Below are 230,686 nucleotides of genomic sequence, written 5' to 3'. Positions count from 1 at the left end.
AAACTAGCCTAGTCATAAACTGAGGCGGGGATGTGGTGAAGTTGGCTACATCCCCGCTTTTTGTTAGTCTGGGTGTATATAAAGCTTTTATAGTTTTTTTACCAAAGAAAGGCAGAGGGTAGTCCCTATTAAACAAGTTCCACTACCAGGCATGAAAATTTAACTCTGACTACACCTCTACACCCATTTTCCAGCTAGACTCTCATGGGTGAGCGCCCACAACACTCTTGATAAAAGAACTAACACAGTACAAGGCGATGCACACAGATGAGATTATGGGTTTGCTCCTAATTTGATTCTTGATCGCTGTTTTCAAGACGGAAAAATACATCTGTTATATCAGTGACAGATATATTTTGAGAATTTGTAGGAAAATGAACAAGTATATTTACCCAATTGATTTTTGGCTCAGCCAATTTGAAAATCCTCGTTGACAATTGATCTCATCCTTAGGAAAAATTCGTTTTTGTTTGACAGTATTTATGAAAGCCTCTTTATATTTTGTTTTCACCACTAGAAATACGTTAAAATTAGGTACTCGATAAATCAGATATCTCATTCACCACCTGTTGCCAAGTGGTTGTGATCGCTTAAAATTTAACCCATCTTCAAATGATATCTATTGATAGAGGTAATAAAGTGTAAATAGCTAAAGTTCAAAGGCCGATATTTAGACATCCGATCATCTGTATCCATACAATAATGTTAGCTACTAAATTAGAAAGATAGGCAGAAAGTATACTTAGAGCCTACCTGTGCAATCAAAAGCCGACTAAAATGTGAAAACAATCTATCTCCCTAATTTGGGAATATGACAAACATGAAAAAAGTAATAATTAGCTTGCTTATCGTTGAAAATAACTAGTAAGACTTTTTTGAGTACTACTAAATTAGCCGGAAACCGACTAGAATGATCACAATTTAGTGGCCTTTGTAAAAAAGTCATATGCTACAAACCTTGAGAGTATCAAAAAAATCCAGGTTAAGCTAGAAAAGAGAGTTGGTGTTAGCTATCCTTCCCCCTGAGGGCAAGAAGCAAAACTCATTCTCAAATGGGAATATTTTAAAGTTGGCATTGTCCTTACTCCATGCTGCGAATCATTACTCAGCAGGCAGACGTCAGATCAGAATTACAAAGGATCTGCGATCGCACCAATGACGAACAGGTGCTTCATAAAGAAGCAACAGTGCGGGAAGTGTTGCAAGCGGTGAAGCGCCAAGGTGATAAAGCTGTATTACATTACACAGCAGAATTTGACCATCAAATTCTCAAGCCAGAAGAACTACGGGTTACAGGTTCAGAAATAGATGCTGCCTATCAACAGGTCTCAAAAGAACTGGTGGAAGCAATTAGATTGGCTTGTCGCCAAATCGAAGTGTTTCACCGCCAACGAGTTCCAAAAAGCTGGGTACACTTTGATGATGATGAAGTAGTTCTCGGCAAACGCTATACTCCTGTAGATCGAGCAGGAATATACGTACCTGGTGGTCGTGCCGCATACCCGAGTACGGTCTTAATGAATGCAATTCCTGCTCAGGTGGCAGGAGTGCGCCGTATTATTATGGTGACACCACCAGGAGCAAGTAAAACTATTTACCCAGCCGTATTGGTAGCTGCCCAAGAAGTGGGGTTGCAAGAAATTTATCGTGTCGGTGGAGCGCAAGCGATCGCTGCTTTAGCCTACGGTACGAAAACAATTCCTAAAGTCGATGTCATCACCGGTCCAGGTAACATTTATGTAACCCTAGCAAAAAAACTGGTTTATGGGACAGTTGGTATTGATTCTTTAGCGGGGCCAAGCGAAGTGCTGATTATTGCCGATGAAACCGCAAATCCCGTTCATGTAGCAGCAGATATGCTCGCACAAGCTGAACACGATCCAATGGCGGCGGCAATTTTATTGACGACAGATCCAGCTTTAGCTAAGAACGTACAAGTTGCTGTAGAAAGACAATTGGTAGATCATCCTAGACGCACCCTTACAGAAAAAGCACTCGCCCACTATGGCTTAATTGTAATTGTTGAATCTCTACAGGCAGCAGCCGAACTCTCAAATGAATTTGCTCCCGAACACCTAGAACTAGAAGTGGAAGATCCTTGGGAGAAAGTCCTACCATTCATTCGCCATGCTGGGGCTATTTTCTTAGGCCACTCTACACCGGAAGCAGTAGGAGATTATATTGCTGGACCCAACCATACCTTACCTACCTCTGGTGCAGCTCGCTATGCTTCGCCATTAGGAGTTGAAACTTTCCTTAAACACTCAAGTATTATTCAGTACTCACAAACTGCCTTGGAGAAAGTAGCAGGCGCAATTGATGCACTAGCAGCAGCTGAAGGCTTACCTTCTCATGCTGATTCCGTAAGACGGCGAGTTCAAAAAGAAGAATAAATCATATTGTTGGTAGTTGATGGCTTAACAAACAACAAACAACAAATAAACACTAACAATTATTAAATTTTCTCCAGACTTTTGACAAAAACCAAATTGTAGCGTCAAACTTAAACTTTAAGCCTACATTCACCTTAGTATAATCTTGAAAATCATCAATTTTAATTACAGGGGTTTGCACTTTTGGAGATACAAGCCGTGCTAAAGACTATTTTGGTAGCTCTAGATTCTTCAGGCATTGCAGAGCGAGTCATTGAAACTTTAAACGATTTAGTATTACCAAAAGACAGCAAAGTTGTCCTTTGTCATGTTTTTCCTCCCCCTGACTTAGAAATAGAATTGCCTGCCGACAAGCCTCACTCAGATTCTCCAGCTCTTTCTTATTTACAGATCGAAAAACAACTGCAATCTTACCAAGCACAGTTACCTGTGGCAAGTGAAATAGAATTAGTTACCGGCGATCCGGCAGAAGAAATCATCCGCCTTGCCAATATTTATAAAGCTGATTTAATTGTGATTGGTAGTCGGGGATTGACTGGTATGAACCGAATAGTCCAGGGTTCAGTTAGTGGTCAAGTAGTAGAAGAAGCCCATTGCTCGGTGTTTGTAGTTAAGCTTAATTGAAGATAAGGCACCTATGCCTGAAGGCAGAAGGATTAAATTTTTTGGCTGATAGCAAAAGTCATCTTGACATTACTCAATAAAAGCATGAGTCTACTTAAGTAGACTTAAGCTATGAGCCAGCTATTTATTTGAGGGCGAAATGCTGGCAATTATTGAAACTGGTACAAGTTGTCAGTTAAAACTATTAATTAAATAATTACTAAAAACATAGCTTTTAAAAAAAATTTTTTTGATAATTTGCTTGAAAATAAATGTGATTGTTAAGTATTTAAGAATCCAATATCTTAGTGCTTTCACAAAAATCACAGCAAGTGTAACAAAGCTTGGCTTTGGTATTATTACAATAGAGAAATTAAGGGAAAACCCTTAGATAACTAGCTCCAAAATCTAAAACACCAAATCTCAAAGGTGTTAGTCAAGCTCCCTTATAAAAGCGATTCGCTGAGTCTTGATTTCACTTAAATATGATTTATGATTTACTTATCCGCTCATTAAAGTAAAAAATTTGCACATAGTTGCTCAAATTGAAATACTGATGGGTTGGTACTGAGTTCAGTTGTATGGGCTAGGCTTGCCTGTGTTTAGGTGAACATGGCGAAATCTAAGAAGACCACCAATCAACAAATTAATCTTAACGATACACAATATTATTTAAATCGTGAGTTAAGCTGGCTAGAATTCAATAGCAGAGTATTGCATGAAGCTTTAGATTCGCGCACACCCCTTTTAGAACGCCTGAAGTTCTTGGCTATCTTTAGTTCTAACTTAGATGAGTTCTTCATGGTGCGTGTTGCAGTTTTAAAGCAACAAGTAGAAGCAAAAGTTAGCCAATTAAGTTTTGACGGTCGGACACCACAACAACAGTTGGATGATATCAGTTTTGTTTTACGTCCTTTAGTAGCCCAACAGCATCAACATTTTGAGCAAGTATTAAGACCTCTTTTAGCCAATCACAACATCCATATTTTGGACTATATAGATTTGACTGAAAAACAGCGTAAATATTTAGACAATTATTTTGAAGAACAAATCTTTCCTGTTATCACTCCTCTTGCTGTTGACCCTAGCCATCCTTTCCCCTACATTTCTAATCTCAGTTTAAATTTAGCAGTTGTAGTTAAAAATCCAGAAACAGAAGAAGAATTTTTTGCCAGAGTTAAAGTTCCGAAAGTTCTGCCGCGATTTTTACCTTTACCCCCAGAGTTGGGAATTCAACGGCATGGTAAACCCGCTTTATGGACTGGTGTACCCTTGGAACAGGCGATCGCTCACAATTTAGAGTCGCTTTTTCCAGGGATGAATATTCAGGAGTATCATCCCTTCCGGATTACTCGTGATGCTGATTTAGAACTAGAAGAAGATGAAGCCGACGATTTGCTACTTTTAATTGAGCAAGAACTGCGAAAACGGCGAGTCGGTGGTACTCCTGTTCGACTAGAAATTCAATCCCAAACTCCTGATGTCATACGCAACCGACTATTGCAAGATTTAGAGTTAACTGAAAGCGATGTTTATGAAGTAGATGGTCTTTTGGGACTACACGACTTAATGTATTTTATGTCTTTGAGCGTCCCAGCAGAACTAAAAGATCCTCCTTGGCAGTCTGTTGTACCCCCTCGGCTGCAACGCATTCGCGAAGTTAATCCCAGTTCCGAGGTGTTAGAAATAGAAGAAGGCAGAGACTTTTTTGCTGTGATTCGGGAACGAGATTTACTGGTACACCATCCCTATCAATCTTTTACAGCATCAGTAGTGCGCTTTATTACCAGTGCTGCCCATGACCCGAATGTCTTAGCAATTAAAATGACTCTCTACCGTACTTCTGGTGATTCACCAATAATTAATGCCTTAATTGCTGCTGCTGAAAATGGCAAGCAAGTATCTGTATTGGTAGAACTGAAAGCACGGTTTGATGAAGAGAATAATATATTTTGGGCTAAGCGTTTAGAAAGCGTCGGAGTTCACGTTGTTTACGGTCTAGTCGGTTTGAAAACCCACTCTAAAATTGTCATGGTTGTACGGCGCGAACAAGACCGTATTCGTCGCTATGTTCATATTGGTACTGGCAATTACAACCCCAAAACAGCACGATTATATACAGATTTGGGATTGTTTACCTGTCAAGAAGACTTGGGAGCAGATGTTACAGATGTATTTAATTTCTTGACTGGATACTCACGACAAAAGTCTTACCGCCAATTATTAGTGGCGCCTGTAAATTTACGCGATCGCTTTGTTGGACTGATCGAAAGAGAAATCGAAAATGCCCAAAAAGGCTTTTCCGGGCGTATCGTTGCCAAAATGAACTCTCTGGTCGATCCACAAATCATTTCTGAACTTTATAAAGCTTCCCGCGCAGGTGTACAAATCGACTTAATTGTCAGGGGTATTTGCTGCTTACGTCCTGGACTTAAAGATATCAGCGAAAATATTCGCGTTATTAGTATTGTGGGTCGATTTTTAGAACACTCCCGGATTTTTTATTTCTACAATAACGGTGAAGAAGAAATTTATATTGGCAGTGCCGACTGGATGCCCCGCAACCTGGATCGACGAGTGGAAGTAGTTACTCCTATATTGGATCCAGATATTGCTAAAGATTTGCAAGAAATCTTGGGTATTATGTTGGCAGATAACCGCCAAGCTTGGGAATTACAGCCAGATGGTAGCTACATTCAACGTCGTCCTGGTGAAGATTGTCCTGAGGCTAGTTCGCAAAAAATTCTCATGTCTATGGCTTTAAACCCACCAGCGATCGCCTCAAACTTGATGAATTCAAGAAAGAGTTATGTGTATCCTGACAAGTAGTTCAATACCTCTGTTGAAAAAATTTAATATTACTAAATCTTCATACTTTTTAAATCTTGTCAAAAGATTGAATTTATTCAACCATAGGATAGAGTTAGTTCCAGTAGTTATTCCCATAAACTATAAAGGCTGTTATGCATTAACCTTATAGTTTGCTTGGATGTTAATGTTGTCTTGTGAGTCTCATAGCTTGCGCGTTCTAGTGGTTGATGACCACGAACTAACACGCTTAACTTTGCAATTAATATTTTCTGGTCAAGAAAATATTCAAGTTGTAGGTTTAGCCTGTAATGGTCAGGAAGCCATAGAAATGGTTAAACGCCACAAGCCTAATGTGATTGTTCTGGACTTGCAAATGCCAGTTAAGGATGGGTGGATTGCGTCTGGTGAGATTAAAGCTATTGATCCTAGCACTCAGATTATTGCTTACTCATCGGTGGATGACTCTAAACTTATCGAAGGAAAGGCAAGAGCTTGTTTAGATGCTGTTTGTAAAAAAGATGTGCCGACCACAGAACTAGTTTCCTTGGTAAGGCAATTAGGTCAAAGGACGATTAATGGTACTTTTGCTGGATAAACAAATACAAATGCTGATTTGGGAGTTTGGATATTTGAAAGAAATGGAGAAGTTGTCGATAGAACCAGAATCAAAGGTTGCTATCGACATAGGTTTTATTGCTGTAGCTTAGTTTAGCTTAATCAGATGTCTGTTTCCGGAAAGGTGCGTCTATATTCATCTATTAACTCATCCATTTCTTCCAAAGCTTGATTTACGTCTATTCTTAAAGTCCCCAAGTTTGGTTGCTCCAGTAAGCTGAGTAAGTACTCACGCTTGCTTTGAATTTGAGCAATTTTTTCTTTGATAGTTTGTGGATCCATAATTTTGGATTTCCGTCTTAAATAATATGTTCAAATTCAAAGTTAACTCAAAACAATAGAGACTTTTATCTATCCTCTTCCCTAATCTGTAGGCGATCGCCGATGATAAGAAAAACCGGTGCAAAGAAAAACTATTAAAAATTAAGTCATGTTACGCCAAGTTTCTCTGGGAACCCTGGGTTTAACCATCGGTGGTATCTTAACCATCATCGGCTTCATTGCCTACGCAAACGATAATGCTACTCTCAATCTGGTTGGATTTTTTTACGGGATTCCACTAGTGCTAGGAGGGTTGGCACTTAAAGCTAATGAACTCAAACCCGTACCCTTCAGTCAAGCTACTGCGCCTACAGTTTTAGCACTGCGCCAGCAGCAAGCAACTCCCACTCAAAATAAAATTCGTAAAGACCTGACTCGTTATTCCTACGGGCAAAACGCTCATTTTGATCGTGCTTTGTCCTACTTGGGTTTAACTTCTTCAGATGGAGAACTACCACTGATTACAGGGTTACGAGAAGAAGATATCAACGGAAATTATGCCTTGATTTTAGAATTTGATTCCTCAGCAATCCCAATTGAGATCTGGCAACAAAAACAGGAGAAAATGGTCAGTTATTTTGGTCCTGGAGTCAACGTCGAAGTCACACAGTCAGGAGAAAATATAATTGAGCTAACATTGATCGCGGCTACAAAATAGTCCAATGTGAATAGTCAATAGTCCATTGTTTTGACAATTGACTATTGACTAAATTTATTTCTCTAAGCGTACTGCGTACCATTGTAAATATTGCCCGGGGCCAACATCCAATTCACAACTGGTATCAAGCAAATATTTCGCTCTTGATTCGAGCGAATCCAAAGAACGTATATCAGGAGGTAAATCTTGAGGATTGAGTTTTTGGAGAATATCTGTCAATTTTTCTAATAATTCTGATGCTGTCAAAAACTGTTCCTCTTGATTTGTCTCTAAAACAACAAAATGATCTTGCTGGTACATTAATGAATCTGGCATAAAAGATACTCCATAAATTTCCATAAGATGGGTGTTAAGTAGAAACAACGAAAGCTTTTCACCTATTTTTTGCTGTCTTATCCTTATTTTTATTTATAACTTTACCTATTTATATTTTTTAGATGTTAGTTAAGTAAACTTACCAAATAATTACTATGATTGGCACAAAATTAAATTTATCCGTTTTGACTCCATAGTTATAAATTGTACATTTACGACATACTTACGCAATCAGCCACTTTTTGTCCTAATACAGTTGGTGTTTAAACACACTGCGTAACCTTAAACTGCGAATATACATTTGAAGTTTTCAAAAAAATAGTAATTGCTTGTTTGTAGTTGGGAAATATAAATAGTAACATTTCCCTACCTTGCAAGTGCATGGTAGGACAAAAAGGTACAAACTACCTTTGCTTTCTAGACAGGTTAATCTATGCAAACCATCGGTCTACCACCACCAGATTTACAGACAGCAAGGAGCAATACCACTTCTTACAGAGGTAGCACTGATGTCATTGTGTTGCTGTGCCATCGATACATTAGTCCACACTCACTCATACAAAAAACAAATGACGCTACATGTTGTTTACTTTTACACAAACCAATTCCACGGGAAATGATTGAGTTGGTTCACAAAATCTGTGTTCAACCAGCAGTTAAGAAGGCTTTTTACAATAAAAAACATCAAAATCAACAATTTATCAGCATTAGCATAAATATATTGCCTTTTTCATCGTTTAAGCTTTTATTTCCTATAAAATTCAACTCATGTTAGGGATAAGCTCATTTAATTCTATTTCCAATAAACCCCCTCTGATTCTCGTAGCTGATGATGATACAACCATGCGAATGCTGTTGCGTGAAGCTATGGAACAAGAAGGCTACCGAGTAGTCGAAGTCAGTAATGGTAAAGAGTGTTTAGATGCTTATACTGCCGTCAAGCCTGATTTAATTTTGTTAGATGTGGTCATGCCAACAATGGATGGCTTTACCTGTTGTCAGGAATTAATGCAAATTGCCAAGAAAAATTTAGTGCTAGCACTTGGTTCTCTTGACGTCTCCGGTTTTGGCAATAGCTTGATTTCTACATTTTGGGCCCGTACTCCTATACTGATGATTACAGGATTAGATGATCCTGATTCAGTAGACCGTGCTTTTGAGGCTGGAGCTAGTGATTTTGTCACTAAACCCATTCACTGGGCAGTATTGCGGCGACGGGTAAGAAAGCTATTACAACAAGGACAGGTATATAAACAGTTAGAAGCAGCCAATCAAGCTTTGCAGCAACTTGCTAACGAAGATGGCTTAACTGGACTAGCTAATCGCCGTCGCTTTGATCAATATTTCAATTCTCAGTGGTTGGAGTTAGCACAGCAGCGATCGCCAATCTCATTAATCTTATGTGATATCGATTTTTTTAAACTCTACAACGATAAATATGGTCATCCCGCTGGGGATATCTGTTTGCAAAAGGTGGCTAATGTCTTAAAAGACACAGCCCAAAAATATCAGGACTTAGTTGCACGTTATGGAGGTGAAGAATTTGCTGTGATTTTGCCTCACACTCATGATAGGGGTGCAGTTCACGTCGCAGCAGCAATGCAGGCTGGAGTGAGAGAATTAGAAATCGTTCACTCTGGATCTACTGTTAGTCAGTTTGTAACTCTCAGTTTAGGAATCGCTACAGTTATTCCCAATTTTGAAACTTCGCCCTTAGCTTTAATTGAAGCAGCTGATAAGGCACTTTATCAAGCAAAAGCAGAGGGACGCAACCGTATTATTATTAAGCATATTTAAAAATTACAAAATTAAAAAATTAAATATATTTAATCAACTATTTCCAAGTAAGTCCTAAAGGTGAAAGGGTAAGGAATAGAAAGAACATTCCTTATCCTTTTTCCTTTAACCCAATACGGTTGGTTACTCTTTGTGTCTTAGTGTCTTGGTGGTTTCAAGATTATCTTTTTCACCACAAAGACACTAAGACACCAAGACAAATCTTCACAGGGGTAGATCAAAACGTTAACTGAACCGTATTGCCCTTTAACGAAGAAGTTATTGATGCTTACCCTACGATAATTTAATTCTTTTTTCTGCTTGTTTTGGTCAAGTTAGCTTTCCGCATCATTTGAGTGAGTCGGTCTAGTAATCGCACTTCTTGCTTACTGTCTTCTAATATCTTTGCTACCGTAATCGCCCTTTCATAAAAGTTACGGGCTGTTGGGAGATTACCTAGTTGCTCATATAACTGAGCGTAGGACTCAAAAGATTTTAATTCTTCTCGCCGATTTTGTAATTCTTGAGCTAATATTAATCGCTGCTGTAGCAAGTCAAAGGCGCGTTCATAGCGTCCCACGGAACTGTGAGCAGTAACTAGACCATCAATTGCTCGTAATTGGTTAACGCGATCGCCACTATACTTAGCAATTCGCAGTGCAGATCCATAAGTCCCGATAGTACCTTGATAATCTCCTGCTTCTAGGTAAGCATCACCTAAATTATTGAGGGTATTAGCCTCACCAATGGGATCACGAACCTGACGGCGGAAACTTAAAGCATTCTCGTAGAGTTTGATGGCTTTGTTGTAATTTCCTAACCTTGCATTCGCTAGTCCCAAATTACTTAAAGACAGTCCTTGACCTTCGATATTTTTAACGTGGCGGGCAATTTCCACAGCTTCGGCAAAAGTTTGTAAACTTGCAGCGGGTTCCCCTTGTTGCAACAATAATGTACCAATATTATTCAGGGCGAAAATTTGGCTTTGAAAGTCATGGGTATCACGAGCGATCGCTAAGCGTCGGCGTATGGCGTTTTCTGCTTCTTTGTAACGACCTAACTGGACATAACCTCTACCAAGGTAATCATAAATTAAACCTTGAGCGTTGAGATCACCAAGGGAGTGATAAATTTCTAGTGCTTGTAACCAAGACTCAATTGCTTTGTCAGACTTGCCAGAGGTGTGTTGCTGCTGACCGATTCGCAGCAAAGTATCTGCTTGGTCTGTGGATTGTCGCACTACAGATTTATCTATCTGACGGTGGAGTTGTTCGGTAATATCCGCAGCATTCGCCGCTATGGGATGAAATATAAAACTAGCAACTAAAAAGGGCAAGGGGGAAAGGGGAAGGAGTTTATTAGCTTTACCCTTTAAACTCTTTTTTCCCTGCTTGAATCTATAAATGAAAATTTGGTTAATTTTTAGTATCAAACACCATTGTTTCATAAACTTTGCCCGTGGAATTGCGGCTTTATGCAGAATGTTTCGTATGTTTATTTACTAGTATTACCAAACACATGTAATTATGTATTTTTACGCAATCGCAGGTGGCAGTAAATTTTCACCTAAGTAGATAGCGCGAATATCTGTTGGTAATTTTTCCTCTAGCATACGATAACCTTCCTGGAGAAAATTGGCTACTTCGCTGGGAGTGATCGCTTCTCCTTCAGCTTGTAGATAAGCGGCAATTCTCGTTTCGCTCCAGTGAAAGGTTTGAGCCATTAACACCATCAAGCGTAAAATTGGCGTCATTTGCTCTAGGGCTTGTTCTACATAACACCACAATGGTACAGAGGTTGCTTTGAGAGAATAATGAATTGCTTCAGTAGGAGGAAGTTCAATCTCGTTGATGCAGTAAGCAGTCTGATCAATGAGCCAATTTTGTAAGGTCAGACTTTCCTTACCAGGTTGAGTGCTACTAAGATTAAGTCCACCCAATTCATAGTAGATATGTCGCCAAGTCAAGGCAAATAAATAATCTGCTTGTACAGGCGATCGCGCTGAATGGCGAATTACTGTATAAACTATAGGGCTATAACGGCAAAAAATAGCTGTAAAGTACCTCCCTGACTCTGGGTGCTGCTGAAACAACCTCACGAGTTCTAGGTCAGTGTGATGGAACAGTGACTTAACCAAGGGATGATTAGCTTCAGGAAAATGAGGAATTTGCACAGTCTGATTCTGCTTATGTTGTTAGAATTAACTTGGCGATCGCAATCTCTGTATTAATCAAATAGTCTATTGGTGTCAGTCTGATTAGACTTCACACCAAGACGAATTAGCACTTGATACACTAGAAATAAAGACTTCATTTCAGTCATAATCTACAAAACAAAAGCGGCTCCCTTATATATAATTCCCGATTCTGTTCATGTTTATAGCAAGTGTGACATCATTCTTGGTTAATCCTTATACTTTTGCCTCCTTTTTACCTTCTATACCATTAGATAGCCTTTTTTCTACCCAAGGCATAATGGTAATGCTACTAGCAGCCTATGCTGGGGCTATGTGGATGTTCCTCACCAGCGCGCCAAAGGTGTACACAGTTATGGTGTCAGATTTGGAAATTGCGCGACAGTTATACGAAGGACTTCTAGATTTACCAGCAGCAGAAGTACCACTACACTACTATTACAACTATGAACAAACCATAGGTGCAACAGGAGTTGATCCGCTTTACTTAGGGAGCAGTCCTTCCTTTTCTAACAAAATGACGAATGCAAGTGAAGGACTGTGGTATCAACTTAAGAAAAATACTCAGTTGCATGTAATTACGGGAGCTAGTTTAGGTAGCAAAAATCAACAACGTCACGTGTGCTTCGATCATGAATGCATGGAAATGATTTTAATGCGAGTAGAAGTGCGAGGGTTGAAATTCAAAATTCGCAGCAGAAAACCTTTAAATTTTTTGGTTAAGGACTATGAAGGGCGAATTATTGAAATGGCAGAAGTCGCAAATTAGGTAAAAATTTTTTCACAATTTCTTTTTTCGGAAAATTGACAGCTTGCTTGTGTAGTTCCAACACAAGGGTGTCATATATGACACTCTCATACTAGCCGAACTAAAATAGAGCAAATCTACAGGAGTAAGCAGGAAAGAATGTTTAAAAAAATGTTGGCAAGCGTTGGTATTGGCTCTGCCAAAGTTGATACACGTATTTTTAACGCTGCTGTGATCCCCGGTGATACATTGGAAGGAGAAGTCCACATTACTGGTGGTGATGTAGCTCAGGATATCAGTGATATTTATTTGAAACTTGCCACTGAGTATGAGCGGGAAGTCGATGATTCTACCATTCATGAAGAGTGTATAATGGTCGATTACCGCTTATTAGAACGGTTAACTGTTCAACCGAAACAAGAAATTGTAGTGCCGTTTGCCCTAGAGTTACCCTACGAGATACCCTTAACTATAGGCAGAACACCAGTATATATCCGTACAGGCTTGGATATTAAGACTGCGATCAACCCCAGAGATAGAGATGTTTTAGAAGTTAAACCTCATCCACTGATGCAACGAGTATTTGTAGCAGTAGAAAGATTAGGTTTTCACCTGCATAAAGTGGATTGTGAATATACCCATTCTTTTGGTGGTTCTTATCCATTTGTACAAGAATTTGAGTTCAAACCCAGTGGAGAATACAGAAATTATCTTGATGAGTTAGAAATCATTTTCCGTTTACACCCAGGGGAGTTAGAAGTTTTGCTGGAGATTGATAAACGGGCCCGTGGTTTTGCAGGTTGGTTAGACGAAGCTTTTGATTTAGATGATCGCTATGCACGCTTTTATCTAACAGAATCAGATTTAGATGAGGTGGATGTAGAGGCGATGATTGATGACATCATTCGCAGTCATATTCATTAATTTTGCTTTTGTCCTATGCACGCCTAGAACTTTAGTTCTAGGCTGATAGCAAAAGTCATCTCAAGATGACTGAGTATTGGATGAGTCTACTTTAGTAGAGTTGAGCTATGAGTCAAGAAATTTATTTCTTGGTGGTCAAAAATTAGGTGCAAGATATGAAATCAGGTTTTTTGGTAATTGCCTAGTTGATTTTTATTAACGAACACAGATGCACACAGATGAACACTGATAATCTATCTGTGTACCCTACCTTCAGCCTATGAGCGCGTCTACGATTTGAAAAACATGATTGTTGCGATAGTTTGAATTCAGATTAGGCGTGATTTTGGACTGCTATGTTAATTTCCACCTACGTTCATCGCTGCTAGCATAGCTTTTTGGCTGACATCTTTATAAACAGTATCTAAATATTTCATTACTAGATCCGCAGCAGTTAAACTGGCGAGATTTTCCTCTTCTTTAGCAAGGGGAATTGACCCCAATACGTCTAAAACTGTTTCACTATTAGATGGTGCAATCACTACTAAAGAAGATTCTAATGGCTCATGATATTGCCAAAAAGATTCTAGATTTAAAGAATATTGATTTTGAGCAACTGAGTCTTGGTCTGCTTGTGTTTGGTCAGTCGTAACTTCAATATTAGTACTACGTAACTGACGTAAATTACTAATAATTTGCTCTTTGGTACGTCCCCGCAATTGAAAGAGTACGAAAGGATCTTCACTAAAGCGATCGCCTAACTGATAGTAAACTGCTGCAATATGTTTGCAGGGATTTGCTTTATCAGGACAAGTACATCTACTGTGAACATCGGATAAAGTAAAAGGAAATAGAGAAAGACCATTGGCAGTAAAAACTTCTTCTATATTTTGTGGCATTTCTCCTGCTAAAAGTTTTGCCGCAAAAATTGCTTTTTGAGACATTGTTTCTACTACGTAACCCCACTCTTCATCACTAAAAGAGTCAAGGGAAAGAGAAACTTTATAAGGTTCCGGTTCACTACCCTGTACCTTGGCTAATACCTTTGCACCCTGAAACTCAATGCTGAGAACATTACCTTGACGTGCATAATTTCTACCGCGTTCCAAACGCTTTTTAAAGCGATAGGAATCTAATAATTCTAGCCACCTTTGTGACCACCATTCTCGGCTAGCTTGTAATGTGTAATTAGTCATTTGTCAATAGTCGATTGTCATTGGTTAGTAGTTAGTAGTTAGTGGTTAGTGGCTAGAGACGCGAGGAACATCGCGTCTGTACAATAGTGGTTAGTGGTTAGTGGTTAGTGGTTGATTATTTACTACTCCTCACACCCCTCACACCCCTCACACTTCCCCATCTCCCCATTCCCTCACTCTTCCTCTTCTTCAATTACTGCACTGCGATCTAGTAGCAATAAATTGCGGAGTTGGTTTGTATCGAGTTCAGTTAACCACTCTTCACCCGCGCCAACAACTTGTTCAGCTAGTTGCTTTTTACTTTCAATCATGTCATGAATTTTCTCTTCTAAAGTACCAGTACAAACAAATTTATGCACCTGGACATTACGGGTTTGACCAATACGAAATACTCGGTCTGTGGCTTGATTCTCGACTGCTGGATTCCACCAACGGTCGAAGTGGAAGACGTGATTTGCACGGGTTAAATTTAATCCTACACCACCTGCTTTGAGTGACAAAATCATAATTGGTGGCCCTTGGGGATCGTGTTGGAAACGGTCGATCATTTCCTCACGTTGTTTTTTGCTGGTACTACCATACAAAAAGAATATTTCTCTTCCTAGTTGTTGTTCTAAATAGGGTTTGAGTAGTTTACCCCACTCGGCAAATTGGGTGAAAATTAAAGCGCGATCGCCTTCTGATAAAACTTCTTCTAACATTTCTTGTAACCGCAATAGTTTTCCTGATAAATGCGGTTCTGAAAGAGTAGTTTTTTTCAAATATTGCGCTGGATGATTGCAGACTTGTTTTAGCTTGACGAGTAAAGCTAAAATCATGCCTCGACGTTGCATTCCTTCGGCTGTTTCAATTTCAGCCAATGATTCTTCTACAACTTTTTGATAAAGTTCAGCTTGTTCCAAACTCAAACCACAAAATACATTCATTTCCTGCTTTTCTGGCAAGTCTTGAATAATTTCTCGGTCAGTTTTTAAACGACGCAAAATAAACGGTTGCACTAATGAACGCAATTGATTCAATGAAGAAGTATCCCCATATTTTTCAATTGGCATAGCAAAGCGTCGTTGGAAGAACTGCTTATTTCCTAAGTACCCTGGATTGAGAAAATCCAAAATTGACCAGAGTTCTTGTAGTCTATTTTCTACGGGTGTCCCTGTCAAAGCAATTCGATAGTTTGCCTCTAACTGACGCACTGCTTGAGATTGTTTTGCCTCTGCATTTTTGATATTTTGGGCTTCATCTAAAACAATCCCTTGCCAAGCAACACCCTGTAATGACTTTAAATCTCGGTGAATCAGCGCATAACTAGTAATTACTAAATCATGCTTATTTGCTACTTCTACAAATGCCTTACCTTTAGGACGTTTGTCACCGTGATATTGCAAAACCTTCAGAGTCGGGGCAAATTTTTTAACTTCTCTTTCCCAGTTTCCTAATACCGAGGTTGGGCAAACTAAAAGTGTTGGTTTTTCTAATGCATCCTGCTCTTTGAGATGTAGTAAAAAGGCAATAAATTGCACTGTTTTTCCTAATCCCATGTCGTCCGCGAGACATGCACCCAAACCCCAACGTTCTAGAAATGCCAACCAAGCGACACCACGCTGTTGGTAAGGGCGTAGCTGTCCTTGAAAAGTGGCGGGTGTGGGTAGGGGTTCTACTGCTTTGTTATTTGTCAGGGTAGTAATTAACTCTTGTAATGCGCCTGATGCTTCAAAGCTAACTACTGGTAATTTTTCAATTGTCTGGGTATCCCCCGTACTCAGGCGCAAAGCATCTTCCAAAGAAAGAGCCATTTGCTCTTTGCGAGAAGCAAAGAAAGCTTGTGCTGTTTTTATATCTTGGGGACGTAATTCTACCCACTCACCGTTAATTTCGACAAGGGGACTGTTCAATGCCACGAGTCTATCAAATTCCTGCTTGGAAAGAGTCTGTCCACCGATCGCTAATTGCCACTGAAAATTTAACAAACTTTGTAAACCGAAGCGTCCCTGCTTTTGATTTGGTGTTTGGGCGGTGATTTTCAAACCCAGACGATTTGCCCATCCTTCTCGATTTGCTAAACTCGCGGGTAAAATCACACCTAAACCATTATCCTCAAGCCGCGCCTTTACCGATTTAATAAATTCGTATGCTTGCAAGGGGTGAAGGCGGCAAAATTGGGGATAACTATTTTCCAGACTGGGTGAGAGCGTTGGATATAAGCGCGATGCTAATCCCAATCCACGTAAAAATGTTTCTTGTGGTTGTTTGATGGTACGACCACGATAAACAAAGCTTTCAACTGGATGCTGCCATATCGTCTCTGCGTCCACTAAAAATTCTGGATCATCTGGTGCTTGCAAAAAATAAGCCAAAGTCCAATCTGTTTCACCTGATTCTGGTGGACGCAAGACAAAACAGGTACGAAACAGATTTTTTCCTGCTAGTTGGTATTGTAGCGGCATAGTCCAAGCTTTCAGTGCCGCTTCTAGTCGTTCTAAACCCATTGGTTCGGCGTTGACAGTATCTGACGCACCTGTAAGAGACTGCAACCACTGTCGCACCGCACCTGGTAAAGACGCCATAACTCTCGCTTCTAGCACAGGTTGGGAACCAAACATTTCTCTGACTTGGGCATCAATTGTACTGTTGAGAAATCCCAATAATAATTCTTGTGGTTCCACAGGGAAGTCTATTGAAATGGAGTGGTGGGGTGATGGAGTGTAGACGTGCAAGCGGCTTCCCGTAGGGTAGGGGTGATTTTTCTCCCCATCTCCCAACCTCCCAATCTCTCCACCTCCTTGGTATGTCCTACAGGCTAGGGGCATTTGTTGGGAAAATTTTTCTAAGCGAGTTCCATCCAAGGCGCTATCTAAAAGTGCTTGCCACTTGGCTGTGAAAGAACCATCTGCTTGGCGTTCCAGAGTAGGCAGAAATTTACATCTTGAGATTAAATCTAAACTCCAACGGGCGATATGGGACCAAAATCTTAAATCTCCTCCGACAAAATCATCTTCGCTGTTGCCAATACTCAAGGGTAAAGCAGTTAGAAACTTAATTGCTTCTGTAGGATTGAGACAAAAGCCCTCTACTTTCCAAGGGTGTAGGTACTGGTAAGATGTTTTTTCTAAACTTAATGCTGCTGAATGTACTGGGTGAATCAATGTTGTTCCCTTAGTTTCACCTGCTGCAAAATCAGTGGGTAGAGCAATAGTTATTTGCGAGGAGGTTGGCAAAGTTTTTGTAGCAGTAGTTGTCGCTTGACGCCGCTTTGTTCGCCCAGATGCGATTGATTGCATCTCGACATGCTGTGTTGAATTAGGGATTGTAATATTACGAGAACTTAGCCACTCGCTTAGTTCGGCTGGTGCGATCGCATAAGGTAATGGTGGTATTTCTGTCAATGGATTTGGCTCGATATTTGTCCCTAGCGATCGCCAAGTCTCTCCCCAAATAAATAAATAGTTACCCTGATTTTGTAGTAACCAACTACCGTGTAAAATTGCCATTTGCCCACTAATTTAGATTTTCGCAAAAATAAAACCTTGAATTTGCTTATTTTCTACTTTGTGAATTCCTTTATTTTTAAAAATTAAATACACATTGTTAATAATAATTAAATTTAATTAAATACTAGAAAGTAATATTAATCAAGTTTTAGGAAAGATGCAGTTACCCCTTTATAAAATTTTAAAAAATGGCATCAAAGTAGAGTTAGATTACATGCATCCAGAGGAACAAGAAGAGGTAAGGAAATTACTGAATTTTGTGATTTTAGAAGGACAAACCTATCCCCAAAAACAACCCCTCTCAGCATCAGAATTTGCAGCTTACTGGTTAACTCAGGATGCTTTTGTAGTCAGGACTGCTGCTGAATCTGCTACACACCAAGCCAAGGAAATACTGGGAGCATTTTATCTCAGACCAAACTTTCCAGGTCGATGTAGCCATATTTGCAACGCTGGTTTTATTGTACAACCTGGCAAGCGGGGTCTCGGAATCGGGCGGTTCATGGGAGAGGCGATGCTCTCAATTGCTGCTAGTCTCGGCTACGAGGGGGTAGTGTTCAATTTAGTCTTTGCTACTAATATAGCTTCGATTCAATTATGGAAATCACTGGGATTCCAGATTATTGGGCAGATTCCGGTGGCGGTAAAACTAGATGTACAGCAAGTGGATGCGTTGATTATGTATAGGGGATTAAGAAATCGAGGATCGGACATTGGGCATAAACTCAGTGAACAGTGACCAGTTTAATTTGATGACTGATTATTTGTCTCCCTTGTCCCCTTTGTCCCCCTTGTCCTCCGTGTCCACGCCGCGTGCTACAACGCGGGAGACCCGCGCAACGCATTGGCTCCCCTTGTCCTCCTTGTCCTCGATCCGTTTTGTAACGAAATTGTTTATCATTAATTCTGTATACTGCTCAAGCCAGTATTAGATCATAAATGTTAGGATTGCCACAGAGAGAGAATAGCGAGCATAGTAAGGAAAAAAAACTGAATGGGAGAATTTGAGAAGTCAATATCCTTCGATGGACGGGATATTCGACTGAAGGTGGGTCTACTAGCACCCCAGGCTGGTGGATCGGTGTTGATACAATCTGGGGATACGGCAGTTCTAGTTACAGCTACGCGCTCAGCAGCCAGAGAAGGCGTCGATTTTCTGCCCCTCACCGTGGATTACGAAGAAAGATTATACGCAGCAGGTAGAATCCCTGGAGGATTATTGCGACGCGAAGGTCGTCCGCCAGAGAAAGCAATTCTCACTAGTCGTCTGATTGACCGCCCTTTGCGTCCTTTGTTTCCATCTTGGTTACGGGATGATCTGCAAATTGTAGCGTTGACTCTTTCTATGGACGAGCTAGTACCGCCAGATGTGCTAGCTGTGACTGGTGCTTCTATTGCCACCTTAATGGCAAAGATTCCCTTTAATGGGCCTATGGCAGCCGTGCGCGTCGGTCTGGTGGGTGATGATTTTATTATTAACCCCACCTATGCAGAAATCGAAGCTGGAGACCTGGATTTAGTCGTAGCAGGTTCGCCGGATGGTGTAATTATGGTGGAAGCGGGAGCTAATCAGCTGCCCGAACGAGATATTATTGAGGCGATCGAATTTGGTTATGAAGCTGTGCAGGATTTAATTCGAGCGCAGCAAGATTTAATTGCGGAACTGGGGTTAGAAATAGTCCATGAAGCACCACCAGAAGCAGATCAATCACTGAGTAACTTTATCAGCGATCGCGCTACAGAGGAAATCAAGAAAATCCTCTCGCAATTTGATTTGGATAAAACCCAACGAGATAATGCCTTAGATGCTGTCAAAGAATCAATCGCAGCTGCGATCGCCGAACTACCAGAAGAAGATCCAATTCGAGTTGCCGCAATCGGTGATGCCAAGGCATTAGACAACACTTTCAAAGATATTACTAAAAAGCTGATGCGCCGTCAGATCATCGAAGATAATGTTCGAGTCGATGGTCGTAAGCTAGATGAAGTTCGTCCTGTTTCCTGTGCTGTTGGTTTATTACCCAAGCGGGTTCATGGCAGCGGCTTATTCAACCGGGGTCTAACCCAAGTATTATCTGCTTGTACTCTTGGTACACCAGGTGATGTGCAATTCTTAAACGATGACTTGCAACAAGACCAGCAAAAGCGCTACATGCACCATTACAACTTCCCGCCGTTCTCCGTTGGCGAAACCAAACCTCTGCGCGCGCCGGGACGTCGGGAAATTGGACACGGAGCGCTGGCAGAGAGATCAATATTACCAGTGCTACCACCAAAAGAACAATTCCCCTACGTAATTCGGGTAGTATCGGAAGTACTTTCTTCCAATGGTTCGACTTCGATGGGTTCGGTGTGTGGTTCCACTCTGGCTTTAATGGATGCAGGTGTGCCAATTACCAAACCTGTTAGTGGTGCAGCTATGGGTTTGATCAAAGAAGGCGATGAAGTCCGAGTCTTGACGGATATTCAAGGCATCGAAGACTTTTTGGGTGATATGGACTTCAAAGTTGCAGGGACAGACAGTGGGATTACTGCCTTGCAAATGGATATGAAAATCAGTGGTTTGTCTTTGGAGATCATTTCTCAAGCTATCCACCAAGCTAGAGCCGCACGGTTGCATATTCTAGAGAAAATGCTCGAGACTATTGACAAACCACGCACAGAAATGTCACCCTATGCCCCACGTCTGTTAACGCTCAAGATTGATCAAGACATGATTGGTCTAGTGATCGGGCCGGGAGGTAAGACAATCAAGGGTATTACTGAGGAAACAGGTGCTAAAATTGACATTGAAGATGATGGCACTGTCACCATTTCTGCTGTGGATGAAAACAAGGCCAAGAGAGCTAAAGGCATCATTCAAGGCATGACGCGCAAACTGAATGAGGGTGATGTTTACGTAGGTAGAGTGACGCGAATTATACCTATTGGTGCTTTTGTGGAGTTTCTGCCGGGTAAAGAAGGCATGATCCACATTTCTCAACTAGCTGACTACCGTGTCGGTAAGGTTGAAGATGAAGTTGCAGTTGGTGATGAAGTGATCGTCAAAGTGCGTGAAATTGACAACAAGGGTAGAATCAATCTTACTCGCTTAGGCATTCATCCCGAGCAAGCAGCAGCTGCGCGCGAACAAGCAACCTCAAAGTAAAGGCAGGAGGTTTGGTAGTGAGCGTTATAGAACCTTAGTTAAGGACTAAAGTCCTGGCTAAAAATGAAACACAACTAATTCAAATTCACTGGTTATGGATTGAGAGCAAATCTCAAATCCATAATTGCAGTAGCGATCGCCAGAGCAATAAGCGATCGCTTTGTATTATTCAGTTCGGAATTACTGTTACAACTGCTGACATACCAGGAGTAATTCGCGATTCATAACCTTTAATACTCGTCGGCTCAAACGTAATCTTTACAGGAATTCTGCGTACATTGTTGGTGAGGGCAGAATTATTTGTGTCATTGTTTTGTGGCATCAAGGCAATGCTATCAACTTTACCTGCAAAGTTGCGACTAGGAAAAGCAGCTATTTTAATGTCTGCCTTTTGTCCTGGTTGTATCTTTTCTAACTGGTTTTCTGGAAAGTTACCAATAATCCAAGGATTTGGTTGTACCACAGTGAAAAGAGTTTGGCCAGGTTCGACCCGTTGTCCTACTTGGACATTTTTATTACCAATTTTTCCAGGAACTAGAGCATTAATATTGGTGTAGGATAGCTGAAGTTCAGCTTTTTTAACCTCTGCCTGCTTCTGAGCGACTGTAGCCAATGCGGTTTTATACTGTTGTTCGTTGATATCTCTTTGTTGAGTCGCCTGTGCTTGGAGCAAATTCTGTCTGGCTTGGGTATTGTTGTCTAACGCAGATAGCTGCGGTACTGTAACAGGAACTGGGACATTCCTAATTTTTTTCTCTGCCAAAGCTGCTTGCTGTTTGGCTAACTCTAAAGATGCTTTGGCTTGAGCTAGAGATACTTGATAATCTTGAGGATCAAGTTTTACTAACAGCGTTCCCGGAGTAACTACTTGGTTCTCGTTGACAGCAATTTGGCTAACTATCCCTGAGATGCGAGAAGTAACAGGATAAATGTCTGCGGTAACATAGGCATTATCGGTTTGGGGAAATCTTTGAGCATATTGCCATTGACGGTATGCGTAAATTCCTGAGGCGATCGCTCCTGCACCTAAAATTACTCCTACTACCACTATAGGCAGCAGACGACTCCGAGATAGAGGCACTTTTGTTTTAACATTACCGTTTGATGCAGCAGGAGTGATAGCTGTAACCTCTTGTTCCACAACTGGAGTTTTTTGCTCCTCCAATCCTGTAGCTTGTTGTGTGTGTTGTACAGAATCTAAACGTTCCATCAGCCACCCTCTATTAAGCAATGATTGAAGATTTATTATTAAAAACTGACAAATATACACAAGTACCTTTGGCACAAGGTGCTAGGAGCAAAGTTTATTTTATTATAGGCTTTTGCCTTCTTTTTTTACTTTGATATTTATTTCTGTAGTGCTTGATTAACAACTTATACCAAATTGAGATAAGTGTAATTTTTGATTTATCTGGAATAACTGTAAAAGTAAAGAATTTTCAATCAAAAAATATAAAGTTGGTATTAAGCGATCGCCTGATAGTAATTCATGCTCCCATTCCTGAATAACGCTTCAATCCCTGTCGCCATAACCAACGATTTAGACCCAAAAACAACACAATCCAACCAATCATTGATAACAGCCCCTGTGTCAAATTTACAGGTATCCCTACCAAAATACTGGCAGGAAAATTAATTAAATAGGGAAAAGGAGTCAAGAGTACCACCGTCCGGACTGGCTCCGGGAAAACCTCTAAAGGGGCAATCATCCCAGACAAAAATAAAAAGAACAAAAACCAGAAATTTTCTATAGCGCTGGCTCTTTCTGTCCAAAAGGAAAATATAGAAAAAGTGTGTTGAATGACGAAACGCAAAATAAAAGCTAATATCACTACAAAACTAAACAATAACAGAGTTCCTAAACTTGGTATCCAAAATGCTTGGGGATACAGGATAAAAAACAATCCTAATAATAGAATTGTGAACGGGATACGGGCAGCTCTTTCACTAACATGAGCAGCAACGTGATGCCATACTGGATCAATTGGTTGTAACAACCGGTTAGAAAGTTTACCTTCTACTACTTCCCTTTCCACCTCCCAAATTACCCATACAACTGTGAATTGTCTGACAAGAAAAACAGCCAAAAAGTAACGAGCAAAATCCACAGGTGTTAAACCAAATTGTCCGCCTTGAGCAGCTTGTATCCAAACTCCCATCAAGATAATAGGTAAAGAACCAGCTAACACCCATAAAATTAGTTCTGCTCGGTATTCCACCATATAAGCGTAGTACACAGACAGAAAAGTTAATGTTGTTTTGATTAGTCTTTTCATCATTAGTTAATTGTTAGTAGTTATTAGTTAGTGGTTAGTAGTTAGTTTTGAAAAAGTACCACTAACCAGTATCTACTAACTACTCACCACTCCTGCTTGAAATACTCTACCAATTACTTCTTCTACTGGTGGTTCAGTCACCTTTAAATCAATCACATCCAAATCTGCTAAAATCCGCGAGACGGTGCGTGTTAGTTCTTCTTGCTGTACCATAAAACACACCATCCTTCCGTCTAACTTTTGGACATCACCGTAGAACATGAGTCTTTGTTTAGATAGAGGTTGTGTTAATTCCACATGTACCTCTCGATAAGGTGCAAATTTTTCCAACAGTCCATCTAAACTACCGTCATACATCAACTTACCTTGGTGAATTAATAATACCCGTTGACACAGAGCGGTAATATCTGCCATGTAGTGACTCGTCAACAATACTGTGGCTTGATAACGCTGATTATATTCTCGTAAAAAATCGCGCACTCCCACCTGAGCATTGACATCTAGTCCTAAAGTTGGTTCATCTAAAAACAGCACTAGGGGACGGTGCAAAAGTGCTGCCAAAATTTCTGCTTTCATGCGCTCACCTAAAGACAGCTTGCGTACTGGTTGGTTAAGCTTACCTTCTAGAGAGAGCATTTCGCTGAGTTCGTCGACTCGCTTACGAAACTCGCGATCGCTAATATTGTAAACAGCAGCGTTAATTTTCAGAGAATCTATGGCTGGCAAATCCCAAATTAGTTGCTGCTTTTGTCCCATTACTAAGGTTATTTTTTGCAAAAATGCTTCTTGGCGACGAAACGGGACATGTCCAGCGACTTTCACTAAACCGCTAGAAGGATGAATTAATCCTGTGAGCATTTTCAGTGTAGTGGTTTTTCCTGCACCATTCGGTCCTAAAAACCCTACCACTTCACCCGCCTCTATTTCAAAGGAAACATCTTGAACTGCTTTAATTTGGCGGTAGGTGCGACGAAAAAAGTGGGTAATTGTTCCAGCAATACCTGGTTCTTTAACAGCAACAGGATAAACTTTGCTCAAATTTTGAGCTTCAATGATTGGCATAGGGTAGTTAGTAGATAGTAGTTAGTAGTCACTAGTTAGTAGTTAGTAGTTGTTAGGGGAGGATTTTGATAGATAGGTCATGATTAAAGCTTATTAATTGGGTAGCTAAACCAGCCCCTTATTGATTTTTACTACTAACCACTAACCACTAACTACTAACAATATTTTTAACGTAAACGTCCTGATCGCAAAATACTAATAATCAGCCACAAACCTAACAAGCTCGCAGTAGCAAATAACACATTGCTTAATAGAGAAAACCCTGGTGTTCTCGCATTACTAGAAATAATTGCTGCTCCCATGATTAGTGAACCTACTAGGATGCTAAAAGAAAGCCGATTGGCAGCATCATCGGTGGTACGGCGCAAGCTATCTAGACCACGTATATTTAAATTCCACTGTAATGTCTCCGATGTGACTCGATCTAGCAGAAATTCTATTTGTCGGGGAGATTGTAAAGACAGGCTTTTAAGATCCAAAGCAGTCCTTAGGAGCGATCGCACAGGTGTTTGTCCAAACAGATGACGACGGAATAAATCTGTAATCAATGGTTGAATTTCATCTATAAAATTTAGCTCTGGATTGAATAACCTGGCCACTCCCTCTAAATTCGCTAGGGTTTTAGCATACAAACCCATATTACTAGGTAAACGAATTTTATTATTACGGGCAACTTGGAGCAGTTCATAAATGATCTGACTGAAATTCATTTGCGACAAGCTCAAATTATAGTACTTTCGCAGCATTCGGTCATAATCATTTTCCAGACGAGACAAAATCACTGGTTCCTCGGAATCTGCTAGCTGTAAAGTTAACTGAGCGCACCGTCGAGCATCCAAATCGACTATTGCCAGTAACATTTCTGTTAAAATCTGCTGTGTACGCGGATCGAGTCGCCCCATCATACCGCAGTCAATTAGAGCTATGCGTCCATCTTTGAGATAGAAAATATTCCCTGGATGCGGATCGGCGTGAAAAAATCCGTCTATATACAACTGTTGAAAGAAAGCACGAAATAACAAGCTAGTAACTTCTTGACGTTCGACTGCTGGAGTTTTGCCGTTTTGGTTATTCAAATCAGCCGCCAATAATGGTACGCCATCTAACCATTCCATTACTAGTAATTTTTGTGTGGTCAAATCCCAATAAATTTTGGCGACTACAATTTGATTGGGATCAAACCAGCGGCTTACAGATAAATTCTGTCGTAGTTCATCCGTATAACTAGCTTCTCGTGTAAAATCTAACTCTGCCTCCAGCGCCTTGATAAACTCATCGGCGATAGATTTGATCTCGTAGCTTTGACCAAATTCAGTACGCGCTACTAAATCAGCAATACCTTGAATCAGAGCAATATCTCTGGCAACAGTAACATCAATTCCTGGACGTTGCACTTTCAAAGCAACTTCTCGACCATCTTTGAGGGTAGCGCGATGTGTTTGAGCAATAGAACCAGCTGCTACTGGTACAGGATTAATTGTTGTAAAGGTTTGCTCTAGAGGCTGTTTGAGTTGTTGACGAATCAGTACTTCTACTTCTGACCAAGAAACTGGTGGGACTTCATCTTGTAGCGTTGATAGTTCTTCGATATAAGATGCACTTAGTAAATCAGGGCGGGTAGAAAGTAGTTGACCCAACTTAACATACACAGGCCCCAAATCTACCAAGATATTTTTCAAAACTGCTGGTGTCGGTAACTGAGGCTCGTCAGCTTTACCGCCTGTGAGCAACCTCCGCATGTAGTCCCAGCCATGACGGAAAAGAACTTCAATGATTTCTCGTTGACGAGGAACAGTTTGAGTAAGAAACATAATTTTAATAAATTGCTATTAAGTAGAAGGAAAAAATTGTCTGACGTTTACTTATACTCACCTTCAAAAATGTAACAAAGAGTGGAAAAGTAATATAGCCGTACATTGATCAAAATAACAAAAAAGTTATAGTGGCTTTCTGCATCAGCAAGTTATAGTTGTTCCAACAGTTAATCATGTCAAAAGCCAAGACTGCTATCTTCCCACTGGAAGATTAACACTCAGATAACAATAGCGCTAGCCTCACTACAGGCTAGCGCTAATATTTTTGTATGAATCAGGGATAAAAATACTTAAATCTGCTCCCTGAAGTTTACTATAAATTGATTACGACTTTGTTAACTAGATAGTACTGCGGCGAGTTAACAAGTTCCACACGAAAACAGCGATAAGTGCGCCAATCACTGCCACTATAATACCTGTAATACTGAGGGTAGGAGCAGTTAGGGCAAAGGTTCCCGTGCTTAATAACATGCCTAAACTACCACCGACAAAAGCACCAATTATTCCTAAGATGAGTGTTCCCAAAATGCCGCCACCTTGATGACCGGGGTAGATAGCTTTAGCAATAGCACCAGCTATTAGACCTAAAACAATCCAAGCAAGAATGTTCATTGTTGTTAATTTGGTAAACGTTTTTCAGTAACACGTATACATTAGCAATTCTGAACTTGGCACCAAATCTGTCAGTGGCATTAATTATTAATAGCCACAAGGCATAGTTAATGTAAAGGAACCAAATTCACTACAAAATTAAAGTTTATTCTTAGTAATAAATATTGGAAGCGGTTCAAATCTTCACTTAATTATGAGTATTTCTATATTTTGTATCTTCCTAATTACTTAAATATATATCATTCCTTTTGATAGATATATAGCAATCCTGTTTGATTTGTGAGAATCGCAATGCCCAGAACCACGACTTTTTGGAGATGTCGGGGATCTTATCTGTCGAATTGGGTAGAAAGTAAGAAAAGCCCCTAGCACCTATAAGACTAGAGGCTAAAAAAATTCTTGCTTGGTAATTGCAGTATATGCATTTTTAATGACCTGTATACCTCTACTTGAAGAATTAAACTACGAACCCCAACCTACTCAATTTAAGGTTTTTGGCTCTAACTAAACCGTATCGCTTTATAAGCCACCGCGATCGCGTTCAAGGTCATAAATAACTTTATCAGCATACCAGTCGGCTGTTTTGTTGGGAAACTTGAACTGTGCTTGAGTAAAAAGCCGCTTGGCTGCTTCTCTATCATCATGCAAGAGAGTCAGAAGTCTCCTTTGCAGTTTGCGACTAGCTTGATCAAAGCTAATGACACCAGCCTTTTGACCCGTAAATGAACCACTATCTGTAGTACTTCCCTGGCGATTTCCTCTTTCTTTTAAAGCTACACCAATTGCTACACCACCGACAGCAGCTGCTACTAACCAGAGTGTAGGTTGGTTATCTTGTTGTGTTACTACCGTAGGATTTGGAGAACTAGAATCTGCAAGCTGTGGGATTGGTTGTTCAACTTGCAGTGCAATCGTGGGTGCTAACTGAACTGCTAAAAGACTAGATACAACCCCAGTCGCCAAAACTTTCAAAGCATCTACAGACTTGTGAACAGAAAAAGTGTGAAACATCTCCTAGAAAGGAAACTCAAAAATTATTATTATTATTCCTATACTGATATTTTGAGCGATCGCGATGACAGCAGTGTGTCAATTGTCTGAAAATAGTGCGATCGCCTATGTATACATAATCGGGTGTAGTTATAAATTCTTGTTAAATGAAAAAAATTTTAATCTTTTCTATTATTGCTTTTGTAGTTTGTAGTAGCGCAATTACAGTTGCTTCCCAATTGCATAGCAACAATATACTGGCTCAAAATACTACCAACACAGAAGAGTTTATTGCTCGGGGTACGGAACCATTTTGGAGTGTGACAGTATCTAAGAAGAATGGAATTGTCTACTCAACACCAGAAAATCGTAAACTCACCTTTCCCTACGTTACACCATTGCAGGCATCAGGGCGTCCAAAAGATTTGCTCAGAGTGTATCGATTGCGGGGTAAAACTAATAATACACTGATCATCAAAAAAGAAGATGCTTGTAGCGATGGCATGTCAGACATACAGTATCCTTACTCAGCGACTCTCATCCTGGGTAATACAGTTTTGGAAGGTTGTGCAGAGAGAAAATGATGTTTCAAATCCATTGAGTATCGAATGCATCTTGGCCTGTACCATAAATTAAGTCGCCATACTCTTGCCAACTAGCTACTTCTTGTGCAGAGAGTAGAGGAGTATGTAGAACAGTCAGATTTGCCTCTAATTGCTGTCTGGTTTTTGGAGCAGTGAGTGCTAGATGTGTCGCAGGATTTTATAGCACATAGCGGTAACAATCTGCTGCTGTCCTGCTAAACCGAGAATACTTGCTTTTTCTCCTACTTGTGTTGTTAGCTTCATTGCTTTCGTGGATAGCTTACAGCTTTGCATAAAAAAACGCAGAGGGACGCAAAGTCAGTGCAGAGGTTCGCAGAGTTTTTACCACCAAGCCAAAATTTATCTGCGTCCATCTGTGTCCATCTGTGTGCATCGGTGTTCGATATAAAATATAACCTTTGTCACAACACAAATTCAATTGACGGTCATTGATCACAATTAGCACTGATATCACTATTGACAAAAGCAGCAAGCACATCAGTATCAATATTAATGTTACCACCGATAATATTACTGCCTGTGGCATTGGTGGTAATGCAGTTGTTATTACCTAATATAAGGTCATGCGATCGCAGTGTGATATTACCCGTACCGCCTTTAGTATCTGCGCTAATTTTGGCTTGGTTCATTAAGGTGTTACCGTCTTTGGTGACGTTGGAGTTGTTTGGTAAAGTGCGATCGCCAGTAATTTGAGCAAGGGCATAATTTGCAGAGAAAATGTGGGTAATAGCGATCGCTACACCCAAAAACTGATTCCAACGACTACTCCTAAAACCAGTCATTTTCTCTCCCTAGCTCCATAGCAGTAGTATCAGTATTGAGTACTATCTAGGATATCAAAGTCAAAGTATTGATTTTATAGGATAGTAAACTATGGAAAAGCCTGCTAATTCGCAATATCCAATTCATCAGTTGCTACAAAAACGCTGGAGTCCTCTGGCATTTTCTCAACAACAAGTTGAAAAAGAAAAGCTTTGCAGTTTACTAGAAGCTGCGCGCTGGGCTGCTTCTTCTTATAATGAACAACCTTGGCATTTTATTGTGGCGACTCAAGAAAATCCCGAAGAATTTAAACATTTGCTGAGTTGTCTAGCGGAAGGAAATCAAGTCTGGGCGAAACATGCACCTGTTTTGATGCTGTCGGTAGCAAAACTTTACTTTGAGAAAAATCACACTGAAAACCGCCATGCATTTCATGATGTCGGTGCAGCAGCTTGTAGTTTAGCAATTGAAGCAACTTCTCTCGGTTTATTCATCCACCAAATGGCAGGATTTGATGTGTCTAAGGCACGGGAGTTGTACAATATCCCTGAAGGCTATGAACCAGTAGCAGCGATCGCAATTGGGTATCCAGGTGAACCGGAAGTGCTGCCTGAAAAGTACCAGCAGCGTGAGTTTGCTCCCCGTCAGCGCAAACCTTTAGAAACTTTTGTGTTCACTGGTAGTTGGGGAAAGACTTCGCCTGTGATTGCGCTTGATGAAGCAAAGTAATGTCTGATGTGAATTGTTGCTATGGCAATAATACCTATCAGAGATTATACTTTGGTATTAGGGGTTGCAATAATTACAATTCACTGGTTCGGCGTATTCACTTCCATCTGGAAATAATTCTTCTTGAGTGAAACCACATTTTTGACATTGATATATGACTGCGCGAGTTAGAGAAGTCGGCATGTAGCATAAAGCACATGGCAACCCCCTAATTCTGCTTGTAATTGCAAAACCTGGCATAGAACATTCTGGACAGCAGCTATTAATTTTTCTTAATAAATCACGCGTGGCTTTTTCAATATTTTTCATGCGTGTAGGGTTATGCATTGCCCGCATATCTGTTTCCAGATGTGCTTTGCCAGTGGGTGAATTTTTCAAAACAAAATTTACAGCTTCTATGAGTTTTTCTTCGGAAGTAATTCCTTTAATTACTTTAGTTTTATCATTTGGTAATTCGTCAAACATGACCACTAAACCATGTTCAGGAAAACCAACTTTTTGAGCAAATTGAAAAGCTTGCTCAACACTCTCCACAACTAAATGATTATGATTAGTGTTTGCAGATAATTCTTCACCAACAATTTCTAAATTATGTATTTGATCCAATAAAAGAACAACTTCGCGATTGCTAGAAATAAACGGAATTTCAGGGTGAGGGCCAAAACTACCTTCACTCGCGATCGCTAAACTTTCACCAGTTAATTCTAAAGCTTTTTTTGCTTTCAATCTCGCAGCTTCAACTTGATTTCCTGGACGTTTCACTTCTCTTGTAAACGTACCAAAAACATCAGTATCAAAATCCTCCGGTACTACCACCTTCATTCGTAATTCTGCTTCCAAAATTGGAGCAATTACTCTTTCTTTTTGATGTTTAGTAGCAAGTACAGCAATTCTGTTGTTAAATAACGCCTGCTTTAACATTGCTTACCTCATGATTATAAAATCAAGGTGCGTCACCTTGCCTCCAGGCACGCCAAATTAACACTCAGTCTCCAACGGAAGATTTCTCTGTGTCCCTTGAAAAAGCTATCATAGATCTCCTGCCTGAATCCTAAAATCTACGCCTGATTTTTAATTCCTTGCCCTTGAAAGCCACGTCCCCATCTCTGTTGTCCTACTTTCGGGGTAGACACAGTTGTTGCACTCTTTGGGGAAGTCGTCTACACATTTGCTGCAACGTTTGTGGCTGCCATTGTTGCCAAGCAAATAATCCTACTGTTGCACCTCCTAGCAACAAAGCCAGTAATCTCAGCAGTAAAACCAAAGGTTTACGCTGACGTTGGGTTGTATTAGAAGTTTCCCTGATTGGTGAAATGTCTAACTCCAGCAATACTTGTGAACTTTCTGCTAACTCAGATTCTTCTAGTTGTGGTTCTTCTGGGACAATTTCTACTTGTTTTTCTTCGACAACTTCTATTTGCAATTTCTTTTGAGTAACTGGAACCAAATAATCTGGAAAAAGGCGATAATGGGCAAGCACTACAGATACATTGTCATAACCATTTTTCTGATTTGCCAGTTTAATCCAAGCATGAACTGCCTCTTCTAAAGTCAGTTCCCCTGTGAATACTGGTACAGAGTAATCTCGCCAAGCTTGTTCTACTAAATTATTGTCACTCAAGCCATCGGAACACAACAATAATATACCGTCTTCTTCCAAAATAAAGCGCTGAACCAAAGGACGAAGTAATTCACCATGTTTTGTTCCTAAAGCTTGGGTGAGGGCAGTAGCATCTGGGCGTTGCAACGCCTGGCGATAGAGACTGCGGGCATGGCATACTTCCCGTGTTGCTACATCATCATCAACTGTGAGTAGCTGGCAGTAGTTACGGGTAATCCAGTAAGCACGACTATCACCCACATTAACTAAATAAAGTTCGTGGGCATTGTCTGATTGCCACCCAGCAGTAGTTTGAATGCGTTGCGGGATTTGGGCAGCCATAACAATGGTTGTAGCCATGCGTTGAGTGCCTGTACGTTTTTGTTCGTCATTGCAATTGCAAATAATGTTGTTGATTACCCGTAAACTCGCTTCTAACTGTTGTTGCAATAAATCTGGCGGTACAATCTCGGCTTGTTCGGTAACTTCTTGTAATAAAGCCCGAATTTGCAGTTTCACTGACTGTACTGCTAATTGACTGGCAACTTCACCGCCTTCATGCCCACCAATACCATCGCAAACGATCGCTACTCGTGGTAATAATGAATCGGCGATCGCATTGTTGTCATGAGGATAGCAAGTATCTTCATTTTGTATCAGTGCTTCTGGTCCTTTATCGGTTGCACCTGCTACTTTGATGCTTAAAGGTAATTCCGCCGCAGACGCCAATAATAAACCATTCAGTTGAGCAGCAATATCTTTTAACTCTGCCTCACCACTACACATTTGTTGGACTATTTTTTGCAAGTCTCTTGCAACTTGGCTTTTGGCAGTAACTACCAAAGGCTGCCAACACTCTCCCAAATGCTTTATACTTGGCTGCCCTGACTGTTGAAGTTGTAACAACCGCACACACCAACCTTGCACCCTTAAATTATTTGGTATTAGCAAACTAGTTGCTACTCCCAGTTCTGACAAAGGCTGCCACAATTGCAGAATTTGCCATAGCCAATAAACTTGTCTAACTGCCGTTGCTTGCTGCCATGCTTTTGTTAATGCTGAGTAAAGGTTTCCTGCTTCATCTATAGGCACATTTTCCAGCAAGAGAATATCATCTGCTGCTTCTGTTTGAGAACGAACAAATCCATAAACCTGAGGTAAGTGTAACCGTTGTTGATGTAACCGCAGGTAAGGAATAATTTCTTTTGGTATTGTGCCAGGTATGTCTGGTAACTTTCCTGGTTGAGTATCCAGCCAAATCCGAGGTGCAATCACCTCATATCTATCAGCTACTTTTTCTCCTTGCAAAATTGTACCTGCTGATGAGCCAATTACCCAAAGATAGCGATGAATCAGGGGAGTTTGACAATTTGCACAAACACGGTTATCCACAGGGTTGGTTGGGTGAGTACAGATAGGATTAGGACAATTAATGATCCGTTGAGTCGAAATCATGCAAGTGTAAATATCTAGGTAAATTGATAGGTGAAGTTCGATTAAATTGAGCTGCCAAAAATTGAAATGTTAGACTAGACTAGATTTACTGGTTTACTTTTAACACTAGTTAATTAAAAGTTGAAAATTTTTACGTAAAAAATTTTAGTACATCACAGTAGAAATAATTAAATAAATATAATGTTTAGGATGGCGCTATGCCAATTTCTACCGCAATGTGGTTGTCGAGTTCTACCCTCATCTGGCTGCTGGTAGGAGCAGGTTTGTGCTTAATAGAACTGTTTTTGCCAACGGCTTTTGTAGCTTTGATGATGGGAATTAGCGCCTTTGTAGTGGCGCTACTATCTCCAGTGATTTTAGGAAAATTATGGCTGCAATTAGTGGTTTGGCTACTGCTTTGTGTGGTGCTAATTGTGCTTTCTCGTCGTTTAGTGACACCAGTGCGAGGCAAGTCCAAACTTCAGGATGCAACCACTGCTGAAACTTTAACAGAAATACCACCTGGAAAAGCAGGAAGAGTATTATACGAAGGCAACTCTTGGCGGGCGCGGTGTTACGATGATCATTTAGCGATCGCACCTAATCAAAGAGTATATGTAGTCAGGCGCGAAGGGACAACTCTAATTGTCATGCCGGAATATTCTTCAATTCAATAGTTAGTGGTTGTTAGTTGTTTGTTGGTGGTTAGTAATCACTGAACATTTAACAGTAGTTAATAAAATTTGATAACTGATAACTGATAACTGATTTATTCATGCCAACTTACTTAAAATTTAGGAGATAAATCATGGAACCTTTGTTTTTTCTTATAAGTTTAGTTTTAGGTGGTTCTGTAGTTGCAGGCTCTGTAAAAGTAGTCAATCAGGGTAATGAAGCTTTGGTTGAACGCTTAGGTAGCTACAATAAAAAGTTAGAACCAGGACTGAACTTTGTTGTTCCTTTCGTGGATAGAATTGTCTTCCGTGAAACTATCCGAGAAAAAGTTTTAGACATTCCCCCACAACAATGCATTACTCGCGATAACGTCAAAATTACCGTTGATGCAGTAGTTTATTGGCGCATCGTCGATATGGAAAAAGCTTATTACAAAGTTGAAAATCTCCAAGCCGCGATGGTGAATTTGGTGATGACACAAATTCGTGCGGAAATGGGCAAACTAGAACTAGATGAAACCTTTACCGCTCGTTCAGAAGTAAATGAACTTTTATTGCGAGATTTGGATATTGCTACCGATCCTTGGGGCGTAAAGGTAACGCGGGTAGAACTAAGAGACATTCTTCCATCCCAAGAAGTGCAGCAGTCGATGGAATTGCAAATGTCGGCGGAAAGACGTAAAAGAGCAGCAATTTTAACTTCTGAAGGTGAACGAGAATCAGCTATTAACAGTGCCAGAGGTAAAGCAGAAGCACAAGTTCTAGAGGCTGAAGCCCGTCAAAAAGCAGTGATTTTGGAAGCAGAAGCTCAACAAAAAGCCCTAATTCTCAAAGCCCAAGCCGAACGCCAGCAACAAGTTCTCAAAGCCCAAGCCATTGCTGAGTCTGCGGAATTGATCGCCCAAAAGATTAAAACCAACCCCACAGCGCCCAAAGCCTTAGAAGTTCTGTTTGCCTTGGGCTATTTAGATATGGGCACAATTATCGGTAAAAGCGATAGTAGCAAAGTCATGTTTATAGATCCGCGCACAATTCCTGCTACCCTAGAGGGCATACGCTCCATTGTTTCAGATGTGCCAACAGATTCTAACCAGATTTTGGACAACCAGACGTCAAACATAAATACAAATGGTCTTGGCTGAAATAATTCCGAACAGGGTACAACTCACCAGATTCCCTAATCCAATATCGGGTAACTATTCCATCGCAGCTTGAGCCATATGGCATTGTTTACACAAACCAAAAAACTCTAAGGTATGGTAAAAGATTTTAAAATTATGGGTGACTTGCAATTGTGTTTCTAGTTCATGGACTGGACACTGATTAATGGGAATCGAAGTGCCACATTGCAGACAGGTGAGATGATGCTTATCTTGCTGCGCTAAGCTATAAAGAGCTTCACCGTTAGCCAATGTCCGCACTTGCACCATACCTTCCAGTTTTAAGGCTTCTAGAGAGCGGTAAACTGTTGCCAAACCCATACTTTGGTCGCGGTTACGCAGTTCCACGTAAATATCTTGGGCAGAAATACCTTGTTTGATGGATTTGAGAAGATTCAGAATCCGCTCTTGGCTGCGGGTACGTATAACTTTCATAGACACTATCTTGAAAATGGGAGCAAGGGTAAAGCTATGTCTTGGCTAACTCATAGCTTAACGCTGATAACTTGTAATCTTTATTGTCGCTGAAGTACAACATAAAGATATAGTATGAGCGTAGCAGCATTCAGCGAAAGTCAGTGCAAAGAAAGTATCGAGCCAAAATTTTTGTCACACTCCGTCCTTCAGTTTTAGATCCTGCTGGTGTAGCAGTGCAATCTGGGCTGAAACAGTTGGGATACAAGAACGTGGAACAAGTGCGGATTGGTAAGTATATAGAAGTCACCCTGATTTCACCAGATGAAAATTCTGCGCGTCAAAATCTGGATCAGATATGTGATCAAATGTTAGCAAATCCAGTAATTGAAAATTATCGCTTTGAGTTGATAGAAGTGGAATCACAGACGGGAGTGATTTAACAGTAATCAGTAATCAGTTATCAGTTATCAGTTATCAAATTATATTAATCCTTGTGGCTGGTATTGTTCACTGTTTCCTCATGACTAATACCTTTTCAGAAAATTTTGATACAAATCTTCCTCAAATCTCCCCATTCTGTTTGTTTCCTACCGCTGCCAAATGTATCAAACTTGTAGTGAAACGGTATAACTATTAACCTCTATCTACCAACTCTTGACTAAAAATGAAATTTGGTATTGTTGTTTTTCCAGGTTCTAATTGCGATCGCGATGTTGCTTACGTTACCAGGGACATCTTAAAGCAACCAACTCGCATGGTTTGGCATCAAGATACGGATATTGCCGATTTAGATGTGATTATTCTCCCTGGTGGATTTAGCTATGGCGATTATCTGCGCTGTGGTGCGATCGCTCGTTTCTCACCCGTGATGCAGCAAGTCATCGAACATGCACAAAAAGGTAAATTTGTCCTCGGTATTTGTAATGGTTTTCAAGTATTAACTGAAGCAGGACTCTTACCAGGAGCCTTGACAAGAAATCGGGATTTGCATTTTATTTGCGATCGTTCTCCCTTGAAAGTCGAACGCAATGATTTAGATTGGACACAAGCTTACTCTAGTGGTGAAATTATCACTTTACCGATTGCCCACGGAGAAGGACGATTTTATGCAGATAGACCGACATTAGCAGAACTAGAAGATAACGGTCAAATAGTGTTCCGTTACCAGGGTGAGAACCCGAACGGCTCGCTGAAAAACATCGCCGGTATTTGCAATGCTATAGGTAATGTCTTAGGGATGATGCCCCACCCAGAAAGGGCAGCAGATCCCGCCCTTGGTGGTACAGATGGGTTGAAGTTGTTTGCTGGTTTGTTAGAAAAAGCAGTCGTAGCAGCAGGAGTTTAGTACATCAGTACAAATTTAAGCCTAACGGATGAAGCGACGGTAAATCCTGCTGCTATTGAGCGTCCGCAAGAACCGGATGAGCAAGAGTAGGATTTGGCAAATTTTCAGTACAGGCGCACAGCTAGTTGTGCGCTATTACACAACAGTTATTCTCAAAAAAATATTCAGATCCAATTATTTTTTACACATAGGCGCAGCCTTTCCTAAGTAAATTGTCTTATCAGCCGGATGAAGGATAATCCAATTTAGCTGTTTTAGACGAGTTGTCAGATTAGATATTGTTACACCTAAATCCTTTTGCATTGCATAAAGGTGAGACCATTTAGTTAAATCACGTTCTGCTACCATTTGTTCCAGAATATAACGAGGCATTAGCAAATAACTAGCAAAACTTTGAGCTTGCCGTTCCATTTTTTGTAATTGACCAGTAACAGCACGACACAAAAAAGGTTGCATATCTATTTCAATACTCTGTTCTATTCGTTCTTCAAACTTACCAGCAGCCTTCTGATCAATATGTAGTTCCCAATGTCCTAATTCATGGGCTACTGTTGATTCTTCAAACCCTTTGGGGAGTTGTAAAATATCCTCATTGATTTCAATCAAATGTTCCAACGGCAGAATCCTTGCTGCTATTTTTCCTTCAGCATCAGGCGGTATCCTATCCCAGACAACATCCAACCCTAGAAACTCGGCCACACGAGTTGCATCTAAAGGCCATTTGGGAATATATTTAGGCGTTTCCTGCATCCGTTTAAGAATGTCATTGGCTCTAGCCTCAATTTCTTCGTCAGGAATATAGCGATACGGCTTAATGATGCTCAACCTTGCTTCTCCTCATTTTCTGGTTGTGTAGCTTCTCGAAAGATTCTTTTCGCAAAATCAGGATTTTCCTGCATCCGACGAAACAGAGCAGGCATTATCTTGTAATGTCGTTTGATAAAATCCTCGTCACGCTGGGGAATACGCCCAACCAAAAAGATTAACTCCTCCTCGTCCAAATCTAGGTTCTGTGCTAAAGACCGAATAACATCTTCTTTGGGAGGATAGTCTGCACGATCATTCTCCAACTTAGAAAGATAAGTGAAATCTAGCCCTATTAGTTTTGCTAGCTCACGCTGACTTAATCCCTTATCTTTACGGGCTTGACGAATAAGCTGACCAAAACTCTGACTCACTTTTTTTCCTGCTTAACTAAACATCATAATAGCGTGTTGACTAAAAAATCAATACGCGCTAGTCTGGTGTTGAATAAAAAATCAACATTTCTAAGTTTAAAGGACATAAATGATGGTGTGGCGACCGTATATAAGTTTTAACATTTGGTCACAGTTTGCTTCGTCTGTGGGAAAAGAATATTGGCACTGTGATATGAAAAGAGGTTTTTCTAGAGCGCGGAAAAAAGAACCATTAGTCAAAGCATTGTTAGAGCAAGATACTATTCCTCAGCATATTGGTTTGTTGGCACAGAAAGGAATTTCCGAATTTCACCAAGACCAACTATTACACCAATCAGATGGTGTGGATATAGTAGTAAAAAAACTAAGACTGTATCAAAAGCCCCTTGAAGTTCAACAGCGAGTTATTAAAATTTTAGAAAATTACTATCAGTCGCCAATCCTCCTTGGCAAGAATATTCTTCAACTTAATCGAGGAGATGAAGGAATTCCAAAGCCAATTTTAATTCAACAAGGTAATTATTTTTTTAATTTATTTGCGGCTATCGACTGTATTTTGATTGAATCAGATGGCAGACTACATATTTTAGATTTTAAAACTGGTACATCTGATTTTGATAGGAGACAAGCTTTTGTTTATTTGTTGGCAGCTGCTTATCTCTACCCTGAACAAAAAGCTGTTGCTTCATTTTATAACTTAGAAACGGGTAAGCACTCCGAGTCAATTACTGCCACAAATGGTCAATTAAAGGCAATTCAAGATAAGTTAGCACAAATAGCCCAAGAACATCAAAAAGAATTACAGCGCTACAAGAAAAATCCATCTGAATTTGCCAATATATTTCCAGCTAATCCTGGTATTCCTTGCCGTAATTGTCAATTTACATCAATCTGTCAATTTTCTCAGTTTGAGCTTCCTGCATGAGTGTTGCTATTGTATCTCCTCAAATGTACAAATCGTTGAGTGAAGTTTTTCCATTAACAGCTTCACAATTAAATTTTATGTGTTTTCGACTAACACCTGAAATAGAAAAGAAAGATGGTAACAGATTAAGTTATCATTTTAGTCTAAAGTTACCCGAAACTGTTGTTATATGGCATCAGCCTTATTTTTGGGTTTTGGCATCTTCTAATAGACAAATACCAAATAAGGATGAATTGCAAGAAACTCTAATCAGGATTCAAAATGAAGTAGATGACTTTAAGGAACGCTTATTTGGTTTTCAATCAGTACGTCATCCTCAATTAACGCCATTTATTATTTCTCTTTTTGCTGTTCAGGTATTAAAAAAAACTAAATTTGACTATCCAATTGCTTTCTCAAATAATGGGGTTATAGTCAGAAGAGAACCAGATTTTTGGACAGAAAGTATCGAATTACAAGATAGTTTACATCCTGCTCTGACTTTAACAGTCAGCAGTAGTATTGTATTTCGTGACAATCTGGCTGAATTTTACGAAAAACATCATCAGAGGGAAAAACCAGAACAGTTTTTAATTGGCTTGAAAGTTCAAGAAATTGAACGAGGTAATAACGCAATAATTGTAGGTCTTGTTGGAACTATCGGAGAACATAGAGATCAACTATTGGAAAAAGCCACTGGTTCAACTAGTAAACAAGCACTGCGAGAAGCACCAGACAATCAGCCTGTAGTTGCAATACAGTTTGGTAAGGATACAAAGCAGTTTTACTATGCTATGGCAGCTTTGCGTCCTTGTGTGACATCTGAGACAGCTAATCAATTTGAAGTGGAATATGGGAAATTACTTAAGGCTACTAAAATTAGCCATCAAGAAAGGACTAATCTCTTAGCTTCGTACAAAAAAACAGCACAAGAGAGTTTGGCAGCTTATGGTATACGATTGGAGCTTAGTGTCAACAGTCGAGATTACCCAAGCTTCTTCTGGCAACCTCCTGTAAAAATAGAGGATACAAAATTACTATTTGGTAATGGTATTACTGGCAAGAGAACTGAAGTTCTCAAAGGATTATCAATAGGTGGTGTTTATCGTCGTCACGGAAAATTTCAAGATAAATCAAAAGTGATTCAGATTGCTGCACTGAAATTGTGTGATGTGACAGTATCTTTATTTCTGAAACAATTAACTCAACGTCTGGCAAAATACGGTTTTAGAAGTGAGATTATTACAAAAAAACCTTTATCAATCAAAAACTTGGCTACAGCAGAAGCAAGAGCAGCTGTTGAGAAAGCAGTTAATGAATTAGTTGAGATACCTCATGACATTGTTTTGGCGTTTTTACCTGAAAGCGATCGCCATACTGATGATACAGATGAAGGTAGCTTCTACCATCAAATTTACTCTTTGTTACTTCGTCGTCAGATTGCCAGCCAAATCATCTATGAGGACACTTTAAGTAATTCTGGAAACTATCAGTATATTTTAAATCAAGTAATTCCAGGAATTCTTGCAAAGCTAGGTAATTTACCTTTCATTTTGGCTGAATCCTTAGATATAGCTGATCATTTTATTGGCTTGGATATTTCTAGAATTTCTAAAAAAACACAAGTAGGGACAAGGAATGCCTGTGCTAGTGTGCGTTTATATGGTAGACAAGGAGAGTTTATTCGTTATCGACTCGAAGATGATCTAATTGATGGTGAGGCAATACCACCTAAACTATTGGAGCGCTTACTACCTGCTACCGAATTAGCAAATAAAACCATCTTAATTTACCGTGATGGTTCCTTTGTTGGCAAAGAAGCTGACTATTTGGTAGAGAGAGCTAAAGCAATAGATGCCAAATTCATCTTGGTCGAATGTAAAAAATCTGGCGTCCCCCGATTGTATAACCTAGAGCAAAAGACTGTGATCGCACCATCACAAGGATTAGCACTTCGTTTGTCATCTCGTGAAGCAATTTTGGTAACTACTAAAGTTCCTGATAAAGTTGGCTTGGCTCGTCCTATACGTTTGACCATCCACGAAAAAGGGCATCAAGTATCAATTGAAAGTGTTTTAGACACAACTCTCAAACTAACGCTCTTGCATCATGGAGCCTTGAAAGAACCTCGCTTACCTATGCCACTCTATGGATCTGACCGTATGGCTTATCTGCGGTTACAAGGTATTCGTCCTAGCGTGATGGAAGGCGATCGCCAATTTTGGTTATAGTTCCAAATCTTTAATGCTAAATTGTATCTGGATCGATATTTAACTCTCGCAATTTAGCAGCTAATCTTTCTGCTCTACTTAGTGCTAGTTCTTTCTGTTGACGTTCAGACTCAGCCTCTTCTTCAGGTGTTGGAACTAACTGTCCTTCAGGGGTAAAAAAACGCAATAAACCCTGATGAATACCTAGATATAAACCTAGCTGCTGACTCCATAAATGCCCTTGATTACTTGCTTCTAGGGGTTGATAATTGCCGTCTACTAAATGAAAACCAGCGAATTCTAATGTGTATGGATCGAACCAAAAATAATCGGGTGTGCGGAAGGTATCTTGGTAAAGTTTTTTCTTAAATTCTTTATCAATATTAGCTGTTGATTCAGAGAGAATTTCCAGAATTACATTTGGATATTTGCCGTCTTCTTCCCAAACTACCCAACTTTTACGAGTTTTGCGTTCAGTGTCTAGCACAACAAAAAAATCTGGCCCCCAGAAGTCTTCTGATTTACTTTTATTAAGGCTGTAGTAAATAGTCAGATTGCCAGCAGCATAGAAATCAGTTCTGTCTCGCCACAACCATTTTAGACATTTAAGTAAGAGCATGATTTGCTCTAGATGCAGTTCACTTTCCAAAGGAGGCTCATCGCTGTATAAATCACTTGGGGGAAGGATAACATCTTCTGGGATGCCTTGAGGAGAGTCTAATTCTTTGGCGAGGGACATAGTTTGGGCATCAGGTATTTATGGATTTATTTTATCGTTGTCACGGTGGAGCGATCGCATTTGCTGCTCTAGTAGGTTGGAAAGCCACCCATAACTAAAGTTTTCATTGATATAGTATAATCTTCTGCCCTCTGCCTTTTTTTGTAAGAGTTTTGACATCAAAACAGTATTGTAAAATAGAAAGAGTAGGATTCGGAGGACCAGTTCACTGGTCAAAGACGCTTATCGAGACTATTTTCGGTAATCTTCAGGGTTTAAAGTCCAGCCAGCTCAAGCAACTGCAGCGGCTGTATCACCAACGCATTCCGAGCGATCGCATCACTACGCCGGAGTTTGCTCAGCGTTTGGCAGCTATTAGTACAGAAATCAATCAACCTGTATGTACCTATCTCAATCGTCGCGGACAAGTAATCCGTGTCGGGGTAGGTACTCCGCGTCAAACGCAAATTCCACCGTTGGAATTGCCCCGTTACGGTGCGGAACGACTTAGCGGTATCCGTTGTATCGCCACGCACCTCAAATCAGAACCGCCTAATGAAGCGGCACTGACATCGATGGCATTACAACGGCTTGATGCATTAGTAGTAATAAATATTACAGGAACAGGATTTCAAAAACGGGGTGGTGGGGCTACAGGCTACGTCAAAGAAGCATATTTAGCGCACCTGACATCACAAGAGTCCCGCGCTTTGATTACCAGTCCCTCTTTGAAGGTAGCAAATGGCAATGTCCCATCCCCAAGTTGGAACGTATCGTCACCAATGAGTCTGGATGCACTGGCAAAACAGGATTTAATTGATTTAGTAGAAGGACTGGAAGAGGAGTTCCGGCGGGAATTTGTCGCCCAAGAGGTAGATACTGACCACGATCGCGTGGTGATAGTTGGAGTGATGACCGATGATCTGTCATCCCAACAATTCCATGACATCGTGGCAGAATTAGGACGATTAGTGGATACTGCTGGTGGGGAGGTATTGCAGACTTTATGGCAAAAGCGATCGCGCATTCATCCCCAAACAGTAGTTGGTGAAGGTAAAGTACAAGAAATAGCCCTCACAGCCCAAACTTTGGGAGCTAATCTTGTAGTCTTTGATCGCGACCTTTCACCTTCCCAAGTCCGCAACCTAGAGACTCAAATTGGTGTCCGAGTCGTTGACCGCACAGAAGTAATTTTGGATATCTTTGCTCAACGCGCCCAATCTCGTGCTGGTAAATTACAAGTAGAACTGGCACAGTTGGAATATATGCTGCCACGGCTAAGTGGCAGAGGACAAGCCATGTCTCGACTCGGTGGTGGTATCGGTACTCGCGGTCCTGGTGAAACTAAATTGGAAACCGAACGACGTGCGATTAGTCGGCGTATTTCTCGTTTACAGCAAGAAGTTAACCAGTTACAGGCCCATCGAGAACGGTTGCGACAACGGCGACAAAATCGAGAAATTCCTTCTGTAGCTTTGGTTGGTTATACAAACGCAGGTAAGTCTACCTTACTTAATGCCTTAACAAATGCCGAAGTTTACACCGCCGACCAATTATTTGCTACCCTTGACCCTACCACACGCCGCTTAGTTGTTCCCCATGCAGCAACTAATGAACCCCAAGAAATTCTCATTACAGATACCGTAGGTTTCATCCACGAATTACCAGCATCGTTAATGGATGCTTTTCGTGCCACTTTAGAAGAAGTTACAGAAGCTGATGCCTTAATACATTTAGTAGATTTGTCGCATCCAGCTTGGTTAAGTCACATTCGTTCAGTCAGGGAAATCCTGGCTCAAATGCCAGTCACCCCTGGCCCAGCACTGGTTGTTTTTAACAAAATTGACCAAGTTAGTAGTGAGGCCTTAGCTCAAGCAAGGGAAGAATTTCCTTTAGCAGTATTTATTTCTGCAAGCAAGCGCTTGGGATTAGAAACTCTACGTCAGCGTCTTGGTCAATTGGTGCAATACGCTACTTCATCTCGGTAAATACATAACTTTATCCCATGTTCAAAATTCCCACTGCTTTAAAAGCAAAGTTCAGGAGCGATATCATTTCACGTTGCTTATGTAAATAAGCTAGATGTAGAGCAGTATTATTTGCGTCTCTACACAACTTAATTTGTATCAACCATTTTGTGAACCGAAATTAGGCTAGGTCGAATATAAATATCTACTTTAAAAAAGTCCGCTGATGTGGACTTTTTTTATGAGTGTGAGTACTGAATTTTGCACTATTAAACAGACTTGATATCAACTGATAATTTTTAATCTCGAATTTTTCTTGATATTTATTTGCTTTGTATCTTTATTAATTAAGTACTTTCACGGTAAGTAAATAATTGAAATATAATTTTTTTATATTTGCAGCCATATCTATCAAATTTAAACAACTTTCAAATATATGAATTTGTCAACAAAATGTGGAAACAACGGAAGCCAAAAGAACTAATAAACAAGATAATTGATTACGCTATAAAAATTGGGTGCATATGAACAAATGGATTATTAATTGAAAAACTTGTAAGGAATATATACGATGTACAAGCTTTGGGGAAAAATAGTTTTTGGAATATCTACAGCATCACTAGTGGGACTTTATTGTTTGAGCTTTATGCCTTCAGCTTTAGCAGGTAATGGCAACAGCAAAGGCAACAGTCAAAACAATACTACCACTAGTTCTAATAATGGAGGTGGTAACAACAACGGTAACGGTAACAGCAACCAAAACAGCAATACCTCAACTACTACTAGTTCCACTACCACTATTTCTAATAGTGGTTCTACTCAGTCTCCTAGTAGTACTTCCACTGCTTCCTCTGACTTTAGTTCTATAGTTTTTAACCTAGATTGCGTTATTTCTGGAACAGTGGGTAATAATAGCTATTCTGGCAGCAACTGTACTAACGCTGGTGTATCTTTTGGAACGTTAACTATTAAGCAAAACCCTTTTGATTCTACTAAAGTCGATGTAGTGATCGATTTAGCAGGAGATAACGTCCACAAGATTTTGGATGTTAGTTTAAATTACGACGATAGCAAGTTTCAGAATAATGCTTTTGAGGTGTCGTCATCCTCACCTTATGATGTAAAAAGTTCTAATGTTGCTGAAAACAGTATCAAGGCTGGCCCCTATAGTGGGTTAGACTTGAAGACTAGCCCAAAAGCAACTGGCCCAAGCAATGATGGCTTTACAGCTACTATCTCGCTAGATGCTTTTGATCTCAATCCGGAAGACTTCAATTTTCAAGATCAGCTCAATAAAATATTTGCGGCAGTTCATATAGGTAATTATGGGAATGACCCTGGAGTTTCCGGTGGTAATTCTATTTGGGTAGGGGCAAGTTCTTATTACAAAGCTCCACCACCTCCACCAGCAAAAGTACCTGAACCTGGTGTGACAGGCGCTTTAGGTTTATTTGCTGTAACTACTTTGGGACTGATGAAGAAAAACAAACAGTTTCGTCACCAAAATTAAATTACACTGTTTAATTTTGATGTTTTTAAATAACGTGAGTTGGATAGATTTCATGAGACCAACATCCCGCTATCAAAAAAACTTGGGAGGCAGGACTAAAACGCAATTTCACAGTGATCAGTGATTGAAGCAGTTTACTTACAGACGAGTTGATTGCTTATTCTGAGAATATTTATCGAACTCATATTCAATATAGGCTTAGATATGCATTAGCATTTTAAGCCTATTTTATTTTGTATAATTACACCTACTAGATAGTAATATTTCTTGGCTCAGTTTGATTTATCTACTCTTACATTTGGATAAGTACTATATTTTATAATCCTTATTAATTTCATAAAGCTCATGTTGTGGATTACAGAAAAATGATATTTGCAAGTTCTCTCTGCTAAGAGGCTAAAATGTAAGATGCTAAAGGCTAGCTTAACTCATTCTCTCTATATTTATCTAGCGGTAAATACTGAAAAGATTTTTTGTGGCTCATAAATTTATATCGGTGCAATTGCTGAGGTTAACTGTACTGCAACTCGAATATTATCAGTTTGTTACGCTACTAGATGCAATTCAATATAAGTTTTACGGGCTAAGTGTTTGGATGAGCTTGTTACTATTGTTTTAGTAATAAACTCACCAGCAAATGCCCTTATATAAATTATAAACTATAATGTAAGTTAAATATTTATAGCTATATTTTTAGTTAAATAGTCTTTTGAATTAAGAATATTCGTAGGTATTTGTCGATTAAGTTTTACTAAATTGAGAAATAAAATACCCAGATAAAAAACATTAATTTATTTCATGTATTAAGTTTCTACGATTCACAAAGTCTAAAATTCAAAATATTAGCCTTGCATCTGCTCTGAATTGACAAAAACATGATGAAGCACCCAGAGCCAGCAATAACATTCTAAAATTTAAGAATTATTAAATAAAGTTGAGGACTTATGGCTGCAAAAGTAGAAATTTACACTTGGAGTACTTGCCCATTTTGCATCCGTGCTAAAAGCTTACTGAAGAGGAAGGGGGTCGACTTCACAGAGTACAACATTGATGGAGATGAGGCTGCACGGGATAAAATGGCTCAAAGAGCTAATGGAAGACGCTCTTTACCACAAATTTTCATCGATAATGTTCACATTGGTGGTTGTGATGACATATACGCTTTAGATGCCCGAGGACAGCTAGATAATTTATTAGCTTCCGGCAATAGCGTATAGATGTAAGAGTTCGATGGTGTTTTGCTGGGGGCGATCGCAAAACTTGTTTAACCATCAGGGGATAGTCTAAATTAAGTGACTGTGGAATTTGCTGGCAATTGAGGCAGAAAGTGTGAAACTGGCTTTTATTATTGATCCCATCCAGACTCTTGACCCTTGTCACGACACAAGCGTCGCATTAATGGAAGCAGCCCATGTCATGGGACATGAAGTCTGGATAACTCAAGCGAATTTACTAAGTGTAGTAGCAGGAAAAGCTTGGGCCATTTTAGAACGAGTGGAACTCATGCCTATTGAATTAGTGGAAGGACGCTGGCTAGCAGCAAGTCCTTGGTACAAAATAGGCGAACGCATTTATGTTTCTTTAGAAACAATGGATGCCGTGTTTATGCGGACAGATCCACCTGTAACAGTTTCCTACCTCTATGCCACCTATATTCTGGACTACATTGACCAAAACAAAACCTTGGTAATCAATAGTCCCAGTGGCATCCGAGGGGCAAACGAAAAAATGTATGCCCTCCAATTTACTAAGGTAATACCAGAAACCATTGTCACTGCTGATAAACAAACTATCCGAGACTTTGTGGAAGCAAAAGGCACAGCAGTTCTCAAACCACTAGGTAATAAAGCTGGTGAGGGAATTTTAATTTTGCAACCGAGCGATCGCAACCTCAATTCCATCATCGAACTCAGTACTATTCAAGGTCGACTACCCGTTATGGTACAAAATTTTATCCCAGAGGCAAAAGAAGGAGACAAACGGATTATCCTACTAGATGGCAAACCAATTGGAGCAGTGAATCGCCTTTCTGCTAGTGGTGAATTTCGTAATAACATGGCGACTGGGGGTACAGTTGCCAAAACCGAAATTACCCCAAAAGAATACGAAATCTGCTCCGAAGTTGCCAAAATATTACGTAAAGATGGCTTAGTTTTTGTCGGTATCGATGTAATTGGTGGCTATCTGACCGAAGTCAACGTCACTAGTCCTACTGGAATACGTGAAATTGACCGATTAGACGACACTCGTCTTGGTCATTTGGTTATTCGCTGGGTCGAACAGACAAAAAATTTATAAATTATTAATATGAATTATGAAATTTTTTAACGTTCATAATTCATCCTTCCTCTGTAATTTCCCTTGCACCCTGGTAAACCGAAACAATAATTACAAATAATATAGGGATTTACAGTAGTATTAGGTACTAAAATTCAGACTGCCAGTTAAAAATAGTTGTGTGCTGAAAGACTACAAAAGTTAAACAAGTCTACCATCAACAATAATTATCCCAACTCAAGACGATATTAAGAGACATTGATCGACAACCAAAACAAGTGCGATCGCTTTTGTTTTTGACAAACACACTGGGTATTTTAAACAAGCTGACTCCAGCCGAAGCTAATTTCACTCTTTCGGATGGGTAGATGAATTGAGTGACTAATTGGCTGTAACAAAAATGGTAACTGAATTGCTGATTCCAATTCCTAGTATTAACTAAGGGAATTAGAAATAATACCAAATAGGGATAAATAGTGTTATTTGAGATTATTGGCATAGCCTTTTGGCAAAGACTCTCAATCCAAAATCCAAAATCTAAAATCCAAAATTGGTATGAGCAGCCAGAAAGCCAATCGCTGATCATCTTAATTACGTGGTGGTGTCCGCTTTCGCAGAAAATCAGGAATATCCAACACCGAACCTTTTTCTTTTGGTTCTGGAGTTTGTGTTGGTGGATTAGGCGCAGGAGGTTGCTGCATTGGTCTTCTTTGTGGTGGGGGTTGTACTACTCGTCCTTGGGTAACGTTAGGTTGTTGTGCAGCTGGGGCTTCACCAGTAAATCCAGTCGCAATCACGGTAAGTCTCACTTCACCTTGGAGTCTGTCATCAATCACCGCGCCAAAAATAATATTGGCGTTGGGATCAACCACTTCATAGATTGTTTCAGCAGCAGCATTCACTTCGTGCAGAGTGAGATCGCTACCACCAGTGATGTTAAAGACAACACCCCTAGCACCCTCAATTGAACATTCGAGCAATGGTGAAGAAATCGCTGCGATCGCAGCTTCTCTGGCTCTAGATTTTCCAGAACCAATACCGATCCCCATGAGCGCTGATCCTGCATCGGCCATAACTGCTCGCACATCTGCAAAGTCAACGTTGATCAAACCAGGAATGGTAATAATATCGGAAATGCCTTGTACCCCTTGCCGCAGCACATCATCTGCATAGCGAAAAGCTTCTTGCATCGGTGTTTGTTCGGGGATAACTTCTAGTAGCTTGTTGTTAGGAATGATAATTAGTGTATCTACCCTACTTTTTAGCCCCTCGATCCCTTGTTCTGCTTGGCTGATGCGGCGGCGTCCCTCAAAGATAAAGGGACGTGTAACGACACCAACAGTAAGAGCGCCCATTTCTTTCGCTACTTCTGCCACAATCGGAGCCGCACCTGTACCAGTTCCACCACCCATGCCAGCGGTAATAAATACTAAATCAGCACCATCTAGAGCCGTCGCAATCTCGTCCCGTGATTCCTCGGCAGCTTTTTGACCAATAGCAGGATTACCACCTGCTCCCAGCCCCCGTGTCAGTTTCTGCCCTATTTGTAGTCGGCTGGGAGCTGCTGCCAAAGTTAAAGCTTGAGCATCAGTGTTGATAGACCAAAACTCTACCCCACTTACATCTGATGCAATCATGCGGTTAACAGCATTACTACCACCGCCACCGACACCAATCACTTTAATGTTGGCGACTCGACCAGGAACAATGTCACCTATTCGCGCATCTTCACGCTCAATTTTCTTGCTGTCATTATTTTGCCCAAAGCTCAGCCCTGAATGATTAAACGGATTGGTGGAATTAACAGCCAGTGAGAAAGCAGACTGTCCTGAAGATTGAGAGTTTTTATAGGTAAGTCCTTGGTTATTATCAAGTGTCATTGGATTCACAAAGGTAGATAAACGACTTTTTAAGGTGCTATTCACCTAAGAGTCAACTATAGTGTGACGCTGCCATCAACAATATGACATTGTTCTTTCTTGTTCTCCATACTTCCAACCCTTTCAGGATGAGAGTTAGGAAACTTTGTTATGGGATAAGCCATCAAGGCACCTGTTTGCACAACTAATTCTAGAGAAGTATACCTACTATTTACCTGAAATTGACCTGTGTAACTTCCACCAGACATTAATATATTCACTGCTTTTTTACCGATTTGACTCGGTATACCTTTGGTAACCCCAATAACTTCTGCCTTTTGCTGCTATTGCTTTATATTGGTCATCAATTTTACAGCTGTGATCAGAATTTTTTTCTTCAGTTACTGAAAATACTAAATCAATTTGGTATAAAATATTCAACATAAACAAAGGAAAACAATCCCGAAAGCTAGAAATAAATAGATGTAGGTTAACAAACTGCATGGATTTAAAGTTTTTAATTATACAATGGTTTAGGTTTAGCGATATTATATACGTAAAATACTGGGCTAATTGTGTTACCTGGCAACACGGGTCATAGCGCGTCTGTTCTAGGTTAGTGATATGTTTAATAGGATTCACCATTGGGGATAATTGCAACTTAAGACACAAAATTTGTCTTAATAATTTATTTATCAATGCTCAAAACAGAAACAACAGAAAGTAATGTTTGTTGTGGTTGACTGAGATTTTGAAACATTTGATTGATTTACTGTTTTACTTAACCTTAATTAAAGCACCCACTCGACAGGAAATTGTCTAAGGGTGGTTAAAAGTAATACTTTACCCACATAAGTTAGCAGGTAGTAAAAAGAACTTCACTATAGCAAGTATTATGCTAAAATGAAGGGTGGATAGGTAAAAAAATACTTTTAGGCAAGACGCCATAGGTAAAGAACCTAAACCTTCCAACCATCATGTAGATGTTAGGCAAATAACCATGAAAGTTCTGACTGTCTAAAGAGAGGTTTTGCAACTAATCCTCCAATTCAATTAGAAGTTAATGCCGATTTTTACATAGACGTCTCGGAAAACCCAACTTAAATAGTAAATATATTTTTTTGAACACAAAACTTCTTTGTTGGCTAGGATGAATTTGATATCAAACACGCTGATTTTTTTTGGTCTGTTTGGAAATTGGTTTGCTGTTTTTTTTGTTCATTTGTACTAGTAAATGTTCTGGATTTTTCAGATCAATGTACTCTATGTCATTGGGATTGAGTTGTGAGGGTAGATTGCGGATCTGGGCAAGCACCTTAATTTGTTCTGGTAGCTGGGAACTTGGTGTACCGAGATGTACTAAACCTAGTTCTGTTTTTAAAATTAAATTTGTTGGATCTTGCCAATCTATTTCCGTTACTTTTAAGGAAGTTTGACTTATCGCTTCATAAAAATCACTCCAGTAGGGACGGTATTGTTCTGGTGATCCGATCACTTTTAAAGTAGGTAGTTTAACTTTAGAGTTGAGGGAAGTAAAATTCTCTAAAGGTATCCATACGCCATTAGCATCTATTAATCCCATGATTACTTTTGTATTGCCATTTTTGCTTTTATCTTGTTCTCGGCGTACTTGAGCGATCGCTACTGGTGTTCTTTCCTGAAGTTGGACTACCAATCCAGGAGGAAACAAACGACGACTGACGGTGGCTTGGGCAATACTTGGCTGCTGCTGTAAAGAACGAGCAATCTTATAAGGTTCAATCCGCCACAAAGATTGAGGATAAGACAGCATCAGTAGAGACTGAACCTCCTCGTCTGACAGTAATTGATTTCCTGAAATCACCACATCTTTAGGAGTTTTGAGAACCCAAATAGGTTGAATTGCTATCCACAGCAAACCACCAGCCAAACTAGTCACAGCAATAGTTCGCCAAATTGCTTGAATCAATTTGATCTGGCGCTTTTTGCGTAACTTCTTACGGCGTCCTGCAAGGATTGTGCGGGAAATCGATACTATACCAGCCATTCAAACCTCTGTCACACTCTTAATCCAAGTCGTGATTGCACATCTGTAACATTCAATAATTTTAGTCAAAGCTGACTTTCCAACACTGTACAGCAACAAAAATAAGATTTTAGTAGTTAGCTATTGTACATTCATAAAATTTGGAATTTGGAATTATCTGCAAATCTGGACATTGAACTTATGTAGCCTTGTCTTACAGATAATACTCATCATTTCAGCAATAAGACTAAAAATAATTATTGACATTTTGCTAATTATATGTAATAAGCAAAATTCAGAACAAAGTGCGAAACCGAAATTATACTCTGATTTTGCATCTGCCAGAGAATTATCTACTATCAAGACTGCTATTAAAACAATCCTTCCTGGATAAACACGCTTTATGTTCATTTGTGTCTGGGAAAAGGTAAAAGATGAAGGCGCACTCGCCAATAGGGTGGTAGAGTGAAATGTCTCTCTCCATCTCTTCACTATCAAGCTTTCCCCTTTAACCAAAAAGTATTGGCTAATAAAGTATTTGCTAGTATAATATTTTACTTAAAAATAACATTTGTTTGAATTATTGCGGAAAATAAAAATAGACATATATACTGTAATCTAGTTGACAAAACATAGTCAAAATAATAACTACCTCATGAAATGACTGAATTAATATACTTCTGTGACTATTTTTGAATACCTGTTGTCGCTGCTACAACTGAGGGCAAATTTACTGTATCGTTTATTTCACGCTAAAACTGGTGCATAGACTTACATTAGTTCAGCCGTAAGCAAAATTAGAGATTGTCAAAATCTCAACAACAGGTGTAAAAAAGACAGAATGAAATCAACCATCAGGGATGATAAAATTCCTACCATGCTACGGACTTACTCATGGCAAAACATGCAACAAAGAAGTCTAGTGCATACCTTTATAGGAAGGTAGGAATTATTTGTATCTTAATATACAAATAAGACTGCATCTACATGAAAACAGCACTCAATTTACAACGTTTTTATCAAGCCTGTAATCCTAGTAAAACCCTGGTAATGGGTGATGCGGCGGATCGGCAATACTACATAGACTTTTCTGATGTACGTGGTTGCAAAATTGTAGAGGAGCTACAACGCACAATAGTTCGTATTTCTCCAGACGACCCGACTTGTCAGTTGTTTACAGGTCACATTGGTTGTGGTAAATCAACGGAATTACAACGCTTAAAGACAGAACTAGAACTGGCAGGATTTCATGTCGTTTATTTTGAGTCTAGTCAAGATTTAGACATGGCGGATATTGATGTCAGCGATATTTTGCTGAGTATAGCCCGTCAAGTCAGCACTAGTTTAGAAGCGATTAATATCAAAGAGAAATCAGGTTACTTTAGCAATCTGTTTAGAGAAATTGGAGATTTTTTACAGACTCCGATAGAGTTATCAGCAGAAGCGGAATTGTCTTTAGGTATCGCGAAAATTAGCGCAAAAACAAAAGATAGCCCGCAATTACGCAATCAGCTGCGGCAGTACTTGGAACCACGCACCAATAGTATTTTGCAAGCAATCAACGAAGAATTGCTAGACAAAGCTGTTCAACAGTTAAAGCAGCGTGGTCAAAAAGGATTGGTGGTGATTGTCGATAACCTGGATCGAGTCGATATGCGCCCTTTAGCTTCGGGGCGATCGCTACCAGAGTATCTTTTCATTGACCGAGGCGAACAGTTACGCCGCCTCAAATGCCACGTAGTCTACACTATCCCCCTGGCATTAATTTTTTCTAATGAGTACGAAACACTCAAAAATCGTCTTGGGGGTGGTATCGCTCCGAAAGTCTTGCCAATGGTACTTGTGCGCCAAAGAGATGGTAGTGACTACGAACCAGGAATATCTCTATTACGGCAACTAGTACTGACAAGAGCTTTTCCTGAAGTTCCCTGGAATATAAGGCTAAATTTAATCACAGAGTTATTCGATCACCCCCAAACTTTAGATCGTCTATGTCGCATCAGTGGTGGTCATATTCGTAACTTACTAGGGCTGTTGTACAGTTGTCTGCAACGACAAGATCCACCCTTTTCTCAGAGTTGTTTAGAAGCAGTCATCAAAGACTATCGTGATGACCTGCTATTAGCAATTGATGAACACGTCTGGGAATTGCTATTAGAAGTAGTTAATCAACAGAGTGTCAAAGGCGAGTCTGATTACCAGATATTGCTACGAAGTATGTTTGTGTTTGAATACCGTGATACTACAGGACGTTGGTTTGGTATTAGTCCAGCGTTAGCAGAAACAGAAAAAATTCTTGCTTGGCAGCAAAGCCAGTTTATTCACAACTCATAACTACACTTAGGGTGGGTGTAAAGGGATGAAGGTATGAGGGTGTAAGAGAAAAATTGTTCAGCAAAACTCAAAAATTCAATCATCCTCCTATACCCCCACACCCCTATACCCCTATTTCTTGACCCTAATTTGCAATATGACAGAGTGGAAATTCACAGCTGCTGAGAACGCCAGCGAAAATCAGCGTTCTTTGCAAAGGTTGATCCGGGCGATCGCACTCTCCAAAGGTCAATTTGCTCTTATTTTAGTGCGATGCAATTACAGGCAACTAAGCGAACAAATGCTAGAGAATCTCCGTTCTCTAACTCAGGATATTTACTTACGAGAAATTTTTCTTTCAACCTCAGTTACTGCTCTGCACGCCACTATTGCTTCAGAATTATTTTTAGATAATCCTGCTGTCATTACAGATTGTTTACCATCTGCTGTGATGGTTTTCGGTTTAGAGACAGTCAGCGCTTTGGAAAATTTATTAATTGGTATCAACCAAGCACGAGATATCTATGCTGATAGTTTTCCGTTTCCTTTAATATTGTGGCTGAAAGACGAAGTAGCAACATTGCTGTCAAAATTAGCACCTGATTTTAGGAGTTGGGCAGCAACTACGATCAAATTTGAAATGGCAAAAGAAGATTTAATTGCTCTAATTAAGCAGCAAACAGAATCTTTATTTGCCAATATATTAGCAGCAGGAGCAGAACAGTTTTTATCTAATGCCGCCCTTGATTTAGATCCTAAATCTCAGCAACGCCACGAAATAGAGTCAGCACGTCATGACTTGCAAACACGCTATGGTGTCAATTTAGAACCAGAGTTAGAAGCAAGTCTCGAATTTGTTTTGGGACGCGATCGCTATGCCAATGATCAAATTGAAGAAGCCTTAGATTATTTTCAACATAGTTTAGAGCTTTGGCAGCTTTCTTTAGATAGGGAGATGGGAAAAACTGGGGGTAGGGGTATCTCCTTATCACCCCATCACCCCATTGCCCCCCAACCCCACAAAGTGGGGACCCCTAGCCCCCCATCACCCCATCTTCTTCGTCAGGCTGTAGTACTCTTTCATCAAGGACTGTGCTATCGCCGGATGGCGGAATTACGTCCTGCACTCAACAGAAGGTATTGGCAAGACGCACTCTTTTGGTTTAGACAATGTCTGGAAGTCTTGGAAAAAGCAGAAAGACAAGATTTAGTAGCCAAATTCATTTTGTCAGCTTGCGAAATGTTACAACGTTTACAAGCTTGGAAGGATTTGAAAGAATTAGCTCTCAAGTCTCTAGAATTGCATCGAGTTTATGGTGATCAAGCCCAAGTCGCTCAAGACTACGGCTTTTTAGCTGCTGTGGCTGCTTCTGAATCGAATTGGACAGCGGCCCATGAATTAGCCAATTCTGCGCTTTCTATTGCCGAGGAAGCGCCAGAAGTTTCGCGTCAACAGGAAAGTTCCTATCTGCTTTTATTAGGACGCACCCAACGACAAATGGGTGAGTGGGAAGAAGCAGTCAATAACCTAGAGTGGGCGAAGGTTGTTTGTGAACCACAGTATGAACCATCGCTGTACTTGGAGATTGTAGATGAGTTGCGATCGCTATACTTTTTTGAACGCCATGACTATTTAGAAGCATTTAATCTCAAACAAGAAAAAATTAAAATTGAGCATCAGTACGGCTTTCGTGCTTTTATTGGTGCTAGTCAACTACAGCCACAACGTTACAGACTTAATTCCGCTTTCCAATCACAAACAAGCACGAACTTTCCCGAGGAAATTGCCCAAGAAATTGCTGCTTCCGGGAGACAGCAAGATATCAATCGTTTGATTGAAAGAATTACCCGCGCAGACTGTAAACTCACGGTTATTCATGGCCCTAGTGGTGTTGGTAAAAGCTCAATTCTCAAAGCTGGATTAGTACCAGCTTTAAAACAAACAACTATCGGAGAACGCAATCCTTTACCGATTGTTTTATCTGTGTATACAGATTGGCAAGCAACTTTAGGGCATAGTTTAAACCAGGCGATCGCCCAAACAGAAATTACTATTAGTAGTGAATTTTCACATAAAATTATTATTGAGCAATTGCAGTCTTTAACTGACCAAAATTATACTATTATTCTAATTTTAGATCAATTTGAAGAATTTTTCTTTGTCAATAAAAATAAATTTGCAAGAATAAAATTTTATCAGTTTTTTAGTGAATGTTTAGATATTGCATTTGTCAAAATAATTTTATCGTTAAGAGAAGATTATTTACATTATTTATTAGAATTAGAGCGTCTGTGTAATCAGAATAATGAGTTTGGTTGTAAGTTAGACGTAATCAATAAAAATATTCTTGATAAAGATATTCGGTATTACTTAGGAAAATTTTCTAGAAAAGATGCAATCGGTGTCATTCAAAGTTTAAATCAACGTTCTTATTATGGATTAAGTCATGAGCTAATAAACCAAATAGTACATGATTTAGCAGGAGAATTTGATGAAGTACATCCGATTGAATTACAAATAGTCTGCGCGCAACTGCAAACAGAAAATATCACTACAATTGAAGAATATAAGCGTTGTGGTGGCTCTAAGAAATTAGTACAACGTTGGCTAGAAGAAGTCATCAAAGATTGTGGTCGGGAGAACGAACAATTAAGCTGGCAATTATTGTTTGAGTTAACTGATGAAAAAGGTACACGACCGATTAAAACAAAAGTTGAATTAGTAGCTACATTGGTTAAAGAAAAAGGTGGGGAGGTTGGGAAATTGGCAGGTGGGCAAAGAACTTCTCCCCGTCACCCCATTAGCCCAGATCGAAATTCGCACCATACCATAACCAATATAGAAATGATTTTAGATATATTGGTCGGTAGTGGATTAGTATTGCAGGTCAAAGAAGAATCAGGCGATCGCTATCAGTTGGTTCACGATTATTTAGTGGAGCCAATTCGTCAAAAAAATAAATATGGAATGGTAGCTGAACTTGCCAAAGTCAGATTTGAAAAAACCAGAGCAGAAGTAGCCCAGAAACTCAGTCAAGAACAGCTGAATTTAGTTTTACAAAAACGACTACGAGAGGCACGTATAGCAGGTTTAGTCTTGGCCATGATGGCAGCAACAATTGCCGGGTTATGGTGGCAAGCTGACTTACAAAAAAGAGCAGCTATTCGCGAAACTAGGCGGGCAGAACGTAGCGAGACTAACTTGAAAATTAGTGCCATCACTGCTTCCTCAGAAGCTTTATTTGCTTCTAATAAAGAATTTGATGCTCTTTTGGAAAGTTTACGAGCATGGCGGAGGCTCAAGCAAGCAAATGGAGTAGAACCAGATACCCGAATGCGGGTAGTAACAGCTTTACAGCAGGCAGTATATGGAGTCACCGAGGTCAATCGGCTAGAAGGACATAATGATATTGTTTGGGGGATTGCATTCAGTCCTGATGGTAAATTGCTGGCATCAGGTAGCCGCGATCGCACTGTAAAATTATGGCGTCCTAATGGTACATTACTCCAAACATTAGATGCTCACAGTGATGCGATCACGGGTATAAGCTTTAGTCCTGACAGTAAAACTTTAGCCTCAACCAGCCGTGACAAAACAGTCAAAATTTGGCATCTTAATCCAACAACAGGAAAACTTGATCCACAAGCAGATAAAATCCTACAAGGACACAGAGATTGGATTTTTAGTGTTGCTTTTAGCCCAGATGGAAAATTATTAGCTACAAGCAGTAAGGATAGAACTGTTAAGCTATGGCATCGGGATGGAAAATTAATCAAAACACTGCGAGGACATCAAGGTTGGGTTAACTGGGTAAGCTTCAGTCCTAATGGTCAGTTTCTTGCCTCAGCCAGTGACGACAAAACAGTCAAAATCTGGCGACGAGACGGTAAATTAGTGAAAACTTTGTTAGCAAATCAAGAAGGAGTAATAGCCCTAGCTTTCAGCCCTAACGCTCAAGTACTAGCAACAGCAGGTCGAGACAAAACAGTCAAACTTTGGCGTTTGGGCAAAAGTGGTAAAAATGGCTATGATTTTCATCTTTATAAAACTTTGCAACAACACAATACAATTGTTTGGAATCTCAACTTTAGTTCTGATAGCCAACAGCTAGCTTGTGCCGGTGATGACAACAGTGTATACCTTTGGAAAATCAATGAAAAAGGTGAGTTTGAGAATCGACCTTACAAAACCTTTAAAGGACACAGTGATGCTGTGGTGAGTGTAGTTTTCAGCCCGGATCAAAAGCTCCTAGCATCTGCCAGTTATGACAAAACAGTGAGATTGTGGAGTCTAAATGCGCCAACATTGCCAGTCCTTCAAGGTCATAAAGACCGAGTTTTGAGTGTCGCTTGGAGTCATAGTGGCGAACTGTTAGCTTCTGGTAGTAAGGATCACACTGTCAAACTCTGGCAACGTGACCGCAATAGCGGTAGAACTCGCTTGTATAAAACTCTAGCTGCACACGCTGATAGAGTTCCTAGCGTCAGTTTTGACCCCAAAAATCAAATGCTAGCCTCTGGAAGCTATGATAAAACCGTGAAATTATGGAGTCTAGATGGTCATCTACTCAAAACCCTACATGGACATAGTGATAGTGTCATGAGTGTTAGCTTCAGTCCAGATGGGGAGTTGTTAGCATCGGGTAGTAAAGACCAGACAGTGAAACTTTGGAACCGTGAAGGTCGCTTGGTTAAAACCCTAGTAGGACATCACGGTTGGGTCAATAGCGTCAGTTTTAGTCCAGATAGTCAGATTCTCGCTTCAGCTAGTGATGATCAAACAGTGAAGCTTTGGGGAAAAGATGGTAATTTGTTGAAAACCTTCTCACCTCATGACAGTTGGGTTTTAGGTGTAAGTTTTAGTCCTACTGATCATTTACTGGCTTCTGCTAGCTGGGATAACACTGTCAGGCTATGGCGTTCTGACGGTAGATTATTGAAAACCTTGTTAAAGGGTTATAGCGATAGTGTTAACTCTGTGACTTTTAGTCCCAATGGTGAAATTCTTGCTGCTGCTGGTTGGGACAGCACAGTGAAACTCTGGAGTCATGATGGCAAATTGATTAAAACTCTCAATGGACATCATGCTCCAGTATTAAGTGTTAGTTTTAGTCCTGATAGTCAAACATTGGCATCTGCTGGTGATGACAACACCATTATTCTGTGGAATTTGGACATGAATAACTTACTATCGCGTGGTTGTAACTGGGTAAATAATTATCTTCGATACAATCGCAACGTAGATCAGCATGATCGCTCCCTCTGTTATGGGGTCAAGAGTTAGTTGTTAATAGTTGGTTGTTGGTTGTTAATGGGTGGTAGTTAGTGGTTAGTAGTTAGTAGTTAGTAGTTACTGGCTCACTACTCTATCTCTCCCTACCGCCCCTAATCCCCACCAGGGGCCGGTGAGTTCCCCATTGCCCCCTAACCCCACAAAGTGGGGACCCCTAGCCCCCCATCTCCCCGCCCCCACTCCCCACCTCCTCACACCCCTCCACTCCCCCACTCCTCTTCAGGAGCAATCTCTGGTGGTAAATTTGCTAAAAATTCTTGCAGTCTCATCCGTTCTATGTAAGGCCAGCCACCCTCTGACTCAATATCTTTAAGTAGTGAATAAAGGGCTTGACGGTTATTTGGTAAATTTTCCTGAAAAGCCCCATCTCGAATCTCTCGGTGTAATTGTTCTAACTGTCTTAATAAAGCCAAAAGAGCGATCGTATCTCCTTGACAAAAGGCTACTGCTTCATGTACTACCCTGACAATGTCTTGGAGCTTGTAAGAAAATTTCTCTGACTCAAAAATTTTGCCTTGGTTCATGCCAACTTCTGTAAATGAGACCAACTCAAATTTACCGAAGATTTTCTACTTTCATTGTTCGCTAAAAGACCTGTTTACGGAAAACAAAGGAAATTAGCCTTGAGATAGCATATTTATTCCACATTTGTATCTGGGAAAAGGTAACAAGTGAAGGGGTAAAGGATGTTTCTTCCATCTCTTGCTCTTTTTCCTTTCCCTTTTAACCAAAAAGTATTGCATAGTAAATGTGAGATCGCTTTGATTTTGAGTTAAAAAAAATCGTATGATCTGGCTGATCTCCCCATAAAAATATGGGCTGTATGTAGTGGCGGCACACATATCACAAAACGACAAAAGCGACACTGCGAAAGTAAAAATACTGGCACACTCACGGACACTGGGTGATGACCCAAAAAGTTGTAGCAACAATACTTACAGTAGCTATCAACTTGGCAAAGCCGTCCGGAAGTTGGATACAGTATCTTCTTTCAAGTAATCTGCTCAAGTTACTGTGTATCGAGGCGTACTCATCCATAAACACGCCCTAGCTTTAAAAAATGCCGCCAACAATAAAACTGCTAGCTTTTGCTTGCCTTTAAGATGCCTTCCTCGTTGAATGCATCTTGACTAGTCTGGTGTTTTAACTTCAGACTCTAAAAGCAGAACTTTGAGTAAGTCGCAGTTTTACAACTTAAGATATCAATTTTTGACATTGAGGTTGACCATGAGGTTTCGCGCTGTAATTGTTGCACTCTTGGCTTTGTGCTTGGGGTTACTAACTGCTTGTAGTGAGGGTCCTACTGCTGGTAGTACAGACTTACTCACCTACGATCAAATTAAAGGTACTGGTCTGGCTAACAAATGTCCCCAACTCACAGAAACAAGTCGTGGTTCTATTCCCATTGATGCTAGCCAATCCTACGTCATAAAAGAACTTTGCTTAGAACCAACTAATTTCTTTGTAAGAGAAGAACCTGCTAATAAGCGCCAAAAAGCAGAATTTGTTGCTGGCAAATTAGTCACTCGTAAGACATATTCACTAGATCAAATCGAGGGCGACCTGAAAATCAATCCAGATGGTAGCCTTACCTTTGTGGAAAAAGATGGCTTTGACTTCCAACCTACCACCGTGCAATTGCCTGGAGGTGAGCGAGTGCCTTTCTTGTTTACCATCAAAGGTTTGGTTGCTCAGTCACAACCTGGTATGACCAGCATCAATACCTCAACAGATTTTGAAGGTACTTTTAGAGTTCCTTCCTATCGTGGTGCTACCTTCTTAGATCCCAAAGGTCGCGGTGTTGCCAGTGGTTATGATAATGCTGTGGCTCTCCCTGCTCAATCTGATGATGAAGAACTTCTGCGCGCTAACGTCAAGCGTGCTGATGTAATGAATGGTAAAATTTCCCTCTCCGTAGCCAAGGTAGATAGTTCTACTGGTGAAATTGCGGGTACATTTGAGAGCGAGCAACCCTCTGACACTGATTTAGGTGCTGGTGAACCGAAAGAAGTCAAAGTTCGTGGTATCTTCTACGCTCGATTAGAAAAAGCTCGTGGTTAAACAATTGTAAGTATAAAACTTGACTACGACTTAAGATAGCTATTGTTATCGTCTTCTGTAGCGATCGCACTAGCTAACCTCTCATCACCCTTGTAGACACTCGTCGCAAGGGTGATTCTTTTTGATAGTCCTTCCATCCCTTTCACCGATAAGTTCTGGATACACATCTCAGAGTTATGAGAGCGCACGGTTATCTGGTCTAACCGCGTATTGCATTCATAGGAAAATCACTTTAAGTATTTTTTCTGATACAAATTTTCTTTATCTAATTGCTATGTCTTGAATTTCGGTTTTTATCTATACGCCAAAATTATCCTAATTTACTTAAGTTAAGTACAATCTCGGTTTTAAATAAAGTAAAAAATTTTATATGTTTTGTATGTGTTTTCAAAAACTGTAATTCATACCAAAGTTTACTAATCAATTACTCTCAATTACTCTTTTCGCTGATCTAAATCTAGGCTGAATTGTCATACTCCTGATAGTAGACACTTCCTCCATCACGACTCTTGTTGTCTCCTATGGGAGTTACTTTCTATGTCCATATCTTGAAGATATGTGATATGTACATTGGAGCTTGGTTTAACTGCGAATAGTTGACTGTTTGTTTGCCAAGAGAAACAAAACGGTGCTATGCCAACTACACTCACCCATGAACTGAAGCATGAAATTTTACAGCTGCTACGAGAATATCAGCAATCTCACTCGGCAAATGTTCGCAATCAATTGGTAAAACTCAATTTTGGGCTGGTGAGAAAAGAAGCTCACTATTGGATAAATCAGTGTCATGAAAGTTATGAAGACTTACTCCAGGTGGGCTGTCTGGGTTTAATTCGAGCAATTGAAAGATTTGAAATTTCTAAAGGTCATGCCTTCAGTTCTTTTGCTATTCCCTACATTCGGGGTGAAATTCAACATTACCTCAGAGATAAAGGTGTGACCGTAAGAATTCCCCGACGCTACTTAGCGCTGCAACAGCAGGCTATAGGAGTTTCGCGTTCTTTGCGGGAAAAATACAATCGTCAACCAACCGATGCAGAATTAGCCGCAGCACTGGAAATTTCCATCCAGGAATGGCAAGAAATTAAATTGGCATGGATGAATCGCGCCCCTTTAAGCTTGGATGTACCAGTTCAGGATGGAGAAGAGGGGGCTACTTCCTTGGGAGAGTTGGTTGTTGATCATCGCTATCGTAGTTTTCAACTGGCACAAGAAGATCAAATTCGCTTACAACAAGCGCTGTTCCAACTCGAAAAACGTACCCGTGAAGTCTTAGAATTTGTGTTTTTACACGATTTAACACAAAAACAAGTAGCAGAACAGCTAGGTATCAGTGTTGTCACTGTTTCTCGCAGAGTCAAAAAAGGACTGGATTTGTTGAAACAGTCAATGAGTGTAGCAGAAGATTAAATGTGAAAAGTTAAGTTATAACGGTATCATATTTCACACTTGCTTTAATATGTGAGCGAGTTACTTTTGATACATAAATTTGACGTGATAGAGAGGGGCTGATGGGTATAAATTTAAAAATATTAATTGCAGCCATTTCAGTTTTGGCGATCGCTGCCTGTGCCTCTGAAGGTGAACAACAATCTAGTAATCCAACACCACCGCCTAATACGCCAGCGCAAACACAAAAAGCGCCAGCACAAGCATTTAATAATCCTGTAGTGCCTGGTAAATCGACTTTAGCCACTTCTACAACTGCTAGCTTGATTCAACCCACCAATGCCAAAGAACGGATAGATATTGTGTCAAAAGGACGTAATGATCCGTTTGCTCAAATCATTGGACAATCGTCGCCAGGAGTGCCGAATACTACTGTGGGAATGCGACCTGTTCCCAGATTGTTACCTTTGCCAATTAACAACACCAGAGATACATTAATAACGACAAGAACACCGCAAAAAAGTAGTTTAGTGTTAGGTGCCAAATTAAGTAAATCAAAAAACAATATCAACAAAGGAATTTCAAACAAAAATCTTCCGAAATTAACTCCTGTCTTACCTAAAGTCATGCCCCAAGTTGTTCCCGAACAACGTTTGGCATCTGTATTACCACCACAACCACAACCAGATTTAGCCAAGGCAGTTTTTGTTAGTGGTGTAGTTATGGTTGGTAATCAACCTCAAGCTATCATTAAAGTACCAAATGAGCCAACCAGCCGTTACGTACAGGCAGGACAACGGCTAGCAAACGGAGTTTTAATCAAACGAATTGAAATGAACGAAGGTTCAGAACCGATCATAATTCTGGAACAATATGGTATTGAAGTTACCAGAATGGTTGGTGAAGCACCTGCTAGCAGTCCACCAACAGCGACAACAACTAATACAGGTAATCCTGTTTCAGTAGTATTACCAGCCCCAAACCCAGTTAATATTGGATCTTCGTAAATAAAGATGAAGACAAAAGAAAAAGTAGAATTTCCTGGTTTACCTCTGGCAGTTTATCGCGAGGTAGCGGCGCATCTACGGCAAGTAGAAGGAGTGGAAGTAGAATTAATTCCTCAATCTTCCCCACACTTTAATTACAATCTAAGCCAAATTGCTGGCTTGTGGATTTCAGTGTCTCCTGACTCTGGTTCTATGAGTCGACAAAGAGTGGAACAAATTTTAGCTTATTATCGCAGTCGTTATACTGTTTGACAATTTACATCTGATGTGAATTGAAGAAGCAACAAAGATTTTTGGACAGTTATCCAGTTTGATTTTAGTTAACTAACACAGATGCACACAGATAGATTATCCGTGTTCATCTGTGTTCATCTGTGTTCGACTTAAAATTACTCGCTTGTGTGCATCTGTGGTCGTAGTTTTTATTACAACGGACGATAGACGCGATAGTTAATATTAGGGAATATATTATCCATTAACTCAACTTTTTCTAGCCAACCGCTATCGATTTTGCCGATATTTATATCTTCGTAGAGTTTATTAAACCGCATGAGGTGCGATCGCGTCCTTCTCACAGCATAAGGAACCATCGTGCCTGTCCGCATAATAAACGCCCAATCAGAAGATTGTGCTAAAAGCAACTCTCTTGCGGCCTGGTTAAGTGCTTTCCACTCCAGTTCATCTGCTGCTTCTCTTTTAGACAGTTCAATCATACGTTCGGCAGCTTTATGTAAATGTGGGTAAATCCACGCATTAGTTTCGTTCAACCAATACTCGTGGAAACCCTTAAAACCCCAACTTGATTGAGATGGACGGCAAACTTGCTGATGCGGATGGGCGCGTAAATAATCCGCTAAGTGAGTCATTTGATATGTTTGTTGGTCGTACCATGACTTGCGAAACAAATAATCAATAAACCAAGGCCCTTCATACCACCAATGTCCAAATAATTCCGCGTCATAGGGCGAAACTACAATTGGCGGACGCTGCATAATACCATAGAGATGCCCTACTTGCTGCTCACGGTTATACATAAAATTACCTGCGTGTTCGGCAGCTTTTTCCCTTGCCCAATAGGGATCGTAGAGGGCTTTATCTGCTAGACCTAAACCACGACCAGTTATTTTATGATACTTAATGCCCGTATTTTTTCGCTGACCGTTGGGCATAATATAGGGCTTGATATATTCGTATTCAGCTTCCCAACCCAAATCTTTGTAGAACTCTCGGTATTCTGGCGCACCAGGATAACCTACTTCAGAAGACCATACCTGTTGAGAGGATTCATGGTCACGTCCAAAGGCAGCCACACCAGTTTCTGTAAAAATAGGGGCATAGGTGCCAAAGCGGGGGCGGGGACGGGCGTAAAGTATACCATGTCCATCAATCAGAAAATAGCGCAAACCAACATCTGCCAACATCCGCTCTAAGCCTTCATAGTAGGCACACTCAGGCAGCCAAATTCCTCTCGGCGGACATCCAAAATTTTCCTCATAGTGTTCACAGGCTACCTTCAACTGCGCCCACACAGCTTGGGGATACATTTTCATCAGTGGTAAGTAACCGTGGGTAGCACCACATGTGATGATTTCGAGATTGTTTGTATCTTGGTACTGCTTAAAAGCTGTTACTAAGTCACCTTGATATTGCTCCCAGATTTTTCTGGTGGCGTTAAATTCATTGGCATAATGTTCGGCTAAATACTTGATATGACCGTTGTGAGCGTTATGCTCAATTTCAAGTTCTACAAGTTCTTCCAACTTTGCTAAGTGTTCGTCGTAGCGTTCTTGTAGTAAGGCATCACGCAGCATTGACACCAGAGGTGGTGTCATACTCATAGTAATTTTAAAGTCTATACCGTCTCGCTTTAAGCCTTCAAAAACTCTTAGTAAGGGGATATAAGTTTCTGTAATGGCTTCATAAAGCCATTCTTCCTCCAGCACATAGTCACTTTCTGGGTGCCGGACAAAGGGTAGATGGGCATGGAGTACTAGCGCAACGTAGCCGATAGCCATAATGATTTCAGGTATATATTGAAGGTTGGGGATTTGGCAGAAGTTAACAATATTTTAAGACTTTCTGGGGATCGTAACAGGCTTTAGTCAATTCTTTATGATGGCTGATACTCCACACTCAAACAAGATAGCTATGGTCAAGTTGATGGTTAAACTTCTTAGTCAGAGGGAAATATTACAAGTGAAAAGGCAAATTACTTTGTGGTTATTTCTCCACTTCCCCACTTCTCATACTCCTCACACTCCACCCTTATGGGAAGCTGCGCTGAGCGCGTCTACACACTCCTCATACTTCTCCTCGTCTGGCTTGTCCTGCTTGTCCTCGCTCCCCAATCGCTATTCTTCACTCTCTCGATACAACTCTTGCAACTCTTGTAACTGTGTCCGTCGAGATTTCTGGCGATATTTTTTACTTTCTAACTTCGGTTCGTATTGATGCTTACCTTTACCTTTTGTTTTGACCTTAATAGTGGATTCTGGATCAGCTTGCTGATTGAGTTGAGATTGACGGGCGATCGCTTCTTCTAAAAAGTCTAAATAATGCTGATAACGCTCCCAATCTCCCCTTACTGCACAATCAGGTTCGTCTCGATGCAGACAATTACTAAACCGACACCTAGCAACAGCTAATCTCTGCCTGGCTTCTGGGAAATAAGCTGCTAATTGTTCTGGTGTACAATCCAGATCAGGTTGATTAAAACCGGGCGTATCCGCTAACAAACCACCATTAGGCAAATCAAACAACTCTACGTGGCGAGTAGTGTGACGACCACGGGCAAGTTTACCAGAAATTTCACCTACTCGCAGATTAATGTTAGGAATCAAAGCATTGATTAAACTAGACTTCCCTACACCCGAAGGACCAGCGAGAACAGTGATATTGTCTTTGAGTAGATTTGCTAAATCGTCAATATTTATACTTTTATATACACTGATAAATATCGGCTCATAACCCCAATTGGTCAGATGTTGATTTATTTGCGCCTGCTGTTGGGTTGTAATTAAGTCGCTTTTATTTAGACATAAAACTACATCTAAACCTGTAGACTCGGCTTTTATGAGAAAGCGGCTGAGTTGATAGGGCTCTAGAGGCGGATCGGCAACGGCAAACACCAAAAGAATTTGATTGACATTAGCGATCGCCGGACGATCCAACTGATTTTTTCGGGGTAAAACATCAGCGATCGCACCTCTTTGACCAGTCCAATCTGGTTCTTCTACTACGACGCGATCGCCTACCATTACCTGTTGACCAATTTTTTTTAAGCGCGTTCTACGGGTACACAACAGGAGTGAGGAATGGGAGGAATTTAATCTTGTATTCTCCCCATCTCCCAAACTCGCCATCTCCCCATCGGAATCTAGCCGTACTCGATAATAATTAGCCTGCACGGCTAAAACCGTACCCAACAGCCTACAAGAATCTTGTAATGCTTCCTCTGTCATGAGGTGCTAAGGGGACGGCGTACTAACAAAGAAAAATAGCCAGCGCAGTCTGTGATTTGTTCTACCTGATAACCAGCCATTGTCAGACTATCAGGAACTTGCTCAATTGGCTCGCCAGCGTCTAGCCAGACTTCTAATAAAGCTCCGGGTTGCATTTGTTCTAAACGAAGCTTTGTACGCACAAAATTAATCGGGCAAGGGGTGCCGCGCAAGTCAAGTTGAGCATCAGGAGTTGAAACAGAAGATAGACTCATCGTGGATGAAATATATTGCCCAGAAAACCTTCTATACCACCTTTACCAGTTCGGTCTCCTCTAATTTTAGCTAGCTTTTCTAACAATTCTCTTTCCTCTGGCGTAATCTTAGTGGGAATATCTATCAATACTGTAATCATGTGGTCGCCTCGACTCACCGGGTTTCCTAGACGTGGCACACCACGATTTTCTAACTTCATTACTGTATTTGGTTGGGTTCCAGGTGGAATGGTAAGTTCTACAGGCCCATCTACTGTATTCACTTCTATGCGAGAACCCAAAATGGCTTGGAGATAGCTAATTTTTATTTCTGAAATAATATTAATGCCATCCCGTTGGAATTCCTGGTCTTCATTAACAAACAAGTAGACGTACAAATCTCCAGGCGGGCCTCCACGTTGACCTGCATCTCCTTCTTGAGATATCCGTAAGCGTGTACCATTATCTACCCCAGCAGGAATGGTAATTTTGAGTTTCTTAGTAACTTGATTTGCGCCCTTACCGTCACAAGCATCGCACTTGTCTTCTATGACCGTACCTGTGCCATTACAGGTGGGACAAGTCGAGACTTGAGTAAAACTACCAAATGGCGTTCTCGTCACACGGCGTACTTGACCCGAACCGCTGCAAGTTGAACAAGTGCGAGGACGAGTACCAGGCTTTGCACCAGAACCGCTACAAACCTCGCAAGTCTCTAAATGCGAAATGCGAATTTCCTTTTCACCACCAAATACTGCTTCTCGAAAGTCTAACTTCAGGTCTAGCCGTAGGTCATCACCCCTAACTGGGCCACTGCGTCGTCTTTGTGCTTGAGTGCCCATACCACCAGCAAAGCCACTGAAGATGCTTTCAAATATATCGGCAAAACCACCCATATCAACATCTTGGTAGCCTACACCGGCTCCACCTGAAACTCCAGCTTCACCGAAGCGATCATAACGAGCGCGAGTTTCGGGTTCTGAAAGTATCTCATAGGCACGGTTAATTTCCTTAAAGCGCTCTTCGGCTCCCGGTTCCTTGTTCACATCTGGGTGATACTTCCGGGCTAAGCGGCGATAGGCATGTTTGATTTCTTCTTTATCGGCGTCACGAGAGACACCCAGAATTTCGTAGTAGTCGCGGGCCATATAGCAAAGGTGAAAGTTAAAAGGTAGAAAGCAGCTATGCAGGGATAATTTCGTAGACGCACAAGAATCAAAGCGTCAACTCGATTGAGTTGCAACTTGCCTTAAAGCTCGTGGGACGGCTTACGCCCCCAATAAGTTCGGGCAGACAGGAGGGGTTCTCCACCAATTTGCGATCAAAATCGCGAATTTGTGTAGGCCCCACAGAAGGCAGAAGGCAAAGATTAAATTTTATTAATATATTGATTTTACCTTTTACCTTTTATATAAATCACCAGCAAGTTTACAGCAACAGGTGCTTTCTTCGTGAAGCAGCGCATTGCGGAGCCAGTACTAACTTGGAGGTTTCCAAGGCTGAACGCTCATAGGGGTTAAGAGCGTTGTCACACTTGCTAGTCCGTTGTCGCGACTGCCGTCAAAGACGATAAAAGCTTTGATCTGAGGCTGTCTCTTTTACAATTGTGCTACGTATAAGAGAAAAACTCTGCCCATTAGTTAGAGGGGCTAGCCGCACTTATAGGTGTGGAAAACCCCCCATGAGTCTAAAATTATGTATTTTTGAATTTTGGTTAGTGGTTGTAGAGACGTGCCATGGCACGTCTCTACATTGGTTAGTGGTTAGTGGATAGTAGTAAAGATTAACAACAACTAACAACTAACATTTTTAATCTATCGTCTCATAATCAGCATGTAGAGTATTTTCCTCTTCAAAATCAAAATTAAATTGTGGTGTGAGAGTGCCATGCAATGATCCAGATTGTTCTGGTGTAGGCGAACTATCTTCTGCATAGGAGGGAATATCATCCCCTTGACTATCGTTAACACGGTTGTAGACTTCAGCACCAATGTTAAATAGAGTTTGCTGGAAGTCTTCTAAGCGCTGTTTGAATTCTGCAACAGAAATGCTGGATTCAGAAATAGCTGCTTTGAGGTGGGCAAGTTTTTCATCTGCCAAACCTTTCATCTGTTCGCCGATCAAGTTGCCATTATCTTTGAGTGTTGATTCGTAACTGTACAACAAATTATCCGCTTGGTTTTTCAATGCTGCTAGTTCTATACGTCTTCTGTCTTCTTCGGCGAACATTTCAGCTTCTTGCCGCATTCGTTCAACTTCGTTGCTGCTTAAGCCACCTGTGTTGGTAATGCGAATACTCTGCTCTCTGCCTGTACCTTTGTCTTGAGCAGAGACTTTCATAATACCGTTAACATCGATCTCAAAACTGACTTCGATTTGCGGTACACCACGAGGCGCTGGTGGAATTCCTGTGAGTAAAAATTTACCCAAGCTTTTATTATCTTTTGCCATGGCCCGTTCACCTTGGAGGACATGAATTTCCACCGAGGTTTGCCCATCAACAGCTGTGGAAAAAACTTGGGATTTACTTGTAGGAATTGTAGTGTTGCGTTCAATGATTTTGGTGAAAACTTCTCCTAGAGTTTCAATTCCTAGTGACAGAGGTGTAACATCCAATAACAGGAGATTGTCAACTTCGCCACCCAGTACCCCAGCCTGGATAGCAGCTCCTAATGCTACTGCTTCATCTGGGTTAATAGAACGGTCAGGTGTTTTGCCGTTAAAAAATTTAATTAAGGCATTTTGGACAGCGGGGATACGAGTAGAACCGCCTACCAAAATAATCCGATCAATGTCTTGTGGTTTCAGTTCTGCGTCTTTGAGTGCCTGAACCATTGGTTCTATGGTGGCTTCTATTAAATGACCCGTCAATTCTTCAAATTTGGCACGGGTGAGTTCCATTTCTAGATGTTTTGGCCCTGTTTCATTGGCAGTAATAAATGGCAAGTTAATTGAAGTACTCACCATAGTTGAAAGTTCTATTTTTGCCTTTTCTGCTGCTTCTCGTAAGCGTTGCAGAGCCATTTTGTCTTGGGAAAGATCGATTTTTTCTTGCTGGAGAAATATGTCTATCATCCAACGGACGATACAGTTATCAAAATCGTCTCCACCCAAGTGGTTGTTACCACTAGTTGCTTTAACTTCAAATACACCATCCCCTAATTGCAGGATGGATACATCGAAAGTACCACCCCCTAAATCAAACACTAGAATTAGCTGTTCTTGGTCTTGCTTATCTAAACCAAAAGCTAAAGCGGCTGCGGTTGGCTCGTTAATGATCCGCAATACTTCAAGCCCAGCGATGGTTCCAGAGTCTTTGGTTGCTTGTCTTTGAGCATCTGTAAAATAAGCAGGTACGGTAATTACTGCTTTTGTCACCTGCTCACCCAGAAAGTTTTCCGCATCCTGTTTGAGTTTTTGCAGGATCATTGCGGAAATTTCTTGTGGGGTATAGTTTCGTCCACGAATTTGAACATCAACAGTATCATCTCGACCTTTGACACAGTTATAAGGTACGCGATCGCGTTCTGCATCTGTGTCATCCCAGCGACGACCGATGAATCGTTTGATGCTGTAGATTGTGTTTTCGGCATTGGTGACAGCTTGGCGCTTTGCCAGTGGACCAACCAAGCGCTCACCGCTCTTGCCAAAACCTACGATACTAGGAGTGGTTCGTCCGCCTTCTGAATTGGCAATAACAATTGGTTGACCACCTTCCAAAACTGCGACGCAACTGTTGGTAGTGCCTAAGTCGATCCCAATAACTTTTCCCATGTGTATCGGTATTTTTACTGAGTACTTTATTTCTCGAAGTATAGGCGGCAGCTTTCGGAGGACAGTTTTCCAGTGGTGTTTATCCACTGGGAACCGTCCCTCCGTTGGCGTTTCCACTAGGGAAAGCGGCAAAACTTCGGGCGTTATATTTCGCGGACTACCTTTTGTACGTTTTTATATGCGATGCTCGCCTAGTTAGTCAGTGGTCAATGGTTATTGTTGGTAGTTGGTGGTTGGTTGTTGATAGTTAGATGTTTCAAACAACAAACAACAAGCAACTATTTAACCATTTGCTGGAGGAGACTGGTTTTCCTCTGAAGATGGGGTATCTTCTTTAGGAGCAGCCACTTTAACCATTGCATGGCGTAGCACGCGATCGCCCAAGTAATATCCGCGTACTAACTCTTCTAACACTGTTCCTTCAGGATATTCATCCGTAGGTTCCCGCATTACTGCTTCGTGAAGGTTGGGATCGAATGGTTGACCTTCGGGACGCATTGGTGATACACCTAAGCGCTTCAGGCTATCTACTAGTAATTTGTAAACTCCTTGATAACTTTTATGGATTCCCATTTCCCCATCGTTTTGGGGTTTGATTTGCGATCGTGCCCGCTCGAAATTATCAACTACTGGTAGCAATTCAGTAATAGCATTCCGCTTTGCCTGCGCCTCTAGATCCTCTTTTTCTTTAATTGTGCGTTTGCGGTAATTCTCAAAATCTGCCGCAATTCGCATATATTGACTGCTACGTTCTTCTAACTGAGCTTTGAGAGACTCAATTTGTTGACTCATCTGTGCTAAAGCAGCTGTATCAACTGTCTGAGTAGCAGCAACCCCATTTTCTGGAGTGGGTATCACTGTGTTTTCAGGTGCGCTAGTAGCGTCTGCCACTTGCTCTGTCACCTCGCTGCCAGGTTCGTTGGCATTCATTGGAACTGGGGAGTCACTGTTCATTGCTTGTTTGACCTCTGTTGGTTCACCCAATTGCTGACTCGTGTTGTTTATTTGTTTATCTTCGTCCATCATTATGTACTCATCCCAGATACTTGATACGACAATTTATCGCTATATTTGCAGCCATACATTAGACTTTTTGTAGAAATTGAGAAAAGAGTAAAGTTTGTTGTAGGAAAAAGATCAAAGAAACTGGAAAAAAGAATTGCTCAATCAAATTCCTTTAACCTTTACCTCTTACTCTTTACCCTTGTCTCACAAGAGTGCAAGAAGTCTATGGCTAGCTGGCAACAATAGGCGTGTTTTGTTGCCGACATTTTCCTGGAAGTGATGTCACCGTCATCTATTTTGACAAATGCTGGACATCTTAGTGCAGACGCTAACGCGAGATAAAAGCTAATAACTCTGGTTATCTTAAATTTTGGCGATCACCACTTTTTCTAGTCTCCTGTTCTCAAAAGGCAGGAGGCTCTTAGTATGTGTATTCAGACCCCAACCAATCGTAGACGCCGCTTCGAGGTGGGGTTTTAAACCCCGTTGGCGACTGCCAGAGGCTTCACTAAAAGATATGTTTTATACCTTCTACAATCAAGCTTCTTCCTGCCGTATCAGCCGGATAAACACTTTTGCAACCAATGAGCAGAATACAAAGGACTAATTATTTAGTATAAATTTTTACAATCCTCTGCCCTCTGTCTTTCTTCAGTGAGTATGTAAATTCTTGTTCACAGCTTGGGAATACTCTATTCAGAGGTTCCCGGTATTTATAGCTGATATATGACTAACTCGTCACCACAACGGCGTAGTACAGCTCTGTCTACCAGAGCAGAATTTTCACCCTTCGGTAACAAACTTGTACAATCTGGCTTTGTCAACAGCGAACAAATGAGACAGGCGCTGATTGAAAGCCGCAAGTCTGGTATCCCTTTAACAGAAGTACTGGAATCAGTATCGGGGCGAAAATTATCACCAGAGTTACTCAGGCAGTACAAAAAACAGCAGTTATTTGAACTTAAAATACTTTACGGCGTAGAATCCCTCGATCCGGAAATTAGTTCAGTAGGCAGCACCACAGTAGCCCACCTGATTGATACCCTCATTCCAGTAGATGTTTGTCGTCGTCACCGCTTAGTACCACTGTCGAAAAACGAGGATCAAAACCCGCCCTCTGTTCTAGTGGCGATGGTTGATCCAGATAATCTAGAAGCTTCGGATGACTTAAACCGGATTTTGCGCCCCCAAGGCTTAGCCTTGCAGCGTATGGTAATTACCCAAGAAGATTATCAACTGTTAATCAATGTATATCTGGATGATTTAGCCGTTCGGCAAAAGCATTTAGAACAAGAAAAATATACAGACATCAATCAAGATTTAGAAAATCTAGAAAATCTTAACCTAGATGACGCCCCAGAAGAATCGGAGGCTGACTTGGGGGCGGCGATGAAGGGTGCTGAAGATGCACCTGTGATTAATCTGGTTAACAGAATCCTTGCTAAAGCACTACATGAGAAAGTATCTGATATTCACATAGAACCGCAAGAAGAAAACCTCCGCATTCGCTTTCGTAAAGATGGGGTTTTGCGCGAGGCTTTCGACCCTTTGCCAAAAAAAATCATTCCTGCTGTGACAGCGCGGTTTAAAATCATCGCCAATTTAGATATTGCTGAACGACGCCTACCTCAAGACGGACGGATTAGGCGGTTGTTCGAGGGGCGTAAAGTTGACTTCCGTGTAAATACTTTGCCGAGTCGCTACGGGGAAAAGGTAGTACTGCGGATTTTGGATAACTCTGCCACGCAACTGGGTTTGGATAAGTTAATTACCGATCCAGAAACGTTGCATATTGTTCAAGAAATGGTTAGCCGTCCTTTTGGCTTAATTTTAGTAACCGGGCCAACAGGTTCTGGTAAGACAACTTCGCTGTATTCAGCACTAGCAGAAAGAAACGACCCGGGAATTAATATCAGTACTGTAGAAGATCCAATTGAGTATAGCTTGCCGGGAATTACTCAAGTACAGGTGATTCGGGAAAAAGGGTTAGATTTTGCGACTGCATTAAGGGCATTTTTGCGACAAGATCCAGATGTGCTACTGGTGGGTGAGACACGGGATAAGGAAACGGCAAAAACAGCGATTGAAGCAGCATTAACTGGTCACTTAGTATTGACTACTTTACATACTAATGATGCCCCTGGTGCGATCGCTCGTTTAGGAGAAATGGGTATTGAACCTTTCATGATTTCCAGTTCATTGATTGGTGTCTTGGCCCAGCGTTTGGTACGGCGTGTGTGTCCTGACTGTCGCATTCCCTACACACCCACTGTAGAAGAACTCGCTCGTTATGGTTTGTCGGCTTCCCAAGAAGTAGGAATAACCTTTTATAAAGCTAATACTCTGACCGCAGAGCAAATTCAAGCAGCCAAAACTCAAGGTCATATTTGTCCCACCTGTAATGGCGTAGGCTACAAAGGACGTTGTGGTGTCTATGAGGTAATGCGAATTAGTGAAAATCTGCAAACCCTCATTAACGAAGAAGCACCGACAGAACGCATTAAAGAAGTAGCAGTAGAAGAGGGTATGAAAACCCTACTGGCGTACAGCTTGGACTTAGTACGCCAAGGTTTAACCACCCTAGAAGAGGTAGAGCGAGTCACCTTTACTGACACAGGCTTAGAAGCAGAACTAAAAGCCAAACGCAAGACTAGTCTGACCTGTCGGACTTGTAATGCTGGGTTGCGCCCAGAATGGTTGGATTGTCCGTATTGTATGACGCCTCGTTTTCAAGATTAGTCGATAGTCATTGGTCATTTGAAAACAACTAACCACTAACCACTAACAATCAACAAATAACAATCAACAAATAGCAAAGGAAAAAACCATGGAAATGATGATTGAAGATTTAATGGAGCAAATGATTGAAATGGGTGGTTCGGATATGCATTTATCCGCTGGTTTGCCCCCTTATTTTCGCATCAGTGGCAAACTGACGCCCATTGGCGAAGAGCCTTTGTCTGGGGATCAGTGTCAAAGGTTGATTTTTAGTATGCTCAATAACTCCCAACGCAAAACATTAGAGCAAAACTGGGAATTAGATTGCTCTTATGGTGTCAAGGGATTAGCACGTTTCCGCGTCAATGTTTATAAAGAACGCGGTTCTTATGCAGCTTGTTTGCGGGCATTAAGTTCTAAAATACCTAATTTTGATAAATTAGGTTTGCCCGATGTAGTCAGAGAAATGTCGGAAAAGCCCAGAGGATTAATTCTAGTGACAGGTCCTACTGGTTCTGGGAAAACAACTACTCTAGCGGCAATGATTGATTTAATTAACCGCACACGGGCAGAACATATTTTGACAGTAGAAGATCCGATAGAGTTTGTTTATGAACCAATTAAAAGTCTGATTCATCAAAGGCAATTGGGTGAAGATACAAAGAGTTTTGCTAATGCTTTGAAAGCTGCTCTTAGAGAAGATCCAGATATTATTCTGGTAGGAGAAATGCGGGACTTAGAAACTATTTCCTTAGCTATTTCTGCTGCTGAAACTGGTCACTTAGTATTTGGTACTTTACATACTAGTTCGGCAGCACAAACTGTTGACCGAATTATTGACGTTTTTCCCCATGAAAAACAAACTCAGGTAAGGGTACAGTTATCTAACTCGTTAGTTGCGGTATTTAGCCAAACTTTAGTTCCGAAAAAGAATCCTAAACCTGGTGAATTTGGTCGGGTAATGGCACAGGAAATAATGATAGTTACTCCGGCTATTTCTAACTTAATTCGTGAAGGCAAAACAGCACAAATTTACTCATCTATTCAGACAGGTGGTAAATTAGGTATGCAAACTCTGGAGAAGGTTTTAGCTGATTTATATAAAGCGGGAACTATTTCTTTTGAAGCAGCAATGTCTAAAACTTCTAAGCCAGATGAAGTGCAACGTCTTATTGGCCCTGCTGCACCACCTGCTGCTGGAAAAGTCGGTACTGCTGGAACTGTAAAAGCACATTAAAAATTTTGTTATTAGTTGATAGTTCATTATTGCTTGAATGTTTCAGTATTTCTCAAACAACTAACAACTAATAACCAACAACTAAATTATTAACTTTCATACGGATAGAGGAAGTTCATGCCTACATTCGTTGCCCGTGTTCGCGATGCACAAGGCAAATCCAAAAAAGAAAAAATTGTTGCTGAGAACTTAGTAGAAGCACGTACTACTCTTAGACAGCAAGGATTTGTTGTCCAAGACTTGAAAAAATCTCAAGGTTTTGCAGACTTTGATCTGAAAAAGTTTCAAACATCATTAGTCAAAGTTTCTGTTAAAGACAAAGCTGTTTTTTCTCGTCAATTTGCTGCTTTGGTGAATGCAGGAGTAGCCATAGTTAGAAGTTTAGGAGTACTGTCTGAGCAATGTACTAATCCTAAACTTAAACAATCCCTCTTGGATATTAGTAGTGAAGTCCAAAATGGGGTAAACCTTTCAGAAGCAATGCGTAAGCATCCTGATTGTTTTGATGGTTTATATGTCAGTATGATTCAGGCTGGCGAGGTTGGTGGTGTTCTAGATGAAGTCCTAAATCGCTTAGCTAAGTTACTAGAAGATGTTGCCCGTTTACAAAACCAAATTAAATCAGCACTTGCTTACCCAGTTGCTGTTAGTATTATCGCGATCGCTATTTTTGTGGGGATGACGGTTTTTCTGATTCCTATCTTTGCCAAAATTTTTGAGGAACTAGGAACAGAATTACCACCCTTGACTCAATTCATGATGTTTTGTAGTGAAGTTCTGCGAAGTTGGCGAATTTTTGTGTTTATTGGATTTTTGATAGCAGTAGCATTTGCTTACAAGCAGTACTATAAAACTCGTGTTGGTAAGGAAACTATTGATCGTCTTTCCCTGAAAATGCCGTTATTTGGTGACTTAATCCAAAAGTCATCTGTTGCCCGTTTTAGTCGTACTTTTGGGGCTTTGACTCGTTCAGGTGTGCCAATTCTCACTTCTTTAGAAATTGTCCGAGATACTTCAGGTAATCAAGTAGTTTCTAATGCTATTGATGCAGCACGTGCAGAAATTCAACAAGGAGGTATGATTAGCATTGCCTTACAAAAAGAGCAAGTTTTTCCTCCTATGGCAATTCAAATGATCAGTATTGGTGAGGAAACTGGTGAATTAGATGGCATGTTGATGAAAATAGCTGATTTCTATGAAGATGAAGTAGAACAAGCAGTGAAAGCACTGACTAGTGTTTTAGAACCAATTATGATTGTAGTTTTGGGTGGAATGGTTGGTACTATTTTGATGTCGATGTATTTACCTTTGTTCAAGGTGTTTGAAAAGCTGGGCTAATAGAAAATAAAGGATAAAGGATGAAAGATTAACATGATTTTTTCATCCTTAATTCCAAACTAAAAATAATAATTTATCATTCTTTATATTGATCATGATCCTCAAAAAATCACATTATGAAACTAGTTTAGCCGAGTACAGTAATAATATTGGTGCGATCGCTTTACTCAAGCAACATCGTCCATACTTGGAAATGATTCCTAGCCTGCGTCGTCCAGACGAAAGCATCATTACCATTCCTTTGCCAATTGTGCGTTTGCGTAGGGAAGCAACAACTGCGGGTAAGACTATTTCTCTACCCTGCGATATAGCTGTTTTAATGTGTGATCCTGAATGGAAAATCAAAACAGGTAGCGAAATTATTGTTTTTATTCATCGTCCCCATGAGGACTTTTCAGATTTTTTGGGACGCTGGCGACAAACACAAGTTTGTTTGGATCAAGATTATGAATGGTTAATGTCCCCCCGCTACCAACATATTTTAAGTGAGGGGACAAATACTATATATCCTCTGTTTGTGGTTTTTCCAGAGACACTTGAGCGGATCAAGCGGGGTATATTAGGTGCTGATTTACCGTTTGTGGTGCAAACACCGGAATTAATTTTGGATGAGGAAGAAGAGGAATTGGGGATCGGGGATTAGGTCGTGTCCCTAAGGGTTTAAACCGTTAGCAGTCAGAGAAATTGTTGCAATGGATATGCTAAATGGTAACAACAAAATAAAACATTTAAAGGTTTGTAGTGAGCGGCTCTAGCCGCTCAAATTCTAAACACTAAAGTGCTTACTACAAACCTATTTCACAAATTGCGGCATAATCTCGGCAGCAGTGAATATCCCGTGGATACCGCGTTGATATAGGTTTATTCCTGCTTTGAGATAACCAAAGGCTGGGCCACAAACGTTTGCGGCCATGCTAGTCTCATCTCCTAATGTGAAGGTATGGGTGGAAATTTTACCTTCAAAGGTGCGTCCTGTTACCTTGACGTTGGTGCTGAGGGGCTTTTTGGGATTTCTGGTATCAACTACACCACCCACAGTAACGCGATCGCGCGAACAAATCCCTGCTAACTCTAACATCACGTCGTCGGCGTGTTCCATATTTTCTAATGTCAACACACCATTAGTTTTATCCAAAAGTGCTTCTACTTCTGCATCTGTCATCGCTCTGGCTGTTTCTACGTTATAACCAGGCATATGGGCAATATCTTCGCGGATAGTGGCGCGGTAAGCTTCCCAGTTTGCAATACCTACTCCAAAGGTAATTTCTACTCGATGAATTTCAGCGTAGCTTTGGGCTGCGATCGCTGCTGCTGCTGTTAATAGTCCTGGTGTCGCCCCGCATCCTGTCATGTAGGTAATACCTGCGGCTTGTAGTTCTTCTTTCAGGGCTATTAGCTGTTCTACTGCACTTGTGCGTTTAATGGCATCTACTAATACCCCACGCCAACCAGAATTAATAAATTGCTTGACGACAGTTGGAATAAAATCATTGGGTAAGTTTGGTAAAGCTAAGAAATATCCATCTACAGGCTGATTGCTTTCTAATAATTCCTGAATACTACGATTGCTTAATGTGCCAAACGGTTCTAAATAACCTACTGAACCCTGAGACTGATATGTGGCAATGCAGTCTTGGGCATTTAAACCCTCGGTAGCGTAAGCATAACCTTTATTGTCTGCTGCCGCTACTAAAATCATTTCTCGTTTGGGGGCAAGGACTTTAGCAGCAGCCTGCCCTAGTCCACCAAAACCCAGTACTCCAATACGTATTGCTTTAGAAAAATTGGTAGAACCCATTACTTGGTTTGTATTCATAAGTTAATTAGCTGAGTTAAGTGAAGTACCCCTAGTTTCGCTGCGCTACACAAGGGGCTTCCTGTCCTGAACCAGTATCCCGGTTCATGCCTAGTCTTTCAACTAGCTGATCAGGCGTAGATTTCCCTTCTTCCAAGGGTATTTTTGATTCAGAGAACAGTATTAGGTTAAGGGCAGCGTTAATATCTCTGTCCCAAAAACTCTTGCATTCTGGACATTGCCATTCACGAATAGCAAGTGTTAAATCTTGTTTGATGTAGCCACATTTAGAACATCTTTTAGAACTGGGAAAAAACCTATCTACGTAATGAATTTCACAACCGTAGATATCTCCTTTGTACTCCAACATTGTGAGGAAATTTCCCCAAGCTATATCACTAATGTGTTTTGCTAACTTACGGTTTTTGATCATTCCTTTAATCATAAGACTTTCGGCTGAGATTCTTTGGTTTTCAGAAGTCAGCTTCAGACTTATTTTGTGCTGGTAATCTTGCCGTTGATTAGCTACTTTTTCGTGAATCTTAGCTACTGTTAATCTAGCTTGATTGCGATTATTAGAAGCTTTTTGTTTTCTACTTAATCTCCTTTGCCTTATTTTGAGTCGGCGTAAAGATGCGCGAAAGTATTTAGGGTTTTCAAACTTCTCACCAGATGAAGTAATCGCGAATTCTTTTAATCCTAAGTCAAGACCTATCTTGTTACCGTTCAAAGGCGCAATCAGAATATCTTGCTCAGTAACTATTGATGCGTAATATTTTCCAGATGGCGTTTTAGATATTGTTACATTTTTAGGTGTTCCTAATATCTGCCGATGAATCACCATCTTAATAGGCGTCATCTTAGGAAGTCTCAGAAATCCAGCATTATCTATCAAAAAGTGCTGTGGTACTCTAAATGATTGTCGATTACTTTTCTTTTTAAAGTTTGGGAATTCTCCTAATTTTTTGAAAAATCCAACAAATGCTGACTCTAAATCTTTAAGGGTTTGCTGTAGCGATTGGGAATTAACCTCTTTGAGCCATTCAAATTCAGACTTCAAATTAGTTAATAACTTTGCCCACTCCTTATAACGCAGAGATTTTTTAGACTCTGCATAGACATCTGTTGTCAGCCTTAAAAAGTGGTTGTAAACAAACCTTGAACAACCAAAACATTTTGCCAAAAATGCTGATTGCTCTTTGTTCGGATACAGTCGAAATTTATAAGCTTTATTTCCCATTGCGCTTACTATACAGTACTTATCCAATTTTGGTCAATTGGTTAAGTGCTAAAAATCCGGGCTTTGCTATCCCGAACCAAGCTCCACTCCGTTTCGCACGGAGTCTTCCCGCAAAGAATGAGAAATTTTATCTTGATTTATGATGCTGGGTTATTCGGTTGTGTCAGTAGGCATATAGATTAGGAGACATTTCATTGATCATTTGAATCCTCAATCTGGAGGACTTCGTAGTTAATGCGATCGCACGCTGTCATTTAACCTAGACAAAACTAATCATAATGATAAATATTTTCAATAAAAACCATAGCTTTTTAGCTGATTTTGCTGGCTCTACTACGTCTAGCACTGCTTTTCTAGGCTTTATACAATTTTATTACTAGTTAAATTTTGAGCTTGACTTCTCGATCAGGTTAAGAGAAACTTACATGTAATAGATGTGTTGACTAATAAGACTAATAATTTTTGTAAATTTTCTGAGATATATATTTTGAGAGATGGAACATTAGTTAACAAATGGCTAATTTTGTAGCTAAGGAAAAATGCTGTTCCCTGAAGCTACATTTTTAGCCACTTGCTAGAGCAGTACAATCCAAGCGTACTATTTGTGGTTGGCCAAAAGCATGGAGACATTAGAATTCATCATTTATCCAGATGGTCGGGTACAGGAAAAAGTCACTGGTATCGTGGGTAATTCCTGTGCCGAAGTGACAGCGGCTATAGAAGCACAGTTGGGACTAGTGCTTAGTCAAGAGCCAACCTCAGAATTCTTCGCCGCCAAGGTGCAGCAATCTGGAGTGGTGAACACCCAAACCGCTTATAGCGATTGGTAAATTTGCAAACCGAACATTTAGTTTAGTCGATTCATAACCGCCATGTCACACTTTAGCCAAATTAAAACCCAAATTCGTAATCTTGAATCTTTGCAAGATGCTCTCTCTGACTTGGGTATAGACTGGAAAAAAGGCCCGCGTGAAGTGCGTGGCTATCGTGGTCAGACTCACAGTGCCGAGATTACTATCGAGCAAGATAATGGCTATGATATTGGTTTCAAATGGAATGGTAAAGAATACGAATTGGTAGCTGACTTACAGTATTGGCAACAAGACTTGTCTGTAGAGGGATTCTTACGCCAGGTAACACAGCGCTATGCTTATCATACAGTAGTAAAAGAGACAGCACGTGCAGGCTTTCAAGTTGCTGAACAACAAAAAAATGAAGATGGTTCCATTCGCCTGGTAGTACAACGCTGGAGTGCGTAAATGTCTGATTTTTTGCCGTCGCTGGAAGAGAAGGAAAATAACCGCTCCGGACTAGAACCAGAATTAGGCGGCTTTTTGCGGGATGCCCCAGAACGTTCCGGTCTAGAGCCGGAATTAGGGGGTATGCTACGCCAAAAAGGTGTGTATGTTGATGAAATCACCTGTATTGGCTGTAAACACTGCGCCTTTGTTGCCCGTAATACTTTTTATATAGAACCTGATTATGGGCGATCGCGCGCTATACGTCAAGATGGGGATCCAGAGGAAGTAATTCAAGAGGCAATAGACACTTGCCCTGTTGACTGTATCCACTGGACTGATTATACCGAACTAAAACGTTTAGAAGAGGAACGTAAATATCAGGTCATACCTGTGGTGGGTTATCCTGTGGAAGGTGCAGTTGCAGCTGCTGAGCGACGACGCAAAAAGCTAAAATCAAAACAAAAAAAATCTCGCTATTAAAAACAACTGGTTCCAAAATATTAAGAGGAGGTAGGGCTGGATTTACCAGCCTTTTTGTTTTTTTAGTTAAATTTTTGGTTTTTTGGCTTGGTTGCTTCATAGTCTTTTTATAAAGATTCAGTATAAAAATCATGAAATTATTGTTAAATCACCTTAGAACTAGTGTGATTTAGATTTTCTTGCTTTAAGATTTTTAATTAATGCTTCACGAAAAAATATTTAGTTGTAAGATTGTGAGTATGTGCGAATGGTAGCGCAACTCTGAAACAAAATCTCAGAGGATACCCTTATGTTCAAGCTAGGTTCAACTAAATCTATCTTCCTGGCTCACATCCAGCAAGCACTGCTAGGGGGTAATCTTTTCATTGAATATGATCTTGTGCTTCAGAGTGTCCCTGCTGTGAGAATTCCTGGCGGTTTGACTCCACCCTGAGTATATGGTTTGAATGCCTCTCTCTGTAGCCGTAAAAAGTAGTAATGAAACTATTCTCTTCAATATTGCTGGAGAGAGATTCTACACAGCACAAGAGACATCTATTCTATATATCTACCTAAATTAACCATCTAAAGTTTTAGTTAATGCTTAATTTAGCTCCGTGGAGTGTAAATACTTTATCAATGCAATAACTCAATCAGTGTAATCAAGAGCTTATCAAAAATTAGGGATAAAGTCTTATTTTTCACCATCCCTGGAAAAATTTACCCAGTAAAAGTGGCTGGAAAAATATTGAAAGTCGCCTAGTGTGGTGGCGCTTATTTGCCAGAAGGAAGCATAAGACAACAGTTTAGTTGACCTCACAAAGATAAAGTCATAAAACTTTGCACCAGCAAAAATGTAGTAAGACAAACTTTATCTCTGCAATCAGTACTGAAACTTAATTGGTAATGACTTAACTTTGTTGCTGCTCTTCAGCGTAATACAACAAAAAACTATTTTCAGTTGTAGGACTAGATTTAATTATGACCTCAATGCCAAAATTCCCCTCAGTTGCCGTATGTATTCCCACTTATAACCAAGCCCAATACTTGATTCAATCTGTAAGTAGTGCTTGTTGTCAAACTTATCCAAATGTGGAAGTATGGGTTTCAGACGATGGCAGTACTGACGAAACCCCTCAGGTGATGGAACAGTTATGTCAGCAGTTTCCCCAAGTACGTTACTATCGGCAACCCAAGAACTTAGGTATTGCTGGCAACAATACTTGGTTGATGAGTCAGCCAAAAACTGACTTTATCGTACGTTTGGACTCAGATGATGCTTTAATGCCAAATTATGTGGAGAAACTAGTCTCACTGTTACAAAAATATCCAGAAGCTGGTTATGCTCATACCGCTATTCAAGAAATTGATGAGCATGGGAAGAATCGTTCAATAGGACGAGTTGTCAGAAAAAAAGAGTTTCAAAACTCTGATGAAGCACTAATGGCAGCGGTTTCTGGCTATAGAGTGGCAGCAAACATTATCATGTTTAGAACTAAGGCACTCCAAGAATTAAGATATTACGAAAATCGGCCTGAATATGTTGAGGATTATGATTTATCTGTGAGAATCGCAGATGTTGGCTACGGGAATGTTTATGCAGATGAAGTGCTAGCAAAATATCGCGTTTGGACTGATGTGCAGAAAACACGTTCCAAGCGTAAGCATTTGCAATTGAGAGGATATATTCGGATTTTTGAAGAGAGTTTTTTACCAGCTTTTCAACGGCGGGGCTGGGATGTAAAAGTGCTAGATAAACAGAGACGGAAGATGGCAATCATACATTCAGCCTATTGTTTTCTACCTATTTTTAATCAAGAAGAACGAGCAGAACTTGTAGCTTTATTAAAACAATTGGGTGATTCGCCTCTATTACGGCTGCGAATTGTAGCACTATCTTTGGGTTTTGCTCCTTTCTTTGAGTGGCAACTCCACACAGAACTTAAGTTAAAAGGCTTTGTTAAAGACTGGTTAAGCAAACTGAAAAGTATATCATTAGTCAAAGCTGTAGGATAAGTTTTTCAGGTGTGAAGGTATAGTTAATTAGATTTTTAGCTATACCACACCTAAACTAATATTTTAAACGCAAAAAGGCGCAAAGGCTGCGCAAAGGTACGCAGAGTTTTTTCCAATAAATTGGCTCTAAATTAATTAGAGGCTGAGAAAATAATTAAATATATCGCTCATTTAGTTAAAGTATCATGTTGAGCAAGCAGCCTTTCTACTTTCGCTTCATCTATCCTGGCTGTCAGCTTTTTGGATTCATGTAAATCCCTCATGGTTTTCGCCAAAGAAAAACTAGAACCTATTGAAAAAGTCATACCCATACCCATAAAACCTTTCACCCAGTTATCTACGGGTAAGTTAATAATACCGACGGTAGTCATAGAAATGGCAAGCAAAAAAGCAGCCCATGTTTGAAAAATCCAAGCTGCACTTTCTTTTTGCTGTGGTCCTAGTGTTTGCATGTACCTAACCTTTGAAAGGACTAACTAATTGTCATTGTAATGAGCGGTATTGTGATGGGAATATTTTAAAAAGACAGTTTGATAACTGGACTTAAATAGTGTTATTGCTAAAGGTTAAAGGGCAAAGAAAAAGGACATGATCTTCATCCTTTAATCTTTACCCTTTAACTTTTCAGCTTCATTTTTTTGTCACAGTTTGGTAACTGGCACAGAAGGAATATTGATCAGTTATCAGTTATCAGTTACCAGTTATAAGGGATTCATCACTCAGGAACGGTTGTCTGCTATATCGGCGTTAACTGATAAGTGTTTACCGTTCACTGATTTAATCCCTCTCTTCAAAAGTTTTTACCTTGCCATCAGGACTGTAAACAGCTCTAATAGTCACAGTTTGCCCATTACGATTGGGAGAAATAAAAGGATCACCAACTAAAGGCATTCCTGTGCGATCAATATATATTCTTGAAGCTTTTCCTAAAGGAAAAATACGTTCAATAGTGCCATCAACACCCACAACCAAACTATATTCTAGTGTTTGGTTGAAGCCAGAAGGTGGCTGCCAGCGCCTTGTTAAAACTTTTCCAGCTTCGGACACTTGAGCAGTTGCGTCAAATAAAGGATTGCTGTTTCTAGTCGCGACTTGGTTAGAATTATTATCCTTTCGTAATCTCTCAATTAATTGGGAAGTATCTTCTGCATCAACTGAGTTATTAGTTGGTAATTGATTTTTTTGGTTGAGAGTGCTACTGCGGTTATTGGGTGCGGTAGCAACAGTCGGTGGAATAGCAGGCAGAGTAGAAGGTAGGCTAGATTCTGTAGTGGATGAATTTGGTGAATTTAATGAAATATTGCCATTTTGGGCAACAACTCCACTATTAGAACGAGAGGCGGTGCTGTTCTGTTGTGAAGGATTGGGTTGAATACGAATTTGTTGCCCAGGATTTGTTAATGTCCGTGGTACGGTTGTGGTGGAAAGTTTGGCTTCTGGTGGAACTGTGGGGAATACGTTGTTCCCGGAAGATGATTGGGAAGGTGGGGGGAATGTCGATGTAGAGGCAGAAGGGGGAACTGCTTGAGAAGGTGCGCTAGGTAATATGGGCGCTGTAGGAAATCCTTGGGCTTGGGGAGAGATTGGGGTAGGTGAAGCTAAGGTGGAACCAGGTATTGACAAACTATTAGAACCGAAGGGTAGGGGAGGTAGTTGATCTGTGGGGGTGATTGCAGGTGTGGGCGAAGCTAAAGGTGATGGTTCTAAGGCAAGTTTATCTTCAGTAGCAGTAGGTTTTTGCTTACTCTGAGTCACAAATTTATCGTAAGTAAAGGGTACTAAACCAATAGCTAATACTAGTACTGCTACCGCAGGCACCCAACCAGGAATAGCAAAACGCGATCGCCCTTGATAGAGATTAGGTAGGGCAAGTATATCGTCAGAGTATTGATCTAAGGCTGTTGCCAAATCAAATAACTGTAGCAAATTCAGTTGAACAACAGGCTGAGATGCTTGGTATCCTAAAGAACCGAGAAACAAATTATGAGTTAAATGGCTGTTTGGTTTGATGTGTATTTCTGTTTCTGGTATTGGATTATTAAAAGAATTTAATGTTTCGGTAGAAGCTGGATTTTGTAATGGTTCTTGTGATTCTGGTTCATCTGGTGCATTAGTTGAGTCCTCTGGTTTTGAGAAGTTTGCCCAAAAACTTTCAGGGGACATTTGAAGGAATTCCTGCACGTAGTTTGTGACTGCTGCACACAAAGCTTCTAGTTGATCGCGATCGCCCCGAATAACGATCTTCTGTTCTTCGCTGAGTCGTGGATCGTCAAAGCTTAACTCAAAGCGTAGATCCTTGAGAACAGATCTTCCCTTTCCCACCCAACGAGATAGAGATGAGCTTTGTGCCAATACTTCTAGCGTGCAAGTGGGTGGTGTGTAACGACGGATGACAGAATTTGTTACAGGCATGGCAGGAACTGCAAGCAGGACATTTTCAAAATTTCGTTGAACGGTCTATAAGTGCTAGCCAGAGGCGGCGATGTCCACCAGGACCACTATAAAAAAGAAGATCTATCAGCAGTTTTAAAGCCAGGTGGGTAAGTTCATCCGTGGAGATCGTCGAGTCTTCCTCCATCCGTTCTTGGTAAGTGTTGCAGAAAGCATCGATATAATCTCCTAATAAAGCAGCCTGATGAGGTTCGCGGTTATTTTCCGCCATCTGTTCTAACAAGCCAACAGCACGACGAATCAATTCTTGATGCTGTTTGGCAAGATAACAAATAATGAGAACAAGCGCTCGCGCTTCTTCAACATCGAGCTTTTTTCGCCCTCCTTGACCTTTGCGTAGCGGATTAGACTGGCGCAGCCGCCACAGCGCTACACGGTCTGGCACTCTGGACTCTAAATTTAGATTAATTGCCGCTGAAAGCATTGCCTCGGAGCCAATGCCAGTCAATGTTTCTAATGCCAACAGCACCAAATCTAATTGGGTTTTAATATTTTCCCATTGAGTTGTGTTTGGGGCTGGAAGCTTTATTAAATCCTCCCACTGAGGAGTAGGAGTGGGTGAATTAGCGGCAGAGTGCATAACTTTTAGCATAGGTGATCGGGCTAGTAGGGGCTGTTGCTGTTACCCATTTTGAAACCAGACTTTTACGAGCAAATATTAGTTTCCTAAAGCTATGAATAAAAAGTAGCCTACAGCAAGCTGTTGGGCGTTTTTGAGAATTGAGATGGTTGGGTAAACAGCAGTGGTCTTTGTCTTACTCTATGACGAAAAGCGATTTGGGATAAAGTACAAGCGCTTTTAATGACGTTTTGTCTGCTGATTGCACCAACCTTGTGTTTAACTATTTTCTGATTAAACTGATGCTTTATACAAAATAAATAAATCTTCCTTTAGATAGATATTTACTCCTGATTCCTGATTAATTGTCTATCTGACTACTTTAACTTAACAACCAAAGAATACATAATTGTCCATATTTCAACAAGCAGTATCTAAGAAAAAATTATTGTTTTGTTTACGTAGTAATTAAGAATTTTTGATCAGGAAAGGCAGAGGATAAATTCTCATACCGAGTTGCATTCATAGATATTACCTCACCCCGCCTTTGGCACCCCTCTCCTTACCAAGGAGAGGGGAACTCGGCGAAAAATCTGATAAGGAATTTTGATTGCAGCTGATACACCAGATGGTTGAATTGCATCCAACATATGAAAGTATGCTTTTGCATCAGCAAATACAACTTCTACTATTAAATCTCGAAAAATTTCAACTAAATTCAGTTCATTGGCGACTTCTACAATGTAAGGCTGAATCCAAATAAACTGTTTGATTGCTTCATGAAAATCTAACTCAAAGAAATCGGTAGCGCTATTATTCGTTGACATGTAGCCTCAATGCAGAAATACTGATGATAGTATAAAAATAAAAATGAGACGCAATGAATAGCGTCTCTAGATGATTACTGCGGCAAATTTATACAAAAATTTTATTAAGCAATTCAGTCCACATATGCCACAGTCACACCAGTACCACCATCAGATTGTTCTGCTGCTTCGTAACGACTAACTCTGGGGTGTTGCCGCAAAAAGGCATGAACACCTTGGCGCAGTTTACCAGTACCGTGTCCGTGAATAATCCAGATTGGCCCTGTTGCTTCGGAAATTGCTTTATCTAAAACAAGTTCGGCATCTGCAACTCTACGCCCACGTATATCTACTGTATTTTTAGATGTGCGAATTGCTGGGGCTGGTTGGGTTGGAGTAACTGGTGTTGCTGCTGGGGCTGGTTTTGCTTTCGCTACTGGTTCAGCTTTTTTTCCATCCAGAGATTCCACATCTTCCAGTTTGACTGTCATTTTCATAATCCCAAACCGGACGGTCAATTCACCATCCTCATCGGGTGCAGTCAAAACTTCTGCTGTTTGCCCTAATTTGGGAATTCGGATGCGATCGCCTTCTTTGGGAATGTATCCTTGTTTCGGTTTTGGTGGTGGTTGGGGTATAAATTTTTCGGCAATTTGATGCAAAGCATTTGTGGCTTGTTGGGCATCTTGGGCAGTGGGTGTACCTTGCTGCAAGCGGCGAATGACTTGAGCAATTTCGCTTCTAGCTTGAGCGATCGCTTGCTGTACCGCTATTTCTTGGGAAGCACGCAAAGTTTGTTCTCTTTCCTGTAAATTTGCGGCTTTTGCGGAGACTTCTTTGTATAAACGCTCAGCTTGCTGCAACAAATCTTGTGCTTGTGCAGCTTTGGTTTCTTGGCGGCGGCGTTGCGCTTCCAACCCAGCAATTACCTGGTTAAGTTCGTCTGTTGATCCTCCCAGATTAGTTTTTGCCTGTTCAATAACTTCTGCTTTTAACCCCAAGCGTCGGGCAATTGCCAAAGCGTTAGAACGTCCAGGAATCCCCCACAGTAGACGGTAAGTAGGCGAAAGGGTGGCTTCATCAAATTCTACCGAGGCGTTTTCAAACCGTTCATCTTGATATTTCAACGCTTTGAGTTCACCAAAGTGAGTAGTTGCCATAGTTAACTGGGCATGATCTGCCAGATACCGTAATAAGGCGATCGCTAAGGCACTACCTTCAGCGGGATCTGTGCCTGCGCCGACTTCATCGAGGAGTACTAGGGCAAAACTTTGATGGGGTGGTGGGGTGCAATCTTTCTTCCCATCTCCCAATCTCCCCATTGCTCCTAATCCCCACTCCCTGTCGGTTGTGGGGGCCCCGAGTTCCCCATCAAGTGGCTTATCTATCGCCTCCAAAATCCGAATAATACGGCGGATATGCCCAGAAAATGTAGACAAATTTTGTTGTAGTGATTGTTCATCACCTATATCTGCCAATACCTGGTCAAACCAAGGTAATTCTACTGGTTCACGGGCAGGAACAAATAAACCGACTTTTGCCATTAGGGCTGCTAAACCTAAGGTTTTTAAAGTTACTGTTTTACCACCTGTGTTTGGACCAGTAATAGTTACTACTTTAATTTCTGGTTGAATCAGTAAATCTACAGGAACTACTGCTTGTCCTTGTTCGTGTTGTTGCTGCCATACTAACAACGGATGCCGTAATTGCCGTAGGGTAATGTACTCGTTTGTTTGGCGATTGATAAAACGGGGTGGATTGGCTTGTAGCCAGAAACTATAACGTGCTTTGGCAGTTGCTAAATCTAGAGTAGTAGTAATGGCAAGTAATTTTTCCAAATCAGGTTTTACTTCTGCCACTTGTTCAGTTAAGGCGCGACGAATAGCCTCTTCTTCTGCTTGTTCTGTTCTAACTAACTGCCGCAGTTGATTACCCAAGGGAACAATAGAATTTGGTTCTATATAGAGCGTTGCACCGCTAGCAGAAGTATCATGAACTATGCCGGGAATTGCATCTTTTTGCGGCGCTTTCACAGGAATTACATAGCGATCGCCTCGTTGGGTAATAATTTGTTCCTGAACTGCATTGGATTTTACTTGGATAATATTATGTAATTTTTGTGTAATTTGGTTACGTAATTTCCGCAATTCTGTACGAATGTCAGCAAGTTTTTGGCTAGCGCGATCGCTTACTTGTCCTCGTTCGTCAATACAACGATGAATTTCCTGTTCTAGTTCTGGATAAGTTCTTAACTCAGCCACTAGTTCTGTGAGAATGGGCAAATCTGGCTGATTATCGATGATCCGACGTAAATTTCTGCTTCCCGCCAGAGTGGTAGCAATAGCCAGGAGTTCTTCACCTGCCAGAACTCCTTGTAGTTCTGCCCTTTCTAGAGAATCACCAATATCTTGAATTCCTTCAAACGAAAGTCCTGTAGTGAGGCGACTTTCGAGTTCATACACTTCTTTAGTTTGCGTCAACAAATACTCACTCTCAACTTGAGAGCCAGGCGGAGTCAAATCGCGCGCTGCGATCGCCCCCAGTTTAGTAGCCGCAAAGGTCGATAGATGCTGGCAGAGGCGATGCCATTCGAGTAGTTCTAGGGTTTCAGATTGAATCAAGGCTTTGATATGTACTGTTTTAATAATTGATTAATATCTGATTTAAATAATCTGAAATTTATCGTAGCAATACAAAACCCTCCACGGCTCACTCTGGCAGGGTGAAATTTCCGTATAGCATCGAAAAAAAAGGGGTGTAGGAAGATTTTGTGGCTGTAGGGTAAAAATTTCCGGGTATTTTGGAGTATTTTTAAAGATATGAATTTAAGAAAAATTCTTATTTTTTCTTACACCCTTACACCCTTAAACCCTTTTGCTAAATCGACTAACTCAACCGTATTGAATTTAAAGATGCCAAAACAACCAGGCATGGGTGAAAATAACTAAGTAATAATTGACACCTGAATCACCAAAATTTTGAGAACCTAGCTAACACCAACATCAAGTACTAAAGATGCAACAACTGACTCATTCAGCCTTGTTGTTTATCTTGATTCTTGTTGGCGTTTTTTGTTACTTGGGTAGTTCGTTTGCAAAAAACCGCTGCAAATATCTCCACAATTTGATACCCTAGCTTAAACAGATTTGGGAACATTAACAGCGTGGAAACTCAAATTGGGCGGGGAAAAACAGCTCGTAGGGCTTACGGTATAGATGAAATAGCTTTAGTACCTGGCAACAGGACGCTAGATCCGAGTTTGGCAGACACAAAATGGCGTATTGGTAATATTGAGCGAGAAATCCCAATTATTGCCAGCGCGATGGATGGTGTAGTGGACGTTCGCATGGCTGTGCTTCTATCAAACTTAGGAGCATTGGGTGTATTGAATTTAGAAGGAATTCAAACTCGCTATGCTGATCCAGAGCCAATTTTAGACAAAATAGCCTCGGTGGGCAAAGAAGAATTTGTCCCCTTGATGCAAGCACTTTATGCCGAATCCATTAAACCAGAATTAATTGAACAAAGAATTAGAGAAATTAAACAACAAGGCGGTATTGCCGCAGTGAGTGCAACTCCAGCAGGGGCAAGTAAATATGGTGCAGTAGTGGCAAAAGCAGGGGCAGATTTATTTTTTGTGCAAGCAACAGTTGTTTCCACAGCACACCTGTCGACAGAATCTATAGTATCCCTTGACTTGGCTCAATTTTGCCAAGAAATGCCTATTCCTGTGGTTTTGGGTAATTGCGTCACTTATGAAGTTACCCTAGACTTGATGAAGGCAGGAGCTGCTGCAGTTCTCGTTGGTATTGGTCCTGGTGCTGCTTGTACTTCCCGTGGTGTGTTGGGAGTGGGTGTACCACAGGCGACAGCGATCGCAGATTGTGCAGCTGCCCGTGATGAGTATTATCAACAAACAGGTAAATACATACCAGTAATTGCTGATGGTGGTTTAATTACTGGTGGTGACATCTGTAAGTGCATTGCTTGTGGTGCAGATGGAGTCATGATTGGTTCTCCTTTTGCCAGGGCTAGTGAAGCACCAGGACGTGGTTATCACTGGGGTATGGCAACTCCTAGCCCTGTATTGCCCCGAGGAACGCGCATTCGCGTAGGTACGACTGGCACTTTAGAACAAATTCTCGTCGGTCCAGCACAGCTAGATGATGGTACTCATAATCTCTTAGGAGCCTTAAAAACTAGTATGGGTACATTAGGAGCAAAAAATCTCAAAGAAATGCAGCAAGTCGAAGTTGTGATCGCTCCTTCCCTGTTAACTGAGGGTAAAGTATATCAAAAAGCTCAACAATTAGGTATGGGCAAATAAGACAGGTTAGTTGTTAGTAGGGGGAATGTGGAAATGTGGGGAGATGGGGAGATGGGGAGTGTGTAGACGCGCTCAGCGCGGCTTCCCGTAAGGGTAGAGTGTGAGGAGCGTGGGGAGTGTGAGGAGTGTGAGGAGTAAATAACAACTAAACACTAACCACGAACCACCAACAACCAACCACTAACAACTACAAAAAAATTTTTCCAGACTCTAAAAGATTTACTGGAAAAATCACATATGTCGCCTACAATAGGAATAGCGGAGACGCATGTTTCCGTTCACTCCTCACACCACACTCCGCCCGGACTGCTGTTCCGGGCGGTTCCTTATGCAGAAGGACAGGTTAAGGCCGCAAATAGTAGAGGCAATTGACGTTTCTCTAGAAGTTTAACCCCTAAAAATCCCATCAAGCCGTAGAAGTGTTAAATACAAATGTATATGTCTGACTCCAAGCAGTGCTTTTTGCTATGGTAGAATTTCAGCACGATCAAAAATATATAGGCAAAGGTTTGTAGCCATGTCAGCAGCCGCACAAGTTACCGACTCTACTTTTAAGCAGGAAGTATTAGACAGCGAAGTTCCTGTTTTGGTTGACTTTTGGGCACCCTGGTGCGGTCCTTGCCGGATGGTAGCCCCAGTTGTAGATGAAATAGCAGCTCAGTATGAAGGTCAACTCAAGGTAGTTAAAGTTAACACCGATGAGAATCCTAATGTTGCTAGTCAGTACGGAATCCGCAGCATTCCTACATTGATGATTTTTAAGGGTGGGCAAAAAGTTGATATGGTAGTGGGAGCTGTGCCTAAATCTACATTAGCTAATACTTTGGAAAAATATCTTTAAAGTCTAAGCTACTGCAAATACGTTTGGAGTGTTTTTCACTCCAAAAATTTTCGGTATTTGCTAGCCAAATAAAGGGATACTACAGCTAGTGTCCTATGTCTAATATTTTTCCAACTATTGTAGTTTGCACTGTGTTTTACTACCCAACACAGAATAGCAATAAAGTCTACTCTAAAAAAGTCATCTGTGATTCATTTCTAACTCTTTGTTTGCCAACTCCCAGTGGGAAAAACTAATGCAAAAGGTAAAAATTCAAGGCTGTAAAGCTTTGATCACCAGCTTTTAACATGTTTTCCCGGTTGTAGCCATTTTTGGTAAACCGCCCTATATTCTGTTATTTCAAAGTAATTTTTTAGTTGGCAAAGAAAGTAGTAGCACCTTGGTTTTTATAACTGGAGGTGCTTTTTTGTCTTAGACAATTCAGAAGAAGATGGGGAACGTGGAGTCTCCTATGAGGATTAGGGGCGGTGGGGTGATAGGGAGAAATTCTCTCTCCATCTCCCAATTACAGATGTCCTACCGACAACTTTAATTTTGTTTAACCACTTACTTAAGTGTTCTCAAGATAAATTGGCAATGGCAGACAGTTGAAAATTTGTAGTGGTTGAGAAATTCCACATTGAAATCAAATTCAGGTAAAATATAGTGCCGCTTTGGCTACAGTTCTCATGACCTCATCTGCGTCGTCGTTTGACACATTAGAGTCTCTCCAAACCGATATCGTCGAATTATTTGAGCGTTTACCAACGTTGAAGCATCGACAATATATTCAGCAGGCGCTAGCTACCATAGTACGTCTGGCTGAGAGTGATGTTGATCGCCTTGATTGGAAAATCATGTCCGCTGCTTTAATAGACATGGAACGTGGTTTCCAGCTTTTTCATAACTACCGACATGTCCGGAAAGTAACCATATTTGGTTCGGCTCGCATATCACCAGAAAGGCCAGAATATCACATGGCAGCTAACTTCGCTCGCTATGTCACTCAATTGGGATTTATGGTCATGACCGGTGGTGGTGGTGGGATTATGCAAGCTGGTCACGAAGGTGCTGGACGAGAAAATTCTTTTGGTCTAAATATTCAACTACCCTTTGAACAGCAAGCAAACCCAATTATTGAGGGTGATCCGAAGCTGATTCATTTTAAGTATTTCTTTACTCGCAAGTTATTTCTTTTAAAAGAAAGTGATGCTATCGCCTTATTCCCTGGTGGGTTTGGTACTCAAGATGAAGCTTTCGAGTGTATGACTTTAAGCCAAACAGGTAAGTTTGGCCCAGTACCCGTAGTCTTAATTGACCGTCCTGGTGGAGACTACTGGCGTTCTTGGAGTGAATATATTGATAAACAATTAGTGAAAAATGGTTTGGTAAGTCCCGAAGACCCAAATCTTTACACAGTGACAGATGATCTGGTGGTAGCTTGTAATGCTATTACCCGTTTTTACCAGGTTTATCATTCTAGTCGCTATGTAGGCGATCGCCTAGTAATTCGTCTGAGAACAGATATATCAGATGCGGAAGTAGAGCAATTAAACGCTAATTTTAGTGACATTCTGGTGACAGGACGGATTGAAAAAAGTCAAGCTTTACCCCAAGAAAGACAAGATGAAACTTTAGAACTACCACGCTTAGTTCTTTACTTCAATCAACGAGATTTAGGGCGTCTTTATCAAATGATTGCAGCCATCAACAGTATGGGTGCGCCTTCACCAGAAGATAGAGCCCACCCAGAATTGAAGTGATACCGTTTCACTGTAAGTCTGATATATCTGATGACTGGGAGTGTGAGGAGTAGAGAAATAACTACTAACTACTAACTACTAACTACTAACCAATGTAGAGACGTGCCATGGCACGTCTCTACAACTACATTTATGATCAAGAGTATCGCGTTGTTGGTAAGGTCTTCCTAAAGCGATAGGTTTCAATAGATTAAATTGATTGGCAGTTGTTGAAGAAAAGGTAAAGGAGAAAGCAAAAAACTTTAACCTTTCCGCTTTACCTGAAATAGTGCAAAAACGACTTTTCCAAAAAGTCTATTTTGTTTTTACACGGTAGCGTGTATAAATGTCAATGTATCATTTACAATTTGTAGTTTTACTCTCCACTTTTGTATTTGAATCCAGCTTTTTCAGCTACCATGCTTAAAAGTTTTGATGTGGCGCGAGTTGGTTCATATACACTTGTTTCCCACTCGCTGACGGTTTGCTGGCGAACGCCCAACTCTTCGGCAAATTCTTTTTGGGAAAGTCCCATTTGCAGGCGTAGTGCTTTGATGGTTTCGCTGTTCCAGTTCATAGTATTAGTTGCAGTTTGAACTTTGTAGCTACCAGTCGGTTTGCGAAAAGTGACAGTTTCTGATTCTAGGTTAAGTTCTACTAAGTACCCTGCCTTCATCCAAGCTGAGGCTTGGGGTGAACCTGTGCTGCGGTTTCCCCACCATCGGCGTTCTTTTCTGGCTGAGTTGGGTAGGGTGCTATTAATCAATTTTTCAATTTCTGTGAAAGAAAGGGTGATTTCAGGGCAATCAGTTCTTTGGAGATATTCTAAAAGTGGTTGATACTTACTTCCTCCTTTCACGTTTACTCTATCTCCCAATTGGTATTTACTTACAATTTCTCAAAACTATCAAAAATATTAGGGTAGGTGTTATGCCTACCCTTGCAAATACAAAGATGAGTTTGCTGTCCTGTAAAAAGGATGGTTGAATTTACGAATAACTCAACACCCAATTTACAAGGGTGCGAACACCAAAGCCAGTCGCGCCAGGTCCGTTATAGCCGTTTTCTTTATCTGTCCAAACGGGCCCAGCTACATCCAAGTGCGCCCAAGCCGTAGTGTCTTTAACGAATTGTTTTAAGAATAAGGCAGCAGTGATGGAACCACCAGGACGAGGACCTGTATTTTTCATGTCCGCAATCCCAGACTTCATTCCCTCAAAATACTTTTCTTCCATTGGAAGTCGCCAAATTTTTTCGCCTGCACTGTCCGCTGCTGTTTCTAACTCTTTAGCTAAAGCATCATCAGGAGTAAACAAACCAGCAATATCATCACCTAAGGCAATCACACAAGCACCAGTGAGAGTCGCTAAATCAACGATCGCATCAACGCCAAGTTTATCAGCAAATACCAAAGCATCGGCTAGAGTCAAGCGTCCTTCCGCATCGGTGTTATTCACTTCTATTGTTTTACCGTTAGATGCTTTGAGAATATCACCAGGGTGCATGGCATGGCCGCTAATCATATTCTCGGTAACGGCGGAGATGAAGTGAACTTCTACATCTGGTTTGAGTTGACCAATCACCTTGGCTGCACCAAAAGTCGCTGCTGCACCACCCATATCTATTTTCATGTTTTCGATGCCGCTACCTGGACCTTTGATGTTGAGTCCACCAGAATCAAAGGTTAAGCCTTTACCAATAATTGCTAGCTTGCGTTTGGGTGTACCTTCTGGTTTGTAGGTGAGGTGAATAAATTTTGGTGGCAAATCAGATGCTTTTGCTACTCCCAAAAACGCACCCATGCCCAATTTCTCACAGTCTTCCCGTTCCAGGATTTCTATGTGCATTCCTGCTTCGGAAGCGATCGCCATTGCGGTTTCTGCCATTGTAATTGGTGTTACTTCGTTAGCAGGAGCCGCTACCAGTTGCCTTGCCAAAATAACCCCAGAACAAATTTGATTAGCACGAGCGATCGCCGCCTCTTGTCCATTCAGTCCCAGTAATTCTACGATTTCTACTTGTGGCCCTTTATCCTCAGGTTCTGACTTAAAGCGATTATCTTGGTATAGTGCTAATTGCACACCTTCAGCCAAGGCTTGGGCAGTTTGGGCAGGATCGTTGTTCCAAACTGGTAAACTAATAGCCAGAGTTTTACATTTTTGCTTTTTGGCTTGGCGAGCGATCGCAGCTGCTGCACGGCGCAAAGTATCCAATTTCAATGCATCTGCTTTTCCTAAGCCCACCAGGATAATTTTACGAACTGGGCTACCACTACCTAATCTTGTGAAAGCAGTGCTACCGACTTTTCCCTTAAATTCCTCTTCAGCAATTAGTTCTTTTATATACCCTGCAAATTTCTCATTTAAAGTCGCCAATTCGCCGGTTAGCTCTGTATTATCTTCAAATAATCCTACAGCCAGACCATCTCCAGTCCACTCTAAAATCGGGGTACTACTAGGTATAATTTCCATTTTTTTGATTGTGTGTAACAGTTCTTGTACCAGTATTGCGTAAAATTCGTGTTTTATGAGTTGTTAACGGTTGTTGCTATACAGATGAGCAGGGACATTACCTAACAATAATCGACATTGAGGACTACCACTAACTTTCGCTACTAAGGGAAGGGAGCAATATGAGCCAGAAGCTAACACCAGCAAGAGTACCAACACCAGGAAAAATTTTAAGTCGAGAATTAGAAGCCCGTGGCTGGACACAGAAAGATTTAGCAGAAATCATGGGTCGTCCAGTTCAAACCATCAACGAAATCATCCGGGGAAGCAAGCAAATTACACCTGAAACAGCTATTGAATTGTCCCAAGCCTTGGGAACTTCTGCTGAGTTTTGGACAAACCTCGAAGCAAAGTATCGGCTGCATCTAGTGGGAAAAGAAAAAAAGGAGCAAGATATAGCTCGTAAAAGTCGATTATATAGACAAAAAGCTGCTAACTGGTTGATAGAACCTCAAGCCTTTAAGGCTTTTATTTGTGGGATAAAAAAATACTTCTCCCGTCAAGCAATTGAAGAATTTGCTTATACTTATCGCACACATCCAGGAATCATTCTTGGTCGTTTGCAGCATGACAAGTTAGTTGACCATAAAAATTTGAGATCGTTACTCGTCAAAGTTAGCCCTCATTTAGAAAACTGGATTGATAACTAAGCTAACTTAATGATGCTTAAGTTTAAGCAAGGCAATCTATTAGAAGAAAAAGCCTTAGTTAAGACCATTTCAAGTTAATCACGATACATTTAAATCCTGTAGAGACGTGCCATGGCACGTCTGGTACAACACAAAGTATGTTTCACGTATAAAGGAATTGATATAACACATGCTAATTGTGTTGATATCATTCATACATGTGCCACTTTAAGGTGCGTTTTTCCTGTGGTTGGTAGTTGGTGGTCAATAGCTCATATTGACTATTGACTATTGACTATTGACCATTGACTGAATTTTATTCAAATCAATATTAAATTTAGTGGCGATCGCATCAATAACTTTTTGTTCTCCTGGTTTAATCTCACCATCGAGTTTGGCAATTCTGTAACCTTGAACTAACAGTGGTATGGCAAAATCACGGTTAAGTTGATTGAGAAGTTGCTCTAAAGGCTGGGGTGATTTGATATTTTTGCCTATTGCTTCCAAAGAAGCAGGACTGAGATTTACAGCTTCTAACTCTGGTAAAATTTCTTCCCAAGTCTTGTCTGGATGTCTGGCTAGGATCATGTGAACTAAAATTTGATCCATGACTGCTTGTTGAGCGATCGCAGTTTCCAAATAGCGATCGCTTTGTTGCTTGAGTTCTGCTAAGGTTTCTTCAGAAGTCAGGGACTTGGATTCATCTAGCTTCGCTTCATAAAATCGACAAGCTGCATATCCCAAAGAATAAATCATTGTCGCATTCGAGCTAGCACCAATCACCGCACCCGCAAAAGGTACATTTCGCAACAAGCCTAAACCTGCTGTTCTCAACAGACGACCACCACCTAAAGCTAAACCAAAAATTGCCAACACCTCACCTCTACGGCTGGGATCTTTTAAATCTAACCCATAGGCGGCGGCAATCTCATAAATCATTTCTGATTGCAATTGGGTTGTAGCTGCTAAATCAATTGCCAACAGTGCTACTGCAAAACCCGGTAAAATACTTGTTGCCAAACCAATTCCACCGGCTTTCATTGCTTTATCCACCATGATCCGGTGGGCAATTTGGGTAGGTGATTCATCAGGATGTTCCTGCTGAAGCTTTTTCACTAATGCTGCGGATTTGTCTAAATCAACATTCTCACTAGCACCAACTAGCCAATTGAGATTTAACGCACCAGCTACTCTGCGGATCAGCCAGTTCTCACCCAGACGTTCTGTTACTTGTCCTGCTGTATGAGTTGCTTGCTCAAATAGTTGGTGTACTTGCTTGGCTGCTACTTCCCCGACACCAGCTGCTGTTTCTGCAACTGCTTTACCAGCTTCAATCGCTGTACTACCAGCGGCTGTTCCTACCCCGACTGCGGTTCCGGCTACGCAGCCTAATGTTTCGGCAAAGGATTCTAACAAAGATGGTTTATCTTCTTTTATATCGGAAGTGGGTATATTATTTGTTTTTTGATCTTCTCTATCTTTTTTAGATTTATCTGCCATTGCTTGGCACCTTCAGTAACATCCTTCTATTTCGGTTTTAACGGAGGTGCGATCGCCTTGACCTCTTTCTGGGAGGATAAATCAGATTCCCCATGGGGTGAAATTGACAATCATAACTAGTTAACTTTAATTCGTGCCGGACTACCTCACTTAATAAATTGTTATCAAAAATAAAACACCTCAATTGCTTTGATAGAAGTACTCTAGAGAATTTTGTAACTAATAATACATTTTTGCGGAAAAATTATTGCTATCTATAAACGTTGGGTATAAAAAGCCTGTCCTTAAAAATAACTATTAGCAATTGGGTAAAAATATATAGCTTCTAGGGTTCCGGTTTAATTCAGGGAAGTTAAACGACTGGTCCAAGAGAAGCAACCAGTTTCACAAAAACTGGCACACGGCGGGAAAAAAGCCCGGGAGGTACATAGCAGAAATTGGACTGTTATGACTTACTCGGGCTATAGTTTTTCCTTAGTTATTGTTTAGATGTCATATTTTGAGACATGACAGATCAATCTTGTAGTGATGCCAATTCTCATTTCCAACGACCAGAAACACAAGCGAATCGGGCGCTGCAAAAAGAAGCGAATTTGCCTTTGACAGGGTGGCAGCAGGAAGTTTCTCGAGGATTAGAATTTGGTTTAGAAGCAGCAGAAAGTATCAGCGATCGCTCCATTCCTACTTTTTCTCGCGGTGAACTTCCCCACTTTGCCGGAATCAATACTTTTTTGAAAGCGCCTTATTTGGAAGATGTGCGGAAAGTCGGTGAATACGACGTTGCGATCGTGGGTGTACCGCACGATTCTGGTACTACTTATCGACCCGGAACTCGATTTGGCCCGCAAGGAATCCGTCGCATTTCCGCATTATACACCCCTTATAACTTTGAACTAGGTGTTGATTTACGCGAGCAAATAACCTTGTGTGATGTGGGTGATATTTTTACCATTCCTGCCAATAACGAAAAGTCTTTTGACCAAATTTCTAAAGGTATTGCCCACATCTTTAGTTCTGGTGCATTTCCCATTATTATGGGAGGCGATCACTCAATTGGATTTCCAACAGTGCGAGGTATTTGCCGTCACTTGGGTGACAAAAAAGTCGGAATTATTCACTTTGACCGTCATGTCGATACCCAGGAAACAGACCTTGATGAACGGATGCATACCTGTCCCTGGTTCCATGCAACAAATATTAAAAATGCTCCCGCAAAAAACCTCGTGCAATTGGGAATTGGTGGTTGGCAAGTACCGCGACAAGGTGTAAAAGTTTGCCGAGAAAGAGCTACCAACATCCTCACAGTTACGGACATCACAGAGATGGGTTTGGATGCAGCAGTCAACTTTGCCTTAGAACGGGCTTTAGATGGTACTGACTGCGTTTACATTAGCTTTGATATTGATTGCATTGATGCTGGTTTTGTCCCTGGAACAGGCTGGCCTGAACCTGGTGGATTATTACCGCGTGAAGCGCTTTCCATGTTAGGTAAAATTGTCCAAAAAGCACCTATTTGTGGTCTGGAAGTTGTAGAAGTTTCGCCTCCTTACGATATCAGTGACATTACATCATTAATGGCGACACGGGTGATTTGTGACACAATGGCCCATTTAGTTATATCTGGTCAATTACCACGCAAAGAAAAACCCGCGTATATTCACCCCGAAGCCCAATCAGAGTTAGTGGAAGATTGGAGGTAATATCATTGGCATTTGTGTGTGGTGTGGGGATTGCATAAAAAAGTGGCGATTTGAGGCGATTTGAAACGCAGAGGAACGCAAAGGTGAGCGCAAAGGGGCGCAAAGTCTGAATAGTAAATATTTCGCTATGAAATGAAATCCGTTTGTTTATTTATTGTATCCGCGAAACCTCACTCCCTTTCCCTCTCCTTGGTAAGGAGAGGGGTGGCGCAGCCGGGGTGAGGTATAGATGCAGTAATTGATGAATCAGATTTGATGATATTGGATCAATATTGACCTTGGGTTTTAGCCTGGGGCGAAGGAGAGAAAATTTGCACGAAACTGATATGACAAAAGCGCTCATTTTAACTGTAAAAGATTGGTGGGAATCCCAGCCTGAGCGCCCTCAGATTTCTCAAATTCACCTAATTGTTGGTAAGTTTACTTGTGTTGAACCAGCAAGCTTACAATTTGCTTTTGAGGTGCAAACGCACAATACTTTTTTAGAAGGGGTAAAACTGGTGATTCAAGAAACACCATTAATTGCTTTTTGTCACCGTTGCCAACAAGAATATTCACCGCAAATTGGCTGGCAATATGCTTGTCCTGAATGTAATTCTCCTATGGAGGATATTCGCTCAGGTAGAGAGTTAAAAATTGACAAAATTGAGTACGCTTATGCATCAAACATTTGACGCAGCCTTAGGAATTAACTTGCTTCATGCTAATCAGCAAGGGGCTGATCACAACCGATCGCATTTTGATAAATGGGGAATTATTTGTTTCAACATTATGAGTAGTCCGGGTGCTGGTAAAACAGCACTACTAGAGCGTACCCTTGCTACTTTGAGCAATGAGTTAAAAATTGCGGTAATTGAAGGGGATATGACCACCGATTTAGATGCAGAACGTCTGCGAAAATACGGTGTGCCTGTGATTGCAATTAATACAGGTCGTTCTTGTCATTTGGATGCCAAAATGGTGGCAGGTGGAATTCATCGACTAGAACATGAATATAATCCTGATGATTTTGATTTGGTGTTGGTAGAAAATGTTGGTAATTTAGTCTGTCCTGCTGAATTTGAAGTTGGAGAACACGCCAAAGTTGCTTTATTGAGCGTGACTGAAGGTGAAGATAAGCCTCTGAAATATCCAATTATGTTTCAAGAAGCAGATTGTCTGCTGATTACCAAAATAGATTTGGCTCCTTACTTGGATATTGATATTAGTTGCATTGCAGCTAATGTTCGTCAGATGAATCCCGATGTCACAATTATTCCTGTTTCTGCAAAAACAGGTGAAGGCTTGGAAGTTTGGTTTGATTGGGTGCGTCAGTTTAGATCCTTAAACTACCCTTTAAGCTCACAGTGAAAGTTAGGTATAAGAGCCACTAGTTTGGTATGATACGGATATTTACGCAAAGTCATCGTCAAATGAACTAACAGGAACTTTACTATGTCTTGAAGGTCATTAATTGACTAACCCTGACATTGGCAGATTGTAGAAATGTGCAATTTGATGCATCTACGGTACAGATTTATTTTGCACTATTTGTAAGGTGCAATTACAAAACTAACGAAAAATGATTAAGGATAAAGGACTAATATCAAGTTCAGCCAATTACTTACTAATTTCTGCATTACCTCACCCCAACCCTCTCCTTAGCAAGGAGAGGGTTGGGGTGAGGTTCTTCGTTTTTTTACAAGTGTTCATCCGGACATAATATTAATTTGTCGCAAAAATTCAAGCCTTACTTTAGTTAAACTCAGGGATTAATTGCACGCGTAAATCTACTGCAAAGACCAAATAAATTGTCTAATTCGATACTATAATCGACGGGTCTTATGAGTAAGCGTAACGTTCCCATTTTTCTTTTTTTGGCTCTTGGGCTAGGAGTTTCTTGTTTGACTTTTGGTACGATTTGGTTAATCGACCAATTATCATCTCCTACCTTTTCAAGTGTAAAAAATACATCCGCAGCTAAATTGATGGATGAAAAATTAACACTTCTGGGAGATACTTTTAGTGGTTACAGCACTTTTCGCAATCAGACTTTTTTGGAAGCGCTAAAAAAAGCTGGTTTAAACCTGCGTTATGAAGATGAATTTGACCAAGCTAAACGCAGTGAACGTTTTAACCAGGGACAATCTGATTTTTTGGTAACGACACTGGATCAGTTTCTCAAACAACAGCCTCAAGGAAAAATTGTGGGGCTAATTGACACTACGGTGGGAGCAGACGCGGTTATTCTCAACACTAAGAAATACCCCAATCTCAAATCAATGCTGGCTCTGAGGCAATTAGTAGAGGAAGCACGCAACAAGGGAGAACAGTTCACAATTGTCTTTGCCGGGGATACTCCTAGCGAGTATTTGGCACAGGTGTTGACTACAAAATTTGAGGAGTTTAAGCTGTCAGATTTCCAAATCAAAAAAGTGGCAGATGCTTCCGAAGCCTGGAAGCTATTGCAAGACTCCAATCAAAATGTGGCAGTTGCTGTGCTTTGGGAACCTTATGTCAGCCAAGCCAGACAGAGGGGTTACACGGTGGTGCTATCAAGTAAGGATTTACCGGGGACAATTGTGGATGTGATTGTTGCTTCTAACCGCCTGATGGAGTCGCAACCAGAGAGCATATCACAATTACTCACTTTTTATTATCGGTTTATTGATACTAATGTCCGCAATGCTGAACAGTTGCAAGCACAAATTGCTGTTGATGGCAAGTTATCTAGCGCTGATGCTAACGCAGTTTTGCAAGGTATTGACTTTTTTACCTCCGTGGAAGCTGATAACTGGATGAAAGATGGCACCTTAGAGAAACGCATCAACTCTACTGCTGCGGTGCTGGCGCTAGTAGGCAAAATGAATCAAGTTCCCCAGAATCCCAAAGAACTCTTTACCTCCGAATTCATAGCGGAGGCGGCGAAAAACACCCACAATTTAATTCAACAGGTACGTATTGACAACCCGGAACTAGCAGACAGATTTGCTGGTAAAGGAAAAGCGATCGCGCCCATTGCGAATTTGAATAGTAACCAGATAGCCACCGCCCCTAATATTGGCAATTTACAACTGCAAGGAGAGGTGAAATTTACAACTGACTCTGCTTTGCTTACAAATCAAGGTAAGGAAACGCTAGATAAGCTGAGTCGGGATATTGCAGAATTCAACGAACAAACAATAGCTATACGAGTGATTGGTCATACTTCTAAGTTTGGCGAAGCCGATTTTAACCAAACTCTGAGTCAAAAACGGGCGCAGACAGTGGCGAATTATCTGCGCGATCGCGGTCTCAAGCACAAGATTGTAGCTGTGGGTAAAGGTTCTAGCCAGCCACTAGCTGGAGTTCATCCCGAGGATAAACGTAATCAACGGACGGAAATTCGTCTAGTTCGTGTTAACTAGTATTAGTTGTGAGAGGAGTTTCATGAAGTTACGTATTTTGCCATCTTTATTAGCTTTATTTTTCATCAGTTTACTTGTTGCTGTCAGTTGTACTCCTTCTCCACAAACTTCTACATCAGGAAATTCGGCTGCAACTCCTACAAATACCAAACCAATTCAATTCGGTTTTAGTGCTTGGCCTGGTTGGTTTCCTTGGCAAATTGCTCAAGAACAAAAGTTATTTGAAGCAAATCAAGTTAATGTCGATTTGAAGTGGTTTGATGGCTATTTAGATTCCATTAATGCTTTGAGAGCAGGTCAATTAGATGCCAATACGCAAACTTTAAATGACACGATTAGTTCAGTAGCAGCTGGTTCAGATCAGGTGATTGTTTTGGTAAATGACAATTCAACTGGCAACGATAAAATTATTGTCCGAGAAGGAATTAATACTATTGCTGACCTCAAAGGCAAAAAAGTTGCAGCTGAAGAAGGAACTGTTGACCATTTTTTATTATTACTAGGTCTAAAAAAAGCAGGTTTAACACAAGCTGATATTCAGTTTCAACCACTAGAAACAGGTGCAGCCGCCGCAGCTTTTGTTGCTGGTCAAGTTGATGCAGTGGGAGTTTTTGCACCCTTCACCACAAAGGCTTTATCACGTCCTGGTAGTAAAGAATTATTTAGTTCTAAAGACTTTCCAGGAGCAATTCCTGACCATTTAGTTGTCAGTCGCCAACTCATTAATCAGAGACCACAAGATGTCCAAGCATTAGTAAATACTTGGTTTGCAACCTTAGATTTTATGAGAGCAAATCAAGCAAAAGCTTACGAAATTATGGCAAAACGTGCAGGGGTGTCTGTTGCCGAATATCAAGCATACGATGCAGGGACTAAAATCTTTACTCTAGAAGAAAATGTCCAAGCATTTAATCCCGGTAACAACATGACATCTCTAAGATATGCTGCTGAGGAAATTAGTAAATTTCTGGTTGAGAGCGGTTTGATTAAACAAGCACCTAATCTTAACCAAATCTTTGACGATCGCTTTATCAAAGCCTACGCAGCCAAGCAAAAATCATGAACCAACACGCTGAAAATTTGCCAGAAATAAATTGCGGACGTCCTCAGAAAATGTTACCAAAATCATACTTTTGGCGCATTGCTGAGGATATTCCTCATAACTTGGCTTGGACTTTAATGTTCTTGTCAATTTCCGTACCTATACTTCTGTGGTGGATTATTTCTAATACAGGATTAATTCCACCTTTATTTCTTCCTTCTCCTGGTCAAGTTTGGGAGGCATTTCAAAGGCTTTTGGCAAGTGGAGATTTGCAAAAAGATATTGCCTTTAGTTTATTTCGAGTCCTGGGTGGATTTTCCCTAGCAGCAATTATTTCCATTCCCTTAGGCACATTAATGGGTACTTTTGCCAGCATTCGGGCGTTGCTAGAACCAGTGATTGGTATCGTGCGCTATATGCCAGCCCCGGCATTTATTCCCTTACTAATTTTATATTTTGGCTTGGGAGAAACGCCGAAAATCATGCTGATTTTTATCGGCACACTGTTTTTTAATACCTTAATGGTGATGGATGCAGTGAAGTTTGTTCCCAAGGAATTATTAGAAACCACTTATACTTTAGGTGGTCAAAGAAAACAAGTTTTACTACAAGTTATTTTTCCATTTATTCTACCTAATATTATCGATGCTTGTCGTGTCAACATGGCTGCATCTTGGAATTTAGTAATTGTCTCGGAATTGGTAGCAGCAACTGAAGGTTTAGGACGCCGAATTAGTGTTGCCCAAAGGTATTTGAAAACAGATGAAATTTTTGCTGGATTAATTGTAATTGGTTTAATTGGTTTAGGAATTGACGTTTTGTTTCGATTGTTATTGCGTGTTTCTTGTAAATGGGCAATAACAAATGACAAATAACAAATAACAAATTATGCAAATTATGCATTTAGAAATTAATCAACTCCACAAACAATTCAAAACGAAGCGCGGTTTGCTAACTGCACTTCAAGATATTAATTTGCACGTTCAAGAGAGAGAATTTGTCTGTGCAGTAGGTGCTAGTGGTTCTGGTAAATCAACCCTATTACGCCTAATTGCAGGGTTGGATACTCCAACCGCAGGGGAGATACTGGTTGATGGGGTGCGGGTTACAGGGCCAGGATCTGATCGTGGTATGGTTTTTCAAAGCTATACTCTTTATCCGTGGATGAGTGTTGCCGAAAATGTAGAATTTGGTTTGAAACTACAAGGTGTACCCAAGACCCAGAGAAAACAACAGGCGGCTTATTATCTTGAGGTGGTAGGTTTATCTACGTTTGCGAAGGCGCTACCTAAAGAACTTTCTGGTGGGATGAAACAACGGGTTGCGATCGCTCGTGCTTTAGCATCGAAACCAAAAATTTTACTTATGGATGAACCCTTTGGCGCTTTGGATGTACAGACAAAAGAAGCAATGCAGCAATTTTTACTAGAAATTTGGCGCAGTACCAGCACGACAATTTTTATGATCACTCATGATGTAGAAGAAGCTATTTTCTTATCACAGCGTATCTACGTACTAAGTGCGCGACCAGGTACAATTAGGCGCGAATTGCAAATCCAACTACCTAGCAAATCGAATCCTCAAATCAAGCGCCATAGCACATTTCAGAAATACAAAGATGATGTGATGAAACTTCTGTATGAGGATGGGATGCAAACAAATCGTATTTGTGAAGTTCAGTCATCGGTAATGGGTAATAGGTAATGGGAAAAACCAATCACCAATTGCTGATACAGCACCGCAAACATGCTTTACAATCATTCCAACCTTGAGGAACTACTATTAAAATCAAACAATAAAAAACTGGTGCGTATCACATGGCTACAAAAAAGCAATTCAATAGCTTTGAAGAAATGCTATCTGGCTCTGATGTACCCGTATTGGTAGATTTTTATGCTGACTGGTGCGGGCCTTGTCAGATGATGACTCCGATTTTAGAGCAGGTTAACGCCCAACTCCAAGGTCAAATCAGAATCGTCAAAATAGACACCGAAAAATACCAACAATTAGCTACTCAGTATAAGATAGAGGCTCTACCAACTTTATTACTATTTAAGCAAGGTCAGCCAGTGGATCGAATTGAGGGTGTGTTGCAAGCACCACAATTAGTACAGCGTCTGAGAAGTTTGATTTAATTGAACTTCATCGGGGAGTGGTTGAGCAAATTGGGATTCCACTTCCCACCTTAAATTATGCACAGTCTATGAACCCTTCGCGTCTTAGTGTCTTGGTGGTTTAAGCCTTGATTACATACTTTTGTGTTAAGCTCGCTGGATTTAGGATCTGTTTCATTGTTTGCGTCCCCGGAAAGGGGAATATTTAACCACAAAGACACAAAGACACAAAGTAGAATCAAGAAAAACCAGGCAATGAAAGTAGATTTTTACCCGCCTTCAAAAAATTTGTAGTAAGCACGCTTTGTGCTTACTACCTAATTTAAATTGCAACTATCAACAAGCTGCTGGGAATTCTCCCAACATCTTGACTTCTGGTTCTAGTAAAATTGACCATCGATCCTGTACTTGATATTGCACATGACGGATGAGATTGAAAATATCCCACGCACTAGCACCACCGCAATTAACGATAAAGTTAGCATGGCGTTGTGCTACTTGTGCGTTACCAATCTGAAAGCCTTTTAAACCAGTTTGTTCAATTAACCAACCTGCGGCGTAGGGTTTAGGGTTACGGAAGACGCTACCGCAACTGGGTTTGTCGTAAGGTTGCGTTGTCAGTCGGTGCTGTTTGTGTTGCTTGGTAGTTGCAATCACAAGGGCGGGGTCCGCGCCTGGTTGCATTCGGAAGGTGGCTTGGGTAACAATGCGATCGCTTCCTTGTAAGATAGAAGTACGATAGCTATAACCCAATTGTTCGCTAGTCAGGGTTTCGATAGTACCGTCAGGTGAAAGTACTTGAGCGCTGACTAGGATATCTGCAATACAGCTATTATGCGCTCCTGCATTCATCACCACAGCCCCACCAACGGTTCCAGGGATACCTACAGCCCATTCTAAGCCCTGCCATCCCCGCTCTGCCGCAGCCATTGCCAAACCGGGTATTGGTTCCCCAGCTGCTACTGTTAATAGACCAGTTTCTGGGTCAAAATGAGTTTGGCGCAGATGGCGGGTAGCGATAACTAAGCCTGGAATACCGCGATCGCTTACTAGCAAGTTAGAACCTGCTCCCAGTACTGTTACTCGTAAACCTTCCTCTTTGGCATACATTAAACTCGCGTGCATTGCTTCTATGTTGCGAGGCGCAACATACCATTCTGCTGGTCCTCCAACTCTGTAGGAAGTATATGCTGACAGAGGAACTTGTGATTTAATTGCGCAGTCTGTACCAAGTAAGGGAATTTCCTTAATTTCGGAATTAGTTGTTTGTCGTTTATTTACATTCACACCAGAATTTGTGCAGACATCTACCGCTGCCTGGGAAATTGCCATATTTACCAGAATCTGTTTTAATTTGATGTTTATCCACCGTACAAATACGGTAATTATTTGATGCAATAAATAAGTAAGGTTGCAATACTGACATTCAGCTAGAGCAAGAAACTAGCCCTTGAGACTTTTAGGATGTCGCTGTCGCTGGTTGGTGGAGTGTAGCAATTACCTCCGGAATTACTTGATTTAAATTCCCAGCTCCTAGAAACAGTGCTAAGTCTCCAGAACGTAGTGTTTGCTGTAAGAAATCACACATTAAGGCTAAGTTTGCTTGATACTTGACTTGTGGATGATGTTTGGCAACTTCCTGTGCTAGTTGTTCACCGCTCACCTGTCCCATGTTGACTTCCCCAGCGCTGTAAATGTCAGTGAGTATAACTACATCAGCATGGGTAAAAGATTCGGCAAATTCTTCTAAAAATGCCAGTGTACGGCTGTAGCGATGAGGTTGGAATATGGCAACTACTCTTTGTCCTGGTCTTGCTTGCAGACGTGCCGCTGCTAGAGTAGCACGAATTTCGCTGGGATGGTGGGCATAGTCGTCAATGAATGTGATTCCATGAGCTTCGCCCCGGAATTCAAAGCGACGTCTTGCGCCTTCAAAAGTAGCAAGTCCCTTGGCAATTTCGCCAAATTCTAATCCCAAGACGCGACCAACGGCTACTGCTGCTAGGGCGTTGCTGAGGTTATGGCGACTGAGTAAACGCAAGTTTAACACACCCAAGGCTTTGCCGCGCTCCCAAACTAAAGCAGTAGTGCCATCTGCACGATAGTCTATATTGGTTACGGTATAATCTGCACCTGTGTCTGGATGTAAACTGTAACTAATTGTTGGTTGCAAGCGATCGCGCACCGTTGCACAATCAATGCTAGCTACCAGAGTTTTACAACTATTAGCAAAGGTATGGAATATTTCCACTACTTCTTCTAAATTGTCGTAGTGGTCGGGATGGTCTAGTTCGATATTTGTGATTACACCGATTTCTGGGGCATGTTTAACTAATGAACCATCTGATTCATCTGCTTCTGCTACTAAATAGCAACTTTGACCTAATCTTGCGTTACCTTCCCAGGCATCAACTTCACCACCAATCAAAATTGTGGGGTCAAGACCCGCTTGCAGTAGCATATATCCGATCATACTACTCGTGGTAGTTTTGCCGTGAGTTCCAGCAACTGCGATACTGTCGTATTCAGAAATTAAAGTTGACAATACATCTGAACGATGGAAAATTGGACAGCCTAATTCTAATGCTGCTTTATATTCCAAATTATTAGTATTTATTGCTGTTGAACAAATTACTTGCGGTAGTTGTGCCACTTTATCAGTTGACACATGATTTTGAGTATTTAAAATTACTCGATTTTCATCCTCTTTGGGGCGAAAGAATTCCAAATTGCTTGCTTCTTGTTTAGCAAAAATATGAGCCCCGATAGATTCCAATTTGGAAGTAATGTGATTTGGACGAAGATCCGAACCAGAAACAGGCAATTGACGTTTTGCTAGCACGTATGCCAAAGCAGACATACCTATGCCACCAATACCAATAAAATGAAAAGGTCTACCGCTAAAGTCTACAGAATCTTTCATCAATTACTCCTCTAATACCACACCACATAAACATCACAAATGACACGCGTATCATAACAGGATTTTGTTTTTTATTGATACTACCTCTGTATAAATCTCATACTCCTGATAGGTAGATTTTTATGCTCAGATTACATTACTTCAGGATGATTTTAACCTTGCCAGTGGTTTTTCTCTTCCTGAACTAATATTATGTTTATTCTGCAAATTTCTGCACCTTCGGGAAATATACAACTGTATTTTCAAACACATAATTTCGGTCTATTTGCTGGAATTAGCTACAATGGTAGACTGAGTGTTAACTACTTTGAAATCGAATTAAGCTCAAAAAGAGAGTGGATGCAACAAATTGCAATTTTTGGTGGCACATTTGATCCTGTTCACTGGGGACATCTCATCGTAGCCGAAACCGCTCTCAATCAAGTACCTCTAGAAAAGATTATTTGGGTGCCATCAGCTCATCCTCCTCATAAAAAAGCGGCTTCGTTTCAACATCGTTTAGCAATGCTGCAAGCGGCGACAACAGACAACTCTGGCTTTGCTGTTTCACCGATTGAGCAATTGCAATCTGGTACTTCTTATGCCATCAATACCCTGATTGATTTATCCAATTTTTATCCCAATACTCATTGGTATTGGATTGTTGGTTTGGATACATTCCAAACATTACCTAAGTGGTATCGCGGACAGGAATTAGCACAATTGTGCGATTGGTTAATCGCACCCCGATATCTTGGTAGTGAATGTATAACTCAAACTGATTTAATCTGCAAGCAAGTGGAGCAAAAATTAGCAAGACAGTCCTTTACCATACACTGGCAATTATTGCATACTCCTTTAGTAGGAGTGTCGTCAAGTATGATTCGTAACTTATGTCGCGATCGCCAATCGATTCGTTACTTAGTTCCAGAATCAGTACGAAGTTACATAGCTGATCACAATCTCTATGCTTGAAGCAGGGGATTGGGGATCGGAGAGTTGAAGGAGGACAAGCAGGACATGGGGAACATGGAGAAAACTAATAACCAATGCCCGATCCCCGTTGCCCCTAATCTCCATAGGGAACCCCAAGTTTCCCGATCCTCGCTCTCTCTCAGCTATAATTAAAAAAAATTAAAATTTTTTTTGGGATCTAACACTTTATAGTTATAAATACTCCCCCCTTTGCGATATGATCGGGGTCAACCATAAGATTTAATTAGGCATATATAACAGAGGGCAAGACGCTGTGATTAGAGTTGCTATCAACGGTTTTGGGCGCATCGGTCGTAACTTTATGCGCTGTTGGTTAGGTAGAGAGAATAGCAATATCGACCTAGTTGCTATCAACGACACCTCAGACCCCAGAACTAACGCTCACCTGCTCAAGTATGATTCGATGCTAGGGAAGTTAAAAGGTGCTGAAATTACTGCCGATGATAACTCAATCATCGCTAACGGTAAGACCGTTAAATGCGTATCTGATCGCAACCCAGAAAACTTGCCCTGGAAAGAGTGGGAAATCGACCTAATTATCGAAGCAACAGGGGTATTTACTGCCAGAGAAGGGGCGATGAAGCATATCAATGCTGGCGCCAAAAAGGTATTGATCACCGCCCCTGGCAAAAATGAAGATGGTACTTTCGTGATTGGCGTAAACCATCACGATTATGATCACGACAAACACCATATCATCAGTAACGCTAGCTGCACCACCAACTGCTTAGCTCCCGTTGCCAAAGTCTTACATGAGAAATTTGGCATCATCAAAGGTACAATGACCACCACCCACAGCTACACAGGAGATCAGCGTCTGCTGGACGCTTCTCACCGGGATTTACGCCGTGCGCGTGCTGCGGCTATTAACATTGTGCCTACTTCCACCGGTGCAGCTAAAGCTGTAGCGCTGGTACTACCAGCACTCAAAGGCAAGCTCAATGGTGTAGCATTGCGTGTACCCACCCCTAACGTTTCAATGGTGGATTTTGTAGTACAAGTTGAGAAACAAACCATTGCTGAAGAAGTCAACGCAGCCCTGAAACAAGCCTCTGAAAATGAGCTAAAAGGTATTTTAGATTACAGTGAACTACAATTGGTATCCTCTGACTATCAAGGTACTGATGCTTCCTCCATTGTTGATGCCAGCTTGACAATGGTCATGGGTGGTGACATGGTTAAAGTCATGGCATGGTACGACAACGAATGGGGGTACAGCCAACGCGTTCTAGACTTGGCAGAATTAGTAGCCGAGAAGTGGAAGTAATTGGGTTTGTTGTTTGTTAGTGGTTGTTTGTTGTTTGGAAGAATTAACAACCAACAACCAACTATCAACCACTAACCAAAATGCTGAAATCCCTGACTGAGAGATAAAACTTGGTCGGGGAATTTTTGTTTTTGGTCATGTAATACTACGGTTGAGCCATTTGTGATTTCTCCAATCGCAGCAGCACCCTGACCAAGCATTTGTACTAATTTATCAGCTAGCTGTTTTGGTAAGCACAACACCAATTCAAAATCTTCACCACCGTAGAGGCTATACTCTAAGGCTTGTTCTGGGGTTAGCCAGTGAGCAAAAGCTGGTGGGAAAGGAATTTGTGTACGTTCTACTACAGCCCCGACATTACTAGCACGGCAAATTTGTACTAACGCATCAGCTAAACCGTCGCTGCTGTCCATCCCAGCGATCGCCAATTGAGAAGAACCAAGAATTTGCCAGAGGATGGGTAAGACATCTAATCGGGGTTGTGGGCGCTGGTGAGCGCGGATTAAAGCCTTTGTTTCTTCTGGGCTAAGGTTTTCTGCCTTTTCGGGATGCAAGAGCAATTCTAAGCCAGCCCGGGACGCGCCATGAACACCAGTAACGATGATCGCATCTCCGACTTGAGCTCGGTGACGGCGGATAATTTGTTGGGGGTAAGCTTGACCAAAAGCAGTAATAGCAATGGTAATTACTGGCGATCGCACTACATCACCACCCACAATTGGGGTATTGAATTGTTGTAGGCATTGTGTCATACCTACATACATTTGTTCTACCCAACTCACAGAAACATCACCAGGTAGTCCCAGCCCGACAGTAATTCCTAAGGGGGAAGCGCCCATCGCCGCCAGATCTGATAAATTAGCAGCAGCAGCCCGCCAGCCAACATCGACTGCTGACGTAGTAATTTCACTGAAATGAATGTTGTCAACTAAAACATCAGTAGTTACTACCAGAGACAGCCCTGTTTTAGTAGCAATTACTGCTGCATCGTCCCCAATAATTTCCTGAGGACAGAAGCGTTGCAAAATTTGTAAAAGTCCTTGTTCGCCGATATCTTTAACTAGTAAAGAAGATGACTCAGTGTTCACAGTATTTCTCAAGCTCGCATAAATCGCATAAATATTTTCAGGTTAGGATATAAATACGATCTAGAAATCAATCGGGATGGTCACTACACCAGCAACTAAGCTCACCTTTGAGGAATACCTAACCTATGATGATGGCACTGGCTTCCATTACGAATTGGTGGATGGCTCTCTAGAACTTATGAACCCACCTACAATTGAACATTTTCTAATAGCCGATTTTCTAGATACAAGCCTTAAAGCAGAAATTAAGCGGTTGGGTTTACCTTGGCTATGCTTGCGAGAAGCTGGAGTCAGAACAGGTAGAAATAAATCTCGGTTGACTGACTTGTGCGTAGTGACGATAGAACAAGCAAGGGAATTGATGAATGTATCAGCAGTATTTCAAACGCCGCCGCTATTAATCGTAGAGATAGTCAGTCCAGAATCGATAAAACGGGACTATCGCTACAAGCGTTCTGAATATGCTGCCCTAGAAGTACCAGAATATTGGATTGTAGATCCCTTAGAGACAAAAATTTCAGTACTATTACTGGAAGAAGGACTGTACGAAGAAACAGTATTTACAGGTAGCCAGAAGATTGCATCGCGGACTTTGCCAGAATTAGCGATCGCCCCAGAAAAGGTATTTATTGCAGCTAATCTCGAATAAACACGGATGTAAAGCTCAACACTAACACTCTGCGTTCCTTTGCGTCAACCTCTGCGACCCTTGGCGTTTAAAAATAAACTCAAACATTTTGGATACTCCCTACTCAAAAGCTATACTTGATCAAAATTTTGAGTATGAAAACTTTTCTAAATGCCACAACCAATACATGTAGACAAAAATAACCTATACACCTTTTCCCGACTCGCACCCTTTATTCAAGAATATATTTACAATCACAACTGGACGGAATTACGCCCAGTTCAAATAGCGGCATGTCAAGTCATTTTTGATACAGATGCTCATTTATTAATTGCGGCTGCTACAGCTGCTGGAAAAACAGAAGCAGCGTTTTTACCGATTTTAACTTTATTACATGAAAATCCATCAAGTACGATTGGTGCATTGTATATTGGGCCAATCAAAGCTTTAATTAATGATCAATTTGAACGTTTACATGGTTTACTCAAAGAATCAGACATTCCTGTTTGGCATTGGCATGGTGATGTTTCTCAAAGTCATAAAAATAAGCTGCTCAAAAATCCTCGAGGTATCCTGCAAATCACACCGGAATCTTTAGAAAGTTTATTAATTAATAAATATCATGACATCAAGCGTTTGTTTGGTGATTTGCGATTTGTTGTCATTGATGAAATTCATGCTTTTATGGGTACGGAAAGGGGTTGTCAGATTCTTTGTCAGTTGGCTAGATTAGAAGACTTGACGCAAAAGCAACCTCGAAGAATTGGTTTATCGGCTACTCTTGGTGATTATGCATTGGCTGAGGAGTGGTTATGTTCTGGGAGTAAAAAGTCGGTGATTACGCCGAAGATTGAGAGGGAAAATAGGCAAGTTAGGTTGGCTGTGGAGCATTTTTCTGTTAGCGTTGATGATGAGTTTTGGGGAGAAAAGAACCGCAGAGACGCAGAGAGCGCTGAGAGAAGAGAAGAGAGAAAATATGATTGGGATATTGGTGTTTATGAAAGATATATTTTTAATTTGAGTAAGAATCGTAAGTGTTTGATTTTTGCTAATAATAAATCGCAAACTGAAGCGGTGATTGCTTCTTTGCGCAAAGTTGCCATGAGGGAAGGGGAAGCGGATATATATCATGTACATCATGGCAGTATATCTGCTAGCTTGCGACAAGTTGCAGAAAGTGCTATGCGGGAACCAAATCGACCTGCTGTGACTGCTGCAACCTTGACTTTAGAATTAGGTATAGATATTGGTTATCTTGAGCGGGTGATTCAGTTAGAAGCACCGCTTTCCGTAGCGAGTTTTTTACAACGTTTGGGACGTACAGGTAGAAGGGGTGAAGCTGCTGATATGCGCTTTGTTTGCGCGGAAAATGAAGTGTTATCAGAAGCAACTCTACCAGAACAAATTCCTTGGCAACTTTTACAGTGTATCGCAATTATTCAACTTTATTTGGAGGAAAAGTGGATTGAATCAATTAAGCCTGTGAGATATCCATTTAGTTTATTGTATCACCAAACTATGAGTATTGTAGTAGCAGTTGGTGAAATTTCACCAGCTACTCTTGCTCAAAAAGTCTTGAGTTTGCCTGTGTTTGCTGCTGTATCTAGAGATGATTTGAAGTTATTACTACGCTATTTAATTGATATTAACCATCTGCAATTGACAGAAGAGGGGAAACTCATTTTAGGTTTGGCTGGTGAAAGGGTGGTGGGTAAGTTTCAATTTTACGCTGTCTTCCCAGATAATGAGGAATTTCTGGTTAAACAAGGAGCGACAGAAATTGGTAGCATATCTCTGCCGTCACCTGTAGGTAATCAATTTGCTTTGGCAGGGAGAACTTGGGAAGTTGTAGAAGTTGATTTTAAAAAGAAGATTATTTTAGTGAAGCAAGTTGAAGGGCAAGCAAGTATTTTTTGGCGTGGTGGTAGCGGTACAATTCATACACGCATTCTCCAAAGAATGCGACAAGTTTTAGTTGAAGATATAGAATATCCTTATTTGCAAAGTAACGCGATGAAGCGTTTGCGTGTAGTTCGCGAACTTACACGCAATTCTGGATTAGAACAAAAAAATATTTTGCTTTTGGCTAAAGATAAGTGTTGCATTTTTCCTTGGATGGGTACGGTGGCTTACCGAACTTTGGAAAGGTTACTGAACATGTTCTGTCGTGAATCTTTAGCAATTAAAAGTATTGGCGGTGTAAATCCGTATTATTTGATAATTAAATTAGATAAAACAAGAGTTAACTCTCTTTATCCAGAAATTCTTTCTTTGTGTGAACAAAGAATTACGGCTGAGAATTTATTGAGTGATGCAGAAGCACCAGAAATTCAGAAGTATGATAAATATATTCCCCATGCACTTCTACGGAAAGCTTTTGCGAGTGATCATTTGGATATGGAAGAACTGAGACAGCAAGTAGGTTTGTGGTAAATCACACTTGTTTAGAGAATGCTAAAAGCCGTCAAGAATTTTGTGTGGCAACAGAGATGACTATTCTTTGTGTCTTGGAATCTTGGTGGTTGGTGATTTTTTCACCACTAAGGCACAAAGACACTAAGTGTTTTTCAGCCAGGTAGACGTAATTAACGTTTCATTAGTCCAAAATGAGGTTTACTTGCCACTCCTCACTCACAAAATCTTATAAATCAAATATTCTAGATTAACCCTACTTCAGGTAGAAATAGCTTCCGTAGCTTTTGACAGATGTAATTAATACATTTATATGACTAAATAAAAATGCTGGAACAACCAAAAATCAACATCCCAATATACGATTATGTAATTATCGGTGCAGGTTCAGCAGGCTGTGTATTAGCCCATCGCCTGACAGAAAATCCAAAAACCACAGTATTACTATTAGAAGCAGGGAACCCAGATCAAAAACCAGAAATTCATATTCCTGCTGGTTTTCCTAAGTTGTTAAAAACAGAATATGACTGGGCATATTACACAGAAAAACAGCCTTTCTTAAATAATCGTCAACTATATTGGCCTCGTGGCAAAGTCATCGGTGGAAGCAGTTCCATAAACGCCATGATTTATATTCGTGGTAACTTACGTGACTATGATTATTGGCACAATTTAGGTAATTCAGGCTGGAGTGCTAAAGACGTACTTCCCTACTTTATTAAAGCTGAAAATCAGAATGTCCTGAAAAATGAATATCACGGTGTTGATGGTCTCCTCAATGTGACAAATCAGCGCTGTATTAATCCACTTTCTCGTGCTTTTGTCAAAGCAGCACAACAAGCAGAGTTTGTAGTACAGCACTACCGATAAATGCCTTCTGCCTACCTGCGGAAGCCGCTACGCGTCTACTGTCTTCTGCCTTCGTTTACAATATCTAGGGAACAATCACAACCAAGTACCACAACCGGAGATAGTTAGTTATGCGACTCCTACACACAATGCTGCGTGTTGGCAATTTGGAAGAATCGCTAAAGTTCTACTGCGATGTTTTGGGAATGAAGTTGCTACGGCAAAAAGATTATCCAGGGGGAGAATTTACTCTGGCTTTTATTGGTTATGGTGAGGAAAGTGATCATACAGTTATCGAGCTAACTTATAACTGGGGTGTGGATAAGTATGATTTGGGCAATGCTTACGGTCACATTGCCATCGGAGTAGATGATATTTATGCTACCTGTGAAGAAATAAAAAAACGTGGTGGTAAAGTAGTGCGAGAACCGGGGCCAATGAAACATGGTTCTACGGTAATTGCTTTTGTAGAAGACCCAGATGGGTATAAAGTAGAACTTGTTCAACTGGGTACTCAAGGTTCTGCTGTGAAACAGGAAGAACAAAAACTTGTCACTCAGTAATTCTGAGGCAGAATTGCAGGAGATAGAATTGAGCGTCAAGCAATGCCGACAACAGAGGATTCGTTCGCCCAAATTCTTAGCGGGGGGTTTAGTCGGTTGGGGCGTCCTTACTCACATGTGCTTACCCGCAAAGGCGGATTCTCTGCTACTTCAACCGTCGCCAGAAACTCAAAGCTCTGACTCTAGCTTACAAGTAGTCATTCCAGAGGATAGTATCGCCACAAATAATGTGGAAGTATTACCTCCAGACACTGATGTGAGTGTTGGGCAAATAGAGTTTTCAACCATAGCAAATTCTGAGTCGTCAGTAAAAGATGAAGTGTTTGGTAATCTTGACGTTGATTCTGATTTACGAACACAGCAAACTTCAGTCTCAGAATTGTCTGATGTTCAGCCCACAGACTGGGCTTATCAGGCATTAAAATCACTCGTGGAAAAATATGGTGTCATTTCTGGTTACTCAGATGGTACCTTTCGTGGTAATCGTCCCATGAGCCGTTATGAGTTTGCTGTTGCTCTTGCGGCTACTTTATCTAAGGTTGAAGATATTATTGCTGATAGGATGAGCGATCGCTTTATCCAAGAAGACATGATTGTCTTACGGCGGTTGCAAAAAGAATTCCGTTCGGCTTTGGATGACTTACAGCAACGGGTTGATAATTTAGAAGCACGCAACAGCGAATTACAAGCACACCAATTTTCTACGACTACGAAACTACACGGTGAAGCAATTATTGCTTTGACTGATGGTACTGATGCTAACAAAACTGTAGTTTCCCGTTCCCGCTTAACCCTCTCCACTAGCTTCAATCAACAAGATGTACTTGTGACTCAACTAGAAGCTGGTAACAATGGTGGAGATGCAATTAGTTTGGCACAACAAGAGGAAGATAATTTGCTTGGAACCACTGGTTTTATTACCAATGGTGGTGGACTTGATTATGTGGAAGTAGACTCTGATCTCAGGTTGAGACGCTTACACTATACTTTTCGTCCTTCCCAAGATGTGGCGGTGACAGTGGGTGCAAAAATGTTACCACGAGATTTTATTGACCATAATAAATATGCCAATAACGAGGCGGTTGATTTTAGTTCTAGCTTTTTCCTGAATAATCCTCTGATTGTCCAAAATCAAATTGATCGCAATGGCGGTGCAGGTGCTGCTGTGCAGTGGAACCCTGGCGATGGTCAATTCACGGTGCGATCGCTCTACATTGCTGCCGATGCTGACCAACCAAATTTTACCAACACAGAAGGGGGTTTGTTTGGCGATCGCTATCAAGCTAGTGTGGAAGTTGAATATTCACCCAGCGATCAGCTAGCCTTGAGACTGCAATACACAAATGCCCTGATTAACAATACACACATTAACGCCTTTGGTGTCAATGCCGAGTATAGCCTCAATCGGAATGCAGGCATTTTTGGACGCTTTGGATTTGGTAATTACAATGGATATAATACCGCCATCAATGAGGATTTAGATTTACATCCGGTAACATGGGCTGTAGGTGTGGGATTCCGTAACCTTTTGCTTCCCGGTACTGTTGCGGGTGTAGCGATCGGTCAGCCTTTTGTCAGCCAAGATTTAGGAAATGCCACTCAGACAAATTTTGAAGCCTTCTATAATCTCCAACTCAGTGACAATCTGAGTATCACGCCCACATTTTCATTAGTAACAAACGCCGATAACGATAGTTCTAACGGCACTATTTGGCAAACCACCCTCAGAAGTGTATTTTCATTTTAAATTGTTGATAGTTGGTTGTTGGTTGTTGATTGGTACTTCCAAACAACCACAAACTAATATAAAAACTGCAACCGTAGATACAAGCGGCTGCAAGCAATTCGTGCTGGGATAATATTCTAAGACAAGTACGTCCGTAGTTTAAAATCCAAAATCTAAAATTGTAAAGATGCAGCCTACAGATCCAGATAAATTTACAGATAAAGCTTGGGAAGGGATTGTTAAATCTCAGGATATAGTACGTGCTTATCAACAACAGCAATTAGATGTAGAACATTTAATTATTGCTTTATTACAACAAGAAAATGGTTTAGCAGCACGAATTCTTAACCGTGCTGGTGTAGATGCTAACCGTTTGCTACAACAACTAGAAGAATTTACCCGGCGTCAGCCCAAAGTCGGTAGAAGTGATCAGCTTTACCTGGGGCGTTCTTTAGATACTCTATTGGACGTAGCCGAAGAAGCAAGAGTACGGATGAAGGATTCTTACATCTCCGTAGAACATATCCTGCTGGCTTTTGTCGAAGATGAACGTGTCGGGCGACGGATAGTTAAAGGCTTTAATCTAGATACTGCGAAGTTGGAAGCTACGATTAAAGCAGTCCGTGGTAGCCAAAAAGTCACAGACCAAAATCCCGAGTCCCGCTATGAAGCTTTGCAAAAATTCGGTAGAGACTTGACAGAACAGGCAAAGTCTGGCAGGCTCGACCCAGTAATTGGACGGGATGACGAAATTCGGCGGGTTATTCAAGTATTGTCCCGACGTAGTAAAAATAACCCCGTCTTGATTGGTGAACCAGGGGTTGGTAAAACTGCGATCGCCGAAGCTTTAGCACAACGGATTGTGAATGGTGATGTCCCGGAATCTTTGAAAAATCGCCAACTCATCGCCCTGGATATGGGTAGTTTGATTGCTGGGGCCAAATACCGGGGTGAATTTGAAGACCGCCTCAAATCAGTTCTTCGGGAAGTTACGGAATCTAACGGTCAAATTGTCTTATTTATCGATGAGTTACACACCGTTGTCGGTGCAGGTTCCGGGCAACAAGGCTCAATGGATGCCGGAAATTTACTCAAACCGATGTTGGCACGGGGAGAACTGCGGTGTATAGGTGCTACCACGTTGGATGAGTACCGTAAATACATTGAAAAAGACGCTGCTTTAGAACGGCGTTTTCAACAAGTATTTGTAGATCAGCCCAGCGTGGAAAATACAATTTCTATCCTGCGGGGACTCAAAGAACGTTACGAAGTCCATCACAACGTCAAAATATCAGATTCGGCGTTGGTGGCAGCTGCTACTCTCTCAGCCAGATACATTAATGACCGTTTTTTGCCAGATAAAGCGATCGATTTAGTAGATGAAGCCGCCGCCCAACTGAAAATGGAGATTACCTCCAAACCAGCAGAGTTGGAAGCGATTGACCGTCGGCTGATGCAGCTAGAGATGGAAAAGCTGTCCTTGGCGGGAGAAGAAAAGGCTGTACCGCAAACGAAAGAGCGTTTAGCGCGAATTGAACTAGAAATTAGCAATTTAACCGCGAAACAGCAGGATTTAAACGGGCAATGGCAAAGTGAAAAGCAGCTATTAGAAGCGATTAGTGCCTTAAAGCAAGAAGAAGAAAAGCTCCGGGTACAAATAGAACAAGCAGAAAGGGCTTACGATTTAAATAAAGCTGCCCAGTTAAAATATGGCAAGTTGGAAGGAGTGCAACGCGATCGCGAAGCCAAAGAAACCGAACTCCTGAAAATTCAGAGTCAAGGTAAAACCTTGTTACGGGAACAAGTCACTGAAGCGGATATTGCCGAAATCGTCGCCAAATGGACAGGAATTCCCGTTAATAGTTTGTTGGAGTCGGAACGGCAAAAGTTACTCAAACTCGAAAGCCACCTACACGAACGAGTCATTGGACAACAGGAAGCCGTCTCAGCCGTTGCAGCTGCAATTCGTCGCGCCCGGGCTGGGATGAAAGATCCTGGCCGTCCCATCGGTTCATTTTTATTCATGGGACCGACGGGAGTGGGGAAAACAGAACTTGCCCGTGCTTTAGCGCAGTTTCTGTTTGATTCCGATGACGCCCTGGTGCGTTTAGATATGTCTGAGTATATGGAGAAACATTCGGTTTCTCGGTTAGTGGGTGCGCCTCCAGGATACGTCGGCTACGAAGAAGGCGGGCAACTGTCGGAAGCAATTCGCCGCCGTCCCTATTCGGTGGTGCTGCTGGATGAAGTTGAGAAAGCCCATCCGGATGTGTTTAATATTTTGCTACAAGTGCTTGATGACGGTAGAATTACGGATAGCCAAGGGCGAACCGTTGATTTTCGCAACACCGTTATTGTCATGACTAGTAACATTGGTAGCGAACACATCCTGGATGTTTCTAGCGATGACTCCCAGTATGAGAAAATGCGAAATCGGGTGATGGATGCTTTGCGATCGCACTTCCGCCCAGAATTTCTCAACCGGGTTGATGATTTAATTATCTTCCATGCCCTTAACCGCAGTGAGATGCAGCAAATCGTGCGTATTCAACTCAAACGGGTGGAATATCTGCTTAGAGAGCAAAAAATCTCTTTGGAAATATCTCCCGCTGCCTGTGATTATCTGGTGGAGGTGGGGTACGATCCAGTTTACGGCGCTCGTCCGATAAAACGGGCAATTCAAAGAGAAGTGGAGAATGCGATCGCTACCAAAATTCTGGATAATACGTTTATTGCTGGGGACACGATAATCATTGACAAGGGAGATAGCGGGTTGAAATTTAGCAAGAAAATTTCCCTGCAAGTATCAATAGTTGCCAACACAGTACAACTGATAGAGTCATCATCTGAAAATTGAAAAAACTAAAATAATGAGCAGCAAGGGGAGAGGAAAGAGAATATATCCTCTCCCTATACTTTTTGCAACTACTTTATTCAACTGATTTTGATTGAAAGTATTTTAGATGAAGTTAGTTTTTATAGCTGGCTGGGAATAATTAGACTATAGGATTTGATATTCCCTAAAAGCAGTATAATCATGTCTTTTGACTTCACTGTTGCCATACCTACCTACAACGGCGAAAGCCGTTTACCCAAAGTCCTAGAGAGATTGCAAAACCAGACAGGGGTAACACATTTAAAGTGGGAAATTATAGTTGTCGATAATAATAGCACAGATAATACAGCAAAAGTTGTTCAAGAATACCAAGCTATTTGGCACAAGGATGTCTCCTTTCAATATTTTTTTGAAGCTGAGCAAGGATTTCCTTTTGCCCGACAAAGAGCTATCAAAGAAGCAAATGGAGAATTAATTGGCTTTCTTGATGATGATAATTTACCTGCACTCAACTGGGTACAAGCAGCATACACATTTGCAAAAGAACATCCGCGAGCAGGAGCTTTTGGCAGTAGAATTCATGGTACATATGAAACAAATCCACCGGAAGAACTAAAGCCAATAATTTTTTACTTGGCTATTGTTGATAGAGGCTCACAACCCCTCATATACGAACCGCGGAAAAAAGGATTTCCCCCTGGTGCAGGATTAGTTGTTCGTCGGAATGTTTGGAAGCAGCATGTACCTTCTCGGCTTTTTTTAGTTGGTAGAGCTGGAAAATCTTTCATGCCAGCTGGTGAAGATACTGAAGCACTATTGTACATCCATAAAGCTGGCTGGGAAATTTGGTATAACCCTGCTATGGAAATTGAACATGTTATACCATCATGGCGATTAGAAAAAACTTATCTTATGACTCTGATGCGGAGTATTGGTCTAGGTCGCTTTCATTTGCGGATGTTATCACTACATAGATGGCAAAGACCTTTTGCTTTTTTTATCTACTTAATAAGTGACTTACATAAGCTGATAATTCATTTCACTAATTTTAGAAAATTTACACAAGGTGAAATTGTTGCCGCTTGTGAGATGGAACGACTCATTGGTACTCTAATAAGTCCGTTTTACTTAAGTAAAATCAAACTGATAAATTTTATGAATCGTTATTTATAATCAGTAGGAAATACGTCTATTCATAGGTATTTTTTTATGAAGATAGGTTATGTAACTACCTACGATGTTCTCAACCCCTCAAAATGGGCAAAATTTAATTTAGGAAATTATGGTTCAAATCACTACATATTTAAAACTTTAATAAATCAAGGTTTAGCAATTGAAACTGTAGGAAATTTTCAAAAAAAATACTCTTGGTTAACTAGACCTAAATGGAGTTTTTATAGAAAATTTTATCATAAAGATTATTATAGATGGGCTGAACCAATAGTCTGTAAAAATTACGCAGACCAAATCATAAGAAAAATTGATAAATTAGATATAGATATAATTTTATGTACAGAAGGAGCTACACCAGTGGCTTATTTGAAGCATCAAAAACCACTTGTTATTTGGATAGACACAGTTTTAGCAGCATTAATTGATGTTTATCCGTATCTAAGTAATCTTTGCAGAGAAACTAGAAATAACATTTATGTAATAGAAAAATCTGCTTTGGATAGAGCGAAATTAGTTATTTTTTCATCTGAGTGGGCTGCTCAAGAAGCTATAAGGATTTACAAAATCAACAGTGACAAAATCAAAGTCATTCCTAGAGGAGCAAATATAGAATTAAAGCCAGAGAGAACCATTGAAGAAGTTAAAACAATAATCGCTTCAAGAGGGGAAAAATTTTATAAATTTATATTTATTGGTGTTGATTGGATAAGAAAAGGAGGAGAAATAGCTTTAGCAGTCAGTAATGAACTAAAAAAAATGGGTTTTGATATTGAATTTAGAATTATAGGAGACCTACCGAAAAACACGAAAGGTCTACCAAATTTTGTAAAGTTAATAGGATATATAGATAAATCCACAGTTCAAGGGAAAGAATATTTTTATAATTTACTTGCAGATTCTCATTTTCTAATTTTACCTACTCAAGCAGATGTTACTCCCAATGTCTTAATTGAAGCTAATGCTTTTGGAGTTCCTTGCTTAGCAACAAATTTAGCCGGTATTCCTACAATTATTAAAGATGATGTTAATGGTAAAACTTTTCCTATGGATGCTGAAATATCAGACTACTGTAATTACATTATTACTTATCTACTTAATTATTCAAAATATGAAAATTTAGCTCTTTCTTCTTTTAATGAGTATAGAAATCGCTTAAACTGGTTGACGGCTGGTCAAAGGGCCAAAAATTTATTTATGAATTTATTATCTTCGTAAAAAAGTCCTCAAACATTAAAGCAATGCATTTAGAAAGTTAATAGGTAAGGCAAAATATAATTATGCTTGATTCTAGGTTAGAAGTTTGCAATGTATTCTGTTTTTTTGCTTGAGAATGTAATTTAAATTACTATTTTTTATATCATTACTAGGTAGGGAAATCCGAATCGCCATTATAGGGCAAACAGTGCTATTAAGAGGGTTTAATTACCTAAGTAGAGCTTTTAAAATTCTGATTGTTCGCAACTTTGCTCCTTCCTACACTCTAGTAACGGAGAGTGTTAGTGTATTCTTGTTTGAAGATCACTAAAGCGTTTGGTATTTTTCATTAGAGATTATGCTAGAACAAGGAACCATCAGTATTCATACTGAAAATATATTCCCGATTATCAAGAAGTCTCTTTACTCAGATCACCAAATCTTCTTGCGGGAATTAATATCCAACGCCGTCGATGCCATACAGAAACTGAACATGATATCCCGTGCTGGAGAATACTCTGGCGATATCGGTGAACCAGAAATTCAAATTGCTATAGACAAAAACAATAAAACCCTCTCCATCACCGATAACGGTATCGGGATGACAGCAGATGAGGTGAAAAAGTATATTAACCAAGTTGCTTTCTCTAGCGCCGAAGAATTTATTCAGAAGTATAAAAGCACATCTGACCAGCCTATTATCGGTCACTTTGGTCTAGGCTTTTACTCTTCCTTTATGGTGGCGCAAAAAGTCGAGATTGATACCCTATCTTACAAAGAAGGAGCGCAGGCTGTTCACTGGACTTGTGATGGTTCGCCAGAGTTCACCCTAGAAGAATCATCTCGTACGGCTCGTGGTACAACAATTACTCTCCATTTAATGGAGGAAGAACTAGATTATTTAGAATCTGCACGCATCAAAAATCTTGTCAAGACTTACTGTGATTTTATGCCAGTGCCAATTAAACTGGATGGCGAGGTGTTAAATCGACAAAAAGCACCGTGGCGTGAGTCTCCCAGTAATTTAAGTAAGGAAGACTATATAGAGTTTTATCGCTACCTCTATCCTTTCCAAGAAGACCCCCTACTATGGGTGCATTTGAATACAGATTATCCTTTTATCATCAATGGTATTCTGTATTTTCCGAAACTAAGACCGGATGTTGATGTTACCAAAGGGCAGATTAAGTTATTCTGCAATCAAGTTTTTGTCAGCGATCATTGCGAAGAAATTATTCCCCAATTTCTTTTGCCGATGCGGGGTGTAATTGATAGCAGTGATATTCCTCTAAATGTATCACGCAGTGCTTTGCAGACCGATCGCACCGTTAAGAAAATCGGTGATTACATCGCCAAAAAAGTAGGCGATCGCCTTAAAGAACTCTACCGCGACAACCGCGATCAATATATCAGCGCTTGGAAAGACCTTGGTACTTTCGTTAAATTCGGGGTGATGAACGATGAAAAGTTTAAAAAGCAAGTCGAAGACATCCTAATTTTCCGCAGTACTGCTGAGCTATCAAACCAAAATGCTTCCGAAACCCCAGCCGTACAAGTACAATCCGAAGGGGAAGACGTTTGGCAAGATGTCACTCCCCCTGCATCTTCTGGAGGTGATTCCTACACAACCCTCAAAGAATATTTAGAACGCAACAAAGAACGCCACAAAAACCGCGTTTTCTACTGCACCGATGAAGCAGCACAAGCCACCTACGTAGAACTTCACAAAAAACAAGGCTTGGAAGTCCTGTTTATGGACTCCTTCATCGACACCCACTTTATTAATTTCCTCGAACGTGAATTCCAAGATGTCAAATTTACGCGTGTAGACTCTGACTTGGATCAAACTCTCCTAGATAAAGATCAAGCTACAGAGATAGTTGATCCCAAAACAAATAAAACCCGCAGTGAAGTGATTAAGGAGTTATTTGAGAAAGCACTCAACAAACCTAAATTAAACATCCGTACTGAAGCCTTAAAATCAGATAATCCCCAAAGCACACCTCCCGCAATGGTGTTGCTACCAGAGATTTTGCGTCGCCTCCGCGAAATGAATGCACTCATGCAGCAGCAAACGGTAGAGTTTCCTGAAGAGCATATTCTGTTGGTAAATACTAGCCACCCCCTGATTCAGAACTTAGCAACCCTTAGTCAAAGTAGTATTATTCAGGGTCGAGGTGAATCACCTACAGGTCAGTTAGTTAACATGATTTGCCAACATATTTATGATTTGGCACTGATGTCTCAAAAAGGATTTGATGCTGAAGGAATGAAAGGCTTTGTTGAACGTTCTAATGAAGTCTTAACGAAGTTGACAGAACAAGCAACTAAGTAACCCCCAGTAAGGAAGGATAAAGTTATACCTGTCTTGAAAATGGGTGTGGGAGTAGTTTGGGTGTAAGAATGTAGGAGGAGATATATTTTCATCTCCTCCTTGTGAATGTAATTGCCTGTGGGCTCTTGCACCTGTTTTTCAACCACCTCAATAGCTTTCTCCACCACCCGCAAGCAGCTATATAATAAAAGATCGTGTTCAAATAAATCGGAGATTATCCTATGTCTCGTCGCTGTGATTTAACTGGTAAAAAGGCCAATAACGCCTTTGCAATTTCCCACTCCCACCGCCGCACTAAGCGTATTCAGAATGCCAACCTGCAAAGCAAGCGCGTTTGGTGGCCCGAGGGTAATCGTTGGGTGAGACTCAAATTGTCTACTAAAGCTATCAAAACCTTAGAAAAGAAAGGTTTAGCAGCTATGGCTAAAGAAGCAGGGATTAATCTCAATCATTACTAGGCAGAAAATTGAGTAGTTCGTAACTATAGTTTGTAATGAGGCGCTTTAGCCTCTAAAACAAGCTTTCACGTTACGAATTTATCAAACACTGTACAAAAAATCATTGGGCAAAACCCCATAGTACGGTCGTTACTCAATGAAGATGTTTTTCATCTCCCTGTAAATGGGGGATGAAGGCAAATAAAAAGGTAAAAATATAAATTATCCAAGAGTTTAGGTCTAGTTATTTACAATAGCAAAACCCAGTTACTCAAAAACTTTATATAATAAAAATCAATTTAATAATAACTCAAATATATTAATATTCAATAAAATTAGTTTAGACTGAGACATTTTAAACTTTTCCTGTATTTTCGTACATGATTGAATGTATTTTATTTTTGAATTTTATTAATAAAAGGGTGGAATAAAATATCTTTCAACTTGCCAAACATTTTTGATAGTACGTAAAATTCATTCTGAATTGCATGACAACCAATATAAGATTCAAAACCGTCTAATGGTCTTTTCTGTTCTATATAAGAAAACTGACCTTTAATTTTATCTTGCCATTTTGAAGTATGCCTAGTAGCAATACTAAATATATATATCGAAGCATTTTTATGACTATTAAAGCTTAAGTATAGTAGAGACATACCATTCTCCTCAAACATTCTTTTTATAGTTAGCGGAGTAAATCGCCAGTAGTCTCCATAATTTGTGTGCATTTGCTGTAGAAACGGGACAACCAGTATTACGACATCCCTACTCATCAAACATAGGTTCTTGAAAGCAGTATTGACTTGATAAATATGTTCTAAAACTGTGTGATTGAATACAACATCAAATTTATTGATTAGTTCATTTGGTAATTCAGTAGCTAAATCCAAAAAAATTTCATTCTGTAATCCTTGAAATCCCATTGCTTCAGGCTTATAGTTGGTGATCGTATAACTACTAGCATTTATAAAATAATCTTTATACCGTTTGCCCTCTTTATCAGCATCTTGCCAACCACTAACATTTACAATATCTCCATCAAAAAGATGAGCAAATTTTTTTAGTTCTCGATTTGACCAAATTCTTGCAATCAAATACTTTCTATCTATAAAAATGGATGAAAATTTTTCAGCTGCTCTATTTGCTGGAAACATTGGGTATTCTCCCTTGCGTACGTAGATTGTTATCCTATTATAATTTATACATTATACTTTGATGATATTTCAGTTGTCTAACACCACTCTCCTTAATACAAAGAAGAAGAGATCAAATGCATAATATAGTAATATTACTCAAATTTAAGCGATAATCGCTACATAATAAATTTAAGACTTTGTCATACTTACTTGCCATTATAGTATTGAGGCAAAGGCTTTAAAGAGTTTAGAGAGCATGGGCTTTATATCAACAAAAGTCAGACATCTGTTCGTACTGAAGGCTGAAGCCTCTACCATAAACCTTTCATTTATTGATACCTAACTACTTAATTTTTAGCAGGTTGATAATTTTACTATCACAAGTGGGTACTATAAGCTTACTTTGCTAAAAACATAGTCATCAAGTGACTTCGCTCTGAAACAAAATCACAAAATTGGATGTGAAGTTATGGCGTTATTATCCTTTGTCGGTTATAAATTAAATTATTCAGATAAAATAGAAATTTTCTCGATAAATAACAAGAAATTATCAAAAATATAAATTCAAGATTTTTTATTTATGTTGCTACTGCATTTATGTTTACGTTTATATCTGGCAGTAGCTATATAAATAAAGCTTTGCAGAGTGCCTGCGAAATTTATCGAAAGGCTGAATTTCTGATTGCCCATAAAATAGACACTCAAAAAAACTTGGCAGGGAAGTAGATTATGTCTCCAAAACGCAAGTTAGTCAGGACAATACAAAAAATATCTCAAAAACTTTGCAATAATTCTTCACCAATAATGAAAGAGCAAAGTCTATGGCTACTGCGATGTTTCTTAATAACTAGGAGACAATCAGATTGGATAAATGCAGGCTTTGTGTTACCAACAGTGGTAATGGTATCGTTGGTGGTAGTGCTACTAACTACTGCTATCTTATTTCGGTCTTTTGAACGTTCTAAAAATGCTAGTAATGTTCGCGTGAATGAAGCTGTTTTAAATGCAGCATCACCTGCTTTAGAAAGAGCCAAAGCAAAAATAGATCAACTATTTAAAGATCCACGGCTTCCACGTTCAACTCCGTCTGACTTTTCATTAACTCAAGTTATTGGTGAGAATATCAGTGAATTCACATTTGGTGATGAAACACAGCTCAAAGTTGTGAAAGATTTTAATTCTACAAGTGGTATTCAAGATGAAGAGACTCTGAATACAGCATGGAAATACCCTGTTGATACTGATAATAACGGTAAGTTAGATAGTTATACCCTTTATGGTATCTATTTTCGTACTCCTACTAGCAATAGACCCAGAAATCCCCTAGAAGCAAGAACACAACCCATGGACGAAGGTGCAACTGGTGGTAAATGTCAGAGTGATGTTGCTACTAGCGCCGATTTAATAGGTAGTCAGGGCTGGTATAAAGTTGGTAGCAAGCTAAAAAGAAGCTTGTTTATATACACTGCGACCGTACCGATCACTAATACAACAGGCTTGGGTAGTAATTATGAAAAGTTCAGTGGCAATAAAGGTTTTGTAGCGTTGGAGTATCAACAGGACAGAGAAAGAATACCTTTGAAGAATAATGCAGTTCTTTATGAAAATGATTTAGAGATTGCACCAGGATTTGGTATCAACATCAATGGACGTATCTTCACAAATGGTAATTTGTTGACAAGGCAATCCGGTACTGCTGCTTCTAATACCATTAGATATTATCTGGTCAGCAGCCCAAAATCGTGCTACTACACAGAGGAAAATAGCAAGATAATTGTAGCTGGCAATGTCATCAATAGCCGTGTTAATGAAAGCTCCTCCGGTTCTGGTGTTTTTGTAGATTTGTTCAATCAAGGCTATGACGTAGATAATATTGCAATTGTCCAGGATAAACTTGACAACACAAAAAAAACCGTACCAGCGTCAGTTTACGGAAATACAGCAGCCTTCAATGATGAGGCCTATGCTAAGCGAATTGACCGTCTAGTAGAAGAAACAAATGCTACTTATCCAAATAAAACCGATCTGCCCGAAGAAGTTCAACAGGAAATTGACCGACAAATCGCTGCTGATCCGACTCTAGATCCAGCTGCGGTACGTGATAAACAGCTAAGAATTTACTTTAGAAAGCGAACTCGGCGTGTTCCCTATGCAGAGATTCCTTTTAATAGTAATCCCCTGAAATATACACTTGGTTCTACTAGCTATGATTATGAAACAAATAGCCCGCTACAAGGAAGTGGTAACTCTTTACGACCGGTAGATGCATGGGTTTTTCCTTATGATCCCAGTGATGGTAAGACGGCTTCCAACTATGCCAACATTGCCATTAAAGATAACGGTACGAAGAAACTTCATCTGTCGGCAACCGATCCAGCAGTACAGGTGAATTTAGGTAAAGAAGAACGAATCGGCGATCGCGTTTTAGTAGGTAACAATCTGCCACAGTTTGTATACAGTACAACTAAAGGTAAATTTGTTAGTTCCGAAGAAGGCCAGGTAATTTCTGGCAAAGAATGGGATAACAACACTAATCAGCGCAAACGCTTCACCCAAGCCTACCAATTAGATGATCTAGGAATTACTGATCGGGATGACTTTTGGGAAAAATCAGCAGCACAAAAACCCCAAGGACCACTGGATGTGGTTGGAGGCTTGCGAGTGATTACGGGAGCAGGAATTTACTTACCCAATGACTATGTTCCTAGCACTCATACTTTTACTAACACCCAAAAGATTATTTGGCCAGATTATATGCCAATGGGTGTTACCACCAAGCCCGAGGGCTTACCCCATGACAAAACACCATACCTGCAAATGCGGGCTACGGCAGTTTATCATTACCAAGACGATTCCTACGATCCTAAGACTCCAACTGATTACCAAACACCGATCGCTTGTGTCAGTAGCTACTACGATCCTACAAACAGTACGACAGCCAGAAATCAAACAGGTTTACCAGATGTTAGTTTAAGAGATACCAATAGAAACTTAACTGGATTGCCCAACGTTAGTACAAATCCAGGCAAATCCCACAACGGTGTCGTTTACTCCGCTTCCTCTCTATCAACAACAGGTTATGAAGCAGAATTGAATTACCAAGCACAGCTAAAGTACCCCAACGGACGCTTGGTAAATGAACAGCTTAAAAAGGCCTTGGACAAAATAGCAGCTAGTAAGTCACTAACCTTAGCAGAACAATCAGCAGTTGATTCTGCAATGTGTGCTTTAAAGATTTTGGATGGCACAATTGGCAGTCCTACAGACTCTGCAATTCCTCATGGCGCGATTATGGAAACTGCTTTTCTGGATGCAAGGCAGATTAAGGCTATTGATAAATCGGCATCGGGAACAAGCTACGATTTAGATGTAGAACTGCGACAGCCATTAGAAATTCGTGCCACGATTATAGATCTAGATCTGTTACGCAGAAAATCAAAGACAGGTGGAGAGTTTCTATTTCCAAATAGTGGCATTATTTATGCCACCCGTGATGATGCACTGCCAGACGCTAGCAATGCAAGTAAAGATGTAAGTGCTACTGACTTTAGGTTAGACCCAACTCGGCGGCCTAACGGCATTATGCTAATTAATGGCAGTGACTTGAGCCGAAATAGTACTTATAAACCTGAAGAAAAAGGTCTAACTCTAGCATCAAACCTACCAGTTTATATTCAAGGGAATTTTAACATCCACACACAAGAAGAGTTTACAGATATTCTCTTGAAATCTACTAACAGTTGGGGCAATGACTTTTACAAACGTAAAACATTGAATCCACAATTTGCTTGTCGCCCAGGTCAATTTTCTAGTTGCACCACTGGTGAAACATGGCGATCAGCCTCGGTAATAGCTGATGCAATCACAATTTTGTCAGATAACTTCCGCTTGGGCTTCCGCCAAGAAGGTGACTATGACTTAAGAACTAATTACGACGTAATTGATAAAGATGGTAATCCGGTGTTTGTTGCTTTTGATGCTGATGGTGACAATTCCTTAGGAAATGTTGACGAGACAAAGTTTGGCTTTGATTTAAATGGTGATGGAGATGCAGCCGATACAACGGTTTCCGAGACTCAAATCATAGCTTCAGCTGCTGCTAAAATCAATGGCTTTTGGGATAACAACTTTGTCACTAGTTTTCCTTGGAAAGATAATAATAGTAGCTACGGTAATCCTACAGATTTAGATAATAATCCCATCCAAAGTTCCTACTTCAACAACTTTGTTACCCCAATTCAACGTCGGGTACCTTTTCCAGAGTATGTCATGGAACTTTGTCGTAAACCAACAATTACAACTTGTGGAGCTAGTGATTGGAGTGTAGGTTATGCAGATGGTAGCACTGTTGACTGGGATTACAAGGCAACGGATTCGGGTACAAAGCGTATATTACCAAATGATTCTAACTTTACAGTTGATAAACTAGGAGCTGGTACTACGGCTAGACCTGCCTTGAAGCCAGAAGACCGACATTTTCCTCGTCGTATTGCCTTCCTCAGAGATAGTAACGGTAATTTAATCTTATCTGGTGGTAGACCAATTCCTTTGGGTATAAAAGGTACTAATAATCCCCCTGATGTACCGACAGATAATGCAGGGCAGGTAAACTACTATCCTTACACTAATAATACAATTGCAGGCACTGCTTACCCTGCATACAGTTCTAGTAATCGACCTAGATTACATCAAAGAGCTCTTTGGTTTAAAACAGATAACAGTAACGCTGCCAATTATGGCCATAGCTACCCTCTGTGGATTGAAAATCGCAGTAGCCTCAGTGGAACAAGAGTCACAGAGCAACCGCTTTTAATACCAGTTCTGCAAATTCAGTATCCATTGACATCGCCGAGTAGTAATACAAGTACGCTCAACGACAGTGGTGATGCGAGGACCACAGGTAACTGGATGCAAACCGCTACACCTACAGAAACAAATCTCGTATTTGCTCAGGGTGATACTCCAGGACGTCCAGTTGAAAGCAATGGTGGTTTAGAAAACTTTGTACGTTATTTAGAGCGTTGGCAAAATAGTTCTAGTAACACCGACCTTGTTAACCACATAGCCGCTGGTGCTTTTATACAGTTTAAACGTAGTTCTTTTGCTACAGCACCGTTCCAAGTATTTACTGAAACATACAATAATTCTTCTACAGGGTACAGTTCTACAGGAACTATTTTTGGATATCCTCAAGCCTACAGACTGAGTGTTAACCAAACCAATAATGATAGATTTGGTCGTACACCCTTTTATACAGGCTCTCAGCGTCTCTGGGGTTACGATGTAGCCTTGTTAACTCAGTTACCAGATTTGTTCTCGCAACGCTTTACCTCACCTGCAACTAACCCTCCTAACGAATTTTACAGAGAAGTCGGAAGAGATGATGCTTGGGTGAAAACTTTGCTATGTGCTGCTCAAAACAGCAGTACTGGTGGTTATGAAAATGCTCCTTCCACGATCTATGGAAGTAATTACAAATACGCTCTTAGCCAAGACCAACGTGGTACATGCCCTTAATTTCATCTAGTTCTGCATTTAACAAAAAGCTAGGATTATTTAATTGCTGAGATATGATTCACCATAAACAACAGCGACTATCCCTGTCTAGTCAGTTAGGTTTTACTATCATTGAGTCATTAATAGCAATAATTGTTGTTGCTATTTTACTAGCAGCGATCGCACCTGTGATTGTTTTGTCTGTAGGAACACGAGTGCAAGCAAAGCGTGTTGAGTTAGCTACAGATGCTGCCAAAACCTATATTGATGGTGTTCGTTCTGCGAAGATTGCAGCACCTCCGATCAGCACAAAGAATGATCCGCCAATACCAGCACCCTCAGGAACTCTATCTTGTCCGACAACAGGAAGTGCTATCTGTTCAATATCACCTGCTTCTACACTATTTCAACTGTATTGCGTAGATGCAGATACAGGAGGCTGCACCCAGAATAATTCTAAAGACATGATCATCCAAGCATTTGGATATAACGCCAATTCTACTAATGCTGATGATGGCTACAGATTAGGATTGCGAGTATATAGAGCAGATGCTTTTAAAAGCGGCGTTACATTGAAAGCATCTCCTGATATTAAGCAGCAACGAAGTTTTACTGGTGGGAGTGGTTTATCACCAACACAAGCTCCTCTGTTGGAAACATCAACAGAAATATCTAATAAATCAACAACATTCAGTAATTTCTGTGATCGCTTAAAAAATAAGGATAATTCTCAATCTCAATGTTAAATCTTCGTAACCTCAAGGGGAAAATGTAGTGTTATGAATCCATTCAAATGGATTTTGATGAATCAGCTGAAACACTTTAAGAGCAAACAAAAAATCAGTGGATTTACTCTGATTGAATTATTAGTTGCTCTGCTCCTTGCCTTTCTTGTGATTACACCTTTATTAGGATTCATGATCAACATCATGGACACAGATAGGAAAGAGCAGGCCAAAATAAACTCTGAGCAAGAAATCAAAGCAGCTCTTGATTTTATAGCACGTGATTTGCAGCAGGCAGTTTTTATTTATAACGCTGATGGCATTAAAGCCATTAGACAACAACTACCTAAGTATGATCAAAAAGATAATTACTTTCCTGTTCTTGTCTTTTGGAAACGTCAATTTATCCCTGGCGCGCTAATAGTAGGAAGTGGAACAGATGATACTTTTGTTTACTCATTAGTTGCCTATTATTTAATAAAAGACAATAACCCTACATGGTCAAAAGCAGCGCGAATTGGCAGATTCCAAATCAGTAATGGCTATGGACTGACTGATGCTGAGCAAGAAAGTACTCGCGATCTAGGTTTTCAACTATTCGATCTCAAAGATGAAGGTGATTTGAAAACCAAAATGAATAAATGGACAAAAAAGACTGGTGAAGACTATACCCAAGATGTTCTGCCACTGGTTGACTACATTGATCAAACATCTATTAGTACTACAAATACAGCTCCAACTTGCTCTATGGGTCAATTAATACCAAAATATTCTGGCAGTGGAGATGATGTTGCTACAGGCAATGTAATAACACGTGGCTTTTACGTCTGTGTAGACTCAGACAACACTGTTGCTGAAGTTTATTTACGTGGTAATGCTTTGGCTCGTATTCAGCAAAACAATCTTAACTTTAATCAAAACATAGAACAAAACAAAGTTTATTTTCCGCAAGCCAGCATACGTGTAAAAGGACGTGGATTCTTATTTACTCAGTAAAAATTCTCAAGTTTGTAAAATCAAGGCAGCTTAACTATGTGTGGCCTAGTTGTATGCGTAAGATTATTGATTGCACAATCAAAATTTGATTCCGATTCCACTCAATCTAAGGCAGGGTACTCCCTGATTGAGCTTTTGGCAGTGGTAGTGATAATTGGAGTTTTGGCAGCGATCGCAGCACCCGGCTGGATTGCTTTTGTCAACAGACAAAGGTTAAATAAAGCTAATGATGCTGTTTTAGCAGCACTCCAAGAAGCCCAGCGAGAAGCGAAAAAGGAAAAGCTCAGTTACAGTGTTAGCTTTAAAACTGACAATAATATTCAAAAATTTGCTATATATCGTGCAAAAAACTCTGATGGTACAAATGCTGTTCCTAATAGTTCGGATTGGCAAAATTTATTAGGGGATTTAGATATTAAACCCGGACAGCTAGTTATTGGAACTAACATTACAGGTGAAAATACCAGCAGTAGTACTGTCAGTTATGCTTCTAATCCTGTATTCAGTGCCACTAGCAAACCACAAACGATAACATTTGATTACATGGGTGCTTTAGACCTAACAGTTAAAACCAAAAATGATGGTTTGACTGCTGTACAAAATAGTAAGATTGGTAATAAAGGCTTAATTGTAGCAGTTGCCATAGCTAAACCTGGTAATCCTACTCAAGCAACTAATACAAAGCGATGCGTAATTGTAAAAACTCTTTTAGGTTCACTACAAACAGGCAAGGATACTGCTTGTGAGTAACAATTTTATTATCAAAAATAATATATAAATTTAGTAATTACACGGGCCACTAATATGGCACCTGAAGTTGAAAATAGTTTATCAGGTGCTTTTTTATTTGGCGCTCAGATTATGCATATTGACTTTACTGTAGCTATCCCTACTTATAATGGCGAAAGCCGTTTACCTGAACTACTAGAAAGACTGCAAAATCAAATTTCCACTGAACACTTTTCTTGGGAGATTATTGTTGTAGATAACAACAGTACAGATAATACTGCTACTCTTGTTCGCAGTTATCAAGCTTCTTGGCAATGTTCCTATCCCTTAAGGTATTGCTTTGAACCAAAACAAGGAGCAGCATATGCTCGCAAAACAGCTATTGAACAAGCCAAGGGAAAATTTATTGGCTTTTTGGATGATGATAACTACCCAACTTATAACTGGGTTGCAGCAGCTTATGCTTTCGGTCAATCTCATCCAGAAGCAGGAGCTTATGGTAGTCAAATTCATCCAAAATTTGAAGTAGAACCACCAGAAAATTTTCAAAGAATAGCCCCATTCTTGGCTATTACAGAACGAGGTAATTTGCCTCTTTTATATTCGTCTCACAAAAAATTGCTTCCACCATCTGCGGGGCTTGTTGTTTGCAGAAAAGCTTGGTTAGAAAGCTTACCGAAAGAAACTATTTTGTCTGGTAGAGTAACTGGCAATATGCTTACCAGCGAAGACTTAGAAGCATTATCTTATATTCAAAAATCAGGTTGGGAAATTTGGTATAATCCAGCCATGGAAATTTATCATCAGATTCCTTCTTGGCGTTTACAAAGAGAATATTTAATTCCTTTTTTTCGTGGAATTGGACTTAGTCGCTACATAACTCGCACAGTCAATTTAAAATCTTGGCAAAAACCAATAGCTTTAGCTGCTTACATGCTCAATGATTTACGTAAGATTATTATCCATTTACTCAAGTATCGCTGGAAAATTAAAACTGAATTGGTAGCAGCGTGTGAAATGCAACTTTTTATAAGTAGTTTCATTAGTCCTTTCTACCTATGGAGGCATGGATATTTACAGCGCTACCTCTCTAAATAAAGTGCATCTGTTCCCTTCACCTCCAATATTAAGTGAAAAAATTTTTCCCTGTCTTCTTGGATATTACATCAGCTTTAGGTGCAAGACATCATAGTCAATGATGCCCACAACAAGCAGATGAAAAATTATTGTTTGGAAACTAATATTTTAATATTAGTTTTTATAATTACTCGCTCATTTTAATTAAACTAAAAAAATAAATTAAATATCCGGAATTTTTAGTAAATCCCAGTAACTAGCAATAGACATGTTAGTTATTGTTTATAGTTAATGTACGATTTTTTTTACAAAAAAAACAGGAACTATGGATTTACTTTCCTGGAAAATTTAGTAACCATATTTATAGTAAGTATACTATCTATAATCGTTGTACCTCATTGGTTAGTTTTTATAGAAAGTCAACGGCTCAACGTTGCCCAAGATGAAATCTATCGAGCTATGCGTCAAGCTCAAAACGAAGCCACAAAGCAAAAGTTAAGTTGGCAAGTTAGCTTTCGCGAACAAAACAATCTTATTCAATGGACAGTGCATCAAGCTCAAGCAGGACAATTTATTCCTAGTGCTATTAGTACCAACGATAAGTTATGGCATAATCTCGATACTAATATTCGTATTGCTCAAGAAAAAAATCAGAAAGGTAAATACGAAACAACTTTCAGGAAGCATTCTTCACAAAAAGTGTGGCGAGTAGTATTTAACTATCAAGGTTGTCCAATTTATGAAGTTGGAGATGAATGTCTTCATACATCACTAAAATCACTAGGACAAATTACCTTATACAGTCAAAACGGTGGTAAAGCAAAGCGTTGCGTTTATATTTCTACTCTTTTAGGAGCAATACGTATGGGAAAAGACCATATCAAAGCTAACGAAAATGGCAAGTATTGCTATTAAGTTGCTATTAAGATATTATTGGTTCAATTCAAATATATATTGCGTGCTGAAATCACCCAAAATTGCCAAGCAGCACTTAATAATTTTTACTCGCTATCCAGAACCAGGTTTGACAAAAACTCGGCTGATACCTGTTTTGGGGGCTGGAGGTGCTGCAAATCTTCAGCGCCAGATGACTGAGTACACCCTATCTAAGGTTCAAGAATTGCAAAAAGCGATCGCGATCTCCGTTGAAGTGCGTTTTACTGGCGGTGATTTGGAATTAATGCAAAATTGGTTAGGAACTGATTTAATTTACCAGTCTCAAGGTGAGGGAGATTTAGGTCAGCGGATGACGCGATCGCTTTTAGATGCGTTTGATGCAGGTGCGCTACAAGTAGTCATTATCGGCACTGATTGCCCTGGTGTCAATGCCCAAATTCTTGCTCAGGCTTTCACAAAACTTCAGCAGTGGGATATAGCGCTTGGACCAGCAATAGATGGTGGTTATTATCTAATCGGTTTGCAGCGTCCTTTTTTAGAATTATTCGTTGATATAGACTGGGGAACTTCCCAAGTCTTGCAACAAACTGTGGCTATTTGCCATCAACTTAATTTATCAGTGGCTTATTTGCCAAGTTTAGCTGATGTTGACCGTCCAGAGGATCTGTCTATTTGGGAACAAATTTTTGTTGGTTAGTGGTTAGTGGTTATTATTCTACTCCCCACACTCCACGCCAGTTGCTCTTTGTTGGAAACCAACAAGACTACACTGGCTCCCCCATTCCCTTGTCTCCCTTGTCCCCTTTCGCCAATCCCCAACTTCCTAGTTATCACTCAAGCTCTAGGTATTAGTAATCACTATAATTTATCTGAGGACAGGCTCAATTGTAAGTGTTACCTTGGTGTATTGATAATGACATAGAAAAATAATTACCGACTTAAAAATACTCCAGGTTTTCAATAGTTGCTCAGGTATTAGGAACAATATTTAGGTAACTTGACATAAAATAGTCACTCATTCTTATCGATTCGAGATGAATTATGAATAATAATTTTGCTGCTGTCACTGCTGCTCGTACCCTGAAGGTGGTTGGAATAATTTTAATTTTGTCTTTTTTACTAGATTTTGTAATTCTGTTGTTTCCCTTCCAACCTACAAATCGCTTATGGCAAATTGATTTAGCAACAGCGTTAGTTGACCGAGGGATTGTACCCTTAGTAGGGTTAGCTATGCTGTTTGCTGGATATTGGGCTGATATTACTGAAGATGGTCGCCCATCTGGTATAGATTTGAGATTCCCTGCATTGGTACTATCTAGTATCTTAGGCTTGATGTTTTTGCTGATTTTTCCCCTGCACCTGAATAATGTACGTCAAGCTAGCGTGCAACAGGTAGAACAAATCAACAAACAAGCAGATCAGGCAGAAACTCAACTGGACAATCAATTATCACAGGTACAAGCTCAGTTGAGCAACGACCAAGTCAAAACTGAGTTAGAAAAGCAGAAAGTCCAAGTTAAAGCTCAATTAACTGAAATACTCAAAGATGAGCAGAAGTACAAACAAGCACTTGAGAGTCCGAATGTTCCGCCACCTGTGAAAGAGGTACTCAAAAAAGCTAAACAAAATCCTCAAGAACTTGACAAGTTTATAGCTCAGCAAAGCGACCCACAGCAGGTTGCAAATCAACGACGCAACCAAATTCGTCAAAGTAAGGAAGAAGCTGAAAAACAAGCTAAACAAAGAGCCTGGAAATCTGGAATGCGAATTGGTATGAGCAGTCTATTGCTGTCTATCGGATACATTATTATCGGCTGGACAGGTTTAAGAGGTATGGGTGCTGCTCAAGGTGGTTCAGTACGTAAAGCTACAGTACGCTAGTAACTTAAGAGGGTGGGGAGGTGGGGAGAAAAGAATTCAAAATTCACCCATTTGGAAGAGAGTGTGAGGAGTGGGGGGAGTGTGTAGACGCGTAGCGCCTTCCCGTAAGGGTGGAGTGTGGGGAGTGGGGAGAGTGGGGGAGTGTGGGGAGAATAATATAGTGACCAACGACAATTGACTATTGACTAACAGTTTCAAATGTTCTCAATCTATATATTGACTTATAACGAAGAACTAGATATTGCGGCTTGTATTGAGTCAGCAATGCTATCAGATGACATTATTGTTGTAGACTCATGCAGTAGCGATCGCACTGTAGAAATTGCCAGTAGTTACCCTGTTCGTGTTGTTCAACATGCCTTTGAAAGCCACGGTCGTCAACGGACTTGGATGTTAGAAAACATACCTCCAAAACATGAATGGGTGTATATTCTAGAAGCTGATGAACGCATGACACCAGAACTATTCTCTGAATGCAACCAAGCACTGCAAAATCCAAGTTACATTGGTTACTACGTTGCCGAACGCGTAATATTTATGGATACCTGGATTCGCCGCAGTACTCAGTATCCTCGTTACCAACTGCGGCTTTTCCGTCACGGTAAGGTTTGGTTTACAGATTATGGTCATACAGAAAGAGAAGTTTGTGACGGCGCAACAAGCTTTTTAAAACAAACCTATCCCCACTACACTTGTAGCAAAGGCTTGAGTCGCTGGATTGAAAAGCACAACCGTTACTCCACTGATGAAGCAAAAGAAACCCTACATCAACTAGAAAATGGAAAAATCCGCTGGTGGGATTTATTCTTTGGTCAGTCAGAAGTTGAACGCCGACGTGCCCTCAAAGATTTGTCTTTGCGTCTACCCGCTCGACCCTTGCTACGTTTTATATATATGTATTTTCTCTTAGGTGGGTGTCTGGATGGACGTGCTGGGTTGGCATGGTGTTCTTTGCAAACTTTCTATGAGTATCTTATCTTACTCAAAATCTGGGAAATGAAGCATATGCCTATATTAAATCTAGATACACAATCACCTGACAAAAAATTGACAACAGTCAAAAACAAAGGTGTAGGGGTTTAGGGGAAACATGATTAACTGCGTTTGACTTTTTCCTTGCCATAAGAGAGCTAGCGCGCACAAAGACAGTTCTCTCCATCAACAACTGGCGTCAAGTGGCATCAGCTTGTATCTTTTTTCCTTGGGGCTAGTTTTCCCTCTAAACCTCACACCCACATACCCTTACCGTTAATATAGTTTATAGAAATTAACATTATAGAAATAAATTTTTTAGAATTATCCAAAGTTATGTTGTCAGACTAGCTTGTTCAAGAAGTTGATTAAAAAGCTATCTAATAAATACTTATGGAATAATAACCAGCTTGCGATTGCACGCGGTAGTATTAGAGATACCCCAAAAACTTGCAACAATCGTTTACAAGTTTTAAAAAGTAAATTAATGCTCTCTTGAGATTATCCAACTTTTATCACAGTTGGTACAAGTCTACATGCTCTGTGTTGCTATAAGGAACCGCAAACTCAATTAAGCGATGAAAATTGGGTTCAGAGGTGAGGAGACAGTACAGCAATGTTTGATCTTCTGGCTTCTGTTGCTGAATTTTTTCATCAAGCTAGAAAAATAGCTGTTCTTTAGCTACAAGTTGCTGAATTAAACAGCAAAATACGACTTTTCAATGTCCAGGTCTGTCTTAGCTATTTGTTAAAACTGCTGTTATGAATATTGATAACAGAAATTCTACAAGCTTAAAAAAGGAGAATCAGGGTTTGGTAATCGATCGCTGGAAGCAGGACTTAAAAAATGACCTGATTGCTGGTTTGTTGGTAGTGATTCCTCTAGCAACTACCATTTGGCTGACGATTACCATTGCTAGTTGGGTGATTAACTTTCTCACGCGCATTCCCAAGCAATTAAATCCCTTTGTTGGAATGCACCCCATCTTAGTAAATCTACTAGATTTATTAGTGGGGTTAATGGTGCCATTACTAAGTATTCTCCTAATTGGCTTGATGGCTAGGAACATTGTAGGGCGATGGTTACTAGATTTTGGTGAGCGATTTTTACAGGCAATTCCCCTGGCTGGACAGGTATACAAAACCCTCAAGCAACTTTTAGAGACAATACTCAAAGATACAAATGGTAAATTTCGCCGTGTAATATTGGTAGAGTATCCTCGTCAGGGAATTTGGGCGATCGCTTTCGTTACTGGCGTTGTCAGCAGCGATATCCAAGCGAATATGTCTCGTCCTATGCTCAGTATTTTTATCCCCACAACACCGAACCCCACCACTGGTTGGTATGCGGTAGTTCCTGAAGATGAGGTAGTCAACCTGTCGATGTCGATAGAAGACGCCTTCAAAATTATTGTTTCTGGCGGTATTGTCGCCCCTAACACTCCCCTGCCTCCTGTCATTATTACCAAAGACCGTAAAGTAGAAGTATCACCTCTAGAAGCAAAACGGCAGGTTTTTCCTGTCGAAGATACTTAAAATTGATTAATGTAAATTAACAAGTAAACACTACTGATATACTGTTAACTCCGTTAATATCCACCTGACTTATACTCCCCATACATTCTTACTTAAATTCATATGCAATCTAGGAAACCCCGTCAAATTGCCCGCGAATTGGCACTTCTGAGCCTTTCTCATCTGCCAGCCAATCCCAAAAAATTAACTGAAGACCAACTACCAAAATTGGTGTTAGCAGCAGTACGCACCCTGCGCTCAGAAGTGCAAGATACTTTGGATAATGCTGTCGCTGAACTACAACGCAGTAACGATCGCCTCCTCAGTAGCGAAACTCGCGCTAGTGACCTTAATGTTGCTAGAACGATGGTGAAAGAAGCAATAACTTCTACTCAAACAGCAATTAACCAGTTAAGTGCAGCTGTTGAGTTTCCAGAATTAATTCAGCTAGCAAACCAAGACAAAGAAGTTAGCAGATACGCCATTGAAATAGTCAGAACAATCGACGAAGAACGCAAAAATATAGACCAGCAAATCAGCCTAGCGCTAGTAGATTGGCAAGTGACTCGTCTGGCTCAAATTGATCGTGATATTTTACGAATTGCTGTAGCAGAAATACTATATTTGGGAGTTCCCAACAGTGTAGCAATTGATGAAGCTGTGGAATTAGCCAAACGTTACAGTGGAGATGAAGGTCATCGGTTTATTAACGGTGTTCTCCGCCGAGTTACGCAACAGCAAAAACAGCCTGTTTAGAGGAGGTGGGGAGATGGGGAAAAAAAATTCCAAATTTAGGAAGAGGGTGTGAGGAGTTAGGGGAGTGTGTAGACGAGGCAGTGCGGTGGACGGGTCTCCCGGCATAAAGTACGCGGCGTCACCTGCCGTGCGCTTTGCGCGGCTTCCCGTAGGGTGGAGTAGGAGGAGTAAAAGAATTACCATTAACTAATAACTAATGACTACTAACTACTAATCTACAGACGCGATGTTCCTCGCGTCTCTACCCACTAACCACTAACTACCAACCACTAACTAGAATATGGCTTTTAATTGGTTTCGTCGTCAACATACTGATTCTTCTGATACTTCATCCCTAGAAAAAGAGGCAGAAACTCCTGCCGCAACGCCATCTCCTACAGAATCAGCCACAGCGCCAACAGCAGAAGACTTACTTGCCTTCGCTAAAGCTGCTTATAAAAATATTCAACAAAAGCAACAATCTCAGTCAGTAGAAACTCCAACTAGTGAGGAAACAACTGAGGTTGTAACTGAAACGACATTAGAAACTACAACAGAAACATTATCCGCAGAAAAGGTTGAAACCCTAGCTGAAGTCACACCATCAGCACCAGAACCACCAACAGAAAATATTCCCCAAACGCCAGTTGTCACATTAGAAGAAAACTCAGAGAAGACCTCAACTGAAGCAGTAACACCACCACAAGAACCTGTTGGTTTATCTTTACTAGCAAAGGCAGCGGCTGAACGACAAGCAAAACAACAACGTTTAATGGCAACTGCGATCGAAGTCACAGAACCGGAAGAAGTAAAACCAACTGCATCTGCGACTGAGGTTCCACAAACAACCGAAGCTATACCCGAACTAGACTTTGATGAAGGATTTTTATGGTCAGCAGAAGTACTAGCAGCACAGGGTAGGCGCGCAGAAGACGTTTCAATTGAAGAAATTACTTGGCTCAAAAGGCTACGGCAGGGTTTAGATAAAACCCGTCGTAATATTGTTAACCAACTCAAGGCAATTGTTGGTCAAGGACCGCTAAATCAAGCCGGAGTAGCAGAAATTGAGGCATTGTTGTTGCAGGCAGATGTGGGTGTGGAAGCAACAGATTACATTATCACCGCCTTGCAGAACAAACTGCGCGAAGAAGCTTTGCCACCAGAACAGGCGATCGCCTACCTCAAACAAATTCTCCGGGATATGCTGGATCGACCACAGGAGAAATCCCAAAAGCAGTTTTTCGCGCCAGAAAAAGATGCTTTTAATATTTGGTTAATCACAGGGGTCAATGGAGCTGGTAAAACTACTACTATTGGTAAAATTGCTCACTTGGCACAAAAATCTGGCTATAAATGCTTGATTGCGGCAGCTGATACTTTTCGTGCTGCTGCTGTACAACAGGTAAAAGTTTGGGGCGATCGCAGTGGTGTAGAAGTAATTGCCAATCCTGGGAAAAATACTGATCCAGCCGCTGTTGTGTTTGATGCGATCGATGCGGCAATAGCACGGGAAAGTGAATTACTTCTGGTAGACACCGCAGGCAGACTGCAAAATAAGAAAAACCTAATGGAAGAACTCAGCAAAATCCGTCGGATTATTAATAAAAAAGCACCCAATGCCAAAATAGAGTCATTGCTGGTATTAGACGCAACTTTAGGTCAGAATGGATTGCGTCAAGCTGAAGTTTTCTCTCAAGCCGCAGAACTCACAGGTGTAGTTCTCACAAAATTGGATAGCACTGCCAAAGGAGGTGTGGCTTTAGCTGTAGTACAGCAGCTGGGTTTACCAATTCGCTTCATTGGTGCAGGTGAAGGTATTGAAGATCTGCGTCCTTTTTCTAGCTATGAGTTTGTAGAAGCGCTTTTGAGTGGCTAGTAGGTCCGGAATCGAGGATTAGGGATCAGGGATCGGGTATAAAGGATCAGAAATGATAAATACAGAACTTAGGCATTGACAGGAATTTGAATATGTGTATTTAAGCCTATCTCTTGTCCTAGCTGTTGTAGAACAAAGTCACGAGCTACTTGAACAGACAAATTTCTCTGGACTTCATACCAGTTTTCAATTAACTCTTCGGCTCGCATTAATTCTAGTTGCGTAAAGGCACGAATAGCGCTAAAAAAGTGAGTTTTAATTGCCTTGCTAGTCGCTCTGATAGTCCTCACCCTTAATGCAGACAACCTCACTATTATCTGTCTTTCAACGCAGGCAGGTGGTTAGCGATCGCCTATTTCTTCCTGATTCATTCCATCCATTTTATGCCTATTTTGTCAATGCGTAAGTCCTGCAATTACCAAATTCCTCGTCCCCAAGGGGACGAGGAATTTTTATATTTTTTTCTCGTTCAGGCTAGTGTAGATGTAAATTTTTTATCTGCATTTTTATAGTTTTTGAGCGTGAAAACATTTATAACTTGCATATTTTCAGGTCTGGCAAAATGCGTCAATCCCTCTAGTTGTGTAAAACAGGGGTGTACGGGTGAGGTGCAATCAATCCCCAATGAGCCAAGAAATTTATTTTTTGCTATAAGTTGTCTATAGTGGCTGAGAATAAACCATGTTAAATAAGTTAGACTCCCACTCCTCCCTACCAAACATCCAGGAAATTGCCACAAATTTTCGTCTCATAGGTTGGATTAACTTCGGTCTACAGCTAAGCCTTCTGGTAGTTTCAGGATTAATTGTATTATTTGCGATCGCAGATCCTAATTTCAATCTCAAGGCTCAAGATCCCATGTCTTGGTTAGGTTTATTTTGTGCAGTCGGTGGACTGTTGATATTGGGGATCAGTCTTTATTGGGATTGGAGATATACTCGCATTGGCAAAGAGTTACACTCAGCAAATCCAGCATTACATCCCAAAAAAGCAGATGTCATTCGTCTCCTCTGGCAGGGATTGACTTTAAACGGTGTTGGCATGATATTAACTCTCTTTGGTGTTGAGGCGATCATTGGTACTCTTGTAGCCAGATCCCTGACTCAAGTTGAAGGATTGGCAATCTACAACGCGAGTCAATTGATTGAACCACTTGATATGTTTGTGGTACAAGCAAATATTAATACCATCCTGGCTCAATTTGTGGGCATAATATCTTCGGCTTGGCTAATTAGTCGGATTAGCTATCATCAGCATTAACGTTGATTAGAATGTGCTTGATTTTTGTCTTTCCCCAATCCCCGATCCCTATTTTCAAGAGAACTTTGTCAACAATCCCAAAAAGCGTTTTGTTTTTGGCGTCAACAGTGTGCGTCGATAAGCATCCGCCGCTTTCTTAATTCCTTCCGCCTGCGTTGGGTAAGGATGAATCACACTACTCATCTTACTCAAACCAATCTTATGCACAATTGCCGTGGTGACTTCTGAAATCATCTCACCTGCGTGGCGGGCGACAATTGTTGCACCAAGAATTTGATCTGATCCTTTTTTGTGCAAGATTTTAACAAAGCCGTCTTCTTCACCATCTGCGATCGCTCGATCTACACTACTAAAAGGTATCTTGATTGTATTTACATCAATGCCTTTTTCCTGGGCTTCTTGTTCATACATCCCCACATGGGCAATTTCTGGATCAGTATACGTTACCCAAGGCATTACTAAATTACTGAGTTTATAACGTCCCAAACCAAAAGGAGAAAATAAAGTATTTTTAATAACTATTCGCGCCGCCGCATCCGCAGCATGGGTAAATTTCCAATTCATGCAGATATCACCAGCAGCATAAATCCTGGGGTTGGTGGTTTGCAAATAATCATTCACCATCACGCCTCGTTGCTGATCATATTTCACTCCCACAGTCTCTAAATTCAAACCTTCCACATTGGGGACACGTCCTGCACCTGCTAAAATTTCATCAACTGTGACAGAATCTTCTCGACCATTGCAGCTAAAATAAAGTTTCTTGCCCTCAATCGTTTTTTCTACTCGCTGCATTTGGCAATTTAAGACCAAGCGAATTCCTTCCTGAATAAAGACATTTTGGACAATTTCGGCAGCATCAGCATCTTCTTTATTGAGGATGTGGGAACCGCGATGGAAAAGCACCACCTCACAACCCAAGCGCCGGAATGCTTGCGCCAATTCGCAACCGATAGGCCCGCCACCAATGACAGCTAAACGTTGTGGTCGCTGGGTGAGAGAAAAAACTGTCTCGTTAGTTAAATAGCCTGCTTCTTCTATTCCTGGAATCGAAAGACGCGCCGCCCTTGCACCAGTGGCAATTACAGCTTTTTTAAAGTGGAGAGTTTTGTCACCAACTACTACAGTATCATTGCTGGCGAAGCTAGCGTTACCCAAAAAGACATCTACTCCCAGCTTTTGAAAACGTTCCGCCGAGTCATGATGGCTAATACCAGCGCGCAGCTTTCGCATTCTTTCCATAACTGCGGGAAAATCTACATCAATGTGTTGCGGGATGTTCACTCCAAAGTCCCTAGCATTCCACATTTCACCCACAACCCGCGCTGATCTAATCAGGCATTTTGATGGTACACAACCTACATTTAAGCAATCTCCGCCCATGAGATGCTTTTCAACTAATGCTACTTTCAAACCCAAACCCAAACCCGCCGCACCTGCCGCTACCACCAACCCTGCTGTACCTGCACCAATTACTACCAAGTCATAACAATCAGCTGGTCTCGGATTAACCCAGTCGGGAGGATGTACGTAGGAAACTAGCCTTTGATTATACTCATCCAGTGGGCGGACTATGACTTTTTCAAATTCAGAATTAGACATTTCCATAACCTTTTTATATTGTTGGTCAAGAGTCAATTGTCAATATGTCATTTGTCATTTGTCATTGGTCACTATTTATCCTCCCCACACCCCTCACACCCCGATCTCCTACAAAACCTCCTCAAGGGCTTTTTTGGCTATCCGAGTCACATAAACTGTGACTGCAACTGTGGCAATAAAACCTATGATCCGAATTGCCCATTGTACTGTGGGGTTGGTTGGTTGAGTTTGTGTACCAATCATGGCAAGATTTCCAGCTAAGGAACCAATGTAGACATACATAATTGTTCCTGGGATCATGCCTACGGAACCAATAAAGTAGTCTTTGAGGGAAACGTCGGTAACACCAAAGGCATAATTTAATAAGTTGAAAGGAAATATGGGGGAAAGTCGGGTGAGGAGAACTATTTTGAGTCCTTCTCTACCAACGGCGCGATCGATCGCGGCAAATTTTTTGTTATCTGCGATTTTCTTGGCTACCCAGCCTCTTGCTAAGTAGCGTCCTACAAGGAAAGCGGCGGTTGCACCTAAAGTTGCACCAATAAAGACGTAGATGGAACCCCAAACTACACCAAAGACAACGCCAGCGCCTAAGGTGAGGATGGAACCTGGTAAAAAAGCGACTGTAGCGATGATGTAGAGGATGATAAATGCGATCGCTCCTAGTGTACCTAAGCTGTCAATCCACTGCAAAGCATTTCGCAACCATTCTTGAGGATTGAATCCTGGTGTATTCACAGATTGCTGTGCTGATGCAAGGTCTGCGTTAAAACAGAATGTCAAGGTAAAGACCAGTAAGGTTAGGAAAGTTAGTTTTAAGAAGTTAGGGAATTGTTTGGATTCAGGTTTATTTTTTAATGTTTTATTTTTCATGAGTGATGAGTTTAAGTTTTAATTTAGTAATTGGGTGAATAATTATTTTGGAATTAACGAACACAGATGCACACAGATGAACACAGATGTGTAATTTATAGATGTTAAGTAATAAAATGTATTTTTTAATTTTTAGTTACTATCTACGCTTTCTTGAAGAGCTTTCTGGGCAATTCTAGTTACATAAATAGTTACAAGAACTGTGGCAATTAATCCGATTATTTGTATTAACCATTTCCCAATTTCCGTTTCTGCTGTAGTTGGCTGATGATGAGTGCTAATCATGGCTAAGTCGGTAGCAAGAGAACCGATGTAAACATACATGACAGTACCTGGAATCATGCCAATGGAACCTAAGATATAATCTTTCAGTGAAACTTGGGTGATTCCGAAAGCATAATTTAACAAGTTAAATGGAAATATGGGAGACAAGCGAGTCAAAAATACTATTTTGAATCCTTGTTTGGCAACTGCTTGATCAATCGCTTTAAATTTTGGATGCTTTTCCAACTGCCGACAAACCCAATCTCGTGTTAAATAACGCCCAATGATGAATGCAAAAGTGGCTCCGATAGTTGCAGCAATTAACACATAAATAGAACCCCAAACTACACCAAATAGACAACCTCCTTTGAGTGTAAGCAGGGAGCCCGGTATAAAAAGTAATGTTGCTATGTTATAGATGATAATAAACGCGATCGCACCCCATGAACCAAGACTCTCGATCCAGGTGATTGATGTCTGCAACCATCCCTGAATGTTTAACTGCTTGGCAGCAATGATTAGACTGACAGCCAGACAAGATAATAGCACTAGTTTGAGTTTGGGTTTTCTATGCATATTGATTGCAAGGAAGATGGGGGAGTGGGGAATAACCACTAACTACTAACTACTAACTACTAACCAATGTAGAGACGTGCCATGGCACGTCTCTACAACCACTAACCACTAACCACTAACCACTAACTACTAACTATCAACAACCTACCACTAATAAAATACGAAAATAAAATGAGAAATAGCTTAAAACCTTTTTAATTTTTCCTGACGATACCAACTGCGAAGTTGCTGGGGGGAGATTCCCAGAAAATAAGCGATGATGACTATTTGATTGATGAATGTTGTTTGCCAAATCCCTTTTTTGAGCCAGCGACGTGCTGAGGTAATAACTGGTACAGGAATGAGTGTTATTTTCCCCAGTTTTCTTAAATGTCGCATGAATTCAAAGTCTTCCATGATCGGCAATTCTGGAAAGCCACCAACATGATTAAATATTTTTTTTGTTAAAAATATTGCTTGATCACCGTAAGGCATTTGTAAAAAACGCGATCGCACATTTACCCCCCATTCTACTACTCGCAAACTCGGCTGTTCTGCACCAATTCGCAAGGCAAATGCACCAGCGACCACTCCAGGCTGTGCTAATGCTTGGCGAACCATGACATCAAACCCAAGTGGTAAGCAGGTATCGGCATGGAGAAACAGCAAAATCTCACCGCTAGCAACAGCAGCACCCGCATTCATCTGCTTGGCACGTCCCGCAGCCGCCGAGATGACTTTGACGCCAAATGATTCAGCTATGTTTACCGTTTCGTCTTGGGAGCCGCCATCAACTACAATGATTTCGATATGATTACTTAGTTGAGTACTAGTTAAGGCGGCTTTGATGTTCTCCGCTTCATTCAGAGTTGGAATAATAATGGAGATTGTAGCAGTGGCAATATTTTGAGTAATAATTTCTGACAATTGATGTGTTTCTCCAAACTTTGTCATTTTTTTAGAGATTATCTGACAAATAGGAAAAGTTATAACCCCTTTCCATCTAATGCAGGATGTTCTAACCGAATAAACTAGTATAGCCTTGCGTAAAATCTTTAGCGGAGGAATCTGTTGGCATTACACAATATAGGGCAATACAGCAATGTACCAGAGGTGCCATGGCGCGTCTGGTACACCTCATCAAATCTCACTAAAAATTCTTATGTGATTAGGGAACTATCAATGAAGCGTAAATTTCCAGCTTGGTTACGGTCTATTTTGTATGTTTTACTTTTTATTGGTTTGATTAGCTGGCTGTTAATCTTAGATACTCCTGCTGTTCTAGCACAGGAAAATACTGTCAACTACACACTTTCTGACTTACGATATCGAGATTTTGCTCATCAGGATTTACATGGAACATCTTTTGCAGGTGCAGAAATGCAGGGAGCAAACTTTCAGGGAGCAAATCTCAGTGGAACTATTCTCACGAAGGGGTCATTTCTGCAAGCAGATTTAAGTAATGCTAATCTTGCGGAAGCATTTGCCGATCGCGTCATTTTTAATAAAGCCAATTTAACTAATGCCATTTTTAGGGATGCAATGCTTGCTAGTAGTCGCTTTTTTGAAGCAGAGATTACAGGAGCAGATTTTTCTGGTGCAATTGTTGATCCTTATCAAGTGAAGTTGATGTGCGATCGCGCTGATGGAATCAATCCGGTGACGGGTGTGTCAACTCGCGAGAGTTTAGGATGTCGCTGAATTATCTCCACAGAATGTAAATCACGCGGAGTAGTGATGGCGATCACAACAGGCACTCAGAGTATCGTGTTAGTTTCAGACTACTTTGATTCATTCGTCCGAATCCCCATCCAGGGATTTTTCCATTTAAAGAGATAAGCACTCACCAGCCACTGCATTGGCGATCGCCTATTCATTGATGCCAGTCACGATGTAGTATTTTAAATAAAAAAATAGAGCGAACACTATTAAGTGGACGCACATTGAAAGGTAACTTAACAGTAAAAGTAGTACCTTTACTTAATTCACTTTCTACATTTAAGCTACCGTGGTGTGCTTGGACAATTGCTTGCGATATTGCTAATCCCAATCCAGAACCACCAGTACTACGAGAGCGATCACTATTCACACCATAAAAGCGATCAAAAATTCGTGACAACTCTTGTTGAGGAATACCAATCCCTGTATCTTCAATCTGAATTACAGCATAATGGTCACTGTGGTCTAAGTAAACAGTTACCTTTCCTCCTGATGCTGTGTATTGAATGGCATTAATAATTAAATTAGAAAACAGCCGATAAAGTTGATCGCTATTGCCGACAATATTCACAGGATCTGACACTCTTAGTGTCAATGTCAATGTTACCCCTGCTGCGATCGCCAATGGCGATCGCTTTACTCTTCAACTAAAAAGATTTGATATTGGGTAACAAGTGTAATTAAGAACATCTTAAAACCTATAACTTTGTAGTAGGATTGCTGATGTGCAAAACTTTTGGGGAATCAGCATTTATTATGAGATGTATAGACATTTACGGGTGCTGAAGGTATAAATTAAGTAAAATGGACTTTCACATAGGGAAGCCAAAACTAAACTTCAAAAATTGGCAACCACAATTAAATGAAACGATTTGTTTACGTTAATCTACATGATAACTACTTAATTCAGCAGTTAATTCAGTGTCCATCTCTTAAGGTAATTACCCCAAGCTCACAAGCAGCACGAGCATTAAAAGTATCACACCAAAGCTTAGAGACTCTGGCAAAGCCAAGTCTGGTAAAAGCAGGTATTCGAGTTGCACCAACACTAATGGCATTACGCTTGCTGCGGACATCAGTAAGTAGAGTGATTCAAACAACAGATGTTGAAGGCACAACACGCGCTTTGTCTTCTGCGGTTAAAGCTATATTGCGTGCCGGAATTAATCTACAATTGCTGATGACTGCTAGTAGTAATCGTACTCAACAACTAGCTATCTTAACTCAAACATACGTAATTTTGCTGAGAGAAAAAGGCATGATAGATTCTGCTGAAGTTCTCTGGCAGGCTAGTAATGTTATTACTAAACGTCAACCAGTTCTGATTTATGGGTACTTTCATCTGCGCATTGAACAACTGAACTTTATCAATGCGATCGCAGGTGATGGTAGCTTTATTGTATTACCGTGTCCACAGTCTAGCAGTTTTGTAGATACACAAAAAGCTGTGGAATGGTTACAGCAGGCGGGTTGGGAAGTACAAGTATTAGAAGAAACTAATCCTTCACTTGGGACACAACTGCAAGATTGTTTCCTGAACGGAACAATAGCACCTCCAGAAGTGAAAGCCTACATTTATCCCCACTTGGAATCCGAGGTACGCGGCACGTTAGCCCAGGTAAAAATTCTTCTGAGTCAAGGAACACCAGCAAATGAAATTGTGCTTGTAGCTAGGGATGATACCCTTTATGGCCCGACAGTATTAGATGTAGCTTATGAATACAAATTACCAGTACGCGCTCTGTATGGAGTACCTTTGAATGCTACTAGGTTGGGAGCTTGGGTGCAATTGTTATTGGAAGTTATCCAAGAAAAATTCCCCTTTGAATCAACAGCCAGATTGCTGAGGCATCCTTTATGTTCTGCTTTGTCTGCCCCTGTTTGGCAAGAAGCTCTGAAACAGCATCCATCAGACCTTTTATCATGGCAAAGCTTGGGCGTTAACTTGTCCCTACTCGATTGGCCGCATGAAGATACTCGTGCTAATTGGGTAGAACGGATGCAAGACATATTAAATAAGTTTAACTTGCGCCAAGGGGCAGGACGTTGGGCAAGAGAGATTGTTGCTTATTATGAATATCAAGAACTTCTTGTGGATTTGTCGAAACCAGAAGAAGAAGTCATTAGTTTAGGAGAATTTGCTGCGGATGTGATCGGCAGTTTGGCACTGATAACTGTGCCTGCCCAACCCGGCCGAGGGGGAGTACAATTACATACACCCGTGTCATTATTTGGAGCTAAATTTCAGCACGTTTTTGTTTTGGGCGCAGTTGAAGGAATATTACCAGCATCAGTACAAGATGACCCAATATTGGATTTCTTTGAACGTAAATTACTGCGTCAACAAGGGTTTAATTTTGAAGATGCAGCACAAGCAGCACGAAGGGAAGTAATTTCATTTTATGCTTTACTACAAACTCCTACCCAAAGCTTAACTTTTACCTACCCGCAGATGATTGGTAAAGTTGCTTCTTTACCCAGTCCTTACTTGTCTCGATTAGGGCTGAAAATTGTGCAACCTCCACCTGCACCTGTTGCTAGTTTGGAAGAAGCACGACAAATTTATCTGCGACGTAACACTTTAATAGAGGATGATGTTTTACCGCAGGCAGTTCATGCTTGGAATGTGGAAAAACGCAGAGAAGGTACACACCCTTATGATGAGTACGATGGAGTAATTGGTATACCATTAGATCCAAGTGAACGAGTATTTAGTGCATCTCAACTAACTGCTTTAGGTCAATGTCCTTTTAAATGGTTTGCTAATAAAGTTTTGAAATTGGCAGAGGTGGAAGAAGCGGAAGAAGAATTAAGTTCGGGATTAAGAGGTTCTTTGTATCATCGTAGTTTGGAACTAGCTTTACTAAATACTTCAAATTTATCCACAATTACTGAGAGTTTAGAAACAGCTTTTTTACAAGCCGAGCAAGATTTACAGTTACCTGTTTTGTCAGCTTGGGAAGCTCAGAGAACTGAACATTTGAAACTTTTAAATCGTGCCTGTTTACAGCCGGATTTTCGCCAATCAGATGCGGAATTTTTTCATGTAGAGCAAGAGTTTACCGGAGAATGGTATGGCTTAAAAGTTAAAGGTCAGATTGATAGAATAGACCGTACTCCCCAAGGTTTAGTTTTATTAGATTACAAAACCAGTTCCCAAGCACCAAAGGGTATTAAGGATGAATTTGGGAAAACTACTGTAGATATTCAGCTACCTTTATATATTCACTTTGCTAGTACAACTTTGTTTCCTGGGGAAACTGTGCATGAAGTTTATTATTACTCTGTAACCAAGGGCAAAAAGCTTCCTAAAAAACAACCAAGCCAAGAAACACTACAGGCGATCGCCCAAAAAATAAAAACTTACTTGCAAACAGGATATTACCCTGTTTCGCCGGATGTGGATAAAAATGCCTGCAAGTATTGCCCTTATGACTTAGTTTGTCGTCACGGTTCCCGCCAAAGCCGTAAAGGAAGTCCCCTATGAGTTTGACCCCACAACAGCAAAGAGCAGCCTATGCCAATGGTAACGTTGCAGTCATAGCAGGTGCAGGAACTGGTAAAACCCATATGCTGGCTGAACGTTACTTGTATCATCTGCAAAAGAGTGAGTTTTCACCTTTAGAGATAGTTGCAGTTACATTCACAGATAAAGCTGCTGCGGAGTTGCGATCGCGCATTCGGCTTTTGGTCAGTCAGAAATTACCAGAACGGTCTGACTTGTTGGCAGAACTAGAAGCGGCTCAAATTAGTACCATCCACGCTTTAGCAATGCGAATTTGCCGGGAACATCCCCAAGCTGCGGATGTGCCACCTGATTTTACAGTTTTAGATGAACTAGAGGGAGTTCTTTGGGTCAATCAGTGGTTAGATGAAGCCTTGGATACTTTACCTGTCGAGCTTTACGAAAAAGTTCCTTATTCTTTGATGTCTCAAACTTTGCAGGTATTACTTCAAGACCCAATTGCGGCTGAGAAAGCTTTAGCGCAAGGGGCTGAAAAATGGCAGGAATTGGCACAGGAGTTACAGCAAAAAGCTCTGAGGGAATTGTTGCAGCATCCCACTTGGCAACAAGCACGCACGACTCTACAAAATTACGCAGGACAAGCAAGCGATCGCTTGGAAGTGGAAACCCGTCAACCAGCCTTACAGGCAATGGAGGCTGTAGACTTAAAAGAAAATATTACAGAATCACTAACAGTAATAGCTGGACTCAAAATAAATATTGGCAGTAAAAAGAATTGGACAGATGGCGGGTTAGAAATTGTCAAAGAAACTATCAAAGGACTGCGAAATTTAGTTGAAAAAGCTCTTAAAGATGGTTTAGTAACTCTAGAATTTAGTGTAGTTGATGAGCAGTTAAAAGCTATACTACCAGCACTGCAACAAGCATTTAGCTCAGTACAAAAATATATTAATCAAGAAAAACGCCGTTCTCGTGTTCTGGATTTTGCAGATTTAGAAGTTGGTGCACTGCGAGCTTTACAAGATGAACAAGTACAGTTTTATTATGCTCAACGTTGGCGAGCTTTTTTAGTCGATGAATTTCAAGATACTAACCCTGTTCAGTCGGAAATATTACAACGACTAACACAAAATACTTTACTAACTATTGTTGGTGATGCTAAACAATCAATTTATGGCTTTCGCCGTGCGGATGTGGAAGTGTTTCGTAGTTGGTGCGATCGCATTACTAATAGTGGTGGAAATGAAGAAGTTTTAACTACTAGCTTCCGCACTCACAAACTACTCATAGATCACATCAACAGTATATTTACCCCATTACTAGGCGATTTACACCAAGATTTAGATGCTTATCGCGCAGACTGCCCTAATTCTTACCCCCCAGTACAAGTTTATACCGTAGAAGCTGAGTCAGATATCAATAAACCTCAGTGTTTAAGAGTAGAAGCCTTTCATCTAGCAAAACTCCTCAAACAAATGCTAAATGATCAAACCCTGGTTTATGATAAAAAAACTCAAACACTCCGGCCAATACAGCCTGGAGATATTGCAATATTGTCCCGGACTTGGGAACCTTTGGCAGTTTACGGCGAAGCTTTGGAAAGCGTGGGGGTTCCCGTTGCTTTGGCTGGGGGTGATAATTTACTAGCGACAAGGGAAGCTAAAGATGGTTGGGCATTGTTGCGTTTTTTGGCTGATCCTAGCGATGATTTAGCTTTAGTAGCAGTGCTGCGTAGTCCATTTTTTGCAGTTAGTGATCGGGTTCTGTTTACTTTCATTCAAAGTCAAGAGGAAAATGACACCACAGAACAAGACGAACAATCAAAAACTAACTGGTGGCAGAAACTAAAATCATCTGATATTCCTGAATTACAGCGACCAGTACAAGTGTTGAGTCAACTGTTGTGCGATCGCAATTTAGAACCCCCTACTCGCCTTCTACAAATAGCAAATCATCTAACTGGCTACACTGCTGTCATCACTAACTTACCTGGTGCAGCAAGGCGAGAAGCTGACTGGCGAGGTTTTGTAGAATTAGTACAGCAATTAGAACATGGCAGTAGTGATGTGTTTGCCGCAGTACGTCGTCTCAAGCGGTTGGCAGCAGCACAAATAGAAATACCCCGTTTACCTTTATCAGCTAATGATGCAGTGGCTTTAATGACTATCCACGCTGCTAAGGGTTTGGAATGGTCAGTAGTAGTTATTCCTGATTTAGCTCGTTCCCAACCCTATACCAGCGAAACAGTTTACTTTGACCCTGCATACGGTGTTGCTTTGAAGCTAGAGGATGAGCAAGGTGAAACACAAAAGCCTGTGCTATACACTTGTTTGGAGCATTTGCGGAAACAGAGGGAAGAAGCAGAGACTTTACGGGTACTGTACGTAGCTTTAACCCGTGCGCGAGATCAACTAATTCTGACTGCAACCGATGAATCAGGTGGTAGCTTATCTGGGCTGGCAACTGGTTTAGCGGCTGCGGGAATTAGTATAAATACTATTCCTTTTAATCCAGAATTAGCACAACCTCCAGTTCCACCAGAACCACCTTTACCATCAGAACCCCATAGTTTGTTAATTAACTCTGTTGGCTCTGGTTTATTTGAATTGCCTGTCACTGCTTTAAGTGAATATGCTCAATGTCCCAAAAAATTTGCATATCGGTTTATACAAGGTCATCCAGGAATTGGCTCAGGTGTTGGCACAGCAAGACGAGTGGGAACTTTAGCACACTTGGCTTTAGAACGGGGTATCCGCGACATAGAAACACTAGCAGGATTTGATGTTAGTCTGCCAAAAGAACCTGTCAGCGAGGCTTTGCAGTTAGCACAGCGATTTGAAGAAGTGGCAGATTTTGCCCAATTTCAACAAGGACAGTGGGAATTACCTGTAAATTTGAAGGTTGGATCGTTGACTTTTAACGGTATTGTTGATTTGTTGGGGGATGATTGGGTACTAGACTTTAAAACTGACCAAGAAATAGCTCCAGAACGTCACCGCTTTCAGCTTTGGGCTTATGCACAAGCAACAGGATGCACTAATGCCCATATAGCCTACCTGCGGCATGACTATTTGCACACGTTTAGCACTGAAGAATTGCAAACCACTGGTCAAGAAGCAAAAATTTTAGTCCAAAATATTTTAGATGGACATTTCCTGGCTAATCCTTCTCATACTAATTGTGGGTTTTGTGTTTATCAGGAAATTTGTGACGAACGTTATCAACCAACAGGTGAAGCAGCAGAGAAAAAACACCAGATTGGGGCAACCGGGTACAAGAAATGACAGGGGGTGTTGCTGTTGACCTGGTTGTAGAAGTTGGCGGACCTGGTACTCTCAATGAGTCACTACATGCTGTTCGCTACGGCGGTAAAATTAGCTTTTTTGGTTCTTTGACTGGTGGTGGCGGTGTTGTCAACACAGGTGCAATATTTCTGAAAAGTTTGCAATTGCAAGGAATTTATGTCGGTTCACGGGAAATGTTTGAGGAAATGAACCGCGCGATCGCTTGTTAGGCAAATTTGATTATGGAAATGGGCGTGTAGTAGAAAAATCTTTCACCGTCCCAAAAACTGCAAATAGCTCGCCATCCTCGTCGTCCTAGTACTCTTGATTACATTAAAGCAATTAGTGATACATGGATAGAACTACATGGCGATCGCGGTGGTTCAGATGATCCGGCTTTAGTTGGAGGTATAGCAAAGCTAGCTGGAAGACCTGTAGTGATGTTGGGACATCAAAAGGGTCGAGATACAAAAGATAATGTTGCTCGTAATTTCGGTATGGCTGCGCCGGGGGGCTATCGTGAGGCGATGAGATTGATGGAACACGCCAATCAATTTGGAATGCCAATTTTAACTTTTATTGATACGCCAGGTGCTTGGGCTGGCGTGCAAGCAGAACATCAAGGTCAAGGAGAAGCGATCGCCTACAACTTGCTAGCTACCCAGTTGGACAAAATAATGATCCAATAATGATCCAAAGGTATAACACAACCAAAACTCTCAAATGTTAGAAATTGAATAGGAGTGCAAACTGGGTGAACAATGAATGCACAGGAATTCAACTCGGGGACAATGCCACAGAAACGACTGATGCAGCGCAGAGATTGGTCATGGCCATTTTGGCCTGCTGTACCACTATATCCCTACGGTAAGCGTCGCACATGCTGCTGTGAAGTTGTTGAAGACACGATCTGGACATTCGATCAACTGCACGGCATTCTCTACACTATCGTTCCAATTCGGATGAGTGTAGTTAAACTCGAAACTGGTGGTCTTCTAGTCTATGCACCTGTTGCTCCCACCAGAGAGTGTATGCGCATGATGAATGAATTAGTAGCAAGTTATGGTGATGTTAAATACATTATTCTGCCCACCAGTTCTGGCTTAGAACACAAAGTCTTCGTTGGTCCTTTTGCTCGATGCTTTCCCCAAGCGCAAGTATTTGTTGCTCCCCACCAGTGGAGTTTTCCGTTCAACTTGCCGTTAAGTTGGCTGGGCTTTCCTCCAAAACGCACTTACATACTTCCAGAAAACTCCAGCCTAGCTCCGATGAGCAGTGAATTTGACTATGCAATCTTGGATATAGACTTGGGACGGGGGTCTTTTGCCGAAGTTGCTTTCTTCCACAAGCGATCGCACACTCTACTGCTAACTGATTCTATAGTGTCTGTGCCAGAAGAACCACCTGCAATTTTTCAACTAGACCCCTACCCCTTACTTTTTCACGCCAGAGACAACGCCTTAGAAGCGATCGCAGATAACGAAGCTAACCGCCGTAAGGGATGGCAACGCATTTCCTTGTTTGCCATCTATTTCCGTCCTAGTAAACTAGAGACAATCGGATTAGGGCAGGCATTTCAGGATGCTCTCAAAGCACCAGATCGTTCCAGAAAAACCTACTTTGGCGTGTTTCCATTTCGATGGCGAGAAAATTGGCAGCAATCATTTGCAGCGCTACGAAATCAGGGGCGTCCATTTGTAGCACCGATTTTGCAAACTCTGATTCTTCCTCAAGACCCTACACAAGTACTCAACTGGGCTGATCAGGTTGCTAGTTGGGATTTTCAGCAAATTATTTCCTGTCACTTTGACTCGCCAATTCAAACCAGTCCGGAGCAATTTCGGCAAGCATTCGCCTTTCTTGAGCAAAAACCCTCTGTGAGTCAAAACTCATTCACCAGCAAAAACCATCCCCTAGTAGCAGAAGATACCAAATTTATCAAGGAACTAGAAGCAAATTTGATCAAATGGGGTATCGCTACACCTCCAAAAGAGTTAGGTCTTCGGAAAAACTAACAGCAACAAATAACATAAACACATCTAGAAAACCTATCTGCATCCATCGGTGTTTATCGGTGTGCATCGGTGTTCGCCTTCTCAAACATAATTTTGGTCACAGCCTGCTACTTAACTATTTCCGCTTTCTCCACCGAGTTATCTCCAACTCCCAAAGTTAGCCGCAGAGGAGCTTTTGACGGGTATGCTTTGACAACCTGGTGATAAACTGGTAAGTGTGAGTGCTGTTAATACAGCCACTGTCGAGAGCAAAAATCTTTTGTGGAATGAGTGATCGCTCTTTTGTAGTGTTGTCATTTTCTTATTATGACTTTGGGTACTCCAGGAGAGCAATTGCTGCGTTTTGCAGGTTCAATTCCTCCTGATGACCTTCAGGAGATCCGCGAGGCAATTGAGCAAGACTGCGAGCGGGTAGACATCAATGAGTGGTAGGTATTTATTTATTGGATACTAATATAATCATTGCTCTGTTGGCGGACGAAGCGATTGTCAAAAACAACCTTGCTCAAGCTAATGAAGTTTTTATTCCAAGTATTGCCATTGGTGAGTCATGTTACAGTGCAAGAAAATCGGGGCGAACGGTCGCAAATTTAGCGATCGCCTCTGTATACGCCCAGAACAGCATTGAAACAACTAGAATTATTGCGTAGTCATTAAAACTTCAAAATTCGCATCCTCACAAGTTCCTCAAATTATCCTCCTATAACCATAGGTGTGAGACTCAAGAGGAAGTGCAAAAATCAAACCAAACCCCTTGAGTAGCAGTAGCGAAAATGCTTTTAAGGAAATTTTTCCCATGCTGGAAACATTTGTTACTCAACAGAAACTAAGCCAGAACGTCAAACAACAAGCGTTAGTGCTACCGCTAGATGCAGTAGGAATTGCAGATATCCCGCTTGTGGGTGGTAAAAACGCTTCACTGGGAGAAATGATTCAGCAACTTCAAACCAAAGGGGTAAAAGTTCCCACAGGATTTGCAACTACTGCCTATGCGTATCGTTTCTTTATCCAAGGGGCAGGTTTAGAAACGAAATTGCGGCAAATCTTTGCTGATTTAGATGTAGAAGATGTCAATAACCTGCGTCAATGTGGCAAACAAGCACGGACTTTGATGCTACAAACCCCCTTTCCTGAAGAATTGGAGAAGGCGATCGCCCAAGCATACGAAGACCTCTGCAACCAGTACGGTGCTGATACCGATGTCGCAGTTCGCTCTAGTGCGACTGCGGAAGATTTACCTGATGCTAGCTTTGCTGGACAGCAAGAAACCTACTTAAATGTCCACGGACTAAAAGCTGTACTGCAAGCCTGCCACAAATGCTTTGCATCCATTTTTACCGACCGTGCCATTTCCTACCGTCAAATCAAAGGCTTCGACCACTTCAATATAGCCCTTTCGGTAGGCGTACAAAAAATGGTGCGTGCGGACTTAGCTGCATCCGGCGTCATGTTCTCTATTGATACCGAGACAGGATTTAAAGACGCAGCATTAATTACCGCCGCCTATGGCTTAGGTGAAAACGTTGTTCAAGGTGCAGTCAACCCTGATGAATATTTAGTATTTAAACCAACCCTTAAACAAGGATACCGCCCAATTCTGGAAAAACGCCTGGGAACAAAAGAAATTAAAATGGTGTATGACTTGGGCGGTTCTAAAATGACCAAAAATATACCTGTTGCAGCTAGCGATCGCGCTGCTTTTGCCCTCAACGATGACGAAATTCTCCAACTAGCACATTGGGCATGTTTAATTGAAGAACACTACTCCCAAGTGCGTGGTGTTTATACACCGATGGATATCGAATGGGCAAAAGACGGTATCACCAACGAATTGTTTATTGTCCAAGCACGTCCAGAAACTGTCCAGTCGCAGAAAATTAAAAACGTTCTCCACATCTACCAACTCCAAGAAAAAGGAGAAGTCCTAGTTACAGGGCGCAGCGTCGGTGAGATGATCGGACAAGGCAAAGCACGAGTAATTCTCGATGTGCATCGTCTGGGCGAATTCCAACCAGGCGAAGTGTTAGTAACAAACCGCACTGATCCTGACTGGGAACCAATTATGAAAAAAGCCAGTGCTATTGTCACTAACTCTGGCGGACGCACCTGTCATGCAGCAATTATTGCCAGAGAAATGGGAATCCCGGCAATTGTTGGCTGTGGTAACGCCACAAAGATAATTAAAGCTGGACAAGAAATTACGGTTTCCTGCGCTGAAGGTGAAACCGGAAAAGTCTACAAAGGTTTGTTAGCTTACGAAGTCCAAGAAATACCATTAGAAAAATTGCCCCGCACTCGTACTCAAATTATGATGAACGTGGGCAACCCAGAAGAAGCATTTGGCTACAGCGCCATCCCGAATGATGGCGTCGGTTTGGCAAGAATGGAATTTATCATAGCTAATCATATCAAAGCCCATCCTCTAGCATTAATTCACTTTGATGAATTAGAGGATGAACTAGCCAAATACAAAATTGCTGAGTTAACCGCCGAATACGAACACAAGCCGCAATTCTTTGTTGATAAACTCGCCCAAGGTATCGGTGCGATCGCAGCCGCATTTTATCCCAAACCTGTGATTGTTCGCCTTAGTGATTTCAAAAGCAACGAATACGCCAATCTGTTAGGTGGGAAACAATTTGAACCGAAAGAAGAAAACCCGATGATTGGTTGGCGGGGGGCTTCGCGTTATTATGACGAACGCTACCGGGAAGGATTTGCCTTAGAATGTCGGGCGATGAAGCAAGTACGCGAGCAAATGGGTTTAACGAACGTTATTTTGATGATCCCATTTTGCCGCACTCCTGCTGAAGGTCGCCGCGTACTTGCAGAGATGGCGAAACACGGATTGGTACGTGGAGAAAACGGTTTGCAGGTATATGTGATGTGTGAGTTACCAAGTAACGTCCAACTTGCAGACGAGTTTTGTCAAGTGTTTGACGGGTTCTCAATTGGTTCTAATGATTTAACGCAATTGACTTTAGGACTTGATAGGGATTCAGAGTTGGTAGCACATTTATTTGACGAACGCAACGAAGCTGTGAAACGAATGATTGCTCAGGCAATATCTACAGTTAAACAACATGGTCGCAAAATCGGCATTTGTGGTCAAGCACCGAGTGACTACCCGGAATTTGCTCGGTTTTTGGTAGAAGAGGGGATTGATTCGATTAGTCTCAACCCTGATTCTGTACTGAAGACTTTGTTAGAAATTGCGGCTACGGAAAATACATCTTCTTAGAGTCGTAGACGCGCAAGCGGCTTCCGTAAGGTACACCGTGCAAAGCGATGAACACCGATGTAGACATACACAGATAGATTATCGGTGTGTATCTGTGTTCATCGGTGTTCGTTAACCTTTAACCCCCAACTGTCACGAAGGAGCTAACAATGCAAAAGACTATGCAATTGGGAAGCGATCGCGCTTATGATATTTTACGTTCTGAGCATCAACCTTTAGATGCAATTTTTGCTCCCAAAAGCATTGCTGTGATTGGTGCTAGCGAACGTGAAGGTAGTGTGGGTAGGACTGTTCTCTGGAATCTGATCAGCCATCCATTTGGGGGAACGGTATTTCCAGTCAACCCCAAACACCACAGTGTACTTGGTATTAAAACGTACCCAAATATTGCTGCTGTGCCAGAACCAGTGGATTTGGCGATTGTGATTACACCTGCATCTACGGTTCCTGGTGTAATTGGTGAATGTGTCGATGCAGGAGTCAAGGGAGCGATCGTGCTTTCGGCTGGGTTCAAGGAAATTGGCACTACTGGGGCAGAATTAGAACAGCAAGTACTCCAGCAAGTGCGCCGAGGCAAAATGCGGCTGATTGGCCCGAATTGCTTGGGAGTGATGAATCCCCATACTGGCTTAAATGCAACTTTTGCCCACGGTATGGCTTTGCCTGGTAAGGTTGGTTTTATCAGTCAAAGTGGGGCATTGTGTACGGCAATTTTGGACTGGAGTTTTCGGGAAAATGTCGGCTTTAGTGCCTTTATTTCCATTGGTTCCATGCTGGATGTGGGTTGGGGCGATTTGATTTACTATCTCGGTGATGACCCGCATACTGAAAGCATTGTTATTTACATGGAATCTATAGGAGATGCCCGGTCATTTCTCTCTGCGGCGCGGGAAGTTGCCCTGACGAAACCTATTATTGTAATTAAAGCCGGACGGACAGCAGCCGCAGCCAAAGCAGCAGCTTCCCACACAGGTGCATTGGCAGGTAGCGATGCGGTGTTTGATGCTGCATTTCGCCGATGTGGGGTTTTACGGGTTAAGAGTATCTCTGAGTTGTTTGATATGGCAGAGGTGCTAGCGAAGCAACCACGCCCTAAAGGGCCAAGACTGACTATTGTTACGAATGCAGGCGGACCGGGAGTGTTGGCAACTGATGCTTTAATTACTGATGGAGGTGAACTAGCAGAATTATCCCCAGAAACCTATGCAGCGCTGAACGAGTTGTTGCCACCACAATGGAGTCACAATAATCCCATTGACATACTTGGGGATGCTGACCCTATGCGCTATGCCAAAGCCTTGGAAATAGTTGCTAAAGATCCTAATAGTGATGGACTGTTGGTGATTCTTACGCCCCAGGCAATGACTGACCCGACCCAATCTGCGTATAAAGTAAAACCATTAGCGCGCATTGGTAAGCCCATACTAGCGAGTTGGATGGGAGATGCAGACGTGGAAGCAGGGGCGGAAATTCTCAACCAAGCATCGATTCCCACATTTCCTTTTCCCGATACCGCAGCCCATGTATTCAACTATATGTGGCGTTACAATTATAACCTGCGTGCCTTGTATGAAACGCCTGTGCTTCCTGAGGGGGTAGATACTAGCGATCGCACTGTCGCCAAAACTATTATCCAAACAGCGCGTGAAGCTGGCAGAACTTTACTTACGGAAGTGGAATCAAAACAAATTCTTGCTGCTTACGGTATTCCGACGGTAACAACGCAGGTAGCAACAAGTGCAGCAGAAGCTGTGCGGCTAGCAGAGGAAATTGGTTATCCTGTGGTTTTGAAAGTATATTCTGAAACCATCACTCATAAAACTGATGTAGACGGGGTGCATTTGAATTTACGCGATGCTAAGGCGGTGCGTGAGGCGTATGATGCGATCGCCTTATCTGTCAGCACCAAAGTCGGAGCAAATCATTTTGCTGGTGTTACTGTCCAGCCTATGATAAACCTAAAAAACAGCTACGAATTAATTCTTGGTAGTAGCATTGACGCTCAATTTGGCCCAGTTTTACTGTTTGGCACAGGTGGACAGTTAGTGGAAGTGTTTCAAGATCGAGCCTTGGGACTACCGCCACTCAATACTACCTTGGCACGGCGGATGATGGAACAAACCCGAATTTACAAAGCACTACAGGGAGTGAGAGGCAGAAAAGCTGTTAATTTGGAGGCTTTAGAACAACTTTTGGTACGCTTTAGCCAACTTGTTGTTGAGCAACCCTTGATTAAAGAAATTGATATTAATCCACTTTTAGTAAAAGCAGAAGGAATTGCAGAAAACTCCCTTGTGGCAGTTGATGCGCGGATTGTTCTTCATGATTTAGATATTACTGAAGCACAGTTACCAAAACTGGCAATTCGTCCTTATCCGACACAGTACGTTTCCTCTTGGACAACACGCAATGGGATGCAAGTAACTATTCGTCCGATTCGCCCAGAGGACGAACCTTTGATGATTAAGTTACATCATACTTTATCTGAAGAAAGCGTTTTTTTCCGGTACTTTCACTTGATCAAACTCAGTCAACGTATTGCCCACGAAAGGCTTACGCGTCTGTGTTTTCTTGATTATGACCGAGAAATGGCGTTGGTGGTAGATTATGAAAATCCAGAAACCGGAGAACATGAAGTTTTAGCTGTTGGTAGGTTAAGTAAGTTGCATGGTACTAGTGAAGCGGAGTTTGCAATCTTGGTTAGCGATCGCTATCAATGTCAAGGTTTGGGAACTGAGTTACTCAAAAGGTTGCTGGAAGTAGGGCGTGATGAACGGTTAAGGTTGATTAGTGCTGAAATTTTGACTGAAAATTCTGCTATGCAAAGAGTTTGTGAGAAGTTGGGTTTTCGTATTTATCCGACTGTTGATGCTGCGGTGGTGAGGGCGGAAATTAAAGTTGCAGGTGAAAGGTAAGGTTAGGAGTAATGAACCGCCAAGTACGCCAAGTACGCCAAGAAGGAAGAGGTTGAGAGGGATTTGGTGGAATTGCTGGGAATTTCTCTAGAATTGGGGGTGTTAGAGTTGGGGATAATACTAAAGTGTTGGGATTCGGAATGTGCAAGTCCTCCACCTCGCTCTGAAGGCTGTTGACGGGAATTACGTAGAGTTACGTTATTTTGTTGATAATCCTAATGAGTATGAAAGGCGATTGCTTCCTCTATCAGAAGTTGAAGATTTGATTGGGTTGGCGGAGCGAGATTATTATGTTTCGTCGTTTCCACAGGATTATACGGTTACTGGGCGGCGGTTGTATAACTGGTTGGATGGGAGCGATCGCTGGCTGCAATCCTTACTAGATAAGTATCGCCGCGAAGGCGTGGTATTAGCGATCAACACGGGATTTGTAAAAACGCAAATTGTAGAGACGCAATTCATCGCGTCTCCACAAAGCGCGTGTCTACACCATCTACCTTGGGAAATTTTGCACGACGGTAGTAGCTTTTTGGTGCAGCGAGTCCCGGCTATTATCCCAGTACGGTGGGTGTCAGATAACACGGTAAAAAATTTGACTGTTGCTGGGGAAGCGGAAAACCGAGCGCTCCAAGTTTTGTTTATGGCGACTTCGCCACTAGATGTAAAACCTGTGCTGGATTTTGAGGGGGAGGAAGCGCGGATTCTGGAGGCGACGACGCGACAACCTTTAGCATTGACAGTGGAAGAAAGCGGCTGTTTGTCGGAGTTGGGTTATTTAGTCGATAGTTATGGCAAAGATTATTTTGATGTTTTACACCTGAGTGGTCATGCTACTTTACAAGATGGGCAACCGCGTTTTGTGACTGAAACGCTAACAGGTGAAGCTTATTTTGCCAGTGCAGCAGATATTGCTCAAGAATTACAATTTCGACTGCCTAAACTGATTTTCCTCTCTGGTTGTCGCACTGGGCAAGCAGGTAATGCGGGTTTTGTACCTTCAATGGCGGAAGAATTGCTAAAATCAGGTGCAAAAGCGGTTTTGGGTTGGGGTCAAAGTGTTTTAGATTTGGATGCGATCGCCGCAGCTGCTGCATTGTATCAGGAGTTGTCAGCAGGGAAACAAATTACTGAGGCTGTTGCTAGTACTTACCAAGCATTAATTAAGAACAAGGCGCGGGATTGGCATTTGTTGCGGCTATATGCAGCAGGCGATTTACCCGGTTCATTAGTTACACCTTTGCGGACTCGTGGACGCAAACCAGCACCAGCGCCTTCTGTTACTACCCAATTTTTAGATCCGGCGGGTAAGGTGAAAGTCCCGACGCGGGAAAGTTTTGTTGGGCGTCGCCGTCAGTTACAAAATTGTTTAAGAGTGCTGACGCAACCCTTTCTATCCCCCCCTTGGTAAGGGGGGATACAGGGGGGGTTGGAGTGTTGATTCATGGCATGGGCGGTTTGGGTAAAAGTAGTTTAGCAGCTAGACTGTGTGACAGACTGCCGACTTTTGAGCGTGTTGTTTGGGTGGGACACATTGATGAAGGTAATTTGGTGAATCGGTTGGCGGAAAAGTTGGATGACAACGAACAACGTCAAAGCTTACAAAATTACGATGAGGAATTGAGATTTCGGTTGCGGCGAGTTTTCCAGCAGTTGCATGAGGGTGGAAAGTCGTTTTTGTTGGTGCTGGATGACTTTGAGGTGAATTTAGTACCCCGCAATGAAAGTTATGTGCTGCAAGCGGAAGTAGCCGAGGTGTTGCAAGCTTTAGTTTGGGCGATGAGAGAAAATTACACATCCCACCGCATCATTATTACTTGCCGTTACGATTTTGAATTTAGCCAGTTGCAGTATTTCTACAAGCAGCCGTTGGATGCACTGCAAGGCGCAGATTTGCGAAAAAAGTTTAATCGCCTCACAGCTTTTGGTGACAAATCTCAGGTTGATGAGGCGTTGAAGTTACAGGCGCAGAAGTTAGCAGATGGAAATCCCCGCTTGCTGGAATGGTTGGATAAGATTCTGCAAAATAAAACAGTTGATCAAGCGGCAATTTTGCAGAGGTTAGCAGCAGATCCGGTGGAGTTGCGAGAGCAAGTTTTGGCTGAGGCGCTGCTGCAACAGATGGATGAAACTATGCGGGAGATGTTGTCACGGGGTTTGGTGTTTGAGTTACCAGTACCGAGGGAAGCGTTAGCCGCAGTTTGTCAGAGTATTCCTAGTTTGTCAGATTATATGAATCGGGCGGTGGCGTTGGGGTTGTTGGAAGTGAGTTATGATCAGGCGTTACGAGTGCCGCGTATTTTGCCTGTGCAGTTAACGGGAGATGGGGAGGCTTTGTATAAGCAAGCGGCTGAGGTTTTGTATCGCTTTTGGTGGGAAGAGGCGGGAACTTCAACTGAGGAACAGAGGTTAGAAATTCATCGGCTGGCGTTGTTGGGGAAAGAAGAAAAAAAAGCCGCAGAAGTAGCAAGCGGTTTAGTACATCGCTGGTGGAAGCAAAGCCGTTACAGAGAAGCGCTGCAACTGTGTAAATCAACCTTAGAAATTACTGAAGACTATCGCCTTCTCAAGGTGATGGGTTATTGTGAAAGCCAAGTTGGTGAAGTTGATCTGGCACTGAAGCATTATCAACAAGCGTTAAACCTTTGTCCATTAGAAGACAAAGAAGAACTATCAGCACTTCAGCACTGTTTGGCGATGCTCAAAGCCAATAGCGGCGAAATCACTGAAGCGATCGCTCTTTATCAACAATCCCTGGCGCTCTTTGAACAAATCGGCGATGTCCAAGGCAAAGCAATGACTTTGTGGTGGTTAGGGCATATAGCAGAACAACAGGGCGATTACAATCAAGCACTGAATTATTTGCAGCCAGCCTTGGAGATATTGCAGCGTATCCAATCGCCTGATGCTGAGAGATTAGGGCAAGTTGTAGCGAGAGTGGAAGATTTAATTCGTAAGTAGCCATCATAAACTGCGAAAACCTCACCCCTCCCCTCTCTTTGGTAAGGCTACGGTGTACACACAAATGATCGAATCACTCCCAACCCCGAAAAACCTCACCCCCTCCCCTCTCCTTAGTAAGGAGAGGGGTGTCCGATAGGACGGGGTGAGGTTACTTGCAAGTCAACTCGGCACAATTAAAGCTAGCTGAATATGAGAGACAATATCCCAACTTTTCTAGGAAATCGGGGTTCTGGACTTTGCGAGAGACTTGATATAACCTCACAACTTCCTCAAATTGTTGATTTATAACGATAGGTGTAGAACTCAGGAGCAACAAGGCAGCCCCAGATTTGAAGAATCTACGGTGTAAACTTACTATCGAAGACTCGCGGTGCATTAGAAATAAAGTCCACAACGCACTCTAACAAATGAAAATGAACTTTATTTTTGTAAGCCGACGTTTTAACAAAACAGACCGATGTAAAAACTATAGCGGACATCTGACAAAATACTTTTACCGCAGAGATACTTAAAATAATTACAAAAATGGACTCTCAAACAGTCAATAGAAAAGACCAGTATACAAAAAGTACACCCAAACAGCATCCTAGCGGTGATAAACGTTTCAAAATACTTGACGCCACTATGAAGCGCCATCAATATCAACAGGATGCACTCATAGAAGTCTTGCACAAAGCACAAGAACTTTTTGGCTATTTAGAAAACGACTTGTTACATTACATTGCCCACAACCTCAAACTACCACCCAGCCGTGTTTATGGTGTCGCAACTTTTTATCATCTCTTCTCCCTAGCACCGAAAGGCGTGCATAGTTGTGTGGTGTGTACGGGTACAGCTTGTTACGTTAAAGGTGCAGCCAATTTACTAGCAACTGTAGAAAAGTGTGCCAAAATTCATGCTGGCGAAACAACCCCAGATGGTGAACTTTCACTTTTAACAGCCAGATGTTTGGGTGCTTGTGGGATTGCACCTGCTGTTGTGTTTGATGGTACTGTATGCGGACACCAAACACCGGAGTTAGTGACCGAAAAAATAGAAGGATGGCTCAAATCAGTGAACAGTGATCAAGATTACTGAACCGCCAAGACGCCTTAGACGCCATAGCGGCTTCCGTAAGGTAGAACGCCAAGGATTTGTAGAGGGTGCATAAGTCCTACTAAATAACTGATAACTGATTGGTATAAAATATGGATCTGACTGAATTACAGGAAATTGCTGAGAAAGAACGCGCCAACTCTAAGCCTATTCGCATTCGTTGTTGTATGGCGGCTGGTTGTCTGTCTTCTGGTTCTGTTGCAGTCAAAGAAAGTTTGGAAAAGGTAACAGAAGAAACAGGCTTGGCAGATAAAGTTGAAGTTTGTAGTGTTGGTTGTATGGGTTTGTGTTGTCAAGGCCCTTTGGTAGAAGTGGACAATGTAGAGGCGCAAAATATTGCACCCCAGATATATGAAAAAGTGACTTCAGAAAATGCTCCCTCAATTATCGCTGGGTTAGATGGTGGTGAAGTCAAGGTACAAACAGGAGATTTGCAGCAGCCATTTTTTACCAAGCAATTCCCGATAGTTCTGGAAAATAGCGGCAAAGTTGACCCAGAACGGATTGAGTCTTACATTGCTGCTGATGGCTATCAGGCACTTTACCACGTGTTGCGAGAAATGACACCAGCTGAGGTGGTGGATGCAATTACTCGTAGTGGGTTGCGGGGACGGGGTGGTGCAGGTTATCCCACAGGTGTGAAATGGGCGACTGTAGCCAAAGCAAAGGGCGATCGCAAATTTGTCATCTGCAACGCCGACGAAGGCGATCCCGGCGCATTTATGGATCGCAGTGTGTTAGAAAGCGATCCTCATCGAGTTTTAGAAGGAATGGCGATCGCTGCCTATGCGATCGGTGCTAACCAAGGTTATATTTATATCCGTGCCGAATATCCCATTGCGATCAATAGGCTGCAAATTGCCATTCGCCAAGCCCAACGCCTCGGTTTATTAGGAAGTAAGATTTTTGACTCTCCCTTTGATTTTAAAATAGATATTCGCATTGGGGCAGGAGCTTATGTTTGTGGCGAAGAAACCGCGTTAATGGCATCAATTGAAGGCAAACGCGGTACACCTCGTCCCCGTCCGCCTTACCCAGCAGAAAGTGGTTTGTGGGGATTTCCAACTTTAATTAACAACGTCGAAACTTTTGCCAACGTCCCTTGGATTATTCGCAAAGGTGCAGACGTATTCGCCAGCATTGGTACAGAAAAAAGCAAAGGTACAAAAGTTTTTGCCCTAGCTGGCAAAATCAAAAACACAGGCTTGATAGAAGTGCCCATGGGAACCACCCTGCGGCAAATTGTCGAAGAAATGGGTGGTGGTGTCCCAGATGGCGGTACAGCCAAAGCAGTGCAAACAGGCGGTCCTTCTGGAGGCTGTATCCCCGCCGTAGCTTTTGATACTCCCGTCGATTACGAATCTTTGGCTCAACTTGGTTCCATCATGGGTTCCGGCGGCATGATTGTCATGGACGAAACTACCAACATGGTGGATGTCGCCCGTTTCTTTATGGAATTCTGCATGGATGAGTCCTGCGGTAAGTGTATTCCCTGCCGTGTCGGCACAGTCCAACTGTATCAATTGTTAACCAAGATCCGCGAAGGCAAAGCATCCCTTGCTGACTTAGAACTGCTAGAAGAACTGTGCGACATGGTGAAGCATACCAGCTTGTGCGGCTTAGGACAGTCAGCACCAAATCCGGTATTTAGCACCTTACATTATTTCCGAGATGAATATTTGGCAAATTTGAGCAATGACGCCTAACGTGAATTACAACTATGGCAAAAATCTTATTTTTAAACTCAAACACAGATGAACACAGTGCAAGGCGATAATCCATCCGTGTGCATCGGTGTTCGCCCTCCCAAAAAACATTGGACTATTGAGATGACTTACAGCCACAACCAAAAGTTAATGAATAACGAACACAGATGAACACAGATACACACAGATAAATCATCGGTGTCCATCCGTGTGCATCGGTGTTCGTTAACCAAAATTATACTGAACATCCAAACCAGCACAATGACAGTCAAAACATTAACAATCAATCAGCAACTAATCAGCGCCCGCGAAGAAGAAACCATTCTTCAAGCCGCGCAGGAAGCAGGAATTCACATTCCGACTTTGTGTCACCTGCAAGGAGTAACAGATGTTGGGGCTTGTCGGCTTTGTTTAGTAGAAATTGCTGGTAGTAATAAACTTCAACCTGCTTGTGTGACAAAAGTTGCTGAAGGTATGGAAATCCAAACAAACAGCGATCGCCTGCAAAAATATCGTCGCATGATTATAGAAATGCTATTTGCAGAAGGCAATCACATCTGTTCAGTCTGCGTAGCTAATGGTAATTGCGAATTGCAAGATTTGGCAATTGAGATGGGTATGGATCATGTGCGGTTGGAATATCAATTTCCTAATCGCAAAGTCGACATTTCTCATGATCGCTTTGGCATCGATCACAACCGTTGTGTTCTTTGCACTCGTTGCGTACGTGTTTGTGACGAGATTGAAGGAGCGCACACTTGGGATATGGCGGGTAGGGGGACAAACTCCCATGTGATCACTGATTTAAATCAGCCTTGGAGAACTTCCCAGACTTGTACTTCCTGCGGTAAATGCGTTAACGCTTGTCCCACAGGTGCAATTTTTTACCAAGGTTCTAGCGTCGGTGAAATGCAACGCGATCGCACCAAACTTGATTTTCTAATTACAGCACGGGAGAAACAGCAATGGCTTGTTTAGATCACCTTCGTGTCTTTGTGTCTTAGTGGTGAAAAAATCATTTTATTAACCACCAAGACGCAAAGACACCAAGAAAAATATACGCTGCATTTTAAATCTCTATCTGTATCATAAGAACAAGAAAATGGCTCGTTTAAAATTAGCGACGGTTTGGCTGGGCGGTTGTTCTGGCTGTCACATGTCTTTTTTGGATTTGGACGAATGGCTGATTGATTTGGCTGGACAAGTGGATTTAGTTTACAGTCCCTTTGCTGATGTTAAGGAATATCCCGAAGGTGTAGATGTGGTGTTAGTTGAGGGTGCAGTTGCCAATGAAGAGCATCTGGAAATGATTCAGATAGTCAGAGAGCGATCGCAAATTCTTGTCTCTTTTGGTGATTGTGCTGTTACTGGTAATGTTACTGCTTTACGCAATCCCTTAGGAAGTGTAGAACCTGTCTTGCAACGCTGTTACATTGAAGCTGCGGATATTCACGCTCAAATTCCCCATGAGCCTGGTATTGTACCGCAGTTACTAGATCGAGTTACACCCGTTCATGCAGTTGTATCAGTTGATATTTACTTACCCGGATGTCCACCTTCAGCCACTCGGATTAAAGCAGTATTAGAGCCACTGTTACGGGGAGAAACACCACAATTAGAAGGACGCGAATTCCTCAAATTTGGTTAAATTTTTTACTCTTTGCCTTTTGCGAAGAGTAAAAAATTGAGAACTAGCTTGAAAATAGGGAAATATTAACAGGGATCAGGCATTAACCTAACAGCAAATCCATAATCTATCTGTGTACCCTGCACCGAAGCCGCGCCCAAGCGCGGCTACATCTGTGTTCATCTGTGTTCGTTCTTTCACTTTCATCCCCTCATTATGAGCGAGCGGAACTACGCTAACGCACATGAGAGTCTGACTTTCAAAAAGGAATTGGAGAGCAATTATGAAGGTTAATTATCAAGAAAAAATCATTGCTCTATGGATAACCTTTTTACTGGGAACACTGTTTCACACTCAACTCGGTTTGATGCCACTTTTTCACGGTTTACCCGTTGCTGAATCTCAAAAAGCCACAACAATAAATGAGATATCTGGAATTATGTGGTTAATGTTGGGATTTTTTGTAATACCAATGCTGGCAATTATTGCCACCACTTTTTTTGATGCAAAACGTTATCGAGTTATTCATTTTGGCTTAACTGTGTTTTATAGCATCATGAATTTACTTCACGTTATTTTGGATTTATTTGTTCAGCCAATTCTCTGGTATCAAATTACTTTAATGGTGTTTTTGTTCCTGCTTGGTTTGTTATTAAATATAGTTGCTTTTCGGTGGATAAAGCTGCCACCTTATAAGGGTAACAAAGGACAAGAAATACTCGCAAATTCTCACTCGTAACTACGGCATAAAAGTAAATCCCTGCCATGCTCTACTCACGGAGCCGCTACTATTCCAGGACTTACGCGCGAGATCCCCGACTTTTTTAAAAAGTCGGGGATCTGACCCTTCGCAACGCTTAAGAAATTATATATAGGATTCCTATTTGATTTTTGCGAAGCTAGGTACACCTTGAAAAGTCTTCTTTCCTATTGCAAGAGTGCCTATTGCCTGCCTCCACGAGTAAATTCATTAATCAAATTGGATTACTATAGTTGAGTACTAGTATTTCTAACTCAACCCTAACAACCTCGCCCCTTGATAAAACAGCGTACTCACAACCCACGCCCAGATCAATCCATAGGTAACTGATAGAAACGTAAACTGAATACTTTTAGACTCGCTGCGGATAGTAGCAACTGTTGCCAAACAAGGGGTGTAAAGCAGACAAAAAAGCATGAAACTGTAAGCTTGAATTGGTGAAATTGTCTGAGCAAGAGTTGCTTGTACGGCATTAGGATCGGTGAGATTGTAAATGGTTGCTAGAGAACCCACTAAAATTTCTTTGGCAATGAACCCGAAAATTAAAGCAATAGTTAACTCCTTGGGTATGCCCGCCGGATTCAAAATAGGGGCGAAAAACTCTCCAATACGAGTAGCGTAGCTCACATTGTCGTTGCCTGGTAAATGAGTTAGCAACCAGACACCTAACACACCGATCGCAATCAATCCACCTGCTCGTTGCAAGAATGCTTTCACCGCATCCCAACCTGTAACCATGCCCACCAAAAGCGGTGTGATAACTAGCATCCCGACTGGGTTTGCTGTGCCTTGAGGTAGATTGCTCAAAAGCCAAACACCAGCCACCCCTGCCGTAATAAATCCTGTTGCCCGTTGTAGAAAGTGCTTCAATTCACCCCATCCCCGTAGAAAGATTTGCTGGAGTGTGGGAAAGCGATAGGGAGGTAGTTCTATCACAAATGGTTCCCGATTTTGAAACTGCCTTTTCATTAGTAATCCAGTTAGCAGCGCCACCAGGAAACTAAATAGGTAAAGTGAGAACAGCACTAATGGCCCCCAAGTGCGATTAAACAGGGCATCGATGATAAACACAAACACTGTTAACCGTGCCGAACACAGGGCAAAGGGAATGATGAGAATTGTTAGCAAGCGTAATGCCCGCGATCGCATTACTCGTGTTCCCATAATTGCTGGGATGTTACACCCAAACCCCATAATCAGCAACACGAAACTGCGCCCATCCATGCCAAAGCGATACATCAAGGAATCCATTATGTATGCTGCTCTGGAGAAGTAACCACTGTCTTCCACAATTGCCATCATGAAGAAAAATGTGATGACTAAGGGAATAAAGGATGCTACTGTCGCTAATCCACCATAAATTCCATCTACCAGAAAGCCCCGCCAAAACTCTGATAAGTTGACTGTTACCGGAGCAATGACTACTTCCTGCAACCATCCTGTGATCGCATCAGCAACATCCTGTAATGGCAATCCCACCAGCCAAACAAATTCAAACATCAAGTAAATCGACAGGAAAAATAACGGTAGTCCGATCACCGGATGCAGCAACACTGCATCTAGGCGTTCTGTCACCGTCTTTAACAAGCGCGAGGGCATTTCCACCGTGTCTTCTAGGATTTCCCGGATTTGCAATTCTGATATTGAGCGGTGGGCTTCAATCTGGCGCTTCAATTCTGTGGGGGCAATGGGAACTCGTGCTTCTGCTAATTCCTGGGTGATTTTGCGGATGGCGATCGCATAGCCATTACCATATTTGGCACTCACCAGTACCACGGGCATTTCTAATTTATCTGCTAGTTTGTGTTCATCTATTGTGATACCAAAATGTTTGGCTTCATCTGCCATGTTGAGAATTACCACAGCTGGTATTCCCAAGGCTTTAACTTGCAAAGGTAGACGAATTTGGCGATCAATTTGAGCAGCATTGAGAATTACTAGCACCAAATCTACAGGGTAGGTTTCAAAAAAGCTTTGCACGACTCGCTCATCTTCAGAGTAGCCTTCCAAGTCATAGATCCCTGGCAGATCGACGAATTCCACTTTCCGTCCCTCTAGTTCAACTTCTGCCTCTAACAAGTCAACTGTCACACCAGGCCAATTGCCTACAAAGGCTCCCGCTCCTGTAATCCGATTAAACAACGTGGATTTACCTACATTTGGCATTCCCATGACAGCAACCCGCTTAACTCCAGGCTGCGATGTCACCGAGGCGATTCCGGAACTGGAATCATGACAATGTGCCATTTAACACCCCTTTGTTTCAGTTCTGTACGTTCACAACAATTCCATCAGCTTCATGTCGCCGCATTGCTACTTCTGTTGTTAATCCCACTCGCACGTGTAGCGGCCCATTTAACCAGGCTTTGCGAAGTACCTTTACTTGCTGCCCAATTTTGAAGCCCATTGCTTCTAATCGTCTCAGCAACCCAGGTTCATCCACTTCTATTGAGGCGATGGTAGCTGTTTTACCTGGTTTTAGCGCCGATAGTTTCACACTCATGGCACTCCTTGATGTTCACAAACAAATCAATGATGAGATGTTTCATCAGCAGCACTAAGCTAACGGTAGCACTCAAGATTAATGCTATTAAGAATTAATAGCAATACAGTAATTAAAAATTCACGTGTAATATGAATTAAAACTAGGGCAAAAATCTTGTTTTTGAAATCGTAGACGCGTTCATAGGCTTAAGGCAGGGTACACTGATGTAGACGCGCTTTGCGCTGCTAGTTTCAGAAGCCACTTCCTGTCTTTACCTGAGAATTATTCTTAATATAGTTGATTTCAAATGCAAAAAAGCTAAATTTTTTGTTAAAAAATATATTTACTGAATACATGCAAAACCGAAAATACTCTGAGAAAAATGTCAATAAATGCTTCTATCTTTAAAAATAATTGCATTAGATAGAAATTAATTACTAACACTATTAAATAGATTTATATTCACCAAAGGCTGGCAGAAAGCACCCTAACCATAGCTGGGGTGGAAAGACTGATACGCCATCAAATAGCGAAAGGAAATCATGATGACGATCGCTACCAAGTCAGAAACAGCTAAGCAAGCAACACTTCAAAATTCAGAAATTGCTGCTGGAATCTATTACCATGTTGTGCATAAAATTCCAGGACGGGTGAGATTTCGGGTTCCCTTGCTAGCTCATAATCCCGATTATGCTGATAACTTACAAAAATTGCTGGAATCAGATAGCCGAGTACTGAAAGCACGACTAAATCGGCACGCAGCTTCTATAGCTATTAGTTATCAATTTTCCCATCACAGGAGCGATCACTCCTGTGGGGATAACCAAGGTTCCCGTGAAAGCTGGACGACTACTTCCTCACCGCTATGCGATCACTTAATGCCAGCGTATTTAGGACACTTGATTCAACAGGCAAAACAAAATAAAATTGCCAACTCAACAGTCAAAGCAGAGAAAACAGAAGATAATCAGGTAAAATTACCTGCATTTGCTGCTATTTTGGCTCTACTAGGTCTAAGGTTGCCAATCCCGAGAGCAATTATCGCTGCAACTGTGGCATTTGCCGCTTTACCCATCGCTAAGCGTGCTTATGCCAGCATCACCAAAGAACGGAAATTAAACATAGATTGCCTGGATTTAATAGCGATCGCCTTAACTTCTGCCCAAGGCAATTTACTCACGCCAGCTTTGGTTATGACACTGCATGAAATTGGCGATAGGATCCGCGATCGCACAGCACGAGTATCCCATGATCGGGCTGCGGATTTACTCGAATCTTTAGGACATTATGCTTGGGTAGAACAGCCAAATGGTCAGAAAAAACACATTCGAGCCACACAAGTTAAGCCTGGAGATATAGTCATAGTCTATCCGGGTGAGCAAATTCCCGTAGATGGTCAAATCCTACATGGTAAAGCTTTGATCGACCAACAAAAACTGACTGGCGAATCTATACCAGCTGTGCGTCAGCCAGGACAATCGGTTTATGCCTCAACCTTAGTTCGTGAAGGGGAAATTTATATTCTTACCGAACGTGTAGGCATTGCTACCCGTGCTGGAGCCAACATCGATTTAGTGCAACAAGCTCCTGTTCACGATACCAGAATGGGAAATTACGCCGCCACCATTGCTGACAAAGCAATAATACCTACACTGGTTTTTGCTGGCATTGTCTTAGCTGCAACCCGTAACCCAGCAAGAGCCGCATCCATTCTCACTCTCGACTTTGTTACCGGCATTCGCGTTGCTTTACCCACAACCTTCTTAGCAGCATTACATCATGCCACCAGACACGGAGTTCTCATCCGTAGTGGACATGCTTTAGAAAAATTGGCACAGGTAGATACTCTAGTCTTTGATAAGACAGGCACCTTAACCAAAGGAGATATCGAAGTTTTGCAGGTGGAAACAGTGGTAAGAAGAATCTCTACCCACAGACTGTTAGAACTAGCCGCCGCCGCCGAACAACGCCTGACTCACCCCGTAGCTGAAGCAGTCGTACGCTATGCCAAAAAACAAGGTATGGAAATTTTGCCACGTCAGGAATGGAAATATGAAATTGGTTTGGGTGTACAGGCTGAAATTGATGGTCAACAGGTTGTAGTGGGAAGCGATCGCTTTTTACATCAGTGTGGCATTCCCCTAGACTGTCTTTATGAACCACATCTGTGCAATCAAGCCGATTGTCCTTACCACCTGAATTGTCGCATTTCTGCCCATGATTCTTTGCTGTATGTTGGAGTTAATGGTGAATTTCAAGGAGTAATTTATTACACAGATCCACTCCGTCCCGAAAGTGCGGCAGTTATCCAAGAACTACAAACTGCATACGGTATGTCTATTCACCTGTTAACAGGAGATAGCCAGCAAAGAGCGATCGCAGTTGCCCGCAAACTTGGCATTCCTCTATCAAGAGTCCACGCCGAGGCGTTTCCAGAACAAAAAGCCGAAATTATCCGGAAACTCCATGCATCAGGGAAAACCGTGGCATTTACTGGTGATGGCTTAAATGATTCAGTCGCTCTTTCTTATGCTGATGTTTCCATCTCCTTCGGTGGTGGTTCTGAGGTGGCAAGGGAAACAGCTGATGTTGTCCTGATGGATAATAACTTAACCAGTTTTGTAGAAGCAATTGCGATCGCCCGCCAAACCAAAGCAGTGATTCAGCAAAATATCAGTTTAGCAGTAATTCCCAACCTAGCAGCTTTAGGGCTGGCAACAACAGTGGGATTACACCCATTAGCAGCTACAGTTGTTCACAATGGTTCGGCAATTGCTGCTGGGTTAAATGGTTTGCGTCCTCTGATGCACCAAGATCCACAAGAAAGAGTAGAAGCGATCGCTTCTGGCACAACAGAAAATTTCAACCAAGGTTAAACCAATTCAAAATTCACGCATTAACAAATTCAAATTGCATCTAGCATTTGCCATAAAGATTTTGACAGGTTAATGGGCAATACAGTTTTTGCTAGTACTCTTAGTGTCTTAGTGTCTTGGTGGTTTCAAGATGACTTTTACTTGTTTGCTGATGAGTGCTGAGAAACGTATCGCGCGATCGCAGTTATCAAAGTTGGATGACGTGAAATTTGGATTAACCAAGCAGAACAATTACTCCCCCTAGTCTCCTTGCGAAAATCATCCTCTTTTCTCCGGTTTTGAATCACTTTTACCGGAGATATATTAGCAGGACTTGCCCAAGGACTCTGGTAAATGCTTCGCAAATATTTTCGTACAATCCTCCTAGCATGGCGACAGCTAATTAAACAGAAGACTCGTTTGGCAGTAGCGGTAGTAGGTATTGCCTTTGCAAACATTATGATCTGTACTCAAATGGGGTTTGAAGCTTCACTGTTTGATAGTTCCACAGCACCACAAAGAAGCTTAGATACAGATTTGGTGATGGTAAGTTCCCATTTTAAAAGTGTATATTCACTCAAAAATTTTTCTCGGGAGCGATTGTATCAAGCGCTAGGATTTAAAGGAGTAGACTCGGTAAGTCCGCTTTATATGGGTTATGGAAAATGGAGAAATCCCCAAACACGCCGTTTGCTAACTATTTTAGTGTTTGGTACAGACCCGAGAACCATTGCATTTAAATTTCCTGAAGTTGAGCAAAACCGCAGTCAGTTGCAAAAACTGAATACAGTGTTATTTGACCAAGGTTCTTTACCAGAATTTGGCCCCATCGCCACTTTATTGCAACAACGAACAATCGTAGAAACTGAATTAAATGATATCAACGTCCGGATTGCAGGTTTGTTTACCTTGGGTGCATCATTTGGCGCATATGGAAATGTAATTACCAGCGACTCAACTTTTCTGCACTTATTCCCCAATCATCATCCACAGCAGATTCAGATTGGTTTAATTAAGTTACAAGCCGATGCACATCCACAACAAGTTGCCCAAAGTTTAGGAAATGATTTACCTGAAGATGTGATGATTCTCACTAATGAGAGTTTTGCACAGGCAGAAAAAGCTTATTGGGCAAAAACAACCCCCATAGGTTTTGTTTTTGGTTTGGGCGTGATTGTTTCTTTTATTGTTGGAATTGTGATTGTTTATCAGATTATTTATGCTGACATTGCCGATCACTTACCACAATACGCTATGCTCAAGGCAATAGGATATAGCGATCGCTATTTAATAGTAGTACTGATTCAAGAAGCTTTACTCCTAGCAGTATTAGGTTACATACCAGGATTTATTGTTTCCTTGGGACTTTATCAGCTAGCAGCTACTGCTACCATGCTGCCCATTTTTATGACTATCGAGCGGGGCTTCACTGTATTTGTTTTAACAGTGACAATGTGCTTGATTTCTGCATTTACCACAATCCGAAAATTAAATTCTGCTGATCCTGCTGATGTATTTTAATAGTTGTTTTCTTTGTTGTTGGTTAGTAGTTAGTGGTAATTCCTCTACCTCTCACACCCCTCACACTCCCCCCACTCCCCACCTCCCCTAATCCCCACAGGGGGCCCCGAGTTCCCCACCTCCCTCCCACTACCCATTACCTAATCGTTAGAGAACACACTACAATTTTTGAGATGTGACTTTTCTAGAGGATATAGCATGACTATTTGGTTGAACGAGCAAATTGATCCATCTGGCTTGGTTTATGCCTGTATAGCCTGCTGCAATGAGTCCCAAGCTAAAGAGTGTCATGAGTCTTTTAAGAAAAACTTGACTGAAACACAAAAAATCGCAGGTTGGGTAGCACAATTACGAACAGTTGATTCCTGGGATGAAGTTCCAGTCAATGCTTTAAAACTAAATTAATTGGTTTGTTTTTTGTTGTTTGTTAGTTGTTGTTTGGTAGTGTCACAACCAACGATTAACAACCAACAACCAACTACTTAGGTTAAGAAAATCTAACCACAAGATTAAGAAATAATAAATAATTAATAATAGCTGCAAATTCACCTATTCTTTTATTTATATTTGATGGTATTTCTGAAGCATTGAGAGTTATCATCTATACAAAAGAAAAATTAAAAAACTTGAAAAAACAAAATAAAATAAGTGAACTATCCAACGCTTAACACTTTTGTTGCAGGCTATCCTATTAATTTGGTTGGCACAAGCGGACAAGCAGTTGAGATTTCAATTCATTCTCCGAGTCAGTACATTTGTGCCAATTGCGAACGGATATTACCTGATTGGAAACATCAACTTTTCTTGTGGGTGGTGATTGTTTTACAAAAATCTAGTTACGCAATGATGGAAAGTACGCCAGAAATTGAGGCGGAAAAAGAAAAGTTACGAGAAAAATTTATGAGGTTTGGCTTTGATGTAGCTTTTAATCTGCGCGATCGCGGTTATTTGACAGACCTCATAGATCCCCGCACAGGCTATCCTTTGCTTTCTCGTCCGGGGATAGTTCCTCACGACGATACAGCAGTTGTGAAAGCTTTACTCAATTATCCAGTTATAGAAAATAGATGCCATGTACTAGTCCATCCTGAGTGGGGTATGGCAGTTTATCCTAGTATTTTACTTTCAGCAGCCCCTCCAATCGTCATCGAAGAGGTAATCAAAAGTATAGCCCCATTGCATGGTTGGCAAGACATGGATTAAAGATCACTGTACAACCAATAAAAAAGCCGCAAAACATAATGTTTTACGGCTTTTAGTGTGGTGTGAGGAGCTTAACTAGGTTCTATCATAACGATAATTTACCAATTCCAACACACTCGTAACAGTTTTTGTAACAAGATTTTTGTAATTAGTTAGTTAGTGGTTGGTTGTTGATGGTTGGTTGTGAATTATTTTTTCACACTCCAGCCTACGGGAAGCCGCGCAAAGCGCATCTACACACCCTACCAACGGACCTACACCAAAGCACCACCACAGCTAGAACCACACCCAGCAGTGCAACCATAACAATAAGCCGCAGTTTGGATCTCATCGATCAAATCTAAGCTACCAGCTGCTAGCAACTTAGTGATCGTCAGATTTTCACCATCACGAGTTTTTGCAGGTAAATTCATCATCTGGTTAAAGTCGCAATCATACACATTACCGAGATAATCAACAGAAAGTTGATCACGACACATCAAATTTTCTACAGTCTTAGGATTAAAATTTGATTCTAAAAACTGTAAGTAAGGTGCATATAATTTCTTGCGTTCCAAATGTAATTTAGTTCTGCCTACTGGTAAGTTCGTAATAGTGAAGAGATTATTAAATACAATACCAAAATGCTGTTGTAAGAACACCTTGTAATTTTGTTCTAACTTAGCTTGATCTGGAGTCAAGGAAAATTTTTCACTAAAAGGTAGTTGAGGATTATACACTAAATCTAAAATTAAATTTTGTTCTTTCCCATAACCAACTTGATTTAACCATTGTAGTGCTTTAATAGAATCATCATACACACCAGCACCACGCATTTTATCAACATTATCTGCTAAATAGCAGGGTAAAGACGCCACAACTCTCACTTGATGCTGAGCAAAATATTCTGGTAAATCACCAAATCCATCTTCAAAATAAATAGTTAAATTAGACCGAACTATAACCTCTTTCTTTGCTAATTTTGCTGCTTCTACTAGGTATTTAAATCCGTAATTCATTTCTGGCGCACCACCAGTCAAATCAACAATTTTAATCTGCGGAAATGCACAAATTATTTCAATTAACTGTTCACAAATTTCTGGAGAAAGTTCTTCTATACGTTTTGGTCCTGCTTCTACATGGCAATGAGTACAAGCAAGATTACAACGCTTTCCTAAGTTAACTTGTAAAACAGTAATGTGTTGCTTAGTTAAAGGTGAATTAAGTTTGTGTTTGAAAGGTGTTACAGATGTTTGAATCATAATTAAATATTATCGTGGCAATAATTAGACCTAGCTATAAAATAGGTGTGGGTGTAGGAGGAGACAAAATTTAATGTTTGTTTGTGTACCAACTTTCATGAATAGCTATCTTGAAAATAGGGATTGGGATGCAACCTAACAGCAAACCCATAATCCATCTGTGTTAATCAGTGTGCATCTGTGTTCGATTTTTCAAGAAAATTTAAAGACGAAAGGGAAAAGAATTTTTCAATCCCTTTAACCCTTTCCTCCAACTTGCATAAAAAATCTATTGGACAGGTTATTATTCAACAGCAACCACCACCATCATAATGCCATGTGGAATCAGTAATAATTATTTCATCTGGCATATAAGCAGCAAGTTTCGCGGCAGTTTTATCACATACTGCTGCTGGCAGACCACGTTGTAAAATATGACCTGCACCATCGTCAAAAAATGGTTCTGAACCTGCATAAATTGCTGTTTTACCAGTAAAAATACAAGCTCCATCTTCTGGAATAATAACTTTGAAAGATACTGAATCAAGACTTTCTAAAAGTAATGGTTCTGACAAATTATAAGTTTGGCAATCTAACAAACGATAAGGGCGACGGGTACGAATTTCTACTTGACCAAAACCAGCCTTGATAATGCGCTGAATATATTCTTCATAGGTAAGTGCGCCAGATAAACACATAGCCCGTAGACGTTCATCTTGTTGTAAATGTGGTGGAATCGGACGAGTAGCAATAGGATCACTCATCTGTAAACGTCCACCTGGTTTTAATACCCGATATGCTTCTTGCAAGGCGCGGGTTAAATCTTCTGGTTCAAAAATATTAAAAAGGCAATTTTGAGCTACAACATCTACAGAAGCATCATCGACAGGTAAGTTAAAAGCATCCCCAGCACGAATGTCTACAAAGCTAGGATCAAACCAGGGGTTTTCTTTTGCGGCAATTTCCAGGTTACGTGTAGCAGCTTGGCGCATCTCTGCAACCGGATCGACAGCAATCACAGCGCCTGCACGACGGGAAAAATAGGCAAATTGTAAAGCTTCTAAGCCTCCGCCAACACCAACATACAGTACCGTAGGCTGATTAGCTAGTTCTCCTAGATGAACAGTTGTTCCACAGCCATAATTCATTTCCTGCATCGGTTGAGGAATTTTTAATCCAGGTAGTTGTAGAGGTGTACTTTGCACACAACAAAGTCCTACTTCTGGTGTTTGGGCAACTTGACTGTAAAATTGTGCTGCTGTTTCAAGATAAGTCATTGCGTTCGGTGGTGTGAAGTGTATTAGTGTCTAGAATCAGCTTTGTGATCCTAATATATTTGAAACTCTGTTTGATGAGTTTTTGCTGAGAAATTCTGGCTTGGTGGAACAGTTTTGCTTAAATTTCTGTCATAGATTGTTGGTCTGTTAATTTTATTTTGGTGCGATTTAATGAGTTCGTAGTCAGCACTTTAGTGCTTGAATGAATTAGGGTTAAAAGCCTAACTACAAACTTACATTTAGCAACACTTTTAATACTTGAATCTTTTTTTACTGAGTGTTTTGTGTAAATGCTACAATCCTCCTAAACAAAAGTTGGGATACTTCAATGCCAGTTGCAGCTAAATCAATCAAGTTTGGTACAGACGGCTGGCGCGGCGTGATTGGCGATGATTTCACGTTTGAACGTCTAGCCCTTGTCGCGCCAGTTGCCGCAAAAGTACTATTCAATACCTACGGGGAAAAAACCGACAACCGCACAATTATAGTTGGTTACGATCGCCGTTTTATGGCGGAAGACTTCGCCCAGAAAGCTGCTAATGTTGTCTGTGCAGCCGGGTTTGATGTCTTGTTTAGCGAAACCTTTGCACCAACCCCAGCTTTTAGTTGGGCTGCAAAGCAGCACAATGCTTTGGGGGCGTTAGTGATCACTGCTAGTCACAATCCGGGGCAGTATTTAGGATTAAAAGTTAAAAGTGCTTTCGGTGGTTCTGTACCGCCAGAAGTAACTAAAGAAATAGAAACACTTTTAGAAGAGGAAGTACCAGTTGCCTCAACTCCAGGCAAGATTAAAAGATTTAATCCCTGGGAAAGCTATTGTCAAGAGTTAGAAACTAAAGTTGATATAGTCAAAATTCGTGAAACCATAGCCTCTGGAAAGCTGACGGTATTTGCTGATGTCATGCATGGGGCTGCGGCTGGTGGACTTGCAAGACTACTAGGTGATGCAGTTGAGGAAATTAATAGCGATCGCGATCCCACTTTTGAAGGTGGTGCGCCAGAACCTTTACCTAAATACCTTTCCCGTTTGTTCGGGGTAATGAAAACACACCGAGAAAACAACCCTACAGGTTTAACGGTAGCGTTGGTTTTTGATGGTGATTGCGATCGCGTTGCCGCAGTAGACGGTGCAGGGAATTTTTTGAGTTCGCAAATTCTCATCCCGATCTTAATCGATCACTTGACCCGACGGCGCGGTTTTACAGGAGAAATAGTTAAAACCGTAAGTGGTTCTGACTTAATTCCCCGTGTAGCAGCACTACACAAATTGTCAGTGTTTGAAACACCTGTTGGTTATAAGTACATTGCTGATAGGATGCTAGCAGCCCCAGTGTTACTGGGTGGGGAAGAATCGGGGGGTATTGGTTACGGTAGCCATATTCCCGAACGCGATGCACTGTTGTCAGCATTGTATGTACTCGAAGCGATCGTGGAATCTGGATTAGATTTAAGTGATTATTATAGTCACTTACAACAACAAACAGGCTTTAATTCTGCATACGATCGCATTGATTTACCCCTAGCAAGTATGGAAGTGCGGGGTCGCCTTTTGGAACAATTACAAACAGAACCATTAAAAGAAATTGCTGGCAAAGCAGTAACAGATTGCCAAACAATAGATGGTTATAAATACCGCCTTGCTGATGGTAGTTGGTTGATGATTCGTTTTAGCGGTACAGAACCAGTTTTACGCCTCTACTGCGAAGCCTCCACACTCGAACAAGTGCATCAAACTTTGGCTTGGGCAAAACAATGGGCAGAATGAATGCTGAAGGCTGAAAATTTCATAATTCATAATTTACTAATTTATGAAATTACTCGTAGTAGCTACAGGAAACCCAGGTAAATTGCGAGAAATGCAAGCTTACCTATCTGATTCTGGTTGGGAATTAAAACTCAAACCAGAAGATTTGGAAATTGAGGAAACAGGCGATACCTTTGCTGCTAATGCTTGTCTCAAAGCATCACTGGTTGCCAAAGCAACGGGAAATTGGGCGATCGCAGATGATTCTGGTTTAGAAGTAGATGTCCTCAATGGTTTACCAGGGGTGTATTCTGCCCGTTACGGCAAAACCGATGCTGAACGCATTACCAGACTTTTAAAGGAATTGGGTGATGAAGTGCAACGCCAAGCCCAATTTGTCTGTGTAGTAGCGATCGCTCGTCCTGATGGTGCGATCGTTCTACAATCAGAAGGTATTTGTCGTGGTGAAATTCTCTACAGCCCGCGTGGTGATGGTGGTTTCGGCTATGATCCAGTTTTTTACGTCCCCGAAATGCAAATGACTTTTGCTGAAATGACCCCAGAGTTGAAGCGCAGTATTAGTCATCGTGGCAAGGCTTTTGCCAGCCTACTCCAAAAGTTGCCTGATTTGGAAGGATAGTTGTTAGTTGTTAGGTGTTAGTTGTTTGTTGTTTACTCCAAGCAACAACCAACAACCAACCACCAACAAAAATTAAACTGCTTCTGTATTCTTTTCCCCAGTTCTAATCCGTACAACTTGTTCAACTGGCGAGATAAATATTTTACCATCGCCGATTTCTCCTGTCCGGGCAGCAGAGATAATTTTATCCACAACCATATCTACCTGGTTATCTTCTACAACAATTTCTAGTTTGAGTTTTTGCAAAAACTCCACCGTATACTCGGAACCGCGATAGCGTTCTGTTTGTCCTTTTTGTCGCCCAAATCCCCGGACTTCAGAAACGGTCATGCCCACTATACCAGCATTGACCAAAGCAATCTTCACTTCATCAAGCTTAAATGGACGAATTATAGCTTCTACTTTCTTCATTCTTTATCTCCTGCTTTTGAGTAGCTTCTATATATATAACCAGATCCTTTGTCCAAAGCTTTAACTGATAACGCAACCCATAATTGTAAAAAAGTGTTAACACATACAAAATAATAAGTGCATTACCGAAGTAACCGTAAAAAAGGAAGTGGGAATTGTGGTGGTTCTATCTTAATTTATCACTGTTTTGTAGCTTAGGTAACAGAAATATTTTCGTGCTTGCTATACCTAAAATGGATTTGAGTTAACGGCTTTGATGTTCCAAGAAAGGACGCACAACCAAATAGCCAGCACCAAAACCCAAAATTATAATTAGCATGATCGCAAAGAAGAACCACCAACCATTCATTCTTTCTGGTTCTGATTCGCTATTTGAGTAGGTTATAACCTCCTGTTCTTCTATAAGCACTGGTTCTGGCATAGAGCCATGGAATTCCATTTCTGTATAGACAACAGCTGGACGTGGATGAGGATGCTGTGGTTGCGGTTGTGGTTTTTTCGCTGGAGGTTTACTAGTATGATTTACCTTCTGCCTACTTGAGGAAGTTGCTACGTGTTTACTACCTCCTGTGGCAGTCTCTACAAATTCTCTACTTTGAGCAAATTTTTGTGGTTCCTCTGTTGTCTTTTGCTTGCTATCTACTGATGGATTTGTTACCCCTGCGTCTGCCACCTGAGTCTGGGGAAAATACTGAGGTTTAGACTGACTAGAGGTATCAAGTAAATTTTGTAAATGTAGAACAGACTGGACTGCTTTAGCAATCTCTTGACGTAAAAGTTGATTTTCTTGAACTATTTGCTGGTTTTGGGCAGTAAGGGCGTTGATTTTTGCCTGTGCAGCTTGTAACTCTGCTGCCAAATCTCGATATACAGATAAGGGTACAGAGGGTGAGTAATTTTGAGTAGTCGTACTGGGCCTATGGCCGTAAAAAGAGCCGTTAGCTGTTTGCATTTTTAGATTAGAGGCTAATAATGATACAAACTAAGCCCAAGAATAATAGAAAAATTCCCTGAGGGCAAAGATTTTATATTTAACTTATGTTACGTGGTCGCTAAAATCGTTTGCTATGTGCTAGTCAGGCAAATTGGCTGGGTTAAATTTATTTTGTACAATTAAGCATACATTTTTACCCGCAGCCAGTGGTTTTTACCAAAATTCTCAGCGGGCGTGTAAGATATGTCTTTTACCTAGTTGCGATTGCTCTTTTGAGCTTGCGATCGCTCTTTTCGCTTCTGCTTTGTACTTTCTCCCTTGAACTCACCATTCGCAGATGGACACAGATCAGCTAACTCGCAAGCTGCACATGCAGGATTACGGGCTTTACAAACAGCACGACCATGATAAATCAAGCGGATTGACCAATTTTCCCAGTCTGGTTGGGGCAAAAGGCGCATTAAATCTTGTTCAATATGGATGGGTTCTGTATGTTCAGTCAAACCTAAACGTTGGCTGAGACGTTTAACATGAGTATCAACGGTTACACCTGCATTAATACCAAAGGCGTGAGCAAGGACTACATTTGCTGTCTTACGTGCCACCCCTGGAAGCAGCAATAGTTGCTCCATCTCCTTTGGTACTTCACCACTAAACTCATTCACAATCATGCGACAGGCGGCTTGAATGTTCTTTGCCTTATTACGATAAAATCCTGTAGAACGTACTAAATTTTCTAACTCAGTCAACTCAGCATTAGCCAAACTAGGCGCATCGGGAAAACGACTAAATAGTGCTGGTGTGACCAAATTTACCCGTTCATCTGTACACTGGGCGGAGAGAATCGTTGCTACGAGTAGTTGAACTGGTGTGGAATAGTTTAAAGAGCAAGTCGCATTTGGATAAAGACGCTTGAGGCGGACTAATATTTCTAGCGCTCGCTGCTTTTGAGATGACCATTTACGAGTGTTGCTCACTGTGCATGAAAATTAGGGATCGGGGATTATCTTATCAGCAAACTTATGATCCATTAGTGTCCATCAGCTTGCACTGTGGTAGATTTTTCATGCTCTGATTGTGGGCGACGCAGCTGGTGTTTTATTACTGATTTGTAAAGGCAAAGGATCGCCCGCAGTTTACTTGCGGGCTTGGGGGCGGGTCAATTACTGGAATAATTTTTGCACCCACTCTAGTTGGGAAGTTTCTTTGACAATCAGAAAAATACCTAATCCCAGAAGTAGCATTAAACCAGTTTGCATTACACCTTCTTGAACACGAGAAGGTAAAGGTTTACCGCGTAACCCTTCAATGAGTAAGAAAGCTAGTTGTCCTCCATCCAAGGCTGGTAAAGGCAGAATATTGATAATTGCTAGGTTGATGCTAATTAAGGCTCCAAAATAAAACAGACTGCCTGTATCATTTTGAGCAATGCTAGCACCAATTTCCACGATTTTAACGGGTCCTGCTACTTGACCAGCTGTTTCACCAAAGTTGGTAATTAATTGCTTAAAACCTTGAAATGTCATTGTCAGAATCCGCTGAAATTCCGCAGCACCAAGGTTAAAAGCTTCTATTATGTTTGCACGACGCCGCACAATCTGACCGTTGGGAGCAAGTCCGACACCAATACTACCCCCGGCTGGTTTTGCTTCAGGAGTAACATTTAAAGACAGCCTTTGGTCACCACGAGCAATTTCTAGTTGAATTGGTTTACCTGCATTCGTTTTAATTATTTCTCTTAAACCCTCTATCTCTTGCAGTGATGTGCCAAACTCTTTGTTATTAGCAGCTATTATGACATCTCCTGGTTTGATACCAGCTTGGAGAGCTACATTACTAACCTCTGGGGCTAATTGTTTAATTAGAACTCCTGGTAGAGTTGCTTGTGAAACACCGACTAAGTTAACCTGCGCCACAAGCAGAAAATAGGCAAAAATTAAGTTTGCTATCACTCCTGCGCTGATGACGATCGCCCGATCTAAAATTGGACGGTTACGCAGCAGGTTTGGGTCATTGGGTGGAATGTCACTATCTGGATCATCATCAGGAAAACCAACAAAACCACCCAAGGGAAACGCCCGGATGGCGTATTCGGTTTCCGGGCCTTGGTATTTCCAAAGAATTGGCCCAAAGCCCAAAGAAAAGCGGTTAACATGAATTCCTTGAGACCTTGCTGCAATGAAATGTCCTAGTTCGTGTACCAGGATTAGAACAGCCAAGACTGCGATCGCCGCTAAAACTGACATAGAGAAATTTTTTGAACTTACTTAGCTATACTTTTCTCTATTCTAGAATGAGTACCAGTCTTGCATTGGTCTGCAACACAGCATATTTTCAGGGTTTTTCGCTAATTCCTCAGGAACAGTGATGAATTGGCAACTCCTCGAAAGTAGTATATTTCTCAGGTTTGACCTGTCTCTAGGGAAAAAAGTAGGGTAAAGGGGAGGGAGGATTAGGGTGGGGTAAAAAAAATTTGTGCTAGGGGTCTATTGTTTACGGTGCGTTACGCTGTCACCAATCGAAACTTACAGAACTTCCCGTCCAAAATAAGGCTGTAGGACTTCCGGTATCTTCACCGTCCCATCCTCTTGTTGATAATTTTCCAAAATAGCCGCCATAGTTCGTCCCACAGCTAACCCAGAACCGTTGAGGGTATGAACTAACTGTGTTCCCTTCTTACCAGTTTCCTTAAAGCGAATGTCAGCCCTTCGGGCTTGGTAATCAAGAAAATTGGAACAGCTGGAAATTTCGCGGTATTTGCCAGAGGAAGGAAGCCAAACTTCTAAATCATAGGTTTTGGCAGAATGGAATCCTAAATCCCCAGTGCATAAATTAATGACTCGATAAGGCAACTTTAACGCTTGTAGAATAGCCTCGGCATCGCCGACTAATTTTTCTAACTCATCAAAGGAAGTGCTAGGATGCACAAATTTCACCAATTCTACTTTATTAAATTGATGCAAGCGAATTAATCCCCGCATATCCCGTCCGTAACTCCCAGCCTCGCGCCGAAAACAGGGAGTGTAAGCACAGTGATAAATCGGCAAATCTTCAGCAGGGATAATTTCACCGCGATAAAGGTTGGTGACGGGGACTTCCGCAGTGGGAACAAGCCACAAGTCGTCATCAGCACATTTGAAGCTTTCTTCTGCAAACTTGGGTAGTTGTCCAGTGGCTGTTAGCGAAGCACTATTAACTAAGAATGGAGGAATGACTTCTAGATAACCTGCTGCTGTTTGGCGATCGAGCATAAAAGAAATTAATGCCCTCTCTAGTGCTGCACCAGCCCCAATTAACGTCACAAAGCGACTTTGGGCAACTTTGACAGCCCGTTCGACGTTGAGAATACCCAATTTTTCGCCAATTTCCCAGTGAGGCAAAATATTCGCATTTTGCGGAATGTACTCATCACCCCAGCGCCGTACTTCCACGTTTTCTTCTTCATTTTTGCCTATGGGTGTAGAGTCACTAGGCAAATTAGGAAGTGCAAGTACCAGTTCTTGAATTTTGGCTATGATTTCTTTTTCTTGGGGTTCCAGTTCGCTTAATGTGGCTTTCAGAGAGTTACCTTCATCCCGCAAGGTCTGAATTTCTGGGTCTTGAGGATTTATACCAGATTTAATCTTTTGCCCAACTAGCTTACCAATTTCGTTACTGCGTGCCTGGAGTTGACTACGTTTGACCTCCAATTCACGTTGTTGTTTATTTAAATCTACTATCGGCTGAATATCATAGTTACCGCCACGAGTATTCAACCTTTGTTGTACGAATTGCGGATTTTCCCGTATTTGCTTAATATCCAGCACAGATTTTTCTCAGTTTCTAGTATTAGAAGGCATGAGGCAAAAGGCAGAAGAAAGGAGCATTTATTCTTAGCTGTTTACTCTTGACTTTTGACTAATGCCAAAATTTTGCCCCAGCTTTATCACCAGGGCTATCACACTGCAATTTATTTTAGGCATTTCCAAGGTTATTTTCCAAATATTTATGATGTTTATCTGACCAATAGTCTGAATATTTGATTATTGCGATCGCTTTTTTATCACTTAGTTATAGAAATTATTATAGTTATTTAAGATTGTCCTTCTTGTTGGTTTTCTCTAGCCTGGCTGAAACGCTCTTCTGGAGTACCAGCAGGGGAAGGTAGCCAGTATGCCAGCACAGTGCTTAAACCAGTCCAATAAAGTGTCTGATTTTCTTTAGTTTTATCGTTGACCAGCTGGAAAGTACAAAGACCAATCATCACTGTACTGAAAAGGAACTGTATTCCGAATCTCCAAGTTTGTAATTCTCTCATCGTGTTAGACCTCCAAGCACCTTTATCACTTTATTTACTCAATTCGTATCACTCGTTAGTTAGATTTTGATGTCAGGAACATGTATTAGTCTCCACACTCCAGAGGGATGATTCCGGAAAAGAGTCATTTGTTATTTGTTGGTGGTTCGTAGTTGTTAGTTAGTGGTTAGTAGTTAGTAGTTGGTGGTTGATGGTTGGTAATTTCCAATGCCCAATTCCCACCCCTCACACCCCACCCTTACGGGAAGCCGCTACGCGTCTACACACCCCTCACACTCCCCCCATCTCCCCATCTCCCCAATGCCCACCTAACGCGTAATACGATTAAGTAGCCAAATTGACCCTACAAGTCCGGCAAAGTGAGCAGAGACTGTATTGGTATTTGCTTGCACTACGAGCATATCTAGACCACTGATGATGCGGTTGGGGTCAAATAATTGTGTAGTAATTGCTTGGGGAGATATAGACCTTGCTACCAGAGTACCAACAATCGCCTGCGCTCCTAACAGAGTCAACAACATTCCGACTAAATTCACTAATAGCCCAAACCGTAAGACTTGGACCGTTTCTAATTTGCTAGGGTGATTGTTAGGATTAGAAGATAATAGTTGTCTACCAATCCGGGTATAACGGAAAGCTAAATATACACCCACACCCAGGGTAACTAGTCCACAAATCGCCAGGAATATACCAAACCCACTGCCTGGGTTATTACTAGGGCTACCAGGTCTTTGGCTGAAAATACCAAATAGTAGCACAATAATTGTAGAAACTACACCTAGTACTAGCTGAATCCAAAAGCTAATCCAACCAACGATGCGAAAGGTTTTAGCAATTTCCTGACGGCGAGAAGAAGATGATTGGGAGTCCACTGACATACTGATCACCTGTGTGCTGGGGGGGCTTGATAGATTAACTATGACACTTAATACCATTTTGGATTTTAGATTTTGGATTGGTAAATTTTGACTGGATAAGCTTTGGTGTTATCCATCATTCCCAATCATTTTCCCAATGGGTACAACAATAGTCTTTAAGTATTCCAAGTCTAAAAATTCAGTAGACTATGCTGGCTTGAATGTGTCAAGAGGTGCAGGGATTAGATAGATAAATGTTAGCTTATGCTTTGTATTTTAAAGATTTACACTGGTGCGATCGCTGTAAAAAAAAGTGTTTATTAAGTTTTACAGAAAAATTTGCAATTTACCTTTAAAATTGCTAAGGCAACAATTTATGCTTAAACAGTCCTCACACGCTCGGCATCACTAAACACAAAGACAATGGTCAAACTGTTGTCTGTTTGCTCCTCACCACACTGCCTAGAGCTTGGGGCAGGAGTGCATTTTTTGCACCTCTAAAGCTGGCGCATTGATAAGGCGCTGTCACTGGAGTTTATTTCCGGTGCATGAAGTGCCATTCCCACAATTAAAAATTTGGGTTAATGATTTTATTGTGTGCGCTTGCCAATCCAGCCTAAGTAGCGTTATATACTTACCCAGATAGGGAGTAGCACTATATACTCACAAAAGGGATTGTAGGCTCGACCCTTGGGCATTGTTTTAGCCATTCTTCACTAACCATGAAACTTGAGGATATATATCAATTCTTTGAGAATCCTCCGCCAACTTACCTTTGTCAAGAACTAGCAGTTTGTTATATCTTGTACGTTTTATTACAAGGGGAGTCTTACGGAACCGAGTTGATCCAACGCTTAGAAACTGAATACCCCACCTATCGTCTTTCGGACACCGTACTTTACAGTGCGATTAAGTTTCTCGAAGACTACAAAGCCATTACAGGGTATTGGAAAAAACTCGAAGGACGCGGACGTCCTCGGCGGATGTACCAAGTTTCTTCAGAGTGGATTCCACAAGCACGGGATTTAGCACGTCTTTGGCAACAGTACATTAATGGGAGGACAAATTAACGAATAATTGATAATGAATAAGTCCCCTCCAATCAAGCAGTAAAAACTCACTATATGGATACCGCAATTCTGCCATCCACGTTGTTGCTCACTTTTCTTTTATCGGTCGGATTATTTTTCTTTGTTCGTGCCTCTACTAAAGACCGTACTGAAGTTGCACAACTGGTATCTGAGCAAGACGAAGCTACTTTCATGTCTCAATTAAGGGAGTATTTCCGAGCTAGGTCTTACCGAGTGGCAGCGGTAGACCCAGAACAAAACCAAGTTATGTTTGAAGGCAATGTTCGTCCCAGCTGGTTTTTAGCAGTATTTTTGACTATGCTGAGTGCTACTGGTATTCTTTGTCTATCACTGGTTTTGTCACAGCTTTTCCCTAACCTAAGTAGTTTTTTTATTGGGATGGTATTGCTATCTCCTCTCAGTGGGATTTTCTACTGGAAAAAAGCCGGAAAGCTTGAGAAGGTGTCGCTGAAGGTGGAACAAACCCAGAGCGAATCACCATCCTCAAGTCGAATTACTGTAACCGCCCATCGAGATGAACTGATTGAGTTAAAAAGGGTATTAAAGCTAAAGTCTGGCGAATAGCCACCAAGGTACGCTCACCAATGATTTCTTGATCGTACAAGCCGCCTGATTGATCTGCGGAATCAATCCAAAATGGTTTTACTATCTTCAAATCACTATCACTAAATGCAGATTTGTCGGCAGTATTTGTCGGAAATGGAAACAAAAAAGATAACTAATCTCGATCATAGGTTATTCTCCACAAGAATTAAAATTCCTGTGGAGAGTAGGTTATATTTTGTTTGACAAAGCGGCTTGGCAAATTGTACAAAGATTTAGTTGGTGTTTTGCCTTCCACCAGAGAGCTAGCTCCTAAGCACTTCGTTCATATGATACGAACTCTTTGCTTAGGGAGGAGTCGCTACATTCCCGTTTCTTTGTACATCTGTGTCATCCAAACCTCATCCTGCAAACACAATGGTTTGGCAGGATTTGATTAATATTATCCAGACCGCTAAATTTGACTGGCAAATTAGCTGAAAACTAAAAAAAAATTAAATTTTTATATATCTTTAGCATTTTGCCAGTTAATAATTGTCAGAAGCCACAATCACTACCTAACTAAATCGCCTTAGATGTTTCAGCGACTTACCAATGCCATCGGCTCTGGGACAGCAGAAGGTTCTAGGGTTCTCAGACTGGGGAATAGGAAATGATTCTCTTCTACATACTGAGCGCCAAATAGCCCCTTTTCAGCCCAAAAGTATCTATCTGTTGTATGTTCGTTGCGCTTTACGAGCAGCAAAGCGGGTGGCAAGATCCCTTCAGCTTGAATAAATTTTCTGGCTGCTGTCACAGGTTTATCTTCGCCGCTTTCAATGCTATATTGGGGCACATGCTCTAAGATACGCCGTCCTTCTTGCCGACGACGGCTCTTCCGCTTTCGTCTCCTTGCCAACCTTTTTTCCTCCTCTTCAAAGCTACAGATTGTAGTTATAGCTACAAAATCCGTCGTCATTATAAAAGTTCTAGTTCAAAAGATCAACAGTTTTTAAACTTTTGATACAAGAAAGATAATTTCTCTTAATGTAGATAAATAAGTTTGGTAAGTATTATGAACAGGGTTGGTGGTTGGTGGTTAGTAGGGGCGAAGCATTTGTATGAGTATCTTTGCTGAAAACTAAATATCTTGGTACAAATGCACGCGGCCTACAGTGGTTAGTGGTTAGTGGTTGGTGGTTGGTGGTTGGTGGTTGGTTGTTGGTTGTTAGTGGGTAGAGACGCGAGGAACATCGCCTCTGTACATTAGTAGTTAGGGGTTGGTAGTTGGTTATTTCTAAAGCCCAATACTTAATACCTTCTGCCTTCTGCCTTCGGATTAATGCATTAGTTGCAAAATATAGTTAAGCTTTGTTACATATAGAACTCACACTTTTTCCTTATTTTGTCCCAATTCTGAGCAAGATCTGAAAAATGCTAATGTCTGCCAGTTCGGAATTTATTGCTCTGTGCCGAGAGCAAATGGCGTTACTAGTCCAAGGGCTGGGAGCGTCTTTGAGTGTTGTATATTTAACACAAGAATTGGTAGAGGCTCCAACAAATGAAGCGAAATTGATTCCATTGGTGGTTTATCCAGAAGCAGCAGTTGGAGGTCAAAGTACAAATGCTCTGGCACTACCAACACTAAATCAAAAGTTATTGACAGCAGCAAAAGATTTTCCTGTCCCATCAAAAGATTCTGAGACAGGAGATAGAACTTTAGAGGATTCAGCAGAAGAATGTCTTTTAAGCGGCGACAAAATCGTTTTACCTCTAGTCTATGAAGATGTCATGATGGGGCTACTGGTGACAGCCAGAGAAGATAGAGCATGGAATGAGCAGGAGCGGAGTCGTATAGAAAGTATAGCTCGAACACTGGCAATAGCCTGTATTTTAGACCAGCGACGCACATGGTTGGAAGTACAGTTGCATCAACAACAAATTCTGCAAGAGAAACAGCAGGATTTGCTAGATAACCTGTTACATCAATTTCGTAATCCTCTGACGGCATTGCGAACCTTTGGCAAGTTGCTTCTGAAGCGACTACGACCGGGAGATCCGAATAGAGAAGTAGCAGAAAGCATTGTGCGGGAAAGCGATCGCCTGCAAGAATTGTTGAAGAAATTTGACGAAGTGATTGATTTGGGTGTAGAAAATTTAGCACCTTTGAAACTACCAGAACAAGAAGAAATATTTGTAGAAGCAACTGTAGAAAAAGAACATAAACCGCCATTATTGCTACCAGGAACAGGCGAAAAAGAAGCAGATTGCTATATTACTGATATCTTGCAACCCTTGTTAATTTCAGCGCAAGCAATAGCTCAAGAACGTAACCTACAACTGACTGCAAATATTCCATCTAATTTACCATTAGTACGCGCTAACCGTAAGGCATTAACAGAAGTGTTTAGCAACATCATCGATAATGCTTTGAAATACACTCCTGCGGGTGGCAAGGTATTAATAGAAGCTGGACAACAAAAAGACAATCTCCAAGGAGTTGCGATCACAGACACAGGTCCTGGTATTCCGCCCGAAGATTTGGCACATCTGGGTGAAAGGCATTACCGGGGTGTACAAGCTCAAACTGAAATTCCTGGTACGGGTTTAGGAATAGCTATTGCTAAACAACTGATAGAACAAATGCACGGAGAAATTGAAGTCAAAAGTCCTGCTTTAAATCCAGCTATTACATCACCTCAAACACCAGGAACTACTTTTATTGTGTGGTTGCCAATTGCTAATAGTTAATGGTTAGTGGATAGTGGTTAGTGGTACACAATCAACAACTAACAACCACCAACCAACAACTATCTATCTGAGTGAAACTTGGAAATTTTGACCAATGGTCATTTGCAGGTCAGTATCTGGGTCAATGGCAATCAGATCAACACTATTTCTACCGAAGAATAGACCAATTAAAGCACCGATACCAGCACCGCCCAACACTTCTTCTGTGGCAATGGCGCGATCGCCTGTAACCGCAGATACAGCAGCAGCTGCACCTGCACCTAAAACAGTATTCTTCAAAATTGCACCAGTACTAATACCTTTTTTGACAGTTTCGGTTTTGGTAATCACTTCAGAAGCTGCGTTGATTTGGTATTCCTGACCATTGGTTAAAATTAATTTTTCTGCCACGAATTGAGAACCGCCTTTAGCTGGTTTAAGTTGACCAACAACTTGACTGTTGGCAGGAATGACTACTGTTCCTGCATCTGTAACCACATTTTGCGAAACAGTCAGTGTTAAAGGCGCTGTTTCATCCTTAGTGACGAGAATTTTTTCTGCTTTATCGTACTTCACAGGAATAACAGTTCCTTGGGGAATAGTCACAGCTACAGGTGGATTTTGTGGATTCTGTTGATTAACAGCGACAATGTAGGGGGAATTAATCGCTGCAACCTGACCAGTACTAACCAAAGCTTGATAGATAAAAGCCGCTACTTGGGCGCGTGTGGCAGTTTGTTGTGGCTGTAGGAATCTCAGACTTGGATAATTGACAACAATTTGCTTTTGAGTCGCAGCGGCTATCGGTGTACGGGCGTAACTAGAGATGCTATTACCATCACTATAAAATTGCAGAATGCTGTCTATATTACCGCTAGCAGTATAGTCAAGACCATTGGCGAGTGAAACTAAAACTTGCTCACGGGGAATATTTTGATCAGGCTCGAACCGATTTCCTGGATATCCTGACAAAAAGCCAGTAGTATATGCTTGCTGAATAGCACTGTATGCCCAGTAGTTTCTGGAAACATCAACAAAATTCACAGCCTGCCGTTCTGATGATTTTTGAAAAGCTTTGTTGAGCATAGCAGCAAATTGAGCGCGGGTAACTGGTTCTTCTGGACGGAAGCTACCATCAGGGAAGCCAGCGATGACACCCCTTTGTGCTAATTCTTGAATAAATTGTCCTGCCCAATAGTTAGAAGAAACATCAGAAAAACTAGTTTGGGCGAAGGAAGGTGCAGCTGTTACTAAAGGCGCGATCGCACCTGCTGTAATACCTAATGCCATGAAAGCAGCACATCCCGATTGCCAACGGAATTGAGTAAACATTTATTTTTCCTCTCTAAATTTTTGTTTTTTCTATTACTTAATAAGACTATTTCTATAGTAAAATGTTCCTAAAATCTTAGTATTTAGTAATAGAAATAAATTGTTTTTTAGTAAAAATACTATTGTTTGGCTAATAAACATTCAGCCAAATTATCATTTTTACCTTTAGTTTTTAAAGACGCAAACTTGCAAAAATAGTTTCGCTCAAATCCCAAAAATTTCCGTATGGATGCAAAACAGCAGTATTTAAAAGCTCCTAACCTGTTTCAGTGTTAGCCAACGTATAGATTTTGCATCTCCAGACTACCAGAGTGAGGTTATTATTGACTTGATAACTCACCTGAGTCGCACCTCGCCCTGAGCAAGGCTTGAACTGAAGTTCAACCCTCATAGCCCAAGTCCATTAAAAAGGACTCAAATGTATAATCTAAAATCTACAACTGGTCATAATTTGCGTATAATATAATACTATTTCACCTTAATCGCAATACATTTCAATTCTGTAGAGACATGCCGTGGCAGGTCTGGTACAACACAAATATGTTTTACGTTTAAATTATATTGGTATAACCAATATATGCTTCTTATTCATAAAATCAGAGAGGGGTTTCCACACAAGAAACCCCTCAAATTAGGGTCATCAGTTTTGAGAATGATGAAAGTCACAATTTAATTTCTGTTCATCTTAGAAGCGGGATACTACCAAATTAGAGTTGAGAGTGACATCCAAATCTTGTTGTGGGTTAATGACAACAACTTCTACTTCTCTTCTGCGTAGTAAAGTGCTTGCTAAAGCACCAACAGCACCACCAGCTACGGGTTCTAGGACTTCAACTTTTTTGTTACCTGTAAGCAGAGAAATAACAGTAGCAGCACCTGCACCGAGAGCTGCATCTGTTAATATCGTGGTAGTCTTAGCTCCTTTCTTGATTGTTTCCTTTCTGGTAACCACTCGAGAACTTGCATCAATAGGCTGTCTTCTACCATCGCTAAAAACTAATTCTTCTGCTACAAACTGAGAACCTTTTACACCATTTATGGTTCTTGGTTGCAATTGTCCTTCAATTTTAGTTCCCGCAGGAATTAGAACATTGCGATTTCCGTCTACTACGTTCTGTGCAACTTCTAAGGTTACAGATGTGGTTTCGTCAGGAGTAACAACAATTCTATCTTTATCGAAAGTAACAGGAATTGTGACTCCAGCAGGAATTGAAACCGTCCTTGATTGACTGATTGGTTGATTTGGTCTAGTAAAAATTGCTGGCTGTTGTGCAGTTGCAACAGGAGCAAACAAAGGCACTATAGCACTGGTTGACATTACCATTGCCATTAATGCTGTTGTTCCAGATTTCCAATAAAGCAAGCGATTCATAAATAGTCCTTCTTTAGCCTTAGTAGAGTAAATGACGTGATATTATTGGGTATTGTTTCTGAGTTATGTCTAACCTGTCTACTGATGTATATTAATGGTAGAAGTTCTATGCAGAAAGTTACGTTATCTAGTTTTATTCCACATCATCTTATCTAGCTTAGGTACTTTCAATAGTAGTGTTCAACAGCTGTAATATCTATGATGGAAAACAATATGAATTTGTTCCTGAAGACTTTTAACTTAGTGATATATGCTTATAATTGACTATAAATAAACTTCATAAATTAAGTCTTGCAGCAGCAAATTAATATTTATACTGACTTAAATAAAATCACCCGATTGGGTGATTCCCTTGGATGAAGGCGATCGCCGTCTAAATTTAGACAATATAGATAAATGAGTGGGAAATTTAAGAGCAAGTTTTCCCAGTGTAGCGCCAAGTTTGCATCAATGCCTGAGTTTATCCGGAAGCCTGTTATTAGAGTTTGTAGTTAAATATGTCCCTAAAGAAGAGATATACACTAAAAGCGAAATCTCAAATCCAAAAAAAAATTGCAATAACTTTGCATAAAACTCAAGAAACCAACTGTATATGTAGGAAAAGGTTCAAAAAGCCAACTCAATCAATATACAAATTCTAAATTCTAAGGAAAACAATTATGACTAGCTTTACTCAAATCCAAACAAGATGTGACTTATTATCTCCTGTGCGTGAATGGTTAGACTCTATTGATGTTCATAACGCTAAATTAGCTCATTTTCTATGTAAACTCATTCCTGCCCAATGTCCTTTTGAGCGTGATGTTGTAGTATTTGGTCGCAAGCTTTTCCACATTCCACCAATGTGTAAACTCAATCCTCTGTATGAAGAAGTTGTCGGTTTACGTTTCAAAGCTCTTTGCTATTTAGCAGATGAATGTGGTGAAGATATTACAGCCTATTGCTAATCATTTATGGTTAAGAGTAATGACAAACTGACTGTTTTATAACTTAACTATGGTTAATTAAAACTCTTCACCATTAGCTTTGGCAACTTATTTATGACAAGCACGCTCCCATTTCAACTCAGAGGTTTTTGCTCCTAAGAAACGCTAAATTAGTGTGGGCAAAACCTCTGGATAAAATAAAAGTTTTCAATAATATCAAAGTTGCAATCTATATAGAGAACTTTCCATCGCGATCGCTTCGTACATAATTCTGCGTTGGATTCATCTATATCACTAAACACCGATCAGTAACTGTAGAAAGTGGATTTTCGCCCCGTGTCCGCACTTAAGTCACGGGCGACATTTTGACTGTCTAGAGCTAGGGAAGAAAAGCTAACTAAGTATTACGGCGTTAAAATATGGTTATTTTGCAACAGGATGTTTTAGAATGGTAGTTATTTTTACTGTAACTTTTAGCACTAGCTAACCGACAATGAAACCTGTTGCAGATACTACTGATTTTCCATCGCATACGCAAGAACAGACGCCAGTGATTCTCACTTCTGAGCTGCGAAAAGTTTACCGCACTGGCTTTTTTTTGAATCAAAAAGTCGTGTCCCTCAAAAGCTGTTCTTTAACTGTTTACAAAGGGGAAACCTTTGGGCTACTGGGACAAAATGGTGCTGGCAAAACAACATTGTTAAAATTATTACTAAGTATTATACGTCCTACCTCTGGACGGGGATTACTTTTAGGTAAACCACTGGGCGATCGCATAGTCAAAGAACGTATTGGTTACTTACCAGAAAATCCCTATTTTTATGACTATCTTACGGGTTGGGAATTTATTCAGCTAGCAGCCGGATTATTCCAAATTCCTGCAAAGGTGCAACACCAACGTATTCCTCAATTGCTAGAATTAGTCGGTTTATCGCAAGCTGATGCTCGTCACAAGCAAATGCGTCGCTACTCTAAAGGTATGCTACAGCGTGTAGGTATGGCACAGGCGCTAATTAACGATCCAGAAGTGGTGTTTTTAGATGAACCTATGTCTGGGTTAGATCCGGTAGGACGGTTACAGATGCGGGAAATAATCCTATCACTGAAAGCCGCAGGCAAAACAATTTTTTTCAATAGTCATATTTTAAGTGAAGTAGAACAAATTTGCGATCGCATTGCTATTCTTGCTCAAGGTGAATTAATTTGTTCTGGTTCTCTTAATGAACTCTTGGGAACATACGACACATATCATGTCAAAGGTCAAGGTGGCGATTGGGAAATTTTGCAAAAATGGGTTCCTAATCTAGAATTTGTACCTGATGGTTATTGGCAAGGTGACTTGCAAGGTGACACCTATGATTTTTTTGCAAGTCTGAATCTCATGGGTGGGCAAATAATTAGTATGAATTTGTCACGCTTATCTTTAGAAGAGTTTTTTATGCAACAGATTCAAAAGTATAAACAATAAGAGGATTTTTATTGGTCATTGGTCATTAGTGATTAATCACTATATTCAGAAATAAACTAATAACAACCAACCACCAACTAAATACATTGTAATTATTGCCACAATTATTTGTATAATTCTGGAGTATTTTTAAAAGCCGCTTGAAATTAGCTTCATTAAAAATTCAAATTGCACATACAATCTCTTTTCTGAAGAATACGGTTTTTTCAGAAAATAATATTATTAGGGAACCCGAATATTTAAGTATAGTCAACGATAAACTGATAAGACAGTGCTTTACTCATGGTATTTCAGGTAAATATGCTTAACACAAGTTTGTGGAAACTTTTTAGTCAACCAGTGGCAGGGTTGCTGTTTTTCACCCTAGCGTTGACAAACTTCTTACCTGCGGTCATGGCTCAAACACAGACACCCACTGTGAAACAGTGCTTAGACCAAGAATTGGCTGACAGTAGAAATACACAAGCTTCGTATACAGGTTATACATTAGGTGGTGGCGATCGCATCCGTGTCAATGTCTTTGAAGTTGAAGAATATACTGGGGAATACACCATTCCTCCTGGTGGAGCAATCAATTTAGCTCTTATTGGCACTGTCCCTGTTCAAGGTCTTTCAACAGAGCAAGCTGCTAACGTGATTGAGTGTGCTTACAGAACTTATTTGAAGCGTCCCATCATTTCAGTGAATTTGTTATCGCCTCGCCCCATTAATGTGACCGTAGCTGGAGAGGTATCACGACCAGGAGCTTATAGTCTCAGCTTATCAGGAGGTGCAGGTCAAGATCCTGGTGTGCAATATCCAACCGTGATGTCGGCACTGACAACGGCTCAAGGGGTAACACAAGCCGCAGACATCACCCAAGTACAACTACGGCGCAGGTTGGGATACGGTCCAGAACAAGTCATTACCCTCGATTTAAAGAAATACATCCAAACAGGCACTTTACCACAAGATGTTACTCTGCGGGATGGCGATACTATTTTTGTACCAACAGCAACTAGCTTGAATTTGGCAGATGCACGCAACTTATCTGCCGCTAGCTTTGCTGCTGATATCACCCAACCTCGTTCAGTAGTAGTGACTGGTGAAGTTAACCGTCCAGGTACATACCTTGTCACTCAAGGACAAGCAGAGGGTGCAGGTACTGGAACTACAATAGGAACTAATGCGCCAGCTATTTCTGGTCAACCTACTGTATCACGAGCAATTCAACTTGCTGGCGGGATCACACCACAAGCTAATATTCGCGATATAGTTATTCGCCGACCCACAAGAACTGGCACAGAGCAACAAATTAGGGTCAATTTCTGGCAATTACTGCAAAGTGGTGATATTAATCAAGACATCGTTGTCCAAGATGGTGATACTATTGTTATCCCCACTGCTACAGAAGTCAATCCAGCAGAAGCTACGCAACTAGCAAACACTACTCTGTCTCCGTCACGCATTCAAGTTGGTGTGGTAGGGGAAGTCAAAAATCCAGGAAGAGTTGAAATTCTGCCCAATAGTACATTGAATCAAGCTGTGCTGGCAGCAGGTGGATTTAATGATGCTAGAGCCAGAAGTTCCACCGTTGACTTGATTCGTCTCAATCCCGATGGTTCTGTCACCAAGCGTAGAGTGAAAATTAATTTCTCCGCAGGAATTAACGAGAAAACCAACCCCATACTTCGCAATAATGACGTTATAGTTGTTAACCGTTCTAATGCAGCTCTAACTGGTGATTCTATAGGCGCTATCTTTAATCCAATAGGTACTGTCTTAGGTATTATTAGATCTGTACTCACCGGGTTTTAACAGTAAACAGTTATCAGTAAACAGTTATCAGTTTTATTCCTGGGTCTAAATCCCATATCAATATTCTGAAAAGTTTTGCTAGCAGATCACATTTGCTTACCATACCCCTATAACTGATAACTGTTGGCTGATACGAAACTGTTTGTAGACTGATAATGTCATTAAGTCATATGAGTTACCAATAACTAGTGACTAGTATGCGATTTGAGCTTAGCAGACAGCGACGTTATGTATCCTGGAGACAGTCATTACTGTGTAGCCTGACTTTAGCTTTAAGTTGGGGTGCAGCCATGCCTGCAACTCTAGGGGCAGAAACAGTTACTATTCGCTTAGGGCCATTTCAACAGTCAGTAGCGATCGCGGATTTAGAAAAATTTGCCAAAACCGGAGATTTACCAGAAAATCTGCAACTATTTTCATCTATACTGACACCTCAAATTAGAGAATTACTCACAAAGCGTCTGGAAATAGATCCAGCTGTTGCTGACAAATTCGTTGCAGAATTAAAACAAAACCCAGTAGGCAAACAATTTATCTCATCGTTGACGGCTGTAATACCAGGTAGTAGCGCCGAAAGTCTGCAAGCAACCCTCAATTTAGCACTACGGCAAGTCAATGGTCTGAGTGCGCTGGGTTTTTTACGAGCCTACCCCCAAGAAAATGTAACAGTAGACGCATCTCAGGCAATCTCTGTGGCACTGGAATTAAACCCCAGCTACTGGCAAAGCCAAATTTTTGGGGCAGTATTATCACGTGAATTAAGTGCTAAAAATAGCACACTGCTAAAAACAAACTTCAGTCCTGCTGCTCCTGGGAAACAAACAGTCCAGCAACAAACATTCATCCTGCAAGACCGACAACGGAATCGTACTATACCCGTAGATATTTATTGGAGTAATGGCGATCGCCAAAATCCCATGGTTGTAATTTCTCACGGATTTGGGGCAAATCGTAGATTTTTGAGGTATTTGGCGCGTCATCTTGCTTCTTACGGTATTACGGTCGCGGCAATTGAACATCCAGGTAGCAACGTCACAGCTATTAGTAGAAACTCAAATCAACCCAATCTTCAGAAGTTACTACCAGAGACTGAATTTATTGACAGACCCAAAGATATTAGCTTCACACTCAATGAACTGGCGAAACTGGATAACCAACCGGGACAACTGCAAGGAAAATTCAATACAGATAAAGTTACTGTCATCGGTCACTCTTTAGGCGGTTATACTGCCTTAGCTTTGCTAGGAGCAGAGGTTGATTTGCCACAATTGCGGCAATTCTGCAAAGATTCTTTAAGTTTTGGCCAAGCTCCTGGTGACTGGTTGCAGTGTGCAGCCGCTTCTCTACCAGAACAAAAACTGCGGCTTAAAGATGAAAGGGTAAAAAGTGCGATCGCTCTTAATCCTCTGGTTGGTAATCTCTTTGGTAAAAACGGGCTAGCTCCAGTCAAACAACCAGTTCTAATTTTAACTGGAACCGAAGATGCTCTCACTCCCGCACTCAAGCATCAAATCACACCCTTTAGCCAATTAGGAGGCGAAAAATATTTACTTAGTGCTGTTGGTGGTACGCACTTAAGTATTAGCGATCCTACATATCAGGCTAGTGATGCTACTACTATTGTCAGAGAACGGCGGGGTGAAGAAACCAAAGCCTTACGTCAGTTGCTGCAAGGTGTGAGTTTGGCGTTTGTCAAACAACAGACACCAGAAGCCAAAACCTATCAACCATTTCTGACACCAGCTTACGCTCAATCTCTCTCTACATCACAACTGCCGTTAAGTCTTGTTTCAGAATTACCAGCAAATCTTAAACCGTGGCTGAAGTTGGTGGGTCAGTGAAAGGGGAAAACTATCCCCTCATAACCCTCGCACTCTCCCTACCCTTCCTCTCCAGCATGATAGGAACTGCGAACTAGAGGACCGGAACGGACGTGGCTAAAGCCCATTTCTTTGGCGATCGCACCCAATTTATCGAATTCTGATGGTGTCCAGTATTTTTGCACTGGTAAATGTTCTAATGAAGGACGCATATACTGACCAATTGTCAGGCGATCGCATTTGACTTTACGGAGATCTGCCATAGTTTCGATGACTTCTTCCACAGTTTCTCCATGTCCCAACATCAAACCAGATTTAGTGGGGATGGTGGGATCGATTTCTTTAACAATTTGTAAAACTAAAAGCGAGCGATCATACTTTGCACCTCGGCGTACAGGCCCGGTTAAACGTCTTACTGTCTCGATATTATGGTTATAACAAGCTGGTTTGGCGTTAGTGATCGCAGCTATACGTTGCCGTTCACCGTAAAAATCTGGAGTTAACACCTCAATTTCAGTCTCTGGGTTCAGTTGCCGAATCGCCTCTATTGTCTTCACAAACCAACCAGCACCCTGATCGGATAAATCATCACGGGCTACAGAAGTCAGCACCACATAACGTAATCCCAAAATTTGTACAGCTTCTGCCACCTTTTTAGGTTCTTCTGGGTCTAAAGGCATAGGTGCATGTCCTTTATCTACTTGACAAAAAGCACAAGATCTAGTGCAAGTCGGTCCCATGAGTAAAAAAGTCGCGGTTTTTTGAGCGTAACACTCTCCTCGATTCGGACAACGTCCTTCTTCACAAATCGTGTGAATCTGGCGCTGCTTGATAATACGTTGTACCGTCGAGAGTTCACTAGCTTTGCCAATAGGGCGACGCAACCATGTTGGCATGGCAGCAATTTCAGACTTATTGTTTCTTTCAGCCTTCATCCTTTATCCTTCATCCTTCTTTATCACCATGACATAAATTACAGTCAATCAAAGCCGAAGTTAGTTAAAACACTTTCATACATCAAAGTTTCTCCAGGAAAATACTATCCCCCAATCAAGATAAATATTGAGTATAGTGGGAGAATTCAAGAGCCGTAAGGCAGTAAAAACCGTATCAAAACCTAAAGTTTCTGTTAGAGCAAACAGTCGTGGCAAGTAACAAAGTTCTAGTTATCGATGACACTACAGTTGTCCGGGTAAAAGTACGAGAAATGTTGCCTCCGGGCAACTTTGATGTATTGGAAGCAAAAGACGGCGTAGAAGGACTTAATCTAATCCGTCAGGAAAAATTCAGCCTAATAATGTTGGATTTCCTGTTGCCAAAAATGAGCGGCTGGGAAGTATTTCAGCAGATTCAATCCCAACCAGAACTCAGGAAAATTCCCCTAGTTATCATGTCTGGTCGCAAGGAAGAGGTTACAGAGAAAATTTCAGAACCTTTTGAAAATTTTGAATTTCTTGGTAAGCCTTTTGATCAAAAGCAACTCATTGGCGCAATTAAGTCAGCCATGACAAAAGCTAAACAGCCACGCCAAGAACCTGCACCAGTAGCCGCATCTACTACTGAGAACAATGCTACACCAACTCCTGATGCAGCCATTACTTCCTCGGCTAATGAGATTCAAGCATTGAATGAAAAAATAGTCAAAATGCAAACGGAAATAGACGCTTTGAAGAAACAATTAGCTCAGATTGTAACCTTTATAAAACAGAAAATCAAGTAGTCTCAATTCAAATTTTATGCTCACAACTAGAGCTACTAGCCTGCTGAAGCAGGCTTTTTTGTTTGAACAATTATTAATTTATATCACTTCTTTATATAGTCTATTTATGAGTTTACTTATAGCGCTTATCGTTTGGATGAAGTACAGCTTTATCAGTGTGCATCTGTGTTCATCCGTGTTCGTTTTTTCCTGTACCGCACCCAACTGCAAACCGCTATTTATATTATACAAAATATACATAATTCTCTGAAATTAGATGATATCAGTAATCAACCAGTGGGAATACTAAATTTATAAACACCATAATTAGACTTGGCTAAAAGAATGTTATTACCAATAGATAAAATTATTCCCTTTCCTGGCTATCACATTACTGAGCAAATTTACTTGGGTAGTAGAACTAGTGTTTATCGGGGTATTAGAGAGCAAGACCAACAACCTGTAATCATCAAATTGATGCGGAATGAATACCCTAGCCTCAATGAACTGGCCCAATTTCGCAATCAGTATACAATTAGCAAAAAACTTGATTTTCCAGGTATAATTAAAACTTATAATTTAGAAAATTATCGCAATGGTTATGCCATAGTCATGGAAGACTTTGGTGGCATTTCACTTCAACAATGGCTAGATAAAAAAAGTAGCGAACACTCTGGTTTTGGGGATATAAATAAATTTGAATTATCTATTAGTGATTTTCTTGATATTAGCATTCAAATTACTTCCATCCTTGACCAACTGCATCGTCAACGTGTCATTCATAAAGATATCAAACCCGCCAATATTTTGATCAACCCTACTACAAAAGAGATCAAAATTATTGACTTCAGTATTGCTTCTATTTTGCCAAGAGAAGTTCAATGTCTGACCAATCCCAATGTTTTAGAAGGTACATTATCCTATATTTCTCCAGAACAAACTGGACGAATGAATCGCGGAATTGACTACCGCACTGACTTTTATTCCCTTGGCGTCACCTTCTTTGAACTCCTCACAGGACATTTACCCTTCACTGCTGCTGATTCAATGGAGTTAGTCTACTCTCACATTGCCAAAGAAGCGCCAAAAGCTAGCCAAATTAATTCTAGAATTCCACCAATCTTGTCTGATATCATCAGCAAGCTAATGGCAAAAAATGCTGAAGATCGCTATCAGAGTGCTTTGGGTTTAAAGCACGACTTAGAGATATGCAAACAACAGTTACAAGAGACTGGCAAGATCGATACATTTGAGTTAGCAACTCGCGATATCTCAGACCGTTTTCTTATTCCCGAAAAACTCTATGGTCGTCAACGGGAAGTAGAAACTTTACTCACTGCTTTTGAACGTCTTGCTAATCCCCTTACAAATGAATTAAGGGAAATCGAAATTATATTGGTTGTTGGTGATCCTGGTGTCGGGAAAACTGCTGTAGTTAATGAAGTTCACAAACCCATCGCCCGTCACCACAGCTACTTCATTAGAGGAAAATTTGACCAATTTCAACGCGATATTCCTTTTGCTGGTTGGGTGGAAGCTTTTCGCGATCTAATCAGGCAATTATTATTAGAATCTAATGCTGAAATTCAACTATGGAAAGCCAAAATTTTGGCGGCTTTGGGCGAGCAAGCTCAAGTCATTATTAATGTCATTCCTCAACTGGAAAAAATAATTGGTAAGCAACCTCCTGTTGATGAACTGTCTGGCAATGCAGCCGAAAATAGATTTAATTTATTATTTCAAAGACTTATCCAGATTTTTACTAGTAAAGAACATCCTTTGGTAATATTTTTGGATGATTTACAATGGGCAGATACTGCTTCTCTAAAATTCATTCAATTACTCGCAACTTCCAGGCAGTCTCCTCTCTTGTATTCTACTAAATCAGAAGACAAACGAGAGTATGAAGCAGAAGAAATAGGTAGTAATCAAGGAAGTATATTACTAATAGGTGCATATAGAGATAATGAAGTTTCTAGAACACATCCACTCTATTTAACAATCAATGAAATCGAGAAAAATAGAGGATTTATTAATATCATTACACTAAAATCATTAAATCAAAGTGATTTAAATCGCTTGATTGCTGACACTCTTCATTGCTCGGAAGCGCTTGCTATTCCTCTAACTCAAATGGTGTTTGCCAAAACAAAAGGCAATCCATTTTTTACTAATCAGTTTCTTAAGTCTCTGCACGCAGAGCAATTAATTAAATTTCATTTTGATGTTGGTTATTGGCAATATAATCTGTCAGAAATTATGACGTTGTCCCTTACAGACGACATTGTCAAGTTTATGGCTATGCAACTAGAAAAGTTGCCGAAACATACACAAGAAGTCCTGAAATTAGCAGCATGTATTGGAAATCAATTTGATCTCAAAACACTATCAATTGTTTATGAAAAGAATGCGATAGATACAGCTTCAGATTTGTGGACAGCCTTACACGAAGGATTAGTTATACCTGAAACTGATGATTACAAGTTATTTATTCGAGAAAGTAATCAGACGTTGATCAGATGTAATGATAAGCAATCGATTGAATTACCAATTACCAATAATCAATTACCAAAATATAAATTTGTCCATGATCGAGTCCAACAAGCTGCTTATTCATTAATTCCTGAAGATAACAAAAAATCAATTCATCTCAAAATAGGCAAGCAGTTATTGAAAAAAATCCCAATTCAAAATTGGGAAGAAAATATATTTTCTCTCGTCAATCAGTTCAATATTGCATTAGATTTAATTACTAATCCAGTAGAAATTGACAAGCTCGCTAATATGAATTTCATCGCTGGATGTAGAGCTTTAGCATCAACCGCTTATGCAACAGCAATGAAGTATTTAACTACTGGTATCGAACTCTTAAAAGATGATAGCTGGGAGAGAAAATATGAGCTGACCCTATCTTTGTATGAAACAGCAGCGGAGGTAGCATACCTACTTGGTGATTTTGAGCAGACAGAACAACTTGTCCAGATAGTTTTAGCAAAAGCTAAAACATTACTAGAAAAAGTAAAAGTTTATGAAGTAATGATTAAAGCTTATGGAGCACAGAACCAAGCACTAAAAGCAGTCAAAACTGCGCTTATAGTTCTCAAACAGCTAGGAGTAGAATTTCCTGAGAATCCTACCCAATCTGATATACAGCTAGCAATGGCAGAAATAACTTCAAATTTAAATGGGAGACCCATTGAGGACTTAGTTGACCTTCCAGAAATGAAGGAAGATAAACCATTAGCAGTTATGCGCATTTTATCAACTGTAAGTAGCTACGCCTATCTATCTGCTCCTGAATTATATCCACTAATTTGCTTTCGACAAATTCATTTATCTCTGAAATACGGCAATACCTTATTTTCTGCGTGTGTATACGTTAATTACGGTTTATTTTTGTGTGGGGTAATAGGAGATATTGAATCTGGCTATCAGTTTGGTAAATTAGGTACAAATTTGCTGACTAAGTTCAATGCTAAAGAAGTCAAAGCCAAGACTATAGGGTCATTTAATATCATTATCAGGCATTGGAAAGAACATGCTAGCAAAATATTAAAATCTATACTGGAAGCTTACTTTGCTGGACTAGAAACTGGAGATTTAGAATACAGTGCTTATGCTTTAAATGCTTATTGCTACTATTCATATTTTATAGGTAAAGAACTGACAGAGCTAAAACAGGAGATCGCAAACTACAGCAAGGCTATAGCTGAAATCAACCAAAAAATAGTATTTCATTGGAATGAAATTTATCACCAGAGTGTTTTGAATGTATTAGAAAGTGGGGAGAATAACTATCATTTAAGCGGTGAATCATATGATGAGGAAAATATGTTACCTATTCACCTGCAAAATAATGATGTCATGGGACTTTTGTTTCTATTTTTCAATAAACTATATCTTTGTTATTTATTTCAAGAATTTCATCAAGGTATAGAAAATGCTAACATGGCGGAAAAATATTTACAGGGTGGAATAGGACAGTTAGTTTTTCCTCTTTTTCATTTTTATGATTCATTGGTGCGACTAGCAGTATATTCACAAGTACCCATTTCTGAACAACATTCCATCCTTGATAGAATACAAGCTAATCAGAACAAAATGCAGAAATGGGGGCATCATGCTCCAATGAATTATCTGCACAAATATTATTTAGTAGAAGCAGAAAGGTATCGAGTTTTAGGTCAATATTTGGAAGCGATTGACTCTTATGATCGTGCCATTGCTCTTGCCAAAGAATACGAATATATAAATGAAGAAGCTCTCGCTAATGAACTTGCCGCTAGATTTTATTTAGAATGGGGCAAACATAAGATAGCCAAAAGCTATCTTACTGATGCATATTATTGTTATTTGCGCTGGGGAGCAAAAGCCAAAGTTGACGATTTGGCAAAACGCTATCCCCAATTACTTGCTCCTATTCTCCAGCAAGGTAAACTAAGTACATATACCAGTGAAAAATTTACTCTTTCTCATCACGCCACTTTATCTACACAAAACAGTCACCAAACTTTCATTAGCTCTTGCGCAAGTGTATCTAATTATTTAGATTTAACTACTGTAATTAGAGCCTCACAAGCACTGTCTAGAGAAATTGAACTGGAGCAGTTATTATCTACTTTAATGAAAGTAGTCATGGAAAATGCAGGAGCCTCCAAATGCGCTTTAATGCTGAGTTCAGGTGATGATTTGGACTTAACTGTTACTGCTATGAGTTCCAACTCTAATTTAGCATCTACTTACACAGAATTCCCTAACATTAGCCTTTCTTGTAGCTATGATTTGCCAGTTAATTTGATTAATTATGTCAAACGTACGAAAGAAATATTTGTTGTTGATGATGCCAAATTAGAAGATTTTATCGCCAATGATCGCTATATCCTGCGTGAGCGACCCAAAAGTCTGTTATGTATTCCGATTATTAATCAGGGGAAACTCCTTGGTATATTGTATCTAGAAAATAATCTGACAACAGGAGCGTTTACACGCGATCGCCTAGAACTTCTGCAAGTAATTACGACCCAAGCAGCAATCTCTCTTGAGAATGCTATCCTCTACAAATATTTGGCACAAGCGAAAGAACGCTTGGAGGAATATAGTCATACTTTAGAAGAGAAAGTCGAACGCAGAACACAGGAACTTAACGAGAATAATCAGCGCTTAAAACAAGCAATAGTGAATTTGCAAAACGCCCAAACGCAACTGATTCAAAGTGAAAAAATGTCTAGTTTAGGGCAAATGGTAGCCGGAATTGCCCATGAAATCAATAACCCCATCAACTTTATTCATGGGAACATTACTCATGCACAAGAATATGTGCAAGATTTATTAGAGTTGATTGCTATTTATCAACATGAATTACCCAATCCCTCTGCTCAAGTTGCAGAGAAGTCTGAAGAAATAGATCTAGATTTCTTAGTGCAAGACCTACCTAAAGTTTTGGATTCTATGAATGTAGGAACGTCGCGTATCCGCAATATTGTTTTGGGTTTACGCAACTTCTCCCGCTTAGATGAAGCTGACATGAAGCATGTAGATATTCATGAAGGCATCGACAATACTTTGATGATCTTACAACACAAGCTGAAAGCAAATAATGATCGTCCTGAGATACAAGTCATCAAAGAATATGGAGAATTGCCAGAGTTGACTTGTTATGCTGGTCAGTTAAATCAGGTGTTTATGAATATTTTGTCTAATGCGATCGATGCGCTCGACGAAGGAAATAGAAATAACCACCAGTCCCCAGCCCCTAAAATTCGGATTATTACTGAGTTAGCAAATAAAAATACTGTCAAAATTTGTATTGCCGATAATGGCCCTGGTATCAACACTGAAATACAACAAAAAATCTTTGACCCATTTTTTACTACAAAACCAGTTGGAAGCGGGACAGGTTTAGGATTATCGATTAGCTATCAAATTGTTGTAGACAAACATAAGGGTAAGCTAATCTGCGATTCTAAACCAGGACAAGGGACTGAATTTGTGATAGAGATTCCAATACAACAGTGAATAAGTATCAAACAGCATTATAAGTGTAGTCAAATTCAGGCTCTTGCTGCTTACGCCTTTTTGTAATTACCATCTTGACTCCATTACCAGGTCCAAGCACAACACCTCGACGCTGAAGTCTCTCAGGTTGCTTTTCCACTAATGCAAGTTGATAGTGCGACAAAATTGTTGTCAATACTAGCTTCATTTGAAACATTGCCAAAGCCTGACCAATACAGCTACGGGCACCACCACCGAATGGTATAAATTCATAGGGGGAAAATTGCCGTTCAAGAAAACGCTCTGGCTTAAATTGTTGAGGTTGTGGGTATATATCCTCACGTCGATGAGTTAAATAAATCGAAGGAATTACTACAGTCCCAGGCTCTAATTGATGTCCAAGTAATTCCACTGTGTCACGTACCATTCTGGGTGGTGTAAATGGTACAGCGGGAGTAATTCGCAAGGTTTCGTTACAAATAGCACTCAAGTAAGGAAGATGGAAAATTCTCATAGGGTCTGGAGAATTTTCAAGAGTATCAAGTTCTTTTTTGAGTTTCTCATGAACTTCCGGTAAGTGATGAATCCAATACAACCCCCAAGCCATTGATGTTGCTGTTGTTTCATGTCCAGCAAATACCAGAGTCATTAACTCATCACGCAGCTCCTGATCGGTCATCGATTGGCCGTTTTCATCACAGGCAGACATTAACAATGAGAGTATATCGATGCGTTCAGGATCTTGCTGGTTACGACGTTCAGCTATTTCAGCATATATCAATTCATCCAATTGTTGTCGTTGGCACAGAAATTTTCCCCATGGACTCCAAGCTCCTATATCTTTTTGTAGGAAAGAAAAAAGGAAGAAGCTAGACGTTAAAGGGGATCGAAAAATATCTAAAAGTAATGGCATCAGATATTGGATTTTTTGGCAACGCTCTCCCTCATTCAAGCCAAAAACAACCTTTAAGATGACTTGTAGGGAAATCTTCTGCATTACAGTGTGAGCCAAGAATGGCTGATTTTGTGGTACTTCACTCAATATTTGTTCGGTTATATTACAGATTAGCTGACCATAGGCTCGTATCCGCTCTCCATGAAAAGAGGGCATTAAGAGTTGTCGCCGACGTTTGTGTCTATCGCCGTCTAGCGACAATAATGATTTCTCCCCCAGCAAAGGTTGCATGAGCCTGTTTAATTTACCAGCAGCAGTAAACTTCTTTCTATCATTCGTAAAAATTTCTTGTATTGCTTGAGGATGAGTGATGAATACTACAGTGTCTCCAAAACCAACTATTTGAGCAGTGAAAATATCAGAATATTGCTCAGCTGCTCTCTCAAAATATGTCACAGGATCAATAGCCCAATGGAGTTTTTGAAGAAAAGAGGGAATTGCAAGACGATTGGGTAATTGCATATAAGTTTTTATCCATAAATAAATTATACAATTACTCATGCATCAGCATGATATCTAGAGTAATTGTTGCTTAGAAGTAGACTGTTATTCTTTAAGCATTAACCAGTTTCACATCTTCTTCTAGTGCTAGCTTTTCTGTAACTTCATAGCGACCAGAATGGGAATACCAGTGAAAATGACTAGCTATCCAGGCATGAATTCCTGATATATATTTAGCTAATTCAGCATCTAACTCTTGTCCAAAACATGGAAGAGTTGATTCTAGCTCTATTATCCTTTGTACTTCTTGATCGTGCATTTCTGAAACCTGTGTAATTGCATGTTTCAGAGAAATTTTCTTGTGATTCTTGAGTAACAGTACTAAATTGTGCGGATCGCCAATTCTAAGCTCTTTGGGTATAGAGTAGACATCGTTGCACCAGCAAATAATATTGTTTGACATCATTTTTAATTTTTTCAAAATGATGTTTTCTCGCAATAAAAAATAGGGAATCTCCAAATGATTACAAAATTCTATTAATTCAAATAAAGGCCCCATTCCTCCAGTTAACCTACGTAGAATAATATAGGTTTCAATATCCGGTAAAATGCCATTGGCGCGATTGTGAGCTTCTTGAACACACCCATCTAGAAATTCACTAAGGGCGCAAACAAAGAAATGGAACCATCTAGGATTTCCGATTTGAAGTGTCCGATGTCGTAAGTTATTTAAAGCACGACTATGGGGTGTATCTTGATTTGTAATTTCTGCACCACTTAAGATTTCAAAAAATCTATTATGTAATTTTGTGATTAATTCGGGTTTATTTTTAAAATGCGAAGTATCATAATAATCATCCAAAAATATCATCCAAGTTAACCAGTCATTAGCCACCTTAAGTTCTTCTAAGTCACAGTAAGGATATGAACCTGCTATTAGTAAAAAAATTTTTGACTTACAGAAATACTGGTAATATGATTGATCAATTAAAAGGTTGTATTTAAGCACCCATTCAAGAGCATGTTTTTCTAAAACGTCGGCATACTTGTTAATTTGATATGGAAACGGGCAGTATAATTCAGGTAAGGTAAATTCATTCATAGAAGCTTTACAATTCAAGTAAACAGCAAATCAACTTAACCCCATAAGTCAAAATTCGTATCGAATTAAAGAAAATATTGATATTGGTAGGATTTACTTTGTGACTAAATATCTGTAGCAAACTTATTTGATTTAAAAGATAATAAGTTGAAGCCTTTAGCGATGACTCAAAACTCATCCTTAGCGTTACAAAGGACAACTGTATCTGCAATCAGCTGCACTATATGTTTTTGAAGGCATTTGCACACATATCTCTAAGTTAAATTAGATGATTATTTAGTTGCAGTATAAATCCACATAGTGTACTCTTTATTACGATACGCAATCTAAATAAAGCTGAAATAAAGCTGATAGTATAACTAAGCTTTATCTGGGGTCGATGATTATATTTTTAGACATAAAAAAGATAAACCAACCAATAAATAGGGATGAACTTATTTACATCCTTATTTTCGGAAAGACCAGGTTTTAGACATTATGTTAGCTATATAAACAACTAAACAGTATTAAAATCAATTTTTGGAAAAATTGCCTACACTGCCTGCATTGTTTTACTATATTTTTGTCTTAAAACCATTGATAAATATTATAATGTTTAATTTTTTATTAAAAAGCTATCCGTAATTACCTAGAATTATTAATCTTAATTAAAACAAAAAGATACAATGTTATTAATATCACATTTGATCTTTATTAAGATGCTTATTACTTGCTAATAAAAGTATATTTTGTGGTTGGTATTTTTCATGCTAGTTATGGGTTAAATTAAAATTTATGAGTATAAAAATCTGTAGAAATCAAGTAAACAAAATAACTTTTTTGTTAAGTAATTTTATGGTATGTTAATATTTGATGACATTGTGTAATATTTTTACAAATAGACGTTTAGTTTGATTAACAACCAGTAGAGCAAGTTACTAGTAAAGTGCAGCGTAAAAAAAAGAACCATTTATTTACGAGGATATAAATCAGTAAACTTAGTAATTATTAATTTTCGTATAGGAGCACTAGTTAACACACGTGTAACTTATCTAACAAAATTTCAACAAAATACTGAAATTGGTAGATGGCAATATAGGCATCCTTGCAAAAGTAATAAATATATCTATTTAATAGATATAATCCTATGAGGTTATTGACAAAAACTTAGTGTTATGAAGTTAGTCATAAATATGTTAATTCCTCTTCTTAGCCACTATACAAAATGCTAAAATTAGCTCTCATGCTAGGGGTGCCTGTATCCAGGCTGAGATTATACCCTTTGCACCTGAATCCGGGTAATACCGGCGCAGGGAAGCTGTTTATTGAGGAAAGCAAATATGCGGACAGAATGGGTCGCCAAGCGAAGAGGCGAGAGCAATGTGAGTCAAATGCACTATGCTCGTCAGGGTGTGATCACTGAAGAAATGCACTACGTCGCTAGGCGGGAAAACCTCCCTGTTGAGCTAATCAGAGATGAGGTAGCGCGGGGACGGATGATTATTCCTGCAAATATCAATCACACTAACTTAGAGCCAATGTGTATTGGCATTGCATCTAAGTGTAAAGTGAATGCTAACATTGGTGCTTCCCCTAACTCTTCTGATATCAACGAAGAACTGGCAAAACTAAAACTGGCGGTAAAATATGGGGCTGATACCGTCATGGATTTATCTACTGGCGGTGGTAACTTGGATGAAATTCGCACCGCCATTATTCAAGCTTCACCCGTTCCCATTGGCACAGTGCCAGTTTATCAAGCTTTAGAAAGCGTACATGGCAGGATTGAAAATCTTACTGCTGACGATTTTCTGCATGTAATTGAGAAACACGCCCAGCAAGGGGTAGATTACATGACTATCCACGCTGGGATTTTAATTGAACACTTGCCTTTGGTCAGAAACCGACTGACTGGCATTGTCTCTCGTGGTGGTGGCATTTTGGCAAAATGGATGCTGAACCATCACAAACAAAACCCACTTTACACCCACTTTCGAGATATCATTGAGATTTTTAAGAAATATGATGTCTCATTTAGCTTAGGTGACTCACTTCGTCCTGGTTGTACTCATGATGCTTCTGATGAAGCCCAATTAGCAGAACTGAAGACCCTTGGGCAATTGACTCGTAAAGCTTGGGAACACGATGTACAGGTGATGGTTGAAGGCCCTGGACACGTGCCGATGGATCAAATAGAGTTTAATGTTAAAAAGCAGATGGAAGAGTGTTCAGAAGCACCTTTCTATGTGCTAGGGCCGTTGGTAACAGACATTGCTCCTGGTTACGACCACATCACTTCTGCTATTGGTGCAGCAATGGCTGGTTGGTACGGTACTGCAATGTTGTGTTATGTTACACCTAAAGAACATTTGGGTCTGCCAAATTCTGAAGATGTACGGAACGGATTGATTGCTTACAAGATTGCAGCCCATGCAGCAGATATCGCTAGGCATCGCCCTGGCGCCAGAGACAGAGACGATGAACTCTCCCGGGCTCGTTATAACTTTGACTGGAATCGCCAGTTTGAATTAGCACTCGACCCTGATAGAGCCAGGGAATACCATGATGAAACTTTGCCAGCAGATATTTATAAAACTGCTGAGTTTTGCTCTATGTGTGGACCCAAATTCTGTCCAATGCAGACAAAGGTAGATGCAGATGCATTAACAGAACTGGAGAAGTTTTTGGCCAAGGATAAAGAAGTTGTAGCACAGGGTTAGTCTCTGAAATATAGCCCCCACCTTAGGAGGGTGAGGGCTATACAATGAGCAACTTGTTGTGAATCTTTCGTAAACAATGTCTGATTTATTGTTATTTGCGATCGCATCACTGTATAGCAGTTAGTCTACCCAGCAAACCTTAATTTGATTGATAATACTGGGTTTAATAAAATTTACTAACTGCGATCGCCTAACTAATTCCTCAATTCCCGATATCTTTTCTGAATATCCTCAATCGTAAATACTGCCTGAAAATTTAAGCCTACCGATTTGTAATATTCTGCTCCACCCTGCTGGCGGTCTACTAGAGAAATTACTTGATTAGCTGTATAATCTGCTGCTCTAAGGCGTTCAATTGCTTTCATGGCCGATTGTCCTGTAGTGACAACATCTTCCAAAACCACTACATTTGCACCTGCTGGTAAATTTGGCCCCTCTATATACGCTTTTGTTCCATGACCTTTGGCTTCTTTGCGAATAATTAACGCTGGTATTGGGCGGTGTTCATAGGCAGAAACTACACTCACCGCACTCACGATCGGATCTGCACCCAATGTCAAACCAGCTACTGCTTGAGTGTCTGGTGGTAGTAGCGATAAGAGAATACGACCGATTGCTAAAGCACCTTGGGGATGGAGTGTAACTTGTTTACCATTGATGTAATAAGAGCTAGGTTGTCCGGAGGAGAGGACGAAATCACCCTCTTGATATGCGAGTTGGCAAAATAAATCCAGTAATTTGTTACGTAGGGTCGGCAGATCAGCATTAACTGCCCAAATGTGAGTATGGATAGGAGTTTGAGCTTGGTAGGTCATTACAAAAGAATAAAATTTGTGCTAAACCAATGGTTGAACTTCTCAGTAAGCAGACGTAAAAAACATAACCACAAAATATGTTAGTAGTTGGTGGTTGGTTGTTAACGACTAACTACTAACTAACAACTACTAACAGTCGCTACTAGAAGTTCTGACAATAAGGATAAGTTAAGATTCGCGCAAACACAGAGGAGCAATAAAAATGGCTTTAAAATTCAGAGTTTTGGGTGGGTTGTTGGTGCTGTTTAGTACTGCGATCACTATTCCGGCTTTAGCCCAAGATAAGGCACAAACATTAAGTGATGACTATGTGACATCAAATGAAGCTTTTGAACGGGCTTATTTTAAACATGCTCCTAATTTCTTCGGTAGTATCACTAGTCAAAGTGACATAAACGATATTTTCGGACCTGGTTCATTTTCTCAAAATACTTTTCCGGAAAATCAAATTGCTAGGGATAGTGAGTTGGTTCACATTCTCTCTCAAGATGTTCTCTACCAGCAGGTTAGTAATGATCCTTATCTTCGTACTCCCGATTTACCCAATCCTTACAACACTTCCCTGTTAATGTCTCCAGGCTTGAATGCTAACAAGCTTAAGATTGGTACTGAGTTTCGGTTTGAGCAAATGCCCCCTCGCTAAATATTAAAAGGGAATAGGGAAAAGGGAACGGGGAACGAAGTTTTTCTTGGTTAACTGTTCCCTGTCCGTAGACTCGGTAATGACCAATTATTTTTCCCAGGGTACAAAAAAGCGGATAAATCCTGGCAATCAATTGAACATTAGGTTAAATCCAGGGTGCAGGAGTTGAACCTGCCTAAGGCGAATTATGAGTTCGCTGCCTCAACCGCTCGGCCAACCCTGGCCGTTGTCTGATAGATTATAGCACAATTTTATTAATTGCGTGCGATCGCAACTTGCTTATTAGGTTTTAACACTACACAATTTGATAGTGCTATAGTGCAGACTAATATTAATTAAGTTCTCTTAGAAATCAGAGTTTAAAACAAACCAATATTTTTCTGCCATAGCCTATCAGCAATGAAACTAAATTCTACTGTAGTTTTAACTTTAACTTTGTTAGCCCTGATGTTGGGAGCTGGTTCTGTAAGTGCTTTTTTAGGATTTGACATTGGTAGTAAAGCACTCAAAGGCGTAACATCACCTGATTCTCGTCCCACCACCAAGTTTGCCAGTGCTAAGACGGGTAACTCTCAACATGGAGGACTAATGCTTTTAAAAGAGGAAGAAATTCTTAAAACTGTTAAGGCAAGAATAGAGGGTAAAAGCAAAGCTCCTAAATCAGAACAAGAAGAAGAAGAGGAAACTGAGACTGTTAGCAACAAACAGAAGTTAGAGGAAAAGCCCCAAGAACAAGTGGAAGAAAAACCCCAACCAGGATTTCCTGTTTCTGCTGAAAGTGAAGGTGTAAATCTTTCGGTACAGTCTGCCCGCTATTCTGGCGGTGCATTGCAACTGCGGGTAAAAATGCAGAACAAAGGTAAAAATTCCGTACGCTTCCTCTATAGTTTTTTAGATGTCTCGGATGATAAAGGACGAACCCTGAGTGCCAGTACAGATGGTTTGCCATCAGAATTGCCTAATAACAGCCCTACATATACTGGTACTATTAGCATTCCTACAGCTTTACTTGATGATGTCAAAAGCATTTCACTTTCTCTAACAGATTATCCAGCTCAACAACTAAAGTTGGAAGTATCGGATATTCCTGTAGGAAGGTAATAGGTAATAGGTAATAGGTAATAGGTAATAATAAAAAAACAACTAATTACCCATTATCAATCACCTATTACCAAATGGGGTGTGCATTTTACACGGGCTTTGGTAGTGATAGGGTTTCCTAGCTTGAATTGGACTGATGTGGGGCTGCGATTGTTATCAGTGCTGCTACTGATTGCCATCAATGCTTTTTTTGTTACAGCAGAATTTTCGATGGTAACAGTACGGCGATCGCGTATTCATCAGTTAGTAGAAGCTGGTGACATACAAGCACTAGCCGTTGAAGTTCTACAGCGTAGCATAGACCGATTGTTGTCTACAACTCAGTTGGGGATTACTCTGTCAAGTTTGGCGCTGGGGTGGATTGGAGAAAGCACAATTGTTGTTCTGATCAAATCATGGCTACAATCGTGGCCTCTTCCTGGAGGAATAAATATAGCGATCGCTCATTCTTTATCAATCCCGATTGCCTTTTTTTTCATTGCTTACTTGCAAATTGTTTTAGGAGAACTTTGCCCCAAATCAGTGGCTATGCTGTATTCAGAACAGCTGGCAAGATTTTTAGGTCCTTCTGTTAAAGCAATTGTCAGGTTTTTTAATCCTTTTATTTGGATTCTTAACCAATCAACTCGCTATTTGTTACGACTGTTTGGCATCGAATATACAGGTCAAAGTTGGAGACCACCTGTTACACCTGAAGAATTACAATTAATTATCTCTACAGAACGTGAATCTACTGGATTAGAAGCTGGGGAACGAGAACTACTGAAAAATGTTTTTGAGTTTGGGGAAGTAACAGCACAAGCAGTCATGGTTCCCCGCAATAATATAGTAGCGCTGCCTCAAGATGCCACCTTGCAGACTTTTCTTGAACAAATGGCAGCCACTGGTTACTCTTGTTTCCCAATTATCGGAGAATCTTTAGAAGACATTCGTGGTATTGTTTACTTCCACGACTTAGCAAAACCCCTAGTTGCAGGCAAGTTAGTTTTAGAAACACCAATTCAACCGTTAATCCGCCCAGTAAGATTTGTACCAGAACACACTTCCTTAAGTGAATTATTACCAATGATGCAGCAAGAAAAGTTGGGCATGGTAATAGTAGTAGATGAATTTGGCGGCACAGTTGGACTAGTAACAATTCAAGATGTAATTGCCCAAATTATTGGTGATATCGGTGTTGCGGAAAATGAAGATGAATTGCTGATTGAGTTTGTTGATGATCAAACATTCTTAGTACAAGCGCAAATAAATTTAGAAGAGTTGAACGATGTCTTGCATATTAATTTGCCTTTGCGAAGAGAATACCAAACACTTGCAGGCTTTATGCTATACCAATTGCAGAAAATTCCTGCCTTAGGTGAAACTTTACGTTACCAAAATTTAGAATTAACTGTTACGTCACTCGAAGGGCCCCGTTTGCACCAAATTCAGGTAAGAAGATTAGTTGAGTAAGGGTGTAAGAATTATATTTTTTCTTTCTAGACTCTATACTCCTACACCTTATTTTTGGGAATAAGCTAGTGGATCTTTAAGTCCTAGTTCCGCAAAAGCAGCAAGACGCAACTGACAAGCATCACAGACACCACACGCAACATCATCACCAGCGTAGCAAGACCAAGTCAGTTCCCAAGGAACTCCCAATTTATTACCTAATTGAATAATTTCAGTTTTTTTTAGGTGAAGTAGAGGTGCAACAATGTTAATGGTCTTGCCTTCGCGTCCTTGTTTCGTTCCTAAACGAAAGACTTCCTGCATTGCTTGGATATAATCAGGGCGGCAATCAGGATACCCAGAGTAATCTAGAGCGTTAATACCGATGTAGACACATTCGGCGGTAATAGTTTCGGCATAGGCAAGGGCAAAGCTCAAAAAGATAGTATTCCGTGCTGGTACGTAGGTAATAGGAATATTTTGCGACATCTCCTCCAAGGAACGCATTTGGGGTAAATCAATAGTGTCGTCTGTAAGTGCCGAACCGCCCCACTGCCGTAAGTCAAAGGTTACTATTTGATTTTGGACTACGCCTGCTGTTTTTGCGATCGCTAATGCTGAGCGCAACTCTCGTTTATGCCGTTGCTGGTAGTCAAAAGAAATAGTGTAACACTCGCAACCATCAGCTAGTGCTTGGTAGAGAACAGTAGAAGAGTCTAATCCACCAGACAATAAAATAACGGCTTTCATATTCACGCTTGGATGTAGAGACATAAGGTATGGGGATGTAGGCGAGAGTATAGGAATGAGTGTAGGGGCATAGATAAAATTGATTTCTCTTACACTCCTACACCTTTACCCTCTTAAACCCATCTCTGGTTAACAAACAAGAATAATTGCTGATCTTAATGCAGACCAGTGCTATTCCAATAAAGCCTTTTGCAATCAAAACTTCTCTGTAGTTGGTAATTTAACTCACAAAAAAATTATTTATTTTTACTGGGAATAATTGGATAATTATACCGCTAATTAATTTATTAAATTTAACCAACTAAGTAACTAACTAAGTATATGTGGTTATCATACTTGCTTTTTCGGGTCAAAAATAACACCAATTTTCTTAGTTTGCTAAGTTTAAAAACAAACATCAAACTCTACTGAGTATATAAAACAGACCCAGATGGTGGGAACTCATAACAAACTTTGAAATTCTTCATAAACAGAACCTCTATGTTACCATCTGGATGGTTTTAGACGACTAATCAGTGGCAGTTCAAGTATCAAAGCCAACGATTGTAGCGTCTCTAAATTGGTGGTTGAGGAGAGAATGAGAGTGCAAGATAGCAGCATGTCAGCAGGAGAACAAAACGGACACGGACACCGTACCCAGCCCTACCCGATCCGCATAGGCGTGATCGGGGTGGGTAACATGGGTCAACATCATGCCCGTATCCTAAGTTCCATGAAAGACGTTGAACTGGTTGGTGTTGCAGATATAAACGTGGAACGAGGCTTAGAAACCGCCAGTAGATACAAGGTGCGTTTTTTTGAGGATTACTGCGATCTGCTGCCCCATGTGGAAGCGGTCTGCATTGCTGTTCCCACGCGCCTACATTACGCTGTGGGAATTTCTTGCCTTTTGGCAGGAATTCACGTTTTGGTAGAAAAACCGATCGCAGCCAGTATTTCTGAGGCAGAATCTCTAGTCAATGCCGCAGCCGAATCTGGTTGTATTCTGCAAGTAGGTCACATTGAACGCTTTAGTCCAGCCTTTCAGGAATTGAGCAAAGTGTTGAAGACTGAGGAAGTGTTGGCGTTAGAAGCCCATCGCATGAGTCCCTACTCAAATCGTGCCAACGACGTCTCAGTTGTTCTGGATTTAATGATCCATGATATTGACTTACTATTGGAATTAGCCGCCTCACCAGTGGTGAAATTAACGGCTAGTGGTAATCGTACCTTAGACTCTGGTTATTTGGATTATGTGACTGCAACTTTAGGATTTGCTAATGGCATTGTTGCCACCTTAACTGCCAGCAAAGTCACTCACCGCAAAATCCGCAGTATAGTCGCCCATTGTAAAACTTCATATACAGAGGCAGATTTTCTCAAGAATGAAATTTTGATTCATCGTCACACCATAGCTAACTCTATGACAGACTATCGGCAAGTGCTTTACAAACAAGATGGTGTGATTGAAAAAGTTTATACTAGCAATACTGATAAATTGGGGGCAGAGTTGGAACATTTTGTCAACTGCGTGCGTGGTGGTAATCAACCTTCAGTTGGTGGCGAACAAGCTCTTAAAGCTTTAAGATTGGCAAGTCTAATTGAGCAGATGGCTTTGGAAGAAAGAGTTTGGAACCCATTGGATTGGGAATCTGAATCGAGAGTGCAATCTTTGACACCCACTGTTTAAGCAGAATGGGAGAGTGAAACATCAGGAGAGGGGGAGAAGTAAGAAATTACTCTTTCCCTCTCCTTTAATCTATGTAACCCGAACTCAGGTAATCTTAGGAATTGACTCAATGACAGAGTGGATCAAAACTACTATCGAATCTATGGGCTATATAGGAATTGCCCTATTGATGTTCCTTGAAAACCTCTTTCCCCCTATTCCTTCGGAATTGATCATGCCCTTAGCAGGATACACAGCGAATTTACCAGATACAAAGCTCAGTGTTGCTGGTGTATTTTCAGCTGGACTGTTCGGCTCCGTGCTAGGCGCACTCATCTGGTACTATCCTGGTAAATTTCTCGGGGAAAACCGCTTAAAAGTTTGGGCTGATAGATATGGTAAGTGGATAACCGTAACTAGTAAAGATATTACCAAGTCCAAACATTGGTTTGACAAGCAAGGTAACAAAGCTGTACTGCTTGGACGCCTAGTACCCGGAATTCGTACTTTGATTTCCATACCCGCAGGACTCAGTAATATGCCTTTGCCATCTTTTATTTTTTATACAACTGTAGGTAGCGCTGTTTGGGTAGGTTTGCTAACATACTCAGGATATATATTGGGTAGTCAATATGAACTTGTGGATAAGTACCTTGCTCCTGTATCAAAAATTGTGCTTGCAGTTATACTTTTAGCATTTCTTGTCTTGGTATTAAAGCGGACGCACAAACGTAGGAGAAGATAAAAAACTTGCCCCCAATCACGATTCCCAAAAACAAGTGTTTTGGTGTAAAAAGTAGCGCTATAAATGGCAAATTGCTACAAGTGGCCTGCTATTTGACTTTATCTCAGCATAGCCTTGGCAAATTAGCTCACACTAAGTTATTAAGTAATTCTTGGCAGGTTTTCAATTAAATGTTGACCTTAACCAATAATTTCTGATACACGCATTTTTGTAAGATGAGCATGGTAACTTTTTCAAGGTAAGTAAGTACTAGGAGCTTTCATGACAGACCAACCTTCCGCAGCCACCCCGATGAATGCCGCTGCTATACCAATGAATAGAGTATCGGCATCTACTCCGATCAATGCTACTCCTACACCAACAGCTAGTAGCAGCACTGGTAAAAAGATTCTCAGTGTTGACTTAGGTAGAACCTCCACAAAAGCTTGTGTTAGTCGCGAACCAGCAAATGTAATATTCGTCTCTGCCAACGTTAAAGAAATGTCGATGGAACAAGTGCGGGGAGGCGTTTTTGAAGCCCGTGCAACAGATCCTTTGATGGATTTATGGTTGGAGTATCAAGGTAGTGGATATGCTGTCGGTCAACTAGCTGCCGATTTTGGTGCTAATTTGGGTGTAGGTCAATCTAAAGTAGAAGATGCACTTGTAAAAACTTTGGCTTGTGCTGGTTACTTCAAGCTCAAAGATGATATATCTGTTGTGTTGGGTTTGCCTTACCTTTCTCAAGAACAATTTGAAAAGGAAAAAGCCCAGCTAATCAGCCAATTGAGTGGCCCTCACACAATGAAGTTTCGCGGTGAAGATGTATCGCTAAACATCACTAAGGTTTGGGTAATGCCAGAAGGCTATGGTAGTCTTTTGTGGTGCGAAGCCCAACCGAAGAAAACCGCAGCAATGCCAGATTTTACTAAAGTATCAGTGGCGATTGTTGATATTGGACATCAAACCATTGATTGCTTGATGATAGACAACTTCCGCTTTGCCCGAGGTGCTTCTAAGAGTGAAGACTTTGGTATGAGTAAGTTTTATGAACTAGTAGCCGCTGAAATAGAAGGAGCCGATAGTCAATCTTTGGCTTTAATTGCTGCTGTTAACCGTCCCAAAGGCGATCGCTACTACCGTCCCAGAGGTGTAGGCAAACCCGCCAACCTAGATGATTTTCTGCCCAACTTGATAGAAATGTTTTCGCGTGAAATTTGCAGTCGTGTGTTAGCATGGCTACCAGAGCGCGTCACTGATGTGATTCTCACTGGTGGCGGTGGGGAATTCTTCTGGGAAGACGTTCAACGTCTGTTGAAAGAAGCAAAAATTAATGCCCACTTAGCATCACCATCTCGACAAGCTAACGCTCTAGGGCAGTTCATTTATGCAGAGGCACAACTATCCGCCAATCGCTCTTCTAGGGCTTAAAAATAATGTTCCAATGGTCAAAAAAGGTGGTTAAATCGGTTACGTTCAACCCAGGGGTGGCTGACGAGAGTTTGTTAGCGCTTATTGAAAGCCAATTGGAGAAAGATCCCAACAAGACTTTCAGCGACCTTTGTAAAGAGGCCCTGTGGCAAGCTTTGTGCGTGCCGGAATCAGTAAGACCAAGCCCACCGCCTACTCCCCAACCAGTACCGACACAAGGAGTAGAACTGCAAATATCTGAACTACAAAGGCAACTAGCTGACCTTGAGGAACGTTTTTTTGCTAAAGAATCTAATCGATTGGAGATGATGGAACGCCACTTGACACAACTCAGTCAACAAGTGGCACAGCTGGCAATTATGGTTCATCAGACACCAGCCATACAGTCACCGACACCATCGACAGCAGTATCAGAGGTTGTAAATCATACTGTTACAACTACTTATACTGCCACACCTCCTCAAGATGTTGATCCTGTAATTAGCCGCCTGAGTCAGTATCTGGATGATTTCTAGGAACCCCAGGGTGTGATATTATTGTGCCGTTTTTGACCTCCTTAGTAGTATCTTCTATTAAGGAGGTTTAATATTTTAGATAGTGCTAGGCATGGCGAATTAGGGATAAGGAAGACAAAGAAGACAAGGGTGATAGGGAGACAACCAACAACCAACAACCAACAATCAACAATTACCAAGTTTGATAAGCTGGGTTGTAGATTGGCTATTATTCAATACTATTCAAGGTGTACGTCATGCTGTTGCGATCGCTCATGCTTATATTCTTTTCCTGTTTGCTTGGATTGTTATCCTGGGTGTACAGTCCTACTGCCATAGCACTGACACAAATTAGACTCTTTGACATAACTTATAAAGAGTGTCCACCAGAAATAGCAAAAGGAGCGGTTACTAGTGGTACTACAATGGCAGCTAACTGTTTTCTAGTCACAGGGAAAGCTGAAAATCCAACTTATAAAACAGTTTACGATGCAGATATTTTTGGACGCATCTATGATGCAAATAATGATCCAGTCATGCAAAATCGTACCCGCCTTGGTTCCATACCTGAAGTACCGCCAGGTATCAGTGATTTTGAATTAAGAATTTCCGTAGCAGCAAATCAACCCACTCCTCTCAAGCTTAAGCAATTTAAAGCAGCTGGGTTTGGCGCTCAAGTTCGGAAGTAATCAATCAGACAACACGTAAAATAGGCTTCAACTAAAAGCTGAGAAACCTTTGAGTGTAAGTTCCCGTAGGTAATTTATAATAAGGATTCTCCCTCTATATTTTTTATTGGAAAGGGTATTGACAATAATTGGATAACACACAAGTAAGCTTGAGTTTTGACCTTTATTATCTACTCATTATAGAAAATTCGGCAACAAACTTGCTAATAAAACAAATAAAACAGCTAGCTGTATTCCAAGTCTTGTTTAAAGCGCAAAGTTTGCGATCGCACTTACCTTAATTATCTGCGATCGCTTTAAATGCCTCAAGAGGATCACCTACTGGAACTCCAGTAAATGCA

General features: G+C 40.8%; 180 protein-coding genes, 1 tRNA gene, 4 pseudogenes and 2 riboswitches (1 of these 187 cut by a window edge). Of the genes and pseudogenes, 116 read left to right on the top strand and 69 right to left on the bottom strand.

All coding sequences use genetic code 11. The features are described from left to right. The 5 genes from NIES592_RS10190 to NIES592_RS10170 form a co-directional block, all read left to right on the top strand. Window positions 1-2, top strand: partial view of a DNA-directed RNA polymerase subunit beta'' gene (locus tag NIES592_RS10190; RefSeq protein WP_062250705.1) — a 2-nt sliver only. It extends 4,048 nt beyond the left edge of the window; a 2-nt sliver of its 4,050-nt coding sequence is all that appears in the window; the start codon falls outside the window, past its left edge; only part of the stop codon is in view: it crosses the left edge, with 2 bases visible at window positions 1-2. A gap of 1,086 nt (window positions 3-1,088) precedes the next feature. Beyond that, window positions 1,089-2,393, top strand: a complete 1,305-nt coding sequence (hisD, locus tag NIES592_RS10185) for a histidinol dehydrogenase (protein WP_073555676.1) — start codon at window positions 1,089-1,091, stop codon at window positions 2,391-2,393. Between the two features lie 198 nt (window positions 2,394-2,591). Continuing rightward, window positions 2,592-3,017 (top strand): universal stress protein, encoded by a 426-nt coding sequence (locus NIES592_RS10180; RefSeq protein ID WP_062248236.1) that lies wholly within the window; start codon window positions 2,592-2,594, stop codon window positions 3,015-3,017. A 591-nt stretch (window positions 3,018-3,608) separates the two neighbouring features. Further along, a complete protein-coding gene (gene ppk1 / locus NIES592_RS10175; RefSeq protein ID WP_073555675.1) occupies window positions 3,609-5,825 on the top strand; it encodes a polyphosphate kinase 1 in 2,217 nt (738 codons plus the stop codon). A gap of 160 nt (window positions 5,826-5,985) precedes the next feature. Next, window positions 5,986-6,402, top strand: coding sequence for a response regulator (locus NIES592_RS10170; protein WP_062248239.1), 417 nt, complete (start codon window positions 5,986-5,988; stop codon window positions 6,400-6,402). Between the two features lie 122 nt (window positions 6,403-6,524). Here NIES592_RS10170 and NIES592_RS10165 read toward each other — a convergent pair whose 3' ends face one another. Beyond that, window positions 6,525-6,704 (bottom strand): hypothetical protein, encoded by a 180-nt coding sequence (locus NIES592_RS10165; protein ID WP_009456861.1) that lies wholly within the window; start codon window positions 6,702-6,704, stop codon window positions 6,525-6,527. A 148-nt stretch (window positions 6,705-6,852) separates the two neighbouring features. Here NIES592_RS10165 and NIES592_RS10160 point away from each other — a divergent pair, with 148 nt between their 5' ends. After that, window positions 6,853-7,401, top strand: a complete 549-nt coding sequence (locus NIES592_RS10160; RefSeq protein WP_009456859.1) for a DUF2854 domain-containing protein — start codon at window positions 6,853-6,855, stop codon at window positions 7,399-7,401. Between the two features lie 54 nt (window positions 7,402-7,455). Here NIES592_RS10160 and NIES592_RS10155 read toward each other — a convergent pair whose 3' ends face one another. Beyond that, complete coding sequence (locus NIES592_RS10155) at window positions 7,456-7,716, bottom strand: chlororespiratory reduction protein 7 (RefSeq protein ID WP_009456857.1); 261 nt, start codon at window positions 7,714-7,716, stop codon at window positions 7,456-7,458. A gap of 768 nt (window positions 7,717-8,484) precedes the next feature. Between NIES592_RS10155 and NIES592_RS10150 the strand changes: the two genes are divergently transcribed. Further along, entirely contained in the window at window positions 8,485-9,513 is a 1,029-nt protein-coding gene (locus NIES592_RS10150) for a response regulator (RefSeq protein WP_073555674.1), read from the top strand. Window positions 9,514-9,796: 283 nt separating this feature from the next. Here NIES592_RS10150 and NIES592_RS10145 read toward each other — a convergent pair whose 3' ends face one another. Then, window positions 9,797-10,939, bottom strand: a complete 1,143-nt coding sequence (locus tag NIES592_RS10145; RefSeq protein WP_073555673.1) for a tetratricopeptide repeat protein — start codon at window positions 10,937-10,939, stop codon at window positions 9,797-9,799. An 87-nt stretch (window positions 10,940-11,026) separates the two neighbouring features. Beyond that, window positions 11,027-11,665, bottom strand: coding sequence for a hypothetical protein (locus tag NIES592_RS10140; protein ID WP_062248248.1), 639 nt, complete (start codon window positions 11,663-11,665; stop codon window positions 11,027-11,029). 199 nt (window positions 11,666-11,864) lie between these two features. Between NIES592_RS10140 and NIES592_RS10135 the strand changes: the two genes are divergently transcribed. Together NIES592_RS10135 and NIES592_RS10130 are read left to right on the top strand one after the other, a co-directional pair. Beyond that, window positions 11,865-12,455, top strand: coding sequence for a hypothetical protein (locus NIES592_RS10135; protein WP_009456849.1), 591 nt, complete (start codon window positions 11,865-11,867; stop codon window positions 12,453-12,455). Window positions 12,456-12,593: 138 nt separating this feature from the next. Beyond that, on the top strand, window positions 12,594-13,358 hold the full coding sequence (locus NIES592_RS10130; RefSeq protein ID WP_062248251.1) for a sporulation protein: 765 nt from the start codon (window positions 12,594-12,596) through the stop codon (window positions 13,356-13,358). A 338-nt stretch (window positions 13,359-13,696) separates the two neighbouring features. Here NIES592_RS10130 and NIES592_RS10125 read toward each other — a convergent pair whose 3' ends face one another. Together NIES592_RS10125 and NIES592_RS10120 are read right to left on the bottom strand one after the other, a co-directional pair. Next, on the bottom strand, window positions 13,697-14,533 hold the full coding sequence (locus NIES592_RS10125; protein WP_073555672.1) for an SWIM zinc finger family protein: 837 nt from the start codon (window positions 14,531-14,533) through the stop codon (window positions 13,697-13,699). Between the two features lie 173 nt (window positions 14,534-14,706). Beyond that, complete coding sequence (locus tag NIES592_RS10120) at window positions 14,707-18,021, bottom strand: DEAD/DEAH box helicase (RefSeq protein ID WP_073555671.1); 3,315 nt, start codon at window positions 18,019-18,021, stop codon at window positions 14,707-14,709. A gap of 157 nt (window positions 18,022-18,178) precedes the next feature. Here NIES592_RS10120 and NIES592_RS10115 point away from each other — a divergent pair, with 157 nt between their 5' ends. Both NIES592_RS10115 and NIES592_RS10110 read left to right on the top strand, forming a co-directional pair. After that, on the top strand, window positions 18,179-18,760 hold the full coding sequence (locus NIES592_RS10115) for a GNAT family N-acetyltransferase (protein WP_073555670.1): 582 nt from the start codon (window positions 18,179-18,181) through the stop codon (window positions 18,758-18,760). Window positions 18,761-19,015: 255 nt separating this feature from the next. Then, a complete protein-coding gene (locus NIES592_RS10110; RefSeq protein WP_073555669.1) occupies window positions 19,016-21,169 on the top strand; it encodes a polyribonucleotide nucleotidyltransferase in 2,154 nt (717 codons plus the stop codon). 169 nt (window positions 21,170-21,338) lie between these two features. Here NIES592_RS10110 and NIES592_RS10105 read toward each other — a convergent pair whose 3' ends face one another. The 6 genes from NIES592_RS10105 to NIES592_RS10080 form a co-directional block, all read right to left on the bottom strand. Further along, the gene (locus NIES592_RS10105) at window positions 21,339-22,379 is read right to left on the bottom strand and encodes an HlyD family secretion protein (protein ID WP_073555668.1); all 1,041 of its coding nucleotides are present in this window, start codon (window positions 22,377-22,379) and stop codon (window positions 21,339-21,341) included. Between the two features lie 277 nt (window positions 22,380-22,656). After that, complete coding sequence (locus tag NIES592_RS10100; RefSeq protein WP_062248260.1) at window positions 22,657-23,445, bottom strand: ABC transporter permease; 789 nt, start codon at window positions 23,443-23,445, stop codon at window positions 22,657-22,659. A gap of 75 nt (window positions 23,446-23,520) precedes the next feature. Continuing rightward, window positions 23,521-24,507, bottom strand: coding sequence for an ABC transporter ATP-binding protein (locus NIES592_RS10095; RefSeq protein WP_062248262.1), 987 nt, complete (start codon window positions 24,505-24,507; stop codon window positions 23,521-23,523). Between the two features lie 167 nt (window positions 24,508-24,674). After that, entirely contained in the window at window positions 24,675-26,318 is a 1,644-nt protein-coding gene (locus NIES592_RS10090) for an ABC1 kinase family protein (protein ID WP_009456836.1), read from the bottom strand. A 342-nt stretch (window positions 26,319-26,660) separates the two neighbouring features. After that, entirely contained in the window at window positions 26,661-26,933 is a 273-nt protein-coding gene (locus NIES592_RS10085) for a GlsB/YeaQ/YmgE family stress response membrane protein (protein ID WP_062248266.1), read from the bottom strand. A gap of 519 nt (window positions 26,934-27,452) precedes the next feature. After that, on the bottom strand, window positions 27,453-27,944 hold the full coding sequence (locus NIES592_RS10080; protein WP_073555667.1) for a hypothetical protein: 492 nt from the start codon (window positions 27,942-27,944) through the stop codon (window positions 27,453-27,455). A 146-nt stretch (window positions 27,945-28,090) separates the two neighbouring features. On the opposite strand from NIES592_RS10080, the gene NIES592_RS10075 reads away from it, so the two are divergent. Then, on the top strand, window positions 28,091-28,507 hold the full coding sequence (locus tag NIES592_RS10075) for a COG3650 family protein (RefSeq protein ID WP_009456833.1): 417 nt from the start codon (window positions 28,091-28,093) through the stop codon (window positions 28,505-28,507). 446 nt (window positions 28,508-28,953) lie between these two features. Here NIES592_RS10075 and NIES592_RS26245 read toward each other — a convergent pair whose 3' ends face one another. Further along, window positions 28,954-29,310 carry a hypothetical protein gene (locus NIES592_RS26245; protein WP_062248272.1) on the bottom strand — a complete coding sequence of 119 codons (357 nt, stop codon included), beginning with the start codon at window positions 29,308-29,310 and terminating at the stop codon, window positions 28,954-28,956. 91 nt (window positions 29,311-29,401) lie between these two features. Here NIES592_RS26245 and NIES592_RS10060 point away from each other — a divergent pair, with 91 nt between their 5' ends. Continuing rightward, a complete protein-coding gene (locus NIES592_RS10060; protein ID WP_073555666.1) occupies window positions 29,402-30,019 on the top strand; it encodes a nitroreductase family protein in 618 nt (205 codons plus the stop codon). Between the two features lie 57 nt (window positions 30,020-30,076). Here the strand turns inward: NIES592_RS10060 and NIES592_RS10055 are convergent, their stop codons facing one another. Together NIES592_RS10055 and NIES592_RS10050 are read right to left on the bottom strand one after the other, a co-directional pair. Then, window positions 30,077-30,940, bottom strand: a complete 864-nt coding sequence (locus tag NIES592_RS10055; RefSeq protein ID WP_073555665.1) for a DUF6671 family protein — start codon at window positions 30,938-30,940, stop codon at window positions 30,077-30,079. A gap of 193 nt (window positions 30,941-31,133) precedes the next feature. Beyond that, window positions 31,134-33,074, bottom strand: coding sequence for a protein phosphatase 2C domain-containing protein (locus NIES592_RS10050; protein WP_073555664.1), 1,941 nt, complete (start codon window positions 33,072-33,074; stop codon window positions 31,134-31,136). 197 nt (window positions 33,075-33,271) lie between these two features. Between NIES592_RS10050 and NIES592_RS10045 the strand changes: the two genes are divergently transcribed. Continuing rightward, window positions 33,272-33,730: an NfeD family protein gene (locus NIES592_RS10045; protein ID WP_062248280.1), complete on the top strand. Its 459-nt coding sequence runs from the start codon at window positions 33,272-33,274 to the stop codon at window positions 33,728-33,730. Window positions 33,731-33,861: 131 nt separating this feature from the next. Beyond that, window positions 33,862-34,869 carry an SPFH domain-containing protein gene (locus NIES592_RS10040; RefSeq protein ID WP_073555663.1) on the top strand — a complete coding sequence of 336 codons (1,008 nt, stop codon included), beginning with the start codon at window positions 33,862-33,864 and terminating at the stop codon, window positions 34,867-34,869. A gap of 54 nt (window positions 34,870-34,923) precedes the next feature. Here NIES592_RS10040 and NIES592_RS10035 read toward each other — a convergent pair whose 3' ends face one another. Beyond that, a complete protein-coding gene (locus tag NIES592_RS10035; RefSeq protein ID WP_009456819.1) occupies window positions 34,924-35,322 on the bottom strand; it encodes a Fur family transcriptional regulator in 399 nt (132 codons plus the stop codon). 143 nt (window positions 35,323-35,465) lie between these two features. Between NIES592_RS10035 and purS the strand changes: the two genes are divergently transcribed. Together purS and purQ are read left to right on the top strand one after the other, a co-directional pair. Beyond that, a complete protein-coding gene (gene purS / locus NIES592_RS10030) occupies window positions 35,466-35,744 on the top strand; it encodes a phosphoribosylformylglycinamidine synthase subunit PurS (RefSeq protein WP_009456818.1) in 279 nt (92 codons plus the stop codon). 224 nt (window positions 35,745-35,968) lie between these two features. After that, window positions 35,969-36,649, top strand: coding sequence for a phosphoribosylformylglycinamidine synthase subunit PurQ (purQ, locus tag NIES592_RS10025; protein WP_073555662.1), 681 nt, complete (start codon window positions 35,969-35,971; stop codon window positions 36,647-36,649). Between the two features lie 174 nt (window positions 36,650-36,823). Here the strand turns inward: purQ and NIES592_RS10020 are convergent, their stop codons facing one another. Both NIES592_RS10020 and NIES592_RS10015 read right to left on the bottom strand, forming a co-directional pair. Beyond that, window positions 36,824-37,474: an ImmA/IrrE family metallo-endopeptidase gene (locus NIES592_RS10020; RefSeq protein ID WP_073555661.1), complete on the bottom strand. Its 651-nt coding sequence runs from the start codon at window positions 37,472-37,474 to the stop codon at window positions 36,824-36,826. Further along, window positions 37,471-37,827: a helix-turn-helix domain-containing protein gene (locus tag NIES592_RS10015; protein WP_009456814.1), complete on the bottom strand. Its 357-nt coding sequence runs from the start codon at window positions 37,825-37,827 to the stop codon at window positions 37,471-37,473. The genes NIES592_RS10020 and NIES592_RS10015 overlap by 4 nt, the downstream gene beginning before the upstream one ends. A gap of 112 nt (window positions 37,828-37,939) precedes the next feature. Between NIES592_RS10015 and NIES592_RS10010 the strand changes: the two genes are divergently transcribed. Together NIES592_RS10010 and NIES592_RS10005 are read left to right on the top strand one after the other, a co-directional pair. Next, a complete protein-coding gene (locus NIES592_RS10010; RefSeq protein WP_073555660.1) occupies window positions 37,940-38,752 on the top strand; it encodes a PD-(D/E)XK nuclease family protein in 813 nt (270 codons plus the stop codon). Further along, a complete protein-coding gene (locus NIES592_RS10005; RefSeq protein ID WP_073555659.1) occupies window positions 38,749-40,962 on the top strand; it encodes a Piwi domain-containing protein in 2,214 nt (737 codons plus the stop codon). Before NIES592_RS10010 ends, NIES592_RS10005 begins: the two co-directional genes overlap by 4 nt. Window positions 40,963-40,978: 16 nt before the next feature. Here the strand turns inward: NIES592_RS10005 and NIES592_RS10000 are convergent, their stop codons facing one another. Next, window positions 40,979-41,680: a Uma2 family endonuclease gene (locus NIES592_RS10000; RefSeq protein WP_073555658.1), complete on the bottom strand. Its 702-nt coding sequence runs from the start codon at window positions 41,678-41,680 to the stop codon at window positions 40,979-40,981. A 224-nt stretch (window positions 41,681-41,904) separates the two neighbouring features. Here NIES592_RS10000 and hflX point away from each other — a divergent pair, with 224 nt between their 5' ends. From hflX to gshB, 4 genes are all read left to right on the top strand, one after another. Further along, window positions 41,905-43,647: a GTPase HflX gene (hflX, locus tag NIES592_RS09995; protein ID WP_178379523.1), complete on the top strand. Its 1,743-nt coding sequence runs from the start codon at window positions 41,905-41,907 to the stop codon at window positions 43,645-43,647. 550 nt (window positions 43,648-44,197) lie between these two features. Then, entirely contained in the window at window positions 44,198-45,136 is a 939-nt protein-coding gene (locus NIES592_RS09990) for a hypothetical protein (RefSeq protein WP_073555656.1), read from the top strand. Between the two features lie 944 nt (window positions 45,137-46,080). Continuing rightward, window positions 46,081-46,353, top strand: a complete 273-nt coding sequence (gene grxC / locus NIES592_RS09985) for a glutaredoxin 3 (protein ID WP_062248292.1) — start codon at window positions 46,081-46,083, stop codon at window positions 46,351-46,353. A 112-nt stretch (window positions 46,354-46,465) separates the two neighbouring features. Beyond that, on the top strand, window positions 46,466-47,434 hold the full coding sequence (gene gshB, locus NIES592_RS09980) for a glutathione synthase (protein ID WP_062250709.1): 969 nt from the start codon (window positions 46,466-46,468) through the stop codon (window positions 47,432-47,434). Window positions 47,435-48,000: 566 nt separating this feature from the next. Here gshB and ftsZ read toward each other — a convergent pair. From ftsZ to NIES592_RS09955, 3 genes are all read right to left on the bottom strand, one after another. Next, a complete protein-coding gene (ftsZ, locus tag NIES592_RS09970) occupies window positions 48,001-49,293 on the bottom strand; it encodes a cell division protein FtsZ (protein WP_062250711.1) in 1,293 nt (430 codons plus the stop codon). 56 nt (window positions 49,294-49,349) lie between these two features. Then, the gene (locus NIES592_RS09965; RefSeq protein ID WP_231936197.1) at window positions 49,350-49,553 is read right to left on the bottom strand and encodes a hypothetical protein; all 204 of its coding nucleotides are present in this window, start codon (window positions 49,551-49,553) and stop codon (window positions 49,350-49,352) included. A gap of 881 nt (window positions 49,554-50,434) precedes the next feature. After that, window positions 50,435-51,298 (bottom strand): cell division protein FtsQ/DivIB, encoded by an 864-nt coding sequence (locus NIES592_RS09955; RefSeq protein ID WP_073555653.1) that lies wholly within the window; start codon window positions 51,296-51,298, stop codon window positions 50,435-50,437. A gap of 966 nt (window positions 51,299-52,264) precedes the next feature. Between NIES592_RS09955 and NIES592_RS09950 the strand changes: the two genes are divergently transcribed. Both NIES592_RS09950 and NIES592_RS09945 read left to right on the top strand, forming a co-directional pair. Then, window positions 52,265-53,611, top strand: coding sequence for an ATP-binding protein (locus NIES592_RS09950; RefSeq protein ID WP_073555652.1), 1,347 nt, complete (start codon window positions 52,265-52,267; stop codon window positions 53,609-53,611). 136 nt (window positions 53,612-53,747) lie between these two features. Continuing rightward, complete coding sequence (locus NIES592_RS09945; RefSeq protein ID WP_073555651.1) at window positions 53,748-58,874, top strand: nSTAND1 domain-containing NTPase; 5,127 nt, start codon at window positions 53,748-53,750, stop codon at window positions 58,872-58,874. 200 nt (window positions 58,875-59,074) lie between these two features. Here the strand turns inward: NIES592_RS09945 and NIES592_RS09940 are convergent, their stop codons facing one another. Then, window positions 59,075-59,407, bottom strand: a complete 333-nt coding sequence (locus NIES592_RS09940; protein WP_009456799.1) for a hypothetical protein — start codon at window positions 59,405-59,407, stop codon at window positions 59,075-59,077. Window positions 59,408-60,110: 703 nt separating this feature from the next. Here NIES592_RS09940 and NIES592_RS09935 point away from each other — a divergent pair. The 4 genes from NIES592_RS09935 to NIES592_RS09920 all read left to right on the top strand — a co-directional run bounded on the left by NIES592_RS09935 (window position 60,111) and on the right by NIES592_RS09920 (window position 63,592). Next, window positions 60,111-60,944, top strand: coding sequence for a photosystem II manganese-stabilizing polypeptide (locus NIES592_RS09935; RefSeq protein WP_009456798.1), 834 nt, complete (start codon window positions 60,111-60,113; stop codon window positions 60,942-60,944). Window positions 60,945-61,577: 633 nt separating this feature from the next. Continuing rightward, window positions 61,578-62,354, top strand: a complete 777-nt coding sequence (locus NIES592_RS09930) for an RNA polymerase sigma factor SigF (RefSeq protein WP_062248305.1) — start codon at window positions 61,578-61,580, stop codon at window positions 62,352-62,354. Between the two features lie 101 nt (window positions 62,355-62,455). After that, window positions 62,456-63,340, top strand: coding sequence for a hypothetical protein (locus NIES592_RS09925; protein WP_062248307.1), 885 nt, complete (start codon window positions 62,456-62,458; stop codon window positions 63,338-63,340). A gap of 6 nt (window positions 63,341-63,346) precedes the next feature. After that, window positions 63,347-63,592: a hypothetical protein gene (locus NIES592_RS09920; RefSeq protein WP_062248309.1), complete on the top strand. Its 246-nt coding sequence runs from the start codon at window positions 63,347-63,349 to the stop codon at window positions 63,590-63,592. A gap of 173 nt (window positions 63,593-63,765) precedes the next feature. On the opposite strand, the gene NIES592_RS09915 is transcribed toward NIES592_RS09920, so the two are convergent. The 6 genes from NIES592_RS09915 to grpE form a co-directional block, all read right to left on the bottom strand. Continuing rightward, entirely contained in the window at window positions 63,766-65,355 is a 1,590-nt protein-coding gene (locus NIES592_RS09915) for a glycoside hydrolase family 57 protein (RefSeq protein WP_062248311.1), read from the bottom strand. A gap of 336 nt (window positions 65,356-65,691) precedes the next feature. Beyond that, entirely contained in the window at window positions 65,692-66,801 is a 1,110-nt protein-coding gene (gene rsgA, locus NIES592_RS09910; protein WP_062248313.1) for a small ribosomal subunit biogenesis GTPase RsgA, read from the bottom strand. Beyond that, complete coding sequence (locus NIES592_RS09905; protein WP_009456792.1) at window positions 66,798-67,055, bottom strand: sulfurtransferase TusA family protein; 258 nt, start codon at window positions 67,053-67,055, stop codon at window positions 66,798-66,800. Before NIES592_RS09905 ends, rsgA begins: the two co-directional genes overlap by 4 nt. Continuing rightward, window positions 67,052-68,182 carry a molecular chaperone DnaJ gene (gene dnaJ / locus NIES592_RS09900; RefSeq protein WP_062248315.1) on the bottom strand — a complete coding sequence of 377 codons (1,131 nt, stop codon included), beginning with the start codon at window positions 68,180-68,182 and terminating at the stop codon, window positions 67,052-67,054. The genes NIES592_RS09905 and dnaJ overlap by 4 nt, the downstream gene beginning before the upstream one ends. A 661-nt stretch (window positions 68,183-68,843) precedes the next feature. Continuing rightward, window positions 68,844-70,808 (bottom strand): molecular chaperone DnaK, encoded by a 1,965-nt coding sequence (gene dnaK, locus NIES592_RS09895; protein ID WP_062248317.1) that lies wholly within the window; start codon window positions 70,806-70,808, stop codon window positions 68,844-68,846. Between the two features lie 282 nt (window positions 70,809-71,090). Beyond that, window positions 71,091-71,831 carry a nucleotide exchange factor GrpE gene (gene grpE, locus NIES592_RS09890; RefSeq protein WP_073555650.1) on the bottom strand — a complete coding sequence of 247 codons (741 nt, stop codon included), beginning with the start codon at window positions 71,829-71,831 and terminating at the stop codon, window positions 71,091-71,093. Between the two features lie 708 nt (window positions 71,832-72,539). Here grpE and NIES592_RS09885 point away from each other — a divergent pair. The 4 genes from NIES592_RS09885 to NIES592_RS09870 all read left to right on the top strand — a co-directional run bounded on the left by NIES592_RS09885 (window position 72,540) and on the right by NIES592_RS09870 (window position 77,749). After that, window positions 72,540-74,552, top strand: coding sequence for a GspE/PulE family protein (locus NIES592_RS09885; protein WP_073555649.1), 2,013 nt, complete (start codon window positions 72,540-72,542; stop codon window positions 74,550-74,552). Window positions 74,553-74,640: 88 nt separating this feature from the next. After that, window positions 74,641-75,768, top strand: coding sequence for a type IV pilus twitching motility protein PilT (locus NIES592_RS09880; RefSeq protein ID WP_073555648.1), 1,128 nt, complete (start codon window positions 74,641-74,643; stop codon window positions 75,766-75,768). Window positions 75,769-75,885: 117 nt separating this feature from the next. Next, complete coding sequence (locus NIES592_RS09875) at window positions 75,886-77,106, top strand: type II secretion system F family protein (RefSeq protein WP_073555647.1); 1,221 nt, start codon at window positions 75,886-75,888, stop codon at window positions 77,104-77,106. A gap of 94 nt (window positions 77,107-77,200) precedes the next feature. After that, window positions 77,201-77,749 (top strand): hypothetical protein, encoded by a 549-nt coding sequence (locus tag NIES592_RS09870; protein ID WP_073555646.1) that lies wholly within the window; start codon window positions 77,201-77,203, stop codon window positions 77,747-77,749. Window positions 77,750-77,899: 150 nt separating this feature from the next. Here the strand turns inward: NIES592_RS09870 and bioU are convergent, their stop codons facing one another. Together bioU and tnpB are read right to left on the bottom strand one after the other, a co-directional pair. Next, the gene (gene bioU / locus NIES592_RS09865) at window positions 77,900-78,922 is read right to left on the bottom strand and encodes a (S)-8-amino-7-oxononanoate synthase BioU (protein WP_062248331.1); all 1,023 of its coding nucleotides are present in this window, start codon (window positions 78,920-78,922) and stop codon (window positions 77,900-77,902) included. A 31-nt stretch (window positions 78,923-78,953) separates the two neighbouring features. Then, window positions 78,954-80,141: an IS200/IS605 family element RNA-guided endonuclease TnpB gene (gene tnpB, locus NIES592_RS09860; protein WP_073555645.1), complete on the bottom strand. Its 1,188-nt coding sequence runs from the start codon at window positions 80,139-80,141 to the stop codon at window positions 78,954-78,956. Between the two features lie 620 nt (window positions 80,142-80,761). Between tnpB and NIES592_RS09855 the strand changes: the two genes are divergently transcribed. From NIES592_RS09855 to NIES592_RS09840, 4 genes are all read left to right on the top strand, one after another. Then, window positions 80,762-80,971 (top strand): DUF2997 domain-containing protein, encoded by a 210-nt coding sequence (locus tag NIES592_RS09855; protein WP_009456778.1) that lies wholly within the window; start codon window positions 80,762-80,764, stop codon window positions 80,969-80,971. Between the two features lie 42 nt (window positions 80,972-81,013). Continuing rightward, window positions 81,014-81,400 (top strand): DUF1257 domain-containing protein, encoded by a 387-nt coding sequence (locus NIES592_RS09850; RefSeq protein WP_073555644.1) that lies wholly within the window; start codon window positions 81,014-81,016, stop codon window positions 81,398-81,400. Further along, window positions 81,401-81,862, top strand: a complete 462-nt coding sequence (locus tag NIES592_RS09845) for a ferredoxin (RefSeq protein ID WP_009456776.1) — start codon at window positions 81,401-81,403, stop codon at window positions 81,860-81,862. It begins immediately after the preceding gene. Window positions 81,863-82,822: 960 nt separating this feature from the next. Then, window positions 82,823-83,857, top strand: a complete 1,035-nt coding sequence (locus NIES592_RS09840) for a glycosyltransferase (protein ID WP_084552270.1) — start codon at window positions 82,823-82,825, stop codon at window positions 83,855-83,857. Between the two features lie 167 nt (window positions 83,858-84,024). Here the strand turns inward: NIES592_RS09840 and NIES592_RS09835 are convergent, their stop codons facing one another. The 5 genes from NIES592_RS09835 to NIES592_RS09815 form a co-directional block, all read right to left on the bottom strand. After that, entirely contained in the window at window positions 84,025-84,309 is a 285-nt protein-coding gene (locus NIES592_RS09835) for a YiaA/YiaB family inner membrane protein (RefSeq protein WP_062248338.1), read from the bottom strand. A 325-nt stretch (window positions 84,310-84,634) separates the two neighbouring features. Then, window positions 84,635-86,269, bottom strand: a complete 1,635-nt coding sequence (locus NIES592_RS09830) for a DUF4335 domain-containing protein (protein WP_073555643.1) — start codon at window positions 86,267-86,269, stop codon at window positions 84,635-84,637. Window positions 86,270-86,294: 25 nt separating this feature from the next. Further along, the gene (locus NIES592_RS09825) at window positions 86,295-86,900 is read right to left on the bottom strand and encodes a DUF3038 domain-containing protein (protein WP_009456761.1); all 606 of its coding nucleotides are present in this window, start codon (window positions 86,898-86,900) and stop codon (window positions 86,295-86,297) included. Window positions 86,901-87,403: 503 nt separating this feature from the next. Beyond that, entirely contained in the window at window positions 87,404-87,694 is a 291-nt protein-coding gene (locus NIES592_RS09820) for a hypothetical protein (protein WP_062248342.1), read from the bottom strand. 113 nt (window positions 87,695-87,807) lie between these two features. Then, complete coding sequence (locus NIES592_RS09815) at window positions 87,808-90,294, bottom strand: endonuclease MutS2 (protein WP_073555642.1); 2,487 nt, start codon at window positions 90,292-90,294, stop codon at window positions 87,808-87,810. A 542-nt stretch (window positions 90,295-90,836) separates the two neighbouring features. Here NIES592_RS09815 and NIES592_RS09810 point away from each other — a divergent pair. The 3 genes from NIES592_RS09810 to NIES592_RS09800 all read left to right on the top strand — a co-directional run bounded on the left by NIES592_RS09810 (window position 90,837) and on the right by NIES592_RS09800 (window position 94,583). Next, the gene (locus NIES592_RS09810; RefSeq protein WP_062248347.1) at window positions 90,837-92,000 is read left to right on the top strand and encodes a GuaB3 family IMP dehydrogenase-related protein; all 1,164 of its coding nucleotides are present in this window, start codon (window positions 90,837-90,839) and stop codon (window positions 91,998-92,000) included. A gap of 493 nt (window positions 92,001-92,493) precedes the next feature. Further along, complete coding sequence (gene trxA, locus NIES592_RS09805) at window positions 92,494-92,841, top strand: thioredoxin (RefSeq protein WP_256678112.1); 348 nt, start codon at window positions 92,494-92,496, stop codon at window positions 92,839-92,841. Window positions 92,842-93,509: 668 nt separating this feature from the next. After that, window positions 93,510-94,583 (top strand): LOG family protein, encoded by a 1,074-nt coding sequence (locus tag NIES592_RS09800; RefSeq protein WP_009457388.1) that lies wholly within the window; start codon window positions 93,510-93,512, stop codon window positions 94,581-94,583. A gap of 355 nt (window positions 94,584-94,938) precedes the next feature. Here NIES592_RS09800 and NIES592_RS09795 read toward each other — a convergent pair whose 3' ends face one another. Both NIES592_RS09795 and NIES592_RS09790 read right to left on the bottom strand, forming a co-directional pair. Continuing rightward, window positions 94,939-95,421: a helix-turn-helix domain-containing protein gene (locus NIES592_RS09795; protein ID WP_073555641.1), complete on the bottom strand. Its 483-nt coding sequence runs from the start codon at window positions 95,419-95,421 to the stop codon at window positions 94,939-94,941. A 130-nt stretch (window positions 95,422-95,551) separates the two neighbouring features. Then, complete coding sequence (locus tag NIES592_RS09790) at window positions 95,552-97,033, bottom strand: leucyl aminopeptidase (RefSeq protein ID WP_062248351.1); 1,482 nt, start codon at window positions 97,031-97,033, stop codon at window positions 95,552-95,554. Between the two features lie 161 nt (window positions 97,034-97,194). Between NIES592_RS09790 and NIES592_RS09785 the strand changes: the two genes are divergently transcribed. Continuing rightward, window positions 97,195-97,722: a HigA family addiction module antitoxin gene (locus NIES592_RS09785; RefSeq protein ID WP_073555640.1), complete on the top strand. Its 528-nt coding sequence runs from the start codon at window positions 97,195-97,197 to the stop codon at window positions 97,720-97,722. Window positions 97,723-97,989: 267 nt separating this feature from the next. On the opposite strand, the gene NIES592_RS09780 is transcribed toward NIES592_RS09785, so the two are convergent. Then, window positions 97,990-99,201 carry an EcsC family protein gene (locus NIES592_RS09780; RefSeq protein WP_073555639.1) on the bottom strand — a complete coding sequence of 404 codons (1,212 nt, stop codon included), beginning with the start codon at window positions 99,199-99,201 and terminating at the stop codon, window positions 97,990-97,992. 314 nt (window positions 99,202-99,515) lie between these two features. Continuing rightward, window positions 99,516-99,626, top strand: a riboswitch (guanidine-I (ykkC/yxkD leader). Between the two features lie 81 nt (window positions 99,627-99,707). On the opposite strand from NIES592_RS09780, the gene speB reads away from it, so the two are divergent. The 8 genes from speB (at window position 99,708) to trxA (NIES592_RS09740) (ending at window position 107,464) form a co-directional block, all read left to right on the top strand. Then, complete coding sequence (speB, locus tag NIES592_RS09775) at window positions 99,708-100,901, top strand: agmatinase (RefSeq protein WP_073555638.1); 1,194 nt, start codon at window positions 99,708-99,710, stop codon at window positions 100,899-100,901. Between the two features lie 272 nt (window positions 100,902-101,173). After that, window positions 101,174-101,575 (top strand): hydrogenase maturation nickel metallochaperone HypA, encoded by a 402-nt coding sequence (hypA, locus tag NIES592_RS09770; protein ID WP_442345906.1) that lies wholly within the window; start codon window positions 101,174-101,176, stop codon window positions 101,573-101,575. Beyond that, window positions 101,559-102,251, top strand: a complete 693-nt coding sequence (gene hypB, locus NIES592_RS09765) for a hydrogenase nickel incorporation protein HypB (RefSeq protein ID WP_073555637.1) — start codon at window positions 101,559-101,561, stop codon at window positions 102,249-102,251. Before hypA ends, hypB begins: the two co-directional genes overlap by 17 nt. A 473-nt stretch (window positions 102,252-102,724) precedes the next feature. Beyond that, window positions 102,725-104,287 (top strand): OmpA family protein, encoded by a 1,563-nt coding sequence (locus tag NIES592_RS09760; RefSeq protein WP_062248361.1) that lies wholly within the window; start codon window positions 102,725-102,727, stop codon window positions 104,285-104,287. Window positions 104,288-104,309: 22 nt separating this feature from the next. Then, window positions 104,310-105,350 (top strand): ABC transporter substrate-binding protein, encoded by a 1,041-nt coding sequence (locus NIES592_RS09755; RefSeq protein WP_062248363.1) that lies wholly within the window; start codon window positions 104,310-104,312, stop codon window positions 105,348-105,350. After that, window positions 105,347-106,204, top strand: a complete 858-nt coding sequence (locus NIES592_RS09750) for an ABC transporter permease (protein WP_073555636.1) — start codon at window positions 105,347-105,349, stop codon at window positions 106,202-106,204. Before NIES592_RS09755 ends, NIES592_RS09750 begins: the two co-directional genes overlap by 4 nt. Before the next feature lie 13 nt (window positions 106,205-106,217). Then, window positions 106,218-107,033: an ABC transporter ATP-binding protein gene (locus NIES592_RS09745; RefSeq protein WP_442345905.1), complete on the top strand. Its 816-nt coding sequence runs from the start codon at window positions 106,218-106,220 to the stop codon at window positions 107,031-107,033. 113 nt (window positions 107,034-107,146) lie between these two features. After that, complete coding sequence (trxA, locus tag NIES592_RS09740; protein ID WP_062248366.1) at window positions 107,147-107,464, top strand: thioredoxin; 318 nt, start codon at window positions 107,147-107,149, stop codon at window positions 107,462-107,464. 315 nt (window positions 107,465-107,779) lie between these two features. Here the strand turns inward: trxA (NIES592_RS09740) and murB are convergent, their stop codons facing one another. Together murB and murC are read right to left on the bottom strand one after the other, a co-directional pair. Continuing rightward, window positions 107,780-108,775, bottom strand: a complete 996-nt coding sequence (gene murB / locus NIES592_RS09735) for a UDP-N-acetylmuramate dehydrogenase (protein WP_062248368.1) — start codon at window positions 108,773-108,775, stop codon at window positions 107,780-107,782. Between the two features lie 127 nt (window positions 108,776-108,902). Next, complete coding sequence (murC, locus tag NIES592_RS09730; RefSeq protein ID WP_062248370.1) at window positions 108,903-110,366, bottom strand: UDP-N-acetylmuramate--L-alanine ligase; 1,464 nt, start codon at window positions 110,364-110,366, stop codon at window positions 108,903-108,905. A gap of 339 nt (window positions 110,367-110,705) precedes the next feature. Between murC and nadD the strand changes: the two genes are divergently transcribed. Continuing rightward, a complete protein-coding gene (nadD, locus tag NIES592_RS09725; RefSeq protein ID WP_009459768.1) occupies window positions 110,706-111,320 on the top strand; it encodes a nicotinate (nicotinamide) nucleotide adenylyltransferase in 615 nt (204 codons plus the stop codon). A gap of 274 nt (window positions 111,321-111,594) precedes the next feature. Continuing rightward, window positions 111,595-112,608: a type I glyceraldehyde-3-phosphate dehydrogenase gene (locus NIES592_RS09720; RefSeq protein WP_009459769.1), complete on the top strand. Its 1,014-nt coding sequence runs from the start codon at window positions 111,595-111,597 to the stop codon at window positions 112,606-112,608. A gap of 71 nt (window positions 112,609-112,679) precedes the next feature. Here the strand turns inward: NIES592_RS09720 and thiL are convergent, their stop codons facing one another. Then, window positions 112,680-113,696, bottom strand: coding sequence for a thiamine-phosphate kinase (gene thiL / locus NIES592_RS09715; protein ID WP_073555635.1), 1,017 nt, complete (start codon window positions 113,694-113,696; stop codon window positions 112,680-112,682). Window positions 113,697-113,772: 76 nt separating this feature from the next. On the opposite strand from thiL, the gene NIES592_RS09710 reads away from it, so the two are divergent. The 10 genes and pseudogenes from NIES592_RS09710 (at window position 113,773) to rpmB (ending at window position 127,870) form a co-directional block, all read left to right on the top strand. Beyond that, a complete protein-coding gene (locus tag NIES592_RS09710; RefSeq protein WP_073555634.1) occupies window positions 113,773-114,345 on the top strand; it encodes a Uma2 family endonuclease in 573 nt (190 codons plus the stop codon). 150 nt (window positions 114,346-114,495) lie between these two features. Beyond that, window positions 114,496-116,757 carry a DEAD/DEAH box helicase gene (locus NIES592_RS09705; protein ID WP_073555633.1) on the top strand — a complete coding sequence of 754 codons (2,262 nt, stop codon included), beginning with the start codon at window positions 114,496-114,498 and terminating at the stop codon, window positions 116,755-116,757. A 336-nt stretch (window positions 116,758-117,093) separates the two neighbouring features. Beyond that, window positions 117,094-117,579, top strand: a pseudogene (locus NIES592_RS09700) (GMC family oxidoreductase); the annotation flags it as partial. Window positions 117,580-117,716: 137 nt separating this feature from the next. Beyond that, complete coding sequence (gene gloA, locus NIES592_RS09695; protein WP_073555632.1) at window positions 117,717-118,148, top strand: lactoylglutathione lyase; 432 nt, start codon at window positions 117,717-117,719, stop codon at window positions 118,146-118,148. 28 nt (window positions 118,149-118,176) lie between these two features. Next, the gene (locus NIES592_RS09690; RefSeq protein WP_073555732.1) at window positions 118,177-119,895 is read left to right on the top strand and encodes an iron uptake porin; all 1,719 of its coding nucleotides are present in this window, start codon (window positions 118,177-118,179) and stop codon (window positions 119,893-119,895) included. 166 nt (window positions 119,896-120,061) lie between these two features. Then, window positions 120,062-122,731 (top strand): ATP-dependent chaperone ClpB, encoded by a 2,670-nt coding sequence (gene clpB, locus NIES592_RS09685; protein ID WP_073555631.1) that lies wholly within the window; start codon window positions 120,062-120,064, stop codon window positions 122,729-122,731. Window positions 122,732-122,911: 180 nt separating this feature from the next. Beyond that, window positions 122,912-123,883 carry a hormogonium polysaccharide biosynthesis glycosyltransferase HpsE gene (hpsE, locus tag NIES592_RS09680; protein ID WP_073555630.1) on the top strand — a complete coding sequence of 324 codons (972 nt, stop codon included), beginning with the start codon at window positions 122,912-122,914 and terminating at the stop codon, window positions 123,881-123,883. Window positions 123,884-123,919: 36 nt separating this feature from the next. Continuing rightward, entirely contained in the window at window positions 123,920-125,098 is a 1,179-nt protein-coding gene (locus NIES592_RS09675; RefSeq protein WP_073555629.1) for a glycosyltransferase family 4 protein, read from the top strand. 337 nt (window positions 125,099-125,435) lie between these two features. Next, complete coding sequence (htpG, locus tag NIES592_RS09670) at window positions 125,436-127,412, top strand: molecular chaperone HtpG (RefSeq protein WP_062248386.1); 1,977 nt, start codon at window positions 125,436-125,438, stop codon at window positions 127,410-127,412. Window positions 127,413-127,633: 221 nt separating this feature from the next. Next, complete coding sequence (rpmB, locus tag NIES592_RS09665) at window positions 127,634-127,870, top strand: 50S ribosomal protein L28 (RefSeq protein ID WP_009459782.1); 237 nt, start codon at window positions 127,634-127,636, stop codon at window positions 127,868-127,870. A gap of 374 nt (window positions 127,871-128,244) precedes the next feature. Here rpmB and NIES592_RS09660 read toward each other — a convergent pair whose 3' ends face one another. Next, window positions 128,245-129,003, bottom strand: a complete 759-nt coding sequence (locus NIES592_RS09660) for a hypothetical protein (RefSeq protein WP_062248388.1) — start codon at window positions 129,001-129,003, stop codon at window positions 128,245-128,247. 711 nt (window positions 129,004-129,714) lie between these two features. Here NIES592_RS09660 and hpsA point away from each other — a divergent pair. The 12 genes from hpsA to ftsY all read left to right on the top strand — a co-directional run bounded on the left by hpsA (window position 129,715) and on the right by ftsY (window position 145,884). Further along, window positions 129,715-134,502 carry a hormogonium polysaccharide biosynthesis protein HpsA gene (hpsA, locus tag NIES592_RS09655; RefSeq protein ID WP_073555628.1) on the top strand — a complete coding sequence of 1,596 codons (4,788 nt, stop codon included), beginning with the start codon at window positions 129,715-129,717 and terminating at the stop codon, window positions 134,500-134,502. A gap of 53 nt (window positions 134,503-134,555) precedes the next feature. Beyond that, entirely contained in the window at window positions 134,556-135,227 is a 672-nt protein-coding gene (gene hpsB, locus NIES592_RS09650; RefSeq protein ID WP_062248393.1) for a hormogonium polysaccharide secretion pseudopilin HpsB, read from the top strand. A 33-nt stretch (window positions 135,228-135,260) separates the two neighbouring features. Beyond that, the gene (gene hpsC / locus NIES592_RS09645) at window positions 135,261-136,202 is read left to right on the top strand and encodes a hormogonium polysaccharide secretion pseudopilin HpsC (RefSeq protein WP_062248395.1); all 942 of its coding nucleotides are present in this window, start codon (window positions 135,261-135,263) and stop codon (window positions 136,200-136,202) included. Between the two features lie 36 nt (window positions 136,203-136,238). Beyond that, window positions 136,239-136,952 carry a pilus assembly FimT family protein gene (locus NIES592_RS09640; RefSeq protein ID WP_073555627.1) on the top strand — a complete coding sequence of 238 codons (714 nt, stop codon included), beginning with the start codon at window positions 136,239-136,241 and terminating at the stop codon, window positions 136,950-136,952. A 111-nt stretch (window positions 136,953-137,063) separates the two neighbouring features. Next, on the top strand, window positions 137,064-138,029 hold the full coding sequence (gene hpsE / locus NIES592_RS09635) for a hormogonium polysaccharide biosynthesis glycosyltransferase HpsE (RefSeq protein WP_178379522.1): 966 nt from the start codon (window positions 137,064-137,066) through the stop codon (window positions 138,027-138,029). Between the two features lie 270 nt (window positions 138,030-138,299). Continuing rightward, window positions 138,300-138,923: a pilus assembly FimT family protein gene (locus NIES592_RS09630; protein ID WP_009459795.1), complete on the top strand. Its 624-nt coding sequence runs from the start codon at window positions 138,300-138,302 to the stop codon at window positions 138,921-138,923. Window positions 138,924-138,966: 43 nt separating this feature from the next. After that, window positions 138,967-139,602, top strand: a complete 636-nt coding sequence (locus NIES592_RS09625) for a TIGR04282 family arsenosugar biosynthesis glycosyltransferase (protein ID WP_062250717.1) — start codon at window positions 138,967-138,969, stop codon at window positions 139,600-139,602. A gap of 344 nt (window positions 139,603-139,946) precedes the next feature. Continuing rightward, a complete protein-coding gene (hpsJ-B, locus tag NIES592_RS09620; RefSeq protein WP_073555626.1) occupies window positions 139,947-140,786 on the top strand; it encodes a hormogonium polysaccharide biosynthesis protein HpsJ in 840 nt (279 codons plus the stop codon). A gap of 198 nt (window positions 140,787-140,984) precedes the next feature. Continuing rightward, window positions 140,985-141,869 (top strand): glycosyltransferase family 2 protein, encoded by an 885-nt coding sequence (locus NIES592_RS09615; protein ID WP_062248402.1) that lies wholly within the window; start codon window positions 140,985-140,987, stop codon window positions 141,867-141,869. 651 nt (window positions 141,870-142,520) lie between these two features. Continuing rightward, a complete protein-coding gene (locus tag NIES592_RS09610) occupies window positions 142,521-143,294 on the top strand; it encodes a DUF502 domain-containing protein (protein ID WP_009459801.1) in 774 nt (257 codons plus the stop codon). A 102-nt stretch (window positions 143,295-143,396) separates the two neighbouring features. Next, complete coding sequence (gene nusB / locus NIES592_RS09605; RefSeq protein WP_073555625.1) at window positions 143,397-144,029, top strand: transcription antitermination factor NusB; 633 nt, start codon at window positions 143,397-143,399, stop codon at window positions 144,027-144,029. A 280-nt stretch (window positions 144,030-144,309) separates the two neighbouring features. Further along, window positions 144,310-145,884 (top strand): signal recognition particle-docking protein FtsY, encoded by a 1,575-nt coding sequence (gene ftsY, locus NIES592_RS09600; RefSeq protein ID WP_073555624.1) that lies wholly within the window; start codon window positions 144,310-144,312, stop codon window positions 145,882-145,884. Window positions 145,885-145,952: 68 nt separating this feature from the next. Here the strand turns inward: ftsY and NIES592_RS09595 are convergent. Then, a pseudogene (locus NIES592_RS09595) lies at window positions 145,953-146,156 on the bottom strand (IS701 family transposase); the annotation flags it as partial. A 409-nt stretch (window positions 146,157-146,565) separates the two neighbouring features. Between NIES592_RS09595 and NIES592_RS09590 the strand changes: the two are divergent. Continuing rightward, complete coding sequence (locus NIES592_RS09590; protein ID WP_073555622.1) at window positions 146,566-147,144, top strand: DUF3611 family protein; 579 nt, start codon at window positions 146,566-146,568, stop codon at window positions 147,142-147,144. A 54-nt stretch (window positions 147,145-147,198) separates the two neighbouring features. On the opposite strand, the gene NIES592_RS09585 is transcribed toward NIES592_RS09590, so the two are convergent. From NIES592_RS09585 to NIES592_RS09570, 4 genes are all read right to left on the bottom strand, one after another. Next, window positions 147,199-148,746, bottom strand: coding sequence for a mercuric reductase (locus NIES592_RS09585; protein WP_073555731.1), 1,548 nt, complete (start codon window positions 148,744-148,746; stop codon window positions 147,199-147,201). A 108-nt stretch (window positions 148,747-148,854) separates the two neighbouring features. After that, a complete protein-coding gene (locus NIES592_RS09580; RefSeq protein WP_073555621.1) occupies window positions 148,855-149,619 on the bottom strand; it encodes a TVP38/TMEM64 family protein in 765 nt (254 codons plus the stop codon). Window positions 149,620-149,751: 132 nt separating this feature from the next. Next, window positions 149,752-150,459 carry a TVP38/TMEM64 family protein gene (locus tag NIES592_RS09575; RefSeq protein ID WP_073555620.1) on the bottom strand — a complete coding sequence of 236 codons (708 nt, stop codon included), beginning with the start codon at window positions 150,457-150,459 and terminating at the stop codon, window positions 149,752-149,754. Window positions 150,460-150,642: 183 nt separating this feature from the next. Continuing rightward, on the bottom strand, window positions 150,643-151,392 hold the full coding sequence (locus NIES592_RS09570; protein ID WP_073555619.1) for a TIGR04283 family arsenosugar biosynthesis glycosyltransferase: 750 nt from the start codon (window positions 151,390-151,392) through the stop codon (window positions 150,643-150,645). A gap of 228 nt (window positions 151,393-151,620) precedes the next feature. Between NIES592_RS09570 and NIES592_RS09565 the strand changes: the two genes are divergently transcribed. Next, window positions 151,621-152,139 carry a pentapeptide repeat-containing protein gene (locus tag NIES592_RS09565; RefSeq protein WP_073555618.1) on the top strand — a complete coding sequence of 173 codons (519 nt, stop codon included), beginning with the start codon at window positions 151,621-151,623 and terminating at the stop codon, window positions 152,137-152,139. Between the two features lie 172 nt (window positions 152,140-152,311). Here the strand turns inward: NIES592_RS09565 and NIES592_RS09560 are convergent. Then, window positions 152,312-152,782: pseudogene (locus NIES592_RS09560) on the bottom strand (sensor histidine kinase); the annotation flags it as partial. A gap of 237 nt (window positions 152,783-153,019) precedes the next feature. On the opposite strand from NIES592_RS09560, the gene NIES592_RS09555 reads away from it, so the two are divergent. The 16 genes and pseudogenes from NIES592_RS09555 (at window position 153,020) to NIES592_RS09490 (ending at window position 175,206) form a co-directional block, all read left to right on the top strand. Continuing rightward, window positions 153,020-155,644 (top strand): PD-(D/E)XK nuclease family protein, encoded by a 2,625-nt coding sequence (locus NIES592_RS09555; protein ID WP_073555617.1) that lies wholly within the window; start codon window positions 153,020-153,022, stop codon window positions 155,642-155,644. Then, window positions 155,641-158,907 (top strand): UvrD-helicase domain-containing protein, encoded by a 3,267-nt coding sequence (locus tag NIES592_RS09550; protein ID WP_073555616.1) that lies wholly within the window; start codon window positions 155,641-155,643, stop codon window positions 158,905-158,907. Before NIES592_RS09555 ends, NIES592_RS09550 begins: the two co-directional genes overlap by 4 nt. Further along, the gene (locus NIES592_RS24485) at window positions 158,904-159,137 is read left to right on the top strand and encodes a zinc-binding dehydrogenase (RefSeq protein WP_256678105.1); all 234 of its coding nucleotides are present in this window, start codon (window positions 158,904-158,906) and stop codon (window positions 159,135-159,137) included. The genes NIES592_RS09550 and NIES592_RS24485 overlap by 4 nt, the downstream gene beginning before the upstream one ends. A 36-nt stretch (window positions 159,138-159,173) precedes the next feature. Further along, window positions 159,174-159,560: pseudogene (locus NIES592_RS24480) on the top strand (carboxyl transferase domain-containing protein); the annotation flags it as partial. A gap of 108 nt (window positions 159,561-159,668) precedes the next feature. Further along, on the top strand, window positions 159,669-160,922 hold the full coding sequence (locus NIES592_RS09540; protein ID WP_073555615.1) for a DUF4336 domain-containing protein: 1,254 nt from the start codon (window positions 159,669-159,671) through the stop codon (window positions 160,920-160,922). Window positions 160,923-161,228: 306 nt separating this feature from the next. Beyond that, entirely contained in the window at window positions 161,229-161,354 is a 126-nt protein-coding gene (locus NIES592_RS25835) for a hypothetical protein (protein ID WP_256678104.1), read from the top strand. An 11-nt stretch (window positions 161,355-161,365) separates the two neighbouring features. Next, window positions 161,366-161,572, top strand: a complete 207-nt coding sequence (locus NIES592_RS09535) for a PIN domain-containing protein (RefSeq protein ID WP_256678103.1) — start codon at window positions 161,366-161,368, stop codon at window positions 161,570-161,572. Window positions 161,573-161,718: 146 nt separating this feature from the next. Next, window positions 161,719-164,163: a phosphoenolpyruvate synthase gene (gene ppsA / locus NIES592_RS09530; protein ID WP_073555614.1), complete on the top strand. Its 2,445-nt coding sequence runs from the start codon at window positions 161,719-161,721 to the stop codon at window positions 164,161-164,163. 149 nt (window positions 164,164-164,312) lie between these two features. Further along, window positions 164,313-167,078: a bifunctional acetate--CoA ligase family protein/GNAT family N-acetyltransferase gene (locus tag NIES592_RS09525; RefSeq protein WP_073555613.1), complete on the top strand. Its 2,766-nt coding sequence runs from the start codon at window positions 164,313-164,315 to the stop codon at window positions 167,076-167,078. A gap of 142 nt (window positions 167,079-167,220) precedes the next feature. After that, window positions 167,221-168,486, top strand: coding sequence for a CHAT domain-containing protein (locus tag NIES592_RS25830; protein WP_073555612.1), 1,266 nt, complete (start codon window positions 167,221-167,223; stop codon window positions 168,484-168,486). 23 nt (window positions 168,487-168,509) lie between these two features. Then, a complete protein-coding gene (locus NIES592_RS25825; RefSeq protein WP_256678102.1) occupies window positions 168,510-170,036 on the top strand; it encodes a tetratricopeptide repeat protein in 1,527 nt (508 codons plus the stop codon). Between the two features lie 528 nt (window positions 170,037-170,564). Next, window positions 170,565-171,116, top strand: coding sequence for a bidirectional hydrogenase complex protein HoxE (gene hoxE / locus NIES592_RS09510; protein WP_062248440.1), 552 nt, complete (start codon window positions 170,565-170,567; stop codon window positions 171,114-171,116). A gap of 110 nt (window positions 171,117-171,226) precedes the next feature. After that, window positions 171,227-172,840, top strand: a complete 1,614-nt coding sequence (locus NIES592_RS09505; protein WP_073555610.1) for a NuoF family protein — start codon at window positions 171,227-171,229, stop codon at window positions 172,838-172,840. 261 nt (window positions 172,841-173,101) lie between these two features. Continuing rightward, the gene (gene hoxU / locus NIES592_RS09500; protein WP_073555609.1) at window positions 173,102-173,818 is read left to right on the top strand and encodes a bidirectional hydrogenase complex protein HoxU; all 717 of its coding nucleotides are present in this window, start codon (window positions 173,102-173,104) and stop codon (window positions 173,816-173,818) included. Window positions 173,819-173,942: 124 nt separating this feature from the next. Then, window positions 173,943-174,488, top strand: coding sequence for an oxidoreductase (locus tag NIES592_RS09495; RefSeq protein ID WP_073555608.1), 546 nt, complete (start codon window positions 173,943-173,945; stop codon window positions 174,486-174,488). Between the two features lie 262 nt (window positions 174,489-174,750). After that, window positions 174,751-175,206 (top strand): hypothetical protein, encoded by a 456-nt coding sequence (locus NIES592_RS09490; RefSeq protein WP_062248446.1) that lies wholly within the window; start codon window positions 174,751-174,753, stop codon window positions 175,204-175,206. Window positions 175,207-175,476: 270 nt separating this feature from the next. Here the strand turns inward: NIES592_RS09490 and feoB are convergent, their stop codons facing one another. Both feoB and NIES592_RS09480 read right to left on the bottom strand, forming a co-directional pair. Then, window positions 175,477-177,474, bottom strand: coding sequence for a ferrous iron transporter B (gene feoB / locus NIES592_RS09485; protein ID WP_073555607.1), 1,998 nt, complete (start codon window positions 177,472-177,474; stop codon window positions 175,477-175,479). A gap of 16 nt (window positions 177,475-177,490) precedes the next feature. Beyond that, window positions 177,491-177,730, bottom strand: coding sequence for a FeoA family protein (locus NIES592_RS09480; RefSeq protein ID WP_009459826.1), 240 nt, complete (start codon window positions 177,728-177,730; stop codon window positions 177,491-177,493). A 527-nt stretch (window positions 177,731-178,257) separates the two neighbouring features. Between NIES592_RS09480 and NIES592_RS09475 the strand changes: the two genes are divergently transcribed. From NIES592_RS09475 to NIES592_RS09460, 4 genes are all read left to right on the top strand, one after another. Further along, window positions 178,258-180,588 (top strand): heavy metal translocating P-type ATPase, encoded by a 2,331-nt coding sequence (locus tag NIES592_RS09475; RefSeq protein WP_073555606.1) that lies wholly within the window; start codon window positions 178,258-178,260, stop codon window positions 180,586-180,588. Between the two features lie 333 nt (window positions 180,589-180,921). Beyond that, window positions 180,922-182,088 (top strand): ABC transporter permease DevC, encoded by a 1,167-nt coding sequence (devC, locus tag NIES592_RS09470; protein ID WP_073555605.1) that lies wholly within the window; start codon window positions 180,922-180,924, stop codon window positions 182,086-182,088. A gap of 198 nt (window positions 182,089-182,286) precedes the next feature. After that, window positions 182,287-182,493: a hypothetical protein gene (locus NIES592_RS09465; protein ID WP_009459829.1), complete on the top strand. Its 207-nt coding sequence runs from the start codon at window positions 182,287-182,289 to the stop codon at window positions 182,491-182,493. Between the two features lie 243 nt (window positions 182,494-182,736). Beyond that, complete coding sequence (locus NIES592_RS09460) at window positions 182,737-183,291, top strand: methylmalonic aciduria and homocystinuria type D protein (protein WP_062248454.1); 555 nt, start codon at window positions 182,737-182,739, stop codon at window positions 183,289-183,291. A gap of 254 nt (window positions 183,292-183,545) precedes the next feature. Here NIES592_RS09460 and arsS read toward each other — a convergent pair whose 3' ends face one another. Both arsS and arsM read right to left on the bottom strand, forming a co-directional pair. Beyond that, window positions 183,546-184,532: an arsenosugar biosynthesis radical SAM (seleno)protein ArsS gene (gene arsS, locus NIES592_RS09455; protein ID WP_073555604.1), complete on the bottom strand. Its 987-nt coding sequence runs from the start codon at window positions 184,530-184,532 to the stop codon at window positions 183,546-183,548. Window positions 184,533-184,819: 287 nt separating this feature from the next. After that, window positions 184,820-185,788: an arsenosugar biosynthesis arsenite methyltransferase ArsM gene (gene arsM / locus NIES592_RS09450; RefSeq protein WP_073555603.1), complete on the bottom strand. Its 969-nt coding sequence runs from the start codon at window positions 185,786-185,788 to the stop codon at window positions 184,820-184,822. 328 nt (window positions 185,789-186,116) lie between these two features. On the opposite strand from arsM, the gene NIES592_RS09445 reads away from it, so the two are divergent. Both NIES592_RS09445 and rdgB read left to right on the top strand, forming a co-directional pair. Continuing rightward, a complete protein-coding gene (locus NIES592_RS09445) occupies window positions 186,117-187,553 on the top strand; it encodes a phosphoglucomutase/phosphomannomutase family protein (protein WP_062250722.1) in 1,437 nt (478 codons plus the stop codon). Window positions 187,554-187,596: 43 nt separating this feature from the next. Then, window positions 187,597-188,172, top strand: coding sequence for an RdgB/HAM1 family non-canonical purine NTP pyrophosphatase (gene rdgB / locus NIES592_RS09440; protein ID WP_073555602.1), 576 nt, complete (start codon window positions 187,597-187,599; stop codon window positions 188,170-188,172). 72 nt (window positions 188,173-188,244) lie between these two features. Here the strand turns inward: rdgB and NIES592_RS09435 are convergent, their stop codons facing one another. The 7 genes from NIES592_RS09435 to NIES592_RS09405 form a co-directional block, all read right to left on the bottom strand. Next, complete coding sequence (locus NIES592_RS09435) at window positions 188,245-188,583, bottom strand: P-II family nitrogen regulator (protein WP_009459835.1); 339 nt, start codon at window positions 188,581-188,583, stop codon at window positions 188,245-188,247. A 244-nt stretch (window positions 188,584-188,827) separates the two neighbouring features. Next, on the bottom strand, window positions 188,828-189,535 hold the full coding sequence (locus tag NIES592_RS09430) for a hypothetical protein (protein WP_073555601.1): 708 nt from the start codon (window positions 189,533-189,535) through the stop codon (window positions 188,828-188,830). Between the two features lie 236 nt (window positions 189,536-189,771). Then, the gene (gene nth, locus NIES592_RS09425) at window positions 189,772-190,494 is read right to left on the bottom strand and encodes an endonuclease III (RefSeq protein WP_073555600.1); all 723 of its coding nucleotides are present in this window, start codon (window positions 190,492-190,494) and stop codon (window positions 189,772-189,774) included. 186 nt (window positions 190,495-190,680) lie between these two features. Beyond that, on the bottom strand, window positions 190,681-191,763 hold the full coding sequence (gene rseP, locus NIES592_RS09420; protein WP_073555599.1) for an RIP metalloprotease RseP: 1,083 nt from the start codon (window positions 191,761-191,763) through the stop codon (window positions 190,681-190,683). A gap of 279 nt (window positions 191,764-192,042) precedes the next feature. Next, window positions 192,043-193,323 (bottom strand): serine--tRNA ligase, encoded by a 1,281-nt coding sequence (serS, locus tag NIES592_RS09415; protein WP_073555598.1) that lies wholly within the window; start codon window positions 193,321-193,323, stop codon window positions 192,043-192,045. 266 nt (window positions 193,324-193,589) lie between these two features. After that, a complete protein-coding gene (locus tag NIES592_RS09410) occupies window positions 193,590-193,760 on the bottom strand; it encodes a hypothetical protein (RefSeq protein ID WP_256678101.1) in 171 nt (56 codons plus the stop codon). Between the two features lie 362 nt (window positions 193,761-194,122). Continuing rightward, complete coding sequence (locus NIES592_RS09405; RefSeq protein ID WP_062248470.1) at window positions 194,123-194,692, bottom strand: DUF3611 family protein; 570 nt, start codon at window positions 194,690-194,692, stop codon at window positions 194,123-194,125. 701 nt (window positions 194,693-195,393) lie between these two features. Between NIES592_RS09405 and NIES592_RS09400 the strand changes: the two genes are divergently transcribed. Continuing rightward, window positions 195,394-195,741 carry a PadR family transcriptional regulator gene (locus tag NIES592_RS09400; protein ID WP_062248472.1) on the top strand — a complete coding sequence of 116 codons (348 nt, stop codon included), beginning with the start codon at window positions 195,394-195,396 and terminating at the stop codon, window positions 195,739-195,741. 54 nt (window positions 195,742-195,795) lie between these two features. After that, window positions 195,796-196,326 carry a cofactor assembly of complex C subunit B gene (locus NIES592_RS09395; protein WP_062248474.1) on the top strand — a complete coding sequence of 177 codons (531 nt, stop codon included), beginning with the start codon at window positions 195,796-195,798 and terminating at the stop codon, window positions 196,324-196,326. 559 nt (window positions 196,327-196,885) lie between these two features. On the opposite strand, the gene NIES592_RS09385 is transcribed toward NIES592_RS09395, so the two are convergent. Further along, complete coding sequence (locus NIES592_RS09385; protein WP_026086363.1) at window positions 196,886-197,203, bottom strand: DUF3155 domain-containing protein; 318 nt, start codon at window positions 197,201-197,203, stop codon at window positions 196,886-196,888. Between the two features lie 515 nt (window positions 197,204-197,718). Between NIES592_RS09385 and NIES592_RS09380 the strand changes: the two genes are divergently transcribed. After that, window positions 197,719-199,035, top strand: coding sequence for a GAF domain-containing sensor histidine kinase (locus NIES592_RS09380; protein ID WP_073555597.1), 1,317 nt, complete (start codon window positions 197,719-197,721; stop codon window positions 199,033-199,035). A 63-nt stretch (window positions 199,036-199,098) separates the two neighbouring features. Here the strand turns inward: NIES592_RS09380 and NIES592_RS09375 are convergent, their stop codons facing one another. Then, window positions 199,099-200,346: an S-layer homology domain-containing protein gene (locus NIES592_RS09375; RefSeq protein ID WP_073555596.1), complete on the bottom strand. Its 1,248-nt coding sequence runs from the start codon at window positions 200,344-200,346 to the stop codon at window positions 199,099-199,101. 685 nt (window positions 200,347-201,031) lie between these two features. Continuing rightward, window positions 201,032-201,718 (bottom strand): conjugal transfer protein TrbI, encoded by a 687-nt coding sequence (locus NIES592_RS09370; RefSeq protein ID WP_073555595.1) that lies wholly within the window; start codon window positions 201,716-201,718, stop codon window positions 201,032-201,034. A gap of 659 nt (window positions 201,719-202,377) precedes the next feature. Between NIES592_RS09370 and NIES592_RS09365 the strand changes: the two genes are divergently transcribed. The 4 genes from NIES592_RS09365 to NIES592_RS09350 all read left to right on the top strand — a co-directional run bounded on the left by NIES592_RS09365 (window position 202,378) and on the right by NIES592_RS09350 (window position 207,750). Next, on the top strand, window positions 202,378-202,665 hold the full coding sequence (locus tag NIES592_RS09365; protein WP_073555594.1) for a Mo-dependent nitrogenase C-terminal domain-containing protein: 288 nt from the start codon (window positions 202,378-202,380) through the stop codon (window positions 202,663-202,665). 472 nt (window positions 202,666-203,137) lie between these two features. After that, entirely contained in the window at window positions 203,138-204,112 is a 975-nt protein-coding gene (locus NIES592_RS09360; protein WP_073555593.1) for an ABC transporter ATP-binding protein, read from the top strand. 300 nt (window positions 204,113-204,412) lie between these two features. Beyond that, window positions 204,413-205,909, top strand: coding sequence for an SLBB domain-containing protein (locus NIES592_RS09355; RefSeq protein ID WP_062248485.1), 1,497 nt, complete (start codon window positions 204,413-204,415; stop codon window positions 205,907-205,909). Window positions 205,910-206,106: 197 nt separating this feature from the next. Continuing rightward, window positions 206,107-207,750: an alpha/beta hydrolase gene (locus tag NIES592_RS09350; RefSeq protein ID WP_073555592.1), complete on the top strand. Its 1,644-nt coding sequence runs from the start codon at window positions 206,107-206,109 to the stop codon at window positions 207,748-207,750. A gap of 38 nt (window positions 207,751-207,788) precedes the next feature. On the opposite strand, the gene lipA is transcribed toward NIES592_RS09350, so the two are convergent. Further along, window positions 207,789-208,664: a lipoyl synthase gene (gene lipA / locus NIES592_RS09345; protein WP_073555591.1), complete on the bottom strand. Its 876-nt coding sequence runs from the start codon at window positions 208,662-208,664 to the stop codon at window positions 207,789-207,791. A 209-nt stretch (window positions 208,665-208,873) separates the two neighbouring features. Here lipA and NIES592_RS09340 point away from each other — a divergent pair, with 209 nt between their 5' ends. Both NIES592_RS09340 and NIES592_RS09335 read left to right on the top strand, forming a co-directional pair. Further along, entirely contained in the window at window positions 208,874-209,449 is a 576-nt protein-coding gene (locus NIES592_RS09340) for a response regulator (RefSeq protein ID WP_062248491.1), read from the top strand. Window positions 209,450-209,773: 324 nt separating this feature from the next. Continuing rightward, window positions 209,774-215,443: an ATP-binding sensor histidine kinase gene (locus tag NIES592_RS09335; RefSeq protein ID WP_073555590.1), complete on the top strand. Its 5,670-nt coding sequence runs from the start codon at window positions 209,774-209,776 to the stop codon at window positions 215,441-215,443. 7 nt (window positions 215,444-215,450) lie between these two features. On the opposite strand, the gene NIES592_RS09330 is transcribed toward NIES592_RS09335, so the two are convergent. Continuing rightward, the gene (locus NIES592_RS09330) at window positions 215,451-216,839 is read right to left on the bottom strand and encodes a cytochrome P450 (RefSeq protein ID WP_073555589.1); all 1,389 of its coding nucleotides are present in this window, start codon (window positions 216,837-216,839) and stop codon (window positions 215,451-215,453) included. Between the two features lie 91 nt (window positions 216,840-216,930). Further along, window positions 216,931-217,920, bottom strand: a complete 990-nt coding sequence (locus NIES592_RS09325) for a terpene synthase family protein (protein WP_073555588.1) — start codon at window positions 217,918-217,920, stop codon at window positions 216,931-216,933. A gap of 1,217 nt (window positions 217,921-219,137) precedes the next feature. Beyond that, window positions 219,138-219,232, top strand: a riboswitch (TPP riboswitch). A 7-nt stretch (window positions 219,233-219,239) separates the two neighbouring features. Here NIES592_RS09325 and thiC point away from each other — a divergent pair. Next, window positions 219,240-220,619: a phosphomethylpyrimidine synthase gene (gene thiC, locus NIES592_RS09320; RefSeq protein WP_009459862.1), complete on the top strand. Its 1,380-nt coding sequence runs from the start codon at window positions 219,240-219,242 to the stop codon at window positions 220,617-220,619. A gap of 194 nt (window positions 220,620-220,813) precedes the next feature. Here thiC and pyrE read toward each other — a convergent pair whose 3' ends face one another. Continuing rightward, on the bottom strand, window positions 220,814-221,434 hold the full coding sequence (pyrE, locus tag NIES592_RS09315; RefSeq protein WP_073555587.1) for an orotate phosphoribosyltransferase: 621 nt from the start codon (window positions 221,432-221,434) through the stop codon (window positions 220,814-220,816). Between the two features lie 202 nt (window positions 221,435-221,636). Between pyrE and NIES592_RS09310 the strand changes: the two genes are divergently transcribed. After that, window positions 221,637-222,077, top strand: coding sequence for a hypothetical protein (locus NIES592_RS09310; RefSeq protein WP_062248498.1), 441 nt, complete (start codon window positions 221,637-221,639; stop codon window positions 222,075-222,077). 150 nt (window positions 222,078-222,227) lie between these two features. On the opposite strand, the gene NIES592_RS09305 is transcribed toward NIES592_RS09310, so the two are convergent. Next, a tRNA-Ile gene (locus NIES592_RS09305) sits at window positions 222,228-222,300 on the bottom strand. A gap of 176 nt (window positions 222,301-222,476) precedes the next feature. Here NIES592_RS09305 and NIES592_RS09300 point away from each other — a divergent pair. Both NIES592_RS09300 and NIES592_RS09295 read left to right on the top strand, forming a co-directional pair. Next, window positions 222,477-223,178: a hypothetical protein gene (locus NIES592_RS09300; protein ID WP_062248500.1), complete on the top strand. Its 702-nt coding sequence runs from the start codon at window positions 222,477-222,479 to the stop codon at window positions 223,176-223,178. Between the two features lie 81 nt (window positions 223,179-223,259). Next, window positions 223,260-224,630, top strand: a complete 1,371-nt coding sequence (locus NIES592_RS09295) for a hemolysin family protein (RefSeq protein WP_073555586.1) — start codon at window positions 223,260-223,262, stop codon at window positions 224,628-224,630. A gap of 48 nt (window positions 224,631-224,678) precedes the next feature. Here NIES592_RS09295 and queC read toward each other — a convergent pair whose 3' ends face one another. Next, window positions 224,679-225,359: a 7-cyano-7-deazaguanine synthase QueC gene (gene queC, locus NIES592_RS09290; protein ID WP_062248504.1), complete on the bottom strand. Its 681-nt coding sequence runs from the start codon at window positions 225,357-225,359 to the stop codon at window positions 224,679-224,681. A gap of 577 nt (window positions 225,360-225,936) precedes the next feature. Between queC and NIES592_RS09285 the strand changes: the two genes are divergently transcribed. From NIES592_RS09285 to NIES592_RS09265, 6 genes are all read left to right on the top strand, one after another. Beyond that, window positions 225,937-227,028 carry a Gfo/Idh/MocA family protein gene (locus tag NIES592_RS09285; RefSeq protein ID WP_009459876.1) on the top strand — a complete coding sequence of 364 codons (1,092 nt, stop codon included), beginning with the start codon at window positions 225,937-225,939 and terminating at the stop codon, window positions 227,026-227,028. A gap of 109 nt (window positions 227,029-227,137) precedes the next feature. After that, on the top strand, window positions 227,138-227,752 hold the full coding sequence (locus NIES592_RS09280; RefSeq protein ID WP_062248506.1) for a DedA family protein: 615 nt from the start codon (window positions 227,138-227,140) through the stop codon (window positions 227,750-227,752). Window positions 227,753-228,013: 261 nt separating this feature from the next. Further along, complete coding sequence (locus NIES592_RS09275) at window positions 228,014-229,162, top strand: ParM/StbA family protein (RefSeq protein WP_062248508.1); 1,149 nt, start codon at window positions 228,014-228,016, stop codon at window positions 229,160-229,162. Window positions 229,163-229,167: 5 nt separating this feature from the next. Further along, complete coding sequence (locus NIES592_RS09270; RefSeq protein ID WP_009459887.1) at window positions 229,168-229,677, top strand: hypothetical protein; 510 nt, start codon at window positions 229,168-229,170, stop codon at window positions 229,675-229,677. Between the two features lie 181 nt (window positions 229,678-229,858). Then, window positions 229,859-230,011, top strand: a complete 153-nt coding sequence (locus NIES592_RS25820; protein WP_231936212.1) for a hypothetical protein — start codon at window positions 229,859-229,861, stop codon at window positions 230,009-230,011. Beyond that, window positions 229,974-230,345: a hypothetical protein gene (locus NIES592_RS09265; RefSeq protein WP_062250726.1), complete on the top strand. Its 372-nt coding sequence runs from the start codon at window positions 229,974-229,976 to the stop codon at window positions 230,343-230,345. Before NIES592_RS25820 ends, NIES592_RS09265 begins: the two co-directional genes overlap by 38 nt. Window positions 230,346-230,686: the final 341 nt, after the last annotated feature.

Origin of the sequence: Fischerella major NIES-592 (genome assembly GCF_001904645.1) — a bacterium.
Taxonomy (GTDB): domain Bacteria; phylum Cyanobacteriota; class Cyanobacteriia; order Cyanobacteriales; family Nostocaceae; genus Fischerella; species Fischerella thermalis.
The sequence above is the reverse complement of the archived record's forward strand: the minus strand, read 5'-3'. Positions and strand labels throughout refer to the sequence as shown.

What these genes read in the sequence shown, in the direction of transcription:
- NIES592_RS09505 (WP_073555610.1), top strand. Translation starts at nt 171,227, where the DNA reads ATGGATCTGACTGAATTACAGGAAATTGCTGAGAAAGAACGCGCCAAC.
- NIES592_RS10130 (WP_062248251.1), top strand. Translation starts at nt 12,594, where the DNA reads ATGTTTAAAAAAATGTTGGCAAGCGTTGGTATTGGCTCTGCCAAAGTT.
- NIES592_RS09705 (WP_073555633.1), top strand. Translation starts at nt 114,496, where the DNA reads ATGCCACAACCAATACATGTAGACAAAAATAACCTATACACCTTTTCC.
- htpG (WP_062248386.1), top strand. Translation starts at nt 125,436, where the DNA reads ATGCTAGAACAAGGAACCATCAGTATTCATACTGAAAATATATTCCCG.
- NIES592_RS09940 (WP_009456799.1), bottom strand. Translation starts at nt 59,407, where the DNA reads ATGAACCAAGGCAAAATTTTTGAGTCAGAGAAATTTTCTTACAAGCTC.
- NIES592_RS09630 (WP_009459795.1), top strand. Translation starts at nt 138,300, where the DNA reads ATGTACGATTTTTTTTACAAAAAAAACAGGAACTATGGATTTACTTTC.
- NIES592_RS10035 (WP_009456819.1), bottom strand. Translation starts at nt 35,322, where the DNA reads ATGAAAGTTATACGTACCCGCAGCCAAGAGCGGATTCTGAATCTTCTC.
- NIES592_RS09955 (WP_073555653.1), bottom strand. Translation starts at nt 51,298, where the DNA reads ATGGCTGGTATAGTATCGATTTCCCGCACAATCCTTGCAGGACGCCGT.
- NIES592_RS10145 (WP_073555673.1), bottom strand. Translation starts at nt 10,939, where the DNA reads ATGAAACAATGGTGTTTGATACTAAAAATTAACCAAATTTTCATTTAT.
- NIES592_RS10115 (WP_073555670.1), top strand. Translation starts at nt 18,179, where the DNA reads ATGCAGTTACCCCTTTATAAAATTTTAAAAAATGGCATCAAAGTAGAG.
- grxC (WP_062248292.1), top strand. Translation starts at nt 46,081, where the DNA reads ATGGCTGCAAAAGTAGAAATTTACACTTGGAGTACTTGCCCATTTTGC.
- NIES592_RS09925 (WP_062248307.1), top strand. Translation starts at nt 62,456, where the DNA reads ATGGGTATAAATTTAAAAATATTAATTGCAGCCATTTCAGTTTTGGCG.
- NIES592_RS09275 (WP_062248508.1), top strand. Translation starts at nt 228,014, where the DNA reads ATGACAGACCAACCTTCCGCAGCCACCCCGATGAATGCCGCTGCTATA.
- NIES592_RS09640 (WP_073555627.1), top strand. Translation starts at nt 136,239, where the DNA reads ATGTGTGGCCTAGTTGTATGCGTAAGATTATTGATTGCACAATCAAAA.
- NIES592_RS09830 (WP_073555643.1), bottom strand. Translation starts at nt 86,269, where the DNA reads ATGCCTGTAACAAATTCTGTCATCCGTCGTTACACACCACCCACTTGC.
- NIES592_RS09935 (WP_009456798.1), top strand. Translation starts at nt 60,111, where the DNA reads ATGAGGTTTCGCGCTGTAATTGTTGCACTCTTGGCTTTGTGCTTGGGG.
- NIES592_RS10155 (WP_009456857.1), bottom strand. Translation starts at nt 7,716, where the DNA reads ATGCCAGATTCATTAATGTACCAGCAAGATCATTTTGTTGTTTTAGAG.
- NIES592_RS09355 (WP_062248485.1), top strand. Translation starts at nt 204,413, where the DNA reads ATGCTTAACACAAGTTTGTGGAAACTTTTTAGTCAACCAGTGGCAGGG.
- NIES592_RS10125 (WP_073555672.1), bottom strand. Translation starts at nt 14,533, where the DNA reads ATGACTAATTACACATTACAAGCTAGCCGAGAATGGTGGTCACAAAGG.
- NIES592_RS09675 (WP_073555629.1), top strand. Translation starts at nt 123,920, where the DNA reads ATGAAGATAGGTTATGTAACTACCTACGATGTTCTCAACCCCTCAAAA.
- ftsZ (WP_062250711.1), bottom strand. Translation starts at nt 49,293, where the DNA reads ATGACACTTGATAATAACCAAGGACTTACCTATAAAAACTCTCAATCT.
- NIES592_RS09565 (WP_073555618.1), top strand. Translation starts at nt 151,621, where the DNA reads ATGAAGCGTAAATTTCCAGCTTGGTTACGGTCTATTTTGTATGTTTTA.
- NIES592_RS09885 (WP_073555649.1), top strand. Translation starts at nt 72,540, where the DNA reads ATGACTAACTCGTCACCACAACGGCGTAGTACAGCTCTGTCTACCAGA.
- NIES592_RS09930 (WP_062248305.1), top strand. Translation starts at nt 61,578, where the DNA reads ATGCCAACTACACTCACCCATGAACTGAAGCATGAAATTTTACAGCTG.
- NIES592_RS09445 (WP_062250722.1), top strand. Translation starts at nt 186,117, where the DNA reads ATGCCAGTTGCAGCTAAATCAATCAAGTTTGGTACAGACGGCTGGCGC.
- arsM (WP_073555603.1), bottom strand. Translation starts at nt 185,788, where the DNA reads ATGACTTATCTTGAAACAGCAGCACAATTTTACAGTCAAGTTGCCCAA.
- NIES592_RS09800 (WP_009457388.1), top strand. Translation starts at nt 93,510, where the DNA reads ATGACCTCATCTGCGTCGTCGTTTGACACATTAGAGTCTCTCCAAACC.
- hypB (WP_073555637.1), top strand. Translation starts at nt 101,559, where the DNA reads ATGCATCAAACATTTGACGCAGCCTTAGGAATTAACTTGCTTCATGCT.
- NIES592_RS09880 (WP_073555648.1), top strand. Translation starts at nt 74,641, where the DNA reads ATGGAAATGATGATTGAAGATTTAATGGAGCAAATGATTGAAATGGGT.
- NIES592_RS09430 (WP_073555601.1), bottom strand. Translation starts at nt 189,535, where the DNA reads ATGCAAACAGCTAACGGCTCTTTTTACGGCCATAGGCCCAGTACGACT.
- NIES592_RS10040 (WP_073555663.1), top strand. Translation starts at nt 33,862, where the DNA reads ATGGAACCTTTGTTTTTTCTTATAAGTTTAGTTTTAGGTGGTTCTGTA.
- NIES592_RS10105 (WP_073555668.1), bottom strand. Translation starts at nt 22,379, where the DNA reads ATGGAACGTTTAGATTCTGTACAACACACACAACAAGCTACAGGATTG.
- NIES592_RS09300 (WP_062248500.1), top strand. Translation starts at nt 222,477, where the DNA reads ATGAAACTAAATTCTACTGTAGTTTTAACTTTAACTTTGTTAGCCCTG.
- NIES592_RS09850 (WP_073555644.1), top strand. Translation starts at nt 81,014, where the DNA reads ATGTCACACTTTAGCCAAATTAAAACCCAAATTCGTAATCTTGAATCT.
- queC (WP_062248504.1), bottom strand. Translation starts at nt 225,359, where the DNA reads ATGAAAGCCGTTATTTTATTGTCTGGTGGATTAGACTCTTCTACTGTT.
- NIES592_RS09410 (WP_256678101.1), bottom strand. Translation starts at nt 193,760, where the DNA reads ATGATTGGTCTTTGTACTTTCCAGCTGGTCAACGATAAAACTAAAGAA.
- NIES592_RS10120 (WP_073555671.1), bottom strand. Translation starts at nt 18,021, where the DNA reads ATGGCAATTTTACACGGTAGTTGGTTACTACAAAATCAGGGTAACTAT.
- NIES592_RS09400 (WP_062248472.1), top strand. Translation starts at nt 195,394, where the DNA reads ATGAAACTTGAGGATATATATCAATTCTTTGAGAATCCTCCGCCAACT.
- NIES592_RS10100 (WP_062248260.1), bottom strand. Translation starts at nt 23,445, where the DNA reads ATGAAAAGACTAATCAAAACAACATTAACTTTTCTGTCTGTGTACTAC.
- bioU (WP_062248331.1), bottom strand. Translation starts at nt 78,922, where the DNA reads ATGAATACAAACCAAGTAATGGGTTCTACCAATTTTTCTAAAGCAATA.
- NIES592_RS10010 (WP_073555660.1), top strand. Translation starts at nt 37,940, where the DNA reads ATGGTGTGGCGACCGTATATAAGTTTTAACATTTGGTCACAGTTTGCT.
- NIES592_RS10150 (WP_073555674.1), top strand. Translation starts at nt 8,485, where the DNA reads ATGTTAGGGATAAGCTCATTTAATTCTATTTCCAATAAACCCCCTCTG.
- NIES592_RS09615 (WP_062248402.1), top strand. Translation starts at nt 140,985, where the DNA reads ATGTTCTCAATCTATATATTGACTTATAACGAAGAACTAGATATTGCG.
- NIES592_RS09350 (WP_073555592.1), top strand. Translation starts at nt 206,107, where the DNA reads ATGCGATTTGAGCTTAGCAGACAGCGACGTTATGTATCCTGGAGACAG.
- NIES592_RS09270 (WP_009459887.1), top strand. Translation starts at nt 229,168, where the DNA reads ATGTTCCAATGGTCAAAAAAGGTGGTTAAATCGGTTACGTTCAACCCA.
- NIES592_RS10045 (WP_062248280.1), top strand. Translation starts at nt 33,272, where the DNA reads ATGCCAATTTCTACCGCAATGTGGTTGTCGAGTTCTACCCTCATCTGG.
- NIES592_RS26245 (WP_062248272.1), bottom strand. Translation starts at nt 29,310, where the DNA reads ATGACTGGTTTTAGGAGTAGTCGTTGGAATCAGTTTTTGGGTGTAGCG.
- NIES592_RS09550 (WP_073555616.1), top strand. Translation starts at nt 155,641, where the DNA reads ATGAGTTTGACCCCACAACAGCAAAGAGCAGCCTATGCCAATGGTAAC.
- NIES592_RS09990 (WP_073555656.1), top strand. Translation starts at nt 44,198, where the DNA reads ATGTACAAGCTTTGGGGAAAAATAGTTTTTGGAATATCTACAGCATCA.
- NIES592_RS09380 (WP_073555597.1), top strand. Translation starts at nt 197,719, where the DNA reads ATGCTAATGTCTGCCAGTTCGGAATTTATTGCTCTGTGCCGAGAGCAA.
- murB (WP_062248368.1), bottom strand. Translation starts at nt 108,775, where the DNA reads ATGGCAATTTCCCAGGCAGCGGTAGATGTCTGCACAAATTCTGGTGTG.
- NIES592_RS09525 (WP_073555613.1), top strand. Translation starts at nt 164,313, where the DNA reads ATGCAAAAGACTATGCAATTGGGAAGCGATCGCGCTTATGATATTTTA.
- hoxE (WP_062248440.1), top strand. Translation starts at nt 170,565, where the DNA reads ATGGACTCTCAAACAGTCAATAGAAAAGACCAGTATACAAAAAGTACA.
- NIES592_RS09495 (WP_073555608.1), top strand. Translation starts at nt 173,943, where the DNA reads ATGGCTCGTTTAAAATTAGCGACGGTTTGGCTGGGCGGTTGTTCTGGC.
- NIES592_RS09760 (WP_062248361.1), top strand. Translation starts at nt 102,725, where the DNA reads ATGAGTAAGCGTAACGTTCCCATTTTTCTTTTTTTGGCTCTTGGGCTA.
- NIES592_RS10000 (WP_073555658.1), bottom strand. Translation starts at nt 41,680, where the DNA reads ATGTCCCTCGCCAAAGAATTAGACTCTCCTCAAGGCATCCCAGAAGAT.
- NIES592_RS10075 (WP_009456833.1), top strand. Translation starts at nt 28,091, where the DNA reads ATGAAAAAAATTTTAATCTTTTCTATTATTGCTTTTGTAGTTTGTAGT.
- NIES592_RS10050 (WP_073555664.1), bottom strand. Translation starts at nt 33,074, where the DNA reads ATGATTTCGACTCAACGGATCATTAATTGTCCTAATCCTATCTGTACT.
- NIES592_RS09435 (WP_009459835.1), bottom strand. Translation starts at nt 188,583, where the DNA reads ATGAAGAAAGTAGAAGCTATAATTCGTCCATTTAAGCTTGATGAAGTG.
- NIES592_RS09310 (WP_062248498.1), top strand. Translation starts at nt 221,637, where the DNA reads ATGGCTTTAAAATTCAGAGTTTTGGGTGGGTTGTTGGTGCTGTTTAGT.
- NIES592_RS09875 (WP_073555647.1), top strand. Translation starts at nt 75,886, where the DNA reads ATGCCTACATTCGTTGCCCGTGTTCGCGATGCACAAGGCAAATCCAAA.
- NIES592_RS09540 (WP_073555615.1), top strand. Translation starts at nt 159,669, where the DNA reads ATGAATGCACAGGAATTCAACTCGGGGACAATGCCACAGAAACGACTG.
- NIES592_RS09945 (WP_073555651.1), top strand. Translation starts at nt 53,748, where the DNA reads ATGACAGAGTGGAAATTCACAGCTGCTGAGAACGCCAGCGAAAATCAG.
- hpsJ-B (WP_073555626.1), top strand. Translation starts at nt 139,947, where the DNA reads ATGAATAATAATTTTGCTGCTGTCACTGCTGCTCGTACCCTGAAGGTG.
- rpmB (WP_009459782.1), top strand. Translation starts at nt 127,634, where the DNA reads ATGTCTCGTCGCTGTGATTTAACTGGTAAAAAGGCCAATAACGCCTTT.
- NIES592_RS09790 (WP_062248351.1), bottom strand. Translation starts at nt 97,033, where the DNA reads ATGGAAATTATACCTAGTAGTACCCCGATTTTAGAGTGGACTGGAGAT.
- ppk1 (WP_073555675.1), top strand. Translation starts at nt 3,609, where the DNA reads ATGGCGAAATCTAAGAAGACCACCAATCAACAAATTAATCTTAACGAT.
- NIES592_RS09280 (WP_062248506.1), top strand. Translation starts at nt 227,138, where the DNA reads ATGACAGAGTGGATCAAAACTACTATCGAATCTATGGGCTATATAGGA.
- NIES592_RS09475 (WP_073555606.1), top strand. Translation starts at nt 178,258, where the DNA reads ATGACGATCGCTACCAAGTCAGAAACAGCTAAGCAAGCAACACTTCAA.
- NIES592_RS24485 (WP_256678105.1), top strand. Translation starts at nt 158,904, where the DNA reads ATGACAGGGGGTGTTGCTGTTGACCTGGTTGTAGAAGTTGGCGGACCT.
- NIES592_RS09610 (WP_009459801.1), top strand. Translation starts at nt 142,521, where the DNA reads ATGAATATTGATAACAGAAATTCTACAAGCTTAAAAAAGGAGAATCAG.
- arsS (WP_073555604.1), bottom strand. Translation starts at nt 184,532, where the DNA reads ATGATTCAAACATCTGTAACACCTTTCAAACACAAACTTAATTCACCT.
- NIES592_RS09750 (WP_073555636.1), top strand. Translation starts at nt 105,347, where the DNA reads ATGAACCAACACGCTGAAAATTTGCCAGAAATAAATTGCGGACGTCCT.
- rseP (WP_073555599.1), bottom strand. Translation starts at nt 191,763, where the DNA reads ATGTCAGTTTTAGCGGCGATCGCAGTCTTGGCTGTTCTAATCCTGGTA.
- NIES592_RS09870 (WP_073555646.1), top strand. Translation starts at nt 77,201, where the DNA reads ATGATCCTCAAAAAATCACATTATGAAACTAGTTTAGCCGAGTACAGT.
- NIES592_RS09590 (WP_073555622.1), top strand. Translation starts at nt 146,566, where the DNA reads ATGTTAAATAAGTTAGACTCCCACTCCTCCCTACCAAACATCCAGGAA.
- hpsA (WP_073555628.1), top strand. Translation starts at nt 129,715, where the DNA reads ATGTCTCCAAAACGCAAGTTAGTCAGGACAATACAAAAAATATCTCAA.
- NIES592_RS09335 (WP_073555590.1), top strand. Translation starts at nt 209,774, where the DNA reads ATGTTATTACCAATAGATAAAATTATTCCCTTTCCTGGCTATCACATT.
- NIES592_RS09785 (WP_073555640.1), top strand. Translation starts at nt 97,195, where the DNA reads ATGAGCCAGAAGCTAACACCAGCAAGAGTACCAACACCAGGAAAAATT.
- grpE (WP_073555650.1), bottom strand. Translation starts at nt 71,831, where the DNA reads ATGGACGAAGATAAACAAATAAACAACACGAGTCAGCAATTGGGTGAA.
- NIES592_RS10080 (WP_073555667.1), bottom strand. Translation starts at nt 27,944, where the DNA reads ATGTTTCACACTTTTTCTGTTCACAAGTCTGTAGATGCTTTGAAAGTT.
- NIES592_RS09285 (WP_009459876.1), top strand. Translation starts at nt 225,937, where the DNA reads ATGAGAGTGCAAGATAGCAGCATGTCAGCAGGAGAACAAAACGGACAC.
- NIES592_RS09395 (WP_062248474.1), top strand. Translation starts at nt 195,796, where the DNA reads ATGGATACCGCAATTCTGCCATCCACGTTGTTGCTCACTTTTCTTTTA.
- NIES592_RS09585 (WP_073555731.1), bottom strand. Translation starts at nt 148,746, where the DNA reads ATGTCTAATTCTGAATTTGAAAAAGTCATAGTCCGCCCACTGGATGAG.
- NIES592_RS10055 (WP_073555665.1), bottom strand. Translation starts at nt 30,940, where the DNA reads ATGTTAAAGCAGGCGTTATTTAACAACAGAATTGCTGTACTTGCTACT.
- lipA (WP_073555591.1), bottom strand. Translation starts at nt 208,664, where the DNA reads ATGAAGGCTGAAAGAAACAATAAGTCTGAAATTGCTGCCATGCCAACA.
- NIES592_RS09360 (WP_073555593.1), top strand. Translation starts at nt 203,138, where the DNA reads ATGAAACCTGTTGCAGATACTACTGATTTTCCATCGCATACGCAAGAA.
- NIES592_RS10060 (WP_073555666.1), top strand. Translation starts at nt 29,402, where the DNA reads ATGGAAAAGCCTGCTAATTCGCAATATCCAATTCATCAGTTGCTACAA.
- NIES592_RS09580 (WP_073555621.1), bottom strand. Translation starts at nt 149,619, where the DNA reads ATGAAAAATAAAACATTAAAAAATAAACCTGAATCCAAACAATTCCCT.
- NIES592_RS09570 (WP_073555619.1), bottom strand. Translation starts at nt 151,392, where the DNA reads ATGACAAAGTTTGGAGAAACACATCAATTGTCAGAAATTATTACTCAA.
- NIES592_RS09840 (WP_084552270.1), top strand. Translation starts at nt 82,823, where the DNA reads ATGACCTCAATGCCAAAATTCCCCTCAGTTGCCGTATGTATTCCCACT.
- NIES592_RS09480 (WP_009459826.1), bottom strand. Translation starts at nt 177,730, where the DNA reads ATGAGTGTGAAACTATCGGCGCTAAAACCAGGTAAAACAGCTACCATC.
- NIES592_RS09660 (WP_062248388.1), bottom strand. Translation starts at nt 129,003, where the DNA reads ATGTTTCCAGCAAATAGAGCAGCTGAAAAATTTTCATCCATTTTTATA.
- thiC (WP_009459862.1), top strand. Translation starts at nt 219,240, where the DNA reads ATGCGGACAGAATGGGTCGCCAAGCGAAGAGGCGAGAGCAATGTGAGT.
- NIES592_RS09490 (WP_062248446.1), top strand. Translation starts at nt 174,751, where the DNA reads ATGAAGGTTAATTATCAAGAAAAAATCATTGCTCTATGGATAACCTTT.
- NIES592_RS25835 (WP_256678104.1), top strand. Translation starts at nt 161,229, where the DNA reads ATGACTTTGGGTACTCCAGGAGAGCAATTGCTGCGTTTTGCAGGTTCA.
- NIES592_RS09365 (WP_073555594.1), top strand. Translation starts at nt 202,378, where the DNA reads ATGACTAGCTTTACTCAAATCCAAACAAGATGTGACTTATTATCTCCT.
- NIES592_RS09780 (WP_073555639.1), bottom strand. Translation starts at nt 99,201, where the DNA reads ATGGCAGATAAATCTAAAAAAGATAGAGAAGATCAAAAAACAAATAAT.
- NIES592_RS09845 (WP_009456776.1), top strand. Translation starts at nt 81,401, where the DNA reads ATGTCTGATTTTTTGCCGTCGCTGGAAGAGAAGGAAAATAACCGCTCC.
- nadD (WP_009459768.1), top strand. Translation starts at nt 110,706, where the DNA reads ATGCAACAAATTGCAATTTTTGGTGGCACATTTGATCCTGTTCACTGG.
- NIES592_RS09555 (WP_073555617.1), top strand. Translation starts at nt 153,020, where the DNA reads ATGAAACGATTTGTTTACGTTAATCTACATGATAACTACTTAATTCAG.
- clpB (WP_073555631.1), top strand. Translation starts at nt 120,062, where the DNA reads ATGCAGCCTACAGATCCAGATAAATTTACAGATAAAGCTTGGGAAGGG.
- NIES592_RS09755 (WP_062248363.1), top strand. Translation starts at nt 104,310, where the DNA reads ATGAAGTTACGTATTTTGCCATCTTTATTAGCTTTATTTTTCATCAGT.
- ftsY (WP_073555624.1), top strand. Translation starts at nt 144,310, where the DNA reads ATGGCTTTTAATTGGTTTCGTCGTCAACATACTGATTCTTCTGATACT.
- hoxU (WP_073555609.1), top strand. Translation starts at nt 173,102, where the DNA reads ATGACAGTCAAAACATTAACAATCAATCAGCAACTAATCAGCGCCCGC.
- NIES592_RS09905 (WP_009456792.1), bottom strand. Translation starts at nt 67,055, where the DNA reads ATGAGTCTATCTTCTGTTTCAACTCCTGATGCTCAACTTGACTTGCGC.
- trxA (WP_062248366.1), top strand. Translation starts at nt 107,147, where the DNA reads ATGGCTACAAAAAAGCAATTCAATAGCTTTGAAGAAATGCTATCTGGC.
- NIES592_RS09710 (WP_073555634.1), top strand. Translation starts at nt 113,773, where the DNA reads ATGGTCACTACACCAGCAACTAAGCTCACCTTTGAGGAATACCTAACC.
- NIES592_RS10165 (WP_009456861.1), bottom strand. Translation starts at nt 6,704, where the DNA reads ATGGATCCACAAACTATCAAAGAAAAAATTGCTCAAATTCAAAGCAAG.
- hpsB (WP_062248393.1), top strand. Translation starts at nt 134,556, where the DNA reads ATGATTCACCATAAACAACAGCGACTATCCCTGTCTAGTCAGTTAGGT.
- NIES592_RS09820 (WP_062248342.1), bottom strand. Translation starts at nt 87,694, where the DNA reads ATGTCAACGAATAATAGCGCTACCGATTTCTTTGAGTTAGATTTTCAT.
- purQ (WP_073555662.1), top strand. Translation starts at nt 35,969, where the DNA reads ATGAAATTTGGTATTGTTGTTTTTCCAGGTTCTAATTGCGATCGCGAT.
- rsgA (WP_062248313.1), bottom strand. Translation starts at nt 66,801, where the DNA reads ATGACAGAGGAAGCATTACAAGATTCTTGTAGGCTGTTGGGTACGGTT.
- NIES592_RS10085 (WP_062248266.1), bottom strand. Translation starts at nt 26,933, where the DNA reads ATGAACATTCTTGCTTGGATTGTTTTAGGTCTAATAGCTGGTGCTATT.
- hpsC (WP_062248395.1), top strand. Translation starts at nt 135,261, where the DNA reads ATGAATCCATTCAAATGGATTTTGATGAATCAGCTGAAACACTTTAAG.
- NIES592_RS10135 (WP_009456849.1), top strand. Translation starts at nt 11,865, where the DNA reads ATGTTTATAGCAAGTGTGACATCATTCTTGGTTAATCCTTATACTTTT.
- NIES592_RS10160 (WP_009456859.1), top strand. Translation starts at nt 6,853, where the DNA reads ATGTTACGCCAAGTTTCTCTGGGAACCCTGGGTTTAACCATCGGTGGT.
- NIES592_RS09325 (WP_073555588.1), bottom strand. Translation starts at nt 217,920, where the DNA reads ATGAATGAATTTACCTTACCTGAATTATACTGCCCGTTTCCATATCAA.
- NIES592_RS09745 (WP_442345905.1), top strand. Translation starts at nt 106,218, where the DNA reads ATGCAAATTATGCATTTAGAAATTAATCAACTCCACAAACAATTCAAA.
- NIES592_RS09825 (WP_009456761.1), bottom strand. Translation starts at nt 86,900, where the DNA reads ATGCTAAAAGTTATGCACTCTGCCGCTAATTCACCCACTCCTACTCCT.
- NIES592_RS10170 (WP_062248239.1), top strand. Translation starts at nt 5,986, where the DNA reads ATGTTAATGTTGTCTTGTGAGTCTCATAGCTTGCGCGTTCTAGTGGTT.
- gloA (WP_073555632.1), top strand. Translation starts at nt 117,717, where the DNA reads ATGCGACTCCTACACACAATGCTGCGTGTTGGCAATTTGGAAGAATCG.
- speB (WP_073555638.1), top strand. Translation starts at nt 99,708, where the DNA reads ATGACAGATCAATCTTGTAGTGATGCCAATTCTCATTTCCAACGACCA.
- nusB (WP_073555625.1), top strand. Translation starts at nt 143,397, where the DNA reads ATGCAATCTAGGAAACCCCGTCAAATTGCCCGCGAATTGGCACTTCTG.
- dnaK (WP_062248317.1), bottom strand. Translation starts at nt 70,808, where the DNA reads ATGGGAAAAGTTATTGGGATCGACTTAGGCACTACCAACAGTTGCGTC.
- NIES592_RS09855 (WP_009456778.1), top strand. Translation starts at nt 80,762, where the DNA reads ATGGAGACATTAGAATTCATCATTTATCCAGATGGTCGGGTACAGGAA.
- NIES592_RS09920 (WP_062248309.1), top strand. Translation starts at nt 63,347, where the DNA reads ATGAAGACAAAAGAAAAAGTAGAATTTCCTGGTTTACCTCTGGCAGTT.
- NIES592_RS09915 (WP_062248311.1), bottom strand. Translation starts at nt 65,355, where the DNA reads ATGGCTATCGGCTACGTTGCGCTAGTACTCCATGCCCATCTACCCTTT.
- dnaJ (WP_062248315.1), bottom strand. Translation starts at nt 68,182, where the DNA reads ATGGCCCGCGACTACTACGAAATTCTGGGTGTCTCTCGTGACGCCGAT.
- hpsE (WP_178379522.1), top strand. Translation starts at nt 137,064, where the DNA reads ATGCATATTGACTTTACTGTAGCTATCCCTACTTATAATGGCGAAAGC.
- NIES592_RS09835 (WP_062248338.1), bottom strand. Translation starts at nt 84,309, where the DNA reads ATGCAAACACTAGGACCACAGCAAAAAGAAAGTGCAGCTTGGATTTTT.
- NIES592_RS10090 (WP_009456836.1), bottom strand. Translation starts at nt 26,318, where the DNA reads ATGTTTCTTACTCAAACTGTTCCTCGTCAACGAGAAATCATTGAAGTT.
- devC (WP_073555605.1), top strand. Translation starts at nt 180,922, where the DNA reads ATGCTTCGCAAATATTTTCGTACAATCCTCCTAGCATGGCGACAGCTA.
- ppsA (WP_073555614.1), top strand. Translation starts at nt 161,719, where the DNA reads ATGCTGGAAACATTTGTTACTCAACAGAAACTAAGCCAGAACGTCAAA.
- NIES592_RS10095 (WP_062248262.1), bottom strand. Translation starts at nt 24,507, where the DNA reads ATGCCAATCATTGAAGCTCAAAATTTGAGCAAAGTTTATCCTGTTGCT.
- NIES592_RS09330 (WP_073555589.1), bottom strand. Translation starts at nt 216,839, where the DNA reads ATGCAATTACCCAATCGTCTTGCAATTCCCTCTTTTCTTCAAAAACTC.
- tnpB (WP_073555645.1), bottom strand. Translation starts at nt 80,141, where the DNA reads ATGGGAAATAAAGCTTATAAATTTCGACTGTATCCGAACAAAGAGCAA.
- NIES592_RS09575 (WP_073555620.1), bottom strand. Translation starts at nt 150,459, where the DNA reads ATGCATAGAAAACCCAAACTCAAACTAGTGCTATTATCTTGTCTGGCT.
- NIES592_RS09370 (WP_073555595.1), bottom strand. Translation starts at nt 201,718, where the DNA reads ATGAATCGCTTGCTTTATTGGAAATCTGGAACAACAGCATTAATGGCA.
- NIES592_RS09405 (WP_062248470.1), bottom strand. Translation starts at nt 194,692, where the DNA reads ATGTCAGTGGACTCCCAATCATCTTCTTCTCGCCGTCAGGAAATTGCT.
- NIES592_RS10110 (WP_073555669.1), top strand. Translation starts at nt 19,016, where the DNA reads ATGGGAGAATTTGAGAAGTCAATATCCTTCGATGGACGGGATATTCGA.
- pyrE (WP_073555587.1), bottom strand. Translation starts at nt 221,434, where the DNA reads ATGACCTACCAAGCTCAAACTCCTATCCATACTCACATTTGGGCAGTT.
- NIES592_RS09950 (WP_073555652.1), top strand. Translation starts at nt 52,265, where the DNA reads ATGAAAACAGCACTCAATTTACAACGTTTTTATCAAGCCTGTAATCCT.
- rdgB (WP_073555602.1), top strand. Translation starts at nt 187,597, where the DNA reads ATGAAATTACTCGTAGTAGCTACAGGAAACCCAGGTAAATTGCGAGAA.
- NIES592_RS10005 (WP_073555659.1), top strand. Translation starts at nt 38,749, where the DNA reads ATGAGTGTTGCTATTGTATCTCCTCAAATGTACAAATCGTTGAGTGAA.
- murC (WP_062248370.1), bottom strand. Translation starts at nt 110,366, where the DNA reads ATGAAAGATTCTGTAGACTTTAGCGGTAGACCTTTTCATTTTATTGGT.
- hpsE (WP_073555630.1), top strand. Translation starts at nt 122,912, where the DNA reads ATGTCTTTTGACTTCACTGTTGCCATACCTACCTACAACGGCGAAAGC.
- feoB (WP_073555607.1), bottom strand. Translation starts at nt 177,474, where the DNA reads ATGGCACATTGTCATGATTCCAGTTCCGGAATCGCCTCGGTGACATCG.
- hisD (WP_073555676.1), top strand. Translation starts at nt 1,089, where the DNA reads ATGCTGCGAATCATTACTCAGCAGGCAGACGTCAGATCAGAATTACAA.
- NIES592_RS09375 (WP_073555596.1), bottom strand. Translation starts at nt 200,346, where the DNA reads ATGTTTACTCAATTCCGTTGGCAATCGGGATGTGCTGCTTTCATGGCA.
- NIES592_RS09465 (WP_009459829.1), top strand. Translation starts at nt 182,287, where the DNA reads ATGACTATTTGGTTGAACGAGCAAATTGATCCATCTGGCTTGGTTTAT.